Here is a 220,319-nt window from a genome sequence, read left to right on the forward strand (position 1 = left end):
GGCGCGGGCGGCGCGGCGGGCTGTGGTGACCCGGGCGCTGGGCCAGGTGGACGGCGCCCGGCTGGCCGATGTCCCGGTCTCGGTGATGTCCGGCGGCGAGCTGCAGCGCATACGGATAGCCCAGGCTCTGGCGGCCGATCCGGCACTGCTGCTGTGCGACGAGCCGCTGCTGAACCTCGACCCGGCCAATGCCCAGCGGGTGTCCGCACTGATCGATGCACGCCGATGCCAGGCCGACACCGCCGTGCTGTTCGTCACCCACGAGGTCAACCCGGTGCTGCCATACGTGGATCGGGTGCTGTATCTGGTCGACGGACGGTTCCGGATCGGCGCCGTCGCCGACGTGATGACCTCCGCGACGCTCTCCGAGCTGTACCGGGCCGACATCCAGGTCGCTCAGATCGGCGGCCAGTATGTGGTGATCGGCGAGCACGGCACCGCCGTCGACAATTCCGAGCACGCGAGCGGGCACTGCCATGACTAGTTACTCGGCTGCGCCGTTCTTCGACCCTGCCCTGACCACCGACCTCCTGGGCCGCGGCTTCGTCCAGCAGGCAGTCCTGGCCGCCGCACTGCTGGCCCTACTGGGCGGGCTGATCGGGCCATTCATCGTGATGCGGCAGATGTCGTTCGCGGTCCACGGTTCCAGCGAGCTGTCCCTGACCGGCGCGTCGTTCGCCCTGCTGACCGGATTCAACGTCGGTATCGGCGCGTTGATCGGAAGTGCCCTGGCGGCAATACTTTTCGGCATCCTCGGGCAGCGCTCTCGGGAGCGGGACTCGGCGATCGGCGTGGTGCTGGCATTCGGGCTGGGCTTGGCGGTGCTGTTCATCCACCTCTATCCGGGCCGCACCGGAACCAGTTTCGCATTGCTCACCGGGCAGATCGTCGGCGTCGGTTACTCGGGGCTGAGCCTGCTGGCCGTCGTCACCGTGTTGGTGGTCGCCATCCTGGCGGTCTGCTACCGACCCCTGCTATTCGCCACCGCCGACCCGGAAGTGGCTGCGGCACGCGGGGTTCCGGTGCGGGCCCTGGGCATCGTGTTCGCGGCGCTGGTGGGTGTCGCCGCGGCCCAGGGCGTGCAGATCGTCGGGGCACTGCTGGTGATGTCGCTGCTGATCACCCCGGCCGCGGCCGCCGCTCGGGTGTTCAGTTCGCCCGTCACCACCCTGGTGGCCGCGGTGGTGTTCGCGGAGATCGCCTCGGTCGGCGGCATCATCCTGTCGTTGGCACCCGGAGTGCCGGTCTCGGTCTTCGTGACGTCGATTTCGTTCGGCATCTACCTGTTGTGCTGGGGCCTGGGGAACCTGCGCGGACGCTGGGGACTCAGCCGCCGGTAGCGACCGGGCGCCCCTCGGCGCTCCACTGCGACCAGGAACCCGGAAACATCGCCACGTCGCGACCCGACGCGGCCAACGCGACGACCGCGACCGCGGCCGTCACCCCGGATCCGCAATAGACGCCCTGCACACCGTCGGCCTCGAGGTCCCCGCGCACGGTGCCGTCCGCCGTCAGCAGTCCGGTACTCGGCAGGTTCACCGCGCCCGGGATATGCCCGGCAACCGGATCGACGGGCTCGACCTCGCCCCGGAAGCGCTCCGGCGACCGGGCATCGGCCAGCCCCGGCCCCAGCTCGGCGGCCTCGTCGGCGGTCAGGGTCGGCATGGCTCCGCGGTACAGGTCTTGATGGGTCACCGTGACATCGCCGGGCTCAGCCTGTCCCTCGCCACGGTCCAAGGGCCCGCCAGAGGCCGTCCACGCCGCCAGCCCACCGTCCAGAATCCGGACGTCGTCGATACCCGCGGCCCGCAGTACCCACCAGGCCCGCGCAGACCCGGCCAGGTTCCAGCCGTCGTACACCACCGTGGGCACGCCGTCCCGTACGCCCCAGCGCCGGGCCGCAGCCTGCAGCGCCGGCCCCGAAGGCAGCGGATGGCGGCCTTTGCCCTGGACCGAGTGATCGGACAACTCGTCGTCCAATGACACGTACACCGCATCGGGGATGTGTCCGGCCAGGTAGTCGTCCCGGCCGTCGGGCTGCGGCAGGCTCCAGCGCACGTCCAACAGAGTCACCGGCCCAGCGGCGATCAATCGGGCCAGCTCGAACGAGGTGATCAGGATGTCGGCGCGGGTGGACATGCTTGGAGCCTAGGCTGACGAGCGTGGCGACGGTGGGGCGAAGCGGCGGGGAAGGTCAGCCGGTGGAGCGAAGCGACGGGAAAAGACACACGGTGGACCTCAATGCCGATCTGGGTGAAGGCTTCGGCATCTGGCAGCTGGGCGACGACGACGCGATGCTCGAGGTGGTCACCAGTGCCAACATCGCGTGCGGCTTTCACGCCGGCGACCCGGCGGGCCTGCTCCGCGTGTGCCGGGCCGCCGCCGCGCGCGGGGTGCGCATCGGGGCTCAGGTCGGCTACCGGGACCTGGCAGGCTTCGGCAGACGCTACATCGACGTCGCCCCGGACGACCTGATCGCCGACGTCATCTACCAGATCGGCGCGCTGCAGGCGCTGGCACACGCGGCCGGCTCAGCAGTGGACTACGTCAAACCCCATGGCGCCCTGTACAACACGATCGTCACCGACGCCGTCCAGGCCCGCGCGGTCGCGACGGCGGTGCATGCCGCCGGCCCGTCACTGCCAGTGCTCGGACTGAGCGGCTCAGCGTTCTTCACCGCAGCGGCAGAACTCGGATTACGCACGGTCCCCGAAGCTTTCGCCGACCGCGCATACCAATCGGACGGACACCTGGTGTCCCGGCGCGAGCCGGGCGCGGTATTGCACGATCCAGCCCAGATCGCCGATCGGGTGTCCACCATGGTGCAGTCGGGCCGGGTGACCGCCATCGACGGCTCCACCATCCCAATAGCGGTGGAATCGGTTTGCGTCCACGGTGATTCACCCGGAGCAGTGCAGATCGCCGCCGCCGTGCGGGACCGCTTGAAGTCCGACGGCACAACATTGGAGGCATTCGTCTGATGCGATTGAAGCTCGGCAGACCCGACCTGGCCGCCTACGCCGACCGGTTCGATCAGCCCGCCGCCACCGACGCCTCGCCGGTGCGGGTCACCTGGGCCGGGGTCACCACCATGTTGGTCGACGATGGTCAGAGCGCGGTACTCACCGACGGCTTCTTCTCGCGGCCAAGCCTGCTCACCGTCGGGCTGGGACGACTGTCTCCGTCCGACGCCCGGATCGATTCCGGCCTGGAGCGGCTGGGCGTGAACCGCCTGGAGGCCGTGCTGCCTGTGCATTCCCACTTCGACCACGCGATGGATTCGGCCGTCGTCGCGGCGCGCACCGGCGCCCAGCTGATCGGGGGTACCTCCACCGCGAACATCGGCCGTGGTGGCGGACTGGCCGACGACCGCCTCACGGTGGCCACCCCTGGCATTCCAATCGCCTTGGGCTCCTTCGATATCACGCTCATCGACGGTACCCACTGCCCGCCGGACAGGTTCCCCGGCACCATCGACCTGCCGGTCACCTCGCCGGTTCGAGCATCCGCCTACCGCTGCGGTGAGGCTTGGTCCATGCTGATCCGGCATCGGCCGACCGGTCGCGGCCTGCTGGCCGTAGGCAGTGCCGGATTCATCCCCGGTGCGCTGGCCGGACAGCGGGCCGAGGTGGCGTATCTCGGTGTCGGGCAACTGGGTCTGCAACCCGAGCAGTACCTGAGGGACTACTGGACCGAGACGGTCCGCGCGGTCGGTGCGCGGCGCGTCGTGCTGACTCATTGGGACGACTTCTTCCGGCCGCTGGATCAACCGCTGCGGGCACTGCCCTACGCCGGCGACGACCTGGATGTGTCGATGCGCGTGTTGACCGCACTGGCCGCCGAAGACGGCGTACCGCTGCATCTTCCGATGCTCTGGCAACCGGCCGACCCCTGGCTGTGAACAACGCACTGCAGGAGATCACCAGGCTGCTGCCGGTGGTCGGGTTCTTGGCCGCGGTCCTGGTGCTGGCCAAGCTGTGCGACGACGAGGGACTGTTCCATGCCGCCGGGGTTTATATGGCCCGGCGGACAACGGGCTCGGGTGCTCGCCTGCTCACCACTGTGTTCGTCCTCGCCGCGCTGACCACAGCAGTGCTCAGTCTGGATGCCACGGTGGTACTGCTGACGCCCGTCGTCCTGACCACTGCCGGAACGCTGCAGCTGCCGGCGCGGCCGCACGGCTACGCCTCCGCGCACCTGGCCAACACCGCGTCGCTGCTGCTGCCGGTCTCGAATCTGACGAATCTGCTGGCCTTTTCGACCGCCGGCCTGGCCTTCACCCGGTTCACCGCGGCGATGACGCTGCCGTGGTTGCTGGCGGTCGCCGCCGAATACCTGGTGCTGCGTTGGGTTTTCCGACACGAGCTGCGGTCCGTACCAGCTGCCGGTACAGAGCCTCCGCCGGCCGAGATTCCGATGTTCGTACTCGTCGTCCTGGTCTGCACGTTGATCGGCTTCGCGGTGACCTCAATCCTGGGACTGGCGCCGGCATGGGCAGCATTCGCCGGCGCCGCGGTGTTGGCCCTACGTGCGCTGGTGCGCGGTCACGAGACGCCGATGGGCATCCTGCGCGCAGCGAACGTGCCGTTCCTGATCTTCGTGCTGGCCCTTGGCGGACTGGTCGCCGTGGTACTGCAACTCGGATTGGGCCACTTGATGTCTCAGGTGCTACCACACGGCAGTGGCTTGGCCGCACTGCTGGGTACCGCGGCGATCGCGGCGGTGCTGGCCAACGTGATCAACAATCTGCCCGCGGTGCTGGTGCTGCTTCCGGTGGTCGCGCCGATCGGGCCGACGGCGGTGCTGGCGGTATTGATCGGGGTGAACATCGGACCCAACCTGACCTATCTCGGTTCGTTGTCGAACCTGTTGTGGCGCAGGACGGTCCGCGGTTCACTGGATACTTCGGCCGCCGAGTTCACCCGAATCGGCTTACTGACGACGCCTTTGACGCTGTGCGCTGCCGTCATCGGGCTCTGGTTGACTGCTCCAGCACTCGGTCTCTGACTACAAGAAGCGCTAGCGGCGCTGGCGGGCGATCTCGGCCAGCACCACACCCGCGGCCACCGAGGCATTGAGCGACTCGGTGGGCCCGGCCATCGGGATCGACACGATGTGGTCACAGTTCTCCCGGACCAGACGAGACAGACCCTTGCCCTCGGATCCGACCACGACCACCATCGGCCCGGACCCATCCAGTTCGTCCAGTGTGGTGTCGCCGTCGGCATCCAATCCGACGACGGTCAGGCCGGCATTGGCCCAATCCTTCAGTGTCCGAGTGAGATTCGTCGCGCGGGCCACCCGGAGCCGGGCTGCGGCCCCGGCGCTGGTACGCCAGGCGACCGCGCTGACCGACGCCGAGCGCCGCTGCGGGATCACCACGCCGTGTCCACCGAACGCCGCCACGGAACGCACGATCGCGCCCAGGTTGCGCGGGTCGGAGATGTTGTCCAGGGCAACCAGCAAGGCCGGGGTGGAATCAGTGGTCGCCGACTTTAGCATGTCGTCCGGGTGCGCGTACTGGTAGGGCGGCACCTGCAACGCGATGCCCTGATGCATACCGTTGCTGGTGATGCGATCCAGATCGTGGCGCTGCACCTCCATGATGGCGATGCCGGAATCCGCTGCACGCGTTACCGATTCGGTCAGCCGCTCATCAGCTTCGGTGCCCAGCACGACGTACAGCGCGGTGGCCGGAACGCCGGCACGCAGGCACTCGACCACCGGGTTGCGGCCGACCACGACCTCGACGTCGTCGGTCTTCTTGTGCCGTCCCTGATTCGATCGCGCGGTCTTCGCGGCCTGCTTGTACGCCTTGTGGTTGGGTCGCTGGCTCGCCGGCGGCGTGGCACCTCGACCCTCCAGACCTCGGCGGCGTTGACCACCTGAGCCGACGGTCGGGCCCTTCTTGGTGCCGTCTTTGCGAATAGCGCCGCGGCGCTGGGAGTTTCCGGCCATCGTCATGCCCCATCAGTTAGGGCCCACTGCGGGCCATCAGCGGTGTCGGTGACCTCGATGCCAGCCGACTTGAGCCGGTCGCGGATAGCATCAGCCGCAGCCCAGTCCCGGTTCTCCCGGGCTTCCGCCCGACCCTGCAACGCCCACTGCACGAGAGCGTCGACCGCCGCCAGTGCGGCCGAGGTCTCGTCGCGCGATTCCCACCGCTCATCGAGCGGGTCACAGCCGAGAATCCCCATCATGGCCCGGATCGACGTCGCGGCGGCCATCGCGCCCTGATGATCACCAAGGTCCAACGCCCGGTTGCCTTCAGCGCGAGCGGCGTGCACCTCGGCCAGTGCAATCGGCACCGCCAAATCGTCATCCAGTGCGGCGGCGAACCTTTCGGTCCAGGTGCCGACCTCGACCGCCCCGATGCGGTTGCGCACTCGGTGCAGGAACTCTTCGATACCGGTATAGGCCTTGGCCGCATCCTGCAACGACGTCTCGGAGAACTCCAACATCGAGCGGTAGTGGGCACTACCCAGGTAGTAACGCAGCTCCGCGGCCCGAACCCGTTTCAGCACAGCGGGAATCGCGAGCACGTTGCCGAGAGACTTGCTCATCTTCTCGCCGCCCATGGTGACCCAGCCGTTGTGCAACCAGTACCGGGCGAACCCGTCACCGGCCGCATTGGCCTGGGCGATCTCGTTCTCGTGGTGCGGAAAGACCAAATCCATACCGCCGGCGTGGATATCGAATTCGGCACCCAGGTACGCCTCGCACATGGCCACGCACTCGGTGTGCCAGCCGGGACGACCCGGGCCCCAAGGCGTCGGCCACGACGGCTCGCCCGGCTTGGCGCCCTTCCACAGGGTGAAGTCGCGCGCGTCGCGCTTACCGGTCGCAACCCCTTCCCCTTGGTGCACGTCGTCGATGCGGTGTCCGGAAAGCTTGCCGTAGTCAGGCTGGCTCAGCACGTCGAAGTAGACGTCGCCGTCGGCCGCATAGGCGTGGCCGCGCGCGATGAGTCGGTCGATCAGCTCGACCATCTGAGTGATGTGTCCGGTGGCGCGCGGCTCAGCAGACGGCGGCAGTACGCCCAGCGCGTCATAGGCGGCAGTGAAGGCACGCTCGAACGTGGCGGCCCACTCCCACCAGGGACGGCCGGCGTCGGCGGCCTTGGTGAGGATCTTGTCGTCGATGTCGGTGACGTTGCGGACGAAGGCGACGTCATAGCCTTTGGCGGCCAGCCAGCGCCGCAGCACGTCGAATGCGACACCGCTACGCACATGGCCGATGTGCGGCAGGCCCTGCACGGTAGCGCCACACAGATAGATGGATGCGTGTCCGGGCCGCACCGGGGTGAAGTCCCGCACGGCACCGGTCATGGTGTCGTAGAGCCGTAGGCCCTGGAGACGGTGTTCGGTCACGACGTGCCAGCTTACCGGCCTATTCGAGCGTCATTGACCACGGCCGACCACCAGGGCCGTTGCAATCGCGGCCAGACCCTCCCCGCGGCCGGTCAGGCCAAGGCCATCAGTGGTGGTCGCCGACACCGATATGGGGGCACCCAGCAGATCGGATAACACCTGCTGGGCCTCCTCGCGTCGGGGCGAGATCTTCGGCCGGTTGCCGACCACCTGAACAGCGGCGTTGCCGATCTGAAAGCCAGCGTCGTGGACCAGCTTGTGGACGTGCCGAAGCATCTCGGCACCGGTGACACCGCGCCATTCCGGCCGGTCAGTACCGAAAACACTGCCGAGATCACCCAGTCCTGCGGCGCTCAGCAGGGCATCGCACAAGGCATGGGCGGCCACGTCGCCGTCGGAGTGGCCGGCGCAGCCGTCAGCATCGTCGAACAACAGGCATAACAGTCGACATGGCCGACCAGCCTCAATGGGATGTACGTCGGTACCGAGACCGACACGGAAATTCACTGCGGCCTTCAGGAGGCTGCGGCGAGGACCTCGTCCAGAATGATCGCGGCCTTCGCGTCATCGGTGTTCTCGGCCAGAGCCAATTCACCGACGAGGATCTGGCGAGCCTTGGCCAGCATGCGCTTCTCACCGGCGGACAGCCCGCGCTCCTGATCGCGACGCCACAGGTCGCGGACGACCTCGGCGACCTTGTTCACGTCGCCGGAAGCCAGTTTCTCCAGGTTCGCCTTGTACCGACGCGACCAGTTGGTCGGCTCCTCGGTGTGCGGCGCACGCAGCACCTGGAAGACCTTGTCCAGGCCCTCCTGGCCGACGACATCACGAACACCCACGTACTCAGCGTTTTCTGCAGGGACTCGAACAGTCAGATCACCCTGTGCGACTTTGAGCACCAGGTACTCTTTTTGTTCGCCTTTGATGGTCCGGGTTTCAATCGCCTCGATCAATGCAGCACCGTGGTGTGGGTAAACAACGGTGTCTCCGACCTTGAAAATCATCAGATTCGGGCCCCTTTCACATACCAATGTTAGCACGGAGCTACGACACGTGCGGACCAACTATGCAGGTCAGGGGCATCTCAGGTTAACGCAAGGGGTTGACAGGACGGCGAATCCATGAGTGGCGGGCGCCACAATGCCGTTATAGACGGCAAAGAAACCGCGCCGGAAAACCACACCGATCGGCGGCGATAACGGGCCTCGGCTACCGCCGTCAACCGCCACCTACTACTCTGCATAGTCGAACGCCGGACCTGTCCGGACAGCACATCGAAGTCCGCCGCGCACCCCCGCGGGCGGCGAGCAGGAGGCCTTGAGTGAACCGCACCAAATCGCGCACTTCTGCCGTCACGTCGGGCTTGGCCGCCTGCGGGCTGGTCGCCGCGGTGACACTCACCGGTTGTGGCGCCGGTCAGGTCTCACAGACCGCGAACCAGCGGCCGGCTGTCAACGGCACGGCCGCCACCATCGGCGACACCAAGGCCGGCATCGATCTGCGCAACGTCTACCTGCAGGCCAAGCAGACCCGCGACTTCGTCAAGCCGGGCAGCATGGCCGAGCTGAAGTTCGTCGCAGTCAACAAGTCCGCCGACACGGCCGACAAGCTGCTGTCCGTCACGTCCGACACCGGCGAAGTGATGGTCCGGGGCGACGGTGCCGTGCCCGCAGGCGGCTCCCTACTGGTCGGCACTCCCGACGGCAGGGATCAGTCGCTGCTGAAGTCGGACGACAGCACCGCAACCGCAGACGTCGCGCTCACCCAGCCGATCAGCAACGGGCTGACCTACAAGTTCACTTTCAAGTTCCAGAACGCCGGCGAGGCCCATGTCGAGGTTCCGATCTCGGCCGGCTCCGACCAGCGCCGCAACTGATCCGACTCGCGCGGGTCGCCTGACGCGTCCCGATGTCGGTGCCAGCCGCTAACGTCGCCGCATGGCCAGAAGCGGTTCGAAAGCACGTTCGCAATTCCGTTGTTCGGAGTGTCAGCACGTCGCCGCGAAATGGGTGGGCCGCTGCCCTGATTGCGGCACCTGGGGCACCGTCAACGAAGTCCCGGTGCTGTCCTCGCTGGTCGCACCCACCCGCCGGGCCGTGGCACCGACGTCCCCTGCCGTGCCGATCAGCTCGATCGATCCCGGCACCACCCGGCACTTCCACACCGGCATCAGCGAGCTGGACAGGGTCCTCGGCGGCGGCCTGGTCCCGGGTTCGGTGACGCTGCTCGCCGGTGACCCCGGCGTGGGCAAATCAACCCTGCTGCTTGAGGTGGCTCACCGCTGGGCCGGCACCGGTCGGCGGGCCCTGTACCTGTCCGGCGAGGAATCGGCCGGGCAGATCCGGTTGCGCGCCGAACGCACCGGATGCACGCACGACGAGGTCTACCTGGCCGCCGAATCTGACCTTCAGACCGCACTCGGGCACATCGAAGAGGTGCAGCCGTCGCTGGTGGTGGTCGACTCAGTGCAGACCATGTCGACCGCAGAGGCCGACGGGGTGACCGGTGGTGTCACCCAGGTCCGCGCAGTGACCACGGCACTGACCATGGCGGCCAAGACCACCGGTGTCGCGATGATCCTGGTCGGTCACGTCACCAAGGACGGCGCCATCGCGGGTCCACGTTCGCTGGAACACCTGGTCGACGTGGTGCTGCATTTCGAGGGCGACCGCAGCTCGGCGCTGCGTATGGTCCGCGGCGTGAAGAACCGGTTCGGCGCCGCTGACGAAGTCGGCTGTTTCATGTTGCACGACAATGGAATTGAGTGCGTCGCCGACCCATCCGGACTATTCCTGGACCAGCGTCCGGCACCGGTGTCCGGGACCGCGGTGACCGTCAGTCTGGACGGCAAGCGCCCGCTCATCGGCGAGATCCAAGCGCTCATCGGCTCGCCCGCGGCCGGCGCGCCACGGCGGGCGGTCAGCGGTATCGACTCGGCCCGCGCGGCGATGATCACCGCAGTGCTGGAGAAACGCGCCCACCTGCCGGTCGGCTCGAACGACATCTACCTGTCCACCGTCGGCGGGATGCGGTTGACCGACCCGTCGACCGATCTTGCGGTGGCCCTGGCGATCGCGTCCGCCTACACCGATCTACCGCTGCCGACCACTGCGATCGCCATCGGCGAGGTCGGGTTGGCCGGCGACCTGCGCCGAGTTACCGGAATGGACCGTCGGCTGGCCGAGGCCGCTCGGTTGGGGTTCACCGTCGCCGTGGTGCCTGCGGGCGTCATGACCGCTCCAACCGGGCTGCGGATCGTGCCTGCGGATAACATCGGCGCAGCATTGCGGGTGCTCCGCAACATCGCCGAGAATCGGTAAACCACAGCTGCCCGACGAGGCGCTGGGATCCGGGGAGGAGACCCAATGGCGGTAAAGGCGGCAGGCAGGGCTAGTCGCGGAGCTGTCGTGGAGCTGGCCCGCCCCACACTGCGCGAGACCCTGGGCAAGCTGGCACCCGGCACATCGCTGCGCGACGGCCTGGAGCGCATCCTGCGCGGCCGCACCGGTGGTCTGATCGTGCTGGGCTACGACGACAGCGTGGAAGCCATCTGCGACGGCGGGTTCCCCCTCGATGTGCAGTTCGTGCCGACCAAGCTGCGTGAGCTGTCCAAGATGGACGGTGCCGTGGTGCTGTCCAGCGACCTGACCCGGATCCTGCGGGCCAACGTGCAGTTGGTCCCGGACCCGTCCATCCCCACCGATGAGTCCGGCACCCGGCACCGCTCTGCCGAGCGAGCTGCCGTGCAGACCGGATTCCCGGTGGTATCGGTGAGTCACTCGATGAGCATTGTGACGGTGTACGTCGCCGGCGAACGGCACGTGGTGCCCGACTCGGCGACCATCCTGTCCAGGGCCAATCAGACCGTCGCCACGCTGGAGCGCTACAAGTCCCGGCTCGACGAGGTCAGCAAGCAGCTGTCGATGGCCGAGATCGAGGATTTCGTCACGCTGCGCGATGTGATGACGGTGGTGCAGCGGCTCGAGATGGTGCGCCGGATCAGCCTGGAGATCGACGCCGATGTGGTCGAGTTGGGTACCGACGGGCGCCAGTTGAAGCTGCAACTCGAAGAGCTGGTCGGCGACAACGATGCGGCGCGCGAACTGATCGTGCGCGACTACCACGCCAATCCGGAACCCCCGACCGCGGCGCAGGTCAGCGCCACGCTCGAAGAACTCGATGCACTCAGCGACAACGAGTTGCTCGACTTCACCGCGCTGGCAAGCGTTTTCGGCTACCCCTCGACTCCGGAGGCCCAGGACTCGGCCATGAGTTCCCGTGGCTACCGCGCGATGGCGGGCATCCCCCGACTGCAGTTCGCCCACGTCGACCTGCTGGTGCGTTCATTCGGATCGCTGCAGGGACTCCTCGCGGCAAGCTCCGACGACCTGCAATCGGTGGAGGGCATCGGTTCGATGTGGGCCCGCCACATCCGAGAGGGTCTGTCGCTGCTGGCTGAGTCGACTATCGCCGACCGGCTGGCCTGAGCTTCCTGGGGCGAGCGCAGCGACGGGAAATCGAGCCGGGGCGAGCGCGGCGATGCGGAATCGACTAGTTGCCGGGCGCCGGCGGGGCCGGCGGCGGGCCCTCGCCACCCGGAGCCGGCGGCGGTGCGTCACCCGCTGGAGCACCGGGAGCCGGCGGCTTGGCCTCGTTGAGGATGAACGGCACCGGCGCGGAGCGCAGATTGCCGAGCTGTACGACCAGGTTGTAGGTGCCCGCGCCGATCGCCTGCCGAGGCAACGGGCAGTTGGGCGCCGAGCCCATACCGGTCCAGGTCACCTCGGTCTGCACCTGCTCGCCCGGCTTGAACGTCTTGACCAGGGTCTCGTTGGACGGCGCGCAGTCCAGATTCGACCACAGCCGGCCGTTGTCCAGTCCGTATACGTAGGCCGCCAGGACCGCGGCACCGACGTCTCGTTTGCACTCGACCAGACCGATATTGGTGACGACCATGGTGAACTTCGGCTGATCGCCGATGACGTAGTCCGGCTGGTTGGTGATGCCCTTGACCGCCAGTGTCGAATCGGGGCAGTCGTCGCCTGCCTTGAGCACCGGCGGCGGAGTGACCGCCGGAGTCGGTGTGGGCGTGGGCGGTGGTGCCTCACCCGGTGGAGGCGCGATCGGGCTCTTCACGCCGGGCGTCTCGCCGGGCAGTGGGGTGGGGCTGGACGCCGACTTGGTGGTCAGCTGAGGCTGGGGGCTGTCGCTACCGCTGAAAGCGAAGACGCCGATGACTACGACCAGGATCAGGACGACGACACCAACACCGATCGCCAGCATCCGCCGGCGCCAGTAGATCTGGGACGGAAGCGGGCCATGCGGTTCAAGATCCGGCACATTGTCACGGTAAGGGCACGACACCTTGCGCTGTCTGACCTGGTCCGGCGTGTCGCATGTGAACCCGGCCGCGGTGGGTACCCGGCGTGGCAGAGGTCATCGCGGCTATTCGCCACGCCGGCGGTGCCGGCTATTCGCCACGCCGGCGGTGCCGGCTATTCGCCACGCCGGCGGTGCCGGTTATTCGCCACGCCGGCGGTGCCGGTTATTCGCCACGCCGGCGGTGCCGGTTATTCGCCACGCCGGCGGTGCCGGTTATTCACCGACGTCGCCGACGTGGTCGCGCTTGGCCACTCGACCGTCGGCCAGGTGGTAGGTGGCACCGACGATCGCCACCTTGCCTGCAGCCAGTCGTTCGGCGATGAGGGTCGACCGGCTGCTCAGCAGCTTGACGGTCTCGTTGACGTGCCGGGCCTCGAGCTCGTCGACCTCGGTGAGTCCCTCGCGGCGTCCCACCAGGATCGACGGGGTCACGCGTTCGACGATGTCCCGAACGTAACCACCCGGCACGGCGCCGTCGTCCAGCGCGTTGATGGTGGCCTGCACCGCGCCGCAGCTGTCATGTCCGAGCACCACGATCAGCGGAACCTCAAGGACACCCACCGCGTACTCGATGGAACCGATCACCGCGGAGTCCAGCACATGCCCAGCCGTTCGCACCACGAACATGTCACCGAGGCCCTGATCGAAGATGATCTCGGCCGCGACGCGGCTGTCGGCGCAGCCGAACAGCACGGCGGTGGGCTTCTGCCCACCGGCCAACGCAGTTCGGCGCTCGATGCTCTGGCTCGGGTGCAACGGTTCGCCCGCGACGAACCGGTCGTTACCCTCTTTCAGTGCTTTCCACGCATTTATCGGGCTGGAGTTCGGCATGTGGCCCATTGTGCACCGCGAACGCCTTGGGCTTGCCGTGACCGTCGAAGCGAACTTCATTCGGGCCGATGAACTGCTGGGGTGGTATCGCGATGCCCAACGGGATCTACTTTGGCGCCGACCGGGTGTCACCCCGTGGCAGATCCTGGTCAGCGAGTTCATGTTGCAGCAGACGCCGGTGGCCCGGGTCGAGCCGATCTGGCAGGAGTGGATAGCGCGCTGGCCCAGCCCGTCGGCCACCGCCGCCGCCAGCGCGGCAGATGTGCTGCGAGCCTGGGGCAAATTGGGCTACCCGCGCCGCGCCAAGCGCTTACATGAATGCGCGCAGGTGATCGCCACCGAACACGGAGACGAGGTGCCGGCCGACGTCGACACGCTGCTCACGTTGCCCGGTATCGGGGCCTACACGGCGCGCGCGGTGGCATGTTTCGCCTACCAGCAAGCGGTTCCGGTGGTCGACACCAACGTGCGACGCGTGGTGAACCGGGTGGCTCGAGGCTGGGCCGACGCTCCTGCACGCGCGCACGATCTGCGTGAGGTGGCCGCACTGCTGCCCGAAGACGGCACGGCGCATGTGTTTTCGGCTGCGCTGATGGAACTCGGCGCCATCGTGTGCACCGCGCGCTCGCCGAAATGCGGTGTGTGCCCACTCAGTTCGTGCGCCTGGCGGGCAGACGGATATCCGGCCTCCGAAATGCCGGCCCGTCCGGCGCAGAAATACGCGGGCACCGACCGGCAGGTTCGGGGCCGGCTGTTGGATGTGTTGCGGGACAACCATTCTCCGGTCACCAAGGCCCAGCTCGACGTGGCGTGGTTGTCCGACACCGCGCAACGCGACCGCGCATTGGACTCGCTATTGGTTGACGGATTGGTCGAACAGACGGCCGACGGTCGGTTTGCGCTGGCCGGCGAGGGTGAGATCCAGTTCACCTGAAATTCCATGAGATTGACATGAGTACGGGCCTCAGACCCCAAATCGGGTCCACAGGCACGTAGAAATGAATCATGACCAGTTACCGAATTCCAGTTGAACGAAAGATGAACTACCGCCGATGTCTGGCCGTCGCGGCTGCAACAGCCGGTGCGTTCGCCGTGGCAGCGATAGCTCCCGTCACCCAGGCGTCAGCAATGCCGACAGGTGGGGGCTCGGCCGCCGATACCGTGCATGACCTGCAGGCCCGCGGCTACCACGTACAGATCAACACCAACACCGTCTCGCCGCTGTCACAGTGTTCGGTGACCGACGTCCACGGCCTGTCCGACTCCAACATCGACCACACCGGGCACAAGATCGACCCCAGTCAATTCACCACGGTGTACGTCAACGCTTTCTGCCGCCCGCAGGGCTGAGCATCAACCGGCGCCCGTCAGGAACTCCTCGACGGCGCGCCGGTACGCGGCAGGGTTGTCGTCGTGCACCAGATGCCCGGCTCCGACAACCTCCAAATAGGTTGTTCGATAACCAGTTTCAGCCATCCGCCGCATCTGACCGGCCGGTGTCACCCCATTGCCGGCCTCGATCAACAATGTGGGCACCCGCGCTGCCGCCCACTGTTCCCAGTAGTCGCGGGTACCCCATTCGGCGGCAATCCGGACCCAGTTCCCGGCCTCGCCGTGTAGCCGCCAGCCAGTTGCGGTCCGGTCGAAGGCATCCAGAAAATATTGGCCGGCGACAGGCCCGAACATATCGAAAACCTTTTGCTGAGAATCGAATTCGATCGGCAATGCATGTGCCCACGGGTCCCATGCACCGGTGGTGAAGCCGACGAAGTCCGGCGCCATGTCCTCGATCACCAAGGCACTGACCAACTCCGGGTGCACCGCGGCCAGACACCAGCCATGCAGCGCACCCATCGAGTGCCCGACGATCCGGGCGGGCCGGCCCAGCGGTCTGATCGCGTCGGCCAAATCGGCCACGAACCTTTCGGTGCTGATCGGTTCGGTGTCGTTCACCCCGCGGCCCCGGTGCCACGGCGCGTCGTAGGTGTACACCTGGCCAAGCGCCGTCAGCCAGGGCAACTGGCGGCCCCAGGTACTCCCTCGACCCATCAATCCATGCACCAGCACAATCGGCTCGCCAGCGCCTCCGTGGGCGGTCAGCAGGTCGGTGGTCATGGGGACATCCTGCCGTCAGCGGCGCGCGGTAACCTGAACCGCATGCCCGTGGTGAAGATCAACGCGATCGAGGTTCCGGCCGACGCAGGCCCAGAGTTGGAGAAGAGGTTCGCGCACCGAGCGCACGCCGTCGACAACCAGCCTGGCTTCCTGGGCTTCCAACTGCTGCGCCCAGTCAAGGGCGAGAACCGCTACTTTGTGGTGACGCAGTGGGAGTCCGATGAGGCGTTCCAGGCCTGGGCCAACGGCCCCGCGGTCGAGGCGCACGCCGGCCAGCGCGCCAACCCGGTTGCGACCGGCGCATCGCTGCTCGAATTCGAGGTTGTGTTGGACGTTGCTGGGTCGCCCGCGCAGGACTGACGCCTGCCGCGCGGCCCTGGCTGCCGGTTGCGTCATAGCTCTGACTCTGTCGAGCGGTTGCGCACCCGGCGAGGTGCCGCGCGCCAAGGGCGCCTACGGCGCGCCCATCGACACCAACACGCCGCCGGGCATCCGGGCCAAACAGACAATGGACATGCTCAACTCGAACTGGTCCATTGAGCCGGGGAACGTGCGCACCCTGGCTGCGCCCGCTCAAGTCGACGACATCACCTACCGGCTCAAGTGGATATGGCCGGATCGCCCGTTCACCGTCAGCGGGGTCAGCGTCGGCGCTGACCAGGAGACACTGCACGTCACCAATTCTTATGGCGTCAACCAGGACATCGCCCTTCACACCGATTCCCGCGGGATGGTCGACCGACTCGAAGTGACGCTGCTCCCGCCCCCCGTGACCTCGTGGGCCGACATCGACACGCAGATCGCCAAATCCGGCGCGCACTATTCGTATCAGGTCGCCAAGATCGTCGACGGCCAGTGCGTCCAGGTGGCCGGCGCCAACGTCGACACGCCCATGCCGCTGGCGTCGATCATGAAACTGTATGTGCTGCTTGCGGTTGCCCATGCGGTGACGGCCGGAACCCTGCACTGGGACGACAAGGTGACCGTCACCGCCGAGGGCAAGAAGCTCGGATCGGCCGGGCTCGACCGGCTGCCGCTCGGTAGTGAGGTGACGATCCGCGAGGCCGCTCTGCAGATGATCTCGGTCAGCGACAACATGGCAACCGACATGCTGATCAACAAGGTCGGCCCGGCCGCGGTCGACCAGGCCGTAATCGCCGCGGGTCATCACGATCCGGCCAGCCTGACCCCGTTCCCGACCATGCACTCGATCTTCTCGGTCGGCTGGGGCAACCCCGATGTCCGCGAGCAGTGGATGCGAGCATCCAAGTCCGGCCGTGACGCACTGTTGGCCGACGCGAATTCCCGTCCGTACCTGCCGGATCCGATGCGCACCCACACACCGGCGTCGAACATCGGAGCCGAGTGGTACGGCACGGCCGCCGATGTCTGCCGCGAGCACGTCGCGGTACAGGCCGCCGCCGTCGGGGCCGCCGCACCGGTGCGCGACATCATGTCGGCCGTCTCGGGTATCGACCTGGACCGTACCAAGTGGCCATACATCGCGGCCAAGGGCGGAAACCTGCCCGGCGACATGGGATTCAGCTGGTACGCCGTCGATCACACCGGGCAGCCGTGGGTGCTCAATTTCCACGTGAAGTGGAACGAGTTCCGCGGGCAGACCGCGGCGCAGTGGCTGCTCAGTATCGCGCGACAGGCTTTCAGCCTGCTGCCGGTGCAGTGACCAGCACACAGTCCCCGCAGCAAGCGGCCCTGTCACCGGCCAGCTGATAGATCAGGCAGCAGCTGAGACGACGGAAGTTCGGACCCGAACGCAGCGCTCCCCCGTCGACCCGCGGGTCCGCCAGGATGTCGTCGGCTGCAGCCCGGGCCGCTTCGGACAGCTCGGGTCGAGCTCGGGTGACTTGCTGTGCCGCGCTGTTGGCCGCTGAACCTACATTGCCCCACAGCACTTTTCGGCTGACGTTGAATCGCTCGCAGGCTTCGGTGATCGCCTCGACCGCGGGCACTCCGACAATGTGCTCGGTGGCCACGGACAACGGGAACGGCCCGCCGAGCTCGTCCTGCCACGACAGATCGTTCAACGACCACGTCCTCGACCGCCCGAGCGCTGCCATCCCGATCATCGGTGCCAACAGCCGGGCTACCAGTCCGAGGTGGGCGACCGACGCCGCCACTCGCAGATCGATCTGCTGAGGGTCACAGCCACCGCCTGCGGCCAGCGCCTCGCGAACCCGATCGACGCGGGCACCCAGTACCGCCGGGTCGTCAACCAGTGCCGTCATCGGCTGCCAAAGCCGCGAATCATCTTGCGCTGCAATAGCAAAGAATGGTCCGAACGATGCCAACTCATCGTGCATGCTCACCGTCGCCGCCCCCACGATAGGGAGCTTCGGCGCTTCACCGTCCTGGCCCCGTCGGTGGATAAGGCAGATCGCTGCTGTTGTATGGATCGACGCGCACCGGTCGACCGATGTACGGAAACGCTCGCTGTGGACAGGCCGGACGATCGCAGATCTTGCAGCCCGCCCCGATCGGAACCGCCGCATCGGGATCAGCCAGATCGATTCCGGCCGAATAGATCAACTTCTCGGCGTAGGCGAGGTCACAGCCCAAGCCGATCGCAAAACGCTTGCGCGGTCCGCGATATCGGCTCGGGGCGGATGCCGTGGTTCGCGCGATCCAGAAATAGGAACGACCATCGGGCATCTGCGCCACCTGAGTGATGAACTCGCCGGGCCGCTCAGCCGCGTGGTGTACCACCCACAGTGGGCAGTTGCCGCCAACGCGGGAGAAGTGAAATGCCGTGGCGGACTGCCGCTTCGATATGTTCCCGGCACTGTCGGTACGGACGAAGATGAAAGGCACGCCACGCGCGTCGGGGCGCTGCAGCGTCGATAGCCGATGGCAGATGGTCTCGAACCCGACTTCGAACCGCCGCGCCAGCTGATCGATGTCGTACCGCAGTTCCTCGGCAGCGTCCAGAAATATCCGGTACGGCAGCAGTAGTGCGCCGGCGAAATAGTTGGCCAAACCGATGCGAGCGACTTCCCTTGCCTCTGAACTCAGTTGATCATCGGTGGCCACAATGGCGGAGATCAATTCGGCATGCCTCAACAACGCCACCTGAGTGGCCAGCTGGAACGCCCGCTGCCCGGGATGGAGCCAACGCGCGATATACAGCACTCCGGTATCCGGCCGGTAGGACCGCTGTGCGTTGGGGCCCAACACATCGCCGTCGTCGATCACCACCGTGACGCCGAATTCCTCGGTCAGCAAGTCGGCGAGTTGGGTGTCCAAACCGCCGAGTCGCATTCGACGTTCAGCGAACAACGACTCCGCCGCCTCATCGAGCTCACCGATGTAGTTCTTACGGTCGTAGAAGAAGTCCCGTACTTCCTCGAACGGCATCGGCTGCTGCAGAGGCACCGACGCATCGACATTGGCCCGCGTGTGCATCGCGTCGAGTTCGGTTGTGGCATCGAATAATCGGCGGTTCAGGCTGACCAGCATCTGGCCGACCGCCGGCATTCTGGCCACCAGTTCCTCGATCTGGCCCGCAGTTGCCGAAGAGTCGGTGAGAATCTCGCGAAGGTCGGACACCAGGCGCGCATCCGAATCCGGCGCGAAATAGTTGGTCGGTAGATCGAATCGTTCAGCCAACGTCAGCAGCACCGGCACGGTCACCGGGCGCTGGTCATTTTCCAGCTGGTTGACGTAGCTGGTCGACAACCCCAGGGCGCGCGCCAGCGCGACCTGGGTCAGGCCTTGTTCCTCGCGCAGCCGTCGCAGACGGGCGCCCACGAATGTCTTTGCCACCACCTGCGAGCGTAGCCCCCGTCGCTTACACAAAGTTTGCAAATCTACGGGGTAGAGGACACAAAATTACGCATTTACAGGGTCTTTCTACCGATTACCGAGCTGCGTAGCGTGCGGATCATGCAGACACACGAGGTACGCACCCGACGCAGCGCAGAAGAGTTCCCCCGCTCCGAACACCTGGCCGCCAAGATTGCCCAGGTCGCCGCCGACCCGGTCGAGGTCACGCCCGAGGTCGAAGCGATGGTCATCAACCGGATCATCGACAACGCCTCCGTCTCCGCCGCATCCGTCATCCGCCGCCCGGTCACCGTCGCTCGTACCCAGGCCCAGACTCACCGCACCCAGCGCGGCGCCACCGTGTTCGGCATCGACGGCACCTACTCCCCCGAGTGGGCGGCCTGGGCCAACGGCGTGGCCGTGCGCGAACTCGACTTCCATGACACCTTCCTGGCCGCCGAGTACTCCCACCCCGGTGACAACATCCCGGCACTGGTCGCAGTGGCTCAGCAGCTCGACGTTCGCGGCAGCGACCTGATCCGCGGTATCGCGACCGCCTACGAGGTCCAGATGGACCTGGTCCGTGGAATCTGCCTGCACGAACACAAGATTGACCACGTCGCGCACCTCGGACCGTCGGTCGCCGCGGGCATCGGCACCATGCTGCGGCTGGACCCCGAAACCATCTACGCCGCGGTCGGTCAGGCCCTGCACCTCACCACCGCCACCCGGCAGTCCCGTAAGGGCCTGATCTCCAGCTGGAAGGCCTACGCCCCGGCACTGGCCGGCAAGGTCGCCATCGAGGCCGTTGACCGCGCCATGCGCGGTGAGGGCGCGCCGGCCCCCATCTGGGAGGGTGAAGACGGCGTGATCGCCTGGCTGCTGTCCGGCCCCGAACACACCTACCAGGTGCCGCTGCCCGGACCCGGCGAGCCCAAGCTGGCCATCCTCGACAGCTACACCAAGGAACACAGCGCCGAGTACCAGAGCCAGGCTCCGATCGACCTGGCCCGCCGGATGCGGGAGCGGATCGGCGATCTGGACCAGATCGCCACCATCGTCCTGCACACCAGCCACCACACCCACGTGGTGATCGGCACCGGTTCGAACGATCCGCAGAAGTTCGATCCCGACGCCTCCCGCGAGACCCTCGACCACTCGGTCATGTACATCTTCGCGGTCGCACTGCAGGACGGCGATTGGCACCACGAGCGGTCGTACTCCCCCGAGCGCGCCCACCGGCCGGACACCATCGAGCTGTGGAACAAAATCTCGACCGTCGAAGACCCGGAGTGGACCCGGCGCTACCACTCGAATGACCCGGCGGAGAAGGCCTTCGGCGCCAAAGCCGTGGTGACCCTCAAGAGTGGCGAGATCATCACCGACGAGCTGGCAGTGGCCGACGCTCACCCACTGGGTGCCCGTCCGTTCGAGCGGGAGCAGTACCGCAACAAGTTCACCACGCTGGCAGAAGGTGTCATCGAAAGCGGCGAGCAGAAACGGTTCCTCGCCCTGGTCGACGACCTCGCCACGGTGAAGCCGGGCGGCCTCGGCGCCCTCAATCTGCGGGTCGAACAGGTGGTACTGGACAAGGCTCCGACGATCCCTTCGGGGATTTTCCGATGAGCGCCGGACTGTTGGGGTCGACGGTCTCCGCGACTGAAAAACGGGCGACACTGCGGGCGGGCTTGAATTCCGGCCGGCTGCAACGCTTCCCCGGCGCATTTTCACCACTGGTGGCAAAGCTGGTGTCCGAGATCGGTTTTGAGGGCGTCTACGTTTCCGGCGCGGTACTGTCCGCCGATCTCGGCCTGCCTGATATCGGACTGACCACGTTGAGCGAGGTGGCCGGCCGCAGCTCACAGATCGCCGCTGCCACCGACCTGCCCACTTTGGTGGACGCCGACACCGGCTTCGGCGAGCCGATGAGCGCCGCGCGCACCATCACGATTCTCGAGGATGCCGGGTTGGCCGGATGTCACCTCGAAGATCAGGTGAACCCGAAACGCTGCGGCCACCTCGACGGCAAGGCCGTGGTGCCGGCCAGCGAGATGATCAAGCGAATGCGGGCTGCGGTCGCCGCCCGACGGGACCCGAACTTCATCATCTGCGCCCGCACCGATGCAGCTGGGATCGAAGGCATCGACGCCGCCATCGACCGGGCCAAGGCCTATGCCGACGCCGGGGCCGACCTGATCTTCACCGAAGCACTTTCCACCCCCAGTGAATTCGAGAAGTTCAGGGCTGCCGTGGACACACCGTTGCTGGCCAACATGACCGAGTTCGGCAAGTCCGAATTGGTCAGTGCCAAGCAGTTGTCCGATATCGGCTACAACATGGTCATCTACCCGGTCACCACCTTGCGCCTGGCGATGTATGCAGTCGAGGTCGGCTTACGGGAAATCCACACTGCTGGAACGCAAGCCGGCCTGCTGGACCAGATGCAGCATCGCAGCCGGCTGTACGAGCTGCTGCGCTACGCCGAATACAACCAATTCGATTCCGACATCTTCAACTTCGCAGTCCAGGGAGTGAAAGCATGACCGCCACCGCCCCCGAAACACCGCGCATCTACAAGGGATTGGCCGGTGTCGTAGTCGACACCACCGCTATCTCCAAGGTCGTCCCCGAGACCAACAGCCTGACGTATCGCGGCTACCCGGTTCAGGAACTGGCCGCGCGCTGTAGCTTCGAGCAGGTCGCCTATCTACTGTGGCATGGCGAGTTGCCGACCGACCAGGAGCTGGCGCTGTTCTGCCAGCGCGAGCGCGCATACCGGCGGGTCGATCGCTCGATGTACTCACTGCTGGCCAAGCTGCCGGAAAGCTGCCATCCGATGGACGTGGTCCGCACCGCGATCAGCTATCTGGGTGCCGAGGATCCCGAGGAGGACGTCGCCACCCCGGCCGCGAACTACACCAAGTCACTGCGGATGCTGGCTGCGCTGCCGACCATCGTGGCGGCCGATATCCGCCGCCGCCAGGGGCTGGCCCCCATCACTCCGCACAGCCACTTGAGCTACGCCGAGAACTTCCTCAACATGTGCTTCGGTCAGGTTCCCGAGCCGGCGATCGTCGAGGCGTTCTCGCAGTCGATGGTGCTGTACGCCGAGCACAGCTTCAACGCGTCGACCTTCACCGCGCGGGTTGTCACCTCGACCCAGTCGGACATCTACAGCGCCGTGACCGCAGCCATCGGCGCCCTCAAGGGCTCGCTGCACGGTGGCGCGAACGAGGCAGTCATGCACGACATGCTGGAGATCGGCTCGGCCGAGAATGCATCGAAGTGGTTGCACGGCAAACTGTCCCGCAAAGACAAGGTAATGGGATTCGGGCACCGCGTGTACAAGAACGGCGACTCCCGGGTGCCGACCATGAAAGCCGCCCTGGAGCGGGTAGTGGAAGTGCGTGGCGGGCAGCAATGGCTGGACATCTACAACGTGCTGGAACGTGAGATGTTCGCCACGACCGGGATCAAGCCGAATCTCGACTTCCCCACCGGACCGGCGTACTACCTGATGGGATTCGACATCCCGGTCTTCACGCCGCTTTTCGTGATGGCTCGGATCACCGGATGGACCGCACACATCATGGAGCAGGCCGCGGCCAACGCACTCATCCGTCCCCTGAGTGAATACTCGGGCCAACCACAGCGTTCCATTGCCTGAGCGCGCCATCTCCAAAGTTCTTGTTGCCAACCGCGGTGAGATCGCGATCCGGGCGTTCCGGGCGGCCTACGAGATGGGCATCGCGACGGTTGCGGTGTACGCCTACGAGGACCGAAACTCGCCGCACCGACTGAAGGCGGACGAGTCCTACCAGATCGGTGAGCAGGGCCACCCCGTCCGGGCCTATCTCACGGTCTCCGAGATCATCCGGGTGGCCCAGCTGTCCGGTGCCGATGCGGTGTATCCCGGATACGGATTCCTTTCGGAGAACCCGGAACTGGCCTCGGCCTGCGCCGCGGCCGGTATCACCTTTGTCGGCCCGGGCGCCGAGGTCCTGGAGCTGACCGGTAACAAGGCCAGTGCCATCGCGGCGGCCCGGGCGGCCGGCTTGCCGGTGCTCGCCTCGTCGAAGCCATCGGCATCGGTCGATGAACTCCTCACGGCCGCAGCCGAAATGGAGTTTCCGCTCTTCGTCAAGGCGGTCTCCGGTGGCGGCGGCCGCGGCATGCGGCGGGTCACCGAACCCGCAGGGCTGGCCGAAGCCATCGAAGCGGCGTCGCGAGAAGCCCAGGCGGCGTTCGGCGATCCGATGGTCTATCTCGAGCAGGCGGTCCTCAACCCGCGCCACATCGAAGTGCAGATCCTCGCTGACGGCACGGGCGAGGTGATCCACCTCTTCGAACGGGACTGCAGCGTGCAGCGTCGGCACCAGAAGGTGATCGAGCTCGCGCCGGCGCCGAACCTCAGCGACGAACTGCGGGGCCGTATCTGTGCTGACGCAGTGACATTCGCTCGCCAGATCCGGTATTTCTGCGCGGGCACCATCGAGTTTCTACTCGATGAGCGGGGGCACCACGTGTTCATCGAATGCAATCCCCGCATCCAGGTCGAGCACACGGTGACCGAGGAGATCACCGATGCGGATCTGGTGGCTGCCCAGTTGCGGATCGCGGCCGGCGAATCGTTGGCCGATCTGGGACTGAACCAGGACAGTCTGCGCATCCGCGGCGCCGCGCTGCAATGCCGGATCACCACCGAGGATCCGGCCAACGGGTTCCGTCCGGACACCGGCCGGATCACGGCCTACCGCAGTCCGGGCGGCGCGGGGGTGCGACTGGATGGCGGCACCAACGTGGGCGCGGAGATCAGCGCGCACTTCGATTCCATGCTGGTCAAGCTGACCTGCCGTGGTCACGACTTCGCGACCGCTGTGGCCCGGGCCCGGCGAGCCCTTGCCGAGTTCCGTATCCGCGGCGTTTCGACGAACATCCCATTCTTGCAAGCGGTTCTGGATGACCCGGACTTCGCCGCAGGCAGTGTCTCGACGTCATTCATCGACCAGCGCCCGCAGTTGCTCACCGCTCACACGCCGAGTGACCGCGGCACCCGGATCCTCAACTACCTGGCCGACGTGACGGTGAACACGCCACACGGTCAGCGCCCGTCGGCGGTCTATCCACGCGACAAGCTGCCGGCAATCGATCTGACCGTGCCACCACCGCCGGGCAGCAAGCAGCTGCTGACCGAACTCGGGCCGGAGGGCTTCACCTCCTCATTGCTCGACTCGCCGCGGGTGTGGGTCACCGACACCACGTTCCGTGACGCGCACCAGTCGCTGCTGGCTACCCGGGTGCGCACCTCGGGGCTGGTCAAGGTGGCCCCGTACGTGGCCCGGATGACACCGCAACTGCTGTCGGTCGAGTGCTGGGGCGGGGCGACTTATGATGTGGCACTTCGATTCTTGAAAGAAGATCCGTGGGAGCGGTTGGCCGCGCTGCGGGAGGCGATGCCCAACATCTGCTTGCAGATGTTGCTGCGCGGACGCAACACCGTGGGCTACACCCCGTACCCGGTGTCGGTCACCTCGACCTTCGTCGAAGAAGCCACGGCGACAGGCGTTGATATCTTCCGCATCTTCGATGCGCTGAACAATGTGGACTCGATGCGCCCGGCAATCGATGCGGTGCGCGAAACCGGCTCTGCGGTAGCCGAAGTGGCGATGTCTTACACCGGTGACCTGTCCGACCCGGCCGAATCGCTGTACACCCTGGACTACTGGCTCAAACTCGCCGAGCAGATCGTAGAAGCCGGGGCCCACGTGCTGGCGATCAAGGACATGGCCGGCCTGTTGCGGCCACCCGCGGCGGCAACCCTGTTGTCTGCGTTGCGATCCCGCTTCGATCTGCCGGTACACGTCCACACCCACGACACCCCGGGTGGTCAACTGGCCACCTACCTTGCCGCCTGGCAGGCGGGGGCCTCAGCGGTCGATGGGGCGGCCGCTCCACTGGCCGGCACCACCAGCCAGCCGGCGCTCAGTTCGATTGTCGCCGCGGCGGCACACACCGTCCACGACACCGGACTGTCGTTGGCGAACGTGTGCGACCTGGAACCGTACTGGGAGGCGCTGCGTGGGGTCTACGCGCCGTTCGAGGCGGGTCTGCCCGCGCCGACCGGTCGGGTGTACACCCACGAGATCCCCGGTGGTCAGCTCAGCAACCTACGCACCCAGGCCGTCGCACTCGGCCTGGGCGGCCGGTTCGAGGATGTCGAAAACTCCTATGCCGGAGCAGATCACATCCTGGGCCGGCTGGTGAAGGTCACCCCCTCCAGCAAGGTGGTGGGTGACCTGGCGCTCGCGCTGGTCGGCGCCGGAATCAGCGCCCAAGAGTTCGCGGCCGATCCGGCCCGTCACGACATCCCGGATTCCGTGATCGGCTTCCTGCGCGGCGAACTCGGCGAGCCGGCCGCCGGCTGGCCGGAGCCATTGCGCACCAGGGCCTTAGCGGGCCGGGCTCCGACAAGGCCGACGGCCGAGCTCACCGCTGCGGATGAAGCCGAGCTGGCAGACCCGGGACCAACCCGCAGAGCAACCCTCAACAGGCTGCTCTTCCCCGGACCCACCCGCGAGTTCCAAAAGCACCGCGAACAATTCGGGGACACCTCCCTGCTGAGCGCCAACCAGTTCTTCTACGGGCTGCGGCGCGGCGAAGAGCACCGGGTGAAATTGGAGAAGGGTGTGGAGCTGCTCATCGGGCTGGAGGCCATCTCCGAGCCCGACGATCGCGGTATGCGCACCGTGCTGTGTCTGCTCAACGGGCAGTTACGTCCAATTCAGGTGCGGGACAGGTCAATTGACAGCGCTGTTCCAGTTGCGGAGAAAGCGGACCGCGCCAACCCCGACCATGTCGCGGCGCCCTTCGCCGGTGTGGTGACGATCGGGGTGGCAGTGGGTGAGCAGGTTCAGGCCGGCCAGACGGTTGCGACCATCGAAGCGATGAAGATGGAGGCCGCCATCACTTCGCCGAAGGCCGGCACGGTCAAGCGGATTGCGGTGGCTCCCACCGCAAGCGTCGAAGGCAACGATCTACTCGTCGTGGTGAATTGAGTCTGAAGAAGCCCCGGTCTGGTGACTGCGCACCTAACCGGGGCTTCTTCGCTGTCTAGCTGCGGACCGCGACCGCAGCCGCAACCATGTTGCGCAGCGACTCGGTGACCTCGTCGGTCTTGCGGGTCTTGAGACCGCAGTCGGGGTTCACCCAAAGACGCTCTGCCGGAACGGCATCGAGCGCACGGCGCAACGACGTCGCCATCTCGTCGGCGGTCGGAACCCGCGGCGAGTGGATGTCGTAGACACCCGGGCCGACGCTGTTCGAGAATCCGATGCCGTTGAGGTCATCGAGCACCTCCATGTGCGAACGCGCCGCCTCGATCGACGTCACGTCGGCGTCGAGGTCCGCGATGGCGCCGATCACCTCACCGAACTCCGAGTAGCACAGGTGGGTGTGGATCTGGGTGGCATCGCTGACGCCCGAGGTGGACAGCCGGAACGCGTCGACCGCCCACTTCAGGTAGGCGGCCTTGTCCGCGTCGCGCAGCGGCAGGAGCTCGCGCAGTGCGGGCTCGTCGACCTGGATGATGGCGATGCCGGCGGCTTGCAGTTCCACCGTCTCGTCCCGGATGGCCAGCGCAACCTGGTTGGCGGAGTCGGCCAGCGGCTGATCGTCGCGGACGAACGACCACGCCAGGATGGTCACCGGACCGGTGAGCATGCCCTTGACCGGCTTGTCGGTCAAGGTCTGTGCGTACTTGGCCCATTCGACTGTCATCGGCTGCTGTCGAGTGACGTCACCGAACAGCACCGGCGGACGCACGCAACGGCTGCCGTACGACTGCACCCAGCCACTGCGCGTGGCGAAGAAGCCATCCAGTTGCTCGGCGAAGTACTGCACCATGTCGTTGCGCTCGGGCTCGCCATGTACGAGCACGTCCAGGCCCAGGTCCTCCTGCAAGCGGATGACCGCCTCGACCTCGGCCCTCATCCGCTTGGTGTACTCGGTCTCGTCGATGTCGCCGGCCACCAGCGCCGCGCGGGCTTTGCGGATGTCGACGGTCTGCGGGAACGAGCCGATGGTGGTGGTCGGCAACGACGGCAGGTTGAGCCGGGCATCCTGGGCCTTGCGACGCTCGGCAGCCGGCCCGCGGCCGATGCCTCCGGTCAGTGCGGTCTGCAGACGGGCGCGGATGACGCCGTTGTGCAGCCTGGGATCCTGTGCCCGCGACGCCACCGCCAGGTTCGACGCCTCGATCTCGGCAGCGACCTGATCCCGACCATCGCGCAGTGCCACCGCCAGCGTCGCAACCTCGCGAACCTTCTCGGTGCCGAAGGCCAGCCAGCTGCGCAGAGCATCGTCCAGGCCGTCCTCGGGATCCAGCGAGTACGGCACGTGCAGCGTCGAGCACGAGGTCGAGACAGCCACCGACTTGGCCGAACCAACCAGCGCCCCCAGCCGGGCCAATGCCGCTTCCAGATTGGCACGCCAGATATTGCGGCCATCGACGACGCCGGCCACCAGCAGCTTGTCTGCCAAGCCCGCAACGCCGGCCACCGGCTGATCACCACCGGCGATGAAGTCGACCGCGATGCCCTCGATCGGAGTCCGCGCCAATGCGGCCAGCGCATCGCCCAGCGCACCGAAGTAGGTGGCCACCAGGATCGCCGGTCGCTTCGCGGCACCGGCGAGCGCCGAATAGACCTGCTCGGCCAGTTCGGCAGCGTTGTCCAGGATGTCGGTGACCAGCACCGGCTCATCGATCTGCACCCAATCGGCACCGGCGTCGGCCAGCTGCCCCAGTAGGTCGGCGTACAACGGCAGCAGTTCACCGAGACGTTCGATGGGGGCGGCGGCGCCGTCCACCGCCTTGCTCAGTGCCAGGAAGGTGATCGGACCGACGATCACCGGACGCGCCGAAATACCCTGGGACTGAGCCTCTTTGAGCTCATCGAGCACCTTCGCCGGGTTCAGGGCGAAGGTGGTCTGGGGGCCGATCTCCGGGACGATGTAGTGGTAGTTGGTGTCGAACCACTTGGTCATCTCCAACGGCGCGATGTCCGCCGTCCCGCGAGCCGCGGCGAAGTAGCGGTCGAGATCATCGGCCACGCCCTGCACCCGGGCCGGCAAGGCGCCCAGCAGAACCGCTGTGTCCAGCACCTGGTCGTAGTAAGAGAAGGTGTTGACCGGAATCGAGTCCAAGCCGGCCTCGGCCAGCGCGGTGCGCGCATCGCGGCGCAGGCCCGCGGCGATCTCCTCGAGTGCGGCACGGTCGATCCGCGCCGCCCAGTAGCGTTCGACGGCCCGCTTCAGTTCCCGGTTCGGGCCGATGCGGGGCGTACCCAGAACGGTTGCGGTGAATAGTGTTGACAAGGGAGGTCCTTCAAAAGCGACGGAAGTGCGCACAGCCCAAGGACATCCCTCGAGGACAGCGAGAACCGCCCTCGGCGATCAGCCCATTCCGCGAGGCGATGCACCGCCGGATGCGGCGCATCCGGCACAGCTGGCAGGTCTTCGGACTCGCAGGCTCGCATCCTCGGATGCACCTAATGGCCGTCGCTTCCCAGTTCCAAAGGAAACCAGTGCAGATGACGGTGTTCGTTCCTGCATACCGCTGCGGGACAGTCCCGGATTCTCACCGGGTTCCCTCTCATGGCGGGTACCCACCATTCGATGTCTCAAACGCCGAAGCGTCATCAACAGACCAGCTGCACTCAGGAGATTACCTCGTCACGCCGGGTAGACGGCAGGTCAGCCGCTGTAGCCCAGCTGCTGCGCGGTGTAGCGCGCCCCGTCGGTCACCGGAACCGCTTGTACCGCAGTGCCGTACGCACAGATCTCGGTCCACACCTCACCGATCTCGGTGGTATCGAAACGCATGGCGATGATGGCGTTACCGCCGCGATTACGGGCCTCGCCGATCAGGCGACTCATCGCCTCGTTACGGCTTTCCGCGAGATTCTTGGTCATGCCCTGCAGCTCACCGCCGAACATCGACTTGAACCCGGCGCCCATCTGCGAGAAGGCATTCCGAGAGCGGACGGTAAGCCCGAACACCTCGCCGCAGACCCGCTGAATCTCCCAGCCCGGAAGATCATTCGTGGTAACCACCAACATTTCGCTGCCCTCCCGGCACGCCGTTTGCATCCCGCCGTCAGGCTACCGCCGCCGACCTCAAGACTCTTGGTCAACACAAAACCGCCCAGCTCCGCAACGGATCTGGGCGGTTTTGGTGTTGTCGTCAGGCCGCGACGGTCTCCGTGGACTCGGCACTCGACTTGGTGGCTCCACCGTCGAGGTACCGCTGGATCAGTGCCCCGAACACCAGACCGATGACGGTCCAGATGAGAGCCTGGTTGATCAGCGAGTACCAGCGGAACTTCCACAGCACATCGGGATCGAAGCCCGGGTAAACGATCTGGCCCGGCTGTATCAGGCCCTTACCCTCGACGTTCAACGGCGTCGGCAGGATGTTGGTGATCGGTTGCGGGGTTTCGGTGGCAGCCCGAGCGAAACCGAACTGGTCCGCCTGCGCCACGTTGGCAGACAAGTCACCCAGCGACGGCAGCGCCGCCAACAGACCGCCGTAGACCACTAAGAATCCGACCACCGCGATGCCCACAGCCTTCGGCCAGCCGAGCTTGCCGGACAGCTTGCGCACCGCGAAAACCGCAAGCCCGAGCAAGATCACCGAGCCGGCGACCATGGTCAGGTACAGCTCGCCACGGGTCTGGATGGTGAAGTCGTGCCCGATGGCCGGCGGGTTGGCCGGGTATTTGACGAACGGCAGCAGGTACACGCCAAGGAAGCCGAACCCGGCGACGGCCCAGCCCAGCACCTTCGGCTTGATACCGAATCGGCCGTGCAGCACCAAGTAAGCAACGGCAACCAGCGCGCCCATGGCGATCGAGAAACCGATGATGCCGGTGGCAATACCGACGCCGGACTGGATGGAGCGGCTGAAGATCTCGGGGCCGTCGGGAGCTATGGGGCGCCCGGCGGCGCTATTCAACGCGTTCAAAATATCGTCGCGGCCCGATTCATAGTCGATGGCCTTGTCGATGGTTGGCTCAGCAAAAATTCGGGCAAAGAGGAACCCCAGAATGCCGGCGATCAGACCGGCGAGGGCTCCGCGCCCGATGACGCGGATTTCCACAACAGTCCCCTGATCAGTGGCAGGGGAAACCGAGGAAGTGCCGCGAGTCGTGTACCCACTCGTGGACGACCATGGTCTTGCCGAATACCGACGTCATGCCTTCATCGACACCGATGAAGTAGTACGCCAGCAGCGCCAGGAAAATCGTCACACCGAGTAGCACGGCCACCCGGCCTGCCGATAACGCCTCGGCCGATACACCGGGCCTCGATGCTGGAATGCTCGTCATCGTCAAACCTCCTATTGGGGTTGTGCGCCCCTACCTATTGGGTTATGCACGACGGTCAAAGGTCTGACTCACCCGAAGGCTCACAGTGGCGCAACCGTGCCGGATTCACACCGGCTTCCAAGCACCGTCATACGGAACGGAACGATACACCGGCCGGGTGCCACGCGAAACGGCTCAACGGTCATCCAACACCCTGGTCAACGAGCAGCCGCGCGCGCTCGGCTTCGGTCAGGCCTCCCCAGGTGCCGAAGGTTTCTCCTACTCGTAGGGCATGCTCGCGGCACTCAGCTGTCACCGGGCATTGATGGCAGATCAGCTTTGCCCGCTTCTCGCGCTCGAATCGGGCTCGACCCCGCTCCCCATCGGGCGAAAAGAAAGTCCGCACATCCACACCACGGCAGTTGGCCCGCAACTGCCAATCCCACAATTCCACGTTGGGGCCGGGCAGGCACTGAGGCAACCTCACGCCGTGACCTTCCTTTTCATGGATCGGGCCGCCATCAACTGACGGTGAACAACCACGAGCTGTGGACGTCGTCACCATCGGCCGCATTGTTCTTCCAGTGCACCGTGTACTCACCTGCCGGCAACGACGGCCGCAGCGCAATCGAGTACGTCGAACCCGAGCCGTTCGTCGGTCCCGTTGACCACGCAGCGTGATCACTACCCGTCACCCAGATCTCGGCATTGGTGACCGGCTCGTTGAAGGTGATCGACACCTGGGAAGGGGCCGGTCCCGTCGAGTTCTCGGCGGGCGAACTGCCCACCACCCAGTCGTGAGCGGCGGCGATACCCGGGCTGATCAGGCCAGATGCAGTCAGGACGGCGGTGACAGCCAGCACAGGGCCGATTTTCATGGGATATCGCTTTCGTTCGAGTCGAGGCACGACAGTCAAAGAGACGCATTAGTTAGTCGCCGACGCGACCCGTTTGGTTCCCGCCTCGCCAATAAATCTGTCGGTCGCCGAAAGGTCTTGCGGCGCATCGCGGTACGGCCGCCAAACGGTCGTTGGCAGCAGAGAGCCCGGAGTGATACGTTGCGCATTGTTGCCCAGGCGGCACGGAATCCGGTGTGAATCCGGAACGGTCGCGCCACTGTGATCACCACCGATGCAAAGATGGTGAAAGTCAGACCTGCCCACCTGGACGGCCCACAACGGGGACGCGAGATCCCCAGGGAGGTGTAGGGATGTCCGAATCAGTTGAATCTGCCGGCAACGTGTTTCGCCGGATGACCAAGGCATGGGACCGCAAGGACTGGCGGGAGTTCGCCGCTCTGGCCACCGCGATCGCGCTGCTACACATCGTCGGTTTCGGATCGCTGCTGCTATTGATCGCTCCGAACCACTACCAAGTCGGAACCCAGGTGTTCGGAGTCGGCCTGGGTATCACCGCCTATACGTTCGGCCTGCGGCATGCCTTCGATGCCGACCACATCGCCGCCATCGACAACACCACCCGCAAGCTGACCGCCGACGGGTCGAAGCCGAAGTCGGTCGGCTTCTGGTTCGCCATGGGTCATTCCACGATCGTGCTCGCGATGGCCGTCCTGGTCGTCGTCGCAGCCAAGGTGGCCGGGGACCTGACCAGCGATGGCTCGCCGATCCGCCGTGAACTCGGTATTGCCGGAACGCTCGCCTCTGGCCTGTTTCTCTGGCTGATCGGCATCATCAATATCGTTGCGCTGATCGGCATCTGGCGCGTGTTCACCGCGCTACGTCGGGGTGAGTTCGACGAACAGGACCTTGAAGACCAGCTGGACAACCGCGGATTCCTGGCCCGCATCCTGCGTCCCGTGATGAAGCGGATCAAACGCCCGATCCAGATGTTCCCGGTCGGATTGCTGTTCGGACTGGGATTCGATACCGCCACCGAAGTTGCGCTGCTCGCGCTCGCCGGCACCGGAGCCGCAGCCGGTCTGCCGTGGTTCGCCGTGCTGACGCTGCCGGTGCTGTTCGCAGCGGGCATGAGCTTGATGGACACCGCGGACGGGTTGTTCATGACGGTGGCCTACGACTGGGCGTTCGCCAAGCCGGTCCGCAAGATCTACTACAACCTGACCATCACCGGACTGTCGGTCGCGGTCGCCCTGCTGATCGGCACCATCGAACTGGTCGGGGTGCTGCACGACAACATGGACTGGGTGAACCCGTTCTCCGACTGGGTCAGCGCCATCGACCTGAACAACGTCGGCTTCATCATCGTCGGCCTGTTCGTGGTCACCTGGCTCGGCGCCATCGCATATTGGAAGTTCAGCGGCATCGAAAAGCGTTGGGCGCCAACCGGTGAGGCATAGGCGCCTGCGATTACCGCCGCTCGGCGGCCGCGCGGCTCCAGGCCGCGTTGCGCAGCAGCCGTAGCCCGTTGAGGCCGACGATGATGGTGGAACCTTCGTGACCGGCCACACCCAACGGCAGCGGCAGGGTGCCGACCAGATCCCAGGCCACCAAGGCGGCGATGAACGCTGCCGCGATGACCAGATTGGCCACGACCACCCGGCGAGCCGCACGCGACAACGCGATCACCGCGGGCACGGCGCTCAGTTCGTCACCGATGAGCACGGCGTCGGCGGTCTGCAGGGTGAGGTCCGATCCCACCCCGCGAAGCGCGACCCCGACGTGGGCGGCGGCCAGGGCGGGTGCGTCGTTGACGCCGTCGCCGACCATCGTCACCGCAGTACCGTCGTCCTGTAATTCCGTTACCGCACTGACCTTTTCGTGCGGCAGCAGACCGGCTCGCACATCGGCGATACCGACGCGGTCGGCCACCGCCTGCGCGGCAGCGCGGTTGTCGCCGGTGAGCAACGTGGGGCGCCGTCCGGTCAATTCGCCAGCGGCCGCAACTGCCGCCGCCGCATCTGGGCGCAATTGGTCGGCCAGGCCCAGCACCGCGACGGGGCGATGGTCGACGGTGACGACGACGGCGGTACGGCCGGCCTCCTCGATTGCCCCGACGATGTCGTCGGCGCGCATCGCGACCGGCGACCCGACCTCGATCACCCGGCCGCCGACCGCGGCCTGCACTCCCCGACCCGGCCGCGCCACGAAGTCGACGGCACCCGGCACGTCGAGCCCGCGACTCTTCGCCGCGCGGACCATCGCCGCGCCCAGCGGATGCTCACTGGCGCGCTCGGCCGCCGCGGCCAGGCTCAGCATCTCGTCATCGGTGAACTCGGAACTCAGCACTCGGATATCCACCAACTCGGGGGTTCCGCGGGTAAGGGTGCCGGTCTTGTCGAAAGCGACCAGGTCGGTGGACCCGAGCCGTTCCATCACCACGGCGGATTTGACCAAGACGCCGTGCCGGCCGGCGTTGGCGATCGCGGCGAGCAGGGGCGGCATCGTCGCCAATACCACTGCACAGGGAGAGGCGACGATCATGAAGGTCATCGCTCGTAGCAGGGCTGCACGGAGCGAATCGCCCGCCAGCAGCGGGATGACGAAGACGGCGATGGTAACGGCGACCATGCCGATGGAGTACCGCTGCTCGACCTTCTCGATGAAGAGTTGGGTGCGCGCCTTGGTCGCGCTGGCCCGCTCCACCAGCGCGGCGATCCGCGCCACCACCGAGTCCTCGGCGCGCCGATCGACCCGGATGCGTAGTGCCCCGGTGCCGTTGAGGGTCCCGGCGAAAACCTCGTCACCGACGGCCTTGTCCACCGGCAGCGGCTCGCCGGTGATGGTGGCCTGATCGACCTCGCCGGCCCCGGCGATCACCGTCGCGTCCGCGGCGATGCGCTCGCCGGGCCGCACCAGCAGCACGTCCCCTACGGCCAGGCCGGACACCGGCACCGTCTGCTCGCCGCCTTCGGCGGTGATCAGGGTTGCGGTGTCGGGCGCCAAGTCGAGCAGCCCGCGCACCGAATCCTCGGTCCGGGCAGTGGCCAGCGCCTCCAACGCACCTGAGGTGGCGAAGATGACGATCAGCAGGGCCCCGTCGGTGATCTGCCCGATAGCCGCCGCTCCGACGGCCGCGACCACCATCAGCAGGTCGACATCAAGGACCTTCTCGCGTAGCGCCTGTAGCCCGGCCAACGCGGGCTCCCAGCCACCCGTGGCATAGCAGGCCAGGTACAGCACCCACCACACCCACGCCGGCGCACCGACCAGTTGCGCGCCCAGCCCGACCAGAAAGAGCGCAAGTGACGCTGCAGCCCAACGCATTTCAGGAAGCGAAAACACGCGACGAGCTCGCCGGACAGGCACCGGATCCAGGTCCGGCACAATCGGCGACCGCACGTCAGTTTGCATGCCGCGAGATTATCAGAAGATATGAATACGTCTTCATTTATGTGGCTAAGTACACTTTGTTCATGGGACACGGTGTCGAGGGGCGCGATCGCCCGACCGGACGGCTCGATGCCGACGCCGCGGCTCAGGTCGCCACGACATTGCAGGCGCTGGCCACCCCGAGCCGGCTGATGATCCTGACCGAATTGCGCCAGGGCCCCCGTTCGGTCACCGACCTGGCCGACGCCATCGGGCTGGAACAATCCCTGGTCTCGCACCAATTGCGCCTGCTGCGCAATCTCGGGCTGGTCGCCGGCGCGCGGACAGGCCGCAGCATCATCTACAGCCTGTACGACAACCACGTCGCCCAACTACTCGACGAAGCCGTCTATCACAGCGAGCACCTGCGACTCGGATTGGCCGATCGCTCCAACGACGCGGGCTGAACAAACGAAAAAGCACTCCCCGGTTTCCCGGGGAGTGCTTTTTCGTTGACTGTTACTCGGCCGCAGCGGCTCCAGCCAGATCTGCCTCTGCCGACTCCTTCGGGTGACCGACGAACGTGAACACCGCATCCTCGGTGTTGTTGCTCTCGCCGTCCCAGTTGGTGACGTCGACCGTGACCAACTGACCAGGGCCGACCTCCTCGAAGAGGATCTTCTCCGACAGCTGGTCCTCGATCTCGCGCTGGATGGTCCGGCGCAGTGGCCGCGCACCCAGCACCGGATCGAAGCCACGCTTGGCCAGTAGTGCCTTGGCCTTCGGCGTCAACTCCATTGCCATGTCCTTGGCCTTGAGCTGCTTGCCGACCCGAGCGATCATCAATTCCACCATTTGAACGATCTCGTCCTGCGTCAACTGGTGGAACACGATGATGTCATCGATCCGGTTCAGGAACTCCGGGCGGAAGTGCTTCTTCAGCTCGTCGTGCACCTTGAGCTTCATCCGCTCGTAGTTGTTCTCACCACCGCCATGGGTGAAGCCCAGACCCACTGCCTTGGAGATGTCGCTGGTGCCCAGGTTGGACGTGAAAATCAGCACGGTGTTCTTGAAGTCCACAGTGCGCCCCTGACCGTCGGTCAGACGGCCGTCTTCGAGGACCTGCAGGAGGCTGTTGTAGATCTCCTGGTGCGCCTTCTCGATCTCGTCGAACAGCACCACACTGAACGGCTTGCGGCGCACCTTCTCGGTGAGCTGGCCACCCTCTTCGTAGCCGACGTACCCGGGAGGGGCACCGAACAGCCGCGACGCGGTGAACCGGTCGTGGAACTCGCCCATGTCGATCTGGATCAGCGCGTCGTCGTCGCCGAACAGGAACTCCGCCAGCGCCTTGGACAGCTCGGTCTTACCGACGCCGGACGGGCCGGCGAAGATGAACGAGCCCGACGGACGCTTGGGGTCCTTCAGGCCGGCGCGGGTACGCCGGATGGCCTTCGAGACAGCCTTCACGGCGTCGACCTGGCCGATGATCCGCTTGTGCAGCTCATCTTCCATGCGCAGCAGACGCGTGGTCTCGGCCTCGGTCAGCTTGAACACCGGGATGCCGGTCCAGTTGCCCAGAACCTCGGCGATCTGCTCGTCATCGACCTCGGCGACCACGTCGAGATCCCCCGAACGCCACTGCTTCTCTCGCTCGGCGCGCTGGGCGACCAGGGTCTTCTCCGTATCCCGCAGGCGCGCGGCCTTCTCGAAATCCTGCGCGTCGATCGCCGATTCCTTCTCCCGGCGAGCGTCGGCGATCTTCTCGTCGAACTCACGCAGGTCTGGCGGAGCGGTCATCCGGCGGATGCGCATCCGGGCGCCGGCCTCGTCGATCAGGTCGATTGCCTTGTCCGGCAGGAACCGGTCGTTGATGTACCGGTCGGCCAGCGTCGCGGCGGCGACCAGCGCGCCGTCGGTGATCGAGACACGATGGTGCGCCTCGTAGCGGTCGCGCAGACCCTTGAGGATCTCGATGGTGTGCTCGACAGTCGGTTCGCCCACCTGGACCGGCTGGAACCGGCGCTCCAGGGCGGCGTCCTTCTCGATGTACTTGCGGTACTCGTCGAGCGTGGTGGCACCGATGGTCTGCAGCTCGCCACGGGCCAGCTTCGGCTTCAGGATGGAAGCCGCATCGATCGCGCCCTCGGCAGCACCGGCACCGACCAGCGTGTGCAGCTCGTCGATGAACAGGATGATGTCGCCGCGGGTGTTGATCTCCTTGAGCACCTTCTTGAGGCGCTCTTCGAAGTCACCGCGGTAGCGGCTGCCCGCGACCAGCGAACCCAGGTCCAGGGTGTAGAGCTGCTTGTCCTTGAGGGTCTCGGGAACCTCGCCGTGCACGATGGCCTGCGCCAGGCCCTCGACGACGGCGGTCTTACCGACGCCGGGCTCGCCGATCAGCACCGGGTTGTTCTTGGTGCGGCGGCTCAGCACCTGCATGACCCGCTCGATTTCCTTCTCGCGGCCGATGACGGGGTCGAGCTTGCCCTCGGCGGCGGCGGCGGTCAGGTTACGGCCGAACTGATCCAGCACCAGCGACGTCGACGGGTTGCCCGCTTCGCCGCCGCGGCCGCCGGTTCCAGCCTCTGCGGTCTCCTTGCCCTGGTAGCCGCTCAGCAGCTGGATGACCTGCTGACGCACCCGGGTGAGTTCCGCACCGAGCTTGACCAGCACCTGGGCTGCGACGCCCTCGCCCTCGCGAATCAGCCCGAGCAGGATGTGCTCGGTACCGATGTAGTTGTGGCCGAGCTGCAGCGCTTCACGCAGGCTCAGTTCGAGGACCTTCTTGGCCCGCGGGGTGAAGGGAATGTGCCCCGACGGCGCCTGCTGACCTTGGCCGATGATCTCCTCGACCTGGCTACGCACGCCCTCCAGCGAGATGCCGAGCGACTCCAGCGACTTCGCTGCGACACCCTCGCCCTCGTGGATCAGGCCAAGCAGAATGTGCTCGGTACCGATGTAATTGTGGTTGAGCATCCGGGCTTCTTCTTGAGCCAGGACGACGACCCGCCTCGCGCGGTCGGTAAATCTCTCGAACATCGTTCTCCCTCACTCCTGACCCGGGGCAATAACGGCCCGTCCCCCAGATACACCACTCTAGTTGGCCGTGTATCTCGTTGCCGCGCGTACACCCGTTTGGCCGTACCGTTGCGGCGGCCTGTCTAGGTAACGTCACTGGTCGGGGAATCGGTGCCACGAATCGGTACGCCAAGGGCGAACAGCAGGCGGGTGCCACTGCCGCATTTTTCAGGTCCGAATAACTGCTCGGAGATGCCTAGCGCGGGGGGACCTCACCCGGACAACCACATCTGGATCGCGCGAGTCACGGTGCGTGAACCCGCAGCTGCGATGCCAGCGAAGCGGCCGGGCAACGCGGAACCGTTGCCCCAAATCCCCCCGACGCGTTCGCCGGTCAATCAAAATTGACGGAGTCGTAAATTCGAATTAAGTGGCCGCGTGGAATGCGTCGATGACCTCCGCCGGAATGCGACCGCGAGTCGAGACGCTGTGTCCATTACGTCGCGCCCAGTCGCGGATGGCTGCACTCTGTTCACGATCGATCGTGGCCCGACCGCGGCCAGTACCGGTGGCGCGACCACGACGACGTCCGCCGACCCGGCGACCGGCCTCCACCCACTTCTTCAAATCCGCACGCAACTTGGCAGCGTTCTTCGAAGTTAGATCTATCTCGTAGTTCACACCGTCGAGGGCAAATTCAACGGTCTCGTCAGCCGCACCCTCGCCATCGAAATCGTCGACGAGCGTTACGGTTACTTTCTTCGCCATTAGGCCACACTAACCCTTCTGCCTGTGTTTGCCGGCAGGATCGACTCTGCCCCCGCCGTCAATGCTGGCATAGGACCGCAATTCCTACAACAACTGAGTCCCGAACTGCGAACAATCACACCTGCGGCCGGACAATCGGGAACAAAACAGTCTCCCTAATCGTCAGACCGGTCAACGCCATCAACAAACGATCGAGGCCCATTCCGGTACCGGTGGTCGGTGGCATGGCGTACTCCAATGCGGTCAGGAAATCTTCGTCAAGCCGCATTGCCTCGTCGTCACCTGCAGCAGCAGCAAGGGCCTGGGCTTCGAAGCGCTCCCGCTGAATCACCGGATCGATGAGTTCGGAGTATCCGGTCGCCAGTTCGAAGTTACGAACATAGAGATCCCACTTCTCGGTCACACCTGGGATGCTGCGGTGAGCTCTGGTCAGTGGCGTTGTCTCGACCGGGAAGTCACGGACAAAGGTCGGTGCCCACAGGTGATCACCGACGGTGTGTTCCCAGAGTTCTTCCACCAATTTGCCATGTCCGTATCCGCGGTCGCGTGGAATCTCGGCACCGAGCTTGTCCGCAATAAGCCAGAGATGTTCGACACCGGTATCCGGAGTGATCTCCTCGCCGAGCGCGGCAGACAACGACGGATACATTTCGAGGGTCGCCCATTCGCCATCGAGGTCATAGGTCGAGCCATCCGGCAACGGCACCAATCGGGTCCCAATGGCCTCATCCGCCACTTCTTGAATAAGCTCGCGTGTCACGATGGCGGAATCGTCATAGGTGCCATATGCCTGATATGTCTCCAGCATCGCAAATTCCGGAGAATGTGTTGAATCGGCTCCTTCGTTGCGAAAGTTGCGATTCAACTCAAAAACCTTCTCAAAACCGCCGACCAGGCAGCGCTTGAGGAACAACTCCGGCGCAATACGCAGGTACAGGTCGACGTCCAGGGCGTTGGAATGCGTGACAAACGGCCGCGCAGCCGCGCCACCTGGCAACGTTTGCAACATCGGCGTCTCGACTTCCAAGAAGCCACGCCGCTCCAATGCCGATCGCACCGCACGCACCACCGCGATGCGCTGCCGCGCGATCGTTCGTGCCTCCGGGCGGACGATCAAATCGACGTAGCGCTGCCGGACCCGGGTTTCCTCGTTCAATTCCTTGTGCGCCACCGGAAGCGGACGCAGCGCCTTCGAGATGATCTGCCAGGAATCGGCGAGCACGGACAGCTCACCTCGACGCGAACTGATCACTTCACCCTCGATCAGCACGATGTCACCGAGGTCGACGTCAGCCTTCCAGGCATCGAGGGACTCCTGACCGACCTTGTCCAGGCTCAACATGGCCTGCAGCTGGGTGCCGTCGCCTTCCTGCAGCGTCGCAAAGCACAGCTTCCCGGAGTTTCGGGCGAATACGATGCGGCCGGCGACGCCCACGACCTGGCCGGTAGCGGTATCGGCGGCCAGGTCGGGGTACGCCTGCCGCAGCTCGGCAAGGGAGTGCGTACGCGCCACCTCGACCGGGTAGGGCTCACGGCCCTCGGCAAGCAGCCGTGCGCGCTTGGCCTGGCGAATGCGGAACTGCTCGGGAATATCGGAACTATCTGCTGACGTCACGAAATGCCAGCTTAAATGAAGGCTATGCCCACCGGTTTGGATGTATCGCTGGTAACCGCTCTCGGAGACGATCCGATCGACTGGCGCCACAAGGGACTGCCGTCGTCCTGGTGGGGACAGACGCCCGTACAGGTGAGTCGCCGACTGCCGAATCTGTTCGCGGACGGGGCGGTGTCACCCGTGTGCACGCTCCGAGCCCAGCCGCTGGCGCACAACCTGGTCACCATGGCGCGCTGGTGCCGACGCCACGGGGTATTGCTCGCGCCGCACGGCAAAACCCACATGTCCCCGCAACTGCTGGCCCGTCAACTCGGCGCCGGGGCGGTGGCCGTCACCGTTGCGACCATCAGCCAGGTCCGAGTGTTCCGCGCCTTCGGTGTACAGCAGATGATCCTGGCCAATGAATTGGTAGATACGGCCGGGTTGCAGTGGCTCGCTGGGGAATTGAACACTCACCCCGAGTTCGGGCTGGTGTGCTGGGTGGATTCGGTCGCCGGCGTGGAATTGATGACCAGCGCTCTCGCCGAGGCAGAGCGACCGCTGGACGTGTGCGTCGAAGTCGGCATGGAGGGCGGACGAACCGGCTGCCGGGACGCCGAGACAATCGACGCCGTGGCCCGGGCCGCGGTCGCCTCGGACCGGCTACGACTTGTCGGGGTCGCCGGGTACGAGGCCGCCGCCGGCCATGCGGTGACCGACGCATCCCTGAATGCCGTTGCCGCTTACCTGAATACACTTCGCGATACTGCGATCGCCCTACACCCGCTGTTCGAGACCGACGAGGTCATCGTGTCCGCCGGCGGCAGTACCTACTTCGACCTGGTCGCCGAGACGTTGACCAAATGGCCGGCGGAGATGTCGGTACGCACCATCGTGCGCAGTGGTTGCTATCTGACCCACGACGATGGCCTGTACGCGCGGACCACGCCACTGGGCCGGGTAGATGACGCGCATCTGGAGCCCGCACTGAGTGTTTGGGCGCAGGTGATCTCCCGCCCGGAACCCGACCTGGCGATCCTCAACATGGGTCGCCGCGATGCGTCCTTCGACCAGGATCTGCCGGTGCCCTACGGGTTGACCGGTAGCCGCGTGGAGAAGCTCAACGACCAACACGCCTACCTACGGCTGGCGCCGACGGACCAGCACCTGGTGGTCGGTGAGTGGGTTGAGTTCGGAATCTCGCACCCGTGCACGGTTTTCGACAAGTGGCAGCTGATCCCGATGATCGACGACGATCACCGCGTGGTCGAATTGGTCCGCACCTTCTTCTGAGTGACCGGTGCACGATCTCCCATGCCGGGCGCGAGTCTCGTGCTCAGGTCACTTGGCGCGTTTGTTGTGCTGGTTGCGCTCGAAGACCATCCGAAGGCCATTGAGCGTCAGGTGTTTGTCGTAGTGCTGCACGGTCCGCAGGTCGGGCAACACCAGCGGGGCGGTATGGCCGGTCGCTACCACCGCGACATTGTCACCGGCAAAACCGTCGACGTCGTCCCGGATCCGGTGCACCAGACCGTCGACCAGGGCCGCGAACCCGAAAACCGCACCGGCCTGCATGCATTCGACGGTGTTCTTGCCGATCACCGACCGCGGCCGGGTCAACTCGACACGGCGCAGCGCCGCCGAGCGCGCGGCCGCAGCATCGGAGGACACCTGGATCCCTGGCGCAATGGCACCACCGAGGAACTCCCCCTTGGACGAGACCACGTCCACACAGATCGACGAACCGAAGTCCACCACGATCGCCGCAGTCCCGTATTTATGGTATGCGGCAAGACAATTGACGATGCGGTCGGCGCCGACCTCTTTGGGATTGTCCACCAGCAGCGGAATACCCGTGCGTACGCCCGGCTCGATCAACACATGCGGGACCGACGGCCAGTACTGCTCCAGCATCACCCGGATCTCGTGTAGTACCGAAGGCACCGTCGATAGGCCCGTGGCGCCGACCAAGCTTTCCGAGTCGTCACCGATCAGGCCGTCGAGGGTCAGCGCCAGCTCATCGGCCGTCACCTCGGACTCGGTCCGAATCCGCCAGTTCTGCACCACCTTTGCGTGTGATCCGGACCCCGAGATCAGGCCCACCACGGTGTGGGTGTTGCGAACGTCGATCGCCAGCAGCACCGCGGTTACCGCGGTGACAACAGGCCGTCGACGCCGTCCGGCACGTGCGCGGCGTCATGCGAGAAGTCGATCTGCCGGTTCTGGCCGTCGACGAAAATCACCCGGGGCCGGAAGGCCTTGGCCTCGGCGTCCTCCATGGTGCCGTAGGCAATCAAGATGACCAGGTCGCCGGGGTGGATCAGATGCGCTGCGGCACCGTTGATTCCGATGATCCCGGTGCCACGCTCGCCGGTGATGGCATAGGTGACCAGCCGGTTGCCGTTGTCGATGTCGACGATGGTGACCTGCTCTCCCTCGAGCAGGTCGGCGGCGTCCATCAGATCAGCGTCGATGGTGACCGACCCGACGTAATGCAGGTCCGCCTGAGTCACCGTGGCACGGTGGATCTTGGACTTGAGCATGGTACGCAACATCAGTTCCTCCAAGGTAATTCATGGTTGTTACCGTCCTGGCCGACGAGCGGATGCCCGTCGATCCCTGCGGATGCACCAACATCAATGGAAATGTTGTCCAGCAATCTGGTGTTGCCGACGCGAGCCGCGACCAACAACCGGCCCGGCCCACTGGCCGGAGCAGGCCCCAACCAGGGGTCCCGCACTTCCAGATAGTCGACGTCAATCGACGGAACCTCGTCGAGCACTGCGCGTGCGGCATCCAAGGCCGCCTCGACACCCCTTGGGGCCCCGTACTTTCCGGCCAGCATCGCCGCCGACAGCGCCCCGGCGTGTTCCCGCTGCACCTCGTCGAGGTAGCGATTACGCGATGACATGGCCAGGCCGTCGTTCTCCCGGACGATCGGCACGGCCACGATCCGCACGTCGACGTTGAGGTCGTCGACCATCTGGCGGACCAGAACCAACTGCTGGTAATCCTTTTCGCCGAAGAACGCCCGATCCGGCCGGACGATCTGCAGCAGCTTGAGCACCACGGTCAGCATGCCAGCGAAATGCGTTGGCCGAGAGCCCCCTTCGAGCTCCGCGCCGATCGGACCCGGCAGCACCGTGGTGCGCTGACCCTCGGGGTACATCTCGGCGGCGCTGGGCGCGAACACCACCTCGACGCCCTCGGATTCGAGCAGCTCGACATCGGAATCCAGGGTGCGCGGGTAGGCGTCGAGGTCCTCCCCCGCACCGAACTGCAGCGGGTTGACGAAGATCGAGACCACGACGACAGCTCCGGGCACCTTCTTGGCAGTACGCACCAGCTCCAGATGACCGTCGTGCAGCGCGCCCATGGTGGGCACCAGGGTGACCCGTCGACCGGTGGCCCGCAACGCCCGGGTCACATCCGATACGTCCTGCGGGTTGCGGTACAGGTTCAGTTCGCCCGCAACGAATTTCGGCGGTTTGCGATCCGTCACGGCTGTCTCCCTGGTTCGTTTCTATTTCCCGTCGCTCCGCTCGCCCCGGATGACTTCAACACGGAAAAGACCTCGGCGGGCGCGTGGGCACGCTGCGCCGTACGCAATGACAGCGCCCGATATCCTTGCGCCAGTTCGCCATCCACCTCATCGAGGGCATCGAGATGAGCTGCCACCGCGGCCGCGTCACCACGAGCCACCGGACCGGTCAGAGCGGCCTGTCCACGCTGCAGCGCATTTTCCAGAGAGGCGCGGGCCAGCGGTGCCACGATCCGCTCGGCAATACCGCCGGGACCACCACCGACCAATTCCTGGCCCAGCAGCTCCTGCCCCTCCAGCGCGCTGCGCAACGCCTCCACGGCGTCGAGCACCACGGTGATGACGTGGTTGCCCGCGTGCGCCAGCGCCGCGTGATACAGCGTGCGGGCATCCTCCCGGACCCGGAACGGCTCACCGCCGATCTCCAGCACCAGTGACTGCGCGATCGCATAGCCGATCTCATCGGCCGCGGTGACCGCGAAACAGGTGTCCGACAACCGCACGATGTCCTCGTCGGACCCGGTGAACGTCATTGCCGGATGGATGGCCAGCGGGATACAGCCCTGCTGGGTGAGCGGCTCGAGCACCGCGATGCCGTTGGCTCCCGAGGTGTGGACGACGATCGCGCCGGGACGCACCGCGCCCGTCGCCGCCAGCCCGGATACCAGTCCTGCCAGCTCGGCGTCAGGGACGGCCAGGAGCAGCAACTCGGCGCGGGCAGCGACATCATGGATGGGAAGCACCAGGGTGTCGGGTAAGCGGAGCTGGGCGCGGCGCAGAGAGGCCTGCGATATCGCACTGCAGGCGACCACCACGTGGTCGGCACGTTCCAGTGCCAATCCCAACGCACTACCGACCCGACCTGCGGAAATGATTCCGACAGTGAGCCGGGCCGGACGCAGTCCGTCAAGCTGCCCCATCGCAGCGACCTCACAATTGGTGGTTCAAGCGTTCCAGTCCTGCCTGGCAGGTACCGGACGGTCGCTAAAAGGGTAGCTCAGTCTTCCCGTCGCCGACGACGCCCGCCCTCACCAACATTGACCTGCAGACGGGCCAGCAACTCCGCGGCCGATTGGCCGCCGGCGTGCTGACCAGGCTGTTCCTCTTCTTCGGCGCTCCGGTGCCGGGCCGGTGTGGGTTCGCTCACAGGCACCGCGAGTGCCGGCGGCGCGGTGCGCGGGCCCTGATCCGATTCGGGTACTACTGAGCCGGCGGGCTCCCGCTCCTCGGCGTACCGGCTGCGCCGCTGCGGGGGCACGGCCGGCAAGGTCATGGTCGGTTCGGGGCCACGGTCGTCCTCGGGAGCCGGAGCCACCCAATTGCTGCCCGGGGCGCCGGCCGGAATCCACTGCCCTTCGACCTCGACCGGCCGCCACTGCGCGGCCGGCGGCTGAACCGGTCCGGCCGGCGGTTGAATCGGGGGTGCCGGTGGGGGGACGGTCGGCGGCTGACTCGGTTGCGGGACCGGCCCAGGTGTCTCCGGAGCAGTCTCGTGCGCCCGGCGGTGCGCCCCACCCTGCGGCATCAGCGACGGGGCCCAGTCTTCATCACTGGGATGCGGCTCGGCCGCAACGTCAATGATCGGGCTCTCTTCGGTTTTCGGCTCAGCGTCCTTTTCACGCCGGTCCTCGGTATCGATCCGGCTGGCGATGACGCGCGCGTTGCGCTCAGCCGACTGCACCGTGCCCAACGCCGGGCGATGTTCCAGATCGGTATCGAACAGGATCTCCAAATGTGTGCGGAGAGCGGCCAGTTCGGCCCGCAGCGCCGCCACTTCGTCCGCGGACTGGGCACGCAGCTCGGAAGCCAGCTCACGGCGTAGATGCGACTCGACGGACAACTCATACTCACGCCGAGCCGAAATCTCCCGATCCAGCTGCAAGTTGTAGACCGTCTTGAGGTCCCGGATGCGGGCCTTGTCGGCATCAGCCTGGCGCCGATAGATGAACGATACGAACGCCGCCGCGACCGCCGCCCACAAGGCAAGCACCACAGCAAGTTTGAGCAGCTGGACCTCGTCGGTGAACACCAAGGCCGAACTCGCGACGATGGCCAACACCAGCAACGTCGTCAACAGCGCCCAACCCGGCCGACGGATCGGGCGCCGGGCGCGCACTCCCCGGGACGGATCGGTCATGGGCTGACTGTACCGTTCACAGCTCACATCACGTGTCGACGGCAACGGCGATTCTCGCCATCACCCTCGATCGTTATCTACTCGGAGCCGTTGTCGTTCTGGTCTGGTTGGCCCGGCGGTGACTTGCAGCAATGCTGTAACCACAAGGCGGCCGCCACCAGGGCCAGTGCGCTGATCGCAGCGACCACCGCGCCTCCGGTATCAGCCGCGGCGACTCGCAGGGTTCCGCGTCGCGGCAGCAGATACGCCAATACCGCCAGCCACCAACCTTCCGCCGGTGCGCCCACCCATGCCGATGCCTTGGCGATGACCACCGAGCGCGCGACCGTCAACGGGTGCAACCGCCCCGCGCCTTCCCCGATGTGACCACCAGAGATCTTGGACCGCACCTGAAATGCCCAGACCGCCTCGCCGATCGCCACCACCAACAGCGACACCCCACTCCACGTGGTGATCGGTGGGAACCAGTGATAGGTCAGGACCACCACGAGATATCCGAGCAGGCCCACCAGCACCACAGCCGCGGTGAGATCACGTTTACGCGTCGGGCCCATCAGTGCACCAACGACAATTCGGTCAGTCGGACACCGTCGCGTTCCGCGGGATCCAGAGCGCGGAGCAACTGCGCCACCGGCTGAGGCCGACCGTCAAGTGTCAGCTCCGCGTCCGGGTCTGCTGCCAGCCACGGGGTCAGCACGAAGGCCCGTTGATGGGCGAAAGGATGCGGAAGCGTCAAAGTCGGGCCATCGGAACGCACTTCACCGTGCGAGTCGCGGCAGCAGACGATATCGACGTCGAGAGTCCGCGGGCCCCAATGCTGTTCGCGCACCCGCCGGGCGCCATCCTCGAATTCGTGGGCCAGCTGTAGCCAATTCCGGGCACCGCGTGCCGGATCATCGGCCAGCAGCACCGCATTGAGGAACGGTCCCTGCTCGACGCCACCCCAGGCATCGGTCTCGTACACCGGAGACACAGCACGCACCGCATCGCGCAGACCGTCGACCACCGACTGCAGGTGCGCCAACCGGTCGCCCAGATTGGAACCGATGGACAGCACAACGGTACTCATCCGGCGCGGCCACCTCGCCGGGACCGCCGCGCCACCACTGCAACGTCGTTGAACGTCAACGGGATCGGCGCGTTCGGTTTGTGCAGCACCACCTCGACGGCGTGCACCCGCTCGTCGGTCATCACGTCGTCGGCGATCTCGGCCGATACCGTCTCGATCAAATTGCGCGGCGGTCCTTCGATGATGGCCGCGGCGCGTTGCGCCAGGGCGCCGTAGTCGAGAGTGTCGGACAACTCGTCACTGGCCGCCGCGGCCGCCAGATCGATCCACACCGTGATGTCGACGACGAAGTCCTGGCCGTCGACCCGCTCGTGGTCGAATACCCCGTGATTTCCGCGAACAGTCAAGCCGCGCAATTCAATTCGATCAGCCATCAACGCCCTCCAAACCGCCCGACGCCCACGCCTTCACCACTTTCACCGCATCCACCGAGGCTCGCACGTCGTGCACCCGCACGCCCCAGGCGCCATGCTCGGCGGCCAATGCGGAGATCACTGCCGTGGCCGTCTCGCGGCCGTCCGGTGTCCGTGCAGTGCCATCGGACTCGGCCAGCAGACTGCCGAGAAAGCGCTTGCGCGACGCTCCGACCAGCACCGGAATCCCGGTGCCGACGAACTCCGGCAGCGCCCGCAACAGCGCCCAATTGTGTTGGGCCGACTTGGCGAAACCCAGACCGGGATCGATGATCAGGTTCTCCACGACCACCCCGGCCGCCACCGCGGCATCAACGTCGGCAAGCAGCTCGGCACGCACATCGGCAACCACATCACCGTAGACCGTCACGTGGTGCGGTTGCGCGGCGTCGACCGGACGCCAATGCATCAGCACCCAGGGCACTTTGGCTGCTGCCAGCAGCGGGGCCATCCCGGCATCGGCACGCCCGCCCGACACGTCGTTGACCATCCGCGCCCCGCACTCCAGCGCAGCTTCGGCGACGTCGGCATGCATGGTGTCGATGCTGACGACAACGCCTTGAGCTGCAAGCTCTTTGACGACGGGTAATACCCGGTCACGTTCGACGTCCGAAGCCAGGCGGGTGGCGCCGGGACGAGTCGACTCGCCTCCGACATCGATGATCTGGGCGCCCTGCCCGACCAGCGCCAGACCATGGGCCACTGCCCGATCCCGATCCAGGTAGCGTCCCCCGTCGGAGAACGAGTCGTGGGTGACGTTGACAACTCCCATGACCACCGGGGCGAGCGAAGCGACGGGATGAAGGCCCGGGGCGAGCGAAGCGACGGGATCGGGCCGAGTGCTCACCTGCGCAGGATCAGTTCCAGAGCCTCGGCCCGAGAAGCCTTGTCCGTCTTGAACTGTCCGCGCACCGCCGAGGTGGTGGTGATGGCACCGGGCTTACGCACTCCACGCATCGCCATGCACAGGTGCTCGGCCTCGATCACCACGATCGCGCCACGCGGATTGAGCTTGCGCATCAGTGCATCGGCGATCTGCGCGGTCAGCCGTTCCTGCACCTGCGGACGCTTGGCGTACAGGTCCACCAGACGCGCGATCTTCGACAGTCCCGTCACCCGGCCGTCGTGGCCAGGGATGTAGCCGACGTGGGCCACGCCATGAAAGGACACCAGGTGATGCTCGCAAGTCGAGTACATCGGGATCTCTTTGACCAAGACCAACTCGTCGTGACCCTCGTCAAAGGTGGTGTCCAGCACCGCATCCGGATCGGTGTACAGCCCGCCGAAGATCTCCTTGAAAGCCCGCGCAACCCGTGCCGGGGTCTCCACCAGGCCGTCACGCTGCGGGTCCTCACCGACTGCCACCAGCAGCTCCCGGACCGCAGCCTCGGCACGCTCCTGATCGAACTGCGGGACGGTGACCGTGGCCGTATGGTTCTGCGACCGCGTCATGTGTGGGCTCCGTTCGGGTCAGCCGTGAGTAGGCGGGGCCTGGTCGTCAGACGGGTGCTGCGGGTGCTGCGGGTAGGGCTGGTAGCCGCCGGGGCGCGGGGGCTGCTGGCCCGGGTGCGGAACCTGTCCCCAACCCGGTTGCGGATACCACTGCCCCTGCGGCGGGTAGGGCTGCTGCGGTGCCTGCGGCTGCCCCGGCGGCGGCCAGCCTGGGGCCTGCCATCCGGCGGGGGCACCGTAGTCCGGCTGGGTCTGACCGTTGACACCAGCACCGTTCGGGCCACTGTGACCGTTATTGCCGGTCACTGCCGATGCCGCCTGGCTGGCCGCCGCGATGGCCGCCTTGAACGCCGGTTCCTGGGCCGGCGGTGGCCACGGCTCACCGCGTTCGATGGCCAGCTCGCCCGGCGTCTTGATCGGGGGCTTCTCGGACGGGATACGGCCACCGAAGTCGTCGAACATGGTCAGCCGGGGGCGCTTCTTGACGTCGGCGAGGATGATCTCCAGATCGGCGCGGTGCAGGGTCTCCTTCTCCAGCAGCTCGCCGGCCAGGATGTCGAGTACGTCGCGGTACTCGGTCAGCACATCCCAGGCCTCGGTGTGCGCGGCCTCAATGAGCTTGCGCACCTCGTCGTCGATGATCTGGGCGACCTCGTGGCTGTAGTCCGCCTGGGTGCCCATGCTGCGGCCCAGGAACGGGTCACCATGTTCGGTGCCGTACCGCACCGCGCCCAGCTTGGGACTCATACCGTGCTCGGTGACCATGGCGCGGGCGATCTTGGTGGCCTGCTCGATGTCCGAGACCGCGCCGGTGGTGGGCTCGCGGAAGATCAGCTCCTCGGCGGCACGACCGCCGATCGCCATGACCAGTCGGGCCACCAGCTCGGAACGGGTCTGCAGACCCTTGTCATCCTCGGGGACAGCGACGGCGTGACCGCCGGTGCGGCCGCGGGCCAGGATGGTCACCTTGTACACCGGGTCCAGGTTCGGCATCGCCCAACCTGCCAGCGTGTGCCCGGCCTCGTGGTAGGCGGTGATCTTCTTTTCGTGCTCGCTGATCAGCCTGCCCTTGCGCCGCGGTCCACCGATGACCCGGTCGACGGCCTCTTCCAGGGCCGGCCCGGCGATCACCGACCCGTTCTCGCGGGCGGTCAGCAGCGCTGCCTCGTTGATGACGTTCGCCAGGTCGGCTCCGGACATCCCCACGGTGCGCTTGGCCAGGCCGTCCAGGTCTGCGTCGGGGCCGATCGGCTTGCCGGCCGAGTGCACCCGCAGCACCGCCTTGCGGCCGGCCAGGTCCGGGTTGGACACCGGGATCTGCCGGTCGAAGCGGCCGGGCCGCAGCAGTGCCGGGTCCAGGATGTCGGGCCGGTTGGTGGCAGCGATCAAGATGACGCCCTGCCGGTCGCCGAAACCGTCCATCTCGACCAGCAGCTGGTTGAGGGTCTGTTCGCGTTCGTCGTGACCACCGCCCAGGCCGGCGCCGCGCTGGCGGCCGACGGCGTCGATCTCGTCGACGAAGATGATGCACGGGCTGTTCTGCTTGGCCTGCTCGAACAGGTCGCGCACCCGTGAGGCGCCGACGCCGACGAACATCTCGACGAAGTCCGAACCTGAAATCGTGAAGAACGGAACCCCGGCCTCACCGGCGACAGCGCGCGCCAGGAGGGTCTTACCGGTGCCTGGCGGGCCGTACAGCAGCACACCCTTGGGGATCTTGGCGCCGAGGGCCTGATACCGCGACGGGTTCTGCAGGAAGTCCTTGATCTCGTAGAGCTCTTCGACCGCCTCGTCCACGCCGGCGACGTCGGCGAAGGTGGTCTTGGGCATGTCCTTGCCCAGCATCTTGGCGCGGGACTTGCCGAAGCCGAAGCCCATCCGGCCGCCGCCCTGCATCCGCGAGAACATGAAGAACAGCCCGACCAGGAGCAGCAGCGGCAGCAGGTAGATGAACAGCGAACTCAGGATGCTGCCCTGGTTGACCACCGTCTTGGTCTTGACGTTCTTGGCGTTGAGCGCGTCGAACAGCGGCACCGCGTACCCGGTGGGGAACGAGGTGATGATCTTGTTGCTGTTGTCGGTATCGCCGGTCACGTTCTTCAGATCGAGCCGGAGCTGCTGCTCACGGTCATCGATCTGGGCGCTGGTGACATTGCCGGAGTTGATCTGGGCGACAGCGACCGAGGTATCCACTGAGTGATACCCACGGGTGTCGTCGCTGAAATAGAAGAAGGACCAACCCAGCAACAGCACAACCGCGATGACGGTCAGGGTGCGGACGACATTTTTTCGGTTCATCACATATTTCGGCCGACGTGGTTTTTCGTCGGCCAGGTCCTTCCAATACACAAATGCGGGTTAGATCAGGCTACCGCTAAGGAAACGTTCAGTAGTTCCCGATAGCAGGTTGGCCCCGCCGGCCTCCGATCGCGCAGGCTCTCCGGCGCCTCTCGAATGCCCGTTGCGCGGCCCGGCACACGTCCTTCCTACCGGCCGGACGCTGTGCTTTGGTAAGGCGATGAGCGCACCTACCGAACGGATCGTTGACACCAACGGGGTGCGGCTGAAGGTGACAGAGGCCGGTGAACGCGGGGCGCCGGTGGTGGTCCTTGCACACGGCTTCCCCGAGCTGGCCCACTCCTGGCGACACCAGATCCCAGCGCTGGCGGCGGCCGGCTATCACGTGTTGGCGCCCGATCAGCGCGGCTATGGCGGCTCGTCACGTCCGGCCGCCATAGCGGACTACAACATCGTCAACCTCACCGGGGACATCGCGGGCCTGCTCGACGACGTCGGTGCACAGCGCGCGGTCCTGGTCGGCCACGACTGGGGTTCGCCGGTGGTCACCAACTTTCCGCTGTTTCATCCGGACCGGGTGCATGGGGTGGTCGCACTGAGCGTGCCGCCGGTTCCCCGGGCGTCGGCGCCGCCGACCCAGATCTGGCGAAAGATCTTCGGTGACAACTTCTTCTACATGTTGTACTTCCAGGAACCCGGGGTCGCCGATGCGGAGTTCGAGCGCGATGTGCGGGCATCGATGCGCCGGCTGATCGCCCTGGAGGGCTTCACCGGGTCCGCCGACTCATTGATCGACCGGCCGCTGCCGCCACTGCCGGACTGGATCACCGACGACGAATTCGAGCCTTATGTAACGGCTTTCACCGAAACGGGATTCACCGGCGCGCTGAACTGGTACCGCAACTTCGACCGCAACTGGGAGCTGACGGAAGCTCCCCCCGCCCGGACCATCACCGTGCCGACGCTGTTCCTGGGCGGGACCGCCGACCCGGTGCTGTCCTTCACCCCACGGGACCGGGTCCGCAACGTGGTGACCGGCCAGTATCGCGAAATCCTGCTCGAGGGCGCGGGGCACTGGCTACAACAGGAACGGGCCGAGGAGGTCAACGCGGCCCTGATCACATTCATCGACGGATTGGGATTGCAGCCATGAGCGACCGGCCAGTGGATTTCGGCGTCTTCATCACTCCGTTCCATCCGGTCGGCCAATCGCCCACCACCGCACTGGAATACGATCTGGAGCGCACTGTCGCCCTGGACCGGCTGGGCTACGACGAAGTGTGGTTCGGCGAGCACCATTCCGGTGGCTACGAGCTGATCGCCTGTCCTGAGGTGTTCATCGCCGCCGCGGCCGAACGCACCAAACACATCCGGTTCGGTACCGGCGTGGTGTCCCTGCCCTATCACCACCCGCTGATGGTGGCCGATCGTTGGGTGCTGCTCGACCACCTGACCCGCGGCCGGGTCATGTTCGGCACCGGTCCAGGCGCGCTGCCGTCGGACGCCTACATGATGGGCATCGACCCGGTCGATCAGCGCCGGATGCAGCAAGAGTCGTTGGAGGCCATCCTGGCGTTGTTCCGGGCCGGCCCCGACGAACGCCTCACCCGCGAGACCGACTGGTTCACCCTGCGCGACGCCGCGCTGCACATCCGTCCGTACACCTGGCCATACCCGGAGATCTCCACCGCGGCAATGGTTTCGCCGTCCGGTCCGCGGCTGGCCGGTCAGCTGGGGACGTCGCTGCTGTCGTTGTCGATGTCGGTGCCCGGCGGCTATGCCGCACTGGAATCCACCTGGGACATCGTGAGCGACCAGGCCGCGAAATCGGGCCTGCCGCAGCCGGATCGGCGGAACTGGCGGGTGCTGGGGGTCGTGCACCTGGCCGACACCCGCGAACAGGCGATCGAAGATTGCACCTACGGACTGGAGGACTTCTCCAACTACTTCGGCGCCGCCGGGTTCGTTCCACTGGGCAGCCAGACCGGCCCGGCCCCGACGTCTCGACAATTCGTCGAAGACTATGCGGCCAAAGGCAATTGCTGTATCGGAACGGCCGACGACGCGATCGCCTACATTCAGGACTTGCTGGACCGCTCCGGCGGCTTCGGCACCTTGCTGCTGCTGGGCCATGACTGGGCGCTGCCGGAAGCCACCTTCCATTCCTATGAGTTGTTCGCGCGCAAGGTCATTCCACACTTCAAGGGGCAACTGACCGCACCCCGGTCCTCGCACGACTGGGCCAAGGGCATGCGCGACCAATTGTTCGGCCGGGTGGGCGAGGCTGTGGTCAAGGCGATCGGCGAGCACGTCAACAACCCGTAGCGGATCGGTACGGTGGAGAACATGTCACGCCCCGCCACCTTTGCCCTCGCCGCTCTGACCGCCGCCGCCGCAGTCGGCCTGGCCGGCTGCGGTTCCGATTCCGACTCCGACCAAGGCAAGCCCCGCGAAGTCACGGTGATCGGCGCCGGAAAGGTACAGGGCACCCCGGACACCCTGACCGTCGACGCGGCCATCGAAGCGACGGCCCCGGACGTCAGTGCGGCGATGAACCAGACCAGCAGTCGCCAACAGGCCGTGATCGACGCGGTCGTCGGCGCCGGTATCGACAAGCAGGACATCGCCACCACACAGGTGAGCCTGCAACCCGAGTACGGGGAGCACTCCGCGATCACCGGCTACCGGGCCAGCAATTCGGTCCGGATCAAGGTCCGCAAGCTGGACACGGCCTCGCAGATACTGGCGAAGATCGTCGACGCCGGTGGCAACCAGACCCGGATCAACTCGGTGAGTTTTGCTATCGACGACGACTCTCAGCTGGTCAAAGACGCTCGGGCGCGGGCATTCAACGACGCCAAGGACCGTGCCGAGCAATACGCGAAACTGTCCGGCGAAAACCTGGGCAAGGTACTGAGTATCTCCGAAACCGCCGATGGTACGACACCGCCGACGCCGCTGCCGCGGATGGCGATGGCCCAGGCCGTGCCGCTCGAGCCTGGTCAGCAGACTGTCGGATTCACCGTGACAGTGGCCTGGGAACTGACCTAGCCCACGCTGGATTGCCGGCTCAGCCGGCGGCGGGTGCGATGTCGACCGGGATGCCGTTGAGCACCGCGGTGCCCGACAGCGGATCCAGATGCGTGCCGTCATTGAGCTGATTGACGTTGACGCCGGGGTGACTGTTCGCGAGCTCCTGCCCGGTGCCGCCGCGGTTGTGGCCCCAGCCATGGGGCAGTGAGACCACACCGCGGCGCATGACGTCGGTCACCTCGATGGGGGCGAGCAGCTCACCGCCGGGGCCCTTGATGACCGCGACGTCGGTCAGGCCCAGATCGGCGGCATCGTCGGGATGGATCTGCAAGGTGCACCGGTTGGAGCCGCCGGACAACGCCGGGAGGTTGTGCATCCAGCTGTTGTTGGACCGCAGATGGCGCCGGCCGATCAACAGGAACCCACCGACGGAGCGGCCCAGTGCGTCACGCAACCGCGCCACGTCGGCGACGATCGGTTCCGGCGCCAGTTCGATGCGCCCACTCGGGGTTCGCAGCACCTCGGGAATCCGCGGCTGCAGTGGCCCGAGGTCGATGCCGTGTGGACTGGCCTTCAGTTGTTCCAGAGTGAGCCCGTCGGGGTTGGTGCCGAACGCGTCGCCGTAGGGCCCGAGCCGCAGCATCATGTCGAGACGGCGTTCGTAGCCCCGACCCGGGTACAGCATCGCGGTCAGCTCGTCGACGTCGCGCCCGGCGACGGGCGAATCGGCATCGGCGGTTTCTTTGGCCAGTGTCGTTGCGATCACCTGCAGATCAACCAGAGCCGGATCCCCTTCTAGCCCAATGCCGTACAGGATCAGCGCCAGACGGGACAGGATCTCGGGTTCGTCGGGACGCCCGTCCAACGGCAGCGCCGGCGACGAGTAGCGCACATTGTTGCGGACGGCCAAGTTGTTCAGCGCGACGTCGAAGTGGGCACTGCGCGACGGCGGGGGCGGCGGCAGGATGACGTCGGCGTGCCGGGTGGTCTCGTTGAGGTAGGGGTCGATCGAAAGCATGAAATCGACGCTGTCCAACGCTCGGTCGAGACGGTCGCCGTCAGGCGCGGACAGCACCGGGTTGCCGGCGATGGTGATCACGGCCTTGATCTGCCCTTCGCCTGCGGTGTCGATCTCCTCGGCGAGCGCGGCGGCCGGCAACTCGGCCAGCGCCTCGGGGTAGCCCGACACCCGGCTGGCCCATCGCCCGGTCCTGAACCCACGCCCGGGTTTCGGCGGGCGCGGCGCGGGAAGTACCGCACCCATCGGGAACATGGCCCCGCCCGGACGGTCCAGATTGCCGGTGAGGACGTTGAGGACGTCGACCAGCCAGCTGCCGATGGTGCCGAATTCGACTGTGGAGGTACCAATCCGGCCGTAGACCGCGGCCGTCGGCGCCGCGGCGAGTTCCCTGGCCAGTTCGCGAATCTCACCGGCCGACACACCACAGACCGCCGCGACCGTCTCGGGTGAGAACTCATCGGCCAGTGCGCGAACCTGCTCGACACCGATGACGTGCCCGGCGAGCCCACCGAGATCGACGAGATTCTCGTCGAACAGGACATACACCAGGGCGAACAGGAGCGCGGCGTCGGTGCCGGGCCGCGGCGCCAGGTGACGGTCGGCGAGTTCGGCGGTGCGCGTACGGGCCGGGTCGATCACGACCAGCTTGCCGCCGCGCTTCTTCAAAGCCCGCAGCTTGCCGGGGAAGTCAGCGGCGGTGGCCAGACTTCCGTTGGACACCAAGGGATTCGCTCCGATGATCACCAGGTAATCGGTGCGGTCCAGGTCAGGCACAGTAAATGCGATGGGACTGCCGAACATCAGGCCCAGCGCAACATGTTTGGGCATCTGATCGAGCGTGCTGGCGCTGTACACCTGGCGGGTGCCCAGGCCGCGGATGATCAGCGGCGCGTACAGGCCGCCGGCAATGGTGTGCGCATTCGGGTTGCCGAGATACAGACCGACCGATGCGCCGCCGTGTTCACCGATCACGGCGCCCAGCCGCTCGGCGACCACGGCGTACGCCTCAGTCCAGGTGGCCTCGGTCAGCACGCCGTCCCGACGGACCAATGGCTGCGTCAACCGATCGGGATCGTTGTCGAGTTCACCGAAGCTGGCGCCCTTCGGACAGACGAATCCCGCGCTGAACACATCGTCACGGTCGCCGCGGGCACCGGTCACCCGGCCATCGGAGATGGTGAGCGTCAGTCCGCAGGTGGCCTCGCAGAAGGGGCAGATTCGCAGCGCGGTATCAGCCATACCCCGAATTCTGCGCCAATCAGGGCTGTTCGTACACCTTCGGCTCGAGCGTGCCGATATACGGCAGGTCGCGGTAGCGCTCGTCGTAGTCCAGGCCATAGCCGACCACGAATTCGTCGGGGATGTCGAAACCGATGTGTGCGACGTCGATGTCGGCGCGCATGGCGTCCGGCTTGCGCAGCAGCGTACAGACGCGCAGCGAACGCGGCCCGCGGGTGGCCAGGTTGCGCAGCAACCAGGACAGGGTCAGCCCGGAGTCGATGATGTCTTCGACGATCAGGACGTCGCGGCCGCTGATATCGCGGTCGAGGTCTTTCAGGATGCGCACCACGCCCGACGACGAGGTGGACGAGCCGTACGAGCTGACCGCCATGAACTCCAACTGGGTGGGCAGCGGGATGGCCCGGGCCAGATCGGTGACGAACATGACCGCGCCCTTGAGGACGGTCACCAGCAACAGATCCTGATCGCCGGAATCGGCCCGATAGTGCTCGGCAATGCGCTCCGCCATATCGGCGACGCACTCCTTGAGCTGATCCTCGGACAGCAGAACCGACTTGATGTCATCGGAGTACAGGTCAGTACGCGGCGGCACCGCAACAGCGTGCCACGGACAACCGGATTCGGCCAAGACGATCCCGCTGCGCGGGCAGTTACACCGATTGGGCGGAGGTCACCAGCAGACCGTCGCGCCGGCGCACCACCAACCGGTGATAGCGCAACGGCGAGGCCACCGCGACGGGTCCCTGGCCCCGCCACTGCATCACGAGCGCGTCGACCGCCCGGATCTGGACGTCGGTCAGTCCGGCGGCACCGGATCCCAGGAGCCACGACCGGATCACCCGGCGGCGCAGCGCAGCGGGCAGTTTTTCCAGGCCGTCGATCACCAGCCCGGCATCGGTGCGCCGCGTCTGCAGGTGCCCGTCGGCCAGCGCGTCCAGCGCATCGTTGTCCTCCCGCAGTGCCGCGGCGGTGCGGGCCAACGCCGGCCCGACCCCGCCGCCCAGAACGTCCTCGAGCAGCGGCAGCACTTCGGTGCGCAGCCGCACCCGGGTATACCGCGGGTCGTTGTTGTGCGGGTCTTGCCACGGGTCGACACCCAGTTCGCGGCATGCGCCGACGGTGACGTCGCGCCGCACGCCCAACAATGGACGGCCCCATGGTGGATCCCAATCCATCATGCCCGCAATGGATCTGGCGCCTGATCCCCGTCCCAAGCCGAGCAGCACCGTCTCGGCCTGATCATCCAGGGTGTGCGCAAGTAGCACCGGCATCGCGTCGCGAGCGCCGCCGAGTGCCGCATAGCGCGCGGTGCGGGCCGCCGCTTCCGGCCCGCCTTCGGTGCCGACGTCGACGCGAAGCACCCGGGCGTCAACGCATCCCAATTGCCGGGCCTGGTGCTGGGCAGTGGCGGCAACCTGCGCCGAATTCGATTGCAGGCCATGGTCGACGATCAGCGCGGTGGTCGGTTTGATCATCGCGGCGACCCCGGTCAGCGCCAGTGAGTCAGCGCCGCCGGACAGCCCGACGCACCAGCCCTCGACGGGGTGCCGGCGGGCGAAGTGGACGAGCGACGCGCGCAGGGCGGCTACAGCACCCGATCGATCCATCGCCGCGGCTCATCGATTTCGGTTGGTAGCGGCAAGGTTTCGGCATCGGTCCAGATGGCATTGAACCGTTTCATGCCGACGGTCGACACCACCTCGTCGACGAATTTCTTACCGCGGGTGTACTGCGCCACCTTGGCGTCGAACCCGAGCAACGCCCGGATGATTCGTTGCAGCGGAGAATGACTACGGTTCCGGCGCGCATCGAAGCGGTTGCGGATGGTGACCACCGAGGGCACCACGGCCGGGCCGACGGCATCCATCACGTGGTCGGCGTGCCCCTCCAGCAGGGTGCCCAGCACCAGTAATTGGTCCATGGCGCGGCGCTGCTCATCGTTCTGCAAAACCCGCATGATCCCAAGAATCCCTTGCGAATTCGGATCGGCATCACCGTCACGCCGGTCGCGCAGGAACTCCGCCAGTCGACCGCTGATGTCGCCGACCTCAAGCCCGGCATCGTCGGTCAGCACCGCGAGCGCCTGCGACATGTGACCGGTCAACCAGGGATTGGCCCGGAACTGCACCCGATGGGTCACTTCGTGCAGGCAGACCCAGAGCCGGAAATCAGCCGGGTCGACCCGTAATTGTCGTTCTGTGGCAATGATATTCGGGTAGATCAGCAGCAGTTCGCCACCACCGTCCCCGAAGGGATCGTACTGACCCAGGATGCCCGAGGATACGAACGCCAGGACCGCCCCGGTCTGTGCTCCAGTGATCCGTCCGGCGATCGCGGCTGCCATACCGTCGGGGCTCGCCGTGGTGCCGCCGGTCATCACCCGCATCGATTCGGTGGCTGCACGCACCCACTGTGGGCGGTCGATGACGCGGGCCTCGGAAACCTCGGCGCCCTCATTGAGCAGCGTCACCTCGCGCACCGGAAGTTCGGCACGGCGGGCGGAGTCGGCCAACTGGGCGCACGCCTGATCCCGGGTGTAATCGGTGGTCACCGGCGCCGGCCGGGTCAGTTTGACTCCGACGGTCGCCGCGAAACCCCAGTCGACGGTACGGCCGACCGTCGGCGTCTGGGTCACGTGCCGCACCCACAGGACCGCAGGGCCGCGGCCAGGGCGTCGAGCGCAGTGCGGCCTTCCGGTCCGGCGGTGTTGGAGATCAGCGCGAAGGTCAGCACTCGCCCGCTCTGGTCGGTGACGATGCCGGCCAGGGCATTGGTGCCGGTCAGCGAGCCGGTTTTGGCACGCAGGTAACCCGCAGCGGCGCGACCGGCATCGGTGTCGGTGTAGCGATTGGACAGCGTGCCGCTGCCGCCGGCGATCGGGATGACGTCAAGCAGGGGGCGCAGCTTGGGCTGGTCGTTACCGGCAGCTGCATTGACCACGCCATCAAGGATGGTCGCGGTGAGCCGGTCGTTGACGGACAGGCCGCTGGAGTCGAAGAGCGTCGCGCCGGAAGTCTCCAGACCGGCCTTGGACAACTGGCCCAGCACCGCATGTACGCCGCCGTCGAAACTCTCCGGTTCACCGCTCGCGCCGGCCACCTCACGGCCGATCGACTCGGCCATCACGTTGTCCGACTCGCCCATCATTTCCCGCAGCCGCTCGATCAAGGGCGGCGACTGCACCACGGCGAGCTGCTGCCCGGTCGCCGGGGTCGGCCGGAGGGTCACGTTCATGGGGTCCACGCCCAGCGCGACGGCCAGTGCCCGGCCGGCGTCGAGCGCGGGTGTGGTGGAGCGCCGGGAGTCGACGGTCGCAGGCTGGACCCTGCCGGCATCGAGCATCACCGATTCGATTGGGGCGAAGTCGCCACCGGCGATGTCAGCGGTATCCCAGCCCGGCGCCATGGTCGGGCCGGTGTAGGCACTCGTGTCGACCTGCACCGATTTGACCACGGTTCCGGACTTGCGGATCTGGTCGGCGAGATCGGAGATACGCGCGGCGTCGCGGTACCAGGTGTCGGTGCCTGCCGGCGCCGCCGACAGCGTGGGATCACCACCGCCCTTGAGCACGATCTGACCCGGGGTGTCACCGGTGAGCACCGTGGTGGTCAGCCGGGCCGTGCGATCCAGGGCGAGCAATGCCGCAGCAGTGGTCAGTACCTTGTTGGTGGACGCGGGCTGCAATGGTGTGTTCTCACCCTGTGCCCAGATCTGTGCACCGGTGATGGCGTCGGTGACCCGGCCGCCGAGCTGGCCGAGATTGGGATTGGCCGCCAGCGGAGCCAGCACCGCCGCCAGCTGCGCGGGCGATGGCTGCGGGGCGCTGTCGGGCACGGGCTTGACGCCCGGATTCGCGGTGACCAGGGCAGGCTGCGGTTTGACGCCCGGACCGGCCGCGGCCGGCGCCGGCTTGTTCCGGGTCATCACCGCGGCCGCGGCAACCACTGCGGCGACCAGCACCAGAACTGCCACACCGATCACCACATGGGTCGATCGGCGCCACCGGGTGGGCCGCATAATTCTCCTGATCTAGGACGGACTGCCGAGCAGTCGGTATTGAGCAGGGTATCGCTCGTCTATGGTGGAGCCGCGTCGTCACCAGACGTCCCCGTGTCACACATTCTTGAAGGAGCCTCCCGGTGGAGCACGAAGTCGTCATCGAGATCCCCAAGGGTTCACGCAACAAGTACGAGGTCGACCACGTGACCGGCCGGGTCAAGCTGGACCGTTACCTGTTCACCCCGATGGGCTACCCCACCGATTACGGGTTCTTCGAGAACACCCTCGGTGAGGACGGCGACCCGCTGGATGCGCTGGTGCTGCTGCCCGAGTCGGTGTTCCCGGGCTGCATCATCGACGCCCGTCCCGTCGCGATGTTCAAGATGACCGACGAGGCCGGCGGCGACGACAAGCTGCTGTGCGTGCCGGCGGGAGACCCCCGTTGGGACCACGTTCAGGATCTGGGCGACATCTCGCAGTTCGAGCTGGACGCCATCAAGCACTTCTTCGTGCACTACAAGGACCTGGAGCCGGGCAAGTTCGTCAAGGCTGCCGACTGGGTCGGGCGTAAAGAGGCCGAAGAAGAGCTGGCTCGCTCGATCGCCCGCTTCGAGACTGAAGAGCACTAACTTTTTAGGCGCCGACATAGCAATTGTTGTCGTGAATTCGCCCTGAACTCACGACAAGTTGCCATCTCGGCGCGCTCAACGGGCCGGCTCGATCCGGCCCGCCAACATCGCGGTCCAGTCCGCGATGTACTCCTCGTCCGGCGTATCCGCTTGGGGCGCATGGAAAACCACGCGCGTGGCCTGTTTACCGAGCAGCGCATTGACCCCGACCACGGCAATCCGCCGGGCTTGAGCTTCGTCCAGACCCTGTGGTGCGCAACCCTGAATCCAGTCGGCCAGTTCGCCGTACAGACCGTCGACCAAGGCGGCATAGGCACCATTCAGCCGCGGTGACTGATCCGCCGGCGTGCGGGCAGCGACCTGCAAGAACTGACTTTCCTGCTGCAGCACGCTCATCAGATACCGTCCGAGCAGCGTCAGTTCGGTCCGCAGATCACCTTTGCCGGCGAACAGTGCGCTGATGTCGTGCATCGCGCGGCGCCGATCCAGCTGCCGGTCGATACCCGCCGCGAGCACCGCGTCCTTGGTCTTGAAGTGGTTGTAGAGCGCACCGCAGCCCGGCACCAGGCCGGCGGCCTTCTCGATCTGGGTGATGCTGGTCGCCCGGTAGCCCTGTTCGCTGAACAGCCGCATCGCCTCGGTGACCAGCCGTTCCTTGGTCGACGTTTGCACTATTGACCGCCTATAAGAACTGTCATATGTTTCGTACTAGGTCACCATACAGCCCAGGGAGGCGACATGGCTGCAAACGACAAAGCGGTGCCACGCGGAAGAATCCGACGCACCATGCCGGTCGCAGGATTCACCGCACGCGCGGCGGGCGGCCGGATGGTGGCCGCGCTTCGCGAGAAGGCCGGTAACGCCGGCGCCGTCGAACGTTTCCATGAGCGCACCGCCGAGCAGTACGCCGAACTGCTCGGCCACTCCAAGGGCGTGCTGATGAAGGCCGGCCAGCTCGTCTCCATGGTCGACGCCAGTGCCATTGGCGCAGGCGAACTTTCGCCATACCAGAAAGCGCTGACCCGACTGCAGGCCGATGCCCCACCGATGGACTCCGCCCTGGCCCGGCAGGTCGTGGAGGACGACCTCGGCCGTCCGACCTCCGCCGTGTTCGCATCGTTCTCCGACGAGCCGATGGCGGCGGCCTCCATCGGACAGGTACATCGAGCCGTTCTGCACGACGGCCGCGAGGTCGCGGTCAAGATTCAGTATCCCGGTGTGGCCCAAGCCATTCGGGACGATCTGTCGAACACTGAATTGTTGGCGACGATGTTTCGGTTCGCGGCCGGCGCGGCCGGAGCGCTGGGCGCGTCACTGCCCGACGTGACGCCGATCTCCGCGGAGATCTCCGAGCGCATCTCCGAAGAGATCGACTATCGACGAGAAGCGGCTCACGTCAACGCATTCCACGCGCTCTACCACGACCACCCGTTCATCCGGGTGCCCGAGGTGATCACCGAAGCGTCCGGTGATCGAGTGCTGACCATGACCTATGTGGACGGATTGGATTGGGCTGCAGCGCAAACCGCCGATCAAGAGCTGAAAGACACCTGGGCGGAAGTCATCACCCGCTTCATCGCGGGTTCATACCGGCACGGCAACCTGTTCCACGCCGACCCGCATCCCGGCAACTACCGATTCGGGCCGGACGGCACGGTCGGCTTCGTCGACTTCGGCTGTGTGAAGGTGCTGTCCGAGCCGCAGCGCCAACTCATCGTGCACATGATGCGGTCGGGCGTCGACGGCCGTAAAGATGAGTTGCGGGCTCGCATGGTCGAAAACGGTTTCTTCACAGCCGATTCCGGGCTGACGGCCGACGATGCATACCGTTGGTACCAGACCATCATCTACGAGATCCTGGCCCCGCAACCGGTCACCTATACCGCGGAGACCTCGCAGCGCGCGATCGCGTCGTTGCTCGACGTGCGGGACGCCGATCACCCGATGCGGCACATCACGGTGCCGCCCGATCTCGTCTTCTTCTCCCGGCTCAACCTCTCTATGAACGCGATCTTCACCGCGCTGCGCGCAACCTTCTATGCCCGTGCCACATTGAACGACATCGACGGGGTGGCCGCACCGGTGACCGAACTGGGCCGGCAGCACGTCGCCTGGGTTCGCCGCCGCGGGCTGCCTTTTGGGATAGACGACCATGAGCAGCGCTGACGTCACCGCGGCGCGGCTGCCCTGGGACGCCGCCGACCCCTACGTCTATTACGAGTCACGGCGCCGCGACGGGGACGTGGTCTGGGACGACACCGCCCAGGGCTGGCTGGTCGTGGGTTACGACGCGGCCCGGCAGGTCCTGGGTGGTTCCGGTTGGAGCAGCGACCCGTTGGCCAATCCGGTGGCCCGTGCGTCGATGACCGTGATGAGTCCGGAATTCACCAAGGCCTCAATGCTCTTCGCCGACGGCGCGAACCACGACCGGTTGCGCGGCGCTGTGCGGGATGCGTTCACCCGCGGCGCGGTGTCCGGTCTCAGCGAGGGTGTGGAGGTCATCGCGGCCGAGGTCGTGGCCCAACCACGGCCAGACGAGCCTTTCGACTTCATGTCGCAGATAGCGCTGCCGCTGCCGGTCGCGGTGGTCGGCGAGTGGCTCGACCTCGATCCCGTCCACGCCACCTCGTTACGTGAACTGTCACCGCCGATCATCCGAATGCTCGGCACGCTGGCCGATCCCGTCGAGGTGGCCGAGGGCTTCGGCGCCGTCGCCGCGCTGATGGCCGAGTTCCTGCCCGTCGCCGCCGATCGGCAGGCCCATCCCGGCGACGATCTGTTCAGCTACATCGCCACTGCCCCCGAGCTGGGGCTCGACGATGTGGTGGTGACGGCGATCCTGATCGCCGTCGCCGGGCATGAAACGACGGCGAATCTCCTCGGCGCCGGGCTGATTCGGCTGCTGCAGGAGCGAGTGACCACCGTGGACGGGGCGGTCATCACCGAACTGCTGCGCCTCCACGGGCCGGTGCAGTCCACGGTCCGGACCGCCACGGAGGATCAACGAGTCGGCGATGCCGACATCGCCGCCGGCGACAGCGTCCTCGTCGCGGTGGCCGCCGCCAATCGCGACCCAGCCGTGTTCGCCGACCCTGCCAGCTTCCTGCTGGACCGCACCGGCCCGGCGCCACTGTCCCTCGGATACGGCGCACATTACTGCCTTGGCGCGGCGCTCGCCCAGCTGGAATTGACCGTGGCATTGCGGAAAATCCTTGCCCGCCAACCTGTTATCGCGGGAGACATAACCTGGCGCGACACCCCCGCCATCCGCGGGCCGCAGGCCCTACCGGTGGTGTTCCGAGGCATCTGACGACGGCGACACCACGCTGCTCGGTGCCGGCGACCTCTGCCGATCACGACTGTCAACGACCACACAGGGTTCCCATTTAGGGTGACCCGCGCAAGGTCTCAGACGAGGCGCGGAAGGGCGAATCATCGATGGCGCTCACAGGGGTGGGACCAAAGACGCTGGGAGTCATCGTCGGGCTGCTGGGATTGCCACTCGCGCCGGGAGGCGCCCATGCTCAGCCGGCACCCCCGGTGTTGCCGTTTTTTCCGACTCCGCCCTTGCCGTACAACGGCACGATGGGTAACTACTCGTTCCCCGCCAACATCATCCCCGTCTACCCTCCGCCAACGGTGGATGCACGCGGGATCCGTGCGACCGTCTCCAACGACCCCACAATGGCCGCGCAAGGTATGCTCGGCAGCGCCTTGGGGCTCAGCCCCAACAAGGCCAACATCTTGACCTCGAGCAGCACCCGCTACCGGATCGGCGCCGGTACGAGCCCCAACCCGGCTCTTCCGACGGTCAACCCCGGCGTGAATATCGGGGCGGGTATGGAAGCCCCGACTCTCGAAGATCCGGGCGGCGCACCGCCGAAGACTGCGCCCGCCGCCGAGTCGGCCGAGCCGACCACCGCCCCGACCGACCCAGGCTTCCCGGCACCGATTCTGGAGGCGCCCAACGGTCAACCGGCGGCGGCCCCGGCACCGTCAGCTCCGGCTCCGGCTCCGGCTCCAGAGGCAGCGGCCGCGCCTGCTCCGCAGAACTGAATCAGGACGCGGGCGGCGCCATGCATTCATCAGGCGCGGATTCGCACAGCGGTGTGACGCCGCGGAACCGGTACCGATGCGTGGCCACCCACCGATAGACCCGTTCCTGCACCGGTCCGACCCCCGGCAGACCGTAGATGCGCAGCGGCAGCGAAGTACCCAGTGCCGTCGCGACCGCCGCGTTGACCGCCTTTGCGGCGCCGAACACCTCGCCGGAGGAATCCAGCCACCACACCGACTCCATCAGATGCTCCGAGTCGACGCCGAGACGCTGCCCGGTGCCGGGCTTCTGAAGTGGTTCGGTGCTCAGACGCCCGGTCCGGTTCAGGCGCAGCAGCCGGTTGCGCGCGCGAGTACACATGCCACATCGACCGTCGAAAAACAGCACGCCGTCCATAACCGTCATTGTGCTCCGCCGACGCCCGCGCATCGGCGTGAAGTGTGGCACAGAGCTGCAGGAACGCCCGCCGCACAGAAGTTTGCGTCGTTGTAACACGGAGAAACCTGGACGTACTCTCCGAATTCGATGATGTAGGCGTGTTGATGCATCAGGGAATAGGTCTCGAAGCGTTCAACGCCATGCCGAAAAAACGGGCGGTGCACGCGCTGTACGAATGCTGCTACAGCGTGCCGCTGGCCGGCAGTTTGGCCGACGGACGCGCCTACAAGGACCACGATCACTTGTTCCGGCGGGCTGACTCGATGCTGTTTTCCCTCGGCGAAGAGTCGATCGATGACATCCTGCAGGCCTATCCGCAGCTCGGCCGGCGGCCGGGCAGCGCCCGTTCACAGTTCGAGCAGTGCGCGGTGTGCGACCGCGACCCGGAGCTGATGACGACACTGCGCGGTCTCGCCACGACCTATCAGGCGCACTTCGGCTTCGACTTCGTCATGTTCGTCGGCGCGATGAGCGCCGACGAGGTACTGAGCACCATGAACGACCGGATGCACAACGACCACGAGACCGAGCGCAAGGTGGTCCGCAACGAACTGGCCCGGATCAACCGGACTCGGCTGGAACGGATGCTCGGCCCTGAGGGCGGCTACAACAACTGGTGATCAGCGTCGGCCGATCACACCATCGATCCGTCGCCAGATACCGTCCGGATTAGCGTCGGCAACAGCGTTGGGCTGCAATGCTATCGGCAGGTCCTGATAGCACACCGGCCGCAGGAAACGCTCGATGGCCCGGGCTCCCACCGACGTGCTGCGGGAGTCCGTGGTGGCCGGGTACGGGCCGCCGTGCACCATGGCATGGCCGACTTCCACGCCGGTGGGCCAGCCGTTGAACACGATCCGCCCGGCAATCAGTTCCAGCTCGGGCAACAACCGCGCCGCGGTACCCAGGTCCGATTCGACGGCGTGCACCGTGGCGGTCAGCTGTCCTTCCAAACCTCTTGCCACCGAGATCATTTCGTCGGCACCGCAGCAACGCACCAGTACACCGGCGGCACCGAACACCTCGGCCGCCAGTTCCTTCGAGGCCAGGAAAGTTGCCGTATCTGTGCTGAACAACGCCGCCTGGCCATGGTTGCGGCCGCCCTCGTGACCCTGCGCCACCAGCTCCGCGCGCAACGCCAACTCCGCCACGCCCCGGGCATAGTTGGCGGCGATCCCCGGCGTCAGCATGGGTCCCGCGGCGCACCGTTGCAGTTCTTCCCGGGCCGCATTGACGAATTCGTCCAGTTCCGGGGAGTCGACGGCAATCACCAGTCCCGGGTTGGTGCAGAACTGGCCCGAGCCGAGGGCCAGTGATGCCACAAATCCCCGGGCGATCTGGCCGGGCCCGTCGCGCAGCGCACCGGGCAGCAGGAACACCGGATTGACCGCGCTCATCTCCGCGTAAATCGGGATCGGCACCGCCCGGGCCGCAGCCACCGCGGCCAAAGCCGTTCCCCCCGAACGTGACCCGGTGAAGGCCACCGCCTTGATCCGCGGGTCCGCGACCAGTGCTGACCCCAGCTCGGGCCCATCGCCGTAGAGCATAGAGAAGGTGCCGGCCGGCAACCCACATTCGGCCACCGCGGCGGCAATGACCCGGCCCACCAACTCCGAAGTCCCCGGATGCGCGTCATGTGCCTTGACCACCACCGGACAGCCCGCGGCCAGTGCGGACGCGGTATCGCCACCGGCTACCGAGAATGCCAACGGAAAGTTACTGGCGCCGAATACCGCCACCGGCCCCAACGGCACCGCACGCTGCCGGAGGTCTGGCCGCGGTGCAGGCTTTCGATCCGGCTGCCCCGGATCGATCCAGGCGTCCTGCCAACTGCCTTCGCGCAGCACCGATGCGAAGAGCCGCAGCTGGCCCGCGGTACGTCCCATTTCACCGTTGATCCGTGCGTTGGGCAGACCGGTCTCGGCCACCGCACGGTCAACCAGGTCCTCGCCGAGCGCCTCGATACCCGCAGCGATCGCGTCCAGAAACACCGCGCGCCGGGCGGCCGAAGTGGCCCGGTAGGGCCCGAACGCCTCGATCGCAGCGGCGCAGGCCGCCTCGACGTGCCCGGGGTCGCCGTAGCGGTAAGCCGGTTCCAGGGCGGCCCCTGATACCGGGTCCAGTCCGCGAACCTGCGTACCGGCCCCCCACACCGGTGCGCCCGCGATGATCATTGCGCCGGTTAGCTCGATGGTCACGGTTCCACGGTAGTCAGACCTGCCCCCGCAGACGCGCCGCAGGCCGCACGTCGTCGGGAACACCCGGCCAACCCTTAGTAGGTTGTACGCGTGGCCCTGGAGATTCCCCCGCAGTACGTGCGTTCTTTCGACGCACCGCCGGCTAGGACCCTCATCGACATCCTGTACGCCACGGCCGAGAGATATCCCGATGCGCCGGCGATCGACGACGGCGAGGTGCAGCTCACCTACGCCGAGTTGATTGCCGACGTCCAAGAGAGCGTCGCCTGGCTGACCGCGCGCGGCATCGGCCGCGGTGACCGTATCGGCATCCGGATGCCGTCGGGCAGCTACGCGTTGTACGTGGCGATCCTGTCGACGCTGGCGACCGGCGCGGCCTACGTCCCGGTCGACGCCGACGACCCCGAGGAGCGGGCGACCCTGGTGTTCGGTGAGGCCGGCGTGGTCGGGGTCATCACCGAGGACGGGCTGATCCGTGGCCACGGATCGTCGCGTGGCTGGCAGGCCGGCGATCCGCTGACCCGTGATGACGCCTGGATCATCTTCACCTCGGGCTCAACCGGCACCCCGAAGGGCGTTGCCGTCACGCATCGCAATGCCGCCGCGTTCGTCGACGCCGAGGCCGAGATCTTCCTCAAGGACAATCCGTTGGGTCCGGGCGACCGGGTGCTGGCCGGATTGTCGGTGGCCTTCGACGCGTCCTGCGAAGAGATGTGGCTGGCCTGGCGGCATGGCGCCTGCCTGGTGCCGGCACCGCGTTCACTGGTACGCAGCGGTATGGACCTGGGCCCGTGGTTGGTGGCCCGCGACATCACCGTGGTCTCGACGGTCCCGACGCTGGCCGCGCTGTGGCCGGCCGAGGCGCTCGAAGCGGTGCGGCTGCTGATCTTCGGCGGCGAGGCATGCCCGCCCGAACTCGGCGAACGCCTTGCGGTGGACGGCCGAGAGGTGTGGAACACCTACGGACCGACCGAGGCCACCGTGGTGGCCTGCCTGGCACCGTTGGACGGCGGGCCGGTCAGTATCGGCCTGCCGCTGCCCGGATGGGACCTGGCTGTCGTCGACAAAGAGGGACAGCAGGTCGGCTACGGCGAAGTCGGCGAACTGGTGATCGGCGGCGTCGGCCTGGCCCGCTATCTCGATGCCGAGAAGGACGCCGAGAAATACGCACCGATGCCGACCCTGGACTGGCGTCGGGCCTACCGCAGCGGCGATCTCGTGCGACTGGAGCCCGACGGGCTGTACTTCCAGGGCCGTGCCGACGATCAGGTCAAGGTCGGCGGCCGCCGAATCGAACTCGGTGAGGTCGATTCGGCGCTGGTGAATCTGCCGGGGGTCAGCGGCGGTGCCGCCGCGGTGCGCAAGACCGCCAGCGGCACCCCCCTCCTGGTCGGCTACATCGCCAGCGCCGACCCACAGTTCGACCTCACCGCGGCGCGCAAGGCGCTGGCCAAGGCGCTGCCGGCCGCGCTGGTGCCACGCCTGGTACTGGTCGACGAATTGCCCACCCGCACCTCGGGAAAGGTCGACCGCAACGCACTGCCGTGGCCGGTCGACTCCGGCAATGACGACGGCCCCGACCTGGACGGCACCATGGGCTGGCTGGCCGGACTGTGGCGCGACGTGCTGGCCGCTCCGGTGGACGGCCCGGGCGCCGACTTCTTCGCCCTCGGCGGCGGTTCGCTGTCTGCGGCACAACTGGTGACCCTGCTGCGCGAGAAGTATTCGCAAGTGACCGTCGCGGACTTGTATGACCACCCCCGCCTCGGCTCGCTGGCCAGCTACCTCGACGAGCTCGACCCGCCGCCGCCAGTCGAAACCCGCACTGTCACACCGGTTCCCCTGATGACACAGCTGGCACAGGTGGTGCTGGCACTGCCACTGGCCACGCTGGCCGGCATGCAGTGGGTGGTGTGGCTGGCACTGCTGAACAACGTCGCAGCCAAGCTGCATCTGCTGCCCTGGGCCGAAACCGTCAACTGGTGGTGGGTGCTCGCCGGCTTCCTGGTGTTCGTCACGCCGATCGGCCGGATGGGAATCGCGGCGTTCTTCGCCCGGGCACTGCTGTCCGGGCTGCAGCCGGGCACCTATCGGCGCGGCGGCTCCGAACATCTGCGGGTGTGGCTGGCCGAACGGCTCAGTGAGGCCAGCGGCGCCGAAAACCAGGCCGGCGCACCATGGTTGGTGTACTACGCCCGGGCTCTGGGAAACCAGGTCGGCAATGCCGTCGACCTGCACTCGGCCCCGCCGGTCACCGGCATGCTCACCCTGGGACACCGCTGCTCGATCGAGCCCGAAGTCGATCTGACCGGACACTGGATCGACGGCGATCTGTTCCACGTCGGGCCTATCAGCATCGGCAACGACGCCACCATCGGCGCCCGGACCACCCTGTTCCCTGGTGCGGTGGTCGGCAAAAACGCCGATGTGGCACCGGGTTCCGGCGTCATCGGCAAGGTGAAAGCCGGGCAGTACTGGAAGGGATCGCCGGCAGTGAAGTCCGGCAAGGCTCATCATCCGTGGCCGGACGAACGGCCGGGCCGGGCACCGGTGTGGGTGGCGATGTACGGGCTCACCTCGATACTGCTGGGCGCGTTGCCGTTGATCGCGCTGGGATCTGGCCTGGCGATCGTGGGCTTCGCTGTGCGCCACACTCATTCGATGGCCGAGGCGATCCTGCCCGCCGCGTTGTGGACGCCGGTGGCCACACTGGCCGCGCTGGTGGTGTACGCCGGGGTGACGGTGCTGGCCGTCCGGCTGCTGTCGCTCGGCCTGAACGAGGGTTATCACCCGGTGCGCAGTCGGGTGGGCTGGCAGCTGTGGGCCACCGAACGGCTGATGGATGCCGCGCGGAACTACCTGTTCCCGATCTACGCCAGCCTGCTCACCCCATGGTGGCTGCGCCTGTTGGGCGCCAAAGTCGGTGCCGGAACCGAGATCTCAACTGCGCTGCTGACGCCAAAGTTCACCGAGATCCAAGACGGCGCGTTCCTGGCGGACGACACCATGGTGGCCTCGTACGAGCTCGGCGGCGGCTGGATCCACGTGGCCAAGGCAACCGTGGGCCGGCGTGCCTTCCTCGGCAACTCCGGTATCACCCAACCCGGCCGTCGGGTGCCCGACGACGGCCTGGTCGCGGTGCTGTCGGCCACCCCGCACAAGGCCAAAGCCGGCTCGTCCTGGCTGGGCAGTCCGCCGATCCGGTTGCGCCGCCAACCCACCGAGACCGACGCGCTGCGCACCTTCCACCCCTCACTTCGGCTGAAGATCATGCGGGCCACGGTCGAGACACTGCGCATCCTCCCGGTGTTCGTCACGTTCGCGATCGGCATCGCCGTACTTGGGACGTTGCAGGCCCTCGCCGGTGAATTCGGCTGGACGGCAGCGTCACTGCTCGGCGGGCTGGTCCTGCTCAACGCCGGTGGCATCGCCGGCGCGATCGCAGTGGCAGCGAAGTGGCTGATGATCGGCCGGATCACCGCCGTCGAGCATCCGTTGTGGTCGTCGTTCGTGTGGCGTAACGAGGTCGCCGACACCTTCGTGGAGACCGTCGCCGCCCCATGGTTCGCCAGGGCAGCCAGCGGTACCCCGGTGATGAACCTGTGGTTGCGGTCCCTGGGCGCCGCGATCGGGCGCGGCGTGTGGTGCGAAACCTATTGGCTGCCAGAGGCCGATCTGGTGACCCTGGGCCGGGGCGCCACGGTGAACCGCGGCTGCGTGGTGCAGACCCACCTGTTCCACGACCGCATCATGCAATTGGACACCGTGCTGTTGGCCGACGGCGCGACCCTCGGCACCCACTGCGTGGCGCTGCCCGCGGCGAGCATCGGCTCGGGCGCCACCGTCGGCCCGGCGTCGCTGGTGATGCGCGGCGACTCGGTGCCGCCGTCCACCCGGTGGCAGGGCAACCCCATTGCGCCGTGGGTCGGCAAGAAGCGCAAGAACGCCGGCCGAAACAAGGCATCGACCACATGACGCAGTCGAACAAGAAGGCCCGCAAGACGGCATCCACAGCCCATCCCGTGATCGACCCGTACCTGCCGCGCAATGGCAACTTCGGCTACCGGGTCTCCCGGTACGAGCTGGCCCTCGAATACAAGGTGGAGAGCAACCGGCTGTCTGGCGTCGCCGCCATCACCGCGGTGACGCTGGCGTCGCTCAAAACCTTCAGCCTGGACCTGTCCGATACTCTGACGGTCTCCAAAGTGGAGGTCAACGGCCGACGGCCGGCCAAGTTCCGATGTAGCCAGGGAAAACTTCACATCGCCTTGGACGCCGCCCTGCCCGCCGGCGCGTCGCTGTCGGTGTTGGTGCGATATGCCGGGAATCCCAAGCCGATCCGATCCATGTGGGGCGAAGTCGGTTTCGAGGAACTGTCCGAGGGGGCGCTGGTCGCCGGACAACCCAACGGCGCGGCGTCCTGGTTTCCGTGTGACGACCATCCGAGCGCGAAGGCCTCGTATCGCATTCAGATCAGCACCGACAGCCCGTACCGCGCGGTGGCCAACGGTGAATTGTTGAGCAGCCGGACAAGAGCCGGGCAGACCACCTGGACCTACGAACTGGCCGAGCCGACCTCGACGTACCTGGTCACCCTGCAGATCGGCCGGTACCAGTCGGTGCGGCTGGCCAAGTCTCCGGTGCCGATGAATGCCGCGTTACCGCAGCGACTGCTCGGTGCGTTCGAATACGACTTCGGTCGCCAGCCGCAGATGATGAAACTGTTCGTCGATCTGTTCGGGCCGTATCCGCTGTCCACCGGCTACACCGTGGTGGTCACCGACGACGAGCTCGATATCCCCCTTGAGGCGCAAGGTGTTTCGATCTTCGGTGCCAATCACTGCGACGGCCGGCGTGGCGCCGAGCGGCTGATCGCCCACGAGTTGGCCCATCAGTGGTTCGGCAACTCGGTGACGGTGCGACGCTGGCGGGACATCTGGCTGCACGAGGGATTCGCCTGCTACGCCGAGTGGCTGTGGTCCGAGGCATCCGGCGGGCCCAGTGCGCACGCACGGGCATTGCACTACCACCAGAAGCTGCAGGGGCAGCCGCAGAATCTGCTGCTGTCCGATCCCGGGCCCCGCGACATGTTCGACGACCGGGTGTACAAGCGCGGTGCGCTGACCCTCCATGCCTTGCGCCGCACGGTGGGCGACAAGAATTTCTTTGCGCTGCTGCGTGATTGGACCAACCGGCACCGTCATTCGACCGCGGTGACCGACGACTTCACCGGCCTGGCCGCGAACTACGCCGACGAGTCGCTGCGCGGTCTGTGGAACGCCTGGCTGTACCGCACGGATCTGCCTGCGTTGTGACCGACGGCGCGCCGACTGCAGGAGCCATCACCCGGAGCAGCGTGGCCCGGGTCGGCGCCGCAACCATCTTGACCGCGCTGTGCGGTTACGTGGTGCTGTACCTGGCGGCGCGAGACCTTGCACCCGTGGGCTTTTCGTTGTTCAGCGTGTTCTGGGGCGCGTTCGGACTGTTTACCGGCGCGGCGTTCGGGCTGTTGCAGGAGGCCACCCGCGAAGTCCGGTCGGTGCGCGACACCGGTCGGCCCACCGGGCCGCATACCCTGCCCATCCGGGTGGCCGCCGGAGTCGCCATCGCGGCGGCCGCCCTGATCGGGGGCACCTCGCCGCTGTGGGCACCGCACGTATTCGCCGCCTCCGAATCGCTCAGCGTGGCGCTTCTGGCCATCGGTTTGGCTGGATTCTGTTTGCATGCAACGCTTCTCGGAGTGCTCGCCGGCGTTGACGGCTGGACCCAATACGGCGCGCTGATGGTGACCGACGCCGCCATCCGGGTCGCGGTCGCCGTGGCGTCATTCCTGCTGGGCTGGGGCCTGGACGGATACCTGTGGGCCACCGTCGCGGGCTCGATGTCCTGGCTGCTGGTATTGCTGACGTCGCGCGTGGCCCGCCAGGCCGCCGCCATCCGCACCCGCGGCACCACGCGGACCTTCCTGGCAGGCGCATCACATTCGATCACCGCCGCGGGTGCCAGCGCCATCCTGGTGATGGGTTTCCCGGTACTGCTCAAGGCCACCTCCGCGGACCTGGGCGCCACCGGTGGTGTGGTGATCCTCGCGGTGACCCTGACCCGGGCGCCGCTGCTGGTGCCGCTGACCGCCATGCAGGGCAATCTGATCGCGCATTTCGTCGACAACCGGCGACTGCGCGCGCTGCTGACCCCCGCACTGGCGCTGGCCGGCGTCGGTGCATTCGCAGTGCTGGCCGCCGGGCTGATCGGCCCCTGGCTGTTGCGGACCTTCTTCGGCCCCGAGTACGTCGCCAGTGGTTCCCTGCTGGCGTGGCTGACCGCCGGGGCCGTCGCGATCGCGCTGCTGACCTTGACCGGCGCGGCCACCGTGGCCGCCGCCCGGCACCGCGCCTACGCCGTCGGATGGGTCGGTGCGACGCTCGCCGCGACGCTGCTCCTGATGCTGCCGACCGACCTACAGACCCGGACCGTCGTCGCTCTGCTGTGCGGTCCGATTGTCGGCATCGTCGTGCACCTGGCTGCGCTGATCAGCCTTCGGGCCCGGTGAACGTGTATTTTCGGCATCAACATGACCCGCTACCCCGAACAAGACTGCGGCCCCGGCCGCGGCGATGTCTGGATCATCATCCCCGCCTTCAACGAGGCGAGCGTCATCGCTGATGTGGTCACCGACGTCCGCACCGTGTTCCCCAACGTGGTGGTTGTCGACGACGGCGGCCGCGACGACACCGGCGACTGCGCCTACCAGGCCGGCGCCCACGTGGTCCGTCACCCGGTGAACCTTGGACAGGGCGCAGCCATCCAGACCGGCGTCGAATACGCCCGATCTCGGCCCGGGGCACAGGTTTTCGCCACCTTCGATGCCGACGGGCAGCATCAGGTGACCGACGTCATCCGGATGATCGACCGGCTGCGGACCGAGGACTTGGACATCGTGATCGGAACCCGTTTCGGCGATCGGCCACCGGAACGCATGCCGATGCTCAAACGGCTGCTGCTGCCGATCGTCGCAAAGCTCAGCTCGTCGAGCCGCAGACTGCACCTGACCGACGCCCACAACGGGCTGCGCGTGTTCAACAAGACCGTGGCCGATGAGCTGAACCTGACCATGAACGGCATGAGCCACGCCAGTGAGTTCGTCACGCTGATCGTGGAGAACCATTGGAACGTGGCAGAGGAGCCGGTGCATATCCTCTACACCGACTACTCGATGTCCAAGGGCCAGCCACTGGTCAACGGCGTGAACATCGTCGTCGACGGGCTGTTGCGCGGAAGGTTGCGCCGATGAACTGGATTCAGGGGCTGTTGATCACCGCGGTGGTCCTGCTGTTGGTGTACCTGCTGCGCTCACGCCGCAGCGCCAAATCCCGGGCCTGGGTCAAGCTCGGCTACGGGCTGTTCATGCTCGGCGCGATCTACGCCATCATCCGTCCCAACGACACCACGGTGGTGGCGCACTGGCTCGGGATCGGGCGCGGCGCCGACCTGCTGGTGTACGCGTTGGTGATCGCGTTCCTGTTCACCACCATCAGCGCGTACATGCGGTTCAAGGACCTTGAGTTGCGCTATGCGCAGCTGGCCCGCAGGGTCGCGCTGGATGGCGCACGGGTACCCGAACCGGACCCACCCACCCGTCAGGTCTGAGTGCCGCCCAACCCGCCCAGCATGGCCATCAAGAGCTGAAGTCGGCCGTCCTCGATCTCGGGCTGCGGCAACACCGCACGCACCAGCGCGGCGCCGTCGAACACGTTGATCAGGGTGGCAACCAACATCAGCAGATGTTCGGGAGGCAATTGGTCTGCACCAGGCAACGCCTGCGCAGTCTCGTAGATGGTGCGGCCGTACTCGCTCAGGGCGTCCTGCAGAGTGGCGCGCAGTTTCACGTCGGTGCGCGCGGCGACCATCAGCTCGTACATCACCGCGTTGGTGGCGTTGCCGGACACCTCCCGCAGCGCGACCAGAGCACCTTCCAAAGCCGGTTTGTCCGAAGGAATCTCAGCGACCAGCTTGCCGAATTCCACGAGCTGCCTACGCATGACCTCCAGCACGGTAGCCGCCATGAAGTCGCCCATGGTGGCGAAATGCTTGAACAGCGCGCCATCGGAAACCTGAGCCCGGCGAGCGATCACCGCCGCCGAGGCCCGGGCGTAACCCACCTCGACGATGGTCTCGATCGCGGCATCCAGGAGCCGGGCCCGAGTTTCCTCACGACGCTGCTGCTGTGTGCGCGCCATCTCAGACCGGCTGTGCGGCAGGAAGTTTCGCACCCTTGGCCGGCAGGTAGTGACCGGACTGCACGTCCTTGCCGTAGCCCTCCCGGAACTGGCCGTTGCGGAACACCACCTGGCCGCCCACGGCCGTCGCCACGACGGCGTCGTCATTGCGGTTCACCATCCGGCTCAAGCCGCCGTAGAACGGAACCGAATCTTCGTGGTACGCATCGACATCGGCGTTCAGGCCGGTCGGATCGATCACCACGAAGTCGGCGCGTTCTCCCTGGCGCAAGGTGCCGGCATCCAGACCGAACCAGTCGGCAACCTCGCCGGTGAGCCGGTGTACGGCATGCTCGGTGGTCATGAACGCACGGCCGTTACGATCGGCGTCCCGCACCCGCTTCAGCATGCGCAGCGCGTAGTTGTAGAACGCCATATTCCGCAGGTGCGCACCGGCATCGGAGAAACCCATGTGCACCGACGGCTCGACCGCCAGCTTGTCGAGTTGCTCGGGCCGGTGGTTCGCCACGATGGTGGTCCAGCGGACGTTGCGCTCGCCGTTCTCGACCAACACATCCAGGAACGCGTCCAGCGGGTGACTACCGCGCTCGTCCGCGATCTGACCAAAGCTCTTGCCCACCAAAGACTTATCCGGGCATTCGACGATCGTGGAGTCATGGAAATCGCGGTGCCACAGGGTCGGGCCGAGCACCCGCTTGTCAAACGACTTGCGGAACCGGCGGCGGTACTCCGGGTCTGCCATCAGCTTGTTGCGCTCCAGCTGGTCGCGCAGGTGCAGTGCGGCGGTACCGGCGCCGAACTCCTCGAACACCGGCAGATCGATTCCGTCCGAATACAATTCGAATGGCACCGGCAGGTGCTGGAACCGTACCTTGGAGTCCAGGAACTTGTTGGCCAGCCGGGTGATCGGCCCGAGCACGTATACCGCGCCAGGCGAGGACTTGGCATCGGCCGACACCAGCAGGCTCATCCGGACGCCGCGACGACGACCGAACCAGCCGCTGCTCTCCAGGAAGAAGTTGAGCGCCTCTTGGATTTTCGCGACATTCGGCGCGCTCTGCAGAATTCGGCCACGCTTGCGCAGCACCTTGATCAGCCGGCGCCGCTCACGCCAAGTGGCGAAGGTGGAGGGCAATGCACGGGACCGGAAGCGGTCACCGTCGAGCTTGTCGATCGCGGCGTCCATGCCGGACATACCGAGCATGCCGGCATCCAGAGCGGCGTCCAGCCGCGATGCCATGATCTCGAGTTCCGCATCGGTCGGCGTGACGCCGCGGGTGGTGGCACGATCCAGACCCAGCACCGAGGTACGCAGGTCGGAGTGCCCCAGCAGCGAGCTGACGTTCGGCCCGAGCGGCAGCGCGTCGAGGGTCCGGACGTACTCGGCCGGGCCGGTCCAGGTCTTGTGCTGCTCCAGCGCGCCGACGACGAAGTTGCGCGGCACCGCCTCCACCCGACTGAACAGGTCGGCAGCGTCCTCGGCCTCCGCGTACACCGTCGACAGCGAGCACATGCCGAGCAGCACGGTGGTCACGCCGTGGCGGACCGACTCCCGCAGGCCCGGGTCGAGCAGCACCTCGGCGTCGTAGTGGGTGTGCACGTCAATGAAGCCGGGTGTCACCCATTTGCCGGCGGCATCGATGACGTCCGGGCAGCCGGTCTCGTCGAGTGCTTCGGACGACACCGCGACGACGATGCCGTCGCGAATGCCCAGGTTGCGCTTCAGGGGTTGGCTGCCGGTGCCGTCGAACCAGAGGCCGCCGGAGACGATCACGTCGTAAGTCATGGCACGACGCTAGCCCAGAGGGCCCAAGAAAGTAAGTGATTACAATCTTTTTCTGCGAAATCCCAGGTCAGGAACGGAAGAAATCCACCGTCCGGGCCACACCCTCGGCCAGTGCCACCTTCGGAGCCCACCCCAGCAGCTGCTGCGCACGCGCGGTGTCCAACTGCGACCTATGCAGGTCACCGAGGCGCGGCGGGTGGAACTCGGGGGCGTCCGGCACACCGACCGCCGCCGCGATCGCAGTGTGCAGCTGCGCCACCGAGGTCTCCACGCCGGTACCGATGTTGAAGCGCAGCCCGCCACCGGCTTCTCCGCCGGCCCGGACGAAGCCATCCACCACATCGTCGACGAAGACATAGTCCCGGGTGTCGGTGCCGTCGCCGAAGATCTTGGTGGTGCGCCCGGCCAGCAGCGCCTGGCTGAAGATCGCGACCACACCGGCCTCGCCGTGCGGGTCCTGACGCGGGCCGTAGACGTTGGCCGGCGCGATGTGCGAGCAGTCCAGCCCGTACAGGTTGCGGAACATGTTGAGGTAGACCTCGCCGCACACCTTGCTGGCGGCGTATGGGGACGACGGGTCGGTGGGCATGTCCTCATTGGTCGGGTAGCCCGGCGGGACGCCGTAGATCGACCCGCCTGACGACGTATGAACCACCTTGCGCACGCCATTGCTGCGCGCCGCCTCCGCCAGCCGGACCGTGCCCACGACGTTGACGCCGGCATCGAACGGCGCGTCGGTCACCGACCGCGCGACGGAGATCTGGGCGGCCAGGTGAAAGATCACCTCGGGCTTGGCCTCGGCGACGATGCCGTGCAGGTCGGCATCGACGATGTCGGCCTCAGCGAAGCTGAATCGCGCACTGCCGTCGGCATCGGTCAGGTTCTCCCGTTTGCCACTGCTCAAGTCATCAAGGCCGACTACATCGTGGCCATCGGCGAGCAGCCGGTCGACGAGTGTGGATCCGATGAACCCGGCAGCTCCGGTGACGAGTGTTCGCACGCGCTCACCATACCGACGGCGGCTATGGGACGCCCCGTACAGTCAGAAAGAGTGAAATGGGTCGCCCGCACCGCTGCCACGTTGGTCGCGCTGCAGCTGGTACTGCGGGCAGTGTTGGCTTTTTCGGGCTACTTCTATTGGGACGACCTGATCCTGATCGGCAAGGCTGGGACACACAGCCTGCTGTCCACCGACTTCCTGTTCAACGACCACGACGGGCACGTGATGCCCGGCGGATTCCTGCTGGCCGGGGTGATCACCCGCTTGGCTCCGCTGAACTGGTTCTGGCCGGCGCTCAGTCTGGTGGTGCTGCAGCTGGCCGCCTCACTGGCACTGCTTCGGGCGTTACGGGTGATCCTGGGCTGGCGCCCAGTGCTTTTGGTGCCGTTGACTTTTGCACTGTTCACCCCCCTGGGCGTGCCGGCGTTCGCCTGGTGGTCAGCCGGGCTCAACGCGCTGCCGATGGCCGCCGCCATGGCCTGGGTGTGCGCCGACGCAATCCTGTTGGTGCGCACCGGTAATCAACGCTATGTATGGACCGGCTTGGTGGCCTATCTCGGTGGCCTGTTGTTCTTCGAGAAGTCTGCGGTGCTCCCGTTCGTCGCGTTCGCGGTGTGTTGGCTGTTGGCCTATGTCACCGGGACCGGCTCGGTGAAGACCGTCTGGCGGGGCGGCTTGCGGCTGTGGCTGGCACTGCTGATCACCACGATCGGTTGGGTCGGGGTGTACGTGCTGGTGGTCAACCAACAGCGCTGGACCCTGGACCTGGGTATGACGTGGGAATTGTTGGCCCGTTCGGTCACTCATGGCCTGGTACCCACGTTGGCCGGCGGCCCGTGGGAATGGCAGCGCTGGGCTCCCGCTTCGCCTTGGGCCACACCGACTTTGGCAACCATGATTCTGGGGTGGCTGGTACTGGCCGCCGTCGTTGCGGTGTCCGTATTGCGCAAGCGGCGGCTGGGGCCGGTCTGGCTGACGGCTGTCGGGTACGTGGTGGCCTGCCAGGTTCCGATCTATCTGATGCGGTCATCGCGTTTCACTGCATTGGAATTGGCCCAGACCCTGCGCTATTTGTCTGACCTCGTGGTGGTGCTGGCCCTGCTCGCCGCCGTCGCGTTCTGTGCACCCAATCGCGCGCAGACCGGTTGGCTCGATGCGTCGGCGCGACGGCGCGTTGTGGTGGCTTGTGTAGCAGTGGGATTCACGGGCAGCAGCCTGTACTCGTGGGCGACGTTCCTGCCCAGCTGGCGGGACAACCCGACTCGCCCGTATCTGATGAATGTCCAGGACGCACTGGCCGGCGCACCACGCAACGTGCCGCTGCTGGACCAGGAAGTAGATCCGATGGTGATGCAGCGGGTGGCATGGCCCGAGAACATGGCGAGTCACATGTTCGCCCTGCTGCGTGACCGCCCCGAATTCTCCTCCAGTACAACGTCTTTACAGATGTTTACCGCAGCCGGCCAGTTGGTCCCAGCCAAGGTCACCTGGGTGCGCACCATCGCCCCCGGCCCGGCGCCGCACTGCGGCTACCTGGTCCAGACCGATCAACCGGTGACCATGCCGCTGGACGGACCGCTGCTACCGGCCGACTGGACCTCGGAGATCAACTATCTGGCCAACAACGACGGGTCCATGACCATGTCGCTGACGGAGGGCCACGAGGCGCGCGTGCTGGTGCACCCCGGGCTGAACCGGGTGTTCGTGCGACTGTCCGGCGCCGGCAACACAATCCGAGTGCAGGCCAATACCGCCGCGTTGTCGGTGTGCGTCGCGTCGGGGCCAGTCGGGTTCCTGGCACCGCGCTAGCCTCGTGGCTGTGACCGACTGGCGTGATGAAGGTTTGAAGGTATTCCGCGAGATGCTGCCGGGCGTGCTGCCCGACGGGGATGTCGACTTCGGCGGTGGGTTCGCCCCGGAGTTGATGGACATCGGCGTCGAGAGCATCTTCGGCCGGTTGTGGAGCCGCGAAGGTCTGGACCGCCGCGACCGCAGCCTGGTGACGCTGGGGATCCTCATTGCCCTGCGCGCCGAAGAAGAACTCAAGGCGCACTTCCAGATTGCCCGGCAAAATGGGCTGACCGACGACGAACTGGCCGAGGTGATCTACCACGCCAGCGGATACGCCGGCTTCCCCGCGGCGAACACCGCGCGCAATATCGCGGCGCACGTGCTGGACTGAGCGACTCTCCGCCTCGCCGAGCGTGTGGGTTGTGTCCAAAATCCGAGGCTCGATGCGGGCACAACCCCCACTGTCGTCGGCACGCCGGTCAACGCGCGAAGGCGTCAGGCCTGCAGGAAGGGCAGCGGGAACGAGAACTCCGGCTCGGCGGCACGAAAATCGGCGTACAGACCTATGGAGTACACACCCGGTGCTGACAGCTCCAGCGGCAGCGCCGGAGCGAACACCCGGTATTTGTCAGTGGCGCCGGAGGATTCCCCCGATCCGATCCAACAAGCTTCGCCCTACGGGTCTGGCGAAGACATGGCAACACAGATCGTGTTAAAGGAACCAAAAGTGACAAAAGTCAGGTCGCAAGATCCAACTTTTTTGACGAGCGCCAGCGGAGTCTGGGTAGATCGGGTCTGCCCAGAGTCCGGACCACGCGCAAAAATTGGCCGGCCAGATTGCGTGCACGAAGCTCACACTGGGGTGTCAGCCCGGCCACTGGCCCGGAGTTCACGCACTAGTCGAAAAAGACTTCGCACTGCCAGCGGGCTGAGCAGTAAGAAGAGCACACCGGATCCGATTTCCCACTTGCAGTTTGTCCTCTGCATCGCTTGTTTTCCTGCGGCATCCAGTACTCGTACGGGCGCGAACTGTAACCGCGTCGGGACCTTCGGCGGAACGGGCCGGGTACCGGCCGGTGTCCACGATTCGTATAGATGACTAGATCGCGAAGGCACGACTACCGAGCACATGTCGCCTGCGCTCATCCATCTACCGTCGCAGGCCGCCGGGTAATCCCAGAACCGCACACCTTCGGCCACCAAGACCGTGCCACCTACCGCAAAGAGCGCTGTCATCGACAGCAAGAAGAGGACCGCCATCCAGCTCTTGCGCGCATAGACGACGAGGAACGCCAGACCAAATCCGATGACCGCGGAGTACCACTCCAGCCCCTTCCGCATCGCCAACACGATGACGAGGGACAGGGCAGCACCCAGCAGGTAGCGAAACATCCGCCCCCACTCGATGTTCGCCATTAGTGGCTTCCCCCTACGCGAGGCGCCCGCCTATTCTCTGGATGCTCGATTTGTCACCCAACAGCGCAGCACATTCACACACTCGCGGTTGAATGACCCCGAAGGATTCCTTCGATCCGATCCATCAGCTCACCTGGGTCTTCGTTGCCGCCGTCTTTCCACGCCAACAGGCCTCCGAGAAGATTCATCGGCTCGATGGTGAACTGCTGACCTAGCGCAACGGTCGTGGTGTCATCAGCGCCGTCGACTCGAAACACCAGCTCAGTCTTCAAGATCTTTGCGCCATAATTCATTTCCACGATCTTCGGCGCGATCGACTGAACCTGCTGCCGACGGATTTCAGTGGGTCCACGCAGGCTCGCGGGTGGGCGAATGAGCGGCAGGCGAATGGTTAGCGTCGTTGGCGTGATGCACAGTCGGGACATGCGCCACGCACGCAAAAAGCTAGCGAATAACAGAGCCCCGAAGCACATTAGGAAAATTCCACCGTAGCGAAACCACCGTGGATAACCAGGATCGGACCCCATGGAAACGCCAGCTGCTCCGATCGCCGAGAGCAGCACACTGAAATAGACAAGTGACTCGAACCACGGAATGAACCGGCATATGATCTGTTCCCCCGAGCGGTCGACCGCCGGCCGATAAATTCGCCGACCGTTTCCGAGAAAGAACATAATAGCTGGGATAAACACGATGGCCGTTTCGTACCACCGGCCACCCCGCAACAGAGATATCACCGCCAACACCAATAACACTGCGGCACCGCCGTACCGCGACACCTGCCCTAGGCGTCCTGATTTGCCGTTGCCGGTCATCGGTGATCGCGCCATGCGTCGGTGTCCGGGCCTCCTGAATACAGGATTGGTGCTGTTGGGCTTCCGTCGTCGCGCAGGCGCACCGTCAGCCAAATATTCGCCCGGTTGGCCGGGGAGTCCTGCAGTGCTGTCACGGTCAATTGCGCGATCATGGTCTCCTTGGGATTCGTGATGATCCGGGTCCGGGTGAGACTGTCGAGGACGCCGAGCTTGTCGTTGATCTGCATGGCCAGCACTCCCACAACCCCCGGACCCTCCGTGGCGGCAGAGAGCGTACGTCTCTGCTCGTAAGCGCACTGCACAGATTCCAATTGCTGTTCGGAGAGCATGGCGAACACCTCGTGGGCATCCAGTTTTGCTTCGACGCGGTGTGTAATCAGTACCGCGTTGGCGCAGAATACGTCGATGCGGGGGTCGCTGCGGCAGGCCCATATCCGCATCCCTGTAGCAGAGTCGAAAGGGTACCAGCCCTGTGGTACGCCGACTTCGACGACGAATCGGTCAAACCGATCGATAGGGGATATCGCGAGGTTGTGTCGTTGCGCGAATTCGTCAAAGCGCATTGGTGAGTTCGTCTTTTCTACCAACTGAATATCGATTCGACACCCGAAGCAGCCCAATCCCACCCCTCGCCGATCCACTTCGATGCGTCAGTGGCGACATATGCACCGACCGCAGCACCTACCACGAGTCCCGCCACATTCCCTACAACGGGAACCTCCGAACCGGCCAAAAAGCCAACTGCTGCGCTCGTACCTACCTCTGCAAGAAACCCAGTCGCCGCGCCCGCGCCAATTCCGGCAGCCGCGCCTCCAACTTCGCGCGTGGCGGCCTCTGCGAACGAGTTACCAGGCTTGCCATCCGCACCCTTCATATCGGAAGCAATAGAAGGGACCACGCCAACAAGAGCAGCGACCCCACCAATCTTGGAGAAGCCCTTGAGAGCGCCAAGTTTGGGATCTTCCAGCCACCTCAGAAGGGCGGGATCAGCAGCACCAGGCCCTGTTTTAGGGCCGTCTTTGATCGCGTCTAGTACAGCCCCTCGCACTCCGTCGGCGGTAACGCCCGATATCGCACCGGCACCCCCAATCGCCACTTCCGCGGGCGAGGGCTGCCACCACGGGGGCTTCTTATCGCCGGGAGGCCCTTCCGCGCCCGGGCCGACCAAAGACCCATTCGGGTCAGGCTTGCCTGCGGGAACAGGTCCGTCAGCACCCGGACCGATCAGGGGCGGAGCGGTAATGGTTTCCAACGACGGCTTGGCCGCCGCCATCGCGGCGATATACCCGTTACGACCGGTCTGCACGTCGCCCAGACTGGTCCGCACTGCCGCGACCGCCACGTCGTGAAGTTCCTTGGTGTCCTGGTTGTTTGCTTTGGCGGTGCCGATCGCATCGTCGATCCCGTGCAGGAACGTATCCAGCGACGAGATGTCAGCGTCGCAGGTGTTTTTCGCCGTCGACAGTGCGGTCGCGATGTTCTCCAAATCGAGGGCGATCTTGGCGAGCTGAGGCTTCTGCAGGTGCAGCTGGTCAGTGGCGCGGGTGACCTCCGCCGAATCATTGATCGGATTCTCAGATCCGTTGTGCCGCCAGCCTTTTTCGAAGCGCTGCTTGGCCGACTTGAAATCATCCTCAACCTCGGTTGCCGACCCCGCCGCGGTGTGAAATGCGTCCGCCTGCGCGTTGATCGCGCCGGGGTCCCCGGTCTGCAGTTCGTCATTGAGCTTCCACGGGTCACCGCCGGCAGCAGCGATCAAGTCAGCGGTCGAGAGGTTGACCAAACCCAGAGGCGGCGGCATCAGTGCGTGCCGAAACCGGCTTCGGCGGTCCGCAGGGAGTCGGCGTTCGAAGCTTCTTGCGCGGTGAATGTATCTGCGCCAGAACGACTTTTATCGCCAATGTCAGTCAGCGCCCGGTGGTGGCCGTGCAGCTGCTCGACGTGGCCCTGATGCGCCGTCGCCAACGCCCCATGAAACGCGTGGGCTTCATCGAAATCGCCGAACATCCCCGCCGCCGGCTTCTTTTCCGCGAGCTTGCCCGCGGCCTTCAACGCCGTAGCGGCCGCGTCACCACACCGATCCGCACCGGCATGCAGATGAGCCGGGTCAACCTCCATACTCTGCTCGGCCATCGCCATTCCTCCCCGTAGCAATCCCGGAGACAAGAATACCGGCCATGGATCTGTGAACTTGCAGGGAAATTGGCATCGAGCGAACTGCTGGAATGCCATCTCGGTACGAGACAAAAGGAACTGAGAGCCGCCTGGGGGAATCGAACCCCCGACCTTCTCATTACGAGTGAGATGCTCTACCGACTGAGCTAAGGCGGCGTGCCCCACCGAGGCAGGGCGGGATGAGTCTACGGCAGAGCCTCTGCGCCGCCAAAGTCAGTTCCCAGCTCACCCGCGCAGGGCTTGCCCCATCGTCGCCACCATGGCATCAACCGCAAACTTCGGCTTGACGTTGACCGCCAACGCCTCGCGGCACTCCAACACCGCCTCGATGCAGCGCAACAACCGATCGGCGGGAACCCGCTCGGCCATCGCTGCGGCCCGATCGGCCATGTCTGGGTGATTAGCCGCGGCCACACCCGAAGCGCCGGAGGCCACCAGCATTGCATCCCGGAAGTAGGTGGCGAGGTCGATCAGCGCCCGGTCCAGGGCATCGCGCGAGGCGCGAGTCTGCCGCGACTTCTGGCGCTTCTCAAGATCTTTCAGCGCACCGGCAGACCCGCGGAGCGCACCGACCGCACCCTTACCCGTGCCGCCGCCGCCCAGCGCCGTCTTCAGCTCTTCGGTCTCCGATTCATTGCGACCGGCGGTCAACGCGACCGCCTCCGCCTCGGCCGCAACGACAAGCTCCTCGGCAGCCCCGAATCCGCCGGTGCGGCCCGCGGCCGCGCCCGCCAAGCCCAACGCCTGTTCCCGCCGGGCGCGGGCCTGCTCATCGGTAGCCAACCTGCGAGCCCGCCCCACGTGCCCGCCGCTCACCGATGCCGCCCAACGCGCCTGGGTCTCGGACAGTCCGTCGGACTCCATGAGCACCTGGGCGATCGCGTCGGTCCGCGGCGTGGTCAGCGCGACGTGCCGACAGCGCGAACGCAGCGTCACCGCGATGTCCTCAGGGTCCACCGACGGCGCACACAGCAGGAAGACCGTCGACGGCGGCGGCTCCTCGACCACTTTCAGCAACGCGTTCGCGGCGCCCTCAGTCAGCCGGTCGGCGTCCTCGACGACCACGATCTGCCAACGACCGGTACCGGGCCGCCGCGACGCGATCTGCACGATCTCGCGCATCTCCTTGACGCTGATGGTCAGGCCTTCAGGGATGACCCGGCGCACATCTGCGTGAGTCCCGGCGAGCGTCGTCGTACAGGCACGGCACTGGCCGCAACCCGGTTCTTCCTCCGAGGTGCACTGCAACGCCGCGGCAAAACACACCGCCGCAATCGACCGTCCCGACCCCGGAGGGCCGGTGATCAGCCAGGCGTGTGTCATGGTCCCGGTTGTGACCCCACTGTGAGCCGAATCACCCCGGGCAGCACGTGCCGCGGCCACCAACTCCGCTTCCACGGCGTCCTGGCCCACCAAACGCGAGAAAACTCCGCTCATCGAGGCCAACCCTAATGCCCGCGGCGGACACAACCATTGCGCACCGGCCGTATCTGACGGTCCGGCCCGATACGGTGATCTGGTGACCGCGGAAGCCCTGCCAGCCGGACGAATCAGTGGATTCGTCCAATGGGTGGCGCGCACCCCGTGGCCGGTGTTCACCCTGGGCATGCTGCAGGCCGACGTCATCGGTGCGCTGTTCGTTCTCGGCTTCCTGCGCTTCGGCATGCCTCCCGAGGACCGGATCCAGCTTCAGGACCTACCGACCAAAAACCTGACCGTCTTCCTGATCTATCTGTTCATCGCATTCGTGGTGGCCTCCTGGGCGACCTTGCGGCTGCTGTTCCCGGTCATCCGTTGGCAACGTCGCGACACCCTGCAGGCCGACGCCGAGGACTCGGCGTTCACCGAACTCGCCCGCACCCGGGCGCTGCGGATGCCCTTCTACCGGACCTTGATCAGCGTCCTGAACTGGAGCATGGGATCGGTCGTCTTCATCATCGCCAGCTGGCCGGTGGCCAGCAAGACCGCACCCGTGGTCGCCGTCGCCACCGCACTGGGCGCCACGGCTACCGCGATCATCGGCTATCTGCAGTCCGAGCGGGTGCTGCGCCCGGTCGCGGTCGCCGCGCTGCGCGGCGGAGTTCCGGAGAACTTCAAGGCGCCGGGCGTCATTCAGCGTCAGGTGATGACGTGGATCCTGTCGACCGGCGTCCCACTGCTGGCCATCGTGCTGGCGCTGACCGCCACCAAGTTCCGGATGGCCGATCTGATGGGCAGCAGCCAGTTGTCCATGCTGACTGCCAATGCCGAGCGCTACACCACGCCGCTGTTGCTGCTGGCCGGTTTCGCTCTCATCATCGGCCTGGCCAGCACGGTATTGGTGTCGATGTCGATCGCCGACCCGCTGCGCCAATTGCGCTGGGCCCTTGGCGAGGTGCAACGCGGAAACTACAACGCCCACATGCAGATCTACGACGCCAGCGAGCTGGGTCTGCTGCAGGCCGGGTTCAACGACATGGTGCGGGAGCTGTCCGAGCGGCAGCGCCTGCGCGACCTGTTCGGTCGGTACGTCGGCGAGGATGTGGCACGGCGCGCGCTGGAACGCGGCACCGAACTCGGCGGCCAGGAACGCGATATCGCAGTGCTGTTCGTCGACCTGGTGGGTTCCACCCAGCTGGCCTCGACCATCCCCGCGGCCGACGTGGTGTCCCTGCTCAACGAGTTCTTCCGGGTCATCGTCGACACCGTGAATCGCCACGGTGGCTTCGTCAACAAATTTCAAGGCGACGCGGCGCTGGCCGTCTTCGGCGCACCCATCGAGCACCCGGACGCCTCTGGCGCGGCCCTCGCCGCCTCACGCGAACTGCACGACGAACTGGTAACCGTCCTGGGCACAACCGAATTCGGCATCGGCGTCTCTGCCGGCAGGGCCATCGCCGGTCATATCGGCGCACTGGCCCGGTTCGAGTACACCGTGATCGGCGATCCGGTCAACGAAGCCGCGCGATTGACCGAGTTGGCCAAATTGGAGAACGGCCACGTGCTGGCGTCGGCCATCGCGGTCAGTGGCGCTTTGGATGCCGAGGCATTGTGCTGGGACGTCGGCGAGATCGTCGAACTACGCGGGCGCACGGCACCGACGCAGTTGGCGAGGCCACTGTCACTGGCCTCGCCACCCCAACCGAAGGCCGAGGCGGCCAGTTAGGTCACCCACCCGCCGAGTGGCCAATCGAGCACACCGGAAACGAAATGCTCTGCAGCAACTGACCATTCAGCGTAAAAGCTACGCTTTCTTGGCGGGAGCCTTCTTCGCCGGAGCCTTCTTCGCAGCCGCCTTCTTCACGACCTTCTTCGCCGGAGCCTTCTTGGCGGCCTTCTTCGCCGGCCCCCGCGCTCGACGGTCGGACAGCAATTCCGAAGCCCGCTCATCGGTGATCGACATGACGTCATCGCCCTTGCGCAGGCTGGCGTTGGTCTCGCCGTCGGTGACATACGGGCCGAATCGGCCGTCCTTGATCACCATCGGCTTGCCCGACGCCGGATCGGTGCCCAGCTCACGCAGCGGCGGCGTGGCCGCGCCCTGACGACCCCGGCGCTTGGGCTCGGCGTAGATCTTCAACGCCTCCTCGAGCGTGATGGTGAACATCTGCTCTTCGGTGGCAAGTGAACGAGAGTCGGTGCCGCGCTTGAGATATGGGCCGTAGCGACCGTTCTGCGCGGTGATCTCTTCATTGTTCTCCGGATCGACTCCGACAATCCGCGGCAGCGACAGCAGCTTGAGCGCGTCGTCCAGCGTCACGGTCTCCAGATCCATGGAACGCAACAACGATCCGGTGCGCGGCTTGGGTCCGGTCGGCTTCTTGGCCTTCTTCGCGCCGACACCGGCATCGGGCTCCTCCGGCGGCGCCGGCAGCACCTCGGTGACGTATGGGCCATACCGGCCGTCCTTGGCCACGATCTCGTGCCCGGTGGCCGGATCGATACCCAGCGAGCGGCCCTCTTGCGGTGTGGCGAAAAGCTTTTCGGCCAGCTCGAGAGTCAACTCGTCGGGCGTCAGGTCGTCGTTGAGATTGGCGCGCTGCGGGGTCGGCTCACCATCTTCGCCGACGATCATCCGCTCCAGGTACGGACCGTTGCGGCCCACCCGGACGTTGATGGCACGCCCCTCGACGTCGTCAAAGAGCTTGATGGAGTTGACTTCTCGAGCGTCGATACCTTCGAGGTTGACGCCGACCAGCTTCTTGAGGCCACCGTCGCGGGCCACTGAACCCTCGACGCCGTGCTCACCGCCGAAATAGAAGTTGGACAGCCAGTTGGTGCGCTGCTCGTTACCGGCAGCGATCTCGTCGAGCTCGTCCTCCATCGCGGCGGTGAAATCGTAGTCCACCAACCGGCCGAAATGCTGCTCCAGCAAACCGATGACCGCGAACGCGACCCAGGCCGGCACCAGGGCGCTGCCCTTTTTGTAGATGTAGCCGCGGTCCTGGATGGTCTTGATGATCGACGAGTACGTCGACGGGCGTCCGATGCCGAGATCTTCGAGCGCCTTGATCAGTGAGGCCTCGGTGTAGCGGGCCGGCGGGTTGGTGGTGTGCCCGTCAGCGGTCAGGTCGGCGGCGTCGACGCGCTGGCCCTGAGTGAGGTTGGGCAGTCGGCTCTCGGCGTCGTCGGACTCGCCGCCGGCCAGCTCGTCGATGCTCTCGACGTAAGCCTTGAGGAACCCCGCGAAGGTGATGGTGCGGCCGGAGGCGCTGAAGACGACTTGCTCGCCCGTCCGGGCATTACCGGAGATGCGCAGCGACAGGGTGGTGCCGCGCGCATCGGCCATCTGGGAGGCGACGGTGCGCTGCCAGATCAGCTCATAGAGCCGGAACTCGTCGGTGTCCAGCGCGCCGTGCAGCTGGCCCGGGGTCTGGAACACGTCGCCGGCGGGCCGGATGGCCTCGTGGGCCTCCTGGGCGTTCTTGACCTTGCGGGTGTACTGCCGCGGCGTCGGGTGGACGTACTCCTGGCCGTACAGCTGGCCGGCCTGGGTGCGCGCGGCGTTGATCGCCGACTCCGACAACGTGGTCGAGTCGGTACGCATGTAGGTGATGTAGCCGTTCTCGTACAGCCGCTGCGCGATGCTCATGGTGCGCTCGGACGAGAACCGCAGCTTGCGGCCGGCTTCCTGCTGCAGCGTCGAGGTCATGAACGGCGCGTACGGCTTGCGGGTGTACGGCTTCTGCTCCACCGAGCTGACGGTCAAGGACGTGCCACGCAGCCCGGCGGCCAGTGCGCCCGCGCCGGCCTCGTCGAGCACCAGCACCTCGTCTGGCTTCTTCACCCCGCCCAAGGAGTCGAAATCGCGGCCGCTGGCCACGCGGCGGCCATCGACGGTGTTGAGCTTGGCAGTGAACTTGGGCGGCGAAGCGGCGGCATCGGACACGCTGGCGTCCAGTTCGGCGGTGACGTCCCAGTACCCGGCGCTGCGGAACGCCATGCGCTCACGCTCACGCTGCACGATGATGCGGGTCGCGACCGACTGCACCCGGCCGGCCGAGAGCTTCGGCGCGACCTTCTTCCACAGCACAGGGGAAACCTCGTAGCCGTACAGCCGGTCCAGGATGCGCCTGGTCTCCTGCGCATCGACAAGCGCAATATCCAGATCCCGCGGGTTCTGAGCGGCGGCAAGGATGGCGGGCTCGGTGATCTCGTGGAACACCATCCGTTTGACCGGCACCTTGGGCTTGAGCGTCTCCAGCAGGTGCCAGGCGATCGCCTCACCCTCGCGGTCACCGTCCGTGGCCAGGTAAAGCTCGTCGACGTCCCGCAGCAGCCCCTTGAGCTCGGTGACCGTGCCCTTCTTGTCCGGGCTGACGATGTAGAGCGGTTCGAAGTTGTCGTCGACATTGACCCCGAGACGGGCCCAGGACTCGGATTTGTACTTGGCCGGCACGTCGGCAGCGTTGCGCGGCAGGTCACGAATGTGACCGCGCGAGGACTCGACGACGTAGTTGGAGCCGAGATAGCCGGCGATCTTGCGCGCCTTGGTGGGCGACTCGACTATGACGAGTCGCCGGACCCGGCCGCTACTGCCGCCACCGTCCTGGTTGGCCACCGTATCTATACGCTCCACTTCTTGGTTTGCCATTTCGATACCGGTTGCATGGTTAACGGTCATCCGGCTCGAAGGCAAGTCACAATTTCGCACTCTCGGCGGACCGACGCAAACCGACCTGGGCTGGATTCACGCCGGAACAGGCACTACATCCGCGGCCATTGCAGGAATGCATCGGTATGTCCGGGAGGCTCCCCCACGTTCTCTACCAGGCGCGATAGCCTCCGGCGACCGCTGATCCGCAGGGCCGGGTGGTTGCCGCGGGTGCCTATTAAGGTGGGTGCGATTCCGACCCTCATCAGAGCCGATGCCAACGCCGCATGGGTATCAGGCGCGTGCGGGTCCAGTCCCAACAGATAGCCGTTGGATTCGGCGACACCTGAGGCCAAAGTCCAAGCTCGCAGCTCGCGTGGACCCGGCAGCCAGCCGTCTGGCACCGTCTTGACCGCTCCGCGGGTCCACTCCGCCGCGATGGTTGCCAGCCGAATGTTCACCGCGGTGCGTACCAGCGGATTGTTCTCATCGGTACGGGTGATCTCGGGCTCCAGGCCGGAGTCCGAGATCATCTCGGCCAATGCCTCTGCTCGCCACAGCTGATCGACCACCACCGACAGCCGCGCATCGCCGCCCACCAGGACCACCTGTCCCGGCCCAGCAAGCAACCCGGTCAGGTCGGCGACCGCGGGCGGCACCGACTCTGCCGAGAAGAACGACAGCTGGCTCACACTGCCGACAGTAGGCCAGCGATAAGCCACATACCCGTCGGACATGTGCTCGGCGCGTCCTTCGACGACCTATGCCGAGGACGACGAGGACGACGAAACAGCCCCCGCTTCGTCAGGGGACGCTGCGGGGGCTGCTCGAAGTTGGTCTGGGATTCAGATAGCGCGGACGTTCAGGGCCTGCGGACCCTTCGGGCTCTGCTCGATCTCGAAGTCGACCTTCTGATTCTCTTCCAGGGTGCGGAACCCGTTGGACTGAATCTGCTTGTAGTGAACGAAGACGTCGCCGCCGCCGTCCTCCTGTTCGATGAAGCCGTAGCCCTTCTCCGGGTTGAACCACTTCACAGTGCCCTGTGGCATTTGTCCTTCATTTCCTTCGTGTTACTGCGGGTGCGGTTCACCGAGTCTTCCGGTGCACCGGGCCCGTTCCGACCGCATACCCCCGTGGCCTCGCCGGCAGACCGACCTACAACCCCCGCAGGAACCGCGATCGCAACGACGTTCCTGCGAGTGCTGACACACGAACACAGAAGCTGCGACCGCTGCTAGTCAATCATGTTCCACGCCTTCGCGATAGTTTCCAGGTAATCGTGTGGTTAACAATTCATCCGCACCCAATTCTCGGACTTCAGGAGGGCCAGACGTGTCGCAGCACAGGTCGAACTTCGGCCGTGAACTGCTGTCCTGCGCCCTTGCCGGCAACGAGCCCAACGAACAGCCGCTGCGGCACGTCGCCGACCTGGATCCGCGCACCGCGGCGCCGCGACCGTGGCCCCATTGGGTCGGTACCGACGTGGTGCGGGTGCTGGCCGACCGTGGCGTCGACGAGCCCTGGTCGCATCAGGTCGAAGCAGCCGAATTGGCATACGCCGGCCGACATGTCGTGCTATCCACCGGAACCGCGTCGGGAAAGTCGCTCGCCTACCAGTTGCCGATTCTGACCGCGCTGCAGAACGACCCACGAGCCCGCGCCTTGTACCTGTCCCCCACCAAAGCGCTCGGGCACGATCAATTGCGCACTGCGCAGGGACTGTGCGGTGCGCTGCCCGCGCTTGCCGATGTCGCACCGAGCGCCTACGACGGCGACAGTTCCACCGAGGCAAGGCAATTCGCACGTCAACGGTCACGATGGATCTTCTCCAATCCGGACATGATCCACCTGTCCCTGCTGCGCAATCATTCCCACTGGGCGGTGTTCCTGCGCAACCTTCAGTACCTCGTCATCGACGAATGTCATTACTACCGCGGAATTTTCGGGTCCAATGTAGCGCTGGTGCTGCGCCGGTTACTACGGTTGTGCGACCGATACGGCGCCGCGCCGACGGTGGTGTTCGCCAGCGCGACCACCGCCTCACCGGCCCAGACGGCCGGCGAGTTGCTCGGCCAGACCGTCACCGCCGTCACCGCCGACGGATCACCTCACGGTGGACGCACCGTGGCACTGTGGGAACCCGCCCTGTTGACCGATCTGATCGGCGAAAACGGCGCTCCGGTAAGACGATCGGCGGGCACAGAGGCGGCGCGGGTGATGGCCGATCTGATAGCCGAAGGTGCCCGAACCCTGACTTTCGTACGTTCCCGCCGCGGCGCCGAACTCACCGCGCTGGGAGCCCAGGGACGTCTGGAAGCCATTGCGCCCGAACTGGCCCCACTGGTGGCGTCATACCGTGCCGGATATCTGGCCGAGGACCGCCGAACGCTGGAACACGCACTGGCCGTGGGACAATTACGCGGGCTCGCCACCACCAACGCACTGGAACTCGGGGTGGACATCGCCGGATTGGACGCGGTGGTGCTGGCCGGTTTTCCCGGCACCGTCGCATCGTTCTGGCAGCAGGCCGGCCGGGCCGGCCGGCGCGGGCAGAGCGCGCTCATCGTGCTGATCGCCCGGGACGATCCGCTGGACACCTACCTGGTACACAATCCGGCGGCGTTGTTGGACAAGCCAATCGAACGGGTGGTCATCGATCCCGGCAATCCCTACGTCCTCGGTCCACAGTTACTTTGCGCCGCAACGGAACTGCCCCTGACATCAGCAGAGGTCCGACTGTGGGACGCTGAAGAGGTTGCCGAGACCCTGGTCGACGACGGACTGTTGCGTAAACGGCCGGGCGGCTACTTCCCGGCGCCCGGAATCGACCCGCATCCCGCGGTCGACATCCGTGGTTCGATCGGCGGCCAGATCGCCATCCTGGAGACCGACACCGGCCGGATCCTGGGCAGCACCGGCGCCGGACAGGCTCCGGCCACAGTGCATCCGGGTGCGATCTACCTGCATCAGGGCGAGACGTATCTGGTCGATTCACTGGACTTCGAGGCCGGCCTGGCATTCGTGCATGCCGAAGAACCCGGGTACACCACTTCTGCCCGCGAGGTCACCGACATCGCCGTCACCGGCGACGGGGAGCTTCGTGGCTACGGGCCGGTCACCATCGGATTGGTGCCGGTCGCGGTGTCCAATACCGTGGTCGGCTATCTCCGCCGCGCACTGGACGGCGAGGTCATCGATTTCGTCGACCTGAACATGCCGACCCAGACGCTGCAGACCAAGGCCGTGATGTGCACCATCACTCCGGAAGCATTGCAGGACAACGGTATCGATCCTCTTCGCATACCAGGCTCGCTGCACGCCGCCGAGCACGCCGCGATCGGCCTGCTGCCCCTGGTAGCCAGTTGCGACCGCGGTGACATCGGCGGGGTATCGACCGCGGCGGGCCCCGGGCCTGGCGAACTCGCCGGGCTGCCAACAATTTTCGTGTACGACGGGTATCCCGGCGGCGCGGGATTCGCCGATCGTGGCTTCCAGCAGATCTCCACCTGGTGGGCAGCCACCGCCGAGGCGATCTCAGCGTGCGAATGCCGGCACGGCTGCCCGTCGTGCGTGCAGTCACCCAAATGCGGAAATGCCAATGATCCCTTGGACAAGGACGGTGCGGTACGCACACTTCGCCTGGTGCTCAACGCGTTGACGGGCAGCAATCACTGACCCACCAATCGGAAACGACCTACCCCTCGACGGTCGCCGTCCACAGTTCGTGCCCAGGCGCGAAACCACCTACGTCGAGACACACAGGCGAAGCGGCGAACGGCCGGACAACGCGATCCGTTCCCAGGCCCGCCGTGGCGGGCGCATGGGGAAATTACCCCGTTCCGGGGAGGCGCGCAACCGTTATCGATACCATTCACCCGAATTTGGTGACGGCAGGGGGCAGATCGACCCGATAAGCTACGCCCATGACTCCCGACTGGCTCCTTGTGGAGACTCTCGGCTCCGAGCCCGTCGTCGTCGCCCAGGGTCAACAGACCAAGAATCTGGTGCCGATCTCTGCGTTTCTGCGCCGCAACCACAATCTGATGGCCATCCAGTCAGCCATCGGCCAGACCGTCCGCGGCGGTCAAGCACTGACCAGCATCACCCCGAAGAGCGACAGGGTGATCCGCACCGAAGTGGTGCAAATGACCGACGGCCGGATCCACGGCGTGCACGTCTGGATCGGGCCGCCGAATCTCGACCCACCCGAGCGGATCATCCCAGGGCCGCTGAAATGGGATCTGACCAGCGGTGTCGCCACCGACACCCCCGAGTCCCTGTTCAACAGCGGGCTCAACCCCGCTACCGAGTCCACGCACGGCCGGGCCTTCGCAGAGGACCTGCCCAGCCGTGAACTCAATCCCGAGGAAGCCCGGGTGATCTCGGCCATCATCAATCCCGAATCCGGACAAACCTTTTCCAGCACTTGGGATGTCACGGATTTCGCGGGAAACCCGATCACGGTCGGGTTCGTCGCCCGCATCCTGTCGGAGAACGATGAGGAGACCGGCAGGGACCGGTTGATCTGCCGAGCCATGAACTGGCGCAGTGTCCGCGACGAGTCCGCCGCGCCACAGACAGACTTGGCCCAGGCGATTGTCAACAGCCTGGCGCAGAACGGCGTTCACCGCGCCATGGTGGAGCTGAACAGCTGGACACTGCTCAAGTGGCTCGACGATCCGTGCCCGTTCTTCGACTGGCGAGCCACCGAGTCCGACGACCCCGTCGTACACCCCGACGAAGTCGACGAAATGGCACTCATGACAACCGAGTTCGACGACGGGCCGACCTCGCGAGTGCTGCGGCTGCGGGCCAACGGCGGTGGCTGGACACTGGTTCACGTCACCGCCCATCGGGTGGAACTCGCGGAGAACACCCACGCCGGGCTGCTGTCACTGCGGCTGCCCACCAAAAGTGAGCGCGCCGAAGCCGAAGCCAGGATCGCCGGCAAGTAGTAAACCGTTGTTGCTCAAGGTGCTTCACTAGCAGGTCCGGCCCGGGCAGTCGATCTCGCCGGTCCGGCGACCGCCAATCCCGGCACCCGCAGCGCGACCCGGACATCCACCGTCACCACGATGTCCAGGCCTTCGACCCGACAATCTGCCAACGCCGCACGCATGGCTGCGGTGATCTCGGATGCTCTGCCGCACGCCATCTCTCGGCCACCTGCCAGCGCACCGGCCGCGGCGAGTGCCGCCAGATCCGCTGCGGTCTGCGCCCGGTGCCGAGCGATCACCGCGGCCCCGTATTCAGCTGCGCCAACGGTCAGCGCGACGATGACCGAGATCAACGCCACCGCGGCAACACTGGCCGACCCCCGTTCACCGGACACCGGGTTCGATTGCCGCGACCGCTTCGGCGGCCAGCGCCAGACCGGGCAACATCGGCATCGCGGCGCTGACCCTGGCCACCACGCGGTCGCCGTCACGACGCAGATCGACCTGAGCCCCGCCAGGCCCGATCTGCCTGGCCGCCCCGACCGCAGCCTGCTCGTCGCCGCGCGCCGCCAACCGGGCGGCCTCCCGAGCGGCGTCGACACACCGCACCTGCCCGATGACTGCGATGACGCCGACCGCGCACAACATCGCCACCACCAGAAGCGACGCCACCGCAAATGCCGCTTCGACGGTGACGCCGCCGCGATCATCGCGTAGCCGTGGGCATTTCGATACCCGTCCGCTCACGCCTTGGTGCTGAGCGCGCGGGCGATGATGTTGCTCAGGGCATTGACGATCGAATCGCCGGTCACCACCGTGTACAAGATGGCGCCGAATGCCGCGGCCGCCACGGTGCCGATGGCGTACTCGACGGTCGACATCCCCGACTCGTCGACCATCAACAAGGTCATCCGCGCCCGCATCCGGCGAAAAGTGTTGCTATTCATCATTTTCCTCCCCTTGTTTTGACAACGTGCCGTCACAGCACGCCTGCTTGCAGCACATCGGTCGCCAACCCCGCGATCACCGGCACGAGGCCCAAACACACGAACGCCGGCAGATAGCACACCCCCAGTGGACCCGCGATGAGTACCGCCGCCCGCTGCGCCGCAGCTTCCGCGGCATCGCCGGTATCAGCACGGGCCTGCTCGGCGAGTTCCGCCACGCCCTGGGCCAAGGCAGCTCCGGAAGCCGCGGATCGACGGGCCAGCCGCAACAACGCATCGACCCGTGGGTCGCCACCGGCGGCCCACGCGGTCGCCGGATTGGCCCCGAGCGCCAACAATTCCGAGGCCCGCCTCAGCGCCACCGCCAGCGAACGCGGAGCCGATGGCACTGCCGCGGCCGCGGCAGTGCTCGTCGGCATTCCCGCCGACAAGCACACCGCGAAGATATCCAGACTCGACGCGAGCGCGAGCGGATCCTCCCGTCCCGCTGGCCGCACCGGTCGACTCCGAGGTGTCGACAACCTGCCCCGGAGCGCTGCACCGCCGGGTTGCACTACCAGTGCCACTGAGAGCAGCATTGCGGCCCAGGTCATCTGGACACCACCGCGGTAATCCGATCCGACCACAGCAGCCCCGCACAGGACAGCACAACACCAATCAGCAGCACGACATCACCGGCGCCCAACAGGAATCGCAGCGGCTCGGCCCCGATCATCTGCCCCAGGGCGATACCCAGTACGGGCAACCCGGCCAGCACCCCGGCAGTCGCCCGGGCCCCCGCCATGCCGGACCGCACTCGGGATGAAAAGCGCTCGCGGGCAGTCACATCAGATTCGGCAGCCCGCATCAACACAGCGATCGCCAGCCCGTGGTCGTGGGCCAGTTGCCAATACACCGCGAGGCGTTCCCAGTGCGACGGCAAAGACGAATTCACGGCGACCGCTCGCAGCCCGGCAGCCACGTCGGCGCCGAGGCGGGCGCGGGTGGCGACCTCTCGCAGCCCGTCCCCCACCGGCCCGTCGACTTCGTCGGCGGCGGTTTCGAATGCCGCAACCGGATGTGCGCCGGCCCGCAACTCCCCGACCAGGACGCTCAGGGCACCCTGCAGCGCCACCGCTTCCCGCCCTTGGGCGGCTGTCCGTCGGGCCTTGCGATACCGGATGGTCAGCGTCCCGGTCACCACCGTGGTGGCCATGGCCACCGGTAGCGGTAGCAGCACCAGCAGCCCGGCCAACCCGATGACTGGTGCCACTGCCAACTGCGGCCGAATCCGATTGCGGGAAGGCCTGTTCGGACCGGCCAGTCGCAGTCGCGGAAGGTCCGGCGCGGTCAGTAGACCGAGTGCCAACAGCAGCGTGCTGATCACCGACGTCCCCGCCCGGCCAGCAGCTGGTCCAGTTCCGCACGACCCGGCCCATACCCGGACTGGATGTGCCACACGGTCTCGGCGCACACCACCGCATCCGACCGGCGGCGCAGGACCGCGATCTCGGCGAGGTGCCGGCGCCCCGACAGGTCGCGGCCGACGTGCAGTACCACCTGGCACGCCGCGGCCAATTGACTGTGCAGAGCAGCTCGATCCAGACCACCCAACGCCGCCAGCGCCTCCAGTCGCGCCGGAACCTCAGCCGGACTGTTCGCATGCACAGTGCCGGCCCCACCATCGTGACCGGTGTTCAGCGCGGCCAAGAGATCCACCACCTCGGCGCCGCGCACTTCCCCGACCACGATCCGGTCCGGCCGCATTCGCAACGCCTGCCGAACCAGATCGCGCATGGTCACTTCGCCCGCTCCTTCGACGTTCGCGCCGCGGGCCACCAACCGCACCAGATGCGGATGGCGAGGTGCGAGCTCGGGCGCGTCCTCAACGCACACAATGCGTTCGGCAGGATCGACGGCGCCCAGGACCGCGGACAACAGCGTCGTCTTGCCGGCGCCGGTACCGCCGGAGATCAGAAACGCCAGACGAGCGCCGACGATCTCTCTGATCGGCCCGGCCGCGGCGGGCGCAATGGCTCCGGCCGCTGACAAGGCGGCGAGGTCCTGGGTCGCCGGGCGCAACACCCGAAGAGACAAACAGGTGCCGCCTGCGGCGATCGGCGGCAACACCGCGTGCAGGCGGACACTGAACGCGGTATCTGTCAGACCACTGAGCTGCCCGTCGACCCACGGCTGAGAGTCATCGAGGCGCCGGCCGGCCGCCAGCGCCAGACGCTGCGCCAGTCGCTGTACGGAGGCCTCGTCCGGGAAGCGGATGCCGCTGGGGCGCAACCCGCTTCCGTCGTCGACCCACACCTGATCGGGTGCGGTCACCAACACGTCGGTGGTTCCCGGTGCCCTCAGCAGCGGCTCCAGAATGCCGGCCCCGGTGAACTCCGTCTGCAACAACCGCAGGTTGGCCAGTACCTCGGTATCGCCGAGCACACCGCCGGATTCGGCCCTGATCGCCGCTGCCACCACGGTCGGTCGCAGCGGACCGGATTCGGCCGCCAGGCGTTCCCTGACCCGGTCGATCAACGGTGCGTTCATGCGGCAACCCTCGATTGCGGCCCGAGCACGCCCAGCACCTGCCGGGCGGCCGCCGACAGTGGCGAGCGCCGGCCCGGCCGCAGCCCACCACGTTCCAGCACGGCCGCCAACCCCGGTTCCGCGCGCATGGCCGCGAGCAACGGAAGGCCGAGCATCGCGGCCACCTCACGGGCGCGCAACCCGCCCGGCGCCGGGCCGCGCACCACCACGCCGACGTTCGGATTGATGCCGGACGCCCACCCACAGACCACCGCGGACGCCGCGCACGAGCGCACATCGGCAGGCACCACCAGCACCACCAGATCGGCGTTGTCCAGGGCCGCTTCGGCGGCGCCAGAGGACTGCCGCGGTAGATCACAGATCACGGTGGCGCCGGCCCTGCTACCGGCATCGACGACTGCAGCTACCGAGGCAGCCGGCACGTCGACCGGTGCCCGTCCGGCGGAAAGCACCGCGATCCCACTCTGTGTCGGCAATGCGTCTCGCAACGCCGCGTAGTTCAGTCGACCGGAGGCCGCCGTGAGGTCGGCCCACCGCAGTCCCGCGTCACGTTCGATACCGAGCGCCAAATCCAGCCCGCCGCCCCACGGATCGGCGTCGACCAGAAACGCTCGGTCCGCACCGTGCGCCAACGCGATGGCGAACACCGAGGCGCCAGCGCCGCCGCGACCACCGAGCACCGCCACCACGGCACCGCGCCGCCCTGCCGCCGGATCGGCCGCCTCGGACAGCAGCCCGACCAGCTGTACCTCCTGGGCGGGCAGATGCAGAACTTGTTGGGCACCAACCGCGACTGCGGCTTCCAGCTCGGGCTCCCCCGGCCGGTCCCGGGCGATCAGGAAAATCCCGCCCCGCCGCGGCAGTCCACGGTCGCCACAATCCCGTGCCGTGGCCAGATCCACCAGCACCACCGATGCGCCCAGCCACGCCCGGTGGCCCGACGGATGTGGCGCATGCACCACCTTCAGGGCGGCCGCCGCAGCGATCCGATCTACCTCGTCGCGCAGGCCCGGATCGGCCAGTAGCGCCAGTACACCGCTTGTCGTCACCTACCCACCGTGACGCTCGGCGGCACCGTCGCGCCAGCACCGGAAGTCAGATTGTGGATCGATCCGCAACTGTGGATAAACGCCGTTGACGGACCCGTGAAAATGACATTCCGCAACTATTCCGCGATTACAGCGAACGGTCTCATGGGGGACGCGGGAAACAGGCCCGCAAAAAAGGACGACCCCCGCCAGGGGGGGAGGAGGCGGAGGTCGTCGTGAATCAGCCCCGGGGGGTCGGGCTGATGCACACCCAGCACTAGGCGGGTACTGCCCACTATACACACGTCAAGCGGGCCCGGCGCAACTGTTGATTTTCTGTGAAAGCACACGTCAACACGAATATTGGATGGACAGACGACTCCCAGCAATCGACTTTTTCTCAGTTGTCGTTGACCCTCACTGAGGGCGCCGCAGCATATGCTGGGAACCGTGACCGCACCCGAACCGGCCGCGGAACCGATGGCCACGTCGTATCCGAACGCCGATTCTCTGCAGCCAGTGCGCACCGCAGCGTTCTTCGACTTGGACAAAACGGTGATCGCGAAGTCCAGCGCCCTCGCATTTAGCAAACCTTTCTTCGCGCAGGGTCTGCTGAACCGTCGGGCCGTACTGAAGTCCACTTATGCCCAGTTCTTCTTCCTCATGTCGGGCGCCGATCACGATCAGATGGACCGGATGCGCTCCTACCTGACCAACATGTGCACAGGGTGGGACGTCGAGCAGGTTAAGACGATCGTCTCCGAGACATTGCACGAGATCGTCGATCCGTTGGTGTTCGCCGAGGCGGCCAATCTGATCGCCGATCACAAACTGTGCGGTCGCGACGTCGTGGTGGTTTCGGCTTCCGGAGAAGAGATCGTCGCCCCGATCGCCCGCGAGCTCGGCGCGACCTATTCGATGGCCACCCGCATGGTCGTCGAGGACGGCAAGTACACCGGTGAGGTCGACTTCTACTGCTACGGCGAGGGCAAGGTCACGGCGATCCGCGAGCTTGCCGAGCGCGAGGGCTACGCGCTGGAGCACTGCTACGCGTACTCCGACTCGGTCACCGATCTGCCGATGTTGCAAACCGTCGGCCACCCGTCGGTGGTCAATCCGGACCGCGGACTGCGCAAAGAGGCCGCCGCCCGCGGCTGGCCGGTACTGACGTTCACCCGGCCGGTGTCCCTACGTGGTCGCATCCAGGCCCCATCGGGTGCGGCCGTCGCGACCTCACTGGCCGTCGGGGCCAGCGCATTGGCCGCCGGTGCGCTGACCTATTCGGTGATGCGCCGACTGATGTTCTGAGCCACCGCGTATCACGGTGCGCGACATACCTTCTCGGCGGTTGCTGACGGCGCCTTCGTAACAATCGCGAATCGCCAACGATTGCCACTTGCTGTGACCGCGGTCACGGAGTACAAAGGAAGCACGGAAGCCGCCTAGGCCAAGACCGAACCAGAAGAGAAGGTTCGACCTCCCGAGGCGGGCGTTCCTAGCACGGATTCCCGGCACCCACGCGGAGCACATACCGCGACAATGGTAAAAGTGTTGCGGGCCTGCGCAATTGCAAAAAGCGAACGACTGAATCAGCCTCTTGGGTGAGGTTGCAGACGAAGCGCATTACAAGGACGCCGAGGCCACCCACGTAACCCATACAGCACGCATGGTAACCAGGTGTCCGTGCTAGCGGGCGGCGAGCCGAGCCAGAGAAATCTGGCCACGGAGCGCCGCCCGCTTCATATGTCAAAGAGTTTGCTGCGGCGGGCGATTACGACGTTGCTGCCTGCGCGATGGCCAATGCCTCGCGAGCCCCGGCCTGCAGCCCACGACTGCTGCACACCAACCACGCGGCCAAACCGTCGGGCGTACCGGCCGCGAACCCGCGTGCGGCAGCCCGATATTGGCCCACCTCGCTCATCCAGTACATCTCCGGCACGCCGAGGCCATGGGGATCCAGACCGTTGGCCATGGTGATCAACCGGGACACCGCGCGCGCCACCACACCGTCGGCCACCCCGAAAGGCGCCAGGGTCAGCAGTTCGCCATGAGCCACCGCGGCCAGCACCGCCGCCGGCACCCGGCTGCCACCGGTGACGATCTCGGCCAGCAGCTCAAGGCGGCGCCCCACGTCCGGGTGATCGGTACGCGGCCGGCCGAGCTTGTCGTCATCGGTGAGGTCGGCCGCGGCCAGCGAGTGCAGACGGGCCATGGCCTGCAGCGGCGCCCGCTGCCACACCGTGACCAACGCCGTCGCGCCGCCCTCAAGCGCCTCGGCGACCCGCAACGCTCCCGCCAGCACTGGATCGGGCTCACCCTCGTCCTTCGAGAAACTGAGTGAGCCACCGTCGAGCACAGACGATGCACGGGCGGCCCGCACCGAGGCTTCCGCCGCGGTCTGTGGCCAACCGCGCAGATTGAACTTGTGCCGATGCGCTCGGCCGAGCGCTTCACGCGCCTCTTCAGCAGCCTCGGCGACGCCGGGCAGAGCAGCCAACGGTGCGAGCGGATCAGGTGCAGCCACGTCCGCACACGGTAGCGCCCGCACCGCTGATATCCCAGTGCCGCCAAGCGGTCGCCACCAACGTGCATGCAACCTGCGAGTGACTACGCTCACAGTCATGACACATGCCTCTACCCCGATTGTCGGCGTGCCATCGGCGTACCCTGCGCCCGCCGAGTTCGCCGCCCAGGCAAACGCGACCGCCGCGTTGTATGAGCAAGCCGACGCCGACCGGCTGGCCTTCTGGGGCGAGCAGGCCGGGCGGTTGTCTTGGGCGACACCATTTTCTGAGGTTCTGGACTGGACGGCAGCGCCCTTCGCCAAATGGTTCGTCGGCGGCCGGCTCAACGTCGCCTACAACTGCGTGGATCGGCACGTGGAGGCCGGCAACGGCGACCGCGTGGCGATCCACTGGGTGGGCGAACCGGTCGATGACGCCCGCAGCATCACCTATGCCCAACTCAAGGACGAGGTGTCCCGGGCCGCCAACGCCCTGAGCGCGCTCGGCGTCGGCGCCGGCGACCGGGTCGCGATCTACCTGCCGATGGTGCCCGAAGCCATCGTGGCGATGCTGGCCTGCGCGCGCCTGGGCGCCATGCACAGCGTGGTGTTCGCCGGATTCTCCGCCTCGGCCCTTCGCGCCCGCATCGCCGATGCCGCCGCGAAGGTACTGATCACCAGTGACGGGCAGTACCGTCGCGGCACCGCGGTGTCGCTCAAGGACGCCGCAGATGAAGCAGTGACCGGCCAGGACTGCGTCGAGCACGTGGTGGTGGTGCGCCGCACCGGAATCGACCTCACGTGGACCGAAGGCCGGGATCTGTGGTGGCACGAGATCGTCGATGCCGCCTCACCGGAACACACCCCCGAAGCCTTCGATGCCGAGCAGCCCCTGTTCCTGCTGTACACCTCGGGTACCACGGGCAAGCCCAAGGGCATCGTGCACACCAGTGGCGGGTACCTGACCCAGGCCGCGTACACCCATTTCAACGTGTTCGACATCAAGCCCGAAACCGACGTGTACTGGTGCACCGCCGACATCGGCTGGGTGACCGGGCACAGCTACATCACCTACGCGCCGCTGGCCAACGGCGTCACTCAGGTGGTCTATGAGGGCACCCCCAATTCCCCCGACGAGCACCGGCACTTCCAGATCATCGAAACCTACGGCGTCACCGTCTACTACACCGCGCCCACCCTGGTGCGCACCTTCATGAAGTGGGGCCATCAGATCCCTGCGGCTCATGACCTGTCCAGCCTGCGACTGCTCGGCAGCGTCGGCGAGCCGATCAACCCCGAGGCCTGGCGCTGGTACCGCGAGCACCTGGGCGCGGGCCGTGTTCCGATCGTGGACACCTGGTGGCAGACCGAGACCGGGGCCGCCATGATCACCCCGCTACCCGGTGTGGCCGCGGCCAAGCCGGGGTCGGCCATGCGTCCGCTGCCGGGCATCTGCGCCAAGATCGTCGACGACGACGGCATACCGCTCGTGCCGAGCGACGGGGAGCCCACCACCGGCTATCTGGTCCTCGATCAGCCGTGGCCGGCCATGCTGCGCGGCATCTGGGGCGACGACGAGCGCTTCATCGAGACCTACTGGTCGCGTTTCGCCGAACAGGGCTGGTACTTCGCCGGCGACGGTGCCCGCTACGACGCCGACGGCGATCTGTGGGTATTGGGGCGCATCGACGACGTGATGAACGTGTCCGGGCACCGCATCTCGACCGCCGAGGTCGAGTCCGCCTTGGTCGGCCACGCCGGAGTGGCCGAGGCCGCGGTCGTCGGCGCCACCGATGAGACCACCGGCCAGGCCATCTGCGCGTTCGTCATCCTCAAGGAATCTGCGCACGGCGGCACGCAGAACATGGTCGCCGAACTGCGCGCCCAGGTCGCCCGGGACATCTCACCGATCGCCAAACCCCGCGAGATCCACGTCGTGCCCGAACTGCCCAAGACCCGCAGCGGCAAGATCATGCGCCGGCTGCTGCGCGATGTCGCCGAAGGCCGTGAACTCGGCGACACCTCCACACTGGTCGACCCCAGCGTCTTCGAAGCCATCCGGGCCAGCAAGTAGACCCACGTAAAACGGCCCCTCTTTTCACCAAGAAAGGGGGGCCGTTTTGCGACTGTGCACTACCTCAGGGGATCGGGACGAACCCGGCACCCGGGCGGTTCTTGGCATTCAGATCGGCCAGCACCGCGTTGATCGACACGGTCACCGCCGGGGTGTGCAACGGCACGTACTTGGTCACGCAGGTCGGCAGATCATTGCTGAACGCGCCGTGGATCATGCCGACCAGTTGGTTGTTCACCGTCACCGGCGCGCCGGAATCGCCGGGCTGCCCGCACACCTGGTTCAAGATGGTGCCGGGAATCTCACCTGGGCCCCAGGTGACGCCGCAGGTGTATCCGGTGGTGCGGCCCAACTTGCACGCCACCTGACCGAACGCGGGGTCCGGGCCGATGCCAGTGATCTGGAAGCCGTTCACGTTGTCCACCGGCTGAACCTTGGCCGGGTCGAATTCGATGACCGCGTAGTCCATCGGTTCGCTGCCGGCAACCATGACGCCGACGATGCCGCGTCCTTCAGCACCTTCGACGGCCACCTCGTGGCCGGGGCCACCGCAGTGCGCGGAGGTGAATCCGACCAGCTTGCCTCGGTTGTCATGACCGATCGAAGTCAACGTGCACAGGGTGTCGCCGTCGACGACGATGCCCGAGCCGCCGCCCAGCGGTAGCGGCGCGTCGGCGTGGGCCCGCGCCCCCGGCACGATTGCGACCAGCGTCGACAACAAAGCAATCGCCGGCCAGCAGCGTCCCAAGGGCATCCCAAACATCTCCAGATCCGCGGCGCCGACCAACTCTTAGCCAAGCCGGGCCAGTCTATCGTCGGCCCGCATCGTCGGACGGCGCCGCACGTGGCAACATATGCCAGGACTACACCCACACCGGGAGGACGTGTTCGTGAGCAAGAATGGCGCAGTGCCGGCCACGGTGACCTCGATCCCGTTGGTTGATCCCCACGCACCCAAGGCCGACCCGTCGATCGGCGATTTGGTCAAGGACGCCACCGAGCACATGTCGACGCTGGTCCGCGCCGAGGTGGAACTGGCCAAGGCCGAGATCACCCGCGATGTGAAGAAGGGGCTGACCGGCAGCATCTTCTTCATCGCGGCACTCGTGGTGCTGTTCTACTCGACCTTCTTTTTCTTCTTCTTCCTCGGCTCGCTGCTCGAGCTGTGGCTCCCGCACTGGGCGTCGTACCTCATCGTCTTCGCGCTGATGGTGCTGACCACCGGTGCATTGGCGTTCTTCGGCTACCTGAAGGTCCGCAAGATCCGCGGCCCGCAGGGCACCATCGCGTCGGTCAGGGAAACCAAGGCCGCACTGACACCGGGTCACGACAAGCCCGCGATTGCCGGCTCGGCAGGTAAAGCCACAAGCGACACCTCAGGCTGGTAGTGCCGCCACCCGATCCGTCGGTCGTCCGGATCGACGGTCCGTGGCGCCATCTTCAGGTGCACGCCAATGGCATTCGGTTCCATGTCGTGGAGGGCGAGAGCTCGCAGTCCGACCGTGAGAAAGCGGGCGACTTCAACTCGCCGGACCGTCCGCTGGTGATCCTGCTGCACGGTTTCGCTTCGTTCTGGTGGTCCTGGCGGCATCAACTGCGCGGGCTGACCGACGGTGCCCGGGTGGTCGCCGTCGACCTTCGCGGTTACGGCGGCAGCGACAAACCCCCACGCGGTTACGACGGCTGGACCCTGGCCGGGGACATCGCGGGACTGGTGCGCGCGCTCGGGCACCAGAGCGCGACGCTGATCGGCCATGCCGACGGCGGGCTGGTGTGCTGGGCGACCGCGGTCCTGCATCCGCGCGCTGTACGCGCCATCGCGTTGGTCAGTTCACCGCATCCATTGGCACTGCGCGCGTCGGTGATCGGCAATCGCCGACAACGGGCTGCACTGCTGCCGTGGATGTTGCGCTACCAGCTGCCGCAGTGGCCCGAACACAAGTTGACCCGCCGCGACGGGGCCGAGGTCGAGCGCCTGGTACGCAGCCGAGCTGGCGCGAATTGGGTTGACTCCCAAGATTTTTCCGAATCCATGCCACACCTGCGCCAAGCTATCCAGATCCCATTCGCGGCGCACTCGACCCTGGAATACCAACGTTGGGCGGTGCGCAGTCAGCTACGCAGCGAGGGATGGCGTTTCATCCGGACGATGAAGCGCCCCACCGTGGTTCCGGTCTTACACCTACACGGCGACGAGGATCCCTACGTGCTGGCCGACTCGGTGCACCGCACTCAGAGCTACGCCCCGCACGGCCAATTCGTCTCCGTCGCCGGCGCCGGACATTTCGCTCACGAAGAGGCACCCGATCTGGTCAACGATCGGCTGTCCGGCTTTCTGTCGCAGCTGCCCCGCTAGGACGCGACGCACTTACCGGTGGGCACCGGATCCTCGCTGCCCACCTTGGCCATCTGCTTGGCCACTTCCTCGGCGGTCAGCACGAAACCGGTGTCGGCGTCGTCGACCGCGGCACCGAACACCACACCGAGCACGTTGCCACTGCGGTCGATCAGCGGGCCGCCCGAATTGCCTTGCCGGACATTGCCTCTGATGGTGTAGACCTCGCGGGTGACGGTGGTGGTGTGGTAGATATCGGGGCCGTTGAGCTTGATGATCTCGCGGATCCGGGCCGGCGTCGCCGCGAATTCACCACCGCCGGGATAGCCCATCACCACCACATCGGTGCCCGATTGCGATTCGGCCATATCGAACTTCAGCGGCTGCGACGGCAGGTTCGGCACATCCAGAATCGAGATGTCGGCGTCCGGGTCGTATGACACCACCTTGGCGTCATAGGTCTTCCCGTCGACCTCCACGGTCACCGAGTTGGAGCCGGCCACCACGTGTGCGTTCGACATCACCCGGTTGGGCGCGACCACAAATCCGCTGCCCTCCAACACCTTCTGGCAACTCTGCGCCACACCGCGGATCTTGACCACGCTGCCCTTGTCGAGCCCGACCACGGGGTCGGTGATCAATGTCGGGTCGGGAGCGTTGACATTGGCGATCGGTGTCGGGACGAACGGCTGCAGCACATCGGGCAGGCCCGAGGTGTTCAGCAGCGCTTTGAGCCGGTCGGGCACCCACCTGATCCACGACGGCGCCACGTCGTCGACCTGGGCCAGCACCCGCGACCCCTTGACCACCTTGGCCACTTCACCGTGCTCGGGCGAGGTGAGCGGGGTCGCGAGCATCCACGCCGCCAACAACACCGCGACCACCTGCAGTGCGACGCCGATCACCGAATCCATCGCGCGGGCGCCCTCGTTGCGGATCGCCCCACGCACCGCCCGGCCCAGCACCACGCCGGCAATCTCACCGATCACCACCAACCCGAGGATCAGGAACAAGGTGGCGAACAGCTTGGGACGGGCCCCGGTCAGGTGCGCCACGACATGCGGAGCCAGCAGAACCCCGGCCACCGCACCGAGCACCACACCGAGAAAGGACAGCAGGGAACCCAACGCCCCGGAACGCCAGCCCGAGACGGCGGCGATGAAGACGACAGACAGGATGGCCAGATCGAGCCATTGCGATGCGCTCATTGTTGGGCACCACGGTAACCGGTGGAATCGCCGACGAGCGCCATTGCCGCATCGAGTTCGCACACGCGGTCGGCGTTCCATGGCCGAGCCCAGCCTGCGACGTCCAAGATCGCGGAGATGACCTGCCCGGTGAACCCCCACACCAGCATCTGATTGAGCAGGAATGCGGGGCCGGCGAACCGGCTGGTGTTCTGTTGGCGATACACCATCAGCCGGTTCTCCGGATTGACGAACGCCCGAATCGGAACGCGCGCCACTATCGCCGTCTCGGCCGGGTCCACCACGTGGACCGGACCGGGATCCGGGGAGTACGCCAGGACCGGAACCACATGGAAACCCGAGGGCGGGATGAACATGCGTTCCGCCGTCGCCAACGGCTGCAGTCTCGAGGTGTCCACACCGGTCTCCTCGACCGCCTCACGCAGCGCGGTGCCCACCGGCCCGTCGTCCCCGGGATCAGAGGCGCCGCCGGGGAACGCGGCCTGTCCGGCGTGGTTGCGCAGCGTCGCGGCGCGGACGGTCACCAGCAGATCGGCGTCCGGCGGCAGGGCGCCGGCCGGGGCATCCGGGGCCCCCGAGAACAGCACCAGCACAGCGGCGTCGCGCTTGGCGCCGGTCAACGTCGCCGTGACATTCGCTGCGCTGATCGCGGCCAGCACACTGGTCGGAACCCGACGGCGGTAGGCCTGCGGCAGGGTCGCGACGTTCTCGACGAGGTGCGCGAGCCAAGGCGGGGCGGCCTGCGGATTCAGCTGACTCACCCCGACACTCCTAACTGTGCGTTCACCGCCCCGGCGAGGTCGTCGGCACTGGTGAACGGCCGCGGCACGATCTGCGCCACGCTACCGTCCGCCCGCAACAGGACCGTCGTGGGCATCACATTGGGGACATGCAGCGCGCCGGCGATCAGGCGTCGCCCGTCCTGCACGGTGGGCAGCTTGACACCGAGCTCGGCGAGCCGGAGCAGACCTGCGGTTTCGTTCTCGTCCTGATGAACGGTCAGCACCAGCACCCGGTCGCCCATCCGCTTCTGGTACTCGGCCAGCGCAGGCAGCTCATCGGCGCACGGCCCACACCAGTACGCCCACAGGTTCAACAGCGTCGGCCGACCGGCGACCACCGACGCGATGTCGACCGGGCTGCCGTCCGCCGCGCATTCGACCGTGATGCCGCGCAAGGCGTTCGATCCGGCGCCGACGCCCGCTACCGGACACGGCGGCAATGCGGCGCGGGCTCGCGGACCTGCCAACGCCTCGGGGGTGTCGGCGTCGCGATGCCCCCGCGCCGCGGTCTGCTGCCCGGCCGCGGAACCGGCTGCTCCCGACAGATTCGACGGATGGTCGTCACCCAACTGCCGCCAGAAGGCCACCCCGAGCACCCCGAAGACGACCAGCACCACCAATGTCCAGCGACTGGTGGTGCTCACAACCCCGCCAGGGCCAGCAGATGCTCGGTCTCCGGCCCCTTGACCAGGGCGGCGGCCGCCTCCCGATCAGTCGGACCGATCCCGTACGACGGGCAGTCCTTGGCCAGTACGCATACCCCGCACGCGGGTTTGCGGGCGTGGCAGACCCGGCGGCCGTGGAAGATCACCCGGTGGCTCAGCAGCGTCCACTCCTTGCGTTCGATCAGCTCACCGATCGCGAACTCGACCTTGACCGGGTCTTCCTCGGCGGTCCAGCGCCACCGGCGCACCAACCGGCCGAAGTGCGTGTCGACGGTGATGCCCGGAACGTCGAAGGCGTTGCCCAGCACCACATTCGCCGTCTTGCGGCCGATACCCGGCAGCGTGACGAGCTCGTCCAGCGTTCGTGGCACCTGCCCGTCGAACCGCTCGACCAGCGCCTGGCCCAGGCCGATGATCGAGTTCGTCTTGTTGCGGTAGAAACCGGTCGGCCGGATCAGCTCCTCGAGTTCGGTGCGATTGGCCTGGGCGTAATCCAGGGCGCTGCGGTATTTGGCGAACAGCGCCGGCGTGGTCTGATTAACCCGCACATCGGTGCATTGCGCCGACAAGATCGTGGCCACTGCCAACTCCAGCGGATCGGTGAAGTCAAGCTCGCAGTAGACGTGCGGAAACGCTTGTGCCAGTTCGCGATTCATTCGCCGTGCGCGTCGCACCAGACCGAGTCGGGTTTCCTGGTCGTACTTGGCGGCAGCCTTGGCGGCCGATCGGGGCACAGTCACTGCGCAAGCCTACTGACGTGGGTGGGCAAGGATACATCTACTGGTGGCGTTTCGTGATCACCCCGAGACCTTCGGCGTGTTTACTTCCGCGTGTGTCCTGGTTGCTCGTTGTCTGCATCCCCGGGTTGCTCATGCTGGCAACCTTCGGGTTGAGCCGCCTTGAAGCACGCCTGGATGCCACCTCGGAGACAATGTCCGCCGCCGACGTCGCCGTCATGCTGAAGAAGATGCTGGAGAAGACCAAGGCCGCCTGCGCCGCGTCGACCACGCCCAGCAACTCACTGCCGCACCGCGCCGCCCCTCGGGAACCCCAGCGGGCACTGCCACAGCGCGACACCGCCCTAGATATGTCCAACTACGTTCTGCCGTGCTCAGCACCGGAGTGGGACCGGACTTTCGAAGCCTCCAGCGAGCCGGAATTGCCTGGCCCGGCATACGCCAGGGGCAGGGGCAATCCGCAGTTTCGCCAGACTCGCCACGCCAATCGTGTGTAGCGTTGGCACGTTGCGAAACGGCTTACTACTAGACTGACTTCGTTAACCAGTTCACATCGTTGGACTGAGCACGTGTCATATCACTCACGAGCTTGAAGAGGGGCAACGTGGACGAGATCCTGGCGAGGGCCGGAATCTTCCAAGGAGTCGAACCCACCGCGGTCTCCGCACTGACCAAGCAGCTTCAACCGGTCGACTTTCCGCGCGGGCACACGGTGTTCGCCGAGGGCGAACCCGGTGATCGGCTCTACATCATCACCGCGGGCAAGGTGAAGATCGGCCGTCGTTCACCGGACGGTCGGGAAAACCTGCTGACCATCATGGGTCCGTCGGACATGTTCGGCGAACTGTCGATCTTCGATCCCGGCCCCCGCACCTCGAGCGCGACCACCATCACCGAGGTGCGCGCGGTCTCGATGGACCGCGAGGCCCTGCGGGCATGGATCGCCGATCGCCCGGAGATCGCCGAGCAGCTGCTGCGGGTTCTGGCCCGTCGTCTGCGCCGGACCAACAACAACCTGGCCGACCTGATCTTCACCGACGTGCCCGGTCGCGTGGCCAAGCAGCTGCTGCAGCTGGCCCAGCGCTTCGGCACCCAGGAGGGTGGCGCCCTACGGGTGACCCACGACCTGACGCAGGAAGAGATCGCCCAGTTGGTCGGCGCGTCGCGCGAGACGGTGAACAAGGCCCTGGCCGACTTCGCCCACCGCGGCTGGATTCGCCTGGAGGGCAAGAGCGTACTGATCTGCGACAGCGAGCGACTGGCCCGCCGCGCTCGGTAGTTTTCCGCCGACACTGCATTCCGGCAGGTCCGTTCTCGGACGTTTCCTGCTGGGGTGCAGTTTCGGTGTTTCTGGGCCAGCGTTGGGTCAGCCCTGCAAGTAATCCAGTTGGGCCTGCACCGATTTCTCGGCGGCGTCCCACAGCTTCTGATCGACGTCGGTATAGACGTGCTCGACGACCTGTCGGGCGCTCGCGTCCTCGCCCAGCACCCGCACGGCGTCGCGCACCTGGTCCAACCGCTCTTCCCGGTGTGCCAGGTACATGGCCGTCACCTCGGACAGGTCGGCTAGATCAGGGCCGTGGCCCGGCAACACCGTGAGCGGCCCGAGCCCCTGCAGTCGGCGCAGTGATTCCAGGTAGTCCCGCAGGCTGCCGTCTTCACTGTCGATGACAGTGGTCCCGCGGCCCAGCACCGTGTCCGCGGTCAGCACGGCTCCGTCGACCAGGAACGACAACGAGTCCGCGGTGTGTCCAGGCGTGGCCATCACCTTGATCTGCAGCCCGGCGGCATCGATCACCTCGCCGTCGATCAGCGGACCACCGAGACCACGCAGAAAACCACTGCCCACCGACCGGACCACCGCCCCGGTCAGCGCCACCAGCTTGTCGATGCCGGCGGTGTGGTCCTCATGCTTGTGGCTGATCAGCACCAACGGGATCTTGCCCAGCGCAGCGACCCGCTCCAGGTGCGCGTCGTCGTCCGGGCCCGGGTCGACGATCACCATCTCGTCGCTGCCCGGCCCGCGCAGTACCCAGGTGTTGGTGCCATCGAGCGTCATGATGCCGGGGTTGTCGCACAGCAGCACCGAGGCCGATTCGGTTACCGGCCGCAGCACTCCGTACGCGGGATGGACCATGAAGACGCGACCGCCTCTACTTATGCTCGATCGCTTACGCGATCTCGACGATGAGTTCCACCTCGACCGGCGCATTCAGCGGCAATTCGGAGACCCCGACCGCCGACCGAGCGTGCGCCCCTGCCGGGCCGAACACCTCACCGAGCAGCTCGGAGGCCCCGTTGATCACGGCCGGCTGGCCGGTGAATCCCGGCGCCGACGCGACGAACCCGACGACCTTGACCACCCGCACCACCGAGTCGATGCCGACCAGCGCGTGCACCGCGGCCAGCGCGTTGAGCGCGCTCACCCGGGCCAATGCCTTGCCGTCGTCAGCACTGACCTCGGCGCCGACCTTGCCTTCCTGCGGCAGCTTGCCCGACTGCATGGGCAGCTGGCCGGCGGTGTAGACCAGGTTCCCGGTGCGTACCGCAGGCACGTAAGCCGCAAGGGGCGCAACAACTTCCGGCAGCTCGATGCCCAACTCGGTCAGCCGCTGTGAAACACTCACTTGGGCCGCTTCAGATACGCGACGTGCTGCTCGCCGCTCGGGTTGGCCAGTACTGACACCAGCTCCCAGCCGTCCTGACCCCACTGGTCGAGGATCTGCTTGGTCGCGTGAATCAGCAACGGAACGGTGGCGTACTCCCACTTGGTCGGTTCGCTCATGTCGCCGAGCTTATCGGCCACCGGTACCCCCTTGGTTAACATGCTGGAGTGACAACCGAATCCACCGGCCCAGCACACCTCGGCTGGCCGGCGCGCCTGCATCGGGCTCGACTGCATTTCGTGACCGGAAAGGGCGGCACCGGCAAAACCACGATCGCCGCGGCGCTGGCCTTGGCGCTGGCCTCCGGCGGACGGAATGTGCTGCTCATCGAGGTCGAGGGCCGCCAGGGCATTGCCCAGCTGTTCGACGTGCCGCCGTTGCCGTACGGCGAGATCAAGATCGCCACGGCCGAGGGAGGTGGGCAGGTCAACGCGCTGGCCATCGACACCGAGGCGGCGTTCCTGGAATACCTGGACATGTTCTACAACCTCGGTATTGCCGGCCGCGCCATGAAGCGCATCGGCGCCGTCGAGTTCGCCACCACGATCGCTCCCGGCCTGCGCGACGTGCTGTTGACCGGCAAGATCAAAGAGGTCGTGGTCCGCAACGACAAGACCGCCAAGGAGCTGAAGGGCCAGCGGGCCTACGACGCCATCGTGGTCGACGCTCCCCCGACCGGCCGCATCGCCCGATTCCTCGATGTGACCAAGGCCGTCTCGCAACTGGCCAAGGGCGGCCCGGTGCACTCGCAGGCCGACGGCGTGGTGAAACTGCTGCATTCCGAGCTGACCGCCATCCATCTGGTCACCTTGCTGGAGGCCCTGCCGGTACAGGAGACCATCGAGGCGATCGCCGAACTGCGTGAGCTGGAACTGCCGATCGGCAGCGTCATCGTCAACCGCAATATCCCGGCCTATCTGTCGGACGACGACCTGGCCAAGGCCTCTGAGGGCGATATCGACGCCGACGCCGTGCGCGCCGGGCTGACCAAGGCCGGAATCACGTTGTCGGACAACGACTTCGCCGGGCTGCTCACCGAGACCATCCAGCACGCGACTCGGACGAACGCACGCGCGGAGAGCGCCGATCAACTCGAAGCTCTGGACATCCCACAGCTCGACCTGCCGGCCCTGCCCGACGGCGTCGACCTGGGCAGCCTGTACGAACTCGCCGAAGCGCTTGAGCAGCAAGGGGTTACCAAGTGAGCAGCAAGCCCCCGGCGCTGGACATGCGCGCCATCCTGAACGACAGGGCCAACCGCGTCGTGGTGTGCTGCGGCGCCGGTGGCGTCGGCAAGACCACCACCGCCGCGTCGATGGCGCTGCGGGCCGCCGAATTCGGCCGCACCGTCGTGGTGCTGACCATCGACCCGGCCAAGCGCCTGGCTCAGGCCCTCGGCATCAAAGACCTGGGCAACACGCCGCAACGGGTGCCGCTGGCTCCGGAGGTACAGGGTGAGCTGCACGCCATGATGCTGGACATGCGCCGCACCTTCGACGAGATGGTGACGCAATACTCCGGCGAAGAGACGGCCAACTCGATTCTGGAGAACCAGTTCTACCAAACGGTGGCCACCTCGCTGTCCGGCACACAGGAGTACATGGCGATGGAGAAGCTCGGCCAGCTTCTCGCCGAGGACAAGTGGGATCTGGTCGTCGTCGACACCCCGCCGTCGCGCAATGCGCTGGATTTCCTCGACGCGCCGAAACGGCTCGGCAACTTCATGGACAGCCGACTGTGGCGGCTGCTGCTGGCGCCGGGCCGCGGCCTGGGCCGACTGGTCACCGGCGCGATGGGCCTGGCCATGAAGGCGCTGTCCACCGTGCTCGGCTCGCAGATGCTCGGTGACGCCGCCAGCTTCGTGCAATCGCTGGACGCCACATTCGGCGGGTTCCGCGAGAAGGCCGACCGCACCTACGAACTGCTCAAGCGGGACGGTACCCAGTTCGTGGTGGTGTCGGCCGCCGAGCCCGATGCCCTGCGTGAAGCATCGTTCTTCGTCGATCGGTTGTCGCAGGAGAAGATGCCGCTGGCCGGCTTGATCCTGAACCGGACCCATCCGATGCTGTGCGAGCTCAGCGCCGATGTGGCCGAAGAAGCCGCCACTTCGTTGGCCGCCGATGGCGACACCCTGACGCCTGCGGTGTTGCGGATTCATGCCGACCGCACGGCGATCGCCAAGCGTGAGATCCGGTTACTGTCGCGGTTCACCGGCGCCAACCCGCACGTGGCGTTGGTCGGTGTGCCGTCATTGCCGTTCGATGTGTCGGACTTGGAGGCGCTGCGCGCCATCGCCGATCAGATCACCGGAGAAGTCAAGGTCGACTGACCCGGCGGCGGCCGCCACCTGGACGCAGCCAAATGCCCGGCGACTCGATGAGTCGCCGGGCATTGGTATTGAAGGATTCAGACCGCGCTGCGGTGCTTGCGCTGAGCCGAGAAGAATTCGGCCCAGGAGATGACCTCGGGGTGCTGCTTGAGCAGGGCACGACGCTGACGCTCGGTCATGCCGCCCCAGACCCCGAACTCGACGCGGTTGTCGAGGGCATCGGCGCCACATTCGGCGATCACCGGGCAGTGCCGGCAGATGACAGCGGCTTTGCGCTGGGCGGCGCCGCGGACGAACAATTCATCGGGATCTGCCTGGCGGCAGCGGGCTTGCGAAACCCAGGCGATTCGGGCCTCAGCCTCAGCTTGAACGACACTATTGACGGGAGCGGTAGCGATTGTCCTGTGAGCTACTGGCTGAGTACTTACCACCAGCGATCCCTTCGTCACGCCGTCGAGCGACGGCCCGGTAACCGTGCAGAACGCTGATTGCGATCTACGCCACATTGCGGTCCGTAGTGTTACCTGGATCGCATTGTGTGTCCAAGTTAGGTGGTCAGGGGGCGTTTGCGCAACTAGTCTTATGCCGCTTTTTTGGGACGCGCGTCCCGACGTCAATTTTAAGTCCGCGGAGAAGGCCACGCATCCCGAGAAAACGTGCTAACTGACCGGTCCCGGGCTCTTCAGGTGCGGCATAGTTACTCTGTACCCATGTCCGAGCGACCGCAGAACCGTCCGCCGACGCGTCCTCCCACCGCGGTCACCGCCATCAAGCTGACCTGGTGCGTCATTCTGGCCAGTGTCTTGCTGGCCGCGTTGATGTTTCCCGTCGTCGGTGGCATCGGTCTGATGTCCAATCGGGCGTCGGATGTGGTGGCCAACGGTTCAGCCCAACTGGTGGAGGGCGATGCGCCCGCGATCACCACGATGGTCGACGTGAAGGGCAATCCGATCGCCTGGCTGTACAGCCAACGTCGGCGCGAGGTAACCAGCGATCAGATCGCCAACACCATGAAGCTGGCCATCGTCTCGATCGAGGACAAGCGCTTCGCCGAGCACAACGGCGTCGACTGGAAGGGCACTCTGACCGGTCTGTCCGGCTATATGTCCGGAGCGTCGGACACCCGTGGCGGTTCGACGCTGGAACAGCAGTACGTCAAGAACTACCAACTGCTGGTGATCGCCCAGACCGACGCCGAGCGCCGCGCGGCGATCGAGACCACCCCGGCCCGCAAGCTGCGCGAGATCCGCATGGCACTGACGCTGGACAAGACGTTCACCAAATCCGAGATCCTCACCCGTTACCTGAATCTGGTGCCGTTCGGCAACGGCTCGTTCGGTATTCAGGACGCCGCGCAGACGTACTTCGGGATCGACGCCTCGCAGCTGAACTGGCAGCAGGCCGCCCTGCTGGCCGGCATGGTGCAGTCCACCAGCGGTCTTGATCCGTACACCAACCCCGACGGTGCGCTGGCGCGCCGAAACCTGGTGTTGGACACCATGATCCAGAACGTTCCGCAGAGCGCCGACGAGCTGCAGGCAGCCAAGGATCAACCGCTCGGCGTGCTGCCACAGCCCAATCAGTTGCCCCGCGGCTGCATCGCCGCCGGCGACCGCGCCTACTTCTGCGACTACGTCCAGGAGTACCTGGCGCGTGCTGGCCTCAGCAAAGACCAGGTGGCCAAGGGTGGCTACCTGATCCGCACCACCTTGGACCCCGATATCCAGAACACGGTGAAGTCGTCCATCGACGGCATCGCCTCACCGACCATCGACGGCATCGCCAGCGTCATGAGCGTGATCCGGCCCGGCAAGGACCGCCACGCCGTGGTGGCCATGGCCAGCAACCGCACTTACGGGTTGAACTCCGACGCCCACGAAACCATGCAGCCACAGCCGTTCTCGTTGGCCGGCGACGGCGCCGGGTCGATCTTCAAGCTGTTCACGACCGCGGCTGCGTTGGACATGGGCATGGGCATCAACGCCACCCTGGCCGTGCCGTTCCGCTTCGACGCCAAGGGGCTGGGTAGCGGTGGCGCGAAGGGTTGTCCGAAGGACACCTGGTGTGTGGAGAACGTCGGTAAGTACGCCGGCTCGATGAACGTCACCCAGGCACTGGCCACGTCGCCGAACACCGCCTTCGCCAAGCTCATCTCGCAGGTCGGCGTCCAGCGCGCGGTCGATATGGCGGTCAAGTTGGGGCTGCGTTCGTACGCCGAGCCGGGCACTGCGCGCGCGTACGACCCGAACAACAACGAAAGCCTGGCCGACTTCGTCAAGCGGCAGAACATCGGCTCGTTCACCCTGGGCCCGATCGAGGTCAACGCGCTCGAGCTCTCGAACGTCGCCGCCACCCTGGCGTCGAGCGGCACGTGGTGCCCACCGGACCCGATCGACAAGGTCTTCGACCGCCACGGCAACGAGGTGTCGGTGACCACCCAGACCTGCGAGCAAGCGGTTCCGGAAGGTCTGGCCAACACCCTGGCCAATGCGATGAGCAAGGACGCGATCAGCGGCACCGCGGCTGGTTCGGCTGCGTCGCAGGGCTGGACTCTGCCGGTGTCCGGCAAGACCGGTACCACCGAGGCCTACCGGTCCTCGGCATTCCTGGGTTTCACCAACGCCTTCGCCGCCGCGAACTACATCTACGACGACTCGGCAACACCGTCGGACATCTGCTCGTTCCCGCTGCGCCAATGCGGCAAGGGTGACCTGTACGGCGGTAAGGAACCGGCCCAGACCTGGTTCACCGCCATGAAACAGTTCACCCCGACGAATGTGGCGCTGCCGCCCACCGATCCGCGTTACGTCGACGGCGGCCCGGGCTCGAAGGTGCCCGACGTCGCCGGGATGGACCTGGACCTGGCCCAGAGCCGGATCAAGGACGCCGGCTTCCAGCTCTCCCCGCAGCCGGCCTGGGTGAACAGCACGGCTCCGTCGGGACAGGTGATCGGCACCAACCCGACCGGATCGACGATCCCCGGCTCGATCATCACGATCCAGGTCAGCAACGGCATCCCGCCGGCACCGCCGCCGCCTCCACCGCCACCGTTCGGCCTGTCGATCCCTGGTTTGGACGGACCGCCACCCCAGGTGGGGTCGACTGTGGTGGAGATTCCGGGCCTGCCGCCGATCACTGTTCCGGTGCTCGGGCCGCCGCCGCCATAACTTGAACACTCGATGAGTCATCTCTGTGGGGTTGCTAACGCGGCCCTGCGAGACCAGGCCTGGTTGGCGACGCAGCCAGTAGACTCGCTCCATGTCTGACACCCTGCGTAAAGCTGCGGTTACCGCAGCTGGAACGTTCGCCGCCGGGCTCGCCTACGCCTCGCTGATCGAGCGCAACGCGTTTTGCGTCCGCGAGGTGACCATGCCGGTGTTGACGCCCGGGTCGTCGCCGCTGCGGGTGCTGCACCTGAGCGATCTGCACATGATGCCGCGGCAACGTCGCAAGCAGGAATGGCTTCGTGAGCTCGCCGATTGGGAGCCCGACCTGGTGGTCAACACCGGAGACAACTTGTCGCACCAGAAGTCGGTACCCGCTGTGGTGCAGGCGCTCGGTGATCTGTTGTCGGTGCCGGGCCTGTTCGTCTTCGGCAGCAACGACTACTTCGCGCCGAAGCCCAAGAACCCGGCCAACTACCTGTTCAACAAGTCGAAGCGAGTCACCGGCAAGCCGTTGCCGTGGCAGGACCTGCGGGCCGCCTTCACCGAGCGCGGCTGGCTGGACATGACCCACACCCGTCGTGAGATCGAGGTGAACGGCCAACTCATCGCGGTAGCCGGGGTGGATGATCCGCACCTGACCCGTGATCGCTACGACACCGTCGCCGGTCGGCCCAATCCGGCGGCAAGCCTGTCGCTGGGCGTGACCCACGCGCCCTACACCCGGGTGCTGGACCGGTTCGCCGACGACGGCTACCAGTTGGTGCTGGCGGGCCACACGCACGGCGGTCAGCTGTGCGTGCCGTTCTACGGCGCGGTTGTGACCAACTGCGACATCGACACCTCACGGGTCAAGGGCCCGTCGCGGTGGGGTGCGCACATGCAGCTGCACGTGTCGGCCGGGATCGGCACCTCGCCGTACTCGCCGGTGCGGTTCTGCTGCCGGCCGGAGGTCACCTTGCTGACGCTGGTGGCCGCGCCGACCGGCGGCGGGCACCCCAATATCCGCGCGGACGTGACGCTGCCGGCCGTCTCCGCGCGGTGACCACCGGCCCCTCGATCACGGCGCACGACAGCGACCGCCGCTGGGTGGACAACGCGGTGCGGTTGATCGAGGCCGACTCCCGGCGCAGCGCCGATACCCACCTGCTGCGGTACCCGTTGCCGTCGGCCTGGAGCGACGCCGTCGACGTGCAGCTGTATCTGAAGGACGAGACCACCCATATCACCGGCAGCCTCAAACACCGGCTGGCGCGGTCACTGTTCCTGTATGGGTTGTGCAACGGCTGGATTGGCGAGGGCACCACGGTCATCGAGGCGTCGTCGGGGTCCACGGCCGTGTCGGAAGCCTACTTCGCCGCCCTGCTCGGTCTGGAATTCATCGCGGTGATGCCGGCCTCGACCAGTGCGGCCAAGATTGCGCTGATCGAATCACAAGGTGGCCGTTGCCATTTCGTCGACCAGTCGTCGCAGGTGTACGCCGAGGCCGAGCGGCTGGCCGAGCAGACCGGCGGGCACTACCTGGATCAGTTCACCAACGCCGAGCGGGCCACCGACTGGCGCGGCAACAACAACATCGCCGAGTCGATCTTCGCCCAGATGCGGGACGAGGCCCACCCCGTCCCGGAATGGATCGTGGTGGGCGCCGGCACGGGCGGCACCAGTGCGACCATCGGGCGCTTCATCCGGTATCGCCGACATGCAACGCGGCTGTGTGTCGTCGACCCGGAGAATTCGGCGTTCTACCCGTCTTGGGTCAAGGGCGACCGGGAGCTGTTCACCGGGGCGTCGTCGCGCATCGAGGGCATCGGCAGGCCCCGGGTGGAGCCGTCGTTCCTGCCGGGCGTGGTGGATGCCATGGTGACCGTGCCCGATGCCGCCTCGGTGGCCGCAGCGCGGCACGTGAGCCGGGTGCTGGGCCGCCGGGTGGGTCCGTCCACCGGCACCAATATCTGGGGTGCGTTCGGGCTACTGGCGCAAATGGTCGCCGAGGGCCGCAGCGGGTCGGTCGTGACGCTGTTGGCCGACAGCGGTGACCGTTATCAGGACACCTACTACGACGAAGCGTGGGTCAGCGATCGTGGGCTCGATTCGCCGGAAGCCGCCGCCACGCTGGCCGAATTCGAGCGCTCCGGCACCTGGCCGTGACTCGCGACGCGCAATGCGGGGCGGTAGTCGGAGGTGGCGAACAGCCACAACGCTGCGAGTCCGAAGAACCCGCCGTAGAGAAGAGCTCCCAAGCCGGTCATGTCATCCTCGTTTCGCCGGTGGCAATGGTCATTGCTAGGTAGAACATCGCTTACCCGGTAAATCCATCCCGTAATCGCGGTGATCTGGGCCGCTCAGGGCCGTTTGGCTTCTGACCGGGTTGGTGCGATACGCTGTCGAGGCTTCACGCGGGGTGTGGCGCAGCTTGGTAGCGCGCTTCGTTCGGGACGAAGAGGTCGTGGGTTCGAATCCCGCCACCCCGACAGCATGAAGAAGGCCCTGACCGGGAAAATCTGGTCAGGGCCTCACTCGTTTCATGAGCTGGGTGCTACCGCCTAGCCTTCACAGGCGATGCCGTCGTGGTCGCGATCCTGCGACGCCTTGTAGTCCGGATCACCCTTGGGGATGTTGTACCGGCCGTCGGCGTGGGCTTCCTTGCAGTTCTTGTAGGGACCAGACGCCTGAGCAGCGGGGGCGACGGATACACCGATTCCGGCAATCAGCGCAGCAGCGATCAGGGCACGCAACATTGGGGCACCTCGAGGGGGTTGGAGAGAGTGGACGCCCGAGTGTGGCATCGACCGTTCTCCCAGAAATACGTTTCCAGCAAAATATACGTAGGTGTCAAAACCGGTTGGCGACCGATCATGGCGCGAGCGCATTGCGGTGATGTGGGACATATATGTCCCATTTTGGCGATTCGATGCTACATTTACCAACATGACTGGACCGATGCCGATCGATAGTGGCGTGCGTTCGCGCACCCGCACCGCGATCCTCGATGCCGCCAGCACCGTCCTGGCCACCAACCCGGCGGCATCGCTGGGCGACATCGCCACCGCCGCGGGTGTCGGCCGCAGCACCCTGCATCGCTACTTCGCCGAGCGCTCTCAACTGCTGCGCGCGCTCGCGATCCATGTGCACGCGCTGTGCAACGCGGCCATCGAGCGCGCCGAGCCGACCTGTGGTCCCCCGCTGGTGGCCCTGCGCCGGGTGGTGGAGACGCAGCTGGACCTCGGACCCATCGTGCCGTTCATCTACAACGAGCCGACGATCATGGCCGACCCCGAGATGGCGGCCCACCTCGACACCGGCGATGAGGTGATCGTGGAGCTACTGAACCGAGCATCGGCACGTCCCCCCAGCGGCCCAGCAGATTGGCCGCGCCTGGCGTTCTGGGCGCTGCTCGATGCCGGATACACCGCCGTGCGCAACAACACCGCCCCCCGCGTCGAGATCGTCGACGCCATCATGACCGCCCTGACCTCCGGGATCATCAGTCCCGACCAAGCCTGAGCCACAACCGAATTCAAGGAGTTCTCCCATGTCCACGAGCACCGTCGCCACACCGGCGACGAACCGCAGCCACCAACATCGTTGGTGGGCACTGACGGTGCTCATGCTCCCGGTGTTTCTCATCTCGATCGACAACACCGTGCTGGCCTTCGCACTACCGAAGATCGCCGAAGCGTTCCGGCCGTCCGCCGCCGCCCAGCTGTGGATCGTCGACGTCTACTCACTGGTGTTGGCGACCCTGCTGGTGATGATGGGCAGCCTCGGCGACCGCTTCGGTCGCCGCCGGCTATTGCTCATCGGCGCAACCGGATTCGCCATCGTGTCCGCTGCTGCGGCATTCGCCCCGAGCGCTGCGTACTTGATCGCGGCCCGCGCCGCGCTGGGCGTTTTCGGCGCCATGCTGATGCCCTCGACGCTGTCGCTGATCCGCAACATCTTCACCGACGCCACCTCGCGTCGGTTGGCGATCGCCATCTGGGCATCCTGCTTCACCGCCGGGTCCGCCCTGGGACCGATCGTCGGCGGCGCCCTGCTGCAGCATTTCCACTGGGGCGCAGTGTTTCTGATCGCAGTGCCGCTCCTGCTGCCACTGCTGGTACTGGCGCCCAAGCTGGTGCCCGAATCACGCGATCCGAATCCGGGCCCGGTCGACCCCACCAGCGTGCTGCTGTCGTTCACCACCATGCTTCCGGTCGTCTGGGCGATCAAGACCGCCGCACACGATGGCATCTCGGCACTGGTGGTGGGTGCTGTCGCAGTCAGCGTCGGGTCAGGTGTCTGGTTCGTCCGTCGACAAAACCGCAGCAGCACACCGATGTTGGACATGCGACTGTTCGGCTACGGGCCGTTCACCGCGTCGATCCTGGCCAACTTCCTTTCCATCGTCGGCCTGATCGGGTTCCTGTTCTTCGTCTCGCAGCACCTACAGCTGGTCTTGGGGCTGAGCCCGTTGGCCGCTGGGTTGGTGACGCTGCCCGGCGCGGTCGTCTCGATGATCGCCGGGGTCGGCGTGGTCCGGTTGACCCGCAGGTTCGCCTCGCACACGCTGATCATGGTCGGACTGGTCCTGGTGGCGGCAGGCTTCCTGCTGATCCTCGCGTTCCGCCACGACCTGAACATCGGCGCCGTCATCGTCTCGTTCGTCGTACTCGAGCTGGGCATCGGCATATCCCAGACCATCTCGAACGACACCATCGTCTCGGCGGTACCGGCAGCGAAATCTGGTGCAGCATCGGCAGTTTCGGAGACTGCGTACGAACTCGGCGCGGTGGTCGGTACGGCCATCCTGGGCAGCATGTTCACCGCGTTCTATCGCGCCAACATCGAGCTGCCCGACGTGTTGTCGCCGACCCAGGTCGCTGACGCCGGCGAGAGCATCGGCGGCGCGGCGGCAGTGGCCCAGACCCTGCCGACCGAACTCGGTGCCCGGCTGATGGAATCCGCCCGCGCGGCATTCGATTCCGGCATCGCACCGACGTCGGCCATCGCGGCGGCACTTGCACTGACGGCTACCGCTGTGGTGTACGTGGTATCTCGTCGCGAGGGCTAGGCGGGGTTCGGGCCCGAAGGCGAGGCAGTCTTCGGGTCCGCGGGCGAGGCAGTCGCGCCCTGGCCGCGCTTGGCGATGGTGCCGGCAACCGAAGTCGCGCCAACGGTGAGCAACGCACCCAGGATCAACGCCGACGGTTCCCCGGAACCGAGCAGGTGCATCTGGGTGCCCAGGGTTGCCGCGGCTACCGGCACGCCGAGCTGGGCCGAGGCCAGCACGCCGAGCGAAAGCGGTTGGCCGAACGCCCGGCCGCTGCAGTGCGCAAGGATCGCGCCGAGGCCCAGCACCACGCCCAGCACGATGTACTTCGGGTCCTGCCCCAGCTCACGCACGTGCAGCGAGGCTCCGAGCCAGACGAAGAACAACGGCGCGAAGAAGCCCTCGGTGATACCGAACAACTGGCGGGCCAGGCGCCTTGGTTCGCCGACCGCCGAAAGGACCAGCCCGAGCGCAAAGCCCGCCAGCATGATCGACACATGGGTCGATTTGGCCACCGCGGCCAGCCCGAACAGCGCGATCAGGCTGATCCGCAGTTCCAACGCAAGGTCGCGCTTCTGCGAATACTTGTGGAACCGTTTGAGCCAGCCCCGCTGGTTGACGTACCGCAACGCGACAAATAGCACAGCCGCACATGCTGCGATGGCCAGCGCTCCCAGTGCGGCCCGCGGCGCACCCGCGGGATTGATCGCCAACGGCAGCAAGACGATTGACGATGCATCGGCGATCGCTATCTGGGCGGTGACCGCCAGCACAGGTGGTCCGGTCAGACCCAACGAGTCGATCACCGGCAGCGCCAGCGCCGCGGAGGACGACGCCATCAGCACCGCGTACATCAGGGCGTGGCCGGTGCCGAAGAGGTGTGCGACGGCCACACCCAACACCACCGAGATCGCGCCCACCGCGATCGCCCGCAGCAGTGCTTTGGGTAGATCGCCGCGCAGGGATTGATCCCGGACCGGCACGTGACTGCCCACCACGAACATCACCAGCGCAAACCCGATGTCGGCGAGCAGCGAGAAGGTTGGATCCCCCGCATCGACGATGCCGAATCCGGTGCGGCCCACGATGATTCCGGCCATCAGCTCGCCCACGATCACCGGTAGGCGAAGGTGCGGCACCGCCGCCAGCAACGGTCCCGCCAGTCCAACTACGGCCAGCAGGGCCAGCGCATGAAACCCGAAACTGTCCATCGCTCAGCTGGTCAGGACTGCCACGACACGAGCCGGCACGGGATGTCGGTGTTCTCGTCGGTCAGATAGCTCGCGCACACCCGGTGGTAGCCGTCCGCGATCTGCAGCGGAACGCCCGCATGGACTTCGCCGCGCACCAGCAGGATCGGCGACAGCTTCTTGCCGTCACTGATCTTGGACAGATCCGACCGGACGTGGCTGTTCGACTCGGGGAGCAACGGCAACTGCGCGGCGCGCAAGATGTCCTTGGCCTTGCGTGTGACGGTTGCGGCCGACTTCATCGCGTCGACGGTTTTCGCGACCTCACCCTTACCGGTCAACATCGTCAGATAGTCGGTCGCCGCGTCGTAGTCGTGGTCTTCTGGGTCATCCAACCAGTTCACTGCCATGGAAGCACCCTAAGGCCCCGAGACCGCGGATGTGATCCAGCAGACAATCTCGTATTTAATAGTTGCATCACGATAGTTAGCGATATATCGTCAACGCATCGGAAGTGCACATCGTGCTTCCCGCCTACAGAAAGAACACAGACATGAACACCCCATTCAATCCACCCGAAGGCCCATTTACGGGCCACCCATTCGGCGGACCGCAGTCATTCGGCCGTCCTGAGACGCCCTTCGGCTTCAGCCCCACCGACCGTCGCGCCCTGCACGAGCAGCGCCGCGCGGCCCGTCGAGAGATGCGCGAACACGTGCGCGAACACCGCGGCGGTGGCGACGCCGGCTTCGGTTTTGGTCCCGGTTTCGGTTTCGGTCCCGGCGGCTTCGGACCGGGCTTCGGTCCCGGGCCATTCGGACCTGGCGGACCGCGCGGACGCCGACACGGCGGACGTGGCCGCACTGGCGGACGTGGCCGTCGCGGTGATGTCCGCGCCGCCATTCTCAAACTGCTCACCGAGCGGCCGATGCACGGCTACGAGATGACCCAGGAGATCGCCGCCCGTAGCGAGGGCCTGTGGAAGCCGAGTCCCGGCTCCATCTACCCGACGCTGCAACTGCTGGTCGATGAGGGTCTGATCGTCCCGACCGAAAGTCGGGGTAGCAAAAAGACTTTCGAGCTGACCGACGAAGGCCGCGCCGCCGCCGACGCGATCGAGACCCCGCCGTGGGAAGAGATCGCCCAAGACGTCGACCCGGCCGCGATCAACCTGCGCGCTGCCGTGGCCCAGCTGTTCGGTGCGGTCGCCCAGTCGGTGCACACCGCCGACACCGAACAGCAGCAGCGCATCCTGGACATCGTCAACAACGCCCGTCGCGAGATCTACCAGATCCTCGGCGAGGAGTGACTAGCCTCGGACCCATGACGACCTACGCACTCGGTTCGTACCAGGTCCACCGCGTCGGGTTCGGTGCCATGCAGTTGCCCGGACCCGGCGTGTTCGGGCCGCCCCGCGACCACGATCAAGCGGTCGCGGTGCTGCGCCGGGCCGTGGCCGCCGGGGTCAACCACATCGACACCGCGCAGTTCTACGGACCCAACGTCGCCAACGAGCTGATCCGCGAGGCCCTGCACCCTTACCCGGCCGAGCTGGCACTGGTCAGCAAGGTCGGCGCGCGACGCGACGGGCAGGGCAACTGGCTGCCGGCCCAGGAGCCCGACGACCTGCGCAGAGCCATCGAGGAGAACCTGGAGACGCTGGGAACCGACCGCCTGGCCGCGGTGAATCTGCGCGTCATGGGCGACGACGACCACGGCGCCCCAGGGGCAGTCGACACTGAACTGTTCGACCGCCAGCTGACCGCCATGATCGCCGCCCGAGACGAAGGCCTGATCGGCGGTATCGGCCTGAGCACCATCACCCTCGATCATCTGCACATCGCCCTGCAACGCACTGACATCGCCTGCGTCCAGAACGCCTACAACCTGCTGGACCGAACCTCGCAGCCGGTGCTGGACGTGTGCACCGAGCGTGGCATCGCCTTTGTCCCGTATTTTCCACTGGGGTCGGCATTCAATCCGCAGAACCCGATCCTCGGGCACCCGGAAATCATCAGAACGGCAACAGCATTGGGCCACACCCCGGCGCAGGTCGCACTGGCGTGGACGTTGACCGCGGCACCGAACGTCCTGTTGATTCCCGGTACGTCGTCCCTGGCGCACCTGGAAGAAAACCTCGCGGTGGCCGATATCCAAGTGCCACAATCACTTACGGATACGTTGCAGTGACCGACCTGGATCGGATGCCACGCGGCGGCCCGGCGGCATCATGTCTGGACCGGCTGCTGGAGACCGACCGACCGGAGTATCTGGACCGCGACGACGTCGACCCCGCCGTCAAACGGCAGGTGGTGCGGGCCTTGGAGCTCGCCGGTCGATGGTTCGGCACCAACGAGCGGTTCGCCCACATCGCTCTGGAAGAGATCGCTGACGTTCCCGACCCGCGGATCCTCGAACTCGGCTCGGGCCACGGCGCGTTGTCGGCCAAGCTGGCCGAGATGCACCCCACCGCCACGCTGACCGTCACCGACATCGAACCTGCCTCGGTACGGGCGATCTCCAAGTCCGCGTTCGCCGCCGACCCACGGGTGACGGTACGTGAAATGGACGCCACCGCAATCGATGCCGCCGACCGCACCTACGACCTCGCCGTGTTCGCGTTGTCCTTCCACCACCTCCCGCCCGCGGCTGCGGCACGGGTACTCGCCGAAGGCACCCGGGTCGCGGACAAGTTCGTCATCATCGACCTGCCCCGACCTCCCGCGCCGCTGCATCTGATCCGACTCGCCGCCATGCTGCCGCTGGTCCCCTTCGTGCCGTTCGTCCATGACGGCCTGATCAGCTCGTTGCGCACCTACAGCCCGACCGCGATCCGCGCCCTGGCCACGCACGCCGGTGTGCAGGTCGAGCTGCGCGGCGGGGTGTGCGAGCCCCAAGTCGTCATCGCCGCCGCGGGTACGTTGGAACCATGACCGACGACCAAGTAATGGATTGGGATAGCGCCTACCGCCAAGAGGGCCGGTTCGACGGCCCACCGCCATGGAACATCGGTGAACCGCAGCCCGAACTGGCCGCCCTGATTGCGGCCGGAAAGGTGCAGAGCGACGTACTCGATGCGGGGTGCGGTTACGCCGAATTGTCACTCGCGCTGGCCTCCGACGGCTACACGGTGGTCGGTATCGAACTGACGCCGACCGGCGTCGCGGCGGCGAAAAAGGCTGCAGCCGAACGTAACCTGACCAATGCCACCTTCGTGCAGGACGACATCACCACGTTCACCGGTTTCGACGGCCGGTTCAACACCATCATCGATTCGACGTTGTTCCACTCGATTCCGGTCGAGGGCCGCGACGGCTACCAACAGTCGGTGTACCGGGCCGCCACCCTCGGTGCCGTCTACTACATCCTGGTGTTCGCCAAAGGCGCGTTTCCGGCCGAGGCCGAGCAGAAGCCCAATGAAGTCGACGAGGCCGAGCTGCGTGCGGCCGTCGGCAAGTACTGGGCGATCGACGAGATCCGTCCGGCGTTCATCCACGCCAATATCCCTGATGTACCGGCTGATGCGCCGTTCCAGATGCCACCGCATCCGCGCGACGAGAAGGGCCGGTTGATGCTGCCGGCGTTCCTGCTCACCGCACACAAAGCCTGAGTCAGAACCTTCAAGCCGACACCGCCGCCAACGCGCGGGCGAAGGACTCCAATTCTTCGCCCGTGACGTCGACGTGCGGTGAGACCCGCAACACCGGCCTCATCAATTCGAATGGCGCACGATCCACTCCTGCCACCGTGGTGACCATGCAGTGTTCGGCAATCAGCTTGGCGCGCACGGTGGTTGGGTCGGCGCCCCGGACCGGTTCCAGCGTGGTGATCGCGCTCGGTTCATCGACCTTCTCGACCACCCGCCAGCCCCGCAGCTCCGCAAGCGCGTTCCGGGTGAGCGGCCCCACCTGCGCGAGCCGTTGCCGGACCACCTCCGGCCCGGCGACCAGATGCTCGCCGATGGCCACCGAAAAGGCAATGCGCGCTGCGACATTCATCTCGCCGAGATCCAGGCGCCGCAACACGGGAAGCGGCACACCCCACTGCGGCAACGGAATTCGCGGCCGGATGCGATGAGCCACCGTCGAATTGATGGCCAGTACACCCACACCTCGGGGCCCGGCCAGCCACTTGCGCGACGACGAGTAGATGACGTCCGGCGCGGCCGAGCAGTCCAGATGGCCGAGTGCCTGCGCAGCGTCGACCGCCACCGGGATGTCGAGCTCGCGGCACAGTGCGACGAACTCGGCCAGCGGTTGCACCACCCCACGATGACTGCCCAGCGCCGTCAGATGCGCCAGCGCCGGACGCTCGCTACGCAACACCGCGCCGGCCGCGGCCACATCGAGCCGTCCCTCATCATCGGCAGGCAGATGCCGCACGGTAAAACCGTTGGCCTGCATGACAATCAGGTTCGGCCCGTACTCCCCCGGCAGGCATGCCACCGTCCGCTCGGCGGCCCAGCTGCTCAAGAGCAGGTCCAGCGCGTTGGACGAACCGGTGGTGAACAGCACGTCGGCCGCGGCCATCCCGGTCAGCTGGCTGATCGCAGCCCGGCCGGCGGTCAGTACCGCCTCTGCGCCCTCCGCCGCCACGTAGCCACCGAGTTCAGCCTCACGGCGGGCATGCTGGGCGGCGGCATCGATGACCGCGAAGCTCTGCCGAGAGCAGGCGGCGTTGTCTAAATGCAGGCCCGCAGGTCGCGGCCGGGCCGCCCGCCACATGGCCCCGATACTCACCTCAGCTATGCCTTCACGGCAAGTGACACACCGAAATCACCGACCGGGTCGGTCCACCACTGGGTGCGCTGCAACCCGGCTGCAGACAACTCTGCGGCGATGCCATCCGCACGGAACTTGCACGACACCTCGGTGAGCATCTCCTCCCCGGCTCCGAATTCGACGGTCAGATCCAGATCATCGATCCGAACCTGTTGTGCCACAACAGACCTGAGCCACATCTCGATCCGCTCGTGATCCGGGTTCCATCGTGCCACATGGTCGAAGCCCGCAAGGTCGAAATCAGCGGCCAGCGCCCGGTTCACCACCGCCAGGACATTCCGGTTGAACCGGGCGGTGACACCCGCCGCATCGTCGTACGCCGCTACCAGGCGCGCGGTGTCCTTCACCAGATCTGTGCCCAGCAGCAGCATGTCTCCGGGCTGCATGGTGCCGGCCAACGTCGACAGGAACTCCGCGCGGGGCTGCTCGGTCAGATTGCCGATGGTGGACCCCAGGAACACGATGAGCCGACGGCCGAGCACCGGTATCTCACCGAGGTGCTGCTCGAAATCCCCACACACCCCGGTGACCTCGACACCCGAATATTCGTCGGACAGCTCGGCCAGTGCGGTGCTCAGCACCCCGGCGTCGACGTCGAACGCCACAAACCGGTCGAGGCGACCCGCCGCGTGGAAGGCGTCCAGCACTGTCCTGGTCTTCTCTGAGGTACCACTGCCCAGTTCCACCAGGGTGTCGGCACCGGACGCGGTGACGATCTCGGCGGCCACGGCACGCAGGATCTGCGCCTCGGTCCGGGTCGGATAGTACTCGGGCAGTCGGGTGATCTGGTCGAACAGATCGCTGCCCACCGAATCGTAGAACCACTTGGGCGGCAACGACTTCGGCGTCTGGGTCAGGCCGTTACGCACATCGCTGCGCAGGGCCGACGGCGCCCAGTCCGCGGCCAGATGGTTGACCAGCGACGGCACTGTCTTGCTTACGGTCATGGCAGTCCTTTCATTCGAGAGGCCTCACGTCAACGCCGGTGCCGGTCACTTCGACCAGGCACCGATCCGGAATGTCCCGCCACGCGGGTTCGTCGTCGTAGGGCTCACTGGCCACCACAACTCCGTCGGGACGCTGCAGCACAGAAAGAGTGTCGCCCCAGGTGGTGGCGAGCAGACGGGATCCGTTGGCCGCCAAAACATTGAGGCGGGCACGCGGATCCTCGGTACCCACGCGGACAATGGTATCCGCCAACCGATCCAGCCCATCAGCGAATATGCATGCGGCCAACAGCGCGCTGTCGACGGTCGACTCGATCTCGCGGGACGCCGGCAGCACCGCGCGATCGACCACCCCGTTGTGCGAAAGCAGCCAGGTTCCGTCGGTGAACGGTGCCGACGCCGAGGATTCGACCGGCATCCCGACCGTCGCCGACCGGACCGCCGCCACCACACACCGGCTGTGCAACGCTGGGGCTACCGAGGCAAAGGATGCGTCGGCCCAGATCGGGGCGGCGCTGCGCCACCGCCGGGGTACGTCGGCGTCGAAGAACCCGACGCCCCAGCCATCGGCATTGACCAATCCATGTTGCTGCCGTCGCGGTGAGTATGACTGCACCAGAAGACCATTCACCGGTTCGAGGACCAGCGAGGCCACCGACACGGGACTGCCCAGCCAACCCAGATGCCGGCACATCTAGGCGTCCCACGCAAGTCGGACGCCGGAGAAGATCTGCCGGCGGATCGGGTGGTCCCAGTTGCGGAAACTCGGCCGCAGAATATCCGCGCCGACCGCCCATGCCCCGCCGCGCAGCACCCGGTAGTCGCCACCACCGGCGCCGTCGAAGAACGGCTCGGAGTACCGGTCGTAGATCATCGGGGTGAAGCCGGGCCAGGGCCGCAGTGGCGAGGTGGTCCACTCCCACACGTCGCCCAGCATCTGTTCGGCGCCGTAGGCCGACGCGCCGCCGGGATAGGCGCCGACCCGCGCGGGCCGCAATGCGCCGCCGCCGAGGTTTGCCACACTGGCATCGGGTTTGGCTGCGCCCCAAGGGAATCGGCGGCGCGTTTCGGCGACCGGATCCCAGGCACAGGCCTTTTCCCATTCGATCTCGGTCGGCAGGCGGGCGCCGGCCCACGCGGCGTATGCCTCGGCTTCGAAGAACGTGATGTGCTGGACGGGTTCGTCGGCGGGTAGCTCCTCGACGTGCCCGAACCGCACTCGACCGGCCCCATCGGCAGACCAGAACAACGGCGCGACCAGCCCGGCGCGCTGCCGGTGTGCCCAACCTTCCGTCGACCACCAGCGTGGCTGGCGGTAGCCGTCGTCGGCGATGAACTCGCGCCATTCGGCGTTGGTCACCGGCACCGTGCCGATCCGAAACGACGAAACCTCGACGGTGTGTGCCGGGCGCTCATTGTCCAGTGCATACGGCTCGTGCGTCAGATCGACGCCGAGGGTGAACGGCCCGCCGGGCACCAGCACCGAGGTGCCGGCGACCCCTGGGCGCCCGGGCGGCAGTGCCGTTCCGGCACCAAGCAACGGCGGTCCGCTGCGCAGGTTCAGCGCTTGCAGCATGGTCTCGTCGTGTTGGTTCTCGTGGCTGATCACCAACGCATAGGGGAATGCATCACCGTCAGTCAATTTGTCCAGTGCGTCAAGGACTTTCCCTCGCACGGTGCCGCAGTAGCGGCGCGCGTCGATGGGCGGCAGCAGCGGCAGGCTCACGCGGCTGGCGCGGGAGTGCACGAAGGCGTCGTACAGGCCGTCGACCTTGGGATCCAACAGCCCGGGACGGTTCTGGTCACCGCCGCGCAGCAGCCATAGCTCCTCCTGCTGACCGATGTGCGCAAGGTCCCAGACCAGCGGACTCATCAACGGGTCGTACTGGCGTAGCAGCTCGGCATCGTCGAATTCCACCAGTGACAAGGTGCGCTGCCTGGCCCGTTCCAACCCGCCCGCGAGCAGCTCGCGGGCGTCCGGCGGGCATTGTTCGCTGACGCTCAACCGTCACCTTTCGCCAATTCGATTACCGCCGAACCAATTCCGTTCTCCACCACCCGATCGGCGAAGTCGTCGGCAGCGCTACGCCCCAGGGTCACCCGGCGCAACAGGGCATCCATCGGCGCGTTCAGTTCGGCAGGTGCGGCCCCGGCGGCCGCTTGCACACACCGCACCGCTGCTTCCCTCAGCCGCGGATCGGCCAGCCCCACCCGTGCCGCCAGATCCCATGACGAGGCGACTGATTCCGTTGCCTCCCAGGCGATCTGTGCCAGTTCCGGGTTGTCCAGCAACGACACCAGGGTGAACACCACAGCCGGCCACACATCGTCCGGCATGGCGTCCAGATAGCGGATCTCCAGCCAGCCACGCGGCCGCACCGGCGGGAACAACGTGGTCAGGTGGTAGTCCAGGTCGGCCTCGGTGGGTCGGCGGCCACCCAACAAGGTGAGGCCGTCGGCCCAATCGGCGAACGGCACCCATTCGGTGACCGGCTCGGCCTCCGGCGTGTGTACCAACATCACCGGTGCTTTCAGCGCGTACCGGGCCCAGTCGCTGGCCGGGTCGTCGCCGCTGGCACCCAGGATCGGCCCGCACCGCGCGGCATCCAGCCGTCCCCACACCCATTGGCGCGAACTGCGCCAGCCGGTGAACCTGCCGCCGAGCATCGGCGAATTGGCCGAGATCGCAACCATGGTCGGGCCGAGGGCGTGCGCCAGCCGAACCCGATCGGCCCAGCCGTCCCGCGGGCCCGCATCGACATTGATCTGCAGCGACGCCGTCGACGTCATCATCGCCGATCCGGCGTCACGGGTGCCGCTCGCCGCGAAGAAAGTCTCCATCGCGCGGTACCGGGCACCCGGGTTGACCCGAGCACGGGCTCGCAGCGGATCGGTGCCCAGCAGCAGCAGACCCAGACCGCGACGCCGCAGGGCCGCCCGCAACACCGCCCGGTCTGCCGCCATCGCGGCGACCGCCGTCATGGGTCCGTCCAGTGGCGGGCCGGACAGTTCGATCGCGCCGCCGGGTTCCATGGTGATGGCGCCGCCGCCGGGCAGCTCCGGGATCGACGCAACGGCATCGGTGAGTTCGGCCCAATCCGGACGCCGCATCGGATCGGACAAGTCGACGCAATGCGCCTCGAGCTCGAGCCCGACCCGGCCGACCGGGCCCTCGCTCAGACAACCTCCACCAGCATGCAGCGCGGCGCTGTAACTACTCGACAACTCCGGATACGCGGCATGCGGGCGCCGCGCAGTGGTCGCGGTTCCCATCTGAACTCCCTCCACGATTCCCGGCGCTAGGCCAAGGACCATCGATCGGCGTTCTCGGGACCCGCCAACCCAGCCCCAAGCGTTCCTGCTTTTCTGACCCTGCCATGAGGCACCGACAATTTCTGCCCCTGATCTGTTCCGGGCACGATGCTCACGGCTGCGCAGTTATTGCCCGAGGGTGTTCTGCATCGCCCCGGCCAGTACGTTGACCGCAGGGCCACCGTTCCCAGATTGACAAACTTTCGCTTGCAGCAAAACGTTTTCCCGCAGCCTGGTCTGCACGAAACAGCGTCGGTCGGTGTCCGCCTCCTGCTTCACCCACGACGCATCGGCCGGTCCGGCAGGCGGACCCGAAAAGCTCCACACCTCGGTACGGCCGTCTTCCAAGTGCATCGCGGTGGTCTGTCCCGCACACCCGACGGTCCGGTCGACAATGCGATGAAAAGCGCGTGCCGCGGCATCGTCGGTGGCGAACACCCCGACGGCCTGCTTCACCAGGTGGCCCTCATCTGTCGCAGTCGTCTGTGTGGTCGCACCGTTGAACGACGCCAGATCCGGATCGTCGTAGACCTCGGGCAGGCCGATATCGCCCCAGTTGTTGCACACCGGAAGGTCGACGAAGTAGCCCTGGAACGGTGCGGTGAAGACGCCCTCCCAGCCCATCGGGGCACCGACGACGTTTCCCACCGACCCCTTACCCAGGACGGCGTAGGACACCACTCCCGGATCTGACGGCTTGGCCGAGGCACTGCCCGACACCGCGACAGCAGCCGCGCAGACCACCACCCCCGCCAGTGCCGCGACGCGGACCGATCGCACACTCATGGCTCCGATGATGCCAGCCGTCGGGCCACCGAACCCGAGACGCGGGCCGCATCAGGCAAAAGCCAACAGGCCGCACCCCATAACGGGATGCGGCCTGTTGCCGTCAATCAGTTGTCTCAGCGGCCGGGCTGGCCACCACCGCCACCGGGCTGACCGCCCTGACCACCCGAGCCACCGGGAAAGCCGGGGCCACCGGGGAAGATGAAGCCAGGACCGCCGGGCCCGGGGAACATCGGGTGCCACATCCCAGGCCCACCGGGGCCGCGGTCGTCGCGGTCACCGCGGAATTCCGAACTGCCCTGGCCGTGGTGATGCTTGTGCCAGCCATGGTGATGGCCGCAGCCGTGCATGCCCATGAAGTAACCGGAGAAGAAGATCGTCGCGACGATGAACACGGAACCAGCCACGATGCCGACCCAGGCCAGCACCTTGTAGAGCTTGCTGGACTTGTGCTCGACCACTGGAGCTGCGACTGGAGCTGCGACGGGCGGCGCCGCAACGGGTGGGAACGAATCCGTCGGAGTTTCCGGCGGCTCGGGAGTCTGGGGTGCCTGCGGCGTTTGATCACTCATGACTCCGATGATCCACGCGGCAACCACTGCCGTGCCTAGGTTGCGGGTAAGAATCAGCTATGAGCTCGACGCCCGGTAGCGTGAGAGCGACTTCGAGAAAGGCGCCATGTCCAGAATCACCGTGCGCACTGCGGCCGTCATCGCCGGTGGCGCGTGCCTGCTGATGTTGGCGCCGGCCTGCGCCAAGAACGCACCGGCTCATCTCACCGGATCGCCTTCGACCGCGTCGTCATCCTCGGCATCGCACTCCGGGCTGAACAACTGTCAGATCTCTGCGTTGCCGGCCGCGGCCGGCACCACGGTCAGGCTCATCCACAGCGGTGGCCCGTTCCCCTATCCGCGTGACGGCATCGTGTTCGGCAACTTCGAGCATCGCCTGCCCAACCAGTCTCGCGGCTACTACCACGAGTACACCGTGCCCACCCCGGGCGCGAAAACCCGTGGCACCAGACGAGTTATCACCGGTGGCCAGCCACTGACAGATCCTCCGGAGTTCTACTACACCGGCGACCACTACGAGACGTTCTGCCAGATCGGAGGGGCGTGAAGACCTACACCGTGCGTGGTGCCCGAATCCATTCCCGCGCAGATCTTTTCATTGAAATCGGCCACGCGGTCAACGGGGCCGACGGCTACTTCGGCAGCAATCTGGATGCGTTGGCGGACTGCCTGGGCGGCGGGTTCGGCACCCCCGAGGACGAGCCCTTCCGATTCGTACTGGCAGACAGCTCAAAAGCCAAGGCGGCATTGGATTCCGATACCTGGCTCGGGCTGCTCGAGGTCTTCGGAGGCTCCGGTGTCCACCTGGTCCTGCAGGACTAGGACTTGAAAGGGTTCACCGCGAATTGGACCACGCGGTAGGGCCCCCTGTCCCGCGAGGTCGTGAACCACTGGCTGACCAGTACCCTCAACTCGTCGAGCGTCGAGCCAGGTGAGATATAGCCGCCGTACGGCTGACCCAGCCGATTGTCTTGCGGCGCAGGAAATTCATCGGCCTGCTGCGGCCAGTCTGAGGCGACCACCACGGTGGTGACCGGGGCGGTGCCCAGCTCCGTCGGGGTACCCGCGATCCGGACCTCCATGTTGCCGGTGCTGCCGTTGAAGTAGGACAGCACCGTCTTACCGTCCACCTGCTTCATGCTCATCTCGCCGATCCGGTCGCCCCACAACGGTGTCGGCGGCCTGTTCCAACCCGCGGTCGCCGACCACCCCTGCCAGCTGGACCGGTCGGTGAACGACTGCGGGCTGACCCGGTACAAGAACGCGGGGCTGCTGCGATCGAAGTTGTCGGCCACGATGTACACCCAGCCGCGCGGCGAATCGGCCGCCGGGATCGGATCGTAATAGCCGGTGATCTGACTCTGCGCTCCCCCGGCGTATTTCGCGGGCCGCACCGAACCCGGCACCGTCGGCCAACCGCCTTGTGCGGGGTTGGCTTTCACCAGCCGTGAGTCGGACGGCACCAGATTGAGCGTGCGGTTGATCATCAGGTAGTTCTCCCGGTTGATCGTCACCACGCCCGCCGGAAGTTGCGACATACCAGGCACTTTGGGGTCGGCCAGCAACGGCTTGTCGATCCCGGTGACTCCGCGGTACCGCAGGCCGTTCGGGTCATTGATGGAGTCGGTCTCGACGTGCAGGGCCACCGGCGCATACCAACCGCCGAAGCCCACCCCCTGACCGGCGAAGCTGTCGCCGCAGACCTGCAACAGTCCGCTGGGGAACTCCATGAACTCGCACAGATCGGTGGCGCCGATGCCGTATTCGACGGTCGGGGTGCCGGTTCCGGCCACTGGGCCGATACGCAGCACCTGTCCCGGCGCCAACGGCGCGAGCACCGGCGTCGGTATCGGAGCGGGCGGGTCGGCGGATGCCGGCGGAGCGCCCAGCGCGAGTGCTGAGATCAACGCGATCGCCGCCCGCACTCGCACTTTCCGGCCCATATGTATATGTCCGCGCGGGTGCAGAGTTACCGGGAGGCGAGCAGTTCGGCGATCTGCACGGTATTCAGCGCCGCACCCTTGCGCAGGTTGTCCCCCGAGACGAACAATGCCAGGCCACGGCCATCGGGCACACCCGGATCCTGCCGGATGCGACCGACGAGCGAGTCGTCGACACCGGCGGCGGCCAGCGGAGTCGGCACGTCGACCAACTTCACGCCCGGCGCCTCGGCCAGCAGCTCCACCGCGCGCTGCACCGAAAGCGGTTGCGCGAATTCGGCATTGATCGACAGCGAGTGCCCGGTGAACACCGGAACCCGCACGCAGGTACCGCTGACCGCGAGATCCGGGATACCCAGGATCTTGCGGCTCTCGTTCCGCAGCTTCTGGTCCTCGTCGGTCTCTCCGGAGCCGTCGTCGACGATCGATCCGGCCAACGGAATCACGTTGAAGGCAATGGGCGCAACGTATTTCACCGGCGCCGGGTAGGTCAGGGCCCGGCCGTCGTGCACCAACTGCTCGGCACCGTCTACCACCGCGCGAGTTTGGGAGGCCAGTTCCTCGACACCGGCCAGACCTGAGCCGGAGACCGCTTGGTAGCTCGAGATGATCAAGCGGGTCAGGCCGGCTTCTTCGTGGAGCGGCTTGAGCACCGGCATCGCGGCCATGGTGGTGCAGTTCGGATTGGCGATGATGCCCTTGGGACGGACATGCGCGTCACGGTGGAAGTTGACCTCCGAAACCACCAGCGGCACATCGGGGTCCTTGCGCCACGCCGAGGAGTTGTCGATGACGGTGACGCCGGCCGCGGCGAACCGCGGGGCCTGCACCCGCGACATGGTGGCACCGGCGGAGAACAGGGCGATGTCCAGGCCCGACGGGTCTGCGGTCTCGCTGTCCTCGACCTCGATCTCCTGACCGCGGAAGGTCAGCTTCGTGCCGGCGGACCGGGCCGAAGCGAAGAACCGCACCGAGGTGGCCGGAAAGTCGCGCTCCTCCAACAATTTCCGCATCACCTGGCCGACCTGACCGGTCGCGCCGACTACACCGATGTTGACCATCTATCTACCCGTCTAAATCCCGGATCCGGCGTAGACGACAGCTTCCTCGTCGCCACCCAGACCGAATGCCTCGTGCAATGCCGACACCGCCTTGTCCAGCTCGGTGTCCTTGACCAACACCGAAATCCGGATCTCCGACGTGGAGATCAGGTCGATGTTGACGCCCACCTCGGCCAGCGTCTCGCAGAACTTCGCGGTCACGCCCGGGTGGCTGCGCATGCCGGCACCCACCAGCGAAACCTTGCCGATGTGATCGTCGTACAGCACCGAAGTGAAGCCGATTGCGCTCTGCAGCGAGGTCAGCTTCTCCACCGCGGTGGGCCCGTTGTCGCGCGCACAGGTGAAGGTGATGTCGGTCTTGCCGTCTTCCACCTTGGAGATGTTCTGCAGCACCATGTCGATGTTCACATCGACATCGGCGACGGCACGGAACACCTGGGCGGCATAGCCCGGAACGTCGGGCAAACCGACCACGGTGACCTTGGCCTCGCTGCGGTCGTGGGCGACTCCGGTCAGGATGGCGTCTTCCATGGGGATGTCCTCAATCGATCCATTGACGATGGTGCCGGCCTTGTCCGAGTAGGACGACCGGACGTGAATCGGAACGTTGTAACGGCGGGCGTATTCGACGCAGCGCAGCATCAGCACCTTGGCCCCGCACGCCGCCATTTCCAGCATCTCCTCGAACGAGACGGTGTCCAGATGGCGGGCGTTGGGCACGATGCGCGGGTCGGCGGTGAAGATGCCGTCCACATCGGTGTAGATCTCGCAGACGTCGGCGTGCAGCGCCGCAGCCAGCGCCACCGCGGTGGTGTCGCTGCCGCCGCGGCCCAGGGTGGTGACGTCCTTGCTGTCCTGGCTGACGCCCTGGAAGCCGGCGACCAGCACGATCTGGCCCTCGGCCAGCGCGTCCTGCAACCGGCTCGGGGTGACGTCGATGATCTTGGCGTTGCCGTGGGTGCCGGTGGTGATCACGCCGGCCTGCGAACCGGTGAACGACCGGGCGTGCTCGCCGAGTGCGTCGATGGCCATGGCGACCAGCGCGTTGGAGATCCGCTCACCCGAGGTGAGCAACATGTCCATCTCTCGCGGCGGCGGGTTCGGCGAGACCTGACCGGCCAGGTCCAGCAGGTCGTCCGTGGTATCACCCATCGCCGAGCAGACCACGACGACATCGTTGCCGGCCCGCTTGGTTTCGACGATCCGTTCAGCGACCCGGCGAATCCGCTCGGCAGACGACACCGAGGATCCGCCGTATTTCTGTACGACGAGCGCCACTATTGGCCTTTCTTGGGTCCCACGCTTGCAGAGGCTGCACCAAGGATAAGGGAGGCCAGCACATGAATTTGTTGGCCGGTAGCTTGGCGGACGTGCCCGACGCACCCGCCGATCGATCCGCCGATACCTCGGTCCCGATCCACCCCGCCCTTGCCACCCGCTGGAGCCCACGAGCGTTCGATCCGAATGCCGAACTGCCACATGAAGATCTGGCCGCACTGCTGGAAGCGGCACGCTGGGCGGCCACCTGGGGTGGTCGTCAGCCGGTGCGGTTCATCGTCGGACAGCGCTCCGGCTCCGGCTCCGGTCCGCACGCGCTCGACGAGACATTCGTCACGCTGGCCGGCCTGCTCAAACGCGGCAACAGCTATGCCCACGCGGCGTCGGCCCTGATCCTGCTGTGCACCGATGAAGGCCCGGACGACAAGACCGCCCTGTACAGCAAGGTCGACGCCGGCTCGGCGCTGGCGAACCTGTCGGTCGAGGCGGTGTCCCGGGGCCTGATCGTGCACCCGATGGCCGGGTTCGACGTCGGCGGCGCGTCCACTGCGTTCGCTCTGCCCGAGCAGCTACGGCCGATCATGATCATCGCGGTCGGCACGCTGGGCGACTACGCGCACGTCAGTCCCGAAATCGCCGAGCGCGACGGGCGGCCACGCGAACGGCTGCCGCTGGATCAGATCGTGCTGAACTGGCCTACCAGAGCTTGAACCACTCGCGCTCCGCCGGACACGCCTTCTTGAGCTCGGCGATCTGGTCGTCGATCTGGCTGCTGACGAAATTCGCCTGATAGAACTCGGCCGGCGGCGGCGCACCGGGCGCCCGGCCCTGCATCGCGATGCGCAGCTCGTCCAGCTTGCCGACGAAGTCCGAGGACAAGGTGGCCAGCTGCACGGCATGCACGGCCAGGTCGCCCCGATTGACCTTCTGCGCCCGCTCGGCCAAACCGTCGGCCCAGGCCCGGTACGCCGTCTCCTGCGCGATGGTCGGAATTCCGTTGGAGTTCTTGTCGGTCTTGGAGTCGATGAACTGGGCCTGCGACTTGTTGTAGCTCAGGATGTCGAGCACCGGCTTGCAGTCTTCGGACGGCTGGTTGAACACCGTCTGGCGCACGATCCACAGCGCCGCGACGATCACCAGGACCACCGCGATGGCGATCTTCCACTTCCGGTCGAGCTCGAAGAGCCATCTGGTCAGCACCGTCGCACTGTATCGCTCTATCGGTGGCGACCGGAATCACCAGCCAGGGCCGCCACCACCGCGGCGCTGTCGGCATGCGCCCCGAACACCCCGCCCTGCATGGTGATCATCTTCAGCGCCGCCAGGTGATTGCCGTAGTCGGTGGCGCCGGTCGCGTCGGAGACCACCAGGCACTCGTAGCCGCGATCGTTGGCGTCGCGCATGGTGGTGTGCACGCAGACGTCGGTGGTGATGCCGGTGAAGATGATGTGCGTGATGCCCTGGCTGGCCAGTACCAGGTCCAGATCGGTGGCGTAGAAGCTGCCCTTGCCGGGCTTGTCGATCACCGGCTCACCCGGCAGCGGCGCCATCTCCGGAACGATCTCCCAGCCGGGCTCGCCGCGGGTGAGAATGCGTCCGCACGGACCGGACGATCCGATCTCAGCACCGATCTGCGCCGATCGCCAGCGTTTGTTGGCGGGCAGATCGGACAGGTCGGGACGGTGCCCCTCCCGGGTGTGGATGACGAACAGGCCGGCCTCCCGCGCCGCCCGCAACACGGTCTGGGCCGGGCCCAGCGGAGTGCGGGTCAACGACAGGTCATAGCCCATCGTGTCGACGTAGCCGCCCTCACCGCAGAAGTCGACCTGCCAGTCGATGTTGATCAATGCCGTTCGGGCCACTGGGATATCGCCGTCGTAGGGCCAGCGGTAGGGCTGGGCGTCGATCGTCACAGGGGCGGCGTTCACGCATTCTCTCCGGCCAGGGTTGGTACCCGCACCCGGGCGGGCAGGAAGGTCAGCGCGGTGAAGGCGGCGGCGCCGACGGCCATCGCGACCAGCGCGTCGGAAAGCTGCGGTGCGTAGAAATGCGTAGCCAGTGCGGCCGCTGCGCCAATCCCCCACGCCGCGAACGGTTTCCAGTACAAGCCGGCCGGCGCCGACCGCCTACCGGGCAGCACCAACTGGTCGGCGATGATGATCACGCCGATCGGCGGAACCAGCACACCCAGGATGTTGAGCCAGGCTTCGAAGTAGGACCAGATCCCCGCGACCGCCGCCACAATCCCGATGACACCGAGCACAATCGTCAACTGGCGCATGGTTTTTCCGGTGATGTGACCGAACCCGACGGCACCGTTGTACAGGCAGTGGGCACACACACTGCCCATGTTGACGAACACGAACAGCACGCCGAGCGGCACCAGGATGCCGCCGTCGCCGACCAGTACGTGCAGGAAGTCACCGCCGGTCTGCTGTGGGTCCTCCGACGCACCCAGGGCCACGATCAGGGCACCGACGAACTGGGCCACGAAGTAGGCCACCGGAAACGCCGATAGCGAGGCGAGCACACCCTGGCGACCGTCACGTGCCCAGCGGGTGAAGTCGGCAGTCATGGTGCCCGAATCGGCGAAGCAGGCGATCACCATGGTGACTGCGACACCGAAACTCATCGCCGTGGACGCCCCACCGTGGTACGAGAACGCCGGGGTCAATCCGCGATCTCCGGCCGCGATGACCACCGCGGCCGCACCGAGGACCAGGAACAGTGCGGAAGCCACTACGCCGAGCCAGGAAATCGCCCGGATGCCAACGAATGTCAGGGCGGCGAACAGCAGCCCGGCCAAGAGCGTGATCCAAGCCGCCGGCCATCCCATGGACAGATGCAAGGTGGTGCCCACCATGCCGGTCTGGAAGGCGAACCAGCCGATCACCAGTGTCGACAGAAACGCCGAAACGATGCGAAAACCCTTGCTACCGAAGGTGTCCGCTGCAGTCAGCGCGAAGTTCTTGCCAGACCGTCCGGCCAGATAGCTCAGCGCGCCGACATAGCACATCAGTACCGCGTCGCCGATCCCGATGGCCAGCATCCCGGTGGCGAAACCCAAGTTGTAGACCACGATTCCGGCGAAGACCGCCGAGGTCATGATCATCGGAAAGCCGACCCACACAGCCGATACCGAGAACAACGAACGGCGGGCCGACGCCGGGACCGGACCATGTTCGTACTCGTCACCCAGTGTGTGGTGACCCACCCGCGGCTCCGATTCGGCACATTCAGTCACGGCACCGCCTTCTCAGTTGTTCGGGCGCCGAGCCGACGCCCGGCCGTCTCTACGATGCGACACCGGCGTTTCCGACCGATGTCGCTCGGTGACGGGGCTGTTACGAGGCACCGAAAGCTGCTCGGCGTAATGGTCCATCGGGACTGCCCAACGAAGACATAGTTGGCACTTAACTAGCGGATCTAACTTCGTTGGTAGCCAGCCAAAGGCATTGCAATTATTGGGAGTTGTATCGAAATGTCACGAATCAAGAGCATCACCAAAGTGGCCCTGGTCTCTGCGGGCCTCGGTCTTGCCGCGCTCGGCGTCGGCACCGCGACCGCCAGTGCCGCACCGGTCGCCGCCGGCCCCGGGATTGCCACCTGGGGTGGCGGATGGGGACATCACGGCGGCTGGGGCGGTGGTCCCGGTTGGGGCGGTGGTCCCGGTTGGGGTCCTCCTCCGCCGCCGGTTTGGGGTGGCGGTTGGGCGCCCCCGCCGCCTCCATGCGTCAGCGGCCCGCTGGGTTTCGTCAGCGTGTGCGCCTGATTTCAAACGAGGTGCCTGCCCCCGCAAGGAGGCAGGCATTCTTCTTATTCATTGCGTTTTTCATTGCAATTTTCACAATGGCGTTCATCGGCCCACAAATGCTCATCACAGCGTCATAACCCGCACATAGCTCTGACTTAGATTTCGGTCCTAATTTTACTTACCGGATACCGGTCAGAGGCCTTCCGGGCAATAGACGACAGGGGTACCGATATGTCACACACCAAGAATTTCGCAAAGTTGGCCGCCGTTTCCGCGGGCATCGGTCTGGCCGCGCTCGGAATCGGCTCCGGCATGGCTAACGCGTCACCGCTGACCCACGGTCCCGGGATCGCCGCCTGGGGCGGCGGGCCCGGCGGCGGCTGGGGCGGTCATCCGGGCCCGGGCGGTCCCGGCTGGGGCGGCGGCGGTCCCGGCTGGGGCGGTGGCGGACCCGGCTGGGGTGGCGGCGGACCAGGCTGGGGCGGCGGCGGACCAGGCTGGGGCGGCGCAAGCTGGGCCGGCGGTGGCGGCGGCGGCTGGGGCGGCGGTGGCGGCTGGGGCGGCGGCCCGTGCATCAGTGGCCCGCTGGGTTTCGTCCACCTTTGCGCCCCCTGATCGAATCAAAGAACAGCAACAAGCCTGTCTCTCTCAGGAGACAGGCTTGTTGCTGTCGGGCCGTGGCATCCCCGCGCGGTGACCCCTATGGCTGGGTCATGTCGACGGACGGTCGGACCGCCTCGGCGACCACATGTCGACTCCGGAAGGGAGTCAGTGGACGCCCGGACACAGCGATCCAGCCCAACGTGCCCATAGCGGCCACCACGTAGATCGCTCCCGCCCATGCCTGGTACCACGGGCGGCCCACCTGGTACATGTTCGTCTGGAGCATCTCCAGCCCGTTCGGAATGTTGAGCACCATCAGCACGATCCAGCCCCAACCGAGGTACGGAGCTGCACCGCGTCGCCTGACCGGACCGCGCAGCAGCCACATCACCAGTGGCAGCAGCCACACCCAGTGGTGCGTCCAGGAAATCGGTGAAACGAGCAGACCGAATATCTGCACGACCAGCAGGCGGCCGAGCGTGTCGTCGACAGCGCGCCAGGCGAAGAAGGCGAGAACGCCCGTGCCGATCAGCACCCCCGCGTGCAGGGCACTGCCACCGACGTGATGGCCCGCGATCCGGGTCAGCGCGCCGAGCCACGACTGGTTGATCGCTTGCGCGTACGGCATCACGGTCGCGTCACCGAACAATGTCTTGAAATAGCGAAAAGCCGCATCGGGGAAAGCGACGAATGCGAAGCCGATGGTGGCGGCGAACACTGCGATCGAGGTGGCCAGCGCAGCGAAACGTCGTTGCCCGGCCAGGTACAGCCAGGTCACCCCGGGAGTCAGTTTGATGCCGGTGGCAATGCCGACCAAGATCCCCGCGACCGCGTCGCTTTTCACGTATGCGGCAAACAGGACGGCGAACGTCAGGAAAATGCCCACCTGACCAAGGGATATGGCGTTCGAGATCGGGTCGAACCACAGCGCTGCGGCGGTCCACAACAGCGCGCCTCCCGCGTCGCCATTGCGTAACAGCTTTTGCGTCAGGCGTACGACGCCGTACGTCGCGGCGACCTCTGCGACAAACCACAGCGTCTCGACCAGCCACATCGGCAGCCAGTGCCACGGATACAGCAGAACGGCGGCGAACGGTGGGTAGACGAACACCCGGTGGCCGACCGCCCCATGAGCCGACATCGCCGACGCATGGCTGTCATAGAGATGGCCGTTCGTCAGCCCCATCGGGGCGGTGACGATCGTGTGCAGGTCAAGGAAGTGCGGTCCGACCGACGCATGGCCGATACCCGAGACGATCGCGCTGACCAGAAGGACTGTCGGCGCCGCGCGACGGGCGCCGGTAGTCGAAAGTACCCCCACGTGGCTAGAAGCTACATTGGATATTTGCCAGTATTGACGGATCTGAACATTTTCTGATCAGACCTCCTGGACGCCATGACGTCGGAAATGACGCCGGCGAAAAGTCGGGGATCACCGCTGGTAGTCAGGTTTCCCGGGGTGAGCGCGGTCTTCGGTCTCCGGCGATTCGCTCGCGGTTCGCGACAGCAAAGAAGGGTGCGCTTGTTGGACGACAATCGCGGCAATGTCCACGACGAGATCCGGCATCCGCGGGACCTGACCAATCCGCCGTCACGACCGCAGCGTCCCAAGCGCCCAGACATCCAAGGCCTCCGCGCCATCGCGGTCGGCCTGGTTGTGCTGTTCCACGCCGATATCCCCGGTTTCGGCGGTGGGTACGTCGGCGTCGACGTGTTCTTCGTGATATCCGGGTTCCTGATCAGCACGCACCTGATGGAAGGGCTGCGCGAAAAGCACCGGATCGGATTCGCCGCGTTCTACGCGCGCCGGGCCCGCCGACTCCTACCCGCGGCCCTCACGGTCATCATCGCGACCGTGGCCGCCTCCGCCATCTGGGCTTCACCCGTCCAATTCGGTTCTGTGGTCAACGACGCGATCGCGGCGGCGTTCTACGTCCCCAATTTCGCGTTCGCGGCCACCGCCACCGACTATCTGACGGACAAGACGCCGTCGCTGCTGCTGCACTTCTGGTCGCTCGGCGTAGAAGAGCAGTTCTACCTGCTGTGGCCGCTGCTGCTGTTGTTCCTGTTCCGGTGGTTCGGCCTGCGTATCAAAATGGCCGCGGCGATGGGCACACTCACCGCATTGTCATTCGGGCTGTGCATTTGGCTGACCCGCGAATCCCAACCCGACGCGTTCTTCCTACTGCCCTCGCGCGTGTGGGAATTCGGGTTCGGCGCCATTGTCGCCCTGATCCTGCTCAACGGGCGCAGGGCACTGCCCGACCGGCTCGCGGCCGCGGCGGGCTGGATCGGACTGGCCGGCATCATCGGCGCCGGCACGTTGTTTTCCCCGGCGACGGCCTACCCGGGTTCGGCGGTCGCGGTGCCGGTCGTCTGTGCTGCGCTGCTGATCGCAGCCGGCGCCACCCCGCACGGTCCGGTGGCCCTGCTCGGCCGTCGACCGTTCACCTGGACCGGCGACATTTCCTACTCGCTCTATCTGGTGCATTGGCCGGCGCTGATGCTGCCGCTCGCCGCGACCGGTTACCTCCATCCGCTGCCAATGTGGCTGCGCGGCCTGATCGCCGCCTTGTGCATCCCGGCGGCCTGGCTGCTCTACACCTACGTCGAACAGCCGGGCCAGCGCTTCGCATGGCTCACCGCGGCCCGTCCACGGCGCACCCTCGGCGTGGCAGCAGCGGGCATGGCCTGCGTCACCGGCGTGGCCCTACTCGGCGCCGCGGTGCTGCACCCACCGTTGAACGCCGGAAGGCCCGCCGACCCCACCATGCTCGTCGCCGACCCGATCGGCACGCCATTCGTGCCGAGCAACCTCACCCCGACACTCATCACTGCGCACGACGACCTGCCCAGCATCAACGCGAGCGGTTGCATGCTCCAACGGCAGTCGGCCGATCCGACCGGATGTCGGGTCGGGGCCAACAGCGCCGCACCTCGCGTCGTGCTGTTCGGGGATTCCCATGCCGCACAGTGGTATCCAGCACTGGCTGCCCTCGCAGACAAGGGCGTCATCCGCCTGGAGAGTCACACCAAAACCGCCTGTCCTCCCGCGGCCGTTCCCGGGGCGTACTACCCGCAATGCGACACCTGGCGGCGCACGGTGATCCACAACATCGCCGCCGGTCCACCGGCGCTGGTCTTGCTCGCCGGTTACGCACGGCTCTACCTGGCCAACGACGATCGGCCGACCCAACGCTGGCGCGACGCCATGTCCGCGACCGTGGCGCAACTGCCTCGGCGATCACAGATCGCGATAATCGCCGACACCCCATCGACCGGGGTCAACCCGTCGCTCTGTCTCGGCCGCTTCGTGAACAACGCCGACCGCTGCGCCTTGCCACGCGCCGCAGCGGTGTACCCCGATGCGCGTCGCGCCGAGCAGGACATCGTGTCCGCCGGGCAGGCGGGATATTTGGACTACGTCGAGCTGTTCTGCAATGCCACAACGTGTCCCGGCATCCTGGGCAACACGCTGGTCTACCGGGACGGCACTCATATCACTGCCACGGTCAGCACGAAGTTCGCGGACATCCTGGCACGCGACCTGCAGCGTTTGTTGGGAGGACAGCAGCGCTGACCGCGGTTCGGGCCGTGTTTTGGCCAGCGCTGTCCACGGAGTAAGCTCGCTTGTGATGTTTATCGCGCAGCGGATGCTCCTTCTCGGACGCCGCGACGGGGTCTGATCCAGACCGGCCTCCCGTCGCGGGTGTTCGCGATGCGCCGGTCGCGACCTTCTTCTAGGTCCCATTCAGACAAACCGGAGCAATCATCGTGACTACCCAATCCCCCGACGCCTTTTCGTCAAACCGATCCATCACCGTCCCGTCCGGCCCGCGCAACCCCGGCCAGCCCGCCTGGAACACCCAGCGCGCCTCGTCGATGCCGGCGGGCCGCTACCGCAGCTTCGCCGACGAAGTAGAAAACATCTCCCTGCCTGACCGCACCTGGCCGGACAACGTCGCCACGGTCGCGCCCGGCTGGTGCGCCGTCGATCTGCGCGACGGCAACCAGGCCCTGATCGACCCGATGAGCCCGGAGCGCAAGCGCCGGATGTTCGACCTGCTGGTTCGGATGGGCTACAAGGAGATCGAGGTCGGCTTCCCGTCGGCCAGCCAGACCGACTTCGACTTCGTCCGCGAGATCATCGAGCAGGGCGCCATCCCCGACGACGTCACCATCCAGGTGCTGACCCAGTGCCGGGCCGAGCTGATCGAGCGCACGTTCCAGGCCTGTGCCGGCGCCCCTCGGGTGATCGTGCACTTCTACAACTCGACGTCGATCCTGCAGCGCCGTGTGGTGTTCCGCGCCGACCGCGAAGCCGTCAAGAAGATCGCCACCGAGGGCGCCCGGATGTGCGTCGAGGAAGCCAAGAAGTACCCCGGCACGCGGTGGCGTTTCGAGTACTCCCCGGAGTCCTACACCGGTACCGAACTGGAGTACGCCGTCGACGTCTGCAACGCCGTCGCCGAGGTGGTAGCGCCCACCCCGGACTGGCCGCTGATCGTCAACCTGCCCGCCACCGTCGAGATGGCCACCCCGAACGTCTACGCCGATTCCATCGAGTGGATGCACCGGCACCTGACGCCGCGGGACTCGATCATTCTGAGCCTGCACCCGCACAACGACCGCGGCGAAGGCGTCGCGGCCGCCGAACTGGGGTACCTGGCCGGCGCCGATCGGATCGAGGGCTGCCTGTTCGGCAACGGTGAGCGCACCGGCAACGTCTGCCTGGTGACGCTGGGGCTGAACCTGTTCAGCCGCGGTATCGATCCGCAGATCGACTTCTCCAACATCGACCAGATCCGTCGCACCGTCGAGTACTGCAACCAGCTGCCGGTGCACGAGCGCCACCCGTACGGCGGTGACCTGGTGTACACCGCGTTCTCGGGCAGTCACCAGGACGCCATCAACAAGGGCCTGGATCAGATGAAGGTGGATGCGGATGCCGCGGACGCCGACGTGGACGACATCCGGTGGCAGGTCCCGTACCTGCCGATCGACCCCAAGGATGTCGGCCGCACCTACGAGGCCGTGATCCGGGTCAACTCGCAGTCCGGTAAGGGCGGCGTGGCTTACATCATGAAGGCCGACCACGGGCTGGCGCTGCCGCGGCGGCTGCAGATGGAGTTCAGCCAGGCCATCCAGAAGATCACCGACGGCGAGGGCGGCGAAGTCTCGCCCAAGGAGATCTGGGACGTCTTCAACGAGGAGTACCTGGCGCCGATCACTCCGCTGGAGCGGATGCGGCAGAAGGTGACCGCGGCCGAAGAGGACGGCGGTACCGACACCATCACCGCGATCGTGAAGATCGACGGTGAGGAGCGCGAGATCGTCGGCGCCGGTAACGGCCCGCTGGCCGCGTTCATCGATGCGCTGGGCGCCGTCGGTTTCAAGGTCAACGTGCTGGATTACTCGGAGCACGCGATGTCCGCCGGCGAGGAGGCGCAGGCCGCGGCCTACGTCGAGGCGTCCATCGGCGGTAAGACGGTGTGGGGCGTCGGCATCGCGCCGTCGATCACCACGGCGTCGCTGCGTGCGGTGGTGTCAGCGGTGAACCGGGCTTCCCGAGTGGGCGTCTGATCTCAGCCCGGGTCCTCGGCGACACTGAGGACCCGGGCGCACCAGGCCACGGCCTGTGCGGCGAAGTCTTGTGCGGTAACGGTTTTCGCGGTGTCGAGCAGCCGCTCGTTGATCAGCGTGGCCACTCCGCCGACACAGAACAGCGCCGCGTCGAAGCTCTCCGGGTCGGCGTCGCGGTCGGGCAGCAGCACTGCCAGGATCGCGGCGGCCACCCGGTGTTGGGCTACCCGAATGTGTTCGGCGACCGACTCGATGTGGCGGGCGTCGGTCAAGAAGATGCGCACCGCCAGCGGGTCACTCTCGGCGTGTTCGATGAAGCCGGCCAGTCCCAGGGTGAGTCGGGTCTGAACGCTTGCCGACTCGGGCGCGCTGCCACCGGCGAGCATTGCGGCGAAGGGTCCCTCCAGCACGTCGTCGATCACCGCACCGATCAGCGCACCGACGCCGGCGAACTGCTCGTAGAAATAACGATCGGTCAGTTTCGCCCGCGCCGCGACCGCCCGGACGGTGAGCGCCGACAGCCCGCCTTCGCGCCACAGTTCCTCGGCCGCGTCCAACAGCATTCGCCGGCGGGTGTCCCGTCGCTGCTGTGCTGACCTGCCGGAGTACCGGCGTTCGGTCACCCGGTTGTTCGCGTGGTCGGTCACCTGGCGCCGCTCCTCCCTTGACATCGCCGAGCTGCGGATTGAAACTGAGGACATCCGTCCTCAGATGGGGGTTGTATGACAGCCATTGTGCCCGCAGAACCGACGCTGAAGGAACTGCACGGCCGACCGTTCGCGTCCCTGTACGACGAGTTCGACTACCAGGTCCACCGGGTCGAGGGCACCCTGCCGCCCGACCTCACCGGTACGTTGTTCCGCATCGGCCCGGGCAAGTTCGAGGTCGGCGACACCGTGCTGAAGACGATGTTCGACGCGGACGGCATGGTGTCCCGCTTCATCCTGGACGGCCGATCGGTCCGCTTCACCAACCGCTACGTGCGCACCCGTCAGTACCGCGGCGGCGACCGGATGACCCAGCGCGGCATCACCACCAACGCCCCCACCCTGCAGGGAAATCTCAAGCCGCCGGCCAACACCGCCAACACCAACATGGTGTCGATCTGCGGCGAGCTGCTCGCGCTCTGGGAGGGCGGCCCGCCACACAAGATCGATCCCGATTCACTGGACACCTTGGGGTACAAGCGTTTTGATGGCGATCGACTGGGATACCTCGGCGCGTTCTCGGCACACCCGAAATGGGACCCGCGCACGGGTGAGGTGTTCAACTTCGGCCTCGACTTGTTCCCCACCCCGCGGCTGCGCTGCTATCGGGTGGACCGGTTCGGCCGGAACACCCAGATCAACTCCCTGCCGTTGTGGGACATGGTGTGGAACCACGATTTCGCGCTCACGCAGCGCCATCTGGTCTTCGTCCTGGACCCACTGCGGCCCAACATCCCAACTCTGTTGCGCACCCGGTCCTTGGCGCAGGCGCTGGATTACCAGGCGCGCAATGGGTCGACGCGGTTCGTCCTGGTGCCCCGCGACGGCGCCAAGCCCCGGGTCATCGAGCACGAAGCCCTGGCGCATGTCCACGTCACCAACGCTTTTGAGGACGGCGCGGACACCGTGGTGGAGTTCTTCCGATTCGACGACCCGGAGATCTTCCGCAAGCTGGGCAAGGCCTGGCAGGAGCCGGCGGACAACACCGATCCGCGCGCGCACCTGACCATCGACGAGTGGCCCCGCGGGCACCTGTCCCGGTTCCGGATCAACAAGACCGGGCGGATCACCGAGACCGTGCTATCAGCCACGGCCCCAATGGAATTCCCGCAGTACGACTGGCGCCGGTCCACCCGGGAGCACAACGTCACCTACGCCGCCGCGGCCACCGCGGACATCGGCCACTACAACGCGGTCACCAGGATCGACCATCGCACCGGAATTCAGAGCACCTTCGATTTCGGGCTGGCCCAGACCGGTGAACCGTTGTTCGTGCCCCGATCCGACACGGCGGCCGAAGACGACGGGTGGTTACTGGTGCTCAATCACGACCTGCCATCGCATCGTTCGCAATTGGTCATCTTCGACGCCCGCACCATCGCCGACGGGCCATTGGCAACCGCGCATCTGGAGCATCATCTGCCGATCGGGTTCCACGGCACCTTCAGCCGAAAGGTCGCCGGCCTCAGAACAGCGTGAACTGGTCACCCGCGGGAGTGTTGTCGACGAACGCTTCGATATCGGAGCCGCCGACGACTTGGCTCAGCAGTGTCATGAAGTCCTCGTCGGCGACCAGCGGCACACCCAATTCGCGGGCCTGGAAGCCTTTCCCCTGATCGGGCTCGGGCTCGTTGCAGATGACCAGTGAGGTCAGCGGATCGACGGTGTCGCTGAACGCCAGCCCGGCATCCAGGATGCGCTCGATGACTTCCTCGTGGCTGCGCCGGGTCTCGGCCGACAGCGCCACCCGCATGCCCTGCACCAGCGGCCGACCCGGCACGAATGAGCCGGGGTTGGCGTAGTCGCACGGCAGCCGGGAGGCCAGCACCTTCAGCGGGCGCAGCTCGTCGTGGGTGATGTGGCCGCTGGGCCAGCGCTTGCGGGTCACGTTGCGGATCGGCAGCCAGCGTTTGGTGTCGACGGCCGCGGCGAGTGCCGGTTTGAGGATCTGGGCCAACACCATGGCGTCGTCGAGCGCGTCATGCGGCCGGATCTGGGTGGCGCCGTAGTGCGCAGCCAAGGTCTCCAACCGCAGGTTCTCGGTGCCCAGATTCAGTCGCCGGGCCAGCTCCACGGTGCACATCACGGTGTCCACCGGCAGTACCGCGTCGACCAATTCGGCCTCGGCAGCCAGGAACGAGTAGTCGAAGGCCACGTTGTGGGCCACCAGTGTGCGGCCGGCCAGCACCTCGGCCAGCTCGCCGAACACCTCACCGAAGGTGGGTTGTCCGTCGAGCATCTCGGCGGTCAGGCCGTGCACGTGGGTCGGCCCGGGGTCGACACCGGGGTTGAGCAGACTGGAAAACGACCGTTCGACGCTGCCGTCGTCGCCGACGGCCAGCGCCGCGACACTGACCACGCGGGCCTGACCTGGCCGGAAACCCGATGTTTCGACGTCGACCACGGCCCAACCCGCGCCCGGCTCGGTGGCCGGACGCCCCCAGCGGTCGTTGGTTTGGCCCACGTTGGCAAGGATGGCACGCGGGCCCGACAATCCTGGCGGCTGCCGCTGCGTGTCGCCGCCCCGATTAGGCAAGGATTGACCACCATGACCGCAACCACGATCAACCCCGCCGCGCCCGTCCTCGTCACGGGCGCCAGCGGATACATCGGCAGCTGGATCGTCCGCCGCCTCCTCGAAGCGGGGCACACCGTGCACGGCACAGTGCGTAATCCGCAGAAGGCCTCCGGTCTGGAGCATCTGCACAAACTGTCGGCCGACCACCCTGGCCGGCTCCGGCTTTTCAAAGCTGATCTGCTCGACACCGGCAGCTTCGACGAGGCGATGGCCGGCTGCGAGCTCGTCATGCACACCGCATCGCCGTTTCTGCTCTCTGGATACAGCGATGCGCAGGAGGCACTCGTCCGCCCGGCGCTGGAGGGCACCCGCAATGTGCTCGATTCGGTCAATCGCACTCCGAGCGTCAAGCGCGTGGTGCTGACCAGCAGCGTGGTGGCGATCTACGGCGACAACTGCGAGTCGCAGGATGTCCCCGGCGGAGTCTTCACCGACGAGCACTGGAACACCACCAGCAGCGTCAGCCACCAACCGTATTCGTACTCGAAGACCGTGGCCGAGCAGGAGGCCTGGCGGTACCAGAAGGCACAGGACCGCTGGGACATGGTCACCATCCATCCGGGCTTGGTCCTCGGTCCGTCTCTGACCAGTGCCAGCGACTCCGCCAGCCTGAGCACCATGAAGCAGTTCACCGACGGCACCCTGCTCGCGGGCGCGCCGGCCTTGACCATGGGCGTGGTGGACGTCCGTGACGTTGCCGACGCCCACGTGCGCGCCGGCTTCACTCCCGAGGCCCACGGCCGCTACGTCGTCAACGCCGACTCGCTGAGCCTGCTGGAGATCGGCAAGATTCTGCGCCGCCAATACGGCCCGCTGTATCCCTTCCCGAGGATGACGACGCCCAAGCTGGCCGTGAAGGTGCTCGCTCCGGCTGTCGGACTGACGCGCAAGTTCGTCGACCGCAATATCGGTTACCCGCTGGCATTCGACAACGGCCGCGGCCGCGCTGAGCTGGGGCTGACGTATCAGCCGGTCGATCAGACCGTCATCGAGCACTTCCAGCAGATGCTCGACGACGGCCTGGTTCCACGCCGGCCCGGCGGCCGCTAGGTGGGCAGCCTCACGTCGTCACATTCGGTTCGGGCCTCCTAGACTTCCGGGGATGATCACCGCACGAGGACGCGTCGCGCTGGGCGCGGGTGCTGCCGCCCGATGGGCCTCGCGCGTCACCGGGCGCGGAGCCGGCGCCATGATCGGCGGGCTCATCGCCATGAAGCTCGACCCGTCGATCCTCGGTCAACTGGGCTCCGGACGGCGCAGCGTGGTCGTCACCGGGACCAACGGCAAGTCGACGACGACCCGGATGACGGCGGCGGCTCTGGCGACGGTCGGCGAGGTCGCGACCAACAGCGAGGGCGCCAACATGGACGCCGGGTTGATCGCGGCGCTGGCCGGGTCACGGGCTGCGGGACTGGCAGCGCTGGAAGTCGATGAGATGCATGTGCCGCATGTGTCCGATGCAGTCGATCCGTCGGTGATCGTGTTGTTGAACCTGTCCCGCGATCAGCTGGACCGAGTCGGCGAGATCAACGTCATCGAGCGCACCCTGCGCGCCGGACTGGCCCGGCATCCTTCCGCCGTGGTGGTGGCCAACTGTGACGACGTGCTGATGACCTCGGCGGCCTACGACAGCCCGAACGTGGTGTGGGTGGCCGCCGGTGGCAGTTGGTCCGGCGACTCGGTGAGCTGCCCGCGCAGCGGCGAGGTGATCGTCCGCGAAGAGGGCCACTGGTACTCGACCGGCGCCGACTTCAAGCGCCCGGCCCCACATTGGTGGTACGACGAGACGACCATCTACGGACCGGACGGCTTCTCCGCCCCCATGACACTGGCGCTGCCCGGAACGGTCAATCGTGGCAATGCCACCCAGGCCGTCGCGGCCGCAGTGGCATTGGGCGCCGCCCCGCCGGCGGCGGTGGCCGCGGTGTCCGCGGTGGACGAGGTCGCGGGCCGCTATCGCACCGTGCAGGTGGGAGAGCACACCGCGCGGGTGCTGCTGGCCAAGAATCCGGCCGGTTGGCAGGAGGCCCTGTCGATGGTCTCCACCGATGCGGCCGGCGCGGTGATCTCCGTCAACGGGCAGGTGCCCGACGGCGAGGACCTGTCCTGGCTGTGGGACGTGAACTTCGAGCATTTCGTGGACTTCCCGGCGCCAGTGGTCTCGGCGGGCGAGCGTGGCACCGACCTGGCGGTTCGATTGGGCTACGCCGGTGTCGACCACACCCTGGTGCACGACACCATGGCCGCCATCAAGTCCTGCCCACCCGGGCATGTCGAGGTGATCGCCAATTACACGGCGTTCCTGCAGCTGAACCGAGAGCTGAGGCAATGACCGCGGACGTGAAGAGCAGAACGGCACCCGTACAGATCGGCCTGGTGCTGCCCGACGTGATGGGTACCTATGGCGACGGCGGCAACGCGGTGGTCCTTCGACAGCGGTTGCGGCTCAGAGGAATTGACGCCGAGATCATCGAGATCACGCTCAGCGAGCCGGTACCGAACTCACTGGACCTGTACACCCTCGGCGGCGCCGAGGACTACGCCCAGCGACTGGCCACCAAGCACCTCATCCGTCATCCCGGTCTGCAGCAAGCGGTTTCGCGAGGCGCGCCGGTGCTGGCCATCTGCGCCGCCATCCAGGTACTCGGGCATTGGTATGAGACGTCGTCGGGCGAGCGCGTCGAAGGCGTCGGCCTGCTGGACGTGACGACGTCCCCCCAGCCCGAACGCACCATCGGCGAAGTGGCGTCGGTGCCGGTGATCGACGGGCTCAGCCAGAAGCTGACCGGCTTCGAAAATCACCGCGGCGGAACCGATCTCGGTCCTGCAGCGCGTCCGCTGGCCCGGGTGGAGAAGGGTGCCGGCAACCGCGACGGTTCGGGCTTCGACGGCGTGGTACAGGGCAGCGTGGTCGCCACCTATCTGCACGGCTGCTGCCTGGCCCGCAACCCGGAACTGGCCGATTACCTGCTGGCCCAGGTGGTCGGGGACCTGCCTCCGCTGGAGCTGTCCGAGGTCGAATTGCTCCGCCGCGAGCGCTTGGCCGCCCCACGTCGCGTCTAGTCTCCGCCTAGGACAACATGCCCGTTCCCTGCGCCACGAAAGCCAGGCCGACGAGCGTGAGGATGGCCACCACGATCTGGGTGCGATAGCCACCCACCCAGTCATGCACCCCGCGAAGCACCGCTTGGGTTTTCGTCGGCGTGACCACATTGCACAGCAGCACGATCTCGACGACCGCAAGGCTCACCACGATGAACACCACGGCGACGCCGATCTGTGTGCCGATCGCGGCACCGGAGGCCAGGATGGTGGTCAGGGCGAACAGCACCAGGGACGGGTTCGGCCCCGCCCAGAAGCCGATCACCGCCGCGACCCACAAAGCCCCGCTCTCCCAGGCATCGTGGGCGCGCGCAAGCAGTCGCTGAAGTGCTGACCCACCATCGGCGGGCGCGTCCTTGCCACGCTGCAACAACTTCGAGATCGGCGAGGCGTCCGGGTCGGCAACCTCGGCGCGCTTACGCGTCGCCAGCCGAACCCCCATCACCCCGGCAATCACCAACAGCAGCACGCCGACGAACACCTGGACGTGCCGGAGGGTGGAGCTCGCCGTGGTCCTGGGGTTGGCCAGGTCATGCACGAATGTCAGATCGGTGAAGTGCAGCGCCAGCAGCGGAACCAAAAGCAGCACGACGCTCGCGCTCACACAGCCGACCCAGTACACCAGCAGGTTCTGCGCCGGGCGCGGCCGGGAGATCAACAGCAGATTGACGCCGAGGCGCACCGGATCGAGTGCGATCGGAAGCGCCAGCACGGCAACGGAACCCCACATTGCCGACAACTTACCCGGCTCCGCCGAGAAGTCAGTGCGCGCGCAGCAAAGGGATGAGCGCGTCGATCACGGAGATGTCCTCGATGGTCGAGGGGACGGTGTAGTCGACGCCTTCGGCGATCTGCCGCATGGTCTTTCGCAGGATCTTCCCCGACCGGGTCTTGGGCAGGGCGCCGACGACGGTGACGTCGCGGAAGGTGGCGACGGCACCGATCTGGTCGCGGACCATCGCGGTGAGGTCCTGTTGCAACGCGCCGTGGTCGACGTCCTGGCCGGCCTTGAGCACGACGTAGCCGCTGGGCCGCTGGCCTTTGAGGTCGTCGTGGATACCGATGACGGCACACTCGGCGATGGATGGGTGCGCGGCGAGGACGGCTTCGATACTCCCCGTGGAGAGCCGGTGGCCGGCCACGTTGATCACGTCGTCGGTGCGGCCCAGGACCGTCAGATAGCCGTCATCATCGACGTAGCCGAAATCTCCGGTCAGGTAATAGCCGGGGAACGCGGACAGGTAGGACCGAACGAATCCCGTGTCATTGCGCCACAATCCGGCGAGTGTGCCCGGCGGCAACGGCAGCTTGATGACGATGTTGCCCTCGTCTCCCGCGGGCACCCGGTCGCCTTTCGCATCGACGATGTCGACGCGGTAGCCGGGCACCGGCACCGTGGGTGATCCCGCCTTGATCGGCATCGGTTCGAGCCCGCGCAGGTTGGCGCAGATCGCCCACCCGGTTTCGGTCTGCCACCAATGATCGACGACGGGACGTCCCAGCACTGCCGACGCCCAATCGTAGGTGTCGGGGTCCAGACGTTCGCCCGCGACGAACAGGGCTTTCAGCGACGAGATATCGTGCACGGCAAGCAGGTTCGCGGACGGATCCACCTTGCGGATGGCCCGAAGCGCGGTCGGCGCGGTGAACAGTGCATCCACCTTGTGGTGCTCGACAACCCGCCAGAACGCGCCGGCATCCGGGGTCCCTACGGGTTTGCCTTCGTAGAGCACCGTGGTAGCGCCCGCGATCAGCGGCCCGTAGACGATGTACGAACTGCCCACGACCCACCCGATGTCGGAGGCCGTCCACATCACCTGGCCGGCGCTGATGTCGTAGACATGCCTCATCGACCACGCCAACGCGACGGCGTGCCCGCCGTTGTCCCGGACCACGCCCTTGGGTTTACCCGTGGTTCCGGAGGTGTAAAGGATGTACAGCGGGTCGGTGGCCGACACCGGCACCGGGGACGCGGGTTCGGCGATGGCGATCAGCTCGTCCCAGTCCAGATACCCCGGGTGGTCGGCGGCCCGGCCCGGCACGTGGTCGCGGTTCTTCACGATCACCGTGGCCGGCTCGGCGGTGGACATCGCCAGCGCCTTGGCCACGACGGGCAGGTATTCGACGGTTCGTCCCGGCTCCAGACCACCCGAGGCGGTCAGTACCGCCACCGGCTCCGCGTCGTCGATGCGGGCGGCGAGTTCGCCCGCGGCAAAGCCGCCGAAGACCACTGAGTGCACCGCGCCGATCCGTGCGCAGGCCAGCATGGCGATGACGGCTTCGGGAATCATCGGCATGTACACCACCACCCGGTCGCCGGCGGTGATACCGCGTGCGGCAAGCACTCCGGCGAAACGGGCGACCTGGTCGAGGAGCTCGGCGTAGGTGAAGGACTGCTGCACGCCGGTCATCGCCGAGTCATAGATCAGCGCGGTGCGCGCACCGTTGCCGGCCTCGACATGGCGGTCGAGTGCGTTGTAGCAGGTGTTGAGTCGCCCATCGGGAAACCAGCGATAGAGCGGCGCCGCGGAGTCGTCGAGCGCGCGGCTCGGCGGGGTGGTCCAGTCGATCTCGTCGGCCGCCGCCAGCCAGAAATCGTCCGGGCTGTGCGCCGCCGACTCGAAGGCCTCCCGATAAGCACTCATGCAAGCTCTTTGACGACGGTGCTGAACACCGTCATGAACCAGTCCAGGTCAGACATCGAGAACACAAGAGGCGGGCGCACTTTGAGGATGTTGCCATGTCCGCCGCACACGGAGATCAAAACGTGGTGATCCCGCATCGCATCCACGATGCGCTGCGCCTGGGCACCGTCGTGCTTCTTGGTCTCGGGGTCGGTGACGATCTCGACCCCGGTGTACAGCCCCGCGCCGCGGACGTCGCCCAGCAGCGGGTACTGCGTGGCCAATGCGCGAATATCTGACCGCAGTTCGGCACCGACCCGACCGGCATGCTCGGCCAGTCCGTCGCCCTGGATGATGTCGAGGACGGCCTGAGCCGCCGCCATCGACACCGGATTTCCGCCGAAAGTGTTGAAGTAAGGCGTTTCTCGGGCGAACGCGTCGAGAACCTCCGGCCGCGCGGCCATCGCGGCCACCGGAATCCCATTGCCCATGGGCTTGCCCATGGTCACCAGGTCGGGCACCACGCCGTGGCGCGCAAAGCCCCACATCGCATCGCCGGTCCGGGAGAAACCGGGTTGGACCTCGTCGGCGATGAACACGCCGCCGGCCCGGTGCACCACCTCGACCGCAGGTGCCAGCACCGATGGATCGACGTAGATCCCATCGGAGGAGAAGATCGAATCCAGCAGCAGCGCACTGAATTTGTGACCATGACGTTCCAGATCGGCGATCGCGTTGCTGATCTGGTCGGCGAACCAGCCGGCCAGATCTGACGGATGGATTCGGTAGGAGTCCGGTGCAGGTACCGTGCGGACGTTCACGCCGAGCGGGACTCCGACGCCCAGAGACGGAGACATCGCCGAGATCAGGGCACTGTTGCCGTGGTAGGCCTCCTCGGTGACGATGACGCCGGTGCCACCGGTGTACTGCTCGGCCACCCGTACCGCCAGATCGTTGGCCTCAGATCCGGTGCAGGTGAACATGATCGAGGAGATCTCGTCGGGAAATGTGGCGAGCAGCTGTTCTGAGTAATCGAGGATGCTGCCGTGCAGATATCGCGTGTGGGTGTTCAGTTCCGCCATCTGGTTGGTGACGGCCTCGATCACCCGCGGATTGCAATGGCCCACGCTGGCCACATTGTTGTACGCGTCGAGGTATCTGGTGCCCTCGGCGTCGAACAGGTGGGCGCCGGAGCCCTTGACCAGATGAACCGGCCGGTTGTAGAAGAGCCGGTACGACGGTCCCAGCGTCGAGCGCCGTTTGTCGACCATGGCGTCGGTGGCCGGGTCAAGGCCGCCGGCTCCGGTATAGCTGTTGGAATCCATGATTGCGGAAAATGCCATGTGTTTGTCCTCGCTGCTGTGATGGCGGTAGACGCTGGTTCGACGTTGCGGCGTCAACGCTCTTCGTCGAGCACCACGCGTCCCAATCGGTCGTAGCGATGCGGTGAGCGGGTCCGGAGCACCAGGGCGACAACGACTCCGGCGATGCCGGTAGCGCCCACCACGTAAGGAATCGCGGTGAAGACGACATCTTCCGATGCCGAACCCGCGGCGAAGGAGGCGTTCTTGATCAGCAGGTAAATCACGTAGAGCATGCCGATACCACCCAGGCCGGGTGCCAGGAAGGTACGGAACCAATGCGCGGTCTCGGGATGTTGCTTGCGGACATGGAAGTACGAGACCACCGAGAACGCGGCCAGCGCCTGCACGATGAGGATGGCGGCCGTGCCCAAGATGGCCATGAGGCCGTACAGGCCGCTGTAGGGATCACGGCCGGTGACCGCGAACAGCAGGATGATGATCAGGGCGACGCCCGTCTGGACGAAGCCGGCGATGTGCGGCGAGCCGTGGATGCGATGAGTGCGGCCAACGGTTTTCGCCGTTCCCGGAATGATGTCTTCGCGGCCGATCGCATAGATGTACCGAGCCGCGCAGTTGTGAAAGGCCATGCCGCAGGCGTAGGAACCCGTGGTCAACAGGATCTGGAACAGTGTCACCGCCCAGCCGCCGAGGTGATCACGTACCGGGCCGAAGAAGATCTCCCCGGCGGTGTTCGTATCCTGCGCCAGCGCAATGGCTTTGGTGGGACCGGTGCCCACGATCGCCAGCCACGACACCACCACGTAGAACGCTCCGATGCCCAGCACCGACGACATGATCGCGACGGGGATGATCTTCTTCGGGTTCTTGGACTCCTCGCCGTACATGGCACTGGACTCGAAGCCGACCCAGGACCAGAACGCGAAGAACAAGCCGACGCCGGCCGAGCCCACCACGGCCATGGTCCCGACTCCGTTGGCGTTGGGGACGACGGCATGCAGTCCGGTCAGGCCGTTGATCGGATTGAGCGAGGACAGCGACCAGCCCTCCGGACCACCGCCGTTGACCACGACCGACCCGGCCATCAGGGTCAGCATGACGATCTCGGTGACCAACAGTCCGCCAAGCACTTTCGCCGCCAGATTGACGTCGAAGTAGGTCAGGACGGCATTGGCGGCCAGTGCCACCGCGGCGAACAGCAGCCACGGCAGATGGACTCCGAACAAGGATGTGAACAGGTCTCGGGAGAAGAACGCGAAGATGCCGATGAGGGCAGGCTCGAAAACCATGTAGGCCAGCGCGGTCAGGAAGCCTGCGGCCAGGCCGACCACCCGGCCGAGGCCGTGGGAGATATAGCCGTAGAACGCTCCGGTGGCGGTGATATGCCGCGACATCGCTGCGTAGCCGATGGCGAAGAGCCCCAATACGATCGTGGCGACCAGGAAACCCGCGGGGGCGGCCGAGCCGTTGCCGAATCCGACGGCGATGGGCACGTTGCCGACCATCGCGGTGATCGGGGCCGCGGTGGCCACGGCCATGAACAGCACGCCCACCAAGCCGATCGCGTTGGGCTTGAGCCGCTGCACAATGGTTTTGTCGGCGCCACCTCTCGGCGGCTGATTGGACGTGGTCCGGGGCGAATCGTCGATCTCACTCATGGGCGCCAACCGATCTGGTGTGGGAGGTGAGCCCGACCCGAGCGGTCGGAGCTACTCATTATTTGGTCTGCTCTATCTAGTGACAGCGGGCCGTTCTGCGGACCATGCGACCGAGTCCCTCGAACGCACCGCTATTGCTACCAGACCAAAAGTGTCACGTCAATACCTGGTCTACCAGCAGTATTACGTCCACATTGCCAACAAATCTCCCAGCCGTTTCACAGTCGAACCCATCGAAATCATGTGCCAGTTTTGGTCCATTTTCCGACTGAATGCGGTAGAAACTGAGCAGACCAAAAAAGGCCGCCTGCGCCAGTCACCCGAGGAGATCCACAATGAGCGACATGGAAGCCGCCGATTACGAACGCTTCGCCCACGCCGCGCTCACGCACTATCAGCTCGACTCCGCGACCGTGCGACTGCTGAGCTTCTCCGAGAACGGCACCTTCCTGGTCGAGACCGGCTCGGGGGCGCACACGCAGCGCCAGGTCCTGCGGGTGCACCGACCCGGGTACCACTCGCTGGCCGCGATCGAATCCGAACTGGACTGGATGGAAAGTCTCCGGCTCGACTCGGCCATCACCACACCACGGGTGATCCCGGCGCCGGATGGCCGCCGCGTGGTCCAGGCCCGGATCGGCGACGAGGTGCGCCTGGTCGATCTGTTCACCTTCGTCGAGGGCACGATCGCCGAAGATGACGCCTCGGATATCAGCTTCAGCGAGCTGGGCACGATCACCGCCGAGCTGCACGAGCACGTCCAGCAGTGGACGCGACCGGCCGGCTTCACCCGGTTCCGGTGGGACCTGGACACCATGCTCGGCGCCGGCGGCCGGTGGGGCAACTGGAGAGACGCGCCGGCACTCAGCGCCACGGACGCCGCCGTCATCGAGGACGCCGAACGCAAGATCATCGATCGACTCACCAGCTACGGCATGGGGCCGCACCGCTTCGGCCTCGTCCACAACGACCTCCGGATGTCCAATCTGATGGTGCACGAAGGCCGGATCACCGTCATCGACTTCGACGACTGTGGCTGGTCCTGGTATCTCGCCGACCTCGGAGCGGTGGTGTCATTCGTCGAGGACTCCCCCGGTGCCGCGCGCATCGTCGACGAGTGGCTCGACGGCTACCGCCGCGTTCGCGACCTCACCTTCGCCGACCTCGCCGAGATCCCCACCTTCGTGATGCTGCGCCGACTGATGCTCACGGCCTGGATCGGCACCCACCCCGAATCCGAACCCGCACAAACCCTCGGCGACAGGTTCGCCTCCGGCACAGCGCAATTGGCGCAGGCCTACCTGACCGACCCGTCGTGGTTCCGGGTCGGCTCAGCCATCACAGCCCACTGACAAAGGACGGCAGCAATGTTCGCACTCGACAACAAGAACGTCATCGTCACCGGGGGCACCAAGGGAATCGGCTACGGCATCGCAGCGGTCTTCGCCGCCGCGGGCGCCAACGTCGCTGTGGCGGCCCGTTCCCAGTCCGACCTCGACGCCGCAGTTGCCGCACTCGACGCCCTCGGCTCGGGGAAGGTCCTCGGTGTAGCCGTCGACGTGGCCGATCCCCAGTCATGTCGGGCCATGGCCGAGGCCACCACCGGTACGTTCGGCGGCATCGACGTGTTGTGCGCCAATGCGGGCATCTTTCCCGAGGCACCGCTGGACACCATGACACCGGCCGACCTGACCACGGTGCTCGACGTCAACGTCAAGGGCACCGTGTACTGCGTGCAGGCCTGCCTGGACGCGCTGACCCGCAGTGGCTCCGGACGCGTTGTCATCACCTCATCCATCACGGGCCCGGTCACCGGATTCCCCGGCTGGTCGCATTACGGCGCATCCAAGGCCGCCCAACTGGGGTTCATGCGCACTGCCGCAATCGAACTCGCCCCACGCCGGATCACCGTCAACGCCGTGCTGCCCGGCAACATCCTCACCGAAGGGCTCAAAGACCTGGGTGAGGACTACCTGGCCGGCATGGCTCGTTCCATCCCCGCCGGAACACTGGGCACCCCGGAAGACATCGGACACCTCGCCGCGTTCCTGGCCACCGACGAGGCTCGCTACATCACCGGGCAATCGATCGTGGTCGACGGCGGACAGATTCTGCCCGAATCCCTTGATGCGCTCGCCGGATAAAGCCCGCCAACCGGTCGGTACGGTGATCACATGGACGAAACCGAAGGCGGCCCGGTCGCCGAGGACGTGCGGCGCCGCATCGTCGGCATGCTCGACGCCGGTACCCTTCGACCCGGCGATCGTCTCGGGTCCGAGCGGGAGATGGCTGAGCAATTCGCGGTGTCTCGCGCCACGCTGCGCAGCGCCCTGGTCCCCCTGAGTCGCGCCGGAATCCTGGAACGGCGGACCGGACGCACCGGCGGCACCTTCATCAAAACCGGGCTCGTGGAACGCAACGTCGCCGAACTGTCCGGCCTGCCGAACCGACTCAAAGAGGGCGGTCACTCGTCCGCCCGCAGCCGAGTCCTTTCGACGGCCCTACGCCCGGCGACCGCCATCGAGGCACAACGTCTCGGCGTACAGCCGGAAACCCAACTCGTCGTGGTCCAGCGCCTGCGGTACGCCGACGGATTCCCGCTGTCGGTCGACTGCGCGCACTTCCCCGCGGACCGGGTTCCGGACCTCCTGGAACAGCCCCTGGGCGGATCGATCTACGAGATCCTGGCCGTCCGGTACGACCTGGTGCCCACGACATCGATCGAGAGCATCGAAGTCGTCAGCGCCAACCCGCGGGAAGCTGCCTGGCTCGAAATACCTACCCGCACTCCCCTATTGGCGATGACCCGGGTCGCCTCGGATGCCGACGGTCAGCCCTTCGAATACTCCGAAGACCTGTTCCGGGCGGACCGCGTGCGCCTGGTCGCCAAGACCTCTGCGCTGACCGAACGCGAAACCCTCGGCACCGACGGCCGGGTCGAACTCACCGTTACGGCGTAACCGCCCGCTTGCGCAGTCGTCCCGAGGGCCACCAGTTTGCCTTGCCCACCAGCACGGCCAGAGCCGGCACGGTGACGGTGCGCACGATAAAGGTGTCCAGCAGCAAGCCGATGCCGATGATGAAGCCGCCCTGCACCATCGAGCTGACACTGCTGAACAGCATGGCGAGCATGGGCGCGGCGAAAATCATTCCCGCAGAGGTGATCACGCTGCCGGTGGAGCGGACCGTACGGATCACACCGGATCGGATGCCATGCGGCGACTCGTCGCGGATCCGGGAGATCAACAGCATGTTGTAGTCCGCGCCGACGGCCACCAACACGATGAATGCCATACCGGGTGTGCTCGGCGCCATCGGCTGATGCCCGATCATCTGGAGCAGCAGCACCCCGATTCCCAGCGATGACAGGCACGAAAGAATCACCGTGCCAACCAGATACAGCGGCGCCACCACCGCCCTCAACAGCAGTACCAGGATCAAGAACACCACGACAACGGTCATCAGCACGATGAACCGCAGATCATGGTTGTAGTAGTCGCGCAGCTCGCTGTAGTACGGGGTCATGCCCGACATGGACACCGAGGCATCGGCGAGCGCGGTGTTGGCCTGCGCACCTCGAGCCGCGGCGAGAATGGACTTGACCTGGTCCATCGCCTTGGTGTCGTACGGATCCAGCTTGGACTCCACCATGTAGCGCGCCGCATGCCCGTCCGGCGACATGAAAACCCTTGTCAGGTCCTTGAATTGGTTGTTGTCCAGGATCTCCGGCGAGATGTAGAAGCCCGCCGCACCCGGTTCGGACGCATTGAGCTTCATCGCCAGCAGGAACGCCGAGGCGCGCGAGAGGCCCTCGCCCAGCTGCTTGGTCTGATCATCCAGGGTGCGCAGTCCTTCGGCGATCTTGCGGCTGCCATCGGCCAGCTGATTGGCCCCATCTTGCAGGGACGCCATCTGTTGCTTCATCCCATTCGGGTTGCTCATGCCGAGTTTGCGAATGGCGTTGGCGGCCGAATCCAGCTTCGGCTGCATCCGGTGCAGTCCGTCGACGACGCGTTGCAACTGGTCCCGCTGCTTGGTGCAGTTCGGATCGGTGTCACAGCCGGGATCAGCCTTCATCCCGTCCAGCGCGTCGCTGGCCATGCCGACCATGTCGTGGAAGTTCTCGCTGCCCGACCGCGGCGGCGGCTGGTCCGGCAGCTCACCGCTGTCCTTCACATCGGCCAGTTCGCGCTGGGCGTCCTGGAATTCCTGCGAGTTCTCGAGTTGGTCCTTGATGCTGGCCATCGACTTGCTGAGACTGTCCATCGTGGCGGTGGACTTGATCAGCTGGCTGCGCACGTCCGCGAGGCTGTCGGCGAGTTTTCCGGCCCCGCCGACCAGTGCCTGCCGGGCATCGGTGCTACCGGTGATCTTCGAATTCGCCTCGGCGAGTTTGTCGCCGATCGCACCGGCCTGAAAACTCAACGTGGCCTGCTCGAGCGGTGCACCGGTGGGCCGGGTGACACCGCGCACCGAGCCGACGTCGGGAACCTGGCTGACCCGCTGGGCCATCTGCTCGAGGTCGGCCAGCGCCTTGGAGGTCCGCAGGTCGTGTGGGGACTGGATGAAGAGGTACTGCGGCGCGGTGACGCTGGCCGGGAAATGCTGCTCGATCGTGGCGAAGCCGACGTTGCTCTCCGCCTTGGCGGGCAACGCGCTACGCACGTCGTAACTGGTGTGCAGCCACAGCACGCAACCGGCCAGCGAAATCAGGATCACCAGGCTGCCCACCAGATGTGCCACGGGACGCCGCACGATGTTGATTCCGGATCGATGCCAGAGCCGACTCGTCAGCTCACGGCGGGGCCTGACCCAGCCGCGGCGCCCACAAATGACGAGCATGGCCGGCAGCAGAGTGATCGACGACAGGAACGCCACCGCGATCGAGACCGCCAGTGCCGGACCGGTGGTGGAGAACACCTTGAGGGCGGTGAAGCTCATGCCGAGGAAGGTGACCGCGACAGTGGCCGCGGAGGCCGCGATCACCTTGCCTATGGACGACATCGCCTGCGCGACAGCGTCATTGGAGTCCAGTCCCTGCCGGAGATACTCGTGATACCGGCTGATCAGAAAGACCGCGTAGTCGACGCCGGCGCCGATCATCATCGCGCTCATGAACACGACGGTCTGCTGAGAGATGGGCAGGCCCAGCTCCCCCAGCGCGGCAACCGCCTGCGTCGCGACCGCCTGCGAGACGCTGATGGTGGCCAGCGGCAACAGGATGGTGATGATATTGCGGTACACCACAAGCAGAATCACCAGAACCATGACCACGGTCGCGGTCTCGATCACCCGCAGATCGCGCAGCCCGAGAGCCTCGCGTTCGGCGACGGTGGCGGTCAGTCCCGTCATGTGCACCGTCAACGACGAGCCCGCCACGGACCGGTGGACGATGTCCACCACCCGTTTGTAGGCATCGTTGGATTCCGGTGAACCCAGTTCTCCCACAATGCCGACCGGGATGAACCACGCCTTGTGGTCCTTGCTGGCCATCACCTCACGCAGCGGCGGTTGGGAGATGAAGTCCTGCACCATCACCACGTCGCGGTCGTCGTCATGCAACCGGTCCACCAAGGTGCGGTAGGCGTCCTCGTCGGCCTTGGACATCCCGTTCTCATCGGTGAGCACCACCAGGGCGATGTTCTGAATCCCCGGCTCATGGAAGGCCTTGGTCATCTCCCGGGTGGCGACCATCACCGCCGAATCAGCCGGCAGCAGCTCCTGGTTGCGGTCGCTGGCCAGCTTCATCAAGGGCGGGACCGTCGACGACAGCACCACCACCAACACCAACCAGGCGCCGATCACCCACCACGGCCGGCGCAGCACCACCCGTGCCAGTCGCTCGAACGTACCCGTCAGCCGCCAGTTCAACGTCACCCTGTTTCACGCCCCAGCAAGAGGCCGAGTTGCTTGCCATATCCGGCAAGCGATTCAGTGGTCAGCATCTCATGGTGCGAGCTGTCGATCGAGTGTGCCGTGATGTCGCCGGCGACGTGCGGGCGCCAGCTCTGCCGCAGCACGGCACTGCGATCGTCGGCATCCCGCGCCGCCGAGAAGACCACGAGATCGCCGTTGAATACCTCGGCTTCATGCTGGCGGTAGAGCGCGACATTGGTGTCGAAGTTGTCCACCAGCTGGTCCAGGAGCGGGCGGAACTGCTCCTCCAGTACCCCGCTGAGCTGTTCCCGGTCTACCGCCTGGTTCTCCACACCGAGCGTCGGCTCGGCGTCCAGCAGGATCAGCCGCGCGACGACCTGGCCGCGGCGCTCCAGTTCGACGGCGACGGCGTGCGCCACCATGCCGCCGAACGACCAGCCGAGCAGGTGGTACGGGCCGGTGGCCTGCTCGGCTTGAATCCGGTCGGCGTAGATCGCTGCCATCTCGCGGATCGATTCCGGTTCGGCCTCGCCGGCTTGCTGGATGCCGATGATCGGGCAGTCCAGAGCATGTCCGAGAACCTGATAGGGCCAGCTGATGCCGCTGACCGCGTGCATGCAGAACAGCGGGGTGCCGGTGCCGTTCTTGAGTACCTGAACCGGTGCGATGTCGGCCACGGCCGTGCCTGCCGCCAGACGCTCACCGAGCTCGCGCACGGTGGGTGCCGCGAAGAGGGTGGGTACTGACAGTTCGACGTCCAGGCCGGTGTTGATCGCCGCGATCACGCGCATCGCGGCGATGCTGTCACCGCCGAGGTCGAAGAACGAATCATCGACGCCGACTCGCTCGACCCCCAGGGTCCGGGCATAGATGTCGGCCAACGCCACCTCGGTGGGTGTACTCGGCGCGCGGTATGTCCCGGCCCGGTATTGCGGTGCCGGCAATGCCCGGGCGTCGAGCTTCCCGCCGACCGTCAGCGGCAGCGCCGGCAATGCCACCACTGCGGCCGGGATCATGTGCGCCGGCAGCAGGTCGGCCAACTGGCCGCGCGCGGCGGCGGGATCGGCGGTGCCGGTGAGGTACCCGACCAGACGCTGGATTCCCGGGGTGTCCTCGCGGACGATCACCGCCGCCTGCTCGACGCCCGGCAGCGCCGCCAAAGCCGTTTGCACATCGCCCAATTCGATGCGGTAGCCGCGGACCTTGACCTGTTCGTCGGCGCGGCCCAGGTAGTCCAACTGCCCATCGGCGCGCCAGCGCACCAGGTCCCCGGTGCGGTACATCCGAGTCCCCGGCGCCCCGAACGGGCAGGCCACGAACCGCGACGCGGTGAGCCCACCCCGGCGCAGATACCCGGCAGCCACCGCGACGCCGGCGACGTACAGCTCGCCGACCACACCGGCCGGTACCGGACGCAGCCAAGCATCCAGCACGAACAACGCCGCGCCGGGCACCGGGGAGCCGATCGGTACCGGGCCCGCTGCGCCCGCCGTCAGCGGCGCACTCGTGGTGGCATAGACCGTGGTTTCCGTTGGGCCGTAGCCGTTGATCATCGTGTGTCCGGTTTGGTCGTGCTCCCCACCTTCGCGGCGGGCCCAACGGTCGACCACATCGGTCGAGCAGGCTTCACCGCCGACCACCAGCGTCACCGAGTCCAGTCCGTCTGGCGAAAGCATGCCGACCGCGGATGGGGTCTGGGTGAGCACGTTGACCCGCTGCGCAACCAGTAGGCGATGGAAATCCGCCGGTGAAGCGGCCACCGACTCGGGCACGATCACCAGACGGCCGCCGTGCAGCAGTGCACCGAAGATCTCCCACACCGAGAAGTCGAAGGCGTAGGAGTGGCACTGCGTCCATACCGCGTCGGACGGTAGGTCGGCAGCCGGTTCGCCGAACTGGCCGGTGACGTTGTGGTGGGTGACGACAACACCTTTGGGTACGCCGGTGGTGCCGGAGGTATAGATGACGTACGCGATGTCGTCCGGGCTCGGCGCGCTCCCGGCTCGCTCCGAGAGCGGGGTGGCGGGCTGGGTTTCGATCCGGGGGTCAGCGATGTCGACCACCGGCACGCCGTCGAACCGCCGGGCCTGCTCATCGGTGGTGACCACAGCGATCGGCGCGGCATCGTCGAGCATGAATGCCAGCCGGTCCGCGGGCAGGGCCGGGTCGATCGGCAGATAGGCCGCCCCGGTCTTGAGCACCGCCAGGATCGCCGCTATCGCTTCGGCGGAACGCGAAAGCAGCAGCGCCACAGTCTGTCCCGGACCGGCTCCGTGGGCGGCCAGCCAATGCGCCAGCCTGTTCGACGCCTCGTCGAGTTCGCGGTAGGTCACACTGCGGTCCCCGCAGGCCAGTGCGACCGTCCCCGGCGTGCGGGCGACCTGTGCGCCGAACGCGGCCGGAATCGACACCGGCGCAGGGGGCTTGGTCGATGCCGCCCGGTTGCCGATCTCGGCCAACCGAACGTGCTCATCGACGTGCAGTAGATCCACCGAGGCAAGCCGACGGGTCGGGTCGGTGGCCATCGCCACCAGCACCCGCTCGAACCGGTCGATCAGCTCGTCGATCTCGGACCCGTCGAAGACGTCGGTGTCGTACTCGACACGCAGGCCCAGTTCGGGTCCCGGTGCGGCTTGCACCGTCAGCGGATAGTGGTTCTGCTCGTGGCTGGTGAATTCGGTGATGGCCAGGTCCTGATCCCCTGCCAACGCACCGGTGTTGACCGGATAGTTCTCGTAGGCGAAGAGCGTGTCGAACAGGTGGTCGTGGCCGGCGACCCGGTGAATCTCGCCCAGCGCCAGGTGCTGATGATCCAGCGTCCGGTTGTGAGCGGCCTGCAGTTGGTTCAGCAGATCAGCGGCAGTGGTGGTCGCGGTGATGTTCGCGCGCACCGGAACCGTGTTGATCATCAAGCCCACCATCGAGTCCGCGCCTGCGACATCGGCGGGCCGGCCCGATACGGGGGTACCGAATGCGACGTCGTGTTGACCGGTCAGCTGCACCAGCATCTGCACGTACGCGGCCTGCAGCACCACGTTGACCGTGGTGTGTTGCGAGCGTGCCAATTCACTTGCGGCCCGGGTTGTTTCGGCCGATATCGCAAAGGATTTGACGCCACGAGCACCCGAACCGAACCGGCGCGCCGAGCCGACCTGGGTGGGGGTGCCAAAACCGGCGAGCACCTCGCCCCAGGCCACCCGGGCGGCCTCGAGATCACGCTCGGCCAGCCAGCTGACATATCTGCGGTAGGGCACCGCAGCGGGCAGGCGATGCCCGTAGTAGCCGGCGAAGATCTCCCCCAGCAGGATCGGCATCGACCAGCCGTCCAGCACGATGTGATGGTTGGTCAGCACCAACCGGTACCGATCGTCCGCGACTCGGACCAGCGCCACCCGGAATAGCGGTCGCCCGGCCGGGTCGCACACCGCGGCTCGCTCGGTGGCAGCCAGTCCCGCTACCTCGCCCTCTTCGAGATCGATGACCTGCCAAACGATTTCAGGTTCGGCTGGGATTATCTGCACGCCGAGTTCAGCACTGAATCGCGCCGCCAGGTGCGGATGCCGAGCTGCTACGGTGCGCACCGCATCGTGCAGCCGATCGGGATTCAACCTGCCCGCGATGGTCAGGTCGAACTGCACCGCATAGCTGTCTGCGGTGGGTGCGGTGCGGGCGTGGAACAGCAGGCCCTGTTGCAGCGGGGTGACCGGGAGGATGTCCGCGATCCGGTGGTGCCGCTGCAGTTCGTCGATCTGCTGCTGACTGAGCCTGGCCGGTGCCACGTCGGACGGGGTCAGTCCGCCACCACCACTGCGCACATGCGCGGCGATACCCGTCAACGCCTCGAACCACAACGCGCTCAACCGGTTCAGCTGCTCATGGTTGAGCGCCGAGGGCGCCCAGGTCCAGTTGGCGTGCAGCTGCGGACCGGCATCGGTGTCGACGGTGCCGGCGTTCAGATCCAGCGTGTGCATCAGCGGCATGGGCACGGCGGTGCTGGCCCCCGTCACCGCGGAGCCGTCGCGGGCGATCCGCCACAGCTCGTCGGACAGTTCCGGTCCGCCGCCGAGTCGGCCCAGATAGTTGAACCCGATCGTCGGGTCAGCACCCGACAGATCAACGTCATCATTGAGGTAGCGCAGCAGGCCGTAGGTCAGGCCGTCGGGCAACTCGCGCAGCTGCTCCTTGGCGTCCTTGATGACGGCACCCAACGCGTCGTCGCCGGAAACGACCTGCGCCCAGGACAACTCGCCGACCGTCAACGCCACCGGGTACTTGGTGGTGAACCAGCCGACAGTGCGCGACAGGTCGATGTCGACACCTTGCCCGTCGCTGCGCTCGCCCAACTCCTCGTGGCGCCCGTGACCCTCGACGTCCATGGCCACCACCGGGCTGCCAAGGAATTCGCCCAGCGCCAAGGCGAACCCGATCACCAAGATGTCCTGTATGCCGGCGTGGAATGCCGCCGGAGCTTCGCGCAGTAGCGTCCGCACGGTATCGACATCGTCCAGTGCGACCGACAGCTGGCCGGCCGTCGCGAAGGTGTCCAGCTCGGGCCGCACGGCGGGCAGGGCGGCGGGGGTCGCCGCGACCCGCCGCCAGACGTCAGCCTGCTCCGCAACCTCTGGGCTGCCCGCGTGCCGACCGAGCAGCGCGGCCCATCGGGCGAATGAGGTCCCGCCGGTCGGCAGCGTGACCGGCCGGCCGGCTCGGTGCTGCGCCCAGGCGATGTTCAAGTCCTCCAGCAGGATTCGCCATGACACTCCGTCGATGGCGAGGTGATGCACGATCAGCACCAGCCGACCACGGCCGGCCTCCCAGAGGGCGCTGAGCATCACACCGGCAGCCGGGTTCAACTGTGCGCGGGCCGCCACGACGGCGTCCTCGGACAATTCGTCGACCGACACCAGGTGTGGACGGGCCGCGCCGGCCTCCGGCACCTGCAGTGACCAACCCTCCTCGACGCGAAGCCGCAGCATCGGATGCCGGTCCAGCAGGGCCTGCAACACCACCGCGACGTCGGCCTCGTCCACCCCGGCGGGCGCCTGCACCACGACCGTCTGGTTGAACTGGTCCACCGGTCCGTCCACCTCGGCCAACCAGCGGATGATCGGTGTCGACTGCACTGCTCCGACGCCCTCGTCGGCGACGGCGTCGCCATCGGAAGCCTTGGCCACCAACGCCAACCGGGCCACCGTCTGCTCGACGAAGATGTCCCGCGGCCGGCAGGTCAGCCCAGCAGCACGGGCCCGTGCCACCACCTGCATCGACATGATGCTGTCGCCGCCCAATTCGAAGAACGAATCGTCGACACCGACTCGCGGGAGCCCGAGCACCTCGGCGTAGATGTCGGCCAGAGTCTGTTCGACTTCATTGCCCGGCGCGCGGTACTCGTCGACGTTGCCGTACGTCGGTGCGGGCAGTGCCCGCCTGTCGAGCTTGCCGTTGGAGGTCAGTGGTAACGCCGTCATCGACACGACCGCCGCCGGAACCATGTACGCCGGAAGGTATTTGGCCACGGCGACCCGCGCCTCGACCGGGTCGGCGGTGCCGGTGAAGTATCCGACCAGGCGCTTGTCGCCGGGGCGGTCCTCGCGGGCGACCACCACGACCTGCTCGATGCCGTCGATCCCCGCCAAAGCTGTTTGCACATCACCCAATTCGATGCGGTAACCGCGAATCTTGACCTGCTCATCGGCCCGGCCGAGATACTGCAACTGCCCATCGGCACCCCAGCGCACGAGGTCTCCGGTGCGGTACATCCGGGCGCCCGGGGCACCGAACGGGCAGGCCACGAAGCGCGACGCGGTCAGCCCGCCACGGCGGACATAGCCCGCGGCCACCCCGGTGCCGGCCACATACAGCTCACCGACCACGCCGGCAGGCACTGGCCGCAACCAGTCGTCCAGGACGAACAATGCCGACTCGCCCGCCGGCGCGCCGATGGGGACCACACCCGTGCCTGCCGCCAGCGGTGCGCTGACCGCGGCGTAGATGGTGGCCTCGGTGGGTCCGTAGGCGTTGATCATCGGTCCGCGGGCCGCCCATCGGTCGACCAGTTCCGTCGGGCAGGCTTCACCGGCCACCACCAACGCGGTCGATTCAAGTCCCAATGGCGACAGCATCATTGCCGCGGATGGGGTCTGGGTCAGCACGTTGACCTGTTCGGCGACCAGCAGGGTGTGCAGATCCTCCGGTGCGCGCGCCATCGACTCGGGCACGATCACCAACCGGCCACCGTGCAGCAGTGCTCCGAAGATCTCCCAGACGGACACATCAAATGCGAGCGAATGCCACTGGCTCCAGACTCCGGCGGGCTCGACCTCGACACCGACCGATCCCAACAACCCGATGACGTTGCGATGCGTGATGGCAACGCCTTTGGGTACACCGGTGGTGCCGGAGGTATAGATCAGGTAGGCGATGTCATCCGGGCTCGGCCCTGGAGGGGTTGTGGCAGTTTGGCTTTCGACGACGGGATCGTTGACATCGATCACTGTCACGTCGACCTCCGCGAGCCGCCCGGCCAGGTCATCAGTGGTGACGACAGCGATCGGCGCGGCGTCGCCGAGCATGAACTCTACGCGCGCCGCAGGCATTGCCGGGTCGATCGGCAGGTAGGCCGCTCCGGTCTTGAGCACCGCAAGGATCGAGGCGATCGCCTCGGCGCAGCGGTGGAACAGCAGGGCCACCGTCTGCCCGCGGCTGGCACCGTGGCCGATCAGCAAGTGCGCCAATCGGTTCGCGGCCTCGTCGAGTTCGCGATAGGTCAGCGACCGGCCGGTGCAGGTGATGGCGACCGCGTCGGGGGTGCGTGCCACCTGGGCAGCGAACATCTCCGGCACCGATACCGCCGCAGCGACGGGTCGGGTCAATATGGCCCGGTGACCCAGTTCGTCGAGTCGGGCACGCTCGGGCTCGTCGAGCAGATCCACCGACGACAACGGCTGGGCCGGGTCGGCGGTCATCGCCGACAACAGCCGGTGCAACCGGGTGATCAGCGTCGCAACGGTTTCCGTATCGAAGACGTCGGTCCGGAACTCCACCTCGCCGCTGATCCCGGCTGGGGATCCGGTGGCGGTCCAGCGTTCGGACAGGGAAAAGGTGAGGTCCATCCGCGCGGACTGGGTGCCCAGCGGAACAGACGTGACGTCAACGCCTTTCAGCCCGGAGCCGCCGGCCGGATCGGTGAGCCCGGTGAAGTTCTGCCAGGCCAGCATCACCTGGACCAGCGGGTGGTGGGTCAGGCTTCGGGTCGGGTTGAGCCGATCGACCAGCACCTCGAAGGGCACGTCCTGGTGCTCGAAGGCCTCCAGGCTACGGGCCCGCACCTGGGTGAGCAGTTCGGTGAAGCTCGGGTCACCGGTCAGATCAGCGCGCAGCACCAGGGTGTTGACGAAGAAGCCGACCAGATCATCGAGCGCCGGGTCGCGTCTGCCGGCGATCGGGAAGCCAACGGCAACATCGGAACTGGCGCTGATCCTGGACAGCAGCGCAGCCAGCGCCGCCTGCACGACCATGAAGCTCGTCGCGTTGTGCTCCCGGGCCACCCGGGCCACCCGCTCGTGCAGTTCAGCCGGCCAGTCCACCGCCACTGTGGCGCCGCCCAGGTCGGCGAGCATCGGGTACGGCCTGTCTGTGGGCAGCTGGATCCGCTCGGGCAGTCCGGCCAGTGCCTTCTCCCAATAGGCCAACTGCGCGGCAACTCGGCTCTCGGTGTCGTCGAGACCGCCGAATTGCGCACGCTGCCAGAGCGTGTAGTCGACGTACTGCACCGGCAACGGAGCCCAGTCCGGTGCCTGGCCGGCGCACCGACTGGCGTACGCGACGCCCAGATCGGCGACCAGCGGACGCAGCGACCAGCCGTCGGCCGCGATGTGGTGGATCACGGCCACCAGCACATGGTCCTCGTCGGCGACCCGGAACAGGTGCGCCCGCAACGGAATATCGGTCGACAGATCGAAGGTATCGCGGGCAGCGACCTCGAGAGCCTCGTGCAATCGGCCCGGTGACCAACCTGCGGCGTCGACGACCTCCCAACCGAAATCGGCATGACCGGCCGGGATCACCACCTGTTGGGGCGTGCCCTCCGGAGCGGTGAACAGCGTGCGGAGGCTCTCGTGCCGGGTCACCACATCGCCCAGCGCGGCACCCAGGGCCTGGGCGTTCAACTCGCCGGCCAGCCGCAGTGCCGATGCCATGTTGTAAACCGGTGATGGGCCCTGCAATTGGTCCACGAACCACAGCCGGCTCTGCGCGAACGACAACGGGATCACCGCAGGGCGCTCGACCGGCACCAGCGGCTGCAATCGGCCCTCGGCCTCGCCCACCAGCGGGGCCAGCTGAGCCACCGTGGGCGCCTCGAAGACCGCACGCACCGGAAGTTCGACATCCAGCGCGGCGTTGATCGCCGCGACCAGCCGCATGGTGGACAACGAATCGCCGCCCAGGTCGAAGAACGAGTCGTCGACACCGACCCGATCGATACCGAGCACCTGCGCATAGACGCCGGTCAGGATCTCCTCGGTGTAGCTGCCCGGTGCACGGTATCCGCCGCCGGTGTAATCCGGTTTGGGCAGGGCGCGGGCATCCAGCTTGCCGTTGACCGTCATCGGCAACGCCGACACACTCAGCACCGCGGCGGGGACCATGTAGGCGGGCAGCCGCTGGGCCAGCGCGGCCCGCACCACGGCGGCATCGGCAGTTCCGACGAAATAACCGACCAGGCGCTTGTCACCGGGGTGATCCTCGCGGGCGATCACCGCGGCCTGCTCGATGCCGTCGAGCCCCGCCAAAGCTGATTGGACGTCACCCAATTCGATGCGGTGCCCGCGGATCTTGACTTGCTCGTCGGCCCGGCCGAGGTAGTCCAGCTGCCCATCGGCCCGCCAGCGCACGAGGTCACCGGTCCGGTACATCCGGGCACCCGGCGCACCGTACGGGCACGGCACGAAACGTGTTGCCGTCAAGGCGGAGCGATGGACATACCCGGCCGATACTCCGGCGCCGGCCACGTACAACTCACCGGCCACCCCGGCGGGGACCGGCCGCAACCAGTCGTCCAATACGAACAAGGCGGCCCCGGCCACCGGTGACCCGATGGGCGGCGCACCCGAACCGGCCGCCAACGGGACGCTCTTGGTGACCCACATGGTGGTCTCGGTCGGTCCGTAGACGTTGACCATCACCCTGCCCGGTGCCCATCGATCCACCATTTCCGGCGGGCACGGTTCGGCGCCGATCAAAAGCGTGGTCGAGTCCAGGCCTTCGGTCGGCAACACCGCTGCCGCGGAAGGGGTTTGGGCCAGTACCGTGACCTGCTCGCGGACCAGCAGCGCATGGAAGTCCGGCGTCGAGCGGGCCACCGCATCGGGTACCACCACCAGGCGCCCGCCGTGCAACAGCGCGCCCCAGATCTCCCACACCGAGAAATCGAACGAATACGAGTGGAACTGGGTCCACACCTGCCCGGGGGTCAACGCATCGCCGATTTCCAGCTCATCGAACAACTGGCAGACGTTGCGATGATTGACGGCTACACCCTTGGGCACGCCAGTCGTGCCGGAGGTATAGATGATGTGCGCCAGATCGTCCGGACTCGGCACCGGAAGTGCTGCGGCGCTCTGAGATTCGACCACCGGATCGGTCGCGTCGATGACGCTCACGTCCATCCCGTCGAGCAGCCCGACCAACTCGGCCGTGGTGAGCACAGCCAGCGGCGCGCTGTCGCCGAGCATGAACTCGATGCGCGCCGTCGGCAGCGCCGGGTCGATCGGCAGGTAGGCCGCACCCGTCTTGAGCACCGCCAGGATCGCCGTGATCGCTTCCGTCGAGCGCGGGAAGATCAGTGCCACCGACTGTCCCGGACCGACGCCCCGGGCGGCCAGCAGATTCGCCAACCGGTTCGACGCCTCGTCGAGCTCGCGGTAAGTCTGTGACCGGTCGGCGCAGACCACCGCCACGGTGTCGGGAGTGCGAGCCACCTGCGCGGCGAACCGGCCCGGCACCGTGGCCGCGCCGTCCAGCCGGGTCAAGGCCGCGCGGCCGGCCCAATGATCCAGCAACGCAAGCTCTTCGGCGTCCAGTACCTCGATGGCCGACAACCGCCGTGTCGGATCGGTGGTCATGGCCACCAACAGCCGCTCGAATCGGTCGACCAGCGTCTTGATACCGGCGGCATCGAACACGTCGGTGTCGTACTCCACCCGAAGCGTCAGTTCCTCACCGGGCTGCGCCTGCACCGCCAACGGGTAGTGGGTGGATTCGTGGGTGGTGATGTCGGTGATCGCGAGTTCGTGTTCACCCGACAGCGCATCGGCGTCGACCGGATAGTTCTCGTAGGCGAACAGCGTGTCGAACAGTTGATCCTGTCCGGCGATGCGATGAATCTCGCCCAGTGCCAGGTGCTGATGGTCGAGTGTGTCGTTGTGGGCGCCCTGCAGCTGGACCAGCAGCTCGGTCGTGGTGGTGGTCGCCGTGATGTTCGCGCGCACCGGCAGCGTGTTGATGAACAGGCCGACCATCGAATCGATCCCCACGACTTCAGCGGGCCGGCCGGAAACTGTGGTGCCGAACGCGACATCGTGCCGACCGGTCAGACGGCACAGCAGTTGTGCATACGCCGCCTGCAGCACGGTGTTCACGGTGGTGCGGTGAGTCCGGGCCAGTTCGCCGACCGCCTGCGCGAGTGTGTTTGGCAGTCCGAATATTTCGACACCACGCTGCCCCTGCTGACCGGGGCGGCCGAGCAACGTGGGGGTGTCGAAGCCGGCCAGCAGCTCACCCCAGACGGCGCGTGCGGCGTCATGGTCGCGGCCGGCCAGCCAACTGACGAAGTTCCGGTAAGGCTCCGGCGCCGGGAGTTGGTGACCGTAGTAGCCGGCGAAGATCTCGCCCAGCAGGATCGGCATGGACCAGCCGTCCAGCACGATGTGGTGGTTGGTCAAGACGAAACGGTACTGGTCCGCCGCGACGCGGATCAGGGCGGCCCGGAACGGCGGTTGACCTGCCAGGTCGCAGACCGCGACCCGCTCGGCGGAGGTGATCGCCTCGACATCGCCAGCACCGAGATCGATCAATTTCCAGGCGAGTTCGGGATCGGCGGGGATGACCTGCACCGGCTCGCCGAAGCGTTGGTCGAACCGAGCTACCAGGTTCGGATGCCGGGCCACCATCGCCTGCACCGCGGCGCGCAGCCGCTCGTGGTCGAGTCGGCCGGTGATGCTGATGTCCAGCTGCCCGGCATACAGATCGTCACCGCCGGTCATGGTCCGAGCGTGGAACAGTAGGCCCTGTTGCACCGACGTCAGCGGTAGTACGTCGGCAACACTGAATTGCCTTTGCAATTCGTCGATCTGCTGCTGGTTGACCCGGGCCGGAGCGACATCAGAGGGTGTCAGTCCGCCGCCGCCGGAACGCACGTGAGCGCAGATACCGGCGAGCGCTTCGAACCACAGCCGGCTGAACCGGGTGACCGCCGCGTGGTCGAGCGCCGAGGGCGCCCAAGTCCAGTTGGCGTGCAGTCGCGGTCCCGCCGCGCCCTCCACGGTGGCGGCATTGAGCTCCACCGTGTGCATCAGCGGCATCGGGATGGCCATCGGGACCGATTCAGCCGCATCGGGCAGCGATCCGACCCGCCACAGTTCATCGGCCAATTCGACCGGATTGCCCTGGCGCCCAAGGTAGTTGAAGCCGATCGAAGGTTCGGCGGCATCGAGACCGGCCTCGTCGTTGAGGTACCGCAGCAGCCCGTAGGTCAATGGGTCCGGGTGCCCGCGCAACTGCTCCTTGGCGTCCTTGATCACTGCGCCGAGCTGAACGTCACCGGAGGTCACCTGCGCCCAGCGGAGTCCGCCGACGGCAAGCGCCACCGGGGACTTGGTGGTGAACCAACCGACGGTGCGGGTCAGGTCGACGCCAGTACCACTCCCGTCGCTCCGCTCGCCTCGACCACCTTTCCCGTCGCTCCGCTCGCCTCGACCACCTTTCCCGTCGCTGCGCTCGCCTCGGCCGCCGAGTTCTTCGTGACGCCCGTGCCCCTCCACGTCGATACCGATCGACGAGCTGCCGTGCTCGAGGAATTCGTTTGCGGCAAGGGCGAACGCAATCAGCAGGATGTCCTGCACCCCGGTGTGGAATGCCGCCGGCACCGCCCCGATCAGCATGCCGGTGGTCTCGGCGTCCAGTTCCACCGAGAGCTGCCCTGCGTTGGCGAAGGTGTCCGTCTCCGGCTGTACGGCGGGCAGTGCGACCGGGGTGGCAGCGATCTGCCGCCACGCGCCGACGTGTTCGATGACATCGGGGTGTCGGGCGTACTCGTCGAGCAGGGCCGCCCACCGCTGGAACGACGTCCCGCCCACCGGCAGGGCGATCGGTTGTCCGGTGCGGTGTTGCGCCCAGGCGATGTTCATGTCTTCCAACAGGATTCGCCAGGACACTGCGTCGACGGCCAGGTGGTGCACCAGCACCACGAGCTCTCCGGTCGAGGGCACCCAGAGCGCGCTCAGCATGGCCCCAGCCGCAGGGTTCAGCAGCGAGCGGGCCTGGACCACGGTGTCATCGGACAATGCATCCACGGTGCGCAGGCAGGTCCGGGCGTCGACCGTGCCCGGCTCGGGCACCGACAGACCGCCTCCGTCGACACGCATCCGCAGGGTGGCGTGCCGGTCCAGCAGCGCCTGCAGCACCAACACCACGTCGTCGTGGCCGACGCCCGCGGGGGTCTGAACCACCACGGTCTGGTTGAACTGGTCCACCGGCCCATCGATCTCGCCGAGCCAGCGGATGATCGGGGTGGCCAGTACCGGTCCGATGCCCTCATCGACCACCTCGGGATCGCCGTCGCCGACCTCGGCCACCCGGGCCAGCCGGGCCACGGTCTGCTCGACGAACAGGTCACGGGTCCGGAACATCAACCCGGCGGCCCGCGCCCGGGTCACCACCTGCATCGACGAAATGCTGTCGCCGCCAAGGTCGAAGAACGAATCGTCGATGCCGACCCGGTCCAGGCCGAGCACCTGGGCGTAGACGGCGGCCAGCACTTCCTCGACCGCGTTGGACGGCGCGCGATACCGATCGACGTCCTGGTAGTCCGGGGCCGGCAGCGCCCGGGTGTCGAGCTTGCCGTTGGCGGTCAGCGGCAGCTCCGGCACCACGATCACCGCAGCCGGAATCATGTACCCGGGCAGCCGTTCCGCCAGTGCGGCACGCGCCGCGGCGGGATCCGCGGTCCCGGTGAGGTAACCGACCAGCCGCCTGTCGCCCGGACGATCCTCGCGGGCGATGACCGCGGCCTGTTCTACTCCGTCGACACCGGCCAGCGCGGTCCGGATCTCTCCGAGCTCGATGCGGTAGCCACGGATCTTGACCTGCTCGTCGACTCGACCCAGGTAGTCCAGCTGCCCATCGGCCCGCCAGCGCACCAGGTCACCGGTGCGGTACATTCGGGCACCCGGCTCACCGAACGGGCACGGCACGAAACGTGTTGCAGTCAAGGCGGATCGGCGCACATACCCAACCGCCACTCCGGCACCGGCGATGTACAGCTCGCCGACCACCCCGGCCGGCACTGGCCGCAACGACCCGTCCAGCACGAACAGCGCGGCTCCAGGCTCCGGCGAACCGATCGGCACCGCACCACCCGGGGTCAGTGGTCGGCTGATCGCCGCGTAGACGGTGGCCTCGGTGGGTCCGTAGGCGTTGATCATCGCGCACGCAGAAGACCACCGGTCGACCAGTTCGGTCGGGCAGGCCTCGCCGGCCACCACCAGAGTGACGCCGTCCAGGCCCGCGGTCGACAGCGCGCCCGCCGCCGACGGGGTCTGACTCAGCACGGTGACCTGTTCGCGAACCAGCAAGGCGTGCAGGTCTTCCGGGGCGCGGGCGGCCGATTCGGGCACCACCACCAGGCGTCCGCCATGTAGCAGAGCCCCGAAGATCTCCCATACCGAGACGTCGAACGCCAGCGAATGCCACTGCGACCAAACGCCGTGGTGCGGCAGGGCGGAGTCCGCCATCAACAACTGGGTCACGTTCTGATGGGTGACCGCGACACCTTTGGGCACACCGGTGGTACCCGAGGTGTAGATCAGGTACGCAACGTCATCCGGCCGCGGTGCGGGAAGTGTTGCGGCGTATTCGCTTTCGATGACCGGGTCGAGGACATCGACGATGGCACCGTGGTAGCCGTCGAGCCGATCCATCAGAGTGGCGGTGGTGATCACCGCCACCGGGGTGGCGTCGTCCAGGACGAACCCGACCCGCGCACTCGGCAGCGCCGGGTCGATCGGCAGGTAGGCCGCCCCCGTCTTCAGCACCGCCAAGATCGCGATGATGGCCTCGGCCGACCGCGAAAGCAGCAGCGCCACGGTATGTCCCGGTCCGGCACCATAGCCGGCCAACTGCTGAGCCAATCGGCTCGCCGCGTCATCAAGCTCACGGTAGGTGAGCGACTGCTCCCCACAGACCAGCGCCACCGCATCCGGCGTCCGCTCGACCTGAGTGCCGAACAACTCCGCAATCGACGGTGCAGCAACCAAATTCTCGCTCAGCACCGCCCGGTTGCCGAGATTGTCGAGGTGCATGCGCTCGGATTCATCAAGCAGCTCCACTGCCGACAGCGGCCGGGTGGGATCTGCAGTGAGCGCCGACAGCACGCGCTGCAACCGCTCGACCAGTGCTTCGATGGTGGCCGCGTCGTATACGTCAGTGCGGTATTCCACGGTTCCGCCGATACTGGCCGGGGCACCGCCGGCGTCCCACAGCTCACCCAGGGACAGCGTCAGGTCCATGCGGGCGGTCTGGGTATCCACCGGCATGGGCGTGACCTGTAGATCCCCCAGGGCCACTGCAGGACTCGCGCCCTGCCCGGGCAGATTCTGCCAAGCCAGCATGACCTGCACCAGCGGGTGATGGGTCAGGCTACGGGTCGGGTTGAGGCGCTCAACCAGCACCTCGAACGGCACGTCCTGGTGCTCATAGGCGGCCAGACTGCGCTGCTGAACCTGGGCCAGCAGCTCGCTGAAGGTGGGGTCGCCCGCTACCTCGACGCGCAGCACCAGGGTGTTGACAAAGAATCCGACCAATTCGTCCAGGGCGGCTTCGCGCCGACCGGCGATCGGGAAGCCCACGGCCACATCGGAACTGGCGCTGATCATGGACAGCAAAGTGAGCAGTGCAGTTTGCACGACCATGAAGTTGGTGGCGTGGTGCTCCCTGGCCACCCGATCGATCTGCCGCTGCAGTTCTGCAGGCCACTGCACCGCGACGGTCGCGCCGCGCTGATCGGCCACCAGGGGGTAAGGCCGGTCGGTGGGCAGCGACACCCGCTCGGGCAGCCCGGCCAGGGCGTCCTGCCAGTACGTCACCTGCGCGGCAATGGGACTGTCGCCATCGTGCAGGTCACCGAATTGTGCGCGCTGCCAGAGCGTGTAGTCCACGTACTGCACCGGCAGCGCGGTCCACGACGGGGCCTGCCCCGCGCAACGCGCGGCATACGCCACGCCGAGATCCCGGGCCAACGGTGTGATCGACCAGCCGTCGGCGGCTATGTGATGCACCGCGGCGACCAGTACGTGTTCGTCCTCAGCGAGCCGGAAAAGTGTTGCCCGCAGCGGGATTTCGGTGGTCAGATCGAAGGCATGACGGGCCGCGGCATCGATCGCGACCTGCTGTCGGGCGGCGGGCCAATCGGTGACATCGATGCTCTCCCAGCCGAATTCGGCCCGCTCGGCGGGCATCACCAACTGCTGCGGCACTCCGTCCGGTGCAACAAACAGGGTGCGCAGGCTCTCGTGCCGGGCCACCACATCGGCCAGTGCCGCGCGGAGCGCATCGGCGTCGAGTGCGCCATCCAACCGCAACGCGGTCGACAAGTTGTAGACGGCCGACGGCCCCTGCAACTGTTCCAGGAACCACAACCGGTTCTGTGCGAACGACAGCGGAATCACTGCCGGGCGCGCAGCCGCCACCAGCGGTGCCAGCCGACCCGCGCCGACGCCGATCCGCGGGGCCAGTTGCGCGACCGTGGGCGCTTCGAAGATGGCGCGGACCGCCAGGTCGGTGTCCAGGGCGGCGTTGATGGCAGCGATCAGGCGCATGGCCGAAATGCTGTCGCCGCCGAGATCGAAGAACGAATCGTCGGTGCCGGCCCGTTCGAGCCCCAACACGTCGGCGTAGATGCCGGCCAGGATCTCTTCGACCGCACCAACCGGAGCCCGGTGGGAACCAGCGGAGTACTCGGGTGCGGGCAGAGCCCGGACATCCAGTTTTCCGTTGGCAGTCAAGGGAATCGCGTCAACCACCACGATTGCGGCCGGCACCATGTACGCCGGAAGGTCGGTGCCCAATACCGAACGCGCCACCGCCGGGTCGACTGCCCCGACGACATAGCCGACCAGGCGCTTGTCACCGGGACGATCCTCACGGGCCACGACCACGGCCTGTTGCACGCCCTCGATGGCGGCCAACGCCGTTTGTATTTCGCCGAGTTCGATGCGGTAGCCGCGGATCTTGACCTGTTCGTCGGCGCGGCCCCGGTAGCGCAACTGGCCGTCAGATCCCCAGCACACCAGGTCGCCGGTGCGGTACATCCGTTGTCCGGCACCACCGAATGGGCACGCCACGAACCGGGACGCACTCAGTCCGGGCCGGCCCACATATCCGGACGCCACCCCGGCACCGGCCACATAGAGCTCACCGACCACGCCCACCGGCACCGGCCGCAGCCGCTCGTCGAGAACGAACAGCGCCGCCTCGGCCACCGGCGAACCGATCGGCACCACGCCGGCCTCACCCGCGATCAGCGGTGCGCTGATCGCCACACACATCGTGGTCTCGGTCGGCCCGTAGGCGTTGACCATCGTCCCGCGGGACGCCCAGCGGTCCACCACCTCGGGCGGGCAAGCCTCCCCGACCACCACCAGCGCCGTCGACTCCAGGCCCATGGTGTCCAATGTCGCTGCAGCCGTGGGGGTTTGGGTCAGGACCGTGACGCCTTCAGCAGTCAGCACCGCATGGAGTTCCGGTGCCGAGCGGGCGTCGGGCACGATCGCGACCCGGCCGCCGGACAGCAGTGGCCCGAAGATCTCCCACACCGACACGTCGAACGCCAGCGAGTGGGCGTGGCTCCACACCCCGGCTGCCGGCAGACCCGCATCCAGCGATCCCAACAACTGGGTGACGTTGTGGTGGGTCACCGCAACACCCTTGGGCACACCGGTGGTGCCGGAGGTGTAGATCAGATAGGCGATGTCGTCCGGACGCACCACCGGAAGTGTTGCGACCGAACCAATTTCGAGCCTAGAGCCCAATTCGATAGTCGGCCCGCCGAAGCCCGTCAACAAGCCGGCGAATTCCGCGGTACTGATCGCCGCGACCGGAGCGGCGTCGGCCAGTACGAACTCGATACGGGCGGCCGGCACCGATGGATCGATCGGCACGTAGGCCGCGCCGGTCTTGAGCACCGCCAGAATCGCGACGATGGCGTCGGCCGACCGGCCCGACATCAGCGCCACGCGTTCTCCCGGTCGGGCGCCCCGCGCAATCAGCAAGTGTGCCAAGCGGTTCGATGCCTCGTCCAGCTCACGGTAGGTCATCGACCGGCCGCTACCGCTGACTGCGACCGCGTTCGGTGCCGCCACTACCTGGGTGGCGAACAGTTCCGGGACCGATATCGGTACCGCCGCCGGGGAAGCCAGTACCGCCCGGTTCCCGACCTCGTCGAGTCGGGCGTGCTCGGCGACGTCCAGCACGTCGATCGACGACAGCGCTCCGTCCGGATCGGCGGTGAGCGCGATCAGCACTTGTTCCAGTCGCCCGACCATCGCTGCAATGCTGGCCGCATCGAACACGTCGGTCCGGAACTCCACGTTGCCACCGATACCGGCAGGCTCGCCGTCGGTACCCCAGCGTTCGGCCAACGAAACCGACAGATCCATGCGCGCCGTCGTGGTGTCGACCGACAGCGGCGTGACGTCCAGGTCACCCAACACCAAACCGGTGTTCTGCCAGGGCAGATTCTGCCAACCGAGCACTACCTGAACCAGCGGATGGTGGGTCAGGCTGCGAGTCGGGTTCAGCCGCTCCACCAACACTTCGAACGGCACATCCTGGTGCTCGTAGGCCGCCAGGCTGTTGGTGCGCACCTGTGACAGCAGTTCGGCGACACTGGGGTCCCCGGCCAGATCCACCCGCAGCACCAGGGTGTTGACGAAGAAGCCGACCAGCTGGTCAAGGGCGGGGTCGCGCCGCCCGGCAATCAGGAAGCCAACGGCCACATCGGAACTCGCGCTGAGCCGGGACAGCAGGACCGCCAGTGCGGCCTGCACCACCATGAAACTGGTCGCATTGTGCTCGCGGGCGAGCCGCGCGATCCGCTGCTGCAACTCAGGCGACCAGTCCACCGTCACCGTCGCGCCGCGCTGATCGGCCACCGGCGGGTAAGGCCGATCGGTCGGTAGCTCGACGCGTTCGGGCATGCCTGCCAACGCATTCCGCCAGTAGGCCAGCTGCGCACTGACCCGGCTGTCGCAGTCGTCCAGTTCGCCCAGTTGCGCGCGCTGCCACAGCGTGTAGTCCACGTACTGCACCGGCAGCGGTGACCAGTCGGGGGCCTGACCACCGGAGCGGCCGGCGTATGCCACGCTCAGGTCGCCGACCAGCGGGGCGATCGACCAGCCGTCGGCGGCGATGTGGTGCACGACCGCGACCAGGACGTGCTCATCGTCGGACATTCGGAAGAGCTTGGCCCGCATCGGGGTTTCGCTGCCCAGGTCGAAGGCGTACTGCGTCACCGCAGCCACCGCCTCGCTCAGCCGGTCGGCCGGCCAGCCGGTGGCGTCGACCAACTCCCAGCCGAAATCGGCTTGCGCCGCCGGGATGACCACCTGCCGGGCCACACCGTTCGACGCGACGAACCGGGTGCGCAGGCTCTCGTGCCGGGCCACCAGGTCGCCCAGCGCCGCGCCCAGCGCCTCGACATCCAGTCGTCCGTGCAATTGCAGTGCCACCGGCATGTTGTAAACCGGTGACGGGCCCTGCAATTGGTCGACGAACCACAGCCGGTTCTGCGCGTAGGACAGCGGGATCTCAGCTGGGCGCTCCACTGCCACCAGCGGCGCCGACCGCTGAGCACCCTCCTCGATCCGCGGGGCCAACTGCGCCACCGTCGGTGCTTCGAACACCGTGCGCACCGGCAGTTCCACATCCAGCGCAGCATTGATCGCTGCGATCAGCCGCATCGTCGACAGCGAGTCGCCGCCCAGATCGAAGAACGAATCGTCGACGCCCACCCGCTCGACGCCGAGCAACTGCGCGTAGATCGCGGTCAGTGTCTGCTCAACCGCGCTGGACGGAGCCCGGTATCGAGCGGCGTCCTGGTAGTCCGGGGCGGGCAGGGCGCGAGTGTCGAGCTTGCCATTGACCGTCACCGGCAGCGCCGGCAGAGCGATCACCGCAGCCGGGACCATGTAGCCCGGCAGCGCCTTGGCCAGCGCGGCCCGGGCCTGGGCTGGGTCGGCCGCGCCGGTGATGTACCCCACCAGCCGTTTGTCGCCCGGCCGGTCCTCGCGAGCGATCACCGCGGCCTGTTCCACTCCGGGCAAGGCTGCCAAAGCCGAACGGACGTCGCCCAATTCGATGCGATAGCCGCGGACCTTCACCTGCTCGTCGGCCCGCCCGAAGTAGTCGAGCTGGCCATCGGGGCGCCAGGCCACGAGGTCTCCGGTGCGATACATGCGCGTGCCGGGCTCTCCGAACGGGCACGCCATGAATCGTGACGCGCTCAGCCCGGGTCGGCGCCAGTAGCCGATCCCGACGCCACGGCCCGCCAGGTACAACTCCCCGACCACGCCGGCCGGCACCGGACGCAACCACTCGTCCAGCACGAAGAACGCCGCACCCGCCGTCGGCGACCCGATCGGCGGCGACCCCGATCCCGCGGTCAACGGTGTGCTCTTGCACAGCCACATGGTCGTCTCGGTCGGCCCGTAGACGTTCACCATCACCGGACCTTGCTCCCCGCGTCCGCGGGAGGCCCAGCGATCCACCAGCTCCGGCGGGCAGGCTTCGGCGCCGATGACCAGATTCGCCGAGTCCAAACCGTCGGTATCCAATACCGCTGCAGCGGAAGGTGTTTGAGTCAAGACGGTGACGCGTTCACGCACCAGCAGGTCGTGGAAGTCCGTTGCCGACCGGGCCACTACGTCGGGCACGACCACCAAGCGGCCGCCGTGCAGCAGCGCGCCCCAGATCTCCCACACGGAGAAGTCGAAGGCATACGAGTGGAACTGCGTCCAGACCTGTCCAGGTGTCAGATCGATACCGATCTGAAGGCCGCTGAACAACTGGGTGACGTTGTGCTGCGTGACCGCAACGCCTTTGGGCATACCGGTGGTGCCGGAGGTGTAGATGATGTGGGCCATGTCGTCCGGGACCGGCCCCGGTGGGGAGGTACTGGGCTGACCGGCAACTGCGGGGTCATCGACCTCGACGACCCCGATACCGAACCCGTCGAAACGATCCACCAATGCACCGCTGGTGACGGCCGCGACAGGCGTGGCATCGCCGAGCATGAATTCGATCCGCGATGCGGGCAGCGCCGGATCGAACGGCAGGTAGGCCGCACCGGATTTCAGCACTGCCAGGATCGCCACGATCGCCTCGGCCGAGCGCGAGAACAGCAGCGCCACAACCTGTCCCGGACCGGCGCCGCGGTCGATTAGCAGGTGTGCCAACCGGTTCGAAGCCTCGTCCAGTTCCCGATAGGTCCATGATCGGTCCCCGCAGACCAGCGCCACCGCTTCGGGGGCCTCGGCCACCTGCGCGGCGAACAACTCAGGCACCGTCGTCTCCGTTGCCGGTTGGCTCAGCACCGCACGGTTGCCCCAGCGCTCCAGCCGAGCCTGTTCGGCTTCGTCGAGCAGGCTCACCGACGACATGCGCCGCGTCGGATCAGCGGTGAGCGCCAACAGCATTCGCCGCAGCCGTCCGATCAGTGCGTCGACGCCGCCGACATCGAAAACATCGGTGCGGAACTCGACCGTCACGTCGAGCCCGGCGGGCTCACCATCGTTGGCCCAGCGCTCGCCCAGCGAGAACGCCAGATCCATGCGAGCGGTCTGGGTGTCCACCGGCAACGGCGTCACCTGTAGATCGCCCAGCGCCAACCCAGCGGCGTCGCCGGCCTGCCAGGTGAAATTCTGCCAGCCCAACAACACCTGGACCACCGGGTGATGGGTCAGGCTGCGGGTCGGGTTCAATCGTTCGACCAACATCTCGAACGGCACGTCCTGATGCTCGTAGGCGGCCAGGCTGCGCCGGCGCACCTGGGCCAGCAGGTCGGCGAAACTCGGATCGCCGGTCACGTCGACCCGCAGCACCAGGGTGTTGACGAAGAAGCCGACCAGGTCGTCCAGCACGGCGTCACGCCGGCCGGCGATCGGGAACCCAACCGCCACATCGGAAGTGCCAGTGACCTTCGACAGCAGCGCCGCGAACGCAGCCTGGATCACCATGAAGCTGGTGGCGTTGTGCTCGCGTGCCACGCGGCGCACCTGCTGCTGCAGTTCCACCGGCCACGTCGCGCTCACCCGGGCGCCGCGGTGGTCGGCCACCGCCGGGTAAGGACGATCGGTGGGCAGGTCGAGCCGCTCGGGCAGACCGGCCAACGCCTCCTGCCAGTAATCCAGCTGCGCGGCGATCGGGCCGCTGCGGTCCTCGAGCTCGCCGAATTGCGTGCGCTGCCACAGCGTGTAGTCCACATACTGCACCGGCAGCGGCGCCCAACCGGGGGCCTGCCCTACATACCGGCTGGCATAGGCCAGGCCGAGATCGCGCACCAGCGGAGTGATCGACGAGCCGTCGGCGGCGATGTGGTGCACCACGACCACCAGCACGTGATTGTCGTCGGTCACCCGGAAAAGCTCGGCGTGGAAGGGGATCTGGGCAGCCAGGTCGAATGTGTAGCGGGCCGCAGCACTGATCGCCTCGTCCAGCCGGCCTGCCGGCCAGCCGCCGGCATCCACCGTGTTCCAACCGATGTCGGCCTGCTCGGCCGGGATGACCACCTGCCGCGGCGTGCCCTCAGGCGCATCGAATCGGGTGCGTAGGCTCTCATGCCGGGCCACCACATCGCCGAGCGCCGCGGCCAGCGCGTCCGCATTCAGCCGGCCACGCAGCCGCAGCGCCACCGCCAGGTTGTAGATGGCCGAGGGCCCCTGCAATTGGTCGAAGAACCACAGCCGGTTCTGGGCAAAAGACAGCGGAACCACCGCTGGGCGCTCCCCGGCCCGCAACGGGGCCAGCCGGCTCGCGTCGCCGCCGACCAGCGGCGCCAACAACGCGACCGTGGGCGCCTCGAATATCGTGCGCACCGAAAGGTCAACGTCCAGACTGGAATTGACAGAGGCGATCAGACGCATCGCAGACAGCGAATCGCCACCGAGGTCGAAGAACGAGTCGTCCACGCCAACCCGTTGCACGCCCAGCACCTGGGCGTAGATGTCGGCCAGGATCTCTTCGACCACGCCGGCCGGCGCCCGGTAGCCATCGGCATCGGAGTACTCGGGCGCGGGCAGCGCCTTGCGGTCCAGCTTGCCCGACGACGTCAGCGGCATCGCGTCGAGCACCACGATGTGCGGCGGGACCATGTAGTCGGGCAACCAGGCGGTCAGCCGCTGGCGTACAGCACCGATCTTGGTGCTGCTGTGCGGTTCGTTCGCGTGCACACCGCCCTGCGGGCCGGGCAGGTAGAGGTCGGTCAGCACGGCGTCATCAGGTGTGACGAACACGGCGTCGACCGTGCCCGGTACCCCGCCCCACGTCACGGCCACCCGGTAGCCGGCGGCTTCGCCGATATCGTGCAGTTGTTCTGTTGTGGTGTCGGTGATCTCGGCGGCCTCGGGGCCTTCCGAGCCGGCCAGTGCCTGCTCAAGTCGAACGTCGGTCATCACACCGGCGCGCGGAATGCCACTGACGCGCAAGCCATCCGGGCGCTCGTCGGCCAACCGGGCTTGCAGCCCCGCCATGCCCGACCATGCCCAGGTGGGCAGGTCGGCAGCCGAGCGCATCGCCGCGGGTGACTTGTGGATGATGACGTCGTAGCGGTACCGGCTCAGCTCGTTGTCGGCAGAGCCTCGCTTGACTCGGACGTCGAGTCCGAACGCACCCGCTCGACGGGCCGCCCAGGTGGTGAAAAAGTCTGGAGCCAAAAGCAATTCGGCCTCACCCAGGACAGCATGTTCGACCCGCTGGCGGATCACCGCAGCGTCGGTCGCAGCGGTATCGGTGCGACCGAGCACGATCGCGGTCTGGAATGCGTTCTGCAGACTGTGATTACGAACGTCACCGATGAACAGGGCGCCACCGGGCGCCAGGAGCGCCACCGCGTTGTCGATGACTTCGGTCAAGTACGCCGCGTTGGGGAAGTACTGGACGACGGAGTTCACGATGATGGTGTCGAAGTGTCCCCGCGTCAGCCCGCCGGTGATGTGCGCCGGACGGGCCAGCAATTCGACCCGGTCACGCCACGGAATCTGCAACTGCTGCAAAGAATCTGCCAGCTTGTCCACCGCTGCCGCAGAAACGTCGGTGGCGACATAGCTTTCGCAGTGCGGCGCGACCTGGGACAGGATCAGCCCGGAGCCCGCGCCGATCTCCAACACCCGCTGCGGCCGCAGTGCCATGATCCGATCCACCGTGGCCGCGCGCCACTGCCGCATCTCCTCCAGCGGAATGGGCTCGCCGGTGTAGCTGCTGTTCCAGCCACGGAAATCCGAACCGAACTCGGGCGCTTCACCTTCCGCGCTGTACAACTCGTCGTAGATGTCCTGCCACTCACCGACGATCTCCGCGTCGTGCTCGGTGTCGCGGTTGCCGTCGGTGGCGTGCTCGAAGGTGATGTAGCCGACCAATTGCGCGCCGGTGGTGCCGTAGTGCACGGTGGCTGCGGCCTGACTGACCTGGGGGCAAGCCAGCAGGGCACTCTCGATCTCGCCGAGTTCGATGCGTTGTCCGCGCAGCTTGATCTGGGTGTCGACGCGTCCCAGGTAGTCCAGCGTGCCATCCGGGCTCCACCGCGCCAGATCGCCGGTGCGGTACATACGTTCGCCTTGTGCACCATGGGGATTGGCGATGAACCGTTCGGCGGTCAGGGTCGCGCGGCCCACATAGCCATGTGCCAGCGCAGGGCCGGCCAGATACAGCTCGCCCACCACGCCTGCGGGCGCCGGGTTCAGTTGTGCATCCAGCACCAACGTCCGCACGCCCGGGAGCGGGGTGCCGATATTGACCGGTGCCGAGGGTAGCAACGGGGTGCCGCTGGCCCAGATCGTGGCCTCGCTGGGGCCATAGGCATTGAACATGCGGCGCCCGGGCGCCCAGGCATGGACCAGTTCATCCGGGCAGGCCTCGCCGCCGGTGATCAGTGTGGCCAGGTCGTCCAGCTTGGCGCGATCCAACGATGCCGCCACGGTCGGGGTGAGCAGTGCGGCACTGACCCGGTGTCGTTGCATCAACGCCGTCAGCGACTCGCCGGCGTACACATCCCGGGGCGCCACCACGAGCGCGGCCGCTGAACCCGTGGCCATCAGGATCTCGAACAGTGATGCGTCGAAGGTCGGCGCGGCCACCAGCAGTACCCGGTCGGCCGGCCCGAGGCCATACATGTTGCGTTGCGCCGCAGCGGCTCCCAGCAGGCCGGCGTGACCGACCGCCACGCCCTTCGGCTCGCCGGTCGATCCTGAGGTGAAGATGACGTAGGCGGTGTTCTGCGTCCCCAGGCCACGGTCGGTGATCGGTTCGGCGCTGTGACCGGACAGGTCCAGTCCATCGAGGCGCAACACCGGACGCGTCCCGGCTCCGGCCACCGACTCGGTACCACAGGTCAGCACACACGTCGCGGACACCGAATCCAGCACCGTGGCAATGCGTTCCACGGGATGCGTCCGATCCATCGGCACGTACACGCCGCCGGCCTTGAGCACCGCCCACCACGCCAGCACCATTTCGGCGCACCGGTCGGTGGCCACACCAACGGCTCTCTCCGGGCCGACTCCGGCTTCGATCAGCTTGCGAGCCAGGCGATTCGATGCCTCGTCGAGCTCGCGGTAGGTCAGGCTGCGCTCGTCGTCGATGACCGCCAGGGCATCGGGGGCGGCTGCCACGGCCACGGCCAACAGCTGCGGGCCGAGCCCGATCGGCGCACGTAATCCAGCACCGGACCACTGCTGCAGCTGGGCCTGCTCATCCGCCCCGAGCAGATTGATCGATGCCGGCCGCTGCGTCGGATCGGCGGTCATGGCCGCCAGCAGTCGATTCAATCGGCCGACGAGTGCCTCGATGCCGGCCTCGGTGAAGATATCGGTGTCGTATTCGACGTGCAGGCCGAGTTCGCTGCCCGGGAACGCCTCCACGGTCAGCGGGTAGTGGTTGAACTCGCGGTTGGCGAACTCAGCGATCGCCAAGTCGTCGACGCCCACCGACATGCCCGCCTCTATCGGGTAGTTCTCATACACGAAGAGCGTGTCGAAGAGCTGTTCGTGGCCCGCGATGCGATGAATCTCAGCCAGCGCCAGGTGTTGATGCTCGAGCGTGTCGTTGTGCGCGGCCTGCAGCTGCTCCAGCAGCCCGGTAACGGTAGTGGCCGAGGCGATGTCGGCACGCACAGGCACGGTGTTGATCAGCAGTCCGACCATCGCATCCGTGTCGGCCACGTCGAGTTGGCCCATCCGGGACCGGGCCGTACCGAAGGCCACATCCTGCTTGCCGGTCAACGAGGCCAGCAGCACTGCCCAGGCACCCTGCAGCACAGTGCTGACGGTGGTGTGGCACGAACGCGCCAGCTCTCCGAGCGCGTCGGTGGTCTGTTTCGATACCCGGAACGAGCCGAAGCCCCGACGGCCCAGGCGATCCTGTAGTCGCCCTGGTGGGCCGACCAAGGTGGGCGTGTCGAAGCCGGAGAGCACCTCACCCCAAGCCTCGCGTGCCGCGTCGAGGTCCCGATCCGCCAGCCAGGTGATGAATCTCCGATATGAGGCTGCTGCCGGCAGTCGCTGACCGGCGTAGCTGGTGAAGAACTCGCGCAACAGGATCGGCAACGACCAACCGTCGAGCACGATGTGATGATTGGTCAGGACAAACCGATGCCGATCCTCGGCTAGCCGAATCAGGATGGCACGGAAGGCCGGTTGTCCGTCGAGGTCGCATACGGCGGCGCGTTCGGCGGCGCAGAGCTGCTGGATCTCGTCATCGCCGAGCTCGCCGCTGGAGCCGAAATCGATGAACCGCCAGGCTATTGCCGGCTCGGCCTGGATGATCTGCACCGGCTCGTCGAACTGTCGGCAGAACTGCGCGGCCAGGTGCGGATGCCGGGCCACCACCGTCTGTACGGCTTCGCGCAACCGGTCCGGATCGAGTGCACCGGTCAGGGTGAAATCGAGCTGTACCGAATAGGTTTCGTCGACATCACCGCCCTCGTGCGCGGCGCTGGTGTGGAACAGCAGTCCTTGCTGCAACGGTGTCAGCGGCAGGATGTCGGCAATCCGATACTGCCGCTGCAACTCGTCGATCTGTTGTTGACTCAGGCGAGCCGGCGCGATGTCGGACGGCGTCAAACCTCCGCCGCCGTCTCGAACGTGTTCGCAGATACCTACCAACGCCTCAAACCACAACCGGCTCAGCCGGCCCAGTTGCTTGTGGTTGAACGCCGAGGTCGCCCAGGTCCAGTCGGCCTGCAGTTGCGGTCCGGCCTCGGTGTCGACTGTTCCGGCGTTCAGTTCCACCGTGTGCAGCAGCGGCAGGGGCGCGGCGGCGCCACCTGGCGACAGGCCATGGGGCCCGATCCGCCACAGCTTCTCGATACCCTCGATTACCGGGAAGCCCAGGCGCCCAAGGTAGTTGAATCCGATGCCCGGGTCGGCGCCGGACAGCTCGGCCTCGGGATTCAAGTAACGCAACAAGCCGTAGGTGAGACCGTCGGGCAACCCGCGAAGCTGCTCTTTGGCCTTCTTGATCACCGCACCCAGTGCCGCGTCGCCGGTGACCACCTGATCCCAGGACAGCTCACCGAGGGTCAGGGCCACGGGATACTTACTGGTGAACCAGCCCACCGTGCGCGACAGGTCGAGGTCGGCCAACTCTTCGTGCCGCCCGTGTCCCTCGACGTCGATGCCGATCGGTGCCGCACCCGTCCCCAGGAATTCGGCAACCGCCAGCGCGAAGCCGATCAACAGAATGTCTTGTACGCCAGCGTGAAACGCCGCCGGAACCTCTCCGAGCAAGGCCCGGGTGTGCTCGGCATCCAGCGTGACCGACCGCCGTCCCGCGGTGACGTAGGTATCCGCCTCGGGCTGTACCGCGGGCAACACGGACGGTACTGCCGCCACCTGCTGCCACGCCGGCATCAGCTGAAGCACGTCTGGGCGCTGGGCGTACTCGGTCAACAGCGAGGCCCACCGTTGGAACGAGGTGCCGGTCGCCGCCAGCTCCACCTCCTGGCCCGCTACAAGCTGACCCCAGGCAATATTGAGGTCTTCCAACAGGATTCGCCAGGAGACGCCATCGACGGCGAGGTGATGAATGATCAACACCAGGCTGTTGTCGGCCGTGGCCCACAGCGCTCTGAGCATCATCCCGGCTGCCGGGTCCAGCTGAGAACGCGCCGCCGCCACTGCCCCTTCGGTCAGCTGGTCGAGGATCTGAAGGCAGTCGCGGGCATCGATCGACGCTTCTGGCACCTGCAGCGACCACTGACCGGCGGTGTCGGCGCAAGCACGCAGCCGCAGCATCGGATGCCGATCCAGTAAGGCCTGCAACAAGATTGCCGCATCGGCCTCGGTGGCCCCGGCGGGGGCCTGAATCACCAGGGTCTGATTGAACTGATCGATCGGTCCGCTCACATCGCGCAACCAGCGCATGATCGGAGTGGCCACCACCGGGCCGATGCCCTCATCGACCACGCCGGTGACGTCGGCAGTTCCCACCACCGACGCCAAGCGCGCCACCGTCTGCTCGACGAACACATCGCGTGGCCGACAGGTCAGGCCGGCGGCACGTGCGCGGGCCGCGAACTGCATCGCCAGAATGCTGTCACCACCGAGTTCGAAGAACGACTCGTCGATGCCGATCCGCTCCAGCCCGAGCACGTCGGCGCAGATCCCGGCCAGGATCTCCTCGACCGGGTTGCCCGGGGCGCGGTACACGCCCGCGGAGTACTCGGGCGCGGGCAGTGCGCGGGTGTCGAGTTTGCCGCTGGTCGTCAGCGGCAGCTCGGGCAGCACCACCACCGCGGCCGGAACCAGGTAGCCCGGCAACCGTTCCGCCAGCGCCGCGCGCGCCTGGACCGGGTCGACGGTGCCGGTGACGTAGCCGACCAGTCGTTTGTCACCGGGACGGTCCTCGCGGGCGATCACCGCCGCCTGCGCCACTCCGTCGAGTCCGGCCAAAGCCGTTTGGACTTCGCCCAATTCGATGCGATAGCCGCGGATCTTGACCTGTTCATCGGCGCGCCCGACGTAGCGCAGCTGGCCGTCGGCGCCCCAGTACACCAGGTCGCCGGTGCGGTACATCCGTTGCCCGGGTGCCCCGAACGGGCAGGCCACGAATCGCGCTGCGGTCAGCGCGGTGCGGTGCAGGTAACCCACACCTAATCCGGCACCGGCCACATACAACTCACCGACCGCTCCCGGCGCCACCGGCTGTAGCCAGGCGTCGAGCACGAACAGTGCCGAGCCACCCGCCGGTGACCCGATCGGTGCCGCACCCCCACCGGCCGCCAGCGGCTTGCTGATGGCCACATAGATGGTGGTCTCGGTCGGGCCGTACGCGTTGACCATGACCCTGGCCGGCGCCCAGCGGTCGACCACCTCGGCCGGGCAGGCCTCGCCGCCCATCACCAACGCGGTCGATTCCAGTCCATGGCTATCCAACACCCCGATAGCAGAAGGGGTTTGGGTGATCACCGTGACTTCTTCGGCGACCAGCAGATCATGGAACTCGGTGGGCTCGCTCGCCACCGACTCAGGCACCACCACCAACCGGCCACCGCGCAACAGTGCCGAGAAGATCTCCCACACCGAGAAGTCGAAGGCGTAGGAATGCCAGTGCGACCATGCCTGTTCGGACGGCAAGCCGGCGTCCTGTGCCGCGATCAGCTGGGTCAGGTTCTGGTGCGAGATGGCCACGCCCTTGGGCGTACCTGTGGTGCCCGAGGTGTAGATGACATAGGCGATGTCGTCGGGGCTCGGTGCCGTCGGCGCGCTGCCAGGCGCAGCGACCGCAGGGTCATCGACATCGACGATCAGCCCGCCGAATCCGTCGAGCAGTCCGGTCAGGTCGGCGGTCGTGACGGCGGCGAACGGGTCGGCGTCGGTGAGCATGAAGTCGATCCGGGCCGGTGGCAGCGCCGGGTCGATGGGCAGATAGGCCGCCCCGGTCTTGAGCACCGCGAGGATCGTCACGATGGCCTCGGCGGACCGCGGCAGCAGCATCGCCACCCGCTGGCCCGGGCCGACACCGCGACCGACCAGCAGCTGCGCGAACCGGTCGGAGGCCTCGTCGAGTTCTCGGTAGGTCAGCGACCGGCCGTCACCGCTGATCGCCACCGCGTCCGGGGTGCTTGCGGCCTGCTGCGCGAACATCCCCGGGATCGAGACCTGCTCCGCGCCCTCTGAGGTCAGCGCCGACCAGTTGCCCAGCTTCGCCAACTGGTCCTGCTGCGGCGGGCCGAGCAGATCCAACGACGACAGCCGCCGATCTGGATCGGCAGTCATCACCGCCAGCACCCGATGCAACTGATCCGCCAGATCGACCACATCGGGTCGTCGGGGACCGAACGTGCTGACAGACAGCTCGTCACCGGTGCCGGAGAACGCCAGACCGGAGCCGCGGCCGAGGCCGGAGGTCATTTGCGCCGCCGCCGTGGCGCTGCCCAGCGGCACGGTGAATCCGGACGGGAGGAAATCGACCACCACCCGGTCGGCCACCGACCCCCGGACCTTGCGCTCCAGGGCCTGCACCGGAAAACGCTGATGCCGCACCGCTTCTCGGGTGCGTCTGTGGACGTGGCCGCAGAAATCGGCGACGGTGGATTCCGGCGAAACCTGCAGCACCAGCGGGACGACCCCGGCGATCATTGCCGGAAGGGTCTTCGACACCGGCAGCACGCGCCGGGTGACCGGCAGGTCGAGCACGACCTCATGGCCCGCGGCAGACCAGCCACGGACGATCAGCGCACAGGCCGCGATGAGCACCGTGGATCGACGGACGTCCCAGGCCTGGCACAACTGCTCGACCCGCGCCAGGATCGCCGGGTCGAGTTGGATCGGGTCAGACGAGATGTCGTCTTCGGCGTCTTCGGGCCGAAGATAGTCCGGGTCGGTCCCGGTCGGCAGATTTGCCGTCCAATACGCCTCGTCTTCGGCATATGACTCGGATAATTCATAGGCAGATTCGCACTCGAGCAGATCCTGCAATGAACCGAAATAAGACGGTTGGATCGCAGCGCCGGAAACAAATTCCGAATAAACCGACGCAATTCGCTGACACACCAAGGCCAGGCCGATTCCGTCGGCGACAATGTGGTGGCAGCAGACGAACAGATAGGACTCTTCGCGGCGGGCGCGGAACAACGTGAACCGCAGCAGCCGACCGTCCAGTGGCATCGGAGTGCGCTGAATCGACGCGGCCATCTCACGGACCGTCGCCTGCGGTTGGTCCGAGTCGCTGAGATCGACAACAGTGACATCGACGTCCGAGGCATCGAGCAGCCGTTGGTGTACCTGACCGGCGGACTCGAAAAAGGTGGCACGGACCGGCTCGGCTTCCGCTACGACATGGCGGATCGCCCATTGGAAGATATCGAAATCTACTGCACCGTCAATTTTTACAAAGATCCCGAGCTGCCACTCCGCCGCGGAGTGGCCAGTCTCCTGCGCCAGCCAGATGTCCAGCTGCGCACGCGTGACCGGTAATGCCGGATCGCCGAGTTTCATCCCCACCCTCAAGTTGCCGGACGAAGCGATCAGCCGCGCTGTCCCTCGGCCAACCTGTCACGCAGGCTCTTCGGCCTAATGTCAGCCCACTCGCGGTCGATGTAGTCAAGGCATGCGGCCCGGTCCGCTTCACCGAAGACCACCTGCCACCCGTCTGGAACCGCGGCAAAAGTCGGCCACAGACTGTGCTGTTCCTCCTCGTTGACCAGCACCAAAAAATTTGCGCTGTCGTCATCGAAAGGATTTGTAGTCACGTTGCCCTCCAAGAAAAAATTGACGCTTTTCAATCCCGGCCCGCCTGCTGGCCGGATGCTACCCGGCTGACTTGACCCGAAACCTTGGCGAACCCTGGCCGCGATGGCGACAACCTTCTGACCGCACCAAAAGACCGCCGACACCGAGAGAGTTCCCGATGCTAAGATCTAGCAAATCCAAAATTAACAAGGGCGACAATAACTTTCTCGGCTCGAACGTTCGGACTGACCGTAAGTGGGCTTAGGCGAAATTAATCTGACACCGTTACCGCAAGCTGTCAACAATCAACGCCGCCAACCATAAATCGTCGCCACTCCTGGCGCACAATCGGGCAAAAGTGGCGGCATTCACACACCTAATCCATAGCTTCAGGGCCAATTGCGGTGGCCAGCCCAGCTACCAGCACTAATGCAACAAATCTTGCTCCGCGCCGCTTTGTTCACATGTCACAGCCTTCACACCCGTCTATTTGCCCACACTGTCAACACGTCAGCTAAGCAATACGGCTTCGCCAAGTTGGCAAGGTGACGGTCGGCCAGGCGAGCGGCCAACCGGCGCAAGAGCTTTGCTCTGTCAGATAGAAAGCTGCCGCCCGCCGAACAGCGGACGGCCGACGGCGCGACGGCCCCCGCCGGATCGTCGCCCAGCAGCCGGTCCGATGGCGGACCACCGATATTCCAAACCGCAGAAATTGCATTCTGCGGAGCACACGCCAGCAACCTCAGCCGACAAATACCGAGGTCAAACTAATTCAGACCATGGCGCGGCGCCCGGCCAGCGCCCGGCCCAGAGTCAATTCGTCGGCGAATTCCAGATCGCCGCCCATCGGAAGTCCCGAAGCAATGCGCGTCACGGTCAGCCCCGGGATATCGCGCAGCATCCGCACCAAATAGGTGGCCGTGGCCTCGCCCTCGGTGTTCGGGTCGGTCGCGATGATCACCTCGGCGATATCGACACCGTCGACCCGCTCGCCAATCCTGTTGAGCAACTCGCGAATTCGCAGCTGCTCCGGGCCGACGCCGGACAACGGGTCCAGCGCTCCGCCGAGCACGTGATAGCGCCCGCGGAACTCCCGGGTGCGCTCCACGGCCTGCACATCTTTGGGTTCCTCCACGACACACACCAGCGTGCCGTCACGGCGGGAATCACTGCAGATTCGACAGCGGTCCTCGTCAGACACGTTGCCGCACACCACACAGAACTTGACCCCGTCGCGCACCCGGTTCAGCACTGCGGTGAGCCGGTCGATATCCGGCGGCTCCACGGAAAGAAGATGAAAAGCTATGCGTTGCGCGCTTTTTGGACCGATGCCCGGCAACTTGCCGAGCTCGTCGATCAGATCCTGAACGGGTCCTTCAAACACATCAGAACCCCGGCAGACCGCCGGCCAGCGGGCCCAACTGTTGCTGCGCCATCACGCCGACCTTCAAGGACGCGTCGACGAGCGCACCGACGATCAGGTCCTGCAGCGTCTCGACATCCGACGGGTCGACGACCTGCGGATCGATCGTCACCGCGGTCACCCCGCCGTTGCCGGTCATGGTGACCTTGACCAGGCCGCCACCGGCCTGGCCGACCACCTCGGCCGCTGCCAGCGCCGCCTGGGCCTCCATCAACTGCTGCTGCATCTGCTGCGCCTGAGCGAGCAGCGCGGACACATCTGGCTGGCCACCGGGCTGCATGTCGATCCCCTTAAGTCGATTGATTGCGCCAGCCTAGTCGGCCCACCCATCGGGCAGGCCGACCCGGCTGCGTGTCGAGCTCAGCCTTCGATTGTCTTCTTCAGGTTCGCCAACACCTCGTCCTGAATCTTGCGCAGGCCCAGCGGCGCGAAGGTCTTCTCGAAGAAGCCGCCAACGCCACCGGCGCCCTGCCACGCGGTCTTGACCGTCACGGAGGAACCGGGGCCGGCCGGCGCGACGGTCCAGGTGGTCACCATCGAGGAGTTGGCATCCTTCTCGATGACGCTGTGTCCGGCCACGTCGACTGTTGCCTTCACGTCGCGGCTGCGCTTCTTGGTGGCCTGCAGCTTCCAGGTCGCCACAGTGCCGGCGCCCTGGCCGCCTTCGAGCACCTGGTAACCGCTGTAGTTGGCCGAGAGGATCTTCGGCCGCACGCCCTGGTAATCGGCAACTGCTGCCAGCACCTTCTCAGGCTCGGCGTTGATCAAAACCGTGCTCGACGCACTGACCTGTCCCATCAGGCAAAACTCCTGTTCACGTGGCATTCATAACGGGCTTGCGCGTAGGTCTCGCCCGATTCGGCGCGGTCGCGAGAACCGCGGCTTGCACCTAGCGTATAGGTGTGACTGCTGTCACGACCGATGCGCAGGCCGCCCACGTGGGGGCGGTGCGTCGGCTGCTGGAAAGTTATCGCCGCACTCCACCGGGGACCACAGTGCGGCTGGCCAAGCCGACGTCGAATCTCTTCCGGTCGCGGACCAACCACCGGACCAAGGGGCTGGACGTCTCCGGGCTCGACGGCGTGCTCGCTGTCGATCCGCACTCCCGCACCGCCGACGTGCAGGGCATGTGCACCTACGAGACCTTGGTATCGGCGACCCTGCCGTTCGGTCTGGCGCCATTGGTGGTTCCACAACTGAAGACCATCACCGTCGGCGGCGCGGTCACGGGGCTGGGCATCGAATCGGCGTCGTTCCGCAACGGCCTGCCGCATGAGTCGGTACGCGAGATGGACATCCTCACCGGAGCCGGCGAGTTGGTCACGGCCTCCCCCGACCAGCACGCCGATCTGTTCAGCGCCTTTCCGAATTCGTATGGCACCCTGGGCTATTCGGTGCGCCTGCGGATCGATCTGGAACCCGTGCTGCCGTTCGTAGAAGTGCAACACGTGCGCTTTCACCGGGTGGCCGACCTGGTCGAAGCTATGGACCGGATCATCGACACCGGCGGCTACCAGGGTCTGCCCGTGGACTACGTAGACGCTGTGGTCTTCGGCTCCGACGAGAGCTACCTGTGCCTCGGATGGAAGACCGCGACTCCGGGGCCGGTGAGCGACTACACCGGACAACGCATCTTCTACCGATCGATACAGCACCCGGACGGCGACCTGCACGACCGGCTCACCATCCACGACTACTTCTGGCGTTGGGACACCGACTGGTTCTGGTGCTCACAGGCTTTCGGCGCGCAGCAGCCGATGATCCGGCGGCTGTGGCCCCGCAGGTACCGACGCAGCAGCGTCTATTGGAAGCTGGTCGGGCTGGACCGCCGCCTGCACATCGCGGATCGGATCGAGCGGCGCAGCTTCCGTGCACCTGAGCACCCCCTGCGGGAGCGGGTGGTGCAGGACGTCGAAATACCGATCGAACACGTCACCCAGTTTCTCGACTGGTTCCTGGAAAACATCCCGATCGATCCGATCTGGTTGTGCCCGTTGCGGTTACGCGGCAATACCCGGTGGCCGCTCTATCCGATGCAGCCGCACCGCGGCTACGTCAACGTCGGGTTCTGGTCATCGGTTCCGGCTGCCGCCGGGACGGGCCACACCAACCGAGCCATCGAACAGAAGGTCGGCGAACTCGACGGACACAAATCGTTGTATTCGGAATCGTTCTACCCCGCAGAAGAATTCGACCAACTCTATGGCGGCGCTGCCTATCGAGCGGTGAAGAAGGTTTATGACCCGGATTCTCGGCTACTCGACCTGTATACGAAGGCGGTGCAACAGCAATGACAATTTCTGAAGATCGCGGCACCAGGCTGACCCTGGCGGAGGTGCTGGAGACGTTCGCCGCCGGGCAGCTGCCGCTGAGATTCCAGGCATACGACGGCAGTTCGGCCGGGCCCGAGGACGCCACTCTGGGACTCGACCTGCTGACCCCGCGGGGCACCACCTATCTGGCCACCGCCCCCGGCGATCTGGGATTGGCCCGGGCCTACATCGCCGGCGACCTCGACGTGTTCGGGGTACACCCGGGCGATCCGTACGAGCTGCTCAAGGCTTTGGCCGACAAGATGGCATTCAAGCGCCCGCCGGCGCTGGTACTGGCGAACATCGTGCGGTCCATCGGTTTCGAACATCTGCTGCCCATCGCCCCGCCGCCCCAGGAAGCGCTGCCCAGGTGGCGCCGGATCGCCGAGGGCCTGCGGCACAGCAGAACTCGTGATGCCGAGGCCATCCACCACCACTACGACGTGTCGAACACCTTCTACGAGTGGGTGCTCGGCCCGTCGATGACCTACACCTGCGCCTGCTACTCCCGCCCGGAGGCCACCCTGGAGGAGGCCCAGGACAACAAGTACCGGCTGGTGTTCGACAAGCTTCGGCTGCAGCCCGGGGACCGGCTGCTCGACGTCGGCTGCGGCTGGGGCGGCATGGTGCGGTACGCCGCCCGGCGCGGCGTCCACGCGATCGGCGTGACACTGTCGACCGAACAGGCCAGCTGGGCGCAGCGAGCCATCGAAGACGAAGGTCTCGGGGAGTTCGCCGAGGTGCGGCACGGTGATTACCGGGACGTGCGCGAGCGCGGCTTCGACGCGGTGTCCTCGATCGGGCTGACCGAGCACATCGGGGTGGCCAACTATCCGTCGTATTTCGCCTTCCTGCGCGACCGACTGCGCGACGGCGGCCTACTGCTCAATCACTGCATCACCCGCCCGGGCAACCAGCTGCCGGCCACCGTCAGCGGATTCATCGACCGCTACGTGTTCCCCGACGGGGAACTCACCGGGTCCGGCCGGATCATCACCGAAGCGCAGAACGCCGGGCTGGAGGTGCTGCACGAGGAAAACCTGCGCCGGCACTACGCGCTGACCCTGCGCGACTGGTGCGCCAACCTGGTCCAGCACTGGGACGAGGCCGTCGACGAGGTCGGACTGGCCACCGCCAAGGTGTGGGGCATGTACATGGCCGGATCACGCCTTGGCTTCGAGTCCAACGTGGTTCAGCTGCACCAGGTTCTGGCGGTCAAGCTGGACAGCCGCGGATCCGACGGTGGTCTGCCGCTGCGACCGTGGTGGCCGGCCTGATCGCGACTATTCGCCGATCGGCCGGGCGCCCAGCTCGGTTTTGAGCAGCTCCAGGGCGACCTCTTCGGGATCGCGACGCGGGACGTTCCGGCCCTCGTCATGCGCCGCCTCGGCCAGCATGTCCTCTTCTTCGGCGCGCTCGGCTGCGACCCGTTGTTCCTCGGCGATCTGCTGTTCGGCCGGGTTCGCCGAGCGTGCCGGGGCCGGCGCTGCCCCCGCCGGCGCGGCACCCGGATCACACCGCACTCGCCAGTTGACCCCGAGCGCATCCTTGAGCGCCTCTCGGATGACATCGGTGTTGTGCTGCTCGCTGAGTCGCTTGGCCAGCGGCGCCGACGGATGCGCGAGCAGCAGCGTGTCACTCTCGACCGCGCGGACGGTGGCTTCCATCAGCATCGCCTCGAGCGAACGGCTACGCGCCCTGACCTTTTCGCGCACCGTGCCCCACATGGCGCGCACCGCGGCCGCATCGGGCTGCCCGCCGGCCGGCGCACTCGGCGCGGGTGACGCAGCGACCGGCTCCGGCTGAGGCGGGGCCACAGGCTCAGGTGGTGCGACCGGCTCCGGCCGCGCGACAGGCCGCGCGACAGGCGGTGCCACCGGCTCCGGCCGCGCGGCGGGCGGCGCGACAGGCTCCACGGGCGGCGCCGGGGCCGGGACTGGCTCAGGGGCCGGTTCCTCCGAAACTTGTTGCGGGGACAGGCTTCTCCTGGTGAATTGCTTGTTCACCAGGACCGGAGCCGGCTCTGCTGCCACACCGCCTTCGGAAGCCGGGATGGACACGTTCATCCGGGTTTCGAGACGCTCGACCCGGTGCAACAGAGCGGCTTCGGTATCGCTGGCCGACGGCAACAGCAGCCGCGCGCACACGACCTCCAGAAGCAGCCGCGGAGCCGTCGCGCCACGCATCTCCCCCAGCCCGGCGTGCACCACCTCGGCGTACCGGGTCAGGGTGGCCGTTCCGATCTGCGCGGCCTGCTCACGCATCCGATCCATGACGTCGTCGGGAGCATCGACCACGCCGCGGGTCGCGGCATCCGGAACCACTTGCAGCACAATCAAATCCCGGAAGCGCTCCAGCAGATCAGTGGCGAACCGACGCGGATCATGCCCGGCATCCATCACCGATTCGACCGCCCCGAACAATGCCGCCCCGTCGCCTGCCGCCAACGCATCGATGGCGGTGTCGATCAACGCCAGGTCGGTGGCACCCAGCAGCGACAGCGCGCGCTGGTAGACGATGTGGTCGTCCTCGGCGCCGGCCAACAACTGGTCGAGCACCGACAACGTGTCGCGGGGCGAACCGCCGCCGGCGCGAATCACCAACGGGTACACCGCATCGTCGACGCTGACGTTCTCCTGGGTACAGATCTTCTCCAGCAGGCTGCGCATGGTCTTGGGGGCCAGCAGTCGGAACGGGTAGTGGTGGGTGCGCGACCGAATGGTCGGCAACACCTTCTCCGGTTCGGTGGTGGCGAAGACGAAGATCAAATGCTCCGGCGGCTCTTCGACGATCTTCAACAGCGCATTGAAGCCCGCATTGGTCACCATGTGCGCTTCGTCGATGATGAAGATGCGGTACCGCGACTCGGCCGGTGCGTAGAACGCGCGGTCGCGCAATTCGCGGGTGTCGTCGACACCACCATGGCTGGCCGCGTCGAGTTCGGTGACATCCAGGTTGCCGGGCCCGTTGGGCGCCAGGGCCACGCACGAGTGGCACACACCGCACGGGGTCGCCGTCGGCCCCTGTTCACAGTTCAGCGAGCGGGCCAGGATCCGCGCCGAGGATGTCTTTCCGCAGCCCCGCGGCCCGGAGAACAGGTAAGCGTGGTTGATCCGGCCCGATTCCAGCGCCGTCGACAACGGCCCGGTCACATGCTCCTGCCCGACTACCTCAGCGAAACTTGCCGGTCGGTACTTGCGGTAGAGGGCCACGGGAGAAGGCTACCGAGCGGGTCCGACTCATCGCATCCCGCGGGTGGGCTAGCCCTTCAGCAGTTCCTCGGTGGCCGCCAGTAGCGCGCAGGTCGCCAGACCGTCGATGGCCACCCGCAGATCCGGCAGCGACGGGAAGGTCGGCGCGATCCGGATGTTCTTGTCCTCCGGATCTTTTCGGTACGGGAACGACGCACCGGCCTCGGTCACCGCGATGCCGGCGTCCTTGGCCAGCGCCACCGTGCGCCGAGCCGTGCCCGGCCACACGTCGAGGCTGACGAAGTACCCGCCCTTGGGATCGGTCCAGGACGCGATCTTCGACTCGCCCAACCGGTCCTCGAGAATCTCCAGCACGGCGGCGAACTTCGGCGCCAGCAGCTCTTGATGACGCTGCATGTGCAACCGCACCCCGTCGGCGTCCCCGAAGAACCGGGCGTGCCGCAGCTGGTTGATCTTGTCCGGTCCGATGGTCTTCTTGCCTGCGTGCTGCAGGTACCACGCGATGTTCCCCAGCGAACCGCCGAAGAAGCTCACCCCGGCCCCGGCGAAAGTGATCTTGGAGGTCGACGCGAACACGTAGGGCCGGTTCGGATTGCCCGCCGTCGCCGCCAGTCCGACGATGTCGATGTTCGACGGGAAATCGTGGGTCAGCGTATGGACGGCGTACGCGTTGTCCCAAAACAGTCGGAAATCTTTTGCCGCCGTTTGCATTTGGACCAGACGTCGGGTGTTCTCCCAGGAGTACGTCACGCCCGTCGGGTTGCCGAACACCGGCACGCACCACATGCCCTTGATGGTCGGGTCGGCCGCGACCAACTCCTCGATCAGGTCGACGTCCGGGCCGTCCTCACGCATCGGAACGGCGATCATCTCGATGCCGAAACTCTCGGTGATCGCGAAGTGCCGGTCGTACCCGGGAGCCGGGCAGAGGAACTTGACCACGGGCTCTTGCACCCACGGACGGGGCGAATCGACGCCGCCATGCAGCAGGGAGAACACGACGACGTCGTGCATCATCTCCAGGCTGGCGTTGTTGCCCGCGATCAGATTGGGCACTCCGATACCCAGCAGCTGGCTGAAGATGGTCCGCAATTCCGGCAGACCGTGCAGGCCACCGTAGTTTCGGGTGTCGGTGCCATCGGCATCCCGATAGTTCTCGCCGGGCAGATGCAGCATCGCGTTCGACAGGTCGAGTTGCTGCGAAGACGGCTTGCCACGGGTCAGATCCAGACTGAGCTTGCGGGCCTGCAGCTCGGCATAATTGCGCTGCTGCTCGTCGTGGCGGGCCTGTACTTCATCGCGGCCGAGGGATTGAAACGACACGGCGCGCCTTTCGCATCGAGTGCCGCCAAAGATTAGGGGACCCCGCGCACCCGCCAGAGCCCATTGACCCTTGCTGCCTTCCGGCCCTGGGGGAGTTCACAGGATGGACGCCGCGCGGGATCCGAAAGTGAGTGTAGTACCCCCGCCGACGGCCGCCGTTGGGGCGTCCTGCAGGCGGTCGGTTACGATTGCCGACGGAGGATTCGCCTAGTGGCCTATGGCGCTCGCCTGGAACGCGGGTTGGGTTAACAGCCCTCAGGGGTTCAAATCCCCTATCCTCCGCACTCGGTCCGGGGTGCGACCGGCTCAAACAGCCAGGTCGCACCCCGGATCACTACTCAAGGAGGACTATGCGGCGCTCGGTGGCGATTACTTGGCACGCATCGTTTCTCGTCGCCTCCGCGGTTCTCTACTTCTTTTTTGTGCTCCCGCGTTGGTACGAGCTCGCCGGCACCACGTCGCACACCCTCGGCACCGCGCTGCGCATCCTCTGCGGCGTGCTGGTCGCACTGTCCGCACTGCCGGTCCTGCTGACGCTGCAGCGCACCCGCAAGCCCGAGTACGCCACGCCGCAGCTCGCCCTCTCGCTTCGCGTCGCCTCGATCGCCCTGCACATCCTGGGCGGCGTGCTCATCCTGGGCACCGCGATCAGCGAGATCTGGCTGACCCTGGACAAGGCCGGCGTGTGGTTGTTCGGTATTTACGGCGCTGCCGCGGGCGTGACCCTGCTCGCCGCCCTGACCTTCTACCTGGCGTTCCTTGCCGAACTCCCGCCGCCTCCGCCCAAGCCGATCAAAGCCAAGAAGGCGGCCGGGGCAGCTCCTGAGCCGATCGAGCCCGCGTCGGAAGCGACCGACGAAGCCAGCGAAGAAGAGTCCGACACGGCAGAATCGGAAGCCGGCACCGAAGCCGAGTCCGAGGGCGCCGCGTCGACGGACACCGAAGAGACCACCGAGACCGAAGACCCGGCCGCAGGTGGCAAGCTGCGCAACCGTCGCGCAGGCAAGGGCTCCGGCCTGTTCGGCCGCTCCGGTGGCGCTTCGCAAGAAAAGGACTGAACTGGCAGCGATGCCGCGGTCCGGAAGGCAGCACATGAGTGGGTTTGGCCTCGGCAGTCGACTGGGCGCCGCCGCGCTCGCGGCCGCCATTGCATTCTCCGCGCCGGCACATGCTGACCTCGCCCAGGCGATCGCCGTGGTCGAGCCCGCGACCGCGCGCATCGACACCGTCATCCACTACCAGCACGCCATCGGTGCGGGCACTGGCATCGTGCTCGATCCGAACGGCGTCGTGCTGACCAACTTCCACGTGGTGCAGAGCGCGGACACCATCGTCGCGACCATCGCGGGCCGCCAGTTCCCGGCCGACCTGGTCGGCTATGACCGCCACCACGACGTCGCCGTACTGCAGTTGCGCGGTGCAGCCGGACTTCCTTCCGCGCCGATCGGCGATGCCGCGCAGTTGAATCAGGGCGATCAGGTGGTCGCGCTCGGCAACGCCGACGGCACCGGCAAGATGTTGACCCGCGAAGCCGGCCCGGTGGTCGGCATGGGGCGGTCCATCAACGCGCAGGACTCACTCACCGGCAGCTCGGAACAGGTCACCGGACTGATTCAATTCGCCGCTCCGGTTCGGGCCGGCGACTCCGGCGGCCCGGTGGTCGCCAACTCGGGCCAGGTGGTCGGCATGACCACGGCGGCCACGCTCAACTACAAGATGGGTCCGGGAGGTGAGGGCTTCGCCATCCCGATCAACCAGGCGATGGCCATCGCCGGACAGATCCGGACCCGCACCCCGTCGGACGAAGTGCACGTCGGACAGCCGACGCTGCTCGGTGTCGGCGTCACCAATGCCGACCAGCATGCCCAGCTGCCCGGTGTACTCATTCACGAAGTGGTCGACGGCGGCCCAGCGCAGCAGGCCGGCATGGTCCCCGGCGACGTCCTGGTCAGCGTCGATGGCGTATCCGTGAATTCGGCTACCGCGCTGACCTCGGTGCTGGACCGGCACTACCCCGGCGATTCGGTGGTTGTGTTCTGGATCGACCGCACCGGCCAGCAGCGCACCGGCAAGGCTGCACTGACGTCCTGAGTGCAAAACGACGCAGCGGCCAGGGCCACGGCCCTATGCTGAGCGAGTGCACAACAATGCGCCTTATCGGGTCGTGCAATGGACGACCGGAAACGTCGGCAAGAGCTCAGTGGCCGCCATCGCGACCAACCCGAACCTCGAACTGATCGGCTGCTACGCCTGGTCGGCGGACAAAGCGGGCAAGGATGTCGGCGAGCTGGCGGGCATCGAGCCGCTCGGCGTCGCCGCCACCGACGACGTCGACGCATTGCTCGCGCTCAAGCCCGACTGCGTGGTCTACAACCCGATGTGGATCGACGTCGACGAGCTGGTGCGGATCTTGTCGGCCGGGGTCAATGTGGTGGCCACCGCGTCGTTCATCACCGGGCACAACCAAGGTGCAGGCCGAGACCGCATCGCTGCGGCCTGCGCACAGGGTGGTTCGACGATGTTCGGCTCGGGCATCAGCCCCGGATACGTGAACCAGCTGGCCATCGTCGCGGCCGGCATCTGCGACCGGGTCGACAAGGTGACGGTGAACGAGGCCGCCGACACCACGTTCTACGACTCCCCCGAAACGGAGAAGCCGGTCGGATTCGGCCAACCCATCGACCACGCCGGTCTGCAGGCGATGACCGCACACGGCACCGGGGTCTTCGGCGAGGCGGTCCGGATGATCGGCGACGCCCTGGGCATCGAGTTCGACGAGGTGCGCTGCGACGCCGAGTATGCCAAGACCACTGCCGACCTGGACCTGGGTTCGTGGACGATCCCAGCCGGTGGGGTCGCCGGCGTGTTCGTCAGCTGGAAGGGCATCATCGGCGGGGTCACCCGCGTCGAGCTGACATTGCGCTGGCGCAAGGGGCAGACCCTGGAACCGGATTGGCAGATCGATCAGGACGGCTGGGTCATCGAGGTGGCCGGCCGGCCCACGGTCACCATGAAAGTCGGCTTCCTGCCGCCGCCAGACTTCGAGGCCACCACGCTCGAGGAGTTCATGGTGCTCGGCCACATCATGACGGCGATGCCGGTGATCAATGCCATTCCGGCGGTGGTCGGGGCGGCACCGGGCATCGTCACGTACACCGATCTGCCGATGATCCTGCCGCACGGCGTCGTACCCGCGTCCTAGATACCGGGACGAAGACCTTGGCGACCGCCGCAATGCGGGTTAGATTGGGCCGAGTGAATATATCGGCGGACTGAATCGTATCGCGGGGACTCGATTCGTGCCGCCCAGGGAGTGACTGATGGTCAGTACCTATGTGGCGGCATACGCCGCAGCGTGGGCTATCACGGCAGTGGTCACGTACCTGATCGCACGACGGATTGCGCGTGTCGCCGATCGTCCCGACAGCACCGTACTGACCAGTCTGCTGGCCGGTGCGTTGTGGCCGATCGTGGTCGTCGGCCTGGTCGAAGCCGGCATGGTCGGCGCTATCGGCTGTTTCCAGAGCGATCGTGAGCCGGCCCCCGGGGTCTCCTGGGAAATGGCCGACATCGTGACGCTGCCGTAGCCCCCGGTCAGGTCCTCCAGAATCGGGTCTGAGCGCGCCCGTTCGCCTTCGCCTGATACATCGCGGCGTCGGCGTGCCTGAGAATGGTTGACACCGAACGCCTTTCGATTCCCTCCAGCATGGTGATACCGATGCTTACGCTGGCCGCGATATCGACGCCGTCGATGGAAATCGGCTCCGCCAGCGCATCGTGCAACCGGTCCGCGATATCCATCAGATCCTCCCTCGCTGCCGGCGCAGTGATGACGGCGACGAACTCATCGCCGCCCACCCGCGCCAGCACGTCACCGGACCGCAACACCTTGTCGAGCCGGTAGGCACATGTTCTGAGCAATTCGTCGCCGGCATGGTGCCCCAGGGAATCGTTGACGGTCTTGAGCTGATCGAGATCGACGAACATCACTGCGGCCAGTGGCGGTCTACCCGAGGGCCCCAGTGCTTCAGCGATCCGCCGCATCGCCGACGCACGGTTGAAGAGTCCGGTCAGCGGATCGTGCTCCGCATCGTGGCGCAACTGCTGAGTGACCATGTACTCGGCGGTGATATCGGTGAACGACAACAGGATTCCGGATTGGTCCGGGTTCTCGGGATCAAGCAAGCAGGTACTCACCGAGATCCACATCCGCTGCCCATCACTACGGTCCAGCCCGACCACGCGCCCGTTGACCGGCCGGCCGGTGTGCTGCGTGATGACCGCGGGAATGTGGCGCTGGTCCAGCTTCTGCCCGTCGAGGCCATAGAGCTGGAATCGCCGCGCCAACGCCACGTAGTCGCTGACGTCGCGGATCGGGTCGAGGTCGAGAATGCGGGCAGCGGCGGGGTTCGCCGAAGCGATGGAGCCGTCCATGCCGATCACCACCACACCACGGTTCAACGAGTTGACCACGGTCTGAAAGTGCTTTTCCGCCCGGCGCAACGCTGTGTGGTCCGAGCAGACCAACACATAACCTGGCTCCAAGACCGACGCCCTGACCCGAATCGTGAGGGCCACGCCGTCCCCCGTGTAATGCGTGGCTCGCTCGGTGCCACCGCCGGCGATGATGCCGGCCGGATCCAGCTCTGCTCCGACGACTTCGCCGATGGGCAGTCCGAGCGTCAGATGCGCGGGTCGGCGGTAGATCGCCTCCGCAGCCGGGTTCCACGCGGTGACGATGCCCTCGACAGAGGTGCCGATGATCGCGTCGGATACCTGGTCGACCAGCGCCTGATATCGCCACGCCGCCGATTCGGTCAGGGCAGCCACATGGGCATCAGGACAGACAACTCCGCCGTCGTCACGAATACCCACGGCACTACCCCTGCGTCACCCAATGCATCAACCAGGCCAACCTGACCTACGGAAGCGTCAATTCTTCATCAGGTCGCGATCGCAGCGGGGCGGAACCACAAAATCTGCTAGTCCTTCAGGTCCCGATCCTTGCTCGGCTGCACCCGCTTGGGCTCCCCCGGCATCTTGGGATAGTTCGGCGGATACGGCAGGTCGGCCAAGCCGCGCTCCTCGTCCGCGGCGACCCACTCCAGCAATCCATCCAGCGAATGCGCGACATCATCGATGCCGGCCCACGGGTCCGGCCGCCGCTTGAGCAGCTCCGGCACCGTCGCCATGGTGTAGTCATCGGGATCCGCGGTGGCCAGCTCGTCCCAGGTCAGCGGGGTCGACACGGTAGCTATCGGGGTCTTGCGCACCGAGTAGGCCGACGCGAAGGTCCGGTCACGGGCGTTCTGGTTGTAGTCGATGAACAGCCGGGCGCCGCGTTCTTCCTTCCACCACTTGGTGGTGACCGCATCCGGCACCCTGCGCTCCACCTCACGCGCCAGCGCGATACCGGCCCGGCGCACAGCGATGAAATCCCACTGCGGCTTGATCCGTACGAACACATGGACGCCGCGCCCGCCGGATGTCTTCGGGTACCCGGTCAGCCCCAACTCGTCGAGCACCGGCTTGAGTACACCGGTGGCAATCTCCCGGGCCTGCTCGAATCCGGTACCCGGCTGCGGGTCCAGGTCGATGCGCAGTTCGTCTGGATGCTCGGTGTCCGGGCAGCGGACCTGCCAGGGGTGCAACGTGATGGTGCCCATCTGCGCCGCCCAAATGATCGACGACGGGTGCGTCACCTTGAGTGCGTCGGCGGTACGCCCCGACGGAAAAGTCACCACACAGGTCTGCAGATAGTCGGGATGCTTCGCCGGAACCCGCTTTTGGTAGATCTCCTCGCCGGCGATGCCATCCGGGAAGCGCTGCAGATGGGTGGGCCGGTCCCGCAGCAGCTTGACCATCGGTCCCCACGACTGCTCGCCCAGGCAAACAGAGAGGTAGTAGTCGACCATCGTGCCCTTGGTGCCCTTGCTCCCCAACGCTGGGAAATACACCTTGTCCGGACTGGTCAGCCGAACCTTGACGCCGTCGACGTCGAGTTCAGATGCGGCGCTTGCCATTGTTTATTCTTTCCCGTCGCTTCGCTCGCCTGGACTGCTCGTCTCCAGCACGTCGTACAGGTCGTAGTTCAGCGGCACGTCGAGTTGGTCGAAAGTGCAGCTGTCCGGATCCCTGTCGGGTCGCCAGCGGCGGAATTTCACCGTGTGCCGGAACCGGTTTCCTTCCATCTGGTCGTAGGCCACCTCGCACACCTTCTCCGGACGGATCGGGATCCAGGTCTTGTCGGCCGCAGAATTCCACCTGCTGGCCTCGCCGTCCCGTGCATCGCCGGTGCGCAGCGGCTCCAACTCTGCCAACAATTCCAACCTCTCCTTGACCGTGAATGACACGGCACCACCGACCATTTGGAGCATTCCGTCGCGGTACAGACCCAACAGGATCGAGCCCAGGCCGGCACCGCTCTTGTGGATGCGATAACCGATGGCCACGCAGTCGACGTCGCGGGCATGCTTGACCTTGACCATTTCTCGCTTGCCGGGCAGGTAGGGGCCGTCCAGCCGCTTGGCTATCACCCCGTCCAGGCCGGCGCCCTCGAATGTGGTCAGCCAATGGGTTCCCTGCGCCGCATCATCGGTGGCCCGAGTGACATGGCACCACTGCTTCGGGTTCACCAGTTCCTGCAGCGCGGCCCGGCGGAGCCGGAACGGTTCGGCGAGCAGGCTCCGACCCGAGTCGGCCAGGGCGTCGAATCCGATGAAGTGCGCAGGGGTCTGCGCCGCGAGCATCTGCACCCGACTGGCCGCCGGATGGATGCGCTGGCTCAACGACTCCCAGTCCAGCCGGATGCGGCCGTCCATCTCGCGTGGCACCACCACCTCACCGTCGAGCACACACTTCGGTGCGATCTCCTCACGCAGCGCCTCGAGCAGCTCCGGAAAGTACCGCCCTAGTTCCTTGCCGTTGCGGGACTGGATGATCACCTCGTCGCCATCGCGAAACACCAGGGCACGGAAGCCGTCCCACTTGGGCTCGTAGGACCATGGCCCTTCTGGCACCTTGGTCGCCGCCTTGGCCAGCATCGGATCTATCGGCGGCTGCAGGGGTAGGTCCACGTTCTCCATACTCACGTAGACCCTCGCGCATGGCCAATGTCATCGCCCGGCGCGTTAGATTGCGGTCGTGGCACTGCACCCAGCCGGCCGGTTCGCCCCGAGCCCGTCCGCCGACCTGCACATCGGAAACGTGCGTACTGCGGTGCTGGCCTGGCTGTTCGCCCGGGCATCGGACCGGCGTTTCCTGGTGCGCGTCGAGGACTTGGACGACCGGACGCACCCCGAGGTCGCCGCCCGACAACTGGCAGACCTGGCGGCGGTAGGACTCACCTGGGATGAAACCCCTGAGTACCAGACCGCGCACGAAGATCGCTACCGCGCCATCATCGATAACCTGACCGAGCGCGGCCTGACCTTCGAATGTTATTGCAGCAGAAAGGACATCCTGCAGGCCCCACGGGCGCCGCACGCACCCGAGGGCGCCTACCCCGGTACCTGCCGCGACCTCACCCGCGACGAGCGCGCCCGACAGACCAGGCCCCCGGCGTTGCGATTGCGTTCGGACACAGCGCAATACACCGTCACCGATGTGCTGCACGGCCGATACACCGGCGTCGTCGACGATTTCGTGCTGCGCCGCGGCGACGGGGTGCCGGCCTACAACCTCGCGGTGGTGGTGGACGACGCCGTACAGGGCATCGATCAGGTGGTACGCGGCGATGACCTGCTGCCGTCATCTCCGCGGCAGGCGTATCTGGCTGCGCTGCTTGGCTATCCGCAACCCACCTACGCACACGTCCCGTTGGCGCTCAATGCCGAAGGCAAACGGCTGGCCAAACGGGACGGCGCGGTGACGCTATCGGAGGTCGGCATCGAGACCGCCATGTCCCGGATCGCGGAGTCACTCGGGTACACCGAATCCACCGTGGACGGGATGGTGGCGCAGTTCGATCCGGCGCGTCTGCCGCGCGAGCCGTGGGTGTACCGCCCTTAGAGCGAGACCGGCAGCGACGCCAGACCGCGCAGCGTCACATTCGGCTTGTACACCGCTTCGCCATCCAGTCGCGCGTCCGGGAATCTCTTCGCCATGGCCGCGAGCGCGGCCGCCGCTTCGAGCCGGGCCAACGGAGCACCCAGGCAGAAATGCGGGCCTTTGCCGAACGCCAGGTGCTTGATCGTGCCGCGATCCGGATCGAATACGTCAGGCCGTTCGAAGACCCGCGAATCACGTTGCGCGGCAGCCAGAAGCAGCATCATGATGTCGCCCTTGGCCGCCGTCACCCCACCGACGCTCATGTCCTCGGTGGCGACCCGGCTGGTCAACTGCACCGGCGGGTCGAACCGCAAGGTCTCCTCGACGATCGCGGCCGCCTTGGTGCCGTCAGCGGACAGTGCCGACCAGTACTGCCGATGCTGCAGCATCAAATGCACCGCGTTCGCGATCAAGTTCACCGTGGTCTCATGACCGGCGATCAGCAGCAGGTTGCAGGTGGCGACGATCTCTTCCGACGTCAGCTGATCGCCATCCTCCTCGGCTTCGATCAGCGCCGAGATCAGGTCCTCACCGGGTGAGCTGCGGCGCCGCTCGATCAGGTCCCGCAGGTATCCCCGCAGCCACCGCCCGGCTTCCATGCGAATGTCCGCATCCGCCGACATCTCACCGGTGAACGCGACGAACGGATCGAGCGCCTGCGCCAACAACGCCGACGCCCGGCCGAACTGCGGCTCGTCCTCGATCGGTACCCCCAGCAGTCGGCAGATCACCGCCACCGGCAGTGGATAGGCCAGATCCGTCACCACCTCCATCGAACCCGATACCCGATCGAGCAACTCGTCGACCATCGTCACGATGTCCGACTCGAGTGCCTTGATCACCTTGGGCGCGAACGCTTTCTGTGCGAGCATCCGCAGGCGGGTGTGGTCGGGCGGATCGAGGAACAGAAAGCCCGGTTCACCGAGCGGCCGGTATTGGGCCTGTCCCTCTTCGATCTGTCGTTGTACCGCGGTCGATTTCATCCGGTCGTTGGCCGAATGCGGACTGCGCAACACCGCATCGCACTCGTCGTAGCCGGCGAACACCGCCAGGTTCATCTCCGGCAACACCAACGGTCCGGCCTGCCGAAGCTGTGCATAGAGCGGGTAGGGATCTGACCGGTTCGCCGGATCCATCAGGCCCAGCAGCAGTGTCTGCGTATCGGTCACACTGGTCATCAAGCCATTGTGCACGCGGGCGAGACGTCGCAGGTCGCTCCCTATTTGCCGCCGTAGTACCGGCCCAGTACATGCTCGCGGAGTTCGTCGAATTCCCCGGCGACGATCGCCGCCCGGATCTGGTCGACCAGCCGGATGATGAACCGCTCGTTGTGAATGGTGCCCAAGGTCGCGGCCAGCGCTTCCTTCGCCCGGAACAGGTGATGCAGATACGCGCGGGTGTAATTGGCGCAGGTATAGCAGTCGCATTCAGCATCGACCGGGGTGAAGTCCCGTTTGTACCGGGCGTTGGTGATGTTGAACCGCCCGGTCGCCGAATACATCGCCGCATTGCGCGCCACCCGGGACGGCGAAACGCAGTCGAAGGTGTCCGCACCGGCCTCGATCGCGGCGAAGAGGTCGTCTGGCTCACTGATGCCGAGCAGGTGACGGGGCTTGTCCGCAGGCAGTTCATCGGTGACCCAGCCCACGATGGTCGCGAGGTTCTGTTTCTCCAGGGCCCCGCCGATGCCGTACCCGTCGAATCCGTGGCCATCCTCGTCGACGATGCCGACCAGCCCCCGGGTGGCCTGTCGGCGCAGATCTTCGTACTGGGCGCCCTGCACCACCCCGAACAACGCCTGCGCCGGCTTGCCCGCTCGCTCTCGGGTGAGCCGGCGGTGCTCGGCCAGACAGCGCACCGCCCAACGGTGGGTGCGTTCCACCGAAAGCTCTTGGTAGCCACGGGTATTGACCAATGTCGTCAACTCATCGAATGCGAAGATGATGTCGGCGCCGAGTTGATGCTGAATACCGATCGAGACCTCCGGGGTGAAGCGGTGCCGGGCGCCGTCCAGGTGCGAGCGAAACGTCACCCCGTCCTCGTCGACATGCGCCAGGCGCTCCTTGCCCTCGGCAATGATGTCGTCTGCCTGCAAACGGGCCGTGTCCATGGCCAGCACCTTCTTGAAACCGACCCCCAGCGACATCACCTGGAATCCACCACTGTCGGTGAAGGTCGGACCGGGCCAGTTCATGAATGCGCCGACGCCACCGGCCTCGTCCACGATATCCGGACCCGGCCGCAGGTACAGGTGATAGGCGTTGGACAGAACAGCCTGCGCCCCAAGCTCTTTCATGGTCTCCGGCAGCACCGCCTTGACCGTCGCCTGAGTGCCCACGGCGATGAATGCCGGCGTCTGGATATCGCCGTGCGGGGTGTGGATGGTCCCGACCCGACCTCGGCGGCCGGACAGTTCCGCCGTGACGTCAAAGAACTTCGGGGCTGGTGCATTCACCGGTGTATTCAATCAACCGAAAATTCGTCCAGCCGCGCTGGCCTGCGCGGATGGCACAGCCATGAACACACTTCGTTGTCCATATATTTTTTCTGTCAATTCACTTAATGCCGGTGACCAGCACCGCATACTGCAAAGCGATGACCCGCCAGTCTGACGGGATCGCACCAGCTAAGGAGCACAGCTATGAAACGTGGTTTGGTGGTCACCGCCGTAGGCGCGACCGTTCTGATCGCCGGGCTGTCCGGCTGTTCGGATAAGAAGGAGTCATCGGGGGGATCGTCGGCCACTGCGACGGCTTCGGCCACGGCGCCCGGCGGGGGCGGCTCCACAGCTGGCACCGGCACCGCCAAGGTCACGGTCGACGGCAAGGCGCAGGACGTCTCCGGCTCGATCGGCTGCACGACGGCCGGCGGCAACGTGGTGATCGCCATCGGCAACGGGACCGGCGGCCTGGGCGCCACCCTGACCGACGCCGACCCGCCAGAGGTCAAGGCTGTCGGGCTCGGCAGTGTCGGTGGGCAGGCGCTGGCCTACGCACCGGGCGTTCCGGGTAACGACGCGAAGGCCACCAAGGACGGCAAGACCTACAAGATCAGCGGCACGATCACGGCGGTCGACATGTCCAACCCGACGGCACCGAGCAACAAGCCGTTCGAGATGGAGGTCACCTGCCCCTAGGGCTTCGCCGGAGTGAATGGGCGGCGTTGCAATCAGAGCGTCGCCCATTCACCGAGGCAAACCTTGCCAATTCCTGTGTGCGGGGCCCCTATCGGGAGTAGCGTCCGGGTCAATTAACCCGTGCGGCGCATATCCGGGGGTACGTATGTCGCAGTCGTACAGTTCAGTAACCCGCAGTGCGTCAAGGGTTTTCGCTCTCCTGGCACTGACGGCCGCGCTCGTGGTCGGGCACGCTACCAATGCCACCACCAGCCTCATGGTCGGGCTGGCCAACACCGTGATCGGCATCGGCGGCCGCCTCGACCCCACGTCAGCCAACGTCCCCGCCAAGCTCGATGGCACAGTCGTCCCGCCCGGGTATACCTACGATCCCATTCAGTACCCGGCGACGATCCAGCTGTCCAAAAGCACTGCGGTTTCCGCGCCACTGGTCTACCAAGCGGTGACGACCATGTCCGGTCAGCAGCTGATCGTCGCCGGCTATTCGGAAGGCACACTCGGCGCCGAGGCCGCGAAACGTCAACTGCTGAACAACAATACCGGGCCCGCACCGTCGGACCTGTCGTTCGTGATGATCGCCTCGCCGTTCGCGGGCAACGGCGGCATCTTCGAACGATTCCCCGGCATCAGTGTGCCTTTCATCGTCAACAACATGGGGCCGGCCCGCGCGTCCGCGTACAACACCACCTACGTGGTCAATGAATACGATCCGTACGCCGACTTCCCCGCGTACTTCAACCCGCTCGCACTGGCCAACAGTCTGGCCGGCGTCTGGTATGCCCATCCGGACGTCTACTACAACGCGATCGATCCCGGCACGACTCCCGCGATCACCAAAGTCGTGACCAACAGCGCCGGGGGCACCGACACCTACATTTTCGTCCCCAACAACGACCTTCCACTGTTGGCGCCCGTGCGGGCCGGGGCGGCTGCAATCGGGTTGACTCCGCTCGTCAAGCCGGTCCTGGACGCCGTGGAGCCGCTGTTGCGGGTGATGATCGACATGGCCTACACCGACCGCACGAATGCCAATCCCGCTGCCCTGCGGCCATTTTCGTTGTTCACGCCACTGCCGCGCATCATCTCGGCGCTCCAAGCGATACCCGGCGCGATCAACCAAGGCATCAATAATTTCGTCAACGACGTGCGTACGGAGCTGAGTCCGGTCGCCGCCGCGAAGACCCCTGTAGCCCAGAAGGCGCCGGTGGCCGCGGCCGCGACGCCGGCGACACCTCCAACCAAGAAGCCAGCTCCCCAGCCGAAACGCCAAACCATCGCCAGCACACCAACTCTCGACCGCTCTTCCACATCCCCCACAGAGGGGACCGGGCAGACTCCGAAGGACCAATCAAAGTCCGACAACCGGCCGAAGAAATCCCGCGACTCCAACCATCATTCACGCACGACGGGTAAGGAAGCCGCCTAACCACCGATCAGAACGGCGGCGGTTCGTCGCTGGCTGCGGCGAGTTGTTCCTGTTGGCGTTGTTCGTCGAGGCGTTCCTGGTTCGCGTGGCGTTCGGCCAGGATTTTCGCTGAGCGTTCCTGCACCCGGGTCCGGCTGCGGGTCGGCATGGCCCGTCCCCGCCACCGACTCGGCGCCGCGGTGTCAGGAACCGAGACCACACCCGTGGCCGCGCCCAGCTGCGGGAACCAATACGCCCCTTCGGGCCTGGTCACATAGGTATGCCCAGTCGGGGCCGTCCACACCACCGTCCCGTCCGGATACTGATGGTCGGTCCAATCGTGGAAGGTTTTCACCAG

The 220,319-nt window shown here is 66.4% G+C and carries 181 protein-coding genes, 3 tRNA genes, 1 other RNA gene, 2 pseudogenes and 2 riboswitches (1 of these 189 only partly in view); of the genes and pseudogenes, 79 read left to right on the top strand and 108 right to left on the bottom strand.

Annotated elements, in window-relative coordinates; genetic code table 11:
- On the top strand, positions 1–484 hold the 3' portion of the coding sequence (locus ABIA30_RS11250) for a metal ABC transporter ATP-binding protein (protein ID WP_370065087.1). It extends 314 nt beyond the left edge of the window; 484 of the gene's 798 nt are visible here — the last part of the coding sequence; its start codon lies beyond the left edge, outside the window; the stop codon is at positions 482–484.
- Complete coding sequence (locus ABIA30_RS11255; protein ID WP_370065089.1) at positions 477–1,340, top strand: metal ABC transporter permease; 864 nt, start codon at positions 477–479, stop codon at positions 1,338–1,340. Before ABIA30_RS11250 ends, ABIA30_RS11255 begins: the two co-directional genes overlap by 8 nt.
- Here the strand turns inward: ABIA30_RS11255 and ABIA30_RS11260 are convergent.
- Entirely contained in the window at positions 1,327–2,139 is an 813-nt protein-coding gene (locus ABIA30_RS11260; protein WP_370065091.1) for a sulfurtransferase, read from the bottom strand. The two genes, ABIA30_RS11255 and ABIA30_RS11260, sit on opposite strands and share 14 nt — an antisense overlap.
- Positions 2,140–2,201: 62 nt before the next feature.
- On the opposite strand from ABIA30_RS11260, the gene ABIA30_RS11265 reads away from it, so the two are divergent.
- The 3 genes and pseudogenes from ABIA30_RS11265 to ABIA30_RS11275 all read left to right on the top strand — a co-directional run.
- A complete protein-coding gene (locus ABIA30_RS11265) occupies positions 2,202–2,981 on the top strand; it encodes a LamB/YcsF family protein (protein WP_370065093.1) in 780 nt (259 codons plus the stop codon).
- On the top strand, positions 2,981–3,901 hold the full coding sequence (locus ABIA30_RS11270) for an MBL fold metallo-hydrolase (RefSeq protein ID WP_370065095.1): 921 nt from the start codon (positions 2,981–2,983) through the stop codon (positions 3,899–3,901). Before ABIA30_RS11265 ends, ABIA30_RS11270 begins: the two co-directional genes overlap by 1 nt.
- Positions 3,892–5,007, top strand: a pseudogene (locus ABIA30_RS11275) (SLC13 family permease); the annotation flags it as partial. The gene ABIA30_RS11270 and the pseudogene ABIA30_RS11275, both read left to right, overlap by 10 nt.
- Before the next feature lie 12 nt (positions 5,008–5,019).
- Here the strand turns inward: ABIA30_RS11275 and rlmB are convergent.
- From rlmB to carD, 4 genes are read right to left on the bottom strand one after another with little or no spacing between them, the layout of a single operon-like run.
- Positions 5,020–5,958, bottom strand: coding sequence for a 23S rRNA (guanosine(2251)-2'-O)-methyltransferase RlmB (gene rlmB / locus ABIA30_RS11280; protein WP_370065530.1), 939 nt, complete (start codon positions 5,956–5,958; stop codon positions 5,020–5,022).
- Positions 5,959–5,960: 2 nt separating this feature from the next.
- Positions 5,961–7,370 carry a cysteine--tRNA ligase gene (cysS, locus tag ABIA30_RS11285; RefSeq protein WP_370065097.1) on the bottom strand — a complete coding sequence of 470 codons (1,410 nt, stop codon included), beginning with the start codon at positions 7,368–7,370 and terminating at the stop codon, positions 5,961–5,963.
- 30 nt (positions 7,371–7,400) lie between these two features.
- Entirely contained in the window at positions 7,401–7,877 is a 477-nt protein-coding gene (ispF, locus tag ABIA30_RS11290; RefSeq protein WP_370065099.1) for a 2-C-methyl-D-erythritol 2,4-cyclodiphosphate synthase, read from the bottom strand.
- A gap of 8 nt (positions 7,878–7,885) precedes the next feature.
- Positions 7,886–8,374: an RNA polymerase-binding transcription factor CarD gene (carD, locus tag ABIA30_RS11295; RefSeq protein WP_015309632.1), complete on the bottom strand. Its 489-nt coding sequence runs from the start codon at positions 8,372–8,374 to the stop codon at positions 7,886–7,888.
- A gap of 317 nt (positions 8,375–8,691) precedes the next feature.
- Here carD and ABIA30_RS11300 point away from each other — a divergent pair, with 317 nt between their 5' ends.
- The 3 genes from ABIA30_RS11300 to disA all read left to right on the top strand — a co-directional run bounded on the left by ABIA30_RS11300 (position 8,692) and on the right by disA (position 11,857).
- Positions 8,692–9,246 carry a hypothetical protein gene (locus tag ABIA30_RS11300; RefSeq protein WP_370065102.1) on the top strand — a complete coding sequence of 185 codons (555 nt, stop codon included), beginning with the start codon at positions 8,692–8,694 and terminating at the stop codon, positions 9,244–9,246.
- 61 nt (positions 9,247–9,307) lie between these two features.
- Complete coding sequence (radA, locus tag ABIA30_RS11305; protein WP_370065104.1) at positions 9,308–10,690, top strand: DNA repair protein RadA; 1,383 nt, start codon at positions 9,308–9,310, stop codon at positions 10,688–10,690.
- 45 nt (positions 10,691–10,735) lie between these two features.
- On the top strand, positions 10,736–11,857 hold the full coding sequence (gene disA, locus ABIA30_RS11310; RefSeq protein WP_370065106.1) for a DNA integrity scanning diadenylate cyclase DisA: 1,122 nt from the start codon (positions 10,736–10,738) through the stop codon (positions 11,855–11,857).
- Positions 11,858–11,921: 64 nt separating this feature from the next.
- On the opposite strand, the gene ABIA30_RS11315 is transcribed toward disA, so the two are convergent.
- Both ABIA30_RS11315 and ABIA30_RS11320 read right to left on the bottom strand, forming a co-directional pair.
- Positions 11,922–12,710 carry a hypothetical protein gene (locus ABIA30_RS11315; protein WP_370065108.1) on the bottom strand — a complete coding sequence of 263 codons (789 nt, stop codon included), beginning with the start codon at positions 12,708–12,710 and terminating at the stop codon, positions 11,922–11,924.
- A gap of 255 nt (positions 12,711–12,965) precedes the next feature.
- Complete coding sequence (locus tag ABIA30_RS11320; RefSeq protein ID WP_370065110.1) at positions 12,966–13,583, bottom strand: carbonic anhydrase; 618 nt, start codon at positions 13,581–13,583, stop codon at positions 12,966–12,968.
- Here ABIA30_RS11320 and ABIA30_RS11325 point away from each other — a divergent pair.
- Positions 13,582–14,517 (top strand): A/G-specific adenine glycosylase, encoded by a 936-nt coding sequence (locus ABIA30_RS11325; protein WP_370065112.1) that lies wholly within the window; start codon positions 13,582–13,584, stop codon positions 14,515–14,517. The two genes, ABIA30_RS11320 and ABIA30_RS11325, sit on opposite strands and share 2 nt — an antisense overlap.
- A 71-nt stretch (positions 14,518–14,588) precedes the next feature.
- Positions 14,589–14,933: a hypothetical protein gene (locus ABIA30_RS11330; RefSeq protein ID WP_370065114.1), complete on the top strand. Its 345-nt coding sequence runs from the start codon at positions 14,589–14,591 to the stop codon at positions 14,931–14,933.
- A 3-nt stretch (positions 14,934–14,936) separates the two neighbouring features.
- Here ABIA30_RS11330 and ABIA30_RS11335 read toward each other — a convergent pair whose 3' ends face one another.
- The gene (locus tag ABIA30_RS11335; RefSeq protein ID WP_370065116.1) at positions 14,937–15,698 is read right to left on the bottom strand and encodes an alpha/beta fold hydrolase; all 762 of its coding nucleotides are present in this window, start codon (positions 15,696–15,698) and stop codon (positions 14,937–14,939) included.
- A gap of 42 nt (positions 15,699–15,740) precedes the next feature.
- Between ABIA30_RS11335 and mhuD the strand changes: the two genes are divergently transcribed.
- Together mhuD and ABIA30_RS11345 are read left to right on the top strand one after the other, a co-directional pair.
- Positions 15,741–16,058, top strand: coding sequence for a mycobilin-forming heme oxygenase MhuD (gene mhuD, locus ABIA30_RS11340; RefSeq protein ID WP_370065118.1), 318 nt, complete (start codon positions 15,741–15,743; stop codon positions 16,056–16,058).
- A gap of 73 nt (positions 16,059–16,131) precedes the next feature.
- The gene (locus ABIA30_RS11345) at positions 16,132–17,382 is read left to right on the top strand and encodes a serine hydrolase (protein ID WP_370065120.1); all 1,251 of its coding nucleotides are present in this window, start codon (positions 16,132–16,134) and stop codon (positions 17,380–17,382) included.
- On the opposite strand, the gene ABIA30_RS11350 is transcribed toward ABIA30_RS11345, so the two are convergent.
- Positions 17,360–18,019 carry a (2Fe-2S)-binding protein gene (locus ABIA30_RS11350; protein WP_370065532.1) on the bottom strand — a complete coding sequence of 220 codons (660 nt, stop codon included), beginning with the start codon at positions 18,017–18,019 and terminating at the stop codon, positions 17,360–17,362. The two genes, ABIA30_RS11345 and ABIA30_RS11350, sit on opposite strands and share 23 nt — an antisense overlap.
- Before the next feature lie 40 nt (positions 18,020–18,059).
- Positions 18,060–19,478 carry a short-chain fatty acyl-CoA regulator family protein gene (locus ABIA30_RS11355; protein ID WP_370065122.1) on the bottom strand — a complete coding sequence of 473 codons (1,419 nt, stop codon included), beginning with the start codon at positions 19,476–19,478 and terminating at the stop codon, positions 18,060–18,062.
- A gap of 120 nt (positions 19,479–19,598) precedes the next feature.
- Between ABIA30_RS11355 and prpD the strand changes: the two genes are divergently transcribed.
- From prpD to ABIA30_RS11375, 4 genes are read left to right on the top strand one after another with little or no spacing between them, the layout of a single operon-like run.
- Entirely contained in the window at positions 19,599–21,104 is a 1,506-nt protein-coding gene (gene prpD, locus ABIA30_RS11360; RefSeq protein ID WP_370065125.1) for a 2-methylcitrate dehydratase PrpD, read from the top strand.
- The gene (prpB, locus tag ABIA30_RS11365; RefSeq protein WP_370065127.1) at positions 21,101–22,021 is read left to right on the top strand and encodes a methylisocitrate lyase; all 921 of its coding nucleotides are present in this window, start codon (positions 21,101–21,103) and stop codon (positions 22,019–22,021) included. Before prpD ends, prpB begins: the two co-directional genes overlap by 4 nt.
- Positions 22,018–23,145 carry a bifunctional 2-methylcitrate synthase/citrate synthase gene (locus tag ABIA30_RS11370; protein ID WP_370065129.1) on the top strand — a complete coding sequence of 376 codons (1,128 nt, stop codon included), beginning with the start codon at positions 22,018–22,020 and terminating at the stop codon, positions 23,143–23,145. The genes prpB and ABIA30_RS11370 overlap by 4 nt, the downstream gene beginning before the upstream one ends.
- 7 nt (positions 23,146–23,152) lie before the next feature.
- Positions 23,153–26,533: a pyruvate carboxylase gene (locus ABIA30_RS11375; RefSeq protein ID WP_370065534.1), complete on the top strand. Its 3,381-nt coding sequence runs from the start codon at positions 23,153–23,155 to the stop codon at positions 26,531–26,533.
- Positions 26,534–26,588: 55 nt separating this feature from the next.
- Here the strand turns inward: ABIA30_RS11375 and metE are convergent, their stop codons facing one another.
- The 6 genes from metE to ABIA30_RS11405 all read right to left on the bottom strand — a co-directional run bounded on the left by metE (position 26,589) and on the right by ABIA30_RS11405 (position 31,719).
- The gene (gene metE, locus ABIA30_RS11380; RefSeq protein WP_370065131.1) at positions 26,589–28,850 is read right to left on the bottom strand and encodes a 5-methyltetrahydropteroyltriglutamate--homocysteine S-methyltransferase; all 2,262 of its coding nucleotides are present in this window, start codon (positions 28,848–28,850) and stop codon (positions 26,589–26,591) included.
- A gap of 114 nt (positions 28,851–28,964) precedes the next feature.
- Positions 28,965–29,163: riboswitch (cobalamin riboswitch) on the bottom strand.
- Between the two features lie 65 nt (positions 29,164–29,228).
- The gene (locus tag ABIA30_RS11385; protein ID WP_370065133.1) at positions 29,229–29,594 is read right to left on the bottom strand and encodes a YbjQ family protein; all 366 of its coding nucleotides are present in this window, start codon (positions 29,592–29,594) and stop codon (positions 29,229–29,231) included.
- 124 nt (positions 29,595–29,718) lie between these two features.
- Complete coding sequence (locus tag ABIA30_RS11390; protein ID WP_370065135.1) at positions 29,719–30,633, bottom strand: CbtA family protein; 915 nt, start codon at positions 30,631–30,633, stop codon at positions 29,719–29,721.
- Positions 30,634–30,646: 13 nt separating this feature from the next.
- Complete coding sequence (locus tag ABIA30_RS11395) at positions 30,647–30,862, bottom strand: CbtB-domain containing protein (protein ID WP_370065137.1); 216 nt, start codon at positions 30,860–30,862, stop codon at positions 30,647–30,649.
- A 181-nt stretch (positions 30,863–31,043) separates the two neighbouring features.
- Complete coding sequence (locus ABIA30_RS11400; RefSeq protein WP_370065139.1) at positions 31,044–31,328, bottom strand: WhiB family transcriptional regulator; 285 nt, start codon at positions 31,326–31,328, stop codon at positions 31,044–31,046.
- 34 nt (positions 31,329–31,362) lie between these two features.
- Positions 31,363–31,719, bottom strand: coding sequence for a copper resistance protein CopC (locus ABIA30_RS11405; RefSeq protein ID WP_370065141.1), 357 nt, complete (start codon positions 31,717–31,719; stop codon positions 31,363–31,365).
- A 171-nt stretch (positions 31,720–31,890) separates the two neighbouring features.
- Positions 31,891–32,019, top strand: a riboswitch (cobalamin riboswitch).
- Positions 32,020–32,051: 32 nt separating this feature from the next.
- On the opposite strand from ABIA30_RS11405, the gene ABIA30_RS11410 reads away from it, so the two are divergent.
- Complete coding sequence (locus ABIA30_RS11410) at positions 32,052–33,158, top strand: HoxN/HupN/NixA family nickel/cobalt transporter (RefSeq protein WP_370065143.1); 1,107 nt, start codon at positions 32,052–32,054, stop codon at positions 33,156–33,158.
- A 10-nt stretch (positions 33,159–33,168) separates the two neighbouring features.
- Here the strand turns inward: ABIA30_RS11410 and ABIA30_RS11415 are convergent, their stop codons facing one another.
- Positions 33,169–35,112 carry a heavy metal translocating P-type ATPase gene (locus tag ABIA30_RS11415; protein WP_370065145.1) on the bottom strand — a complete coding sequence of 648 codons (1,944 nt, stop codon included), beginning with the start codon at positions 35,110–35,112 and terminating at the stop codon, positions 33,169–33,171.
- Positions 35,113–35,174: 62 nt separating this feature from the next.
- On the opposite strand from ABIA30_RS11415, the gene ABIA30_RS11420 reads away from it, so the two are divergent.
- Positions 35,175–35,537: an ArsR/SmtB family transcription factor gene (locus ABIA30_RS11420; protein ID WP_370065147.1), complete on the top strand. Its 363-nt coding sequence runs from the start codon at positions 35,175–35,177 to the stop codon at positions 35,535–35,537.
- A gap of 52 nt (positions 35,538–35,589) precedes the next feature.
- Here ABIA30_RS11420 and clpC1 read toward each other — a convergent pair whose 3' ends face one another.
- From clpC1 to lysS, 3 genes are all read right to left on the bottom strand, one after another.
- Complete coding sequence (clpC1, locus tag ABIA30_RS11425) at positions 35,590–38,112, bottom strand: ATP-dependent protease ATP-binding subunit ClpC (RefSeq protein WP_370065149.1); 2,523 nt, start codon at positions 38,110–38,112, stop codon at positions 35,590–35,592.
- 405 nt (positions 38,113–38,517) lie between these two features.
- Complete coding sequence (lsr2, locus tag ABIA30_RS11430) at positions 38,518–38,859, bottom strand: histone-like nucleoid-structuring protein Lsr2 (protein ID WP_370065151.1); 342 nt, start codon at positions 38,857–38,859, stop codon at positions 38,518–38,520.
- A gap of 115 nt (positions 38,860–38,974) precedes the next feature.
- Positions 38,975–40,474 (bottom strand): lysine--tRNA ligase, encoded by a 1,500-nt coding sequence (lysS, locus tag ABIA30_RS11435; protein WP_370065153.1) that lies wholly within the window; start codon positions 40,472–40,474, stop codon positions 38,975–38,977.
- A 24-nt stretch (positions 40,475–40,498) separates the two neighbouring features.
- On the opposite strand from lysS, the gene ABIA30_RS11440 reads away from it, so the two are divergent.
- A complete protein-coding gene (locus tag ABIA30_RS11440; RefSeq protein ID WP_370065154.1) occupies positions 40,499–41,746 on the top strand; it encodes an amino acid deaminase in 1,248 nt (415 codons plus the stop codon).
- A 48-nt stretch (positions 41,747–41,794) separates the two neighbouring features.
- Here ABIA30_RS11440 and ABIA30_RS11445 read toward each other — a convergent pair whose 3' ends face one another.
- The 11 genes from ABIA30_RS11445 to ftsH form a co-directional block, all read right to left on the bottom strand.
- Positions 41,795–42,595 carry a type III pantothenate kinase gene (locus ABIA30_RS11445; RefSeq protein ID WP_370065156.1) on the bottom strand — a complete coding sequence of 267 codons (801 nt, stop codon included), beginning with the start codon at positions 42,593–42,595 and terminating at the stop codon, positions 41,795–41,797.
- Between the two features lie 5 nt (positions 42,596–42,600).
- A complete protein-coding gene (panD, locus tag ABIA30_RS11450; protein ID WP_370065158.1) occupies positions 42,601–43,008 on the bottom strand; it encodes an aspartate 1-decarboxylase in 408 nt (135 codons plus the stop codon).
- Complete coding sequence (gene panC, locus ABIA30_RS11455; RefSeq protein WP_370065160.1) at positions 43,008–43,955, bottom strand: pantoate--beta-alanine ligase; 948 nt, start codon at positions 43,953–43,955, stop codon at positions 43,008–43,010. Before panC ends, panD begins: the two co-directional genes overlap by 1 nt.
- Complete coding sequence (locus ABIA30_RS11460) at positions 43,952–44,914, bottom strand: Rossmann-like and DUF2520 domain-containing protein (RefSeq protein WP_370065162.1); 963 nt, start codon at positions 44,912–44,914, stop codon at positions 43,952–43,954. Before ABIA30_RS11460 ends, panC begins: the two co-directional genes overlap by 4 nt.
- 77 nt (positions 44,915–44,991) lie before the next feature.
- Positions 44,992–46,131 (bottom strand): DUF6779 domain-containing protein, encoded by a 1,140-nt coding sequence (locus ABIA30_RS11465; RefSeq protein WP_370065164.1) that lies wholly within the window; start codon positions 46,129–46,131, stop codon positions 44,992–44,994.
- Positions 46,132–46,208: 77 nt separating this feature from the next.
- On the bottom strand, positions 46,209–46,685 hold the full coding sequence (locus tag ABIA30_RS11470; protein ID WP_370065166.1) for a DUF3180 domain-containing protein: 477 nt from the start codon (positions 46,683–46,685) through the stop codon (positions 46,209–46,211).
- Positions 46,685–47,200 carry a 2-amino-4-hydroxy-6-hydroxymethyldihydropteridine diphosphokinase gene (gene folK / locus ABIA30_RS11475; RefSeq protein ID WP_370065168.1) on the bottom strand — a complete coding sequence of 172 codons (516 nt, stop codon included), beginning with the start codon at positions 47,198–47,200 and terminating at the stop codon, positions 46,685–46,687. The genes ABIA30_RS11470 and folK overlap by 1 nt, the downstream gene beginning before the upstream one ends.
- Positions 47,197–47,574, bottom strand: a complete 378-nt coding sequence (gene folB / locus ABIA30_RS11480) for a dihydroneopterin aldolase (protein WP_370065170.1) — start codon at positions 47,572–47,574, stop codon at positions 47,197–47,199. The genes folK and folB overlap by 4 nt, the downstream gene beginning before the upstream one ends.
- Positions 47,567–48,385: a dihydropteroate synthase gene (gene folP, locus ABIA30_RS11485; RefSeq protein WP_370065536.1), complete on the bottom strand. Its 819-nt coding sequence runs from the start codon at positions 48,383–48,385 to the stop codon at positions 47,567–47,569. The genes folB and folP overlap by 8 nt, the downstream gene beginning before the upstream one ends.
- Before the next feature lie 71 nt (positions 48,386–48,456).
- The gene (folE, locus tag ABIA30_RS11490) at positions 48,457–49,065 is read right to left on the bottom strand and encodes a GTP cyclohydrolase I FolE (RefSeq protein WP_370065172.1); all 609 of its coding nucleotides are present in this window, start codon (positions 49,063–49,065) and stop codon (positions 48,457–48,459) included.
- 18 nt (positions 49,066–49,083) lie between these two features.
- Positions 49,084–51,363 carry an ATP-dependent zinc metalloprotease FtsH gene (gene ftsH / locus ABIA30_RS11495; RefSeq protein WP_370065174.1) on the bottom strand — a complete coding sequence of 760 codons (2,280 nt, stop codon included), beginning with the start codon at positions 51,361–51,363 and terminating at the stop codon, positions 49,084–49,086.
- Positions 51,364–51,583: 220 nt separating this feature from the next.
- Here ftsH and ABIA30_RS11500 point away from each other — a divergent pair, with 220 nt between their 5' ends.
- The 3 genes from ABIA30_RS11500 to ABIA30_RS11510 are packed head-to-tail and all read left to right on the top strand — an operon-like array spanning position 51,584 to position 54,414.
- The gene (locus tag ABIA30_RS11500; protein ID WP_370065176.1) at positions 51,584–52,516 is read left to right on the top strand and encodes an alpha/beta fold hydrolase; all 933 of its coding nucleotides are present in this window, start codon (positions 51,584–51,586) and stop codon (positions 52,514–52,516) included.
- Positions 52,513–53,688 (top strand): LLM class flavin-dependent oxidoreductase, encoded by a 1,176-nt coding sequence (locus tag ABIA30_RS11505; protein WP_370065178.1) that lies wholly within the window; start codon positions 52,513–52,515, stop codon positions 53,686–53,688. The genes ABIA30_RS11500 and ABIA30_RS11505 overlap by 4 nt, the downstream gene beginning before the upstream one ends.
- A 21-nt stretch (positions 53,689–53,709) precedes the next feature.
- A complete protein-coding gene (locus ABIA30_RS11510) occupies positions 53,710–54,414 on the top strand; it encodes an SIMPL domain-containing protein (protein WP_370065180.1) in 705 nt (234 codons plus the stop codon).
- Between the two features lie 19 nt (positions 54,415–54,433).
- Here ABIA30_RS11510 and ABIA30_RS11515 read toward each other — a convergent pair whose 3' ends face one another.
- Genes ABIA30_RS11515 through dacB form a run of 5 tightly spaced genes read right to left on the bottom strand, consistent with a single transcriptional unit; the run spans position 54,434 to position 60,676 of the window.
- Complete coding sequence (locus ABIA30_RS11515) at positions 54,434–56,656, bottom strand: molybdopterin-dependent oxidoreductase (RefSeq protein ID WP_370065182.1); 2,223 nt, start codon at positions 56,654–56,656, stop codon at positions 54,434–54,436.
- 19 nt (positions 56,657–56,675) lie between these two features.
- Positions 56,676–57,251: a hypoxanthine phosphoribosyltransferase gene (gene hpt, locus ABIA30_RS11520; RefSeq protein ID WP_370065184.1), complete on the bottom strand. Its 576-nt coding sequence runs from the start codon at positions 57,249–57,251 to the stop codon at positions 56,676–56,678.
- A gap of 58 nt (positions 57,252–57,309) precedes the next feature.
- A complete protein-coding gene (gene tilS, locus ABIA30_RS11525; protein ID WP_370065187.1) occupies positions 57,310–58,266 on the bottom strand; it encodes a tRNA lysidine(34) synthetase TilS in 957 nt (318 codons plus the stop codon).
- The gene (locus tag ABIA30_RS11530) at positions 58,245–59,303 is read right to left on the bottom strand and encodes a zinc-dependent metalloprotease (protein WP_370065189.1); all 1,059 of its coding nucleotides are present in this window, start codon (positions 59,301–59,303) and stop codon (positions 58,245–58,247) included. Before ABIA30_RS11530 ends, tilS begins: the two co-directional genes overlap by 22 nt.
- The gene (dacB, locus tag ABIA30_RS11535) at positions 59,291–60,676 is read right to left on the bottom strand and encodes a D-alanyl-D-alanine carboxypeptidase/D-alanyl-D-alanine-endopeptidase (protein ID WP_370065191.1); all 1,386 of its coding nucleotides are present in this window, start codon (positions 60,674–60,676) and stop codon (positions 59,291–59,293) included. The genes ABIA30_RS11530 and dacB overlap by 13 nt, the downstream gene beginning before the upstream one ends.
- Positions 60,677–60,798: 122 nt before the next feature.
- Here dacB and ABIA30_RS11540 point away from each other — a divergent pair, with 122 nt between their 5' ends.
- Complete coding sequence (locus ABIA30_RS11540) at positions 60,799–61,287, top strand: inorganic diphosphatase (protein WP_370065193.1); 489 nt, start codon at positions 60,799–60,801, stop codon at positions 61,285–61,287.
- A gap of 75 nt (positions 61,288–61,362) precedes the next feature.
- Here ABIA30_RS11540 and ABIA30_RS11545 read toward each other — a convergent pair whose 3' ends face one another.
- Positions 61,363–61,962 carry a TetR/AcrR family transcriptional regulator gene (locus ABIA30_RS11545; protein ID WP_370065538.1) on the bottom strand — a complete coding sequence of 200 codons (600 nt, stop codon included), beginning with the start codon at positions 61,960–61,962 and terminating at the stop codon, positions 61,363–61,365.
- Positions 61,963–62,025: 63 nt separating this feature from the next.
- Between ABIA30_RS11545 and ABIA30_RS11550 the strand changes: the two genes are divergently transcribed.
- The 3 genes from ABIA30_RS11550 to ABIA30_RS11560 all read left to right on the top strand — a co-directional run bounded on the left by ABIA30_RS11550 (position 62,026) and on the right by ABIA30_RS11560 (position 65,343).
- Positions 62,026–63,453 carry an ABC1 kinase family protein gene (locus ABIA30_RS11550; RefSeq protein WP_370065195.1) on the top strand — a complete coding sequence of 476 codons (1,428 nt, stop codon included), beginning with the start codon at positions 62,026–62,028 and terminating at the stop codon, positions 63,451–63,453.
- Entirely contained in the window at positions 63,440–64,597 is a 1,158-nt protein-coding gene (locus ABIA30_RS11555; RefSeq protein ID WP_370065197.1) for a cytochrome P450, read from the top strand. Before ABIA30_RS11550 ends, ABIA30_RS11555 begins: the two co-directional genes overlap by 14 nt.
- A 128-nt stretch (positions 64,598–64,725) precedes the next feature.
- A complete protein-coding gene (locus ABIA30_RS11560; protein WP_370065199.1) occupies positions 64,726–65,343 on the top strand; it encodes a hypothetical protein in 618 nt (205 codons plus the stop codon).
- Position 65,344: 1 nt separating this feature from the next.
- Here the strand turns inward: ABIA30_RS11560 and ABIA30_RS11565 are convergent, their stop codons facing one another.
- Positions 65,345–65,749, bottom strand: coding sequence for a thiol-disulfide oxidoreductase DCC family protein (locus ABIA30_RS11565; RefSeq protein WP_370065201.1), 405 nt, complete (start codon positions 65,747–65,749; stop codon positions 65,345–65,347).
- 137 nt (positions 65,750–65,886) lie between these two features.
- Between ABIA30_RS11565 and ABIA30_RS11570 the strand changes: the two genes are divergently transcribed.
- On the top strand, positions 65,887–66,402 hold the full coding sequence (locus ABIA30_RS11570; protein WP_370065203.1) for a 2-oxo-4-hydroxy-4-carboxy-5-ureidoimidazoline decarboxylase: 516 nt from the start codon (positions 65,887–65,889) through the stop codon (positions 66,400–66,402).
- On the opposite strand, the gene ABIA30_RS11575 is transcribed toward ABIA30_RS11570, so the two are convergent.
- Positions 66,403–67,956 (bottom strand): aldehyde dehydrogenase (NADP(+)), encoded by a 1,554-nt coding sequence (locus ABIA30_RS11575; protein WP_370065540.1) that lies wholly within the window; start codon positions 67,954–67,956, stop codon positions 66,403–66,405.
- A gap of 114 nt (positions 67,957–68,070) precedes the next feature.
- Here ABIA30_RS11575 and ABIA30_RS11580 point away from each other — a divergent pair, with 114 nt between their 5' ends.
- The 5 genes from ABIA30_RS11580 to ABIA30_RS11600 are packed head-to-tail and all read left to right on the top strand — an operon-like array spanning position 68,071 to position 75,627.
- On the top strand, positions 68,071–71,955 hold the full coding sequence (locus ABIA30_RS11580; protein WP_370065205.1) for a Pls/PosA family non-ribosomal peptide synthetase: 3,885 nt from the start codon (positions 68,071–68,073) through the stop codon (positions 71,953–71,955).
- Positions 71,952–73,295, top strand: coding sequence for a M1 family metallopeptidase (locus ABIA30_RS11585; RefSeq protein ID WP_370065207.1), 1,344 nt, complete (start codon positions 71,952–71,954; stop codon positions 73,293–73,295). The genes ABIA30_RS11580 and ABIA30_RS11585 overlap by 4 nt, the downstream gene beginning before the upstream one ends.
- Complete coding sequence (locus ABIA30_RS11590) at positions 73,292–74,530, top strand: hypothetical protein (protein ID WP_370065209.1); 1,239 nt, start codon at positions 73,292–73,294, stop codon at positions 74,528–74,530. Before ABIA30_RS11585 ends, ABIA30_RS11590 begins: the two co-directional genes overlap by 4 nt.
- A gap of 21 nt (positions 74,531–74,551) precedes the next feature.
- Positions 74,552–75,271 carry a glycosyltransferase family 2 protein gene (locus ABIA30_RS11595; RefSeq protein ID WP_370065211.1) on the top strand — a complete coding sequence of 240 codons (720 nt, stop codon included), beginning with the start codon at positions 74,552–74,554 and terminating at the stop codon, positions 75,269–75,271.
- Positions 75,268–75,627, top strand: coding sequence for a DUF2304 domain-containing protein (locus tag ABIA30_RS11600; protein ID WP_370065213.1), 360 nt, complete (start codon positions 75,268–75,270; stop codon positions 75,625–75,627). The genes ABIA30_RS11595 and ABIA30_RS11600 overlap by 4 nt, the downstream gene beginning before the upstream one ends.
- On the opposite strand, the gene ABIA30_RS11605 is transcribed toward ABIA30_RS11600, so the two are convergent.
- The 3 genes from ABIA30_RS11605 to ABIA30_RS11615 all read right to left on the bottom strand — a co-directional run bounded on the left by ABIA30_RS11605 (position 75,618) and on the right by ABIA30_RS11615 (position 79,003).
- Positions 75,618–76,217 (bottom strand): TetR/AcrR family transcriptional regulator, encoded by a 600-nt coding sequence (locus ABIA30_RS11605; RefSeq protein WP_370065215.1) that lies wholly within the window; start codon positions 76,215–76,217, stop codon positions 75,618–75,620. The two genes, ABIA30_RS11600 and ABIA30_RS11605, sit on opposite strands and share 10 nt — an antisense overlap.
- A 1-nt stretch (position 76,218) precedes the next feature.
- Positions 76,219–78,003 (bottom strand): amidohydrolase family protein, encoded by a 1,785-nt coding sequence (locus ABIA30_RS11610; RefSeq protein WP_370065217.1) that lies wholly within the window; start codon positions 78,001–78,003, stop codon positions 76,219–76,221.
- Positions 78,004–78,070: 67 nt separating this feature from the next.
- A complete protein-coding gene (locus ABIA30_RS11615; RefSeq protein WP_370065219.1) occupies positions 78,071–79,003 on the bottom strand; it encodes an NAD-dependent epimerase/dehydratase family protein in 933 nt (310 codons plus the stop codon).
- Between the two features lie 24 nt (positions 79,004–79,027).
- Here ABIA30_RS11615 and ABIA30_RS11620 point away from each other — a divergent pair, with 24 nt between their 5' ends.
- A complete protein-coding gene (locus ABIA30_RS11620) occupies positions 79,028–80,812 on the top strand; it encodes a hypothetical protein (protein WP_370065221.1) in 1,785 nt (594 codons plus the stop codon).
- Between the two features lie 10 nt (positions 80,813–80,822).
- Positions 80,823–81,185, top strand: a complete 363-nt coding sequence (locus ABIA30_RS11625; protein ID WP_370065223.1) for a carboxymuconolactone decarboxylase family protein — start codon at positions 80,823–80,825, stop codon at positions 81,183–81,185.
- 104 nt (positions 81,186–81,289) lie between these two features.
- Here ABIA30_RS11625 and ABIA30_RS11630 read toward each other — a convergent pair whose 3' ends face one another.
- The 8 genes from ABIA30_RS11630 to ABIA30_RS11665 form a co-directional block, all read right to left on the bottom strand.
- The gene (locus tag ABIA30_RS11630) at positions 81,290–81,412 is read right to left on the bottom strand and encodes a hypothetical protein (protein WP_370065225.1); all 123 of its coding nucleotides are present in this window, start codon (positions 81,410–81,412) and stop codon (positions 81,290–81,292) included.
- A 234-nt stretch (positions 81,413–81,646) separates the two neighbouring features.
- Positions 81,647–82,210, bottom strand: coding sequence for a hypothetical protein (locus tag ABIA30_RS11635; protein ID WP_370065227.1), 564 nt, complete (start codon positions 82,208–82,210; stop codon positions 81,647–81,649).
- 74 nt (positions 82,211–82,284) lie between these two features.
- The gene (locus ABIA30_RS11640; protein ID WP_370065229.1) at positions 82,285–83,025 is read right to left on the bottom strand and encodes a hypothetical protein; all 741 of its coding nucleotides are present in this window, start codon (positions 83,023–83,025) and stop codon (positions 82,285–82,287) included.
- Positions 83,022–83,588, bottom strand: coding sequence for a hypothetical protein (locus ABIA30_RS11645; RefSeq protein ID WP_370065231.1), 567 nt, complete (start codon positions 83,586–83,588; stop codon positions 83,022–83,024). Before ABIA30_RS11645 ends, ABIA30_RS11640 begins: the two co-directional genes overlap by 4 nt.
- A 17-nt stretch (positions 83,589–83,605) precedes the next feature.
- Positions 83,606–84,826: a hypothetical protein gene (locus ABIA30_RS11650; RefSeq protein WP_370065233.1), complete on the bottom strand. Its 1,221-nt coding sequence runs from the start codon at positions 84,824–84,826 to the stop codon at positions 83,606–83,608.
- The gene (locus ABIA30_RS11655) at positions 84,826–85,158 is read right to left on the bottom strand and encodes a DUF2563 family protein (protein WP_370065235.1); all 333 of its coding nucleotides are present in this window, start codon (positions 85,156–85,158) and stop codon (positions 84,826–84,828) included. Before ABIA30_RS11655 ends, ABIA30_RS11650 begins: the two co-directional genes overlap by 1 nt.
- Positions 85,159–85,283: 125 nt before the next feature.
- Positions 85,284–85,356 (bottom strand) — tRNA-Thr (locus ABIA30_RS11660).
- Positions 85,357–85,425: 69 nt separating this feature from the next.
- Positions 85,426–86,637: a DNA polymerase III subunit delta' gene (locus ABIA30_RS11665; protein ID WP_370065237.1), complete on the bottom strand. Its 1,212-nt coding sequence runs from the start codon at positions 86,635–86,637 to the stop codon at positions 85,426–85,428.
- 82 nt (positions 86,638–86,719) lie between these two features.
- Here ABIA30_RS11665 and ABIA30_RS11670 point away from each other — a divergent pair, with 82 nt between their 5' ends.
- Positions 86,720–88,345 carry an adenylate/guanylate cyclase domain-containing protein gene (locus ABIA30_RS11670; RefSeq protein WP_370065238.1) on the top strand — a complete coding sequence of 542 codons (1,626 nt, stop codon included), beginning with the start codon at positions 86,720–86,722 and terminating at the stop codon, positions 88,343–88,345.
- 78 nt (positions 88,346–88,423) lie between these two features.
- Here ABIA30_RS11670 and topA read toward each other — a convergent pair whose 3' ends face one another.
- The 3 genes from topA to ABIA30_RS11685 all read right to left on the bottom strand — a co-directional run bounded on the left by topA (position 88,424) and on the right by ABIA30_RS11685 (position 92,322).
- Positions 88,424–91,249, bottom strand: coding sequence for a type I DNA topoisomerase (topA, locus tag ABIA30_RS11675; protein WP_370065542.1), 2,826 nt, complete (start codon positions 91,247–91,249; stop codon positions 88,424–88,426).
- Positions 91,250–91,386: 137 nt separating this feature from the next.
- On the bottom strand, positions 91,387–91,965 hold the full coding sequence (locus ABIA30_RS11680; RefSeq protein ID WP_370065240.1) for a hypothetical protein: 579 nt from the start codon (positions 91,963–91,965) through the stop codon (positions 91,387–91,389).
- A 153-nt stretch (positions 91,966–92,118) separates the two neighbouring features.
- Positions 92,119–92,322 carry a cold-shock protein gene (locus ABIA30_RS11685; protein ID WP_370065242.1) on the bottom strand — a complete coding sequence of 68 codons (204 nt, stop codon included), beginning with the start codon at positions 92,320–92,322 and terminating at the stop codon, positions 92,119–92,121.
- Positions 92,323–92,605: 283 nt separating this feature from the next.
- Here ABIA30_RS11685 and ABIA30_RS11690 point away from each other — a divergent pair, with 283 nt between their 5' ends.
- Together ABIA30_RS11690 and ABIA30_RS11695 are read left to right on the top strand one after the other, a co-directional pair.
- On the top strand, positions 92,606–94,948 hold the full coding sequence (locus tag ABIA30_RS11690) for a DEAD/DEAH box helicase (protein WP_370065244.1): 2,343 nt from the start codon (positions 92,606–92,608) through the stop codon (positions 94,946–94,948).
- Between the two features lie 248 nt (positions 94,949–95,196).
- A complete protein-coding gene (locus tag ABIA30_RS11695; protein ID WP_370065246.1) occupies positions 95,197–96,228 on the top strand; it encodes a PAS domain-containing protein in 1,032 nt (343 codons plus the stop codon).
- 14 nt (positions 96,229–96,242) lie between these two features.
- On the opposite strand, the gene ABIA30_RS11700 is transcribed toward ABIA30_RS11695, so the two are convergent.
- Genes ABIA30_RS11700 through ssd form a run of 7 tightly spaced genes read right to left on the bottom strand, consistent with a single transcriptional unit; the run spans position 96,243 to position 100,735 of the window.
- Entirely contained in the window at positions 96,243–96,605 is a 363-nt protein-coding gene (locus ABIA30_RS11700; RefSeq protein WP_370065248.1) for an Rv3654c family TadE-like protein, read from the bottom strand.
- Complete coding sequence (locus ABIA30_RS11705) at positions 96,595–96,957, bottom strand: TadE family type IV pilus minor pilin (protein ID WP_370065250.1); 363 nt, start codon at positions 96,955–96,957, stop codon at positions 96,595–96,597. The genes ABIA30_RS11700 and ABIA30_RS11705 overlap by 11 nt, the downstream gene beginning before the upstream one ends.
- On the bottom strand, positions 96,954–97,157 hold the full coding sequence (locus ABIA30_RS11710; protein ID WP_370065252.1) for a DUF4244 domain-containing protein: 204 nt from the start codon (positions 97,155–97,157) through the stop codon (positions 96,954–96,956). Before ABIA30_RS11710 ends, ABIA30_RS11705 begins: the two co-directional genes overlap by 4 nt.
- 32 nt (positions 97,158–97,189) lie before the next feature.
- A complete protein-coding gene (locus ABIA30_RS11715; RefSeq protein WP_370065254.1) occupies positions 97,190–97,750 on the bottom strand; it encodes a type II secretion system F family protein in 561 nt (186 codons plus the stop codon).
- Complete coding sequence (locus ABIA30_RS11720) at positions 97,747–98,523, bottom strand: type II secretion system F family protein (protein WP_370065256.1); 777 nt, start codon at positions 98,521–98,523, stop codon at positions 97,747–97,749. The genes ABIA30_RS11715 and ABIA30_RS11720 overlap by 4 nt, the downstream gene beginning before the upstream one ends.
- On the bottom strand, positions 98,520–99,686 hold the full coding sequence (locus ABIA30_RS11725) for a TadA family conjugal transfer-associated ATPase (RefSeq protein WP_370065258.1): 1,167 nt from the start codon (positions 99,684–99,686) through the stop codon (positions 98,520–98,522). Before ABIA30_RS11725 ends, ABIA30_RS11720 begins: the two co-directional genes overlap by 4 nt.
- Complete coding sequence (ssd, locus tag ABIA30_RS11730) at positions 99,683–100,735, bottom strand: septum site-determining protein Ssd (protein WP_370065260.1); 1,053 nt, start codon at positions 100,733–100,735, stop codon at positions 99,683–99,685. The genes ABIA30_RS11725 and ssd overlap by 4 nt, the downstream gene beginning before the upstream one ends.
- A gap of 459 nt (positions 100,736–101,194) precedes the next feature.
- Here ssd and ABIA30_RS11735 point away from each other — a divergent pair, with 459 nt between their 5' ends.
- Positions 101,195–102,022 carry an HAD-IB family hydrolase gene (locus ABIA30_RS11735; RefSeq protein ID WP_370065544.1) on the top strand — a complete coding sequence of 276 codons (828 nt, stop codon included), beginning with the start codon at positions 101,195–101,197 and terminating at the stop codon, positions 102,020–102,022.
- Between the two features lie 463 nt (positions 102,023–102,485).
- Here the strand turns inward: ABIA30_RS11735 and ABIA30_RS11740 are convergent, their stop codons facing one another.
- Complete coding sequence (locus tag ABIA30_RS11740) at positions 102,486–103,238, bottom strand: oxidoreductase (protein ID WP_370065262.1); 753 nt, start codon at positions 103,236–103,238, stop codon at positions 102,486–102,488.
- Positions 103,239–103,335: 97 nt separating this feature from the next.
- Here ABIA30_RS11740 and acs point away from each other — a divergent pair, with 97 nt between their 5' ends.
- Entirely contained in the window at positions 103,336–105,291 is a 1,956-nt protein-coding gene (gene acs, locus ABIA30_RS11745; RefSeq protein WP_370065264.1) for an acetate--CoA ligase, read from the top strand.
- Positions 105,292–105,355: 64 nt separating this feature from the next.
- Here the strand turns inward: acs and ABIA30_RS11750 are convergent, their stop codons facing one another.
- Positions 105,356–106,054: a S1 family peptidase gene (locus tag ABIA30_RS11750; protein WP_370065266.1), complete on the bottom strand. Its 699-nt coding sequence runs from the start codon at positions 106,052–106,054 to the stop codon at positions 105,356–105,358.
- 91 nt (positions 106,055–106,145) lie between these two features.
- Here ABIA30_RS11750 and ABIA30_RS11755 point away from each other — a divergent pair, with 91 nt between their 5' ends.
- Together ABIA30_RS11755 and ABIA30_RS11760 are read left to right on the top strand one after the other, a co-directional pair.
- A complete protein-coding gene (locus ABIA30_RS11755) occupies positions 106,146–106,679 on the top strand; it encodes a phage holin family protein (protein WP_370065268.1) in 534 nt (177 codons plus the stop codon).
- Positions 106,679–107,647: an alpha/beta fold hydrolase gene (locus ABIA30_RS11760; protein WP_370065270.1), complete on the top strand. Its 969-nt coding sequence runs from the start codon at positions 106,679–106,681 to the stop codon at positions 107,645–107,647. The genes ABIA30_RS11755 and ABIA30_RS11760 overlap by 1 nt, the downstream gene beginning before the upstream one ends.
- Here ABIA30_RS11760 and marP read toward each other — a convergent pair.
- The 4 genes from marP to nth are packed head-to-tail and all read right to left on the bottom strand — an operon-like array spanning position 107,644 to position 110,937.
- Positions 107,644–108,834, bottom strand: a complete 1,191-nt coding sequence (marP, locus tag ABIA30_RS11765; RefSeq protein WP_370065272.1) for an acid resistance serine protease MarP — start codon at positions 108,832–108,834, stop codon at positions 107,644–107,646. The two genes, ABIA30_RS11760 and marP, sit on opposite strands and share 4 nt — an antisense overlap.
- Positions 108,831–109,595 (bottom strand): CoA pyrophosphatase, encoded by a 765-nt coding sequence (locus tag ABIA30_RS11770; protein ID WP_370065274.1) that lies wholly within the window; start codon positions 109,593–109,595, stop codon positions 108,831–108,833. The genes marP and ABIA30_RS11770 overlap by 4 nt, the downstream gene beginning before the upstream one ends.
- Complete coding sequence (locus ABIA30_RS11775) at positions 109,592–110,260, bottom strand: TlpA family protein disulfide reductase (RefSeq protein ID WP_370065276.1); 669 nt, start codon at positions 110,258–110,260, stop codon at positions 109,592–109,594. Before ABIA30_RS11775 ends, ABIA30_RS11770 begins: the two co-directional genes overlap by 4 nt.
- On the bottom strand, positions 110,257–110,937 hold the full coding sequence (gene nth / locus ABIA30_RS11780) for an endonuclease III (protein WP_370065546.1): 681 nt from the start codon (positions 110,935–110,937) through the stop codon (positions 110,257–110,259). The genes ABIA30_RS11775 and nth overlap by 4 nt, the downstream gene beginning before the upstream one ends.
- 176 nt (positions 110,938–111,113) lie before the next feature.
- Between nth and ABIA30_RS11785 the strand changes: the two genes are divergently transcribed.
- Both ABIA30_RS11785 and crp read left to right on the top strand, forming a co-directional pair.
- Positions 111,114–111,515 carry a hypothetical protein gene (locus ABIA30_RS11785; RefSeq protein ID WP_370065278.1) on the top strand — a complete coding sequence of 134 codons (402 nt, stop codon included), beginning with the start codon at positions 111,114–111,116 and terminating at the stop codon, positions 111,513–111,515.
- A 107-nt stretch (positions 111,516–111,622) separates the two neighbouring features.
- Entirely contained in the window at positions 111,623–112,297 is a 675-nt protein-coding gene (gene crp / locus ABIA30_RS11790; protein WP_370065280.1) for a cAMP-activated global transcriptional regulator CRP, read from the top strand.
- Between the two features lie 87 nt (positions 112,298–112,384).
- On the opposite strand, the gene ABIA30_RS11795 is transcribed toward crp, so the two are convergent.
- The 3 genes from ABIA30_RS11795 to ABIA30_RS11805 are packed head-to-tail and all read right to left on the bottom strand — an operon-like array spanning position 112,385 to position 113,803.
- On the bottom strand, positions 112,385–113,155 hold the full coding sequence (locus ABIA30_RS11795) for an MBL fold metallo-hydrolase (protein ID WP_370065282.1): 771 nt from the start codon (positions 113,153–113,155) through the stop codon (positions 112,385–112,387).
- Between the two features lie 34 nt (positions 113,156–113,189).
- Complete coding sequence (locus ABIA30_RS11800) at positions 113,190–113,645, bottom strand: RidA family protein (RefSeq protein WP_370065284.1); 456 nt, start codon at positions 113,643–113,645, stop codon at positions 113,190–113,192.
- Positions 113,642–113,803 carry a hypothetical protein gene (locus ABIA30_RS11805; RefSeq protein WP_370065286.1) on the bottom strand — a complete coding sequence of 54 codons (162 nt, stop codon included), beginning with the start codon at positions 113,801–113,803 and terminating at the stop codon, positions 113,642–113,644. Before ABIA30_RS11805 ends, ABIA30_RS11800 begins: the two co-directional genes overlap by 4 nt.
- 48 nt (positions 113,804–113,851) lie before the next feature.
- Here ABIA30_RS11805 and ABIA30_RS11810 point away from each other — a divergent pair, with 48 nt between their 5' ends.
- Positions 113,852–114,889 carry an ArsA-related P-loop ATPase gene (locus ABIA30_RS11810; protein ID WP_370065288.1) on the top strand — a complete coding sequence of 346 codons (1,038 nt, stop codon included), beginning with the start codon at positions 113,852–113,854 and terminating at the stop codon, positions 114,887–114,889.
- 23 nt (positions 114,890–114,912) lie between these two features.
- A complete protein-coding gene (locus tag ABIA30_RS11815) occupies positions 114,913–116,013 on the top strand; it encodes an ArsA family ATPase (protein WP_370065548.1) in 1,101 nt (366 codons plus the stop codon).
- A gap of 77 nt (positions 116,014–116,090) precedes the next feature.
- Here ABIA30_RS11815 and ABIA30_RS11820 read toward each other — a convergent pair whose 3' ends face one another.
- Complete coding sequence (locus ABIA30_RS11820) at positions 116,091–116,411, bottom strand: WhiB family transcriptional regulator (protein WP_370065550.1); 321 nt, start codon at positions 116,409–116,411, stop codon at positions 116,091–116,093.
- Positions 116,412–116,723: 312 nt separating this feature from the next.
- On the opposite strand from ABIA30_RS11820, the gene ponA2 reads away from it, so the two are divergent.
- The 4 genes from ponA2 to ABIA30_RS11840 all read left to right on the top strand — a co-directional run bounded on the left by ponA2 (position 116,724) and on the right by ABIA30_RS11840 (position 121,648).
- On the top strand, positions 116,724–119,180 hold the full coding sequence (gene ponA2, locus ABIA30_RS11825; protein ID WP_370065290.1) for a transglycosylase/D,D-transpeptidase PonA2: 2,457 nt from the start codon (positions 116,724–116,726) through the stop codon (positions 119,178–119,180).
- A 91-nt stretch (positions 119,181–119,271) separates the two neighbouring features.
- Positions 119,272–120,222 carry a metallophosphoesterase gene (locus ABIA30_RS11830; RefSeq protein ID WP_370065292.1) on the top strand — a complete coding sequence of 317 codons (951 nt, stop codon included), beginning with the start codon at positions 119,272–119,274 and terminating at the stop codon, positions 120,220–120,222.
- The gene (locus tag ABIA30_RS11835; protein WP_370065294.1) at positions 120,219–121,325 is read left to right on the top strand and encodes a PLP-dependent cysteine synthase family protein; all 1,107 of its coding nucleotides are present in this window, start codon (positions 120,219–120,221) and stop codon (positions 121,323–121,325) included. Before ABIA30_RS11830 ends, ABIA30_RS11835 begins: the two co-directional genes overlap by 4 nt.
- 249 nt (positions 121,326–121,574) lie before the next feature.
- Positions 121,575–121,648 (top strand) — tRNA-Pro (locus ABIA30_RS11840).
- 72 nt (positions 121,649–121,720) lie between these two features.
- Here the strand turns inward: ABIA30_RS11840 and ABIA30_RS11845 are convergent.
- Positions 121,721–121,915: an excalibur calcium-binding domain-containing protein gene (locus tag ABIA30_RS11845; RefSeq protein WP_370065296.1), complete on the bottom strand. Its 195-nt coding sequence runs from the start codon at positions 121,913–121,915 to the stop codon at positions 121,721–121,723.
- A gap of 190 nt (positions 121,916–122,105) precedes the next feature.
- Here ABIA30_RS11845 and ABIA30_RS11850 point away from each other — a divergent pair, with 190 nt between their 5' ends.
- Complete coding sequence (locus tag ABIA30_RS11850) at positions 122,106–122,681, top strand: TetR/AcrR family transcriptional regulator (protein ID WP_370065298.1); 576 nt, start codon at positions 122,106–122,108, stop codon at positions 122,679–122,681.
- A gap of 28 nt (positions 122,682–122,709) precedes the next feature.
- Positions 122,710–124,230 (top strand): efflux MFS transporter LfrA, encoded by a 1,521-nt coding sequence (gene lfrA / locus ABIA30_RS11855; protein ID WP_370065300.1) that lies wholly within the window; start codon positions 122,710–122,712, stop codon positions 124,228–124,230.
- On the opposite strand, the gene ABIA30_RS11860 is transcribed toward lfrA, so the two are convergent.
- Together ABIA30_RS11860 and ABIA30_RS11865 are read right to left on the bottom strand one after the other, a co-directional pair.
- Positions 124,227–125,420, bottom strand: coding sequence for a cation:proton antiporter (locus ABIA30_RS11860; protein ID WP_370065302.1), 1,194 nt, complete (start codon positions 125,418–125,420; stop codon positions 124,227–124,229). The two genes, lfrA and ABIA30_RS11860, sit on opposite strands and share 4 nt — an antisense overlap.
- A gap of 11 nt (positions 125,421–125,431) precedes the next feature.
- Complete coding sequence (locus tag ABIA30_RS11865; RefSeq protein ID WP_370065304.1) at positions 125,432–125,809, bottom strand: hypothetical protein; 378 nt, start codon at positions 125,807–125,809, stop codon at positions 125,432–125,434.
- A 143-nt stretch (positions 125,810–125,952) separates the two neighbouring features.
- Between ABIA30_RS11865 and ABIA30_RS11870 the strand changes: the two genes are divergently transcribed.
- From ABIA30_RS11870 to ABIA30_RS11885, 4 genes are read left to right on the top strand one after another with little or no spacing between them, the layout of a single operon-like run.
- Positions 125,953–126,708, top strand: a complete 756-nt coding sequence (locus tag ABIA30_RS11870) for a PadR family transcriptional regulator (protein WP_370065306.1) — start codon at positions 125,953–125,955, stop codon at positions 126,706–126,708.
- Positions 126,709–126,722: 14 nt separating this feature from the next.
- Positions 126,723–127,589 (top strand): oxidoreductase, encoded by an 867-nt coding sequence (locus ABIA30_RS11875; protein ID WP_370065308.1) that lies wholly within the window; start codon positions 126,723–126,725, stop codon positions 127,587–127,589.
- A gap of 14 nt (positions 127,590–127,603) precedes the next feature.
- Positions 127,604–128,332 (top strand): class I SAM-dependent methyltransferase, encoded by a 729-nt coding sequence (locus tag ABIA30_RS11880; RefSeq protein ID WP_370065552.1) that lies wholly within the window; start codon positions 127,604–127,606, stop codon positions 128,330–128,332.
- Positions 128,329–129,009 carry a class I SAM-dependent methyltransferase gene (locus ABIA30_RS11885; protein WP_370065310.1) on the top strand — a complete coding sequence of 227 codons (681 nt, stop codon included), beginning with the start codon at positions 128,329–128,331 and terminating at the stop codon, positions 129,007–129,009. The genes ABIA30_RS11880 and ABIA30_RS11885 overlap by 4 nt, the downstream gene beginning before the upstream one ends.
- Positions 129,010–129,019: 10 nt before the next feature.
- Here the strand turns inward: ABIA30_RS11885 and egtE are convergent, their stop codons facing one another.
- From egtE to ABIA30_RS11920, 7 genes are all read right to left on the bottom strand, one after another.
- Positions 129,020–130,138, bottom strand: coding sequence for an ergothioneine biosynthesis PLP-dependent enzyme EgtE (gene egtE / locus ABIA30_RS11890; protein WP_370065312.1), 1,119 nt, complete (start codon positions 130,136–130,138; stop codon positions 129,020–129,022).
- Positions 130,139–130,143: 5 nt separating this feature from the next.
- Positions 130,144–131,127: an L-histidine N(alpha)-methyltransferase gene (gene egtD, locus ABIA30_RS11895; RefSeq protein WP_370065314.1), complete on the bottom strand. Its 984-nt coding sequence runs from the start codon at positions 131,125–131,127 to the stop codon at positions 130,144–130,146.
- 10 nt (positions 131,128–131,137) lie between these two features.
- Positions 131,138–131,821 (bottom strand): ergothioneine biosynthesis protein EgtC, encoded by a 684-nt coding sequence (gene egtC, locus ABIA30_RS11900; protein WP_370065316.1) that lies wholly within the window; start codon positions 131,819–131,821, stop codon positions 131,138–131,140.
- Positions 131,822–133,132 carry an ergothioneine biosynthesis protein EgtB gene (gene egtB / locus ABIA30_RS11905; protein WP_370065318.1) on the bottom strand — a complete coding sequence of 437 codons (1,311 nt, stop codon included), beginning with the start codon at positions 133,130–133,132 and terminating at the stop codon, positions 131,822–131,824.
- Positions 133,129–134,400: an ergothioneine biosynthesis glutamate--cysteine ligase EgtA gene (egtA, locus tag ABIA30_RS11910; RefSeq protein ID WP_370065320.1), complete on the bottom strand. Its 1,272-nt coding sequence runs from the start codon at positions 134,398–134,400 to the stop codon at positions 133,129–133,131. Before egtA ends, egtB begins: the two co-directional genes overlap by 4 nt.
- A 165-nt stretch (positions 134,401–134,565) precedes the next feature.
- The gene (locus tag ABIA30_RS11915; protein ID WP_370065322.1) at positions 134,566–135,225 is read right to left on the bottom strand and encodes a sensor domain-containing protein; all 660 of its coding nucleotides are present in this window, start codon (positions 135,223–135,225) and stop codon (positions 134,566–134,568) included.
- 116 nt (positions 135,226–135,341) lie between these two features.
- Entirely contained in the window at positions 135,342–135,797 is a 456-nt protein-coding gene (locus ABIA30_RS11920; RefSeq protein ID WP_370065324.1) for a hypothetical protein, read from the bottom strand.
- 106 nt (positions 135,798–135,903) lie between these two features.
- On the opposite strand from ABIA30_RS11920, the gene ABIA30_RS11925 reads away from it, so the two are divergent.
- Together ABIA30_RS11925 and ABIA30_RS11930 are read left to right on the top strand one after the other, a co-directional pair.
- Complete coding sequence (locus tag ABIA30_RS11925) at positions 135,904–136,344, top strand: ribonuclease domain-containing protein (RefSeq protein WP_370065326.1); 441 nt, start codon at positions 135,904–135,906, stop codon at positions 136,342–136,344.
- Positions 136,341–136,619 carry a barstar family protein gene (locus ABIA30_RS11930; protein ID WP_370065328.1) on the top strand — a complete coding sequence of 93 codons (279 nt, stop codon included), beginning with the start codon at positions 136,341–136,343 and terminating at the stop codon, positions 136,617–136,619. The genes ABIA30_RS11925 and ABIA30_RS11930 overlap by 4 nt, the downstream gene beginning before the upstream one ends.
- Here the strand turns inward: ABIA30_RS11930 and ABIA30_RS11935 are convergent.
- Genes ABIA30_RS11935 through ABIA30_RS11945 form a run of 3 tightly spaced genes read right to left on the bottom strand, consistent with a single transcriptional unit; the run spans position 136,616 to position 140,076 of the window.
- Positions 136,616–137,740 carry a DUF4185 domain-containing protein gene (locus tag ABIA30_RS11935; protein ID WP_370065330.1) on the bottom strand — a complete coding sequence of 375 codons (1,125 nt, stop codon included), beginning with the start codon at positions 137,738–137,740 and terminating at the stop codon, positions 136,616–136,618. The genes ABIA30_RS11930 and ABIA30_RS11935 overlap by 4 nt on opposite strands.
- Before the next feature lie 26 nt (positions 137,741–137,766).
- Positions 137,767–138,798 carry an aspartate-semialdehyde dehydrogenase gene (locus ABIA30_RS11940; RefSeq protein WP_370065332.1) on the bottom strand — a complete coding sequence of 344 codons (1,032 nt, stop codon included), beginning with the start codon at positions 138,796–138,798 and terminating at the stop codon, positions 137,767–137,769.
- Between the two features lie 12 nt (positions 138,799–138,810).
- A complete protein-coding gene (locus tag ABIA30_RS11945) occupies positions 138,811–140,076 on the bottom strand; it encodes an aspartate kinase (RefSeq protein WP_370065334.1) in 1,266 nt (421 codons plus the stop codon).
- Positions 140,077–140,138: 62 nt separating this feature from the next.
- Here ABIA30_RS11945 and ABIA30_RS11950 point away from each other — a divergent pair, with 62 nt between their 5' ends.
- Positions 140,139–140,786, top strand: coding sequence for a nitroreductase family protein (locus ABIA30_RS11950; protein WP_370065336.1), 648 nt, complete (start codon positions 140,139–140,141; stop codon positions 140,784–140,786).
- On the opposite strand, the gene ABIA30_RS11955 is transcribed toward ABIA30_RS11950, so the two are convergent.
- From ABIA30_RS11955 to ABIA30_RS11965, 3 genes are read right to left on the bottom strand one after another with little or no spacing between them, the layout of a single operon-like run.
- Positions 140,773–141,276 (bottom strand): hypothetical protein, encoded by a 504-nt coding sequence (locus ABIA30_RS11955; RefSeq protein WP_370065338.1) that lies wholly within the window; start codon positions 141,274–141,276, stop codon positions 140,773–140,775. The two genes, ABIA30_RS11950 and ABIA30_RS11955, sit on opposite strands and share 14 nt — an antisense overlap.
- Before the next feature lie 17 nt (positions 141,277–141,293).
- Complete coding sequence (locus tag ABIA30_RS11960; RefSeq protein WP_370065340.1) at positions 141,294–142,004, bottom strand: cysteine hydrolase family protein; 711 nt, start codon at positions 142,002–142,004, stop codon at positions 141,294–141,296.
- Positions 142,001–143,320 carry a cytosine permease gene (locus ABIA30_RS11965; RefSeq protein WP_370065342.1) on the bottom strand — a complete coding sequence of 440 codons (1,320 nt, stop codon included), beginning with the start codon at positions 143,318–143,320 and terminating at the stop codon, positions 142,001–142,003. Before ABIA30_RS11965 ends, ABIA30_RS11960 begins: the two co-directional genes overlap by 4 nt.
- Positions 143,321–143,557: 237 nt before the next feature.
- Between ABIA30_RS11965 and ABIA30_RS11970 the strand changes: the two genes are divergently transcribed.
- Together ABIA30_RS11970 and ABIA30_RS11975 are read left to right on the top strand one after the other, a co-directional pair.
- The gene (locus ABIA30_RS11970) at positions 143,558–143,848 is read left to right on the top strand and encodes a hypothetical protein (protein WP_370065344.1); all 291 of its coding nucleotides are present in this window, start codon (positions 143,558–143,560) and stop codon (positions 143,846–143,848) included.
- Between the two features lie 213 nt (positions 143,849–144,061).
- Positions 144,062–144,445: a hypothetical protein gene (locus ABIA30_RS11975; RefSeq protein ID WP_370065346.1), complete on the top strand. Its 384-nt coding sequence runs from the start codon at positions 144,062–144,064 to the stop codon at positions 144,443–144,445.
- Between the two features lie 85 nt (positions 144,446–144,530).
- On the opposite strand, the gene ABIA30_RS11980 is transcribed toward ABIA30_RS11975, so the two are convergent.
- Positions 144,531–145,754 (bottom strand): glycosyltransferase 87 family protein, encoded by a 1,224-nt coding sequence (locus ABIA30_RS11980; protein WP_370065348.1) that lies wholly within the window; start codon positions 145,752–145,754, stop codon positions 144,531–144,533.
- A gap of 204 nt (positions 145,755–145,958) precedes the next feature.
- Here ABIA30_RS11980 and ABIA30_RS11985 point away from each other — a divergent pair, with 204 nt between their 5' ends.
- The gene (locus tag ABIA30_RS11985; protein WP_370065350.1) at positions 145,959–148,013 is read left to right on the top strand and encodes an acyltransferase family protein; all 2,055 of its coding nucleotides are present in this window, start codon (positions 145,959–145,961) and stop codon (positions 148,011–148,013) included.
- 191 nt (positions 148,014–148,204) lie between these two features.
- Positions 148,205–150,016, top strand: a complete 1,812-nt coding sequence (gene leuA / locus ABIA30_RS11990; RefSeq protein ID WP_370065554.1) for a 2-isopropylmalate synthase — start codon at positions 148,205–148,207, stop codon at positions 150,014–150,016.
- Positions 150,017–150,018: 2 nt separating this feature from the next.
- On the opposite strand, the gene ABIA30_RS11995 is transcribed toward leuA, so the two are convergent.
- A complete protein-coding gene (locus ABIA30_RS11995; RefSeq protein ID WP_370065352.1) occupies positions 150,019–150,663 on the bottom strand; it encodes a TetR/AcrR family transcriptional regulator in 645 nt (214 codons plus the stop codon).
- A 75-nt stretch (positions 150,664–150,738) separates the two neighbouring features.
- Between ABIA30_RS11995 and ABIA30_RS12000 the strand changes: the two genes are divergently transcribed.
- Complete coding sequence (locus ABIA30_RS12000; RefSeq protein ID WP_370065354.1) at positions 150,739–152,202, top strand: carotenoid oxygenase family protein; 1,464 nt, start codon at positions 150,739–150,741, stop codon at positions 152,200–152,202.
- Here the strand turns inward: ABIA30_RS12000 and ABIA30_RS12005 are convergent.
- Positions 152,189–153,187: a DEDDh family exonuclease gene (locus ABIA30_RS12005; protein ID WP_370065356.1), complete on the bottom strand. Its 999-nt coding sequence runs from the start codon at positions 153,185–153,187 to the stop codon at positions 152,189–152,191. The genes ABIA30_RS12000 and ABIA30_RS12005 overlap by 14 nt on opposite strands.
- An 84-nt stretch (positions 153,188–153,271) precedes the next feature.
- Between ABIA30_RS12005 and ABIA30_RS12010 the strand changes: the two genes are divergently transcribed.
- Genes ABIA30_RS12010 through ABIA30_RS12020 form a run of 3 tightly spaced genes read left to right on the top strand, consistent with a single transcriptional unit; the run spans position 153,272 to position 156,364 of the window.
- A complete protein-coding gene (locus ABIA30_RS12010) occupies positions 153,272–154,351 on the top strand; it encodes an SDR family oxidoreductase (protein WP_370065358.1) in 1,080 nt (359 codons plus the stop codon).
- 52 nt (positions 154,352–154,403) lie between these two features.
- Positions 154,404–155,633, top strand: a complete 1,230-nt coding sequence (locus ABIA30_RS12015; protein ID WP_370065360.1) for a MurT ligase domain-containing protein — start codon at positions 154,404–154,406, stop codon at positions 155,631–155,633.
- Positions 155,630–156,364, top strand: coding sequence for a type 1 glutamine amidotransferase (locus ABIA30_RS12020; RefSeq protein ID WP_370065362.1), 735 nt, complete (start codon positions 155,630–155,632; stop codon positions 156,362–156,364). Before ABIA30_RS12015 ends, ABIA30_RS12020 begins: the two co-directional genes overlap by 4 nt.
- A gap of 7 nt (positions 156,365–156,371) precedes the next feature.
- Here the strand turns inward: ABIA30_RS12020 and ABIA30_RS12025 are convergent, their stop codons facing one another.
- From ABIA30_RS12025 to ABIA30_RS12040, 4 genes are read right to left on the bottom strand one after another with little or no spacing between them, the layout of a single operon-like run.
- Positions 156,372–157,133, bottom strand: coding sequence for a GAP family protein (locus ABIA30_RS12025; RefSeq protein ID WP_370065364.1), 762 nt, complete (start codon positions 157,131–157,133; stop codon positions 156,372–156,374).
- A gap of 31 nt (positions 157,134–157,164) precedes the next feature.
- Positions 157,165–159,048 carry a propionyl-CoA synthetase gene (locus tag ABIA30_RS12030; RefSeq protein ID WP_370065366.1) on the bottom strand — a complete coding sequence of 628 codons (1,884 nt, stop codon included), beginning with the start codon at positions 159,046–159,048 and terminating at the stop codon, positions 157,165–157,167.
- A complete protein-coding gene (locus ABIA30_RS12035; protein ID WP_370065368.1) occupies positions 159,045–160,370 on the bottom strand; it encodes an aspartate aminotransferase family protein in 1,326 nt (441 codons plus the stop codon). Before ABIA30_RS12035 ends, ABIA30_RS12030 begins: the two co-directional genes overlap by 4 nt.
- Positions 160,371–160,423: 53 nt before the next feature.
- Complete coding sequence (locus ABIA30_RS12040) at positions 160,424–162,007, bottom strand: APC family permease (protein ID WP_370065370.1); 1,584 nt, start codon at positions 162,005–162,007, stop codon at positions 160,424–160,426.
- Between the two features lie 335 nt (positions 162,008–162,342).
- Between ABIA30_RS12040 and ABIA30_RS12045 the strand changes: the two genes are divergently transcribed.
- The 3 genes from ABIA30_RS12045 to ABIA30_RS12055 are packed head-to-tail and all read left to right on the top strand — an operon-like array spanning position 162,343 to position 164,967.
- Positions 162,343–163,359: a phosphotransferase enzyme family protein gene (locus ABIA30_RS12045; RefSeq protein ID WP_370065372.1), complete on the top strand. Its 1,017-nt coding sequence runs from the start codon at positions 162,343–162,345 to the stop codon at positions 163,357–163,359.
- A 15-nt stretch (positions 163,360–163,374) separates the two neighbouring features.
- Positions 163,375–164,151 (top strand): 3-oxoacyl-ACP reductase FabG, encoded by a 777-nt coding sequence (gene fabG, locus ABIA30_RS12050; protein ID WP_370065374.1) that lies wholly within the window; start codon positions 163,375–163,377, stop codon positions 164,149–164,151.
- A 30-nt stretch (positions 164,152–164,181) separates the two neighbouring features.
- Positions 164,182–164,967, top strand: a complete 786-nt coding sequence (locus tag ABIA30_RS12055; protein WP_370065376.1) for a GntR family transcriptional regulator — start codon at positions 164,182–164,184, stop codon at positions 164,965–164,967.
- Here ABIA30_RS12055 and ABIA30_RS12060 read toward each other — a convergent pair.
- The 6 genes from ABIA30_RS12060 to ABIA30_RS12085 form a co-directional block, all read right to left on the bottom strand.
- Positions 164,957–167,884, bottom strand: coding sequence for an RND family transporter (locus ABIA30_RS12060; RefSeq protein WP_370065378.1), 2,928 nt, complete (start codon positions 167,882–167,884; stop codon positions 164,957–164,959). The genes ABIA30_RS12055 and ABIA30_RS12060 overlap by 11 nt on opposite strands.
- Positions 167,881–198,867, bottom strand: a complete 30,987-nt coding sequence (locus ABIA30_RS12065; RefSeq protein WP_370065380.1) for a non-ribosomal peptide synthase/polyketide synthase — start codon at positions 198,865–198,867, stop codon at positions 167,881–167,883. The genes ABIA30_RS12060 and ABIA30_RS12065 overlap by 4 nt, the downstream gene beginning before the upstream one ends.
- 29 nt (positions 198,868–198,896) lie before the next feature.
- Positions 198,897–199,121: an MbtH family protein gene (locus ABIA30_RS12070; protein WP_370065382.1), complete on the bottom strand. Its 225-nt coding sequence runs from the start codon at positions 199,119–199,121 to the stop codon at positions 198,897–198,899.
- A gap of 752 nt (positions 199,122–199,873) precedes the next feature.
- Entirely contained in the window at positions 199,874–200,485 is a 612-nt protein-coding gene (gene recR, locus ABIA30_RS12075) for a recombination mediator RecR (RefSeq protein WP_370065384.1), read from the bottom strand.
- A 1-nt stretch (position 200,486) separates the two neighbouring features.
- Complete coding sequence (locus ABIA30_RS12080; protein ID WP_370065386.1) at positions 200,487–200,804, bottom strand: YbaB/EbfC family nucleoid-associated protein; 318 nt, start codon at positions 200,802–200,804, stop codon at positions 200,487–200,489.
- Positions 200,805–200,884: 80 nt separating this feature from the next.
- Positions 200,885–201,322: an SRPBCC family protein gene (locus ABIA30_RS12085; RefSeq protein ID WP_370065388.1), complete on the bottom strand. Its 438-nt coding sequence runs from the start codon at positions 201,320–201,322 to the stop codon at positions 200,885–200,887.
- 104 nt (positions 201,323–201,426) lie between these two features.
- Between ABIA30_RS12085 and ABIA30_RS12090 the strand changes: the two genes are divergently transcribed.
- Together ABIA30_RS12090 and ABIA30_RS12095 are read left to right on the top strand one after the other, a co-directional pair.
- Positions 201,427–202,818 (top strand): FAD-binding oxidoreductase, encoded by a 1,392-nt coding sequence (locus ABIA30_RS12090; protein WP_370065390.1) that lies wholly within the window; start codon positions 201,427–201,429, stop codon positions 202,816–202,818.
- Positions 202,815–204,113 carry a class I SAM-dependent methyltransferase gene (locus tag ABIA30_RS12095; RefSeq protein ID WP_370065392.1) on the top strand — a complete coding sequence of 433 codons (1,299 nt, stop codon included), beginning with the start codon at positions 202,815–202,817 and terminating at the stop codon, positions 204,111–204,113. Before ABIA30_RS12090 ends, ABIA30_RS12095 begins: the two co-directional genes overlap by 4 nt.
- A 6-nt stretch (positions 204,114–204,119) precedes the next feature.
- On the opposite strand, the gene ABIA30_RS12100 is transcribed toward ABIA30_RS12095, so the two are convergent.
- The 3 genes from ABIA30_RS12100 to ffs all read right to left on the bottom strand — a co-directional run bounded on the left by ABIA30_RS12100 (position 204,120) and on the right by ffs (position 207,497).
- A complete protein-coding gene (locus tag ABIA30_RS12100; protein WP_370065394.1) occupies positions 204,120–206,048 on the bottom strand; it encodes a DNA polymerase III subunits gamma/tau in 1,929 nt (642 codons plus the stop codon).
- 48 nt (positions 206,049–206,096) lie between these two features.
- A complete protein-coding gene (locus ABIA30_RS12105) occupies positions 206,097–207,371 on the bottom strand; it encodes an aminotransferase class I/II-fold pyridoxal phosphate-dependent enzyme (protein ID WP_370065396.1) in 1,275 nt (424 codons plus the stop codon).
- Between the two features lie 31 nt (positions 207,372–207,402).
- Positions 207,403–207,497, bottom strand: an RNA gene (gene ffs / locus ABIA30_RS12110) — signal recognition particle sRNA small type.
- Between the two features lie 70 nt (positions 207,498–207,567).
- Between ffs and ABIA30_RS12115 the strand changes: the two genes are divergently transcribed.
- From ABIA30_RS12115 to ABIA30_RS12135, 5 genes are all read left to right on the top strand, one after another.
- Positions 207,568–207,653, top strand: a tRNA-Ser gene (locus ABIA30_RS12115).
- A 68-nt stretch (positions 207,654–207,721) separates the two neighbouring features.
- Positions 207,722–208,429 carry a hypothetical protein gene (locus ABIA30_RS12120; protein WP_370065398.1) on the top strand — a complete coding sequence of 236 codons (708 nt, stop codon included), beginning with the start codon at positions 207,722–207,724 and terminating at the stop codon, positions 208,427–208,429.
- Positions 208,430–208,463: 34 nt separating this feature from the next.
- Positions 208,464–209,462, top strand: a complete 999-nt coding sequence (locus ABIA30_RS12125) for a S1C family serine protease (protein WP_370065400.1) — start codon at positions 208,464–208,466, stop codon at positions 209,460–209,462.
- Positions 209,463–209,508: 46 nt separating this feature from the next.
- Complete coding sequence (locus tag ABIA30_RS12130; protein ID WP_370065402.1) at positions 209,509–210,573, top strand: dihydrodipicolinate reductase; 1,065 nt, start codon at positions 209,509–209,511, stop codon at positions 210,571–210,573.
- 118 nt (positions 210,574–210,691) lie between these two features.
- A complete protein-coding gene (locus ABIA30_RS12135; protein ID WP_370065404.1) occupies positions 210,692–210,958 on the top strand; it encodes a hypothetical protein in 267 nt (88 codons plus the stop codon).
- 7 nt (positions 210,959–210,965) lie between these two features.
- On the opposite strand, the gene ABIA30_RS12140 is transcribed toward ABIA30_RS12135, so the two are convergent.
- The 3 genes from ABIA30_RS12140 to ABIA30_RS12150 form a co-directional block, all read right to left on the bottom strand.
- Positions 210,966–212,246 (bottom strand): diguanylate cyclase domain-containing protein, encoded by a 1,281-nt coding sequence (locus ABIA30_RS12140; protein ID WP_370065406.1) that lies wholly within the window; start codon positions 212,244–212,246, stop codon positions 210,966–210,968.
- 107 nt (positions 212,247–212,353) lie between these two features.
- Complete coding sequence (locus ABIA30_RS12145; protein WP_370065408.1) at positions 212,354–213,394, bottom strand: DNA polymerase domain-containing protein; 1,041 nt, start codon at positions 213,392–213,394, stop codon at positions 212,354–212,356.
- A 3-nt stretch (positions 213,395–213,397) separates the two neighbouring features.
- On the bottom strand, positions 213,398–214,456 hold the full coding sequence (locus tag ABIA30_RS12150; protein ID WP_370065556.1) for an ATP-dependent DNA ligase: 1,059 nt from the start codon (positions 214,454–214,456) through the stop codon (positions 213,398–213,400).
- A gap of 58 nt (positions 214,457–214,514) precedes the next feature.
- On the opposite strand from ABIA30_RS12150, the gene gluQRS reads away from it, so the two are divergent.
- Positions 214,515–215,381, top strand: coding sequence for a tRNA glutamyl-Q(34) synthetase GluQRS (gene gluQRS, locus ABIA30_RS12155; RefSeq protein ID WP_370065410.1), 867 nt, complete (start codon positions 214,515–214,517; stop codon positions 215,379–215,381).
- On the opposite strand, the gene ABIA30_RS12160 is transcribed toward gluQRS, so the two are convergent.
- Positions 215,378–216,598 carry a cytochrome P450 gene (locus ABIA30_RS12160; RefSeq protein ID WP_370065412.1) on the bottom strand — a complete coding sequence of 407 codons (1,221 nt, stop codon included), beginning with the start codon at positions 216,596–216,598 and terminating at the stop codon, positions 215,378–215,380. The two genes, gluQRS and ABIA30_RS12160, sit on opposite strands and share 4 nt — an antisense overlap.
- A gap of 41 nt (positions 216,599–216,639) precedes the next feature.
- Positions 216,640–217,875: a tRNA guanosine(34) transglycosylase Tgt gene (tgt, locus tag ABIA30_RS12165; RefSeq protein ID WP_370065414.1), complete on the bottom strand. Its 1,236-nt coding sequence runs from the start codon at positions 217,873–217,875 to the stop codon at positions 216,640–216,642.
- Positions 217,876–218,061: 186 nt separating this feature from the next.
- Between tgt and ABIA30_RS12170 the strand changes: the two genes are divergently transcribed.
- Both ABIA30_RS12170 and ABIA30_RS12175 read left to right on the top strand, forming a co-directional pair.
- Positions 218,062–218,556: a lipoprotein LpqH gene (locus ABIA30_RS12170; RefSeq protein ID WP_370065416.1), complete on the top strand. Its 495-nt coding sequence runs from the start codon at positions 218,062–218,064 to the stop codon at positions 218,554–218,556.
- A gap of 220 nt (positions 218,557–218,776) precedes the next feature.
- Positions 218,777–219,982, top strand: a complete 1,206-nt coding sequence (locus tag ABIA30_RS12175) for a PE-PPE domain-containing protein (RefSeq protein ID WP_370065418.1) — start codon at positions 218,777–218,779, stop codon at positions 219,980–219,982.
- A 7-nt stretch (positions 219,983–219,989) separates the two neighbouring features.
- Here ABIA30_RS12175 and ABIA30_RS12180 read toward each other — a convergent pair.
- A pseudogene (locus ABIA30_RS12180) lies at positions 219,990–220,319 on the bottom strand (HNH endonuclease); the annotation flags it as partial.

Origin of the sequence: Mycobacterium sp. MAA66, assembly GCF_041261665.1 — a bacterium.
GTDB lineage: Bacteria > Actinomycetota > Actinomycetes > Mycobacteriales > Mycobacteriaceae > Mycobacterium.

Excerpts from the sequence above, each read along its gene's own strand:
- marP (WP_370065272.1), bottom strand. The coding sequence starts at position 108,834 with ATGAGCGCATCGCAATGGCTCGATCTGGCCATCCTGTCTGTCGTCTTC.
- fabG (WP_370065374.1), top strand. The coding sequence starts at position 163,375 with ATGTTCGCACTCGACAACAAGAACGTCATCGTCACCGGGGGCACCAAG.
- ABIA30_RS11915 (WP_370065322.1), bottom strand. The coding sequence starts at position 135,225 with ATGAGTGTGCGATCGGTCCGCGTCGCGGCACTGGCGGGGGTGGTGGTC.
- ABIA30_RS11850 (WP_370065298.1), top strand. The coding sequence starts at position 122,106 with ATGACTGGACCGATGCCGATCGATAGTGGCGTGCGTTCGCGCACCCGC.
- acs (WP_370065264.1), top strand. The coding sequence starts at position 103,336 with ATGACACATGCCTCTACCCCGATTGTCGGCGTGCCATCGGCGTACCCT.
- ABIA30_RS12015 (WP_370065360.1), top strand. The coding sequence starts at position 154,404 with ATGATCACCGCACGAGGACGCGTCGCGCTGGGCGCGGGTGCTGCCGCC.
- ABIA30_RS11645 (WP_370065231.1), bottom strand. The coding sequence starts at position 83,588 with ATGCGCTTTGACGAATTCGCGCAACGACACAACCTCGCGATATCCCCT.
- ABIA30_RS12030 (WP_370065366.1), bottom strand. The coding sequence starts at position 159,048 with ATGAGTGCTTATCGGGAGGCCTTCGAGTCGGCGGCGCACAGCCCGGAC.
- ABIA30_RS11795 (WP_370065282.1), bottom strand. The coding sequence starts at position 113,155 with ATGGTCCATCCCGCGTACGGAGTGCTGCGGCCGGTAACCGAATCGGCC.
- egtA (WP_370065320.1), bottom strand. The coding sequence starts at position 134,400 with ATGGGAACCGCGACCACTGCGCGGCGCCCGCATGCCGCGTATCCGGAG.
- ABIA30_RS11865 (WP_370065304.1), bottom strand. The coding sequence starts at position 125,809 with ATGGCAGTGAACTGGTTGGATGACCCAGAAGACCACGACTACGACGCG.
- carD (WP_015309632.1), bottom strand. The coding sequence starts at position 8,374 with ATGATTTTCAAGGTCGGAGACACCGTTGTTTACCCACACCACGGTGCT.
- ABIA30_RS11830 (WP_370065292.1), top strand. The coding sequence starts at position 119,272 with ATGTCTGACACCCTGCGTAAAGCTGCGGTTACCGCAGCTGGAACGTTC.
- ABIA30_RS12020 (WP_370065362.1), top strand. The coding sequence starts at position 155,630 with ATGACCGCGGACGTGAAGAGCAGAACGGCACCCGTACAGATCGGCCTG.
- mhuD (WP_370065118.1), top strand. The coding sequence starts at position 15,741 with ATGCCCGTGGTGAAGATCAACGCGATCGAGGTTCCGGCCGACGCAGGC.
- ABIA30_RS11395 (WP_370065137.1), bottom strand. The coding sequence starts at position 30,862 with ATGACGAGCATTCCAGCATCGAGGCCCGGTGTATCGGCCGAGGCGTTA.
- ABIA30_RS11975 (WP_370065346.1), top strand. The coding sequence starts at position 144,062 with ATGTCACACACCAAGAATTTCGCAAAGTTGGCCGCCGTTTCCGCGGGC.
- egtC (WP_370065316.1), bottom strand. The coding sequence starts at position 131,821 with ATGTGCCGGCATCTGGGTTGGCTGGGCAGTCCCGTGTCGGTGGCCTCG.
- ABIA30_RS11600 (WP_370065213.1), top strand. The coding sequence starts at position 75,268 with ATGAACTGGATTCAGGGGCTGTTGATCACCGCGGTGGTCCTGCTGTTG.
- ABIA30_RS11255 (WP_370065089.1), top strand. The coding sequence starts at position 477 with ATGACTAGTTACTCGGCTGCGCCGTTCTTCGACCCTGCCCTGACCACC.
- ABIA30_RS11260 (WP_370065091.1), bottom strand. The coding sequence starts at position 2,139 with ATGTCCACCCGCGCCGACATCCTGATCACCTCGTTCGAGCTGGCCCGA.
- ABIA30_RS11870 (WP_370065306.1), top strand. The coding sequence starts at position 125,953 with ATGAACACCCCATTCAATCCACCCGAAGGCCCATTTACGGGCCACCCA.
- ABIA30_RS12135 (WP_370065404.1), top strand. The coding sequence starts at position 210,692 with ATGGTCAGTACCTATGTGGCGGCATACGCCGCAGCGTGGGCTATCACG.
- ABIA30_RS11320 (WP_370065110.1), bottom strand. The coding sequence starts at position 13,583 with ATGCCGAACTCCAGCCCGATAAATGCGTGGAAAGCACTGAAAGAGGGT.
- lsr2 (WP_370065151.1), bottom strand. The coding sequence starts at position 38,859 with ATGGCGAAGAAAGTAACCGTAACGCTCGTCGACGATTTCGATGGCGAG.
- ABIA30_RS11695 (WP_370065246.1), top strand. The coding sequence starts at position 95,197 with ATGACTCCCGACTGGCTCCTTGTGGAGACTCTCGGCTCCGAGCCCGTC.
- ABIA30_RS12120 (WP_370065398.1), top strand. The coding sequence starts at position 207,722 with ATGCGGCGCTCGGTGGCGATTACTTGGCACGCATCGTTTCTCGTCGCC.
- ABIA30_RS11710 (WP_370065252.1), bottom strand. The coding sequence starts at position 97,157 with ATGAATAGCAACACTTTTCGCCGGATGCGGGCGCGGATGACCTTGTTG.
- ABIA30_RS12000 (WP_370065354.1), top strand. The coding sequence starts at position 150,739 with ATGACAGCCATTGTGCCCGCAGAACCGACGCTGAAGGAACTGCACGGC.
- folB (WP_370065170.1), bottom strand. The coding sequence starts at position 47,574 with ATGGCTGATCGAATTGAATTGCGCGGCTTGACTGTTCGCGGAAATCAC.
- ABIA30_RS11370 (WP_370065129.1), top strand. The coding sequence starts at position 22,018 with ATGACCGCCACCGCCCCCGAAACACCGCGCATCTACAAGGGATTGGCC.
- ABIA30_RS11565 (WP_370065201.1), bottom strand. The coding sequence starts at position 65,749 with ATGACGGTTATGGACGGCGTGCTGTTTTTCGACGGTCGATGTGGCATG.
- ABIA30_RS11950 (WP_370065336.1), top strand. The coding sequence starts at position 140,139 with ATGAATTTGTTGGCCGGTAGCTTGGCGGACGTGCCCGACGCACCCGCC.
- ABIA30_RS11655 (WP_370065235.1), bottom strand. The coding sequence starts at position 85,158 with ATGGCCGAGCAGAGTATGGAGGTTGACCCGGCTCATCTGCATGCCGGT.
- ABIA30_RS11330 (WP_370065114.1), top strand. The coding sequence starts at position 14,589 with ATGACCAGTTACCGAATTCCAGTTGAACGAAAGATGAACTACCGCCGA.
- radA (WP_370065104.1), top strand. The coding sequence starts at position 9,308 with ATGGCCAGAAGCGGTTCGAAAGCACGTTCGCAATTCCGTTGTTCGGAG.
- ABIA30_RS11925 (WP_370065326.1), top strand. The coding sequence starts at position 135,904 with ATGTCCAGAATCACCGTGCGCACTGCGGCCGTCATCGCCGGTGGCGCG.
- ABIA30_RS11845 (WP_370065296.1), bottom strand. The coding sequence starts at position 121,915 with ATGTTGCGTGCCCTGATCGCTGCTGCGCTGATTGCCGGAATCGGTGTA.
- ABIA30_RS12025 (WP_370065364.1), bottom strand. The coding sequence starts at position 157,133 with ATGTGGGGTTCCGTTGCCGTGCTGGCGCTTCCGATCGCACTCGATCCG.
- ABIA30_RS12160 (WP_370065412.1), bottom strand. The coding sequence starts at position 216,598 with ATGACCAGTGTGACCGATACGCAGACACTGCTGCTGGGCCTGATGGAT.
- prpD (WP_370065125.1), top strand. The coding sequence starts at position 19,599 with ATGCAGACACACGAGGTACGCACCCGACGCAGCGCAGAAGAGTTCCCC.
- ABIA30_RS12010 (WP_370065358.1), top strand. The coding sequence starts at position 153,272 with ATGACCGCAACCACGATCAACCCCGCCGCGCCCGTCCTCGTCACGGGC.
- ABIA30_RS11880 (WP_370065552.1), top strand. The coding sequence starts at position 127,604 with ATGCCACGCGGCGGCCCGGCGGCATCATGTCTGGACCGGCTGCTGGAG.
- ABIA30_RS11685 (WP_370065242.1), bottom strand. The coding sequence starts at position 92,322 with ATGCCACAGGGCACTGTGAAGTGGTTCAACCCGGAGAAGGGCTACGGC.
- ftsH (WP_370065174.1), bottom strand. The coding sequence starts at position 51,363 with ATGAACCGAAAAAATGTCGTCCGCACCCTGACCGTCATCGCGGTTGTG.
- ABIA30_RS11635 (WP_370065227.1), bottom strand. The coding sequence starts at position 82,210 with ATGGCGAACATCGAGTGGGGGCGGATGTTTCGCTACCTGCTGGGTGCT.
- ABIA30_RS11585 (WP_370065207.1), top strand. The coding sequence starts at position 71,952 with ATGACGCAGTCGAACAAGAAGGCCCGCAAGACGGCATCCACAGCCCAT.
- ABIA30_RS11515 (WP_370065182.1), bottom strand. The coding sequence starts at position 56,656 with ATGGCTGATACCGCGCTGCGAATCTGCCCCTTCTGCGAGGCCACCTGC.
- panD (WP_370065158.1), bottom strand. The coding sequence starts at position 43,008 with ATGTTGCGTACCATGCTCAAGTCCAAGATCCACCGTGCCACGGTGACT.
- ABIA30_RS12095 (WP_370065392.1), top strand. The coding sequence starts at position 202,815 with ATGACAATTTCTGAAGATCGCGGCACCAGGCTGACCCTGGCGGAGGTG.
- ABIA30_RS11575 (WP_370065540.1), bottom strand. The coding sequence starts at position 67,956 with ATGATCATCGCGGGCGCACCGGTGTGGGGGGCCGGTACGCAGGTTCGC.
- ABIA30_RS11650 (WP_370065233.1), bottom strand. The coding sequence starts at position 84,826 with ATGCCGCCGCCTCTGGGTTTGGTCAACCTCTCGACCGCTGACTTGATC.
- ABIA30_RS11500 (WP_370065176.1), top strand. The coding sequence starts at position 51,584 with ATGAGCGCACCTACCGAACGGATCGTTGACACCAACGGGGTGCGGCTG.
- lfrA (WP_370065300.1), top strand. The coding sequence starts at position 122,710 with ATGTCCACGAGCACCGTCGCCACACCGGCGACGAACCGCAGCCACCAA.
- ponA2 (WP_370065290.1), top strand. The coding sequence starts at position 116,724 with ATGTCCGAGCGACCGCAGAACCGTCCGCCGACGCGTCCTCCCACCGCG.
- ABIA30_RS11725 (WP_370065258.1), bottom strand. The coding sequence starts at position 99,686 with ATGAACGCACCGTTGATCGACCGGGTCAGGGAACGCCTGGCGGCCGAA.
- ABIA30_RS12145 (WP_370065408.1), bottom strand. The coding sequence starts at position 213,394 with ATGGCAAGCGCCGCATCTGAACTCGACGTCGACGGCGTCAAGGTTCGG.
- ABIA30_RS11555 (WP_370065197.1), top strand. The coding sequence starts at position 63,440 with ATGAGCAGCGCTGACGTCACCGCGGCGCGGCTGCCCTGGGACGCCGCC.
- disA (WP_370065106.1), top strand. The coding sequence starts at position 10,736 with ATGGCGGTAAAGGCGGCAGGCAGGGCTAGTCGCGGAGCTGTCGTGGAG.
- ABIA30_RS11735 (WP_370065544.1), top strand. The coding sequence starts at position 101,195 with ATGGCCACGTCGTATCCGAACGCCGATTCTCTGCAGCCAGTGCGCACC.
- ABIA30_RS11940 (WP_370065332.1), bottom strand. The coding sequence starts at position 138,798 with ATGGTCAACATCGGTGTAGTCGGCGCGACCGGTCAGGTCGGCCAGGTG.
- ABIA30_RS11620 (WP_370065221.1), top strand. The coding sequence starts at position 79,028 with ATGGGACGCCCCGTACAGTCAGAAAGAGTGAAATGGGTCGCCCGCACC.
- ABIA30_RS12085 (WP_370065388.1), bottom strand. The coding sequence starts at position 201,322 with ATGGGACAGGTCAGTGCGTCGAGCACGGTTTTGATCAACGCCGAGCCT.
- ABIA30_RS11465 (WP_370065164.1), bottom strand. The coding sequence starts at position 46,131 with ATGACCGATCCGTCCCGGGGAGTGCGCGCCCGGCGCCCGATCCGTCGG.
- ABIA30_RS12080 (WP_370065386.1), bottom strand. The coding sequence starts at position 200,804 with ATGCAGCCCGGTGGCCAGCCAGATGTGTCCGCGCTGCTCGCTCAGGCG.
- ABIA30_RS11335 (WP_370065116.1), bottom strand. The coding sequence starts at position 15,698 with ATGACCACCGACCTGCTGACCGCCCACGGAGGCGCTGGCGAGCCGATT.
- ABIA30_RS11385 (WP_370065133.1), bottom strand. The coding sequence starts at position 29,594 with ATGTTGGTGGTTACCACGAATGATCTTCCGGGCTGGGAGATTCAGCGG.
- ABIA30_RS12035 (WP_370065368.1), bottom strand. The coding sequence starts at position 160,370 with ATGGCATTTTCCGCAATCATGGATTCCAACAGCTATACCGGAGCCGGC.
- ABIA30_RS12055 (WP_370065376.1), top strand. The coding sequence starts at position 164,182 with ATGGACGAAACCGAAGGCGGCCCGGTCGCCGAGGACGTGCGGCGCCGC.
- ABIA30_RS11665 (WP_370065237.1), bottom strand. The coding sequence starts at position 86,637 with ATGAGCGGAGTTTTCTCGCGTTTGGTGGGCCAGGACGCCGTGGAAGCG.
- ABIA30_RS11550 (WP_370065195.1), top strand. The coding sequence starts at position 62,026 with ATGGCTGCAAACGACAAAGCGGTGCCACGCGGAAGAATCCGACGCACC.
- ABIA30_RS12170 (WP_370065416.1), top strand. The coding sequence starts at position 218,062 with ATGAAACGTGGTTTGGTGGTCACCGCCGTAGGCGCGACCGTTCTGATC.
- egtD (WP_370065314.1), bottom strand. The coding sequence starts at position 131,127 with ATGACCGTAAGCAAGACAGTGCCGTCGCTGGTCAACCATCTGGCCGCG.
- ABIA30_RS11970 (WP_370065344.1), top strand. The coding sequence starts at position 143,558 with ATGTCACGAATCAAGAGCATCACCAAAGTGGCCCTGGTCTCTGCGGGC.
- ABIA30_RS11460 (WP_370065162.1), bottom strand. The coding sequence starts at position 44,914 with ATGGGGCAGCTTGACGGACTGCGTCCGGCCCGGCTCACTGTCGGAATC.
- ABIA30_RS12150 (WP_370065556.1), bottom strand. The coding sequence starts at position 214,456 with ATGGAGAACGTGGACCTACCCCTGCAGCCGCCGATAGATCCGATGCTG.
- ABIA30_RS11325 (WP_370065112.1), top strand. The coding sequence starts at position 13,582 with ATGTGGCCCATTGTGCACCGCGAACGCCTTGGGCTTGCCGTGACCGTC.
- ABIA30_RS11420 (WP_370065147.1), top strand. The coding sequence starts at position 35,175 with ATGGGACACGGTGTCGAGGGGCGCGATCGCCCGACCGGACGGCTCGAT.
- ABIA30_RS12040 (WP_370065370.1), bottom strand. The coding sequence starts at position 162,007 with ATGAGTGAGATCGACGATTCGCCCCGGACCACGTCCAATCAGCCGCCG.
- folK (WP_370065168.1), bottom strand. The coding sequence starts at position 47,200 with ATGAGTACCGTTGTGCTGTCCATCGGTTCCAATCTGGGCGACCGGTTG.
- ABIA30_RS11440 (WP_370065154.1), top strand. The coding sequence starts at position 40,499 with ATGCCCACCGGTTTGGATGTATCGCTGGTAACCGCTCTCGGAGACGAT.
- ABIA30_RS11415 (WP_370065145.1), bottom strand. The coding sequence starts at position 35,112 with ATGCAAACTGACGTGCGGTCGCCGATTGTGCCGGACCTGGATCCGGTG.
- ABIA30_RS11470 (WP_370065166.1), bottom strand. The coding sequence starts at position 46,685 with ATGGGCCCGACGCGTAAACGTGATCTCACCGCGGCTGTGGTGCTGGTG.
- ABIA30_RS11405 (WP_370065141.1), bottom strand. The coding sequence starts at position 31,719 with ATGAAAATCGGCCCTGTGCTGGCTGTCACCGCCGTCCTGACTGCATCT.
- ABIA30_RS11805 (WP_370065286.1), bottom strand. The coding sequence starts at position 113,803 with ATGAGCGAACCGACCAAGTGGGAGTACGCCACCGTTCCGTTGCTGATT.
- ABIA30_RS11755 (WP_370065268.1), top strand. The coding sequence starts at position 106,146 with ATGCCAGGACTACACCCACACCGGGAGGACGTGTTCGTGAGCAAGAAT.
- clpC1 (WP_370065149.1), bottom strand. The coding sequence starts at position 38,112 with ATGTTCGAGAGATTTACCGACCGCGCGAGGCGGGTCGTCGTCCTGGCT.
- ABIA30_RS12045 (WP_370065372.1), top strand. The coding sequence starts at position 162,343 with ATGAGCGACATGGAAGCCGCCGATTACGAACGCTTCGCCCACGCCGCG.
- ABIA30_RS11610 (WP_370065217.1), bottom strand. The coding sequence starts at position 78,003 with ATGACTTACGACGTGATCGTCTCCGGCGGCCTCTGGTTCGACGGCACC.
- ABIA30_RS11935 (WP_370065330.1), bottom strand. The coding sequence starts at position 137,740 with ATGGGCCGGAAAGTGCGAGTGCGGGCGGCGATCGCGTTGATCTCAGCA.
- dacB (WP_370065191.1), bottom strand. The coding sequence starts at position 60,676 with ATGCGGCCCACCCGGTGGCGCCGATCGACCCATGTGGTGATCGGTGTG.
- prpB (WP_370065127.1), top strand. The coding sequence starts at position 21,101 with ATGAGCGCCGGACTGTTGGGGTCGACGGTCTCCGCGACTGAAAAACGG.
- ABIA30_RS11920 (WP_370065324.1), bottom strand. The coding sequence starts at position 135,797 with ATGAGTGATCAAACGCCGCAGGCACCCCAGACTCCCGAGCCGCCGGAA.
- folP (WP_370065536.1), bottom strand. The coding sequence starts at position 48,385 with ATGGGAGTTGTCAACGTCACCCACGACTCGTTCTCCGACGGGGGACGC.
- ABIA30_RS11505 (WP_370065178.1), top strand. The coding sequence starts at position 52,513 with ATGAGCGACCGGCCAGTGGATTTCGGCGTCTTCATCACTCCGTTCCAT.
- tilS (WP_370065187.1), bottom strand. The coding sequence starts at position 58,266 with ATGGATCGATCGGGTGCTGTAGCCGCCCTGCGCGCGTCGCTCGTCCAC.
- ABIA30_RS11350 (WP_370065532.1), bottom strand. The coding sequence starts at position 18,019 with ATGCACGATGAGTTGGCATCGTTCGGACCATTCTTTGCTATTGCAGCG.
- ABIA30_RS11885 (WP_370065310.1), top strand. The coding sequence starts at position 128,329 with ATGACCGACGACCAAGTAATGGATTGGGATAGCGCCTACCGCCAAGAG.
- ABIA30_RS11510 (WP_370065180.1), top strand. The coding sequence starts at position 53,710 with ATGTCACGCCCCGCCACCTTTGCCCTCGCCGCTCTGACCGCCGCCGCC.
- ABIA30_RS11750 (WP_370065266.1), bottom strand. The coding sequence starts at position 106,054 with ATGTTTGGGATGCCCTTGGGACGCTGCTGGCCGGCGATTGCTTTGTTG.
- rlmB (WP_370065530.1), bottom strand. The coding sequence starts at position 5,958 with ATGGCCGGAAACTCCCAGCGCCGCGGCGCTATTCGCAAAGACGGCACC.
- ABIA30_RS11875 (WP_370065308.1), top strand. The coding sequence starts at position 126,723 with ATGACGACCTACGCACTCGGTTCGTACCAGGTCCACCGCGTCGGGTTC.
- ABIA30_RS11410 (WP_370065143.1), top strand. The coding sequence starts at position 32,052 with ATGTCCGAATCAGTTGAATCTGCCGGCAACGTGTTTCGCCGGATGACC.
- ABIA30_RS11595 (WP_370065211.1), top strand. The coding sequence starts at position 74,552 with ATGACCCGCTACCCCGAACAAGACTGCGGCCCCGGCCGCGGCGATGTC.
- ABIA30_RS11640 (WP_370065229.1), bottom strand. The coding sequence starts at position 83,025 with ATGACCGGCAACGGCAAATCAGGACGCCTAGGGCAGGTGTCGCGGTAC.
- ABIA30_RS12065 (WP_370065380.1), bottom strand. The coding sequence starts at position 198,867 with ATGAAACTCGGCGATCCGGCATTACCGGTCACGCGTGCGCAGCTGGAC.
- ABIA30_RS11570 (WP_370065203.1), top strand. The coding sequence starts at position 65,887 with ATGCATCAGGGAATAGGTCTCGAAGCGTTCAACGCCATGCCGAAAAAA.
- ABIA30_RS11860 (WP_370065302.1), bottom strand. The coding sequence starts at position 125,420 with ATGGACAGTTTCGGGTTTCATGCGCTGGCCCTGCTGGCCGTAGTTGGA.
- ABIA30_RS11815 (WP_370065548.1), top strand. The coding sequence starts at position 114,913 with ATGCGCGCCATCCTGAACGACAGGGCCAACCGCGTCGTGGTGTGCTGC.
- nth (WP_370065546.1), bottom strand. The coding sequence starts at position 110,937 with ATGAATCGCGAACTGGCACAAGCGTTTCCGCACGTCTACTGCGAGCTT.
- ABIA30_RS11715 (WP_370065254.1), bottom strand. The coding sequence starts at position 97,750 with ATGACCTGGGCCGCAATGCTGCTCTCAGTGGCACTGGTAGTGCAACCC.
- ABIA30_RS11270 (WP_370065095.1), top strand. The coding sequence starts at position 2,981 with ATGCGATTGAAGCTCGGCAGACCCGACCTGGCCGCCTACGCCGACCGG.
- ABIA30_RS12125 (WP_370065400.1), top strand. The coding sequence starts at position 208,464 with ATGAGTGGGTTTGGCCTCGGCAGTCGACTGGGCGCCGCCGCGCTCGCG.
- ABIA30_RS11560 (WP_370065199.1), top strand. The coding sequence starts at position 64,726 with ATGGCGCTCACAGGGGTGGGACCAAAGACGCTGGGAGTCATCGTCGGG.
- folE (WP_370065172.1), bottom strand. The coding sequence starts at position 49,065 with ATGACGCGGTCGCAGAACCATACGGCCACGGTCACCGTCCCGCAGTTC.
- ABIA30_RS11605 (WP_370065215.1), bottom strand. The coding sequence starts at position 76,217 with ATGGCGCGCACACAGCAGCAGCGTCGTGAGGAAACTCGGGCCCGGCTC.